The organism is Amycolatopsis sp. NBC_00348 (assembly GCF_036114655.1).
Taxonomy (GTDB): Bacteria; Actinomycetota; Actinomycetes; order Mycobacteriales; family Pseudonocardiaceae; genus Amycolatopsis.
In genome coordinates this window covers 9,391,527-9,618,806 of record NZ_CP107994.1, presented here as the reverse complement: position 1 = coordinate 9,618,806, position 227,280 = coordinate 9,391,527, and the positions used below count along the sequence as shown (strand labels likewise).

The 227,280-nt window shown below is 71.7% G+C and carries 213 protein-coding genes, 1 other RNA gene and 2 pseudogenes; 93 read left to right on the top strand and 123 right to left on the bottom strand.

Going from position 1 to position 227,280, the window contains the following annotated elements; genetic code table 11:
- Window positions 1-1,472: 1,472 nt before the first annotated feature.
- The 11 genes from OHS58_RS43440 to OHS58_RS43390 all read right to left on the bottom strand — a co-directional run bounded on the left by OHS58_RS43440 (window position 1,473) and on the right by OHS58_RS43390 (window position 13,621).
- Window positions 1,473-2,474, bottom strand: a complete 1,002-nt coding sequence (locus OHS58_RS43440; RefSeq protein ID WP_326955785.1) for a C40 family peptidase — start codon at window positions 2,472-2,474, stop codon at window positions 1,473-1,475.
- A 2-nt stretch (window positions 2,475-2,476) separates the two neighbouring features.
- Window positions 2,477-3,082, bottom strand: coding sequence for a hypothetical protein (locus tag OHS58_RS43435; RefSeq protein ID WP_328646147.1), 606 nt, complete (start codon window positions 3,080-3,082; stop codon window positions 2,477-2,479).
- Between the two features lie 3 nt (window positions 3,083-3,085).
- The gene (locus OHS58_RS43430; RefSeq protein WP_326946401.1) at window positions 3,086-5,251 is read right to left on the bottom strand and encodes a magnesium transporter; all 2,166 of its coding nucleotides are present in this window, start codon (window positions 5,249-5,251) and stop codon (window positions 3,086-3,088) included.
- Window positions 5,248-8,229 carry an ATP-binding protein gene (locus tag OHS58_RS43425; RefSeq protein WP_247061184.1) on the bottom strand — a complete coding sequence of 994 codons (2,982 nt, stop codon included), beginning with the start codon at window positions 8,227-8,229 and terminating at the stop codon, window positions 5,248-5,250. The genes OHS58_RS43430 and OHS58_RS43425 overlap by 4 nt, the downstream gene beginning before the upstream one ends.
- Before the next feature lie 3 nt (window positions 8,230-8,232).
- On the bottom strand, window positions 8,233-8,766 hold the full coding sequence (locus tag OHS58_RS43420; protein WP_247061183.1) for a hypothetical protein: 534 nt from the start codon (window positions 8,764-8,766) through the stop codon (window positions 8,233-8,235).
- A 13-nt stretch (window positions 8,767-8,779) separates the two neighbouring features.
- Complete coding sequence (locus tag OHS58_RS43415; RefSeq protein ID WP_247061182.1) at window positions 8,780-9,046, bottom strand: hypothetical protein; 267 nt, start codon at window positions 9,044-9,046, stop codon at window positions 8,780-8,782.
- A 455-nt stretch (window positions 9,047-9,501) separates the two neighbouring features.
- Window positions 9,502-10,362, bottom strand: a complete 861-nt coding sequence (locus tag OHS58_RS43410; protein ID WP_328646146.1) for an SCO6745 family protein — start codon at window positions 10,360-10,362, stop codon at window positions 9,502-9,504.
- Window positions 10,363-10,466: 104 nt separating this feature from the next.
- Window positions 10,467-10,861, bottom strand: an RNA gene (gene rnpB / locus OHS58_RS43405) — RNase P RNA component class A.
- 29 nt (window positions 10,862-10,890) lie between these two features.
- On the bottom strand, window positions 10,891-12,147 hold the full coding sequence (locus tag OHS58_RS43400; protein ID WP_326955788.1) for an NAD(P)/FAD-dependent oxidoreductase: 1,257 nt from the start codon (window positions 12,145-12,147) through the stop codon (window positions 10,891-10,893).
- The gene (locus OHS58_RS43395; protein ID WP_328646145.1) at window positions 12,144-12,944 is read right to left on the bottom strand and encodes a ferredoxin; all 801 of its coding nucleotides are present in this window, start codon (window positions 12,942-12,944) and stop codon (window positions 12,144-12,146) included. Before OHS58_RS43395 ends, OHS58_RS43400 begins: the two co-directional genes overlap by 4 nt.
- 8 nt (window positions 12,945-12,952) lie before the next feature.
- Window positions 12,953-13,621, bottom strand: coding sequence for a DUF4142 domain-containing protein (locus OHS58_RS43390; RefSeq protein ID WP_328646144.1), 669 nt, complete (start codon window positions 13,619-13,621; stop codon window positions 12,953-12,955).
- Window positions 13,622-13,868: 247 nt separating this feature from the next.
- Here OHS58_RS43390 and OHS58_RS43385 point away from each other — a divergent pair, with 247 nt between their 5' ends.
- The 5 genes from OHS58_RS43385 to OHS58_RS43365 all read left to right on the top strand — a co-directional run bounded on the left by OHS58_RS43385 (window position 13,869) and on the right by OHS58_RS43365 (window position 20,203).
- On the top strand, window positions 13,869-14,447 hold the full coding sequence (locus tag OHS58_RS43385; protein ID WP_326959880.1) for a sigma-70 family RNA polymerase sigma factor: 579 nt from the start codon (window positions 13,869-13,871) through the stop codon (window positions 14,445-14,447).
- Window positions 14,444-14,863 (top strand): hypothetical protein, encoded by a 420-nt coding sequence (locus OHS58_RS43380; RefSeq protein ID WP_328646143.1) that lies wholly within the window; start codon window positions 14,444-14,446, stop codon window positions 14,861-14,863. The genes OHS58_RS43385 and OHS58_RS43380 overlap by 4 nt, the downstream gene beginning before the upstream one ends.
- A 31-nt stretch (window positions 14,864-14,894) precedes the next feature.
- Window positions 14,895-17,699 carry an AAA family ATPase gene (locus OHS58_RS43375; RefSeq protein WP_328646142.1) on the top strand — a complete coding sequence of 935 codons (2,805 nt, stop codon included), beginning with the start codon at window positions 14,895-14,897 and terminating at the stop codon, window positions 17,697-17,699.
- 57 nt (window positions 17,700-17,756) lie between these two features.
- Complete coding sequence (sfnG, locus tag OHS58_RS43370; protein ID WP_328646141.1) at window positions 17,757-18,872, top strand: dimethylsulfone monooxygenase SfnG; 1,116 nt, start codon at window positions 17,757-17,759, stop codon at window positions 18,870-18,872.
- A gap of 89 nt (window positions 18,873-18,961) precedes the next feature.
- Entirely contained in the window at window positions 18,962-20,203 is a 1,242-nt protein-coding gene (locus OHS58_RS43365; protein ID WP_328646140.1) for an SLC13 family permease, read from the top strand.
- Window positions 20,204-20,323: 120 nt separating this feature from the next.
- On the opposite strand, the gene OHS58_RS43360 is transcribed toward OHS58_RS43365, so the two are convergent.
- The 4 genes from OHS58_RS43360 to OHS58_RS43345 all read right to left on the bottom strand — a co-directional run bounded on the left by OHS58_RS43360 (window position 20,324) and on the right by OHS58_RS43345 (window position 24,952).
- Entirely contained in the window at window positions 20,324-22,069 is a 1,746-nt protein-coding gene (locus tag OHS58_RS43360) for a hypothetical protein (protein WP_328646139.1), read from the bottom strand.
- 183 nt (window positions 22,070-22,252) lie between these two features.
- Complete coding sequence (locus tag OHS58_RS43355) at window positions 22,253-23,374, bottom strand: bifunctional RNase H/acid phosphatase (protein WP_442875576.1); 1,122 nt, start codon at window positions 23,372-23,374, stop codon at window positions 22,253-22,255.
- An 8-nt stretch (window positions 23,375-23,382) separates the two neighbouring features.
- On the bottom strand, window positions 23,383-24,120 hold the full coding sequence (locus OHS58_RS43350; RefSeq protein WP_247061167.1) for a zinc ribbon domain-containing protein: 738 nt from the start codon (window positions 24,118-24,120) through the stop codon (window positions 23,383-23,385).
- A gap of 10 nt (window positions 24,121-24,130) precedes the next feature.
- Window positions 24,131-24,952 (bottom strand): Nif3-like dinuclear metal center hexameric protein, encoded by an 822-nt coding sequence (locus OHS58_RS43345; protein WP_247061166.1) that lies wholly within the window; start codon window positions 24,950-24,952, stop codon window positions 24,131-24,133.
- Between the two features lie 31 nt (window positions 24,953-24,983).
- Here OHS58_RS43345 and OHS58_RS43340 point away from each other — a divergent pair, with 31 nt between their 5' ends.
- From OHS58_RS43340 to OHS58_RS43325, 4 genes are all read left to right on the top strand, one after another.
- Complete coding sequence (locus tag OHS58_RS43340; RefSeq protein ID WP_328646137.1) at window positions 24,984-25,550, top strand: chorismate mutase; 567 nt, start codon at window positions 24,984-24,986, stop codon at window positions 25,548-25,550.
- A gap of 235 nt (window positions 25,551-25,785) precedes the next feature.
- Window positions 25,786-26,247, top strand: a complete 462-nt coding sequence (locus OHS58_RS43335) for a low molecular weight protein-tyrosine-phosphatase (RefSeq protein ID WP_328646136.1) — start codon at window positions 25,786-25,788, stop codon at window positions 26,245-26,247.
- A gap of 60 nt (window positions 26,248-26,307) precedes the next feature.
- Window positions 26,308-27,153, top strand: a complete 846-nt coding sequence (locus OHS58_RS43330; protein ID WP_326955798.1) for an SURF1 family cytochrome oxidase biogenesis protein — start codon at window positions 26,308-26,310, stop codon at window positions 27,151-27,153.
- Window positions 27,154-27,203: 50 nt separating this feature from the next.
- A complete protein-coding gene (locus OHS58_RS43325; RefSeq protein WP_326955799.1) occupies window positions 27,204-27,827 on the top strand; it encodes an FMN-binding negative transcriptional regulator in 624 nt (207 codons plus the stop codon).
- 1 nt (window position 27,828) lies between these two features.
- On the opposite strand, the gene OHS58_RS43320 is transcribed toward OHS58_RS43325, so the two are convergent.
- The 3 genes from OHS58_RS43320 to OHS58_RS43310 all read right to left on the bottom strand — a co-directional run bounded on the left by OHS58_RS43320 (window position 27,829) and on the right by OHS58_RS43310 (window position 29,777).
- A complete protein-coding gene (locus OHS58_RS43320) occupies window positions 27,829-28,719 on the bottom strand; it encodes a cobalamin biosynthesis protein CobD/CbiB (protein ID WP_328646135.1) in 891 nt (296 codons plus the stop codon).
- A gap of 70 nt (window positions 28,720-28,789) precedes the next feature.
- Window positions 28,790-28,921 carry a hypothetical protein gene (locus OHS58_RS43315; RefSeq protein ID WP_328646134.1) on the bottom strand — a complete coding sequence of 44 codons (132 nt, stop codon included), beginning with the start codon at window positions 28,919-28,921 and terminating at the stop codon, window positions 28,790-28,792.
- A 163-nt stretch (window positions 28,922-29,084) separates the two neighbouring features.
- Complete coding sequence (locus OHS58_RS43310; protein WP_328646133.1) at window positions 29,085-29,777, bottom strand: FadR/GntR family transcriptional regulator; 693 nt, start codon at window positions 29,775-29,777, stop codon at window positions 29,085-29,087.
- Window positions 29,778-29,881: 104 nt separating this feature from the next.
- Between OHS58_RS43310 and OHS58_RS43305 the strand changes: the two genes are divergently transcribed.
- The 5 genes and pseudogenes from OHS58_RS43305 (at window position 29,882) to OHS58_RS43285 (ending at window position 33,010) form a co-directional block, all read left to right on the top strand.
- The gene (locus tag OHS58_RS43305; RefSeq protein WP_328646132.1) at window positions 29,882-30,376 is read left to right on the top strand and encodes a gluconokinase; all 495 of its coding nucleotides are present in this window, start codon (window positions 29,882-29,884) and stop codon (window positions 30,374-30,376) included.
- Window positions 30,373-31,740: a GntT/GntP/DsdX family permease gene (locus OHS58_RS43300; RefSeq protein ID WP_328646131.1), complete on the top strand. Its 1,368-nt coding sequence runs from the start codon at window positions 30,373-30,375 to the stop codon at window positions 31,738-31,740. The genes OHS58_RS43305 and OHS58_RS43300 overlap by 4 nt, the downstream gene beginning before the upstream one ends.
- A gap of 67 nt (window positions 31,741-31,807) precedes the next feature.
- Window positions 31,808-31,885 (top strand): annotated as a pseudogene (locus OHS58_RS43295) (DUF2510 domain-containing protein); the annotation flags it as partial.
- A gap of 298 nt (window positions 31,886-32,183) precedes the next feature.
- On the top strand, window positions 32,184-32,507 hold the full coding sequence (locus OHS58_RS43290; RefSeq protein ID WP_247061153.1) for an ArsR/SmtB family transcription factor: 324 nt from the start codon (window positions 32,184-32,186) through the stop codon (window positions 32,505-32,507).
- Complete coding sequence (locus OHS58_RS43285; protein WP_328646130.1) at window positions 32,504-33,010, top strand: SRPBCC domain-containing protein; 507 nt, start codon at window positions 32,504-32,506, stop codon at window positions 33,008-33,010. The genes OHS58_RS43290 and OHS58_RS43285 overlap by 4 nt, the downstream gene beginning before the upstream one ends.
- Before the next feature lie 51 nt (window positions 33,011-33,061).
- Here the strand turns inward: OHS58_RS43285 and OHS58_RS43280 are convergent, their stop codons facing one another.
- Genes OHS58_RS43280 through OHS58_RS43255 form a run of 6 tightly spaced genes read right to left on the bottom strand, consistent with a single transcriptional unit; the run spans window position 33,062 to window position 39,788 of the window.
- Window positions 33,062-34,030, bottom strand: a complete 969-nt coding sequence (locus OHS58_RS43280) for an N-acetylglucosamine kinase (protein ID WP_328646129.1) — start codon at window positions 34,028-34,030, stop codon at window positions 33,062-33,064.
- The gene (locus OHS58_RS43275; RefSeq protein WP_328646128.1) at window positions 34,027-35,292 is read right to left on the bottom strand and encodes a 6-phospho-beta-glucosidase; all 1,266 of its coding nucleotides are present in this window, start codon (window positions 35,290-35,292) and stop codon (window positions 34,027-34,029) included. The genes OHS58_RS43280 and OHS58_RS43275 overlap by 4 nt, the downstream gene beginning before the upstream one ends.
- On the bottom strand, window positions 35,289-36,179 hold the full coding sequence (locus OHS58_RS43270) for a carbohydrate ABC transporter permease (RefSeq protein ID WP_328646127.1): 891 nt from the start codon (window positions 36,177-36,179) through the stop codon (window positions 35,289-35,291). Before OHS58_RS43270 ends, OHS58_RS43275 begins: the two co-directional genes overlap by 4 nt.
- Entirely contained in the window at window positions 36,176-37,168 is a 993-nt protein-coding gene (locus OHS58_RS43265) for a carbohydrate ABC transporter permease (RefSeq protein WP_328646126.1), read from the bottom strand. Before OHS58_RS43265 ends, OHS58_RS43270 begins: the two co-directional genes overlap by 4 nt.
- Window positions 37,165-38,529, bottom strand: a complete 1,365-nt coding sequence (locus tag OHS58_RS43260) for an extracellular solute-binding protein (protein WP_328646125.1) — start codon at window positions 38,527-38,529, stop codon at window positions 37,165-37,167. Before OHS58_RS43260 ends, OHS58_RS43265 begins: the two co-directional genes overlap by 4 nt.
- A gap of 23 nt (window positions 38,530-38,552) precedes the next feature.
- Window positions 38,553-39,788, bottom strand: a complete 1,236-nt coding sequence (locus OHS58_RS43255) for an ROK family transcriptional regulator (protein ID WP_247063976.1) — start codon at window positions 39,786-39,788, stop codon at window positions 38,553-38,555.
- Window positions 39,789-40,050: 262 nt separating this feature from the next.
- Between OHS58_RS43255 and OHS58_RS43250 the strand changes: the two genes are divergently transcribed.
- Window positions 40,051-40,518, top strand: a complete 468-nt coding sequence (locus OHS58_RS43250; protein ID WP_328646124.1) for a hypothetical protein — start codon at window positions 40,051-40,053, stop codon at window positions 40,516-40,518.
- Window positions 40,519-40,633: 115 nt separating this feature from the next.
- Here OHS58_RS43250 and nudC read toward each other — a convergent pair whose 3' ends face one another.
- The 5 genes from nudC to OHS58_RS43225 are packed head-to-tail and all read right to left on the bottom strand — an operon-like array spanning window position 40,634 to window position 47,707.
- Entirely contained in the window at window positions 40,634-41,653 is a 1,020-nt protein-coding gene (gene nudC, locus OHS58_RS43245) for an NAD(+) diphosphatase (protein WP_326946371.1), read from the bottom strand.
- Window positions 41,653-43,035: a M16 family metallopeptidase gene (locus tag OHS58_RS43240; protein WP_326946370.1), complete on the bottom strand. Its 1,383-nt coding sequence runs from the start codon at window positions 43,033-43,035 to the stop codon at window positions 41,653-41,655. The genes nudC and OHS58_RS43240 overlap by 1 nt, the downstream gene beginning before the upstream one ends.
- Window positions 43,032-44,324, bottom strand: coding sequence for a M16 family metallopeptidase (locus OHS58_RS43235; RefSeq protein ID WP_326946369.1), 1,293 nt, complete (start codon window positions 44,322-44,324; stop codon window positions 43,032-43,034). The genes OHS58_RS43240 and OHS58_RS43235 overlap by 4 nt, the downstream gene beginning before the upstream one ends.
- Window positions 44,325-44,333: 9 nt before the next feature.
- The gene (locus tag OHS58_RS43230; protein WP_328646123.1) at window positions 44,334-45,959 is read right to left on the bottom strand and encodes a DUF2207 family protein; all 1,626 of its coding nucleotides are present in this window, start codon (window positions 45,957-45,959) and stop codon (window positions 44,334-44,336) included.
- 2 nt (window positions 45,960-45,961) lie between these two features.
- On the bottom strand, window positions 45,962-47,707 hold the full coding sequence (locus OHS58_RS43225; RefSeq protein WP_328646122.1) for a DUF2207 family protein: 1,746 nt from the start codon (window positions 47,705-47,707) through the stop codon (window positions 45,962-45,964).
- Between the two features lie 663 nt (window positions 47,708-48,370).
- Here OHS58_RS43225 and OHS58_RS43220 point away from each other — a divergent pair.
- Window positions 48,371-49,474, top strand: a complete 1,104-nt coding sequence (locus tag OHS58_RS43220; RefSeq protein ID WP_326946366.1) for a neutral zinc metallopeptidase — start codon at window positions 48,371-48,373, stop codon at window positions 49,472-49,474.
- A 117-nt stretch (window positions 49,475-49,591) separates the two neighbouring features.
- Here OHS58_RS43220 and OHS58_RS43215 read toward each other — a convergent pair whose 3' ends face one another.
- Window positions 49,592-50,737, bottom strand: coding sequence for an RDD family protein (locus OHS58_RS43215; RefSeq protein WP_328646121.1), 1,146 nt, complete (start codon window positions 50,735-50,737; stop codon window positions 49,592-49,594).
- A gap of 32 nt (window positions 50,738-50,769) precedes the next feature.
- Between OHS58_RS43215 and OHS58_RS43210 the strand changes: the two genes are divergently transcribed.
- Window positions 50,770-51,777: a stage II sporulation protein M gene (locus tag OHS58_RS43210; protein WP_326946365.1), complete on the top strand. Its 1,008-nt coding sequence runs from the start codon at window positions 50,770-50,772 to the stop codon at window positions 51,775-51,777.
- Here OHS58_RS43210 and OHS58_RS43205 read toward each other — a convergent pair.
- The 6 genes from OHS58_RS43205 to OHS58_RS43180 form a co-directional block, all read right to left on the bottom strand.
- Window positions 51,769-52,548 carry an RICIN domain-containing protein gene (locus OHS58_RS43205; protein WP_328646120.1) on the bottom strand — a complete coding sequence of 260 codons (780 nt, stop codon included), beginning with the start codon at window positions 52,546-52,548 and terminating at the stop codon, window positions 51,769-51,771. The two genes, OHS58_RS43210 and OHS58_RS43205, sit on opposite strands and share 9 nt — an antisense overlap.
- A 93-nt stretch (window positions 52,549-52,641) precedes the next feature.
- A complete protein-coding gene (locus OHS58_RS43200; RefSeq protein WP_328646119.1) occupies window positions 52,642-53,934 on the bottom strand; it encodes a DUF58 domain-containing protein in 1,293 nt (430 codons plus the stop codon).
- A 1-nt stretch (window position 53,935) separates the two neighbouring features.
- Window positions 53,936-54,907, bottom strand: a complete 972-nt coding sequence (locus OHS58_RS43195; RefSeq protein ID WP_326946362.1) for an AAA family ATPase — start codon at window positions 54,905-54,907, stop codon at window positions 53,936-53,938.
- Entirely contained in the window at window positions 54,904-56,043 is a 1,140-nt protein-coding gene (locus OHS58_RS43190; RefSeq protein ID WP_328646118.1) for a DUF4350 domain-containing protein, read from the bottom strand. The genes OHS58_RS43195 and OHS58_RS43190 overlap by 4 nt, the downstream gene beginning before the upstream one ends.
- Window positions 56,040-56,666 carry a DUF4129 domain-containing protein gene (locus OHS58_RS43185; RefSeq protein ID WP_326955817.1) on the bottom strand — a complete coding sequence of 209 codons (627 nt, stop codon included), beginning with the start codon at window positions 56,664-56,666 and terminating at the stop codon, window positions 56,040-56,042. The genes OHS58_RS43190 and OHS58_RS43185 overlap by 4 nt, the downstream gene beginning before the upstream one ends.
- A 77-nt stretch (window positions 56,667-56,743) precedes the next feature.
- Window positions 56,744-57,922: a hypothetical protein gene (locus tag OHS58_RS43180; protein WP_326946359.1), complete on the bottom strand. Its 1,179-nt coding sequence runs from the start codon at window positions 57,920-57,922 to the stop codon at window positions 56,744-56,746.
- 194 nt (window positions 57,923-58,116) lie between these two features.
- Here OHS58_RS43180 and OHS58_RS43175 point away from each other — a divergent pair, with 194 nt between their 5' ends.
- On the top strand, window positions 58,117-59,196 hold the full coding sequence (locus OHS58_RS43175; protein WP_442875502.1) for a neutral zinc metallopeptidase: 1,080 nt from the start codon (window positions 58,117-58,119) through the stop codon (window positions 59,194-59,196).
- Here OHS58_RS43175 and OHS58_RS43170 read toward each other — a convergent pair.
- Window positions 59,189-59,623 carry a hypothetical protein gene (locus OHS58_RS43170; RefSeq protein ID WP_247063970.1) on the bottom strand — a complete coding sequence of 145 codons (435 nt, stop codon included), beginning with the start codon at window positions 59,621-59,623 and terminating at the stop codon, window positions 59,189-59,191. The two genes, OHS58_RS43175 and OHS58_RS43170, sit on opposite strands and share 8 nt — an antisense overlap.
- Window positions 59,624-59,738: 115 nt before the next feature.
- Entirely contained in the window at window positions 59,739-60,818 is a 1,080-nt protein-coding gene (locus OHS58_RS43165) for a potassium channel family protein (RefSeq protein ID WP_328646117.1), read from the bottom strand.
- A gap of 91 nt (window positions 60,819-60,909) precedes the next feature.
- Between OHS58_RS43165 and OHS58_RS43160 the strand changes: the two genes are divergently transcribed.
- The gene (locus OHS58_RS43160) at window positions 60,910-61,278 is read left to right on the top strand and encodes a DoxX family protein (protein WP_247061126.1); all 369 of its coding nucleotides are present in this window, start codon (window positions 60,910-60,912) and stop codon (window positions 61,276-61,278) included.
- 157 nt (window positions 61,279-61,435) lie between these two features.
- Here the strand turns inward: OHS58_RS43160 and OHS58_RS43155 are convergent, their stop codons facing one another.
- Both OHS58_RS43155 and OHS58_RS43150 read right to left on the bottom strand, forming a co-directional pair.
- Window positions 61,436-64,675, bottom strand: a complete 3,240-nt coding sequence (locus OHS58_RS43155) for an ATP-dependent helicase (RefSeq protein ID WP_328646116.1) — start codon at window positions 64,673-64,675, stop codon at window positions 61,436-61,438.
- A 76-nt stretch (window positions 64,676-64,751) separates the two neighbouring features.
- Window positions 64,752-67,925, bottom strand: coding sequence for an ATP-dependent helicase (locus OHS58_RS43150; protein WP_326951773.1), 3,174 nt, complete (start codon window positions 67,923-67,925; stop codon window positions 64,752-64,754).
- 172 nt (window positions 67,926-68,097) lie between these two features.
- Here OHS58_RS43150 and OHS58_RS43145 point away from each other — a divergent pair, with 172 nt between their 5' ends.
- The 6 genes from OHS58_RS43145 to OHS58_RS43120 all read left to right on the top strand — a co-directional run bounded on the left by OHS58_RS43145 (window position 68,098) and on the right by OHS58_RS43120 (window position 72,317).
- Window positions 68,098-68,421: an MGMT family protein gene (locus tag OHS58_RS43145; protein ID WP_328646115.1), complete on the top strand. Its 324-nt coding sequence runs from the start codon at window positions 68,098-68,100 to the stop codon at window positions 68,419-68,421.
- Window positions 68,422-68,449: 28 nt separating this feature from the next.
- Window positions 68,450-69,301: a siderophore-interacting protein gene (locus OHS58_RS43140; protein WP_328646114.1), complete on the top strand. Its 852-nt coding sequence runs from the start codon at window positions 68,450-68,452 to the stop codon at window positions 69,299-69,301.
- Window positions 69,302-69,384: 83 nt separating this feature from the next.
- Entirely contained in the window at window positions 69,385-69,819 is a 435-nt protein-coding gene (locus OHS58_RS43135; protein WP_326946355.1) for an SRPBCC domain-containing protein, read from the top strand.
- Window positions 69,819-70,148, top strand: coding sequence for an ArsR/SmtB family transcription factor (locus OHS58_RS43130; protein ID WP_247061119.1), 330 nt, complete (start codon window positions 69,819-69,821; stop codon window positions 70,146-70,148). Before OHS58_RS43135 ends, OHS58_RS43130 begins: the two co-directional genes overlap by 1 nt.
- Window positions 70,149-70,230: 82 nt before the next feature.
- Window positions 70,231-71,520: an MFS transporter gene (locus OHS58_RS43125; protein ID WP_328646113.1), complete on the top strand. Its 1,290-nt coding sequence runs from the start codon at window positions 70,231-70,233 to the stop codon at window positions 71,518-71,520.
- Complete coding sequence (locus OHS58_RS43120; protein ID WP_328646112.1) at window positions 71,520-72,317, top strand: DUF899 family protein; 798 nt, start codon at window positions 71,520-71,522, stop codon at window positions 72,315-72,317. Before OHS58_RS43125 ends, OHS58_RS43120 begins: the two co-directional genes overlap by 1 nt.
- Before the next feature lie 173 nt (window positions 72,318-72,490).
- On the opposite strand, the gene OHS58_RS43115 is transcribed toward OHS58_RS43120, so the two are convergent.
- Together OHS58_RS43115 and OHS58_RS43110 are read right to left on the bottom strand one after the other, a co-directional pair.
- Window positions 72,491-73,297, bottom strand: coding sequence for a uroporphyrinogen-III synthase (locus tag OHS58_RS43115; RefSeq protein WP_326955823.1), 807 nt, complete (start codon window positions 73,295-73,297; stop codon window positions 72,491-72,493).
- Window positions 73,290-74,258, bottom strand: coding sequence for a helix-turn-helix transcriptional regulator (locus tag OHS58_RS43110; RefSeq protein WP_328646111.1), 969 nt, complete (start codon window positions 74,256-74,258; stop codon window positions 73,290-73,292). The genes OHS58_RS43115 and OHS58_RS43110 overlap by 8 nt, the downstream gene beginning before the upstream one ends.
- A 63-nt stretch (window positions 74,259-74,321) precedes the next feature.
- On the opposite strand from OHS58_RS43110, the gene OHS58_RS43105 reads away from it, so the two are divergent.
- Window positions 74,322-74,717, top strand: coding sequence for a DUF3224 domain-containing protein (locus OHS58_RS43105; protein WP_328646110.1), 396 nt, complete (start codon window positions 74,322-74,324; stop codon window positions 74,715-74,717).
- A gap of 12 nt (window positions 74,718-74,729) precedes the next feature.
- Window positions 74,730-75,836, top strand: coding sequence for a DNA glycosylase AlkZ-like family protein (locus tag OHS58_RS43100; RefSeq protein ID WP_328646109.1), 1,107 nt, complete (start codon window positions 74,730-74,732; stop codon window positions 75,834-75,836).
- 40 nt (window positions 75,837-75,876) lie between these two features.
- Here OHS58_RS43100 and OHS58_RS43095 read toward each other — a convergent pair whose 3' ends face one another.
- From OHS58_RS43095 to OHS58_RS43050, 10 genes are all read right to left on the bottom strand, one after another.
- On the bottom strand, window positions 75,877-76,980 hold the full coding sequence (locus OHS58_RS43095) for a uroporphyrinogen-III synthase (RefSeq protein ID WP_328646108.1): 1,104 nt from the start codon (window positions 76,978-76,980) through the stop codon (window positions 75,877-75,879).
- Window positions 76,977-77,321: a nitrite reductase small subunit NirD gene (gene nirD / locus OHS58_RS43090; RefSeq protein WP_328646107.1), complete on the bottom strand. Its 345-nt coding sequence runs from the start codon at window positions 77,319-77,321 to the stop codon at window positions 76,977-76,979. The genes OHS58_RS43095 and nirD overlap by 4 nt, the downstream gene beginning before the upstream one ends.
- Complete coding sequence (gene nirB / locus OHS58_RS43085) at window positions 77,318-79,822, bottom strand: nitrite reductase large subunit NirB (RefSeq protein WP_328646106.1); 2,505 nt, start codon at window positions 79,820-79,822, stop codon at window positions 77,318-77,320. Before nirB ends, nirD begins: the two co-directional genes overlap by 4 nt.
- A gap of 1 nt (window position 79,823) precedes the next feature.
- The gene (locus OHS58_RS43080; protein WP_328646105.1) at window positions 79,824-81,179 is read right to left on the bottom strand and encodes a nitrate/nitrite transporter; all 1,356 of its coding nucleotides are present in this window, start codon (window positions 81,177-81,179) and stop codon (window positions 79,824-79,826) included.
- Window positions 81,180-81,208: 29 nt separating this feature from the next.
- Window positions 81,209-82,630, bottom strand: coding sequence for an FAD-dependent oxidoreductase (locus OHS58_RS43075; protein WP_328646104.1), 1,422 nt, complete (start codon window positions 82,628-82,630; stop codon window positions 81,209-81,211).
- Window positions 82,627-84,675, bottom strand: a complete 2,049-nt coding sequence (locus OHS58_RS43070; protein ID WP_328646103.1) for a molybdopterin oxidoreductase family protein — start codon at window positions 84,673-84,675, stop codon at window positions 82,627-82,629. Before OHS58_RS43070 ends, OHS58_RS43075 begins: the two co-directional genes overlap by 4 nt.
- Window positions 84,676-84,812: 137 nt before the next feature.
- Entirely contained in the window at window positions 84,813-85,610 is a 798-nt protein-coding gene (locus tag OHS58_RS43065; RefSeq protein ID WP_326946340.1) for a TIGR02569 family protein, read from the bottom strand.
- A gap of 144 nt (window positions 85,611-85,754) precedes the next feature.
- Complete coding sequence (gene moeZ / locus OHS58_RS43060; protein ID WP_326955833.1) at window positions 85,755-86,930, bottom strand: adenylyltransferase/sulfurtransferase MoeZ; 1,176 nt, start codon at window positions 86,928-86,930, stop codon at window positions 85,755-85,757.
- A 123-nt stretch (window positions 86,931-87,053) separates the two neighbouring features.
- A complete protein-coding gene (locus OHS58_RS43055) occupies window positions 87,054-88,214 on the bottom strand; it encodes a DUF3152 domain-containing protein (RefSeq protein ID WP_326955834.1) in 1,161 nt (386 codons plus the stop codon).
- A gap of 80 nt (window positions 88,215-88,294) precedes the next feature.
- A complete protein-coding gene (locus tag OHS58_RS43050) occupies window positions 88,295-89,194 on the bottom strand; it encodes an alpha/beta fold hydrolase (protein WP_326951772.1) in 900 nt (299 codons plus the stop codon).
- 213 nt (window positions 89,195-89,407) lie between these two features.
- Between OHS58_RS43050 and OHS58_RS43045 the strand changes: the two genes are divergently transcribed.
- A complete protein-coding gene (locus OHS58_RS43045; RefSeq protein WP_247061100.1) occupies window positions 89,408-90,034 on the top strand; it encodes a TetR/AcrR family transcriptional regulator in 627 nt (208 codons plus the stop codon).
- Between the two features lie 94 nt (window positions 90,035-90,128).
- Here the strand turns inward: OHS58_RS43045 and OHS58_RS43040 are convergent, their stop codons facing one another.
- Complete coding sequence (locus tag OHS58_RS43040) at window positions 90,129-91,049, bottom strand: alpha/beta fold hydrolase (RefSeq protein ID WP_328646102.1); 921 nt, start codon at window positions 91,047-91,049, stop codon at window positions 90,129-90,131.
- Complete coding sequence (locus OHS58_RS43035; protein ID WP_328646101.1) at window positions 91,046-91,954, bottom strand: AurF N-oxygenase family protein; 909 nt, start codon at window positions 91,952-91,954, stop codon at window positions 91,046-91,048. Before OHS58_RS43035 ends, OHS58_RS43040 begins: the two co-directional genes overlap by 4 nt.
- A gap of 55 nt (window positions 91,955-92,009) precedes the next feature.
- Between OHS58_RS43035 and OHS58_RS43030 the strand changes: the two genes are divergently transcribed.
- A complete protein-coding gene (locus OHS58_RS43030) occupies window positions 92,010-92,783 on the top strand; it encodes a TetR/AcrR family transcriptional regulator (protein WP_326951771.1) in 774 nt (257 codons plus the stop codon).
- Window positions 92,780-93,097 carry a DUF4873 domain-containing protein gene (locus OHS58_RS43025; RefSeq protein ID WP_247061095.1) on the top strand — a complete coding sequence of 106 codons (318 nt, stop codon included), beginning with the start codon at window positions 92,780-92,782 and terminating at the stop codon, window positions 93,095-93,097. Before OHS58_RS43030 ends, OHS58_RS43025 begins: the two co-directional genes overlap by 4 nt.
- A gap of 159 nt (window positions 93,098-93,256) precedes the next feature.
- Here the strand turns inward: OHS58_RS43025 and OHS58_RS43020 are convergent, their stop codons facing one another.
- The 4 genes from OHS58_RS43020 to OHS58_RS43005 form a co-directional block, all read right to left on the bottom strand.
- Window positions 93,257-93,712 carry a pyridoxamine 5'-phosphate oxidase family protein gene (locus tag OHS58_RS43020; protein WP_328646100.1) on the bottom strand — a complete coding sequence of 152 codons (456 nt, stop codon included), beginning with the start codon at window positions 93,710-93,712 and terminating at the stop codon, window positions 93,257-93,259.
- A 109-nt stretch (window positions 93,713-93,821) separates the two neighbouring features.
- Complete coding sequence (locus OHS58_RS43015) at window positions 93,822-95,072, bottom strand: DUF418 domain-containing protein (protein ID WP_328649948.1); 1,251 nt, start codon at window positions 95,070-95,072, stop codon at window positions 93,822-93,824.
- A gap of 113 nt (window positions 95,073-95,185) precedes the next feature.
- Window positions 95,186-95,416, bottom strand: a complete 231-nt coding sequence (locus OHS58_RS43010) for a DUF3107 domain-containing protein (RefSeq protein ID WP_326946335.1) — start codon at window positions 95,414-95,416, stop codon at window positions 95,186-95,188.
- 119 nt (window positions 95,417-95,535) lie between these two features.
- Window positions 95,536-96,189: a ferritin-like fold-containing protein gene (locus tag OHS58_RS43005; RefSeq protein ID WP_247061088.1), complete on the bottom strand. Its 654-nt coding sequence runs from the start codon at window positions 96,187-96,189 to the stop codon at window positions 95,536-95,538.
- Window positions 96,190-96,627: 438 nt separating this feature from the next.
- Between OHS58_RS43005 and OHS58_RS43000 the strand changes: the two genes are divergently transcribed.
- Window positions 96,628-98,241, top strand: coding sequence for a DEAD/DEAH box helicase (locus OHS58_RS43000; RefSeq protein WP_326951769.1), 1,614 nt, complete (start codon window positions 96,628-96,630; stop codon window positions 98,239-98,241).
- Window positions 98,242-98,265: 24 nt separating this feature from the next.
- Window positions 98,266-99,609, top strand: a complete 1,344-nt coding sequence (locus OHS58_RS42995; protein ID WP_442875501.1) for an Rv3212 family protein — start codon at window positions 98,266-98,268, stop codon at window positions 99,607-99,609.
- Between the two features lie 131 nt (window positions 99,610-99,740).
- On the opposite strand, the gene OHS58_RS42990 is transcribed toward OHS58_RS42995, so the two are convergent.
- The 7 genes from OHS58_RS42990 to OHS58_RS42960 all read right to left on the bottom strand — a co-directional run bounded on the left by OHS58_RS42990 (window position 99,741) and on the right by OHS58_RS42960 (window position 106,239).
- Window positions 99,741-100,226: a hypothetical protein gene (locus tag OHS58_RS42990; protein WP_328646099.1), complete on the bottom strand. Its 486-nt coding sequence runs from the start codon at window positions 100,224-100,226 to the stop codon at window positions 99,741-99,743.
- Between the two features lie 12 nt (window positions 100,227-100,238).
- The gene (locus OHS58_RS42985; RefSeq protein WP_326951766.1) at window positions 100,239-101,090 is read right to left on the bottom strand and encodes a RecB family exonuclease; all 852 of its coding nucleotides are present in this window, start codon (window positions 101,088-101,090) and stop codon (window positions 100,239-100,241) included.
- A 162-nt stretch (window positions 101,091-101,252) separates the two neighbouring features.
- A complete protein-coding gene (locus tag OHS58_RS42980; RefSeq protein WP_328646098.1) occupies window positions 101,253-103,739 on the bottom strand; it encodes an alpha-L-rhamnosidase-related protein in 2,487 nt (828 codons plus the stop codon).
- Window positions 103,740-103,867: 128 nt separating this feature from the next.
- Window positions 103,868-104,497, bottom strand: a complete 630-nt coding sequence (locus OHS58_RS42975; RefSeq protein WP_247061080.1) for a MarC family protein — start codon at window positions 104,495-104,497, stop codon at window positions 103,868-103,870.
- Window position 104,498: 1 nt separating this feature from the next.
- Window positions 104,499-105,362: a PHP domain-containing protein gene (locus OHS58_RS42970; RefSeq protein ID WP_442875500.1), complete on the bottom strand. Its 864-nt coding sequence runs from the start codon at window positions 105,360-105,362 to the stop codon at window positions 104,499-104,501.
- Between the two features lie 130 nt (window positions 105,363-105,492).
- The gene (locus tag OHS58_RS42965) at window positions 105,493-106,053 is read right to left on the bottom strand and encodes a PH domain-containing protein (protein WP_326946331.1); all 561 of its coding nucleotides are present in this window, start codon (window positions 106,051-106,053) and stop codon (window positions 105,493-105,495) included.
- Between the two features lie 21 nt (window positions 106,054-106,074).
- Complete coding sequence (locus OHS58_RS42960; RefSeq protein ID WP_167379843.1) at window positions 106,075-106,239, bottom strand: hypothetical protein; 165 nt, start codon at window positions 106,237-106,239, stop codon at window positions 106,075-106,077.
- 195 nt (window positions 106,240-106,434) lie between these two features.
- Between OHS58_RS42960 and OHS58_RS42955 the strand changes: the two genes are divergently transcribed.
- Window positions 106,435-106,848 carry an NUDIX hydrolase gene (locus OHS58_RS42955; protein WP_326946329.1) on the top strand — a complete coding sequence of 138 codons (414 nt, stop codon included), beginning with the start codon at window positions 106,435-106,437 and terminating at the stop codon, window positions 106,846-106,848.
- Between the two features lie 371 nt (window positions 106,849-107,219).
- Here the strand turns inward: OHS58_RS42955 and OHS58_RS42950 are convergent, their stop codons facing one another.
- Together OHS58_RS42950 and OHS58_RS42945 are read right to left on the bottom strand one after the other, a co-directional pair.
- Window positions 107,220-108,326 (bottom strand): DUF2332 domain-containing protein, encoded by a 1,107-nt coding sequence (locus OHS58_RS42950; protein WP_328646096.1) that lies wholly within the window; start codon window positions 108,324-108,326, stop codon window positions 107,220-107,222.
- A gap of 7 nt (window positions 108,327-108,333) precedes the next feature.
- Window positions 108,334-108,837, bottom strand: a complete 504-nt coding sequence (locus tag OHS58_RS42945; RefSeq protein ID WP_247061070.1) for a MaoC family dehydratase — start codon at window positions 108,835-108,837, stop codon at window positions 108,334-108,336.
- Between the two features lie 333 nt (window positions 108,838-109,170).
- Here OHS58_RS42945 and corA point away from each other — a divergent pair, with 333 nt between their 5' ends.
- The 3 genes from corA (at window position 109,171) to OHS58_RS42930 (ending at window position 111,922) form a co-directional block, all read left to right on the top strand.
- On the top strand, window positions 109,171-110,259 hold the full coding sequence (gene corA, locus OHS58_RS42940; RefSeq protein ID WP_326946327.1) for a magnesium/cobalt transporter CorA: 1,089 nt from the start codon (window positions 109,171-109,173) through the stop codon (window positions 110,257-110,259).
- Window positions 110,260-110,438: 179 nt separating this feature from the next.
- Complete coding sequence (locus OHS58_RS42935; RefSeq protein WP_328646095.1) at window positions 110,439-111,089, top strand: metallophosphoesterase family protein; 651 nt, start codon at window positions 110,439-110,441, stop codon at window positions 111,087-111,089.
- Window positions 111,086-111,922: a chromosome partitioning protein ParB gene (locus OHS58_RS42930; protein ID WP_326946325.1), complete on the top strand. Its 837-nt coding sequence runs from the start codon at window positions 111,086-111,088 to the stop codon at window positions 111,920-111,922. Before OHS58_RS42935 ends, OHS58_RS42930 begins: the two co-directional genes overlap by 4 nt.
- Here OHS58_RS42930 and OHS58_RS42925 read toward each other — a convergent pair whose 3' ends face one another.
- The 4 genes from OHS58_RS42925 to OHS58_RS42910 all read right to left on the bottom strand — a co-directional run bounded on the left by OHS58_RS42925 (window position 111,923) and on the right by OHS58_RS42910 (window position 116,838).
- Complete coding sequence (locus OHS58_RS42925) at window positions 111,923-112,738, bottom strand: hypothetical protein (RefSeq protein WP_328646094.1); 816 nt, start codon at window positions 112,736-112,738, stop codon at window positions 111,923-111,925.
- A gap of 21 nt (window positions 112,739-112,759) precedes the next feature.
- A complete protein-coding gene (locus tag OHS58_RS42920) occupies window positions 112,760-114,553 on the bottom strand; it encodes a diguanylate cyclase domain-containing protein (protein ID WP_328646093.1) in 1,794 nt (597 codons plus the stop codon).
- Between the two features lie 111 nt (window positions 114,554-114,664).
- Window positions 114,665-115,273: a sigma factor gene (locus OHS58_RS42915; protein ID WP_328646092.1), complete on the bottom strand. Its 609-nt coding sequence runs from the start codon at window positions 115,271-115,273 to the stop codon at window positions 114,665-114,667.
- 65 nt (window positions 115,274-115,338) lie between these two features.
- Window positions 115,339-116,838: an MFS transporter gene (locus tag OHS58_RS42910; RefSeq protein WP_326955847.1), complete on the bottom strand. Its 1,500-nt coding sequence runs from the start codon at window positions 116,836-116,838 to the stop codon at window positions 115,339-115,341.
- A gap of 117 nt (window positions 116,839-116,955) precedes the next feature.
- On the opposite strand from OHS58_RS42910, the gene OHS58_RS42905 reads away from it, so the two are divergent.
- Window positions 116,956-117,621 carry a TetR/AcrR family transcriptional regulator gene (locus OHS58_RS42905; protein WP_326955848.1) on the top strand — a complete coding sequence of 222 codons (666 nt, stop codon included), beginning with the start codon at window positions 116,956-116,958 and terminating at the stop codon, window positions 117,619-117,621.
- Window positions 117,622-117,687: 66 nt separating this feature from the next.
- On the opposite strand, the gene OHS58_RS42900 is transcribed toward OHS58_RS42905, so the two are convergent.
- On the bottom strand, window positions 117,688-117,882 hold the full coding sequence (locus OHS58_RS42900; RefSeq protein WP_247061051.1) for a PspC domain-containing protein: 195 nt from the start codon (window positions 117,880-117,882) through the stop codon (window positions 117,688-117,690).
- Between the two features lie 250 nt (window positions 117,883-118,132).
- On the opposite strand from OHS58_RS42900, the gene OHS58_RS42895 reads away from it, so the two are divergent.
- Window positions 118,133-119,038 carry a hypothetical protein gene (locus OHS58_RS42895; RefSeq protein ID WP_328646091.1) on the top strand — a complete coding sequence of 302 codons (906 nt, stop codon included), beginning with the start codon at window positions 118,133-118,135 and terminating at the stop codon, window positions 119,036-119,038.
- Between the two features lie 64 nt (window positions 119,039-119,102).
- On the opposite strand, the gene OHS58_RS42890 is transcribed toward OHS58_RS42895, so the two are convergent.
- The 6 genes from OHS58_RS42890 to OHS58_RS42865 all read right to left on the bottom strand — a co-directional run bounded on the left by OHS58_RS42890 (window position 119,103) and on the right by OHS58_RS42865 (window position 125,550).
- Entirely contained in the window at window positions 119,103-120,284 is a 1,182-nt protein-coding gene (locus OHS58_RS42890) for an ABC transporter ATP-binding protein (RefSeq protein WP_326946317.1), read from the bottom strand.
- Between the two features lie 2 nt (window positions 120,285-120,286).
- Window positions 120,287-121,126: a carbohydrate ABC transporter permease gene (locus OHS58_RS42885; RefSeq protein WP_247061047.1), complete on the bottom strand. Its 840-nt coding sequence runs from the start codon at window positions 121,124-121,126 to the stop codon at window positions 120,287-120,289.
- Complete coding sequence (locus tag OHS58_RS42880) at window positions 121,126-122,097, bottom strand: carbohydrate ABC transporter permease (RefSeq protein ID WP_305879371.1); 972 nt, start codon at window positions 122,095-122,097, stop codon at window positions 121,126-121,128. The genes OHS58_RS42885 and OHS58_RS42880 overlap by 1 nt, the downstream gene beginning before the upstream one ends.
- A complete protein-coding gene (locus OHS58_RS42875; protein ID WP_326946316.1) occupies window positions 122,094-123,416 on the bottom strand; it encodes an ABC transporter substrate-binding protein in 1,323 nt (440 codons plus the stop codon). The genes OHS58_RS42880 and OHS58_RS42875 overlap by 4 nt, the downstream gene beginning before the upstream one ends.
- Window positions 123,417-123,659: 243 nt before the next feature.
- Window positions 123,660-124,175, bottom strand: coding sequence for a general stress protein (locus OHS58_RS42870; protein WP_247063953.1), 516 nt, complete (start codon window positions 124,173-124,175; stop codon window positions 123,660-123,662).
- Between the two features lie 178 nt (window positions 124,176-124,353).
- Window positions 124,354-125,550 carry an acyl-CoA dehydrogenase family protein gene (locus tag OHS58_RS42865; RefSeq protein ID WP_247061045.1) on the bottom strand — a complete coding sequence of 399 codons (1,197 nt, stop codon included), beginning with the start codon at window positions 125,548-125,550 and terminating at the stop codon, window positions 124,354-124,356.
- Between the two features lie 140 nt (window positions 125,551-125,690).
- On the opposite strand from OHS58_RS42865, the gene OHS58_RS42860 reads away from it, so the two are divergent.
- Both OHS58_RS42860 and OHS58_RS42855 read left to right on the top strand, forming a co-directional pair.
- Entirely contained in the window at window positions 125,691-126,116 is a 426-nt protein-coding gene (locus tag OHS58_RS42860; RefSeq protein WP_326955851.1) for a DUF4190 domain-containing protein, read from the top strand.
- 41 nt (window positions 126,117-126,157) lie between these two features.
- Window positions 126,158-126,847, top strand: a complete 690-nt coding sequence (locus OHS58_RS42855; protein ID WP_328646090.1) for a DUF4190 domain-containing protein — start codon at window positions 126,158-126,160, stop codon at window positions 126,845-126,847.
- Here the strand turns inward: OHS58_RS42855 and OHS58_RS42850 are convergent.
- Complete coding sequence (locus OHS58_RS42850; protein WP_328646089.1) at window positions 126,844-127,755, bottom strand: slipin family protein; 912 nt, start codon at window positions 127,753-127,755, stop codon at window positions 126,844-126,846. The genes OHS58_RS42855 and OHS58_RS42850 overlap by 4 nt on opposite strands.
- 95 nt (window positions 127,756-127,850) lie before the next feature.
- Between OHS58_RS42850 and OHS58_RS42845 the strand changes: the two genes are divergently transcribed.
- Genes OHS58_RS42845 through OHS58_RS42830 form a run of 4 tightly spaced genes read left to right on the top strand, consistent with a single transcriptional unit; the run spans window position 127,851 to window position 131,726 of the window.
- Window positions 127,851-128,759: an aminoglycoside phosphotransferase family protein gene (locus tag OHS58_RS42845; protein ID WP_328646088.1), complete on the top strand. Its 909-nt coding sequence runs from the start codon at window positions 127,851-127,853 to the stop codon at window positions 128,757-128,759.
- A gap of 10 nt (window positions 128,760-128,769) precedes the next feature.
- Window positions 128,770-130,068 carry a magnesium transporter MgtE N-terminal domain-containing protein gene (locus OHS58_RS42840; RefSeq protein WP_326946311.1) on the top strand — a complete coding sequence of 433 codons (1,299 nt, stop codon included), beginning with the start codon at window positions 128,770-128,772 and terminating at the stop codon, window positions 130,066-130,068.
- Window positions 130,061-130,570 carry a DUF1003 domain-containing protein gene (locus tag OHS58_RS42835; RefSeq protein ID WP_326946310.1) on the top strand — a complete coding sequence of 170 codons (510 nt, stop codon included), beginning with the start codon at window positions 130,061-130,063 and terminating at the stop codon, window positions 130,568-130,570. Before OHS58_RS42840 ends, OHS58_RS42835 begins: the two co-directional genes overlap by 8 nt.
- Window positions 130,571-130,580: 10 nt before the next feature.
- Window positions 130,581-131,726 carry an Mrp/NBP35 family ATP-binding protein gene (locus OHS58_RS42830; RefSeq protein WP_326946309.1) on the top strand — a complete coding sequence of 382 codons (1,146 nt, stop codon included), beginning with the start codon at window positions 130,581-130,583 and terminating at the stop codon, window positions 131,724-131,726.
- Between the two features lie 72 nt (window positions 131,727-131,798).
- Here the strand turns inward: OHS58_RS42830 and tatB are convergent, their stop codons facing one another.
- The 4 genes from tatB to sigE all read right to left on the bottom strand — a co-directional run bounded on the left by tatB (window position 131,799) and on the right by sigE (window position 135,688).
- Window positions 131,799-132,209 carry a Sec-independent protein translocase protein TatB gene (tatB, locus tag OHS58_RS42825; protein WP_247061036.1) on the bottom strand — a complete coding sequence of 137 codons (411 nt, stop codon included), beginning with the start codon at window positions 132,207-132,209 and terminating at the stop codon, window positions 131,799-131,801.
- Window positions 132,210-132,285: 76 nt separating this feature from the next.
- On the bottom strand, window positions 132,286-133,803 hold the full coding sequence (locus tag OHS58_RS42820) for a S1C family serine protease (RefSeq protein ID WP_328646087.1): 1,518 nt from the start codon (window positions 133,801-133,803) through the stop codon (window positions 132,286-132,288).
- 605 nt (window positions 133,804-134,408) lie between these two features.
- On the bottom strand, window positions 134,409-135,077 hold the full coding sequence (locus tag OHS58_RS42815; RefSeq protein WP_247061034.1) for an anti-sigma factor: 669 nt from the start codon (window positions 135,075-135,077) through the stop codon (window positions 134,409-134,411).
- Window positions 135,074-135,688 carry an RNA polymerase sigma factor SigE gene (gene sigE / locus OHS58_RS42810; protein ID WP_442788247.1) on the bottom strand — a complete coding sequence of 205 codons (615 nt, stop codon included), beginning with the start codon at window positions 135,686-135,688 and terminating at the stop codon, window positions 135,074-135,076. The genes OHS58_RS42815 and sigE overlap by 4 nt, the downstream gene beginning before the upstream one ends.
- 190 nt (window positions 135,689-135,878) lie before the next feature.
- Between sigE and OHS58_RS42805 the strand changes: the two genes are divergently transcribed.
- The gene (locus OHS58_RS42805) at window positions 135,879-136,523 is read left to right on the top strand and encodes an O-methyltransferase (RefSeq protein WP_247061033.1); all 645 of its coding nucleotides are present in this window, start codon (window positions 135,879-135,881) and stop codon (window positions 136,521-136,523) included.
- 156 nt (window positions 136,524-136,679) lie between these two features.
- Here OHS58_RS42805 and OHS58_RS42800 read toward each other — a convergent pair whose 3' ends face one another.
- Window positions 136,680-137,861: an MFS transporter gene (locus OHS58_RS42800; protein ID WP_328646086.1), complete on the bottom strand. Its 1,182-nt coding sequence runs from the start codon at window positions 137,859-137,861 to the stop codon at window positions 136,680-136,682.
- 62 nt (window positions 137,862-137,923) lie between these two features.
- On the opposite strand from OHS58_RS42800, the gene OHS58_RS42795 reads away from it, so the two are divergent.
- Complete coding sequence (locus tag OHS58_RS42795) at window positions 137,924-138,829, top strand: LysR family transcriptional regulator (RefSeq protein WP_328646085.1); 906 nt, start codon at window positions 137,924-137,926, stop codon at window positions 138,827-138,829.
- A 214-nt stretch (window positions 138,830-139,043) separates the two neighbouring features.
- On the opposite strand, the gene OHS58_RS42790 is transcribed toward OHS58_RS42795, so the two are convergent.
- Together OHS58_RS42790 and OHS58_RS42785 are read right to left on the bottom strand one after the other, a co-directional pair.
- Complete coding sequence (locus tag OHS58_RS42790; protein WP_326946304.1) at window positions 139,044-140,516, bottom strand: leucyl aminopeptidase family protein; 1,473 nt, start codon at window positions 140,514-140,516, stop codon at window positions 139,044-139,046.
- Between the two features lie 90 nt (window positions 140,517-140,606).
- A complete protein-coding gene (locus OHS58_RS42785; RefSeq protein WP_005155393.1) occupies window positions 140,607-140,774 on the bottom strand; it encodes a DUF3117 domain-containing protein in 168 nt (55 codons plus the stop codon).
- A 198-nt stretch (window positions 140,775-140,972) separates the two neighbouring features.
- Between OHS58_RS42785 and OHS58_RS42780 the strand changes: the two genes are divergently transcribed.
- On the top strand, window positions 140,973-141,767 hold the full coding sequence (locus tag OHS58_RS42780; protein ID WP_328646084.1) for an enoyl-CoA hydratase-related protein: 795 nt from the start codon (window positions 140,973-140,975) through the stop codon (window positions 141,765-141,767).
- 87 nt (window positions 141,768-141,854) lie between these two features.
- Here OHS58_RS42780 and OHS58_RS42775 read toward each other — a convergent pair whose 3' ends face one another.
- From OHS58_RS42775 to OHS58_RS42755, 5 genes are read right to left on the bottom strand one after another with little or no spacing between them, the layout of a single operon-like run.
- A complete protein-coding gene (locus OHS58_RS42775; RefSeq protein ID WP_328646083.1) occupies window positions 141,855-142,418 on the bottom strand; it encodes a DNA-3-methyladenine glycosylase I in 564 nt (187 codons plus the stop codon).
- Window positions 142,411-142,869: an SRPBCC family protein gene (locus OHS58_RS42770; RefSeq protein WP_328646082.1), complete on the bottom strand. Its 459-nt coding sequence runs from the start codon at window positions 142,867-142,869 to the stop codon at window positions 142,411-142,413. The genes OHS58_RS42775 and OHS58_RS42770 overlap by 8 nt, the downstream gene beginning before the upstream one ends.
- Entirely contained in the window at window positions 142,866-143,225 is a 360-nt protein-coding gene (locus OHS58_RS42765; RefSeq protein ID WP_328646081.1) for a DivIVA domain-containing protein, read from the bottom strand. The genes OHS58_RS42770 and OHS58_RS42765 overlap by 4 nt, the downstream gene beginning before the upstream one ends.
- Window positions 143,222-143,890 carry a permease prefix domain 1-containing protein gene (locus tag OHS58_RS42760; RefSeq protein WP_326946300.1) on the bottom strand — a complete coding sequence of 223 codons (669 nt, stop codon included), beginning with the start codon at window positions 143,888-143,890 and terminating at the stop codon, window positions 143,222-143,224. The genes OHS58_RS42765 and OHS58_RS42760 overlap by 4 nt, the downstream gene beginning before the upstream one ends.
- Window positions 143,887-144,204: a helix-turn-helix transcriptional regulator gene (locus tag OHS58_RS42755; RefSeq protein WP_326946299.1), complete on the bottom strand. Its 318-nt coding sequence runs from the start codon at window positions 144,202-144,204 to the stop codon at window positions 143,887-143,889. Before OHS58_RS42755 ends, OHS58_RS42760 begins: the two co-directional genes overlap by 4 nt.
- A 60-nt stretch (window positions 144,205-144,264) precedes the next feature.
- On the opposite strand from OHS58_RS42755, the gene OHS58_RS42750 reads away from it, so the two are divergent.
- The 5 genes from OHS58_RS42750 (at window position 144,265) to OHS58_RS42730 (ending at window position 150,479) form a co-directional block, all read left to right on the top strand.
- On the top strand, window positions 144,265-145,428 hold the full coding sequence (locus OHS58_RS42750) for a cytochrome ubiquinol oxidase subunit I (RefSeq protein ID WP_328646080.1): 1,164 nt from the start codon (window positions 144,265-144,267) through the stop codon (window positions 145,426-145,428).
- A 3-nt stretch (window positions 145,429-145,431) separates the two neighbouring features.
- Window positions 145,432-146,421: a cytochrome d ubiquinol oxidase subunit II gene (locus tag OHS58_RS42745; RefSeq protein ID WP_328646079.1), complete on the top strand. Its 990-nt coding sequence runs from the start codon at window positions 145,432-145,434 to the stop codon at window positions 146,419-146,421.
- 9 nt (window positions 146,422-146,430) lie between these two features.
- The gene (gene cydD / locus OHS58_RS42740; protein WP_328646078.1) at window positions 146,431-147,987 is read left to right on the top strand and encodes a thiol reductant ABC exporter subunit CydD; all 1,557 of its coding nucleotides are present in this window, start codon (window positions 146,431-146,433) and stop codon (window positions 147,985-147,987) included.
- Window positions 147,988-148,133: 146 nt separating this feature from the next.
- Window positions 148,134-149,759, top strand: coding sequence for a thiol reductant ABC exporter subunit CydC (gene cydC / locus OHS58_RS42735; RefSeq protein ID WP_328646077.1), 1,626 nt, complete (start codon window positions 148,134-148,136; stop codon window positions 149,757-149,759).
- Window positions 149,760-149,804: 45 nt separating this feature from the next.
- Complete coding sequence (locus OHS58_RS42730; protein ID WP_247061010.1) at window positions 149,805-150,479, top strand: lysophospholipid acyltransferase family protein; 675 nt, start codon at window positions 149,805-149,807, stop codon at window positions 150,477-150,479.
- A gap of 1 nt (window position 150,480) precedes the next feature.
- On the opposite strand, the gene OHS58_RS42725 is transcribed toward OHS58_RS42730, so the two are convergent.
- Complete coding sequence (locus tag OHS58_RS42725) at window positions 150,481-151,197, bottom strand: SDR family NAD(P)-dependent oxidoreductase (protein WP_328646076.1); 717 nt, start codon at window positions 151,195-151,197, stop codon at window positions 150,481-150,483.
- 70 nt (window positions 151,198-151,267) lie between these two features.
- On the opposite strand from OHS58_RS42725, the gene OHS58_RS42720 reads away from it, so the two are divergent.
- Window positions 151,268-152,155, top strand: a complete 888-nt coding sequence (locus tag OHS58_RS42720; protein WP_328646075.1) for a LysR family transcriptional regulator — start codon at window positions 151,268-151,270, stop codon at window positions 152,153-152,155.
- On the opposite strand, the gene OHS58_RS42715 is transcribed toward OHS58_RS42720, so the two are convergent.
- Window positions 152,104-152,688 (bottom strand): TIGR00730 family Rossman fold protein, encoded by a 585-nt coding sequence (locus OHS58_RS42715; RefSeq protein WP_328646074.1) that lies wholly within the window; start codon window positions 152,686-152,688, stop codon window positions 152,104-152,106. The two genes, OHS58_RS42720 and OHS58_RS42715, sit on opposite strands and share 52 nt — an antisense overlap.
- Window positions 152,688-153,473: a TIGR00730 family Rossman fold protein gene (locus tag OHS58_RS42710; protein ID WP_247061002.1), complete on the bottom strand. Its 786-nt coding sequence runs from the start codon at window positions 153,471-153,473 to the stop codon at window positions 152,688-152,690. The genes OHS58_RS42715 and OHS58_RS42710 overlap by 1 nt, the downstream gene beginning before the upstream one ends.
- Window positions 153,474-153,854: 381 nt before the next feature.
- Here OHS58_RS42710 and OHS58_RS42705 point away from each other — a divergent pair, with 381 nt between their 5' ends.
- From OHS58_RS42705 to OHS58_RS42680, 6 genes are all read left to right on the top strand, one after another.
- Window positions 153,855-155,147, top strand: a complete 1,293-nt coding sequence (locus tag OHS58_RS42705) for a helix-turn-helix domain-containing protein (RefSeq protein ID WP_328646073.1) — start codon at window positions 153,855-153,857, stop codon at window positions 155,145-155,147.
- A gap of 551 nt (window positions 155,148-155,698) precedes the next feature.
- On the top strand, window positions 155,699-157,771 hold the full coding sequence (locus tag OHS58_RS42700; RefSeq protein WP_328646072.1) for a M4 family metallopeptidase: 2,073 nt from the start codon (window positions 155,699-155,701) through the stop codon (window positions 157,769-157,771).
- An 82-nt stretch (window positions 157,772-157,853) separates the two neighbouring features.
- On the top strand, window positions 157,854-159,128 hold the full coding sequence (locus OHS58_RS42695; RefSeq protein ID WP_328646071.1) for a helix-turn-helix transcriptional regulator: 1,275 nt from the start codon (window positions 157,854-157,856) through the stop codon (window positions 159,126-159,128).
- 338 nt (window positions 159,129-159,466) lie between these two features.
- Window positions 159,467-161,731: a M4 family metallopeptidase gene (locus OHS58_RS42690; RefSeq protein ID WP_328646070.1), complete on the top strand. Its 2,265-nt coding sequence runs from the start codon at window positions 159,467-159,469 to the stop codon at window positions 161,729-161,731.
- A gap of 93 nt (window positions 161,732-161,824) precedes the next feature.
- Window positions 161,825-163,432, top strand: coding sequence for a M28 family peptidase (locus OHS58_RS42685; protein WP_328646069.1), 1,608 nt, complete (start codon window positions 161,825-161,827; stop codon window positions 163,430-163,432).
- Window positions 163,433-163,583: 151 nt separating this feature from the next.
- A complete protein-coding gene (locus OHS58_RS42680; protein WP_326946286.1) occupies window positions 163,584-164,636 on the top strand; it encodes a chitinase in 1,053 nt (350 codons plus the stop codon).
- A gap of 61 nt (window positions 164,637-164,697) precedes the next feature.
- On the opposite strand, the gene OHS58_RS42675 is transcribed toward OHS58_RS42680, so the two are convergent.
- Both OHS58_RS42675 and dapE read right to left on the bottom strand, forming a co-directional pair.
- Window positions 164,698-165,510 (bottom strand): DUF3152 domain-containing protein, encoded by an 813-nt coding sequence (locus tag OHS58_RS42675; RefSeq protein ID WP_328646068.1) that lies wholly within the window; start codon window positions 165,508-165,510, stop codon window positions 164,698-164,700.
- Window positions 165,511-165,630: 120 nt separating this feature from the next.
- Complete coding sequence (gene dapE, locus OHS58_RS42670; protein ID WP_328646067.1) at window positions 165,631-166,701, bottom strand: succinyl-diaminopimelate desuccinylase; 1,071 nt, start codon at window positions 166,699-166,701, stop codon at window positions 165,631-165,633.
- A 56-nt stretch (window positions 166,702-166,757) separates the two neighbouring features.
- On the opposite strand from dapE, the gene OHS58_RS42665 reads away from it, so the two are divergent.
- From OHS58_RS42665 to OHS58_RS42655, 3 genes are all read left to right on the top strand, one after another.
- Window positions 166,758-167,165 (top strand): hypothetical protein, encoded by a 408-nt coding sequence (locus OHS58_RS42665; RefSeq protein WP_326959895.1) that lies wholly within the window; start codon window positions 166,758-166,760, stop codon window positions 167,163-167,165.
- 28 nt (window positions 167,166-167,193) lie between these two features.
- Entirely contained in the window at window positions 167,194-168,192 is a 999-nt protein-coding gene (gene dapD, locus OHS58_RS42660; RefSeq protein ID WP_328646066.1) for a 2,3,4,5-tetrahydropyridine-2,6-dicarboxylate N-succinyltransferase, read from the top strand.
- Window positions 168,193-168,290: 98 nt separating this feature from the next.
- On the top strand, window positions 168,291-169,226 hold the full coding sequence (locus tag OHS58_RS42655; RefSeq protein WP_328646065.1) for a CHAD domain-containing protein: 936 nt from the start codon (window positions 168,291-168,293) through the stop codon (window positions 169,224-169,226).
- 24 nt (window positions 169,227-169,250) lie between these two features.
- On the opposite strand, the gene OHS58_RS42650 is transcribed toward OHS58_RS42655, so the two are convergent.
- Window positions 169,251-170,657: an FAD-dependent monooxygenase gene (locus OHS58_RS42650; RefSeq protein ID WP_328646064.1), complete on the bottom strand. Its 1,407-nt coding sequence runs from the start codon at window positions 170,655-170,657 to the stop codon at window positions 169,251-169,253.
- A gap of 44 nt (window positions 170,658-170,701) precedes the next feature.
- On the opposite strand from OHS58_RS42650, the gene OHS58_RS42645 reads away from it, so the two are divergent.
- A complete protein-coding gene (locus OHS58_RS42645; RefSeq protein ID WP_328646063.1) occupies window positions 170,702-171,349 on the top strand; it encodes a TetR/AcrR family transcriptional regulator in 648 nt (215 codons plus the stop codon).
- Here the strand turns inward: OHS58_RS42645 and dapC are convergent.
- From dapC to OHS58_RS42630, 3 genes are all read right to left on the bottom strand, one after another.
- A complete protein-coding gene (gene dapC / locus OHS58_RS42640; RefSeq protein WP_326955876.1) occupies window positions 171,346-172,437 on the bottom strand; it encodes a succinyldiaminopimelate transaminase in 1,092 nt (363 codons plus the stop codon). The two genes, OHS58_RS42645 and dapC, sit on opposite strands and share 4 nt — an antisense overlap.
- Window positions 172,434-172,760 carry a ferredoxin gene (gene fdxA / locus OHS58_RS42635; protein WP_247060974.1) on the bottom strand — a complete coding sequence of 109 codons (327 nt, stop codon included), beginning with the start codon at window positions 172,758-172,760 and terminating at the stop codon, window positions 172,434-172,436. Before fdxA ends, dapC begins: the two co-directional genes overlap by 4 nt.
- 112 nt (window positions 172,761-172,872) lie before the next feature.
- A complete protein-coding gene (locus OHS58_RS42630) occupies window positions 172,873-173,049 on the bottom strand; it encodes a hypothetical protein (RefSeq protein WP_247060972.1) in 177 nt (58 codons plus the stop codon).
- Window positions 173,050-173,116: 67 nt separating this feature from the next.
- Here OHS58_RS42630 and OHS58_RS42625 point away from each other — a divergent pair, with 67 nt between their 5' ends.
- Genes OHS58_RS42625 through OHS58_RS42595 form a run of 7 tightly spaced genes read left to right on the top strand, consistent with a single transcriptional unit; the run spans window position 173,117 to window position 177,952 of the window.
- Complete coding sequence (locus tag OHS58_RS42625; protein ID WP_328646062.1) at window positions 173,117-173,896, top strand: GNAT family N-acetyltransferase; 780 nt, start codon at window positions 173,117-173,119, stop codon at window positions 173,894-173,896.
- Entirely contained in the window at window positions 173,893-174,882 is a 990-nt protein-coding gene (cofD, locus tag OHS58_RS42620; protein WP_328646061.1) for a 2-phospho-L-lactate transferase, read from the top strand. Before OHS58_RS42625 ends, cofD begins: the two co-directional genes overlap by 4 nt.
- The gene (locus tag OHS58_RS42615; RefSeq protein ID WP_328646060.1) at window positions 174,875-176,221 is read left to right on the top strand and encodes a coenzyme F420-0:L-glutamate ligase; all 1,347 of its coding nucleotides are present in this window, start codon (window positions 174,875-174,877) and stop codon (window positions 176,219-176,221) included. The genes cofD and OHS58_RS42615 overlap by 8 nt, the downstream gene beginning before the upstream one ends.
- Window positions 176,218-176,763 (top strand): NUDIX hydrolase, encoded by a 546-nt coding sequence (locus tag OHS58_RS42610; protein WP_326946275.1) that lies wholly within the window; start codon window positions 176,218-176,220, stop codon window positions 176,761-176,763. The genes OHS58_RS42615 and OHS58_RS42610 overlap by 4 nt, the downstream gene beginning before the upstream one ends.
- A gap of 26 nt (window positions 176,764-176,789) precedes the next feature.
- Entirely contained in the window at window positions 176,790-177,275 is a 486-nt protein-coding gene (locus tag OHS58_RS42605) for a hypothetical protein (RefSeq protein WP_328646059.1), read from the top strand.
- Window positions 177,272-177,643 (top strand): GntR family transcriptional regulator, encoded by a 372-nt coding sequence (locus OHS58_RS42600; protein ID WP_247060967.1) that lies wholly within the window; start codon window positions 177,272-177,274, stop codon window positions 177,641-177,643. Before OHS58_RS42605 ends, OHS58_RS42600 begins: the two co-directional genes overlap by 4 nt.
- A gap of 3 nt (window positions 177,644-177,646) precedes the next feature.
- Entirely contained in the window at window positions 177,647-177,952 is a 306-nt protein-coding gene (locus tag OHS58_RS42595) for a hypothetical protein (RefSeq protein WP_328646058.1), read from the top strand.
- A gap of 132 nt (window positions 177,953-178,084) precedes the next feature.
- On the opposite strand, the gene OHS58_RS42590 is transcribed toward OHS58_RS42595, so the two are convergent.
- Window positions 178,085-178,981, bottom strand: a complete 897-nt coding sequence (locus OHS58_RS42590; RefSeq protein ID WP_328646057.1) for a DNA-3-methyladenine glycosylase family protein — start codon at window positions 178,979-178,981, stop codon at window positions 178,085-178,087.
- A gap of 3 nt (window positions 178,982-178,984) precedes the next feature.
- Window positions 178,985-180,073, bottom strand: a complete 1,089-nt coding sequence (locus OHS58_RS42585) for an NDP-sugar synthase (RefSeq protein ID WP_326946271.1) — start codon at window positions 180,071-180,073, stop codon at window positions 178,985-178,987.
- Between the two features lie 141 nt (window positions 180,074-180,214).
- Between OHS58_RS42585 and OHS58_RS42580 the strand changes: the two genes are divergently transcribed.
- Window positions 180,215-180,706, top strand: coding sequence for a hypothetical protein (locus tag OHS58_RS42580; RefSeq protein WP_328646056.1), 492 nt, complete (start codon window positions 180,215-180,217; stop codon window positions 180,704-180,706).
- Here the strand turns inward: OHS58_RS42580 and OHS58_RS42575 are convergent.
- Window positions 180,703-181,563 carry a glycosyltransferase family 2 protein gene (locus tag OHS58_RS42575; protein ID WP_326955883.1) on the bottom strand — a complete coding sequence of 287 codons (861 nt, stop codon included), beginning with the start codon at window positions 181,561-181,563 and terminating at the stop codon, window positions 180,703-180,705. The genes OHS58_RS42580 and OHS58_RS42575 overlap by 4 nt on opposite strands.
- Window positions 181,564-182,076: 513 nt before the next feature.
- On the opposite strand from OHS58_RS42575, the gene OHS58_RS42570 reads away from it, so the two are divergent.
- Window positions 182,077-182,610: a hypothetical protein gene (locus tag OHS58_RS42570; RefSeq protein ID WP_328646055.1), complete on the top strand. Its 534-nt coding sequence runs from the start codon at window positions 182,077-182,079 to the stop codon at window positions 182,608-182,610.
- A gap of 103 nt (window positions 182,611-182,713) precedes the next feature.
- Here the strand turns inward: OHS58_RS42570 and OHS58_RS42565 are convergent, their stop codons facing one another.
- The gene (locus tag OHS58_RS42565) at window positions 182,714-183,862 is read right to left on the bottom strand and encodes a glycosyltransferase family 4 protein (protein ID WP_326946267.1); all 1,149 of its coding nucleotides are present in this window, start codon (window positions 183,860-183,862) and stop codon (window positions 182,714-182,716) included.
- Window positions 183,863-183,915: 53 nt separating this feature from the next.
- Window positions 183,916-184,992 (bottom strand): glycosyltransferase family 4 protein, encoded by a 1,077-nt coding sequence (locus OHS58_RS42560; RefSeq protein ID WP_328646054.1) that lies wholly within the window; start codon window positions 184,990-184,992, stop codon window positions 183,916-183,918.
- Between the two features lie 9 nt (window positions 184,993-185,001).
- Between OHS58_RS42560 and OHS58_RS42555 the strand changes: the two genes are divergently transcribed.
- From OHS58_RS42555 to OHS58_RS42545, 3 genes are read left to right on the top strand one after another with little or no spacing between them, the layout of a single operon-like run.
- A complete protein-coding gene (locus OHS58_RS42555) occupies window positions 185,002-185,937 on the top strand; it encodes a glycosyltransferase family 2 protein (RefSeq protein WP_328646053.1) in 936 nt (311 codons plus the stop codon).
- A 30-nt stretch (window positions 185,938-185,967) separates the two neighbouring features.
- Window positions 185,968-188,478, top strand: coding sequence for a glycosyltransferase (locus OHS58_RS42550; RefSeq protein WP_328646052.1), 2,511 nt, complete (start codon window positions 185,968-185,970; stop codon window positions 188,476-188,478).
- Window positions 188,471-189,556, top strand: a complete 1,086-nt coding sequence (locus OHS58_RS42545; RefSeq protein ID WP_326955888.1) for a glycosyltransferase family 4 protein — start codon at window positions 188,471-188,473, stop codon at window positions 189,554-189,556. The genes OHS58_RS42550 and OHS58_RS42545 overlap by 8 nt, the downstream gene beginning before the upstream one ends.
- A 14-nt stretch (window positions 189,557-189,570) precedes the next feature.
- On the opposite strand, the gene rfbD is transcribed toward OHS58_RS42545, so the two are convergent.
- On the bottom strand, window positions 189,571-190,464 hold the full coding sequence (gene rfbD, locus OHS58_RS42540; protein WP_328646051.1) for a dTDP-4-dehydrorhamnose reductase: 894 nt from the start codon (window positions 190,462-190,464) through the stop codon (window positions 189,571-189,573).
- 5 nt (window positions 190,465-190,469) lie between these two features.
- On the bottom strand, window positions 190,470-191,459 hold the full coding sequence (gene rfbB, locus OHS58_RS42535; RefSeq protein ID WP_328646050.1) for a dTDP-glucose 4,6-dehydratase: 990 nt from the start codon (window positions 191,457-191,459) through the stop codon (window positions 190,470-190,472).
- Between the two features lie 136 nt (window positions 191,460-191,595).
- Here rfbB and OHS58_RS42530 point away from each other — a divergent pair, with 136 nt between their 5' ends.
- Together OHS58_RS42530 and OHS58_RS42525 are read left to right on the top strand one after the other, a co-directional pair.
- Window positions 191,596-193,128 (top strand): LCP family protein, encoded by a 1,533-nt coding sequence (locus OHS58_RS42530; RefSeq protein WP_326946260.1) that lies wholly within the window; start codon window positions 191,596-191,598, stop codon window positions 193,126-193,128.
- A gap of 38 nt (window positions 193,129-193,166) precedes the next feature.
- The gene (locus tag OHS58_RS42525) at window positions 193,167-194,420 is read left to right on the top strand and encodes an LCP family protein (protein ID WP_328646049.1); all 1,254 of its coding nucleotides are present in this window, start codon (window positions 193,167-193,169) and stop codon (window positions 194,418-194,420) included.
- Window positions 194,421-194,502: 82 nt separating this feature from the next.
- On the opposite strand, the gene OHS58_RS42520 is transcribed toward OHS58_RS42525, so the two are convergent.
- Window positions 194,503-195,339, bottom strand: coding sequence for an NAD(P)H-binding protein (locus OHS58_RS42520; RefSeq protein WP_328646048.1), 837 nt, complete (start codon window positions 195,337-195,339; stop codon window positions 194,503-194,505).
- 107 nt (window positions 195,340-195,446) lie between these two features.
- Between OHS58_RS42520 and OHS58_RS42515 the strand changes: the two genes are divergently transcribed.
- A complete protein-coding gene (locus OHS58_RS42515; protein WP_326946257.1) occupies window positions 195,447-196,157 on the top strand; it encodes a TIGR03089 family protein in 711 nt (236 codons plus the stop codon).
- Between the two features lie 84 nt (window positions 196,158-196,241).
- On the opposite strand, the gene OHS58_RS42510 is transcribed toward OHS58_RS42515, so the two are convergent.
- Window positions 196,242-196,682, bottom strand: a complete 441-nt coding sequence (locus OHS58_RS42510) for a DoxX family protein (RefSeq protein ID WP_247060946.1) — start codon at window positions 196,680-196,682, stop codon at window positions 196,242-196,244.
- Between the two features lie 255 nt (window positions 196,683-196,937).
- Here OHS58_RS42510 and OHS58_RS42505 point away from each other — a divergent pair.
- Together OHS58_RS42505 and OHS58_RS42500 are read left to right on the top strand one after the other, a co-directional pair.
- Window positions 196,938-197,555 (top strand): annotated as a pseudogene (locus tag OHS58_RS42505) (GTP-binding protein); the annotation flags it as partial.
- A 622-nt stretch (window positions 197,556-198,177) separates the two neighbouring features.
- Window positions 198,178-198,795, top strand: coding sequence for a hypothetical protein (locus OHS58_RS42500; RefSeq protein WP_328646047.1), 618 nt, complete (start codon window positions 198,178-198,180; stop codon window positions 198,793-198,795).
- On the opposite strand, the gene OHS58_RS42495 is transcribed toward OHS58_RS42500, so the two are convergent.
- Window positions 198,792-199,607, bottom strand: a complete 816-nt coding sequence (locus OHS58_RS42495; protein WP_326946254.1) for a DUF1206 domain-containing protein — start codon at window positions 199,605-199,607, stop codon at window positions 198,792-198,794. The two genes, OHS58_RS42500 and OHS58_RS42495, sit on opposite strands and share 4 nt — an antisense overlap.
- Before the next feature lie 79 nt (window positions 199,608-199,686).
- On the opposite strand from OHS58_RS42495, the gene OHS58_RS42490 reads away from it, so the two are divergent.
- The gene (locus OHS58_RS42490) at window positions 199,687-200,088 is read left to right on the top strand and encodes a hypothetical protein (protein ID WP_326946253.1); all 402 of its coding nucleotides are present in this window, start codon (window positions 199,687-199,689) and stop codon (window positions 200,086-200,088) included.
- Window positions 200,089-200,321: 233 nt separating this feature from the next.
- On the opposite strand, the gene OHS58_RS42485 is transcribed toward OHS58_RS42490, so the two are convergent.
- From OHS58_RS42485 to OHS58_RS42475, 3 genes are all read right to left on the bottom strand, one after another.
- Window positions 200,322-200,747 (bottom strand): hypothetical protein, encoded by a 426-nt coding sequence (locus OHS58_RS42485; RefSeq protein ID WP_326955894.1) that lies wholly within the window; start codon window positions 200,745-200,747, stop codon window positions 200,322-200,324.
- 68 nt (window positions 200,748-200,815) lie between these two features.
- A complete protein-coding gene (locus tag OHS58_RS42480) occupies window positions 200,816-201,745 on the bottom strand; it encodes an esterase/lipase family protein (protein WP_326955895.1) in 930 nt (309 codons plus the stop codon).
- Window positions 201,746-202,000: 255 nt separating this feature from the next.
- On the bottom strand, window positions 202,001-203,158 hold the full coding sequence (locus OHS58_RS42475) for an acyl-CoA dehydrogenase family protein (protein WP_326946250.1): 1,158 nt from the start codon (window positions 203,156-203,158) through the stop codon (window positions 202,001-202,003).
- 116 nt (window positions 203,159-203,274) lie between these two features.
- Here OHS58_RS42475 and OHS58_RS42470 point away from each other — a divergent pair, with 116 nt between their 5' ends.
- Window positions 203,275-204,948, top strand: a complete 1,674-nt coding sequence (locus tag OHS58_RS42470; RefSeq protein ID WP_328646046.1) for a class I adenylate-forming enzyme family protein — start codon at window positions 203,275-203,277, stop codon at window positions 204,946-204,948.
- 9 nt (window positions 204,949-204,957) lie between these two features.
- On the opposite strand, the gene OHS58_RS42465 is transcribed toward OHS58_RS42470, so the two are convergent.
- On the bottom strand, window positions 204,958-205,968 hold the full coding sequence (locus tag OHS58_RS42465; protein ID WP_328646045.1) for an Lrp/AsnC family transcriptional regulator: 1,011 nt from the start codon (window positions 205,966-205,968) through the stop codon (window positions 204,958-204,960).
- A 101-nt stretch (window positions 205,969-206,069) separates the two neighbouring features.
- Between OHS58_RS42465 and OHS58_RS42460 the strand changes: the two genes are divergently transcribed.
- Window positions 206,070-206,774 (top strand): SDR family NAD(P)-dependent oxidoreductase, encoded by a 705-nt coding sequence (locus tag OHS58_RS42460; protein ID WP_326946247.1) that lies wholly within the window; start codon window positions 206,070-206,072, stop codon window positions 206,772-206,774.
- Window positions 206,775-206,778: 4 nt separating this feature from the next.
- Here OHS58_RS42460 and purE read toward each other — a convergent pair whose 3' ends face one another.
- The 5 genes from purE to OHS58_RS42435 all read right to left on the bottom strand — a co-directional run bounded on the left by purE (window position 206,779) and on the right by OHS58_RS42435 (window position 211,927).
- Window positions 206,779-207,276, bottom strand: a complete 498-nt coding sequence (gene purE, locus OHS58_RS42455) for a 5-(carboxyamino)imidazole ribonucleotide mutase (RefSeq protein WP_247060933.1) — start codon at window positions 207,274-207,276, stop codon at window positions 206,779-206,781.
- Between the two features lie 10 nt (window positions 207,277-207,286).
- Window positions 207,287-208,471, bottom strand: a complete 1,185-nt coding sequence (locus OHS58_RS42450) for a 5-(carboxyamino)imidazole ribonucleotide synthase (RefSeq protein WP_328646044.1) — start codon at window positions 208,469-208,471, stop codon at window positions 207,287-207,289.
- Window positions 208,472-208,483: 12 nt separating this feature from the next.
- Window positions 208,484-209,680, bottom strand: a complete 1,197-nt coding sequence (locus tag OHS58_RS42445; protein WP_328646043.1) for a glycosyltransferase 87 family protein — start codon at window positions 209,678-209,680, stop codon at window positions 208,484-208,486.
- The gene (locus tag OHS58_RS42440; protein WP_328646042.1) at window positions 209,655-211,007 is read right to left on the bottom strand and encodes a glycosyltransferase 87 family protein; all 1,353 of its coding nucleotides are present in this window, start codon (window positions 211,005-211,007) and stop codon (window positions 209,655-209,657) included. Before OHS58_RS42440 ends, OHS58_RS42445 begins: the two co-directional genes overlap by 26 nt.
- A 71-nt stretch (window positions 211,008-211,078) precedes the next feature.
- On the bottom strand, window positions 211,079-211,927 hold the full coding sequence (locus OHS58_RS42435; protein WP_326946243.1) for a GGDEF domain-containing protein: 849 nt from the start codon (window positions 211,925-211,927) through the stop codon (window positions 211,079-211,081).
- A gap of 268 nt (window positions 211,928-212,195) precedes the next feature.
- Here OHS58_RS42435 and OHS58_RS42430 point away from each other — a divergent pair, with 268 nt between their 5' ends.
- The 8 genes from OHS58_RS42430 (at window position 212,196) to OHS58_RS42395 (ending at window position 219,763) form a co-directional block, all read left to right on the top strand.
- Window positions 212,196-214,430 (top strand): sigma-70 family RNA polymerase sigma factor, encoded by a 2,235-nt coding sequence (locus OHS58_RS42430; protein ID WP_328646041.1) that lies wholly within the window; start codon window positions 212,196-212,198, stop codon window positions 214,428-214,430.
- A gap of 10 nt (window positions 214,431-214,440) precedes the next feature.
- Entirely contained in the window at window positions 214,441-214,950 is a 510-nt protein-coding gene (locus OHS58_RS42425; RefSeq protein WP_326955903.1) for a GtrA family protein, read from the top strand.
- A 38-nt stretch (window positions 214,951-214,988) separates the two neighbouring features.
- Window positions 214,989-215,516 (top strand): GtrA family protein, encoded by a 528-nt coding sequence (locus OHS58_RS42420; protein ID WP_247060924.1) that lies wholly within the window; start codon window positions 214,989-214,991, stop codon window positions 215,514-215,516.
- A gap of 239 nt (window positions 215,517-215,755) precedes the next feature.
- On the top strand, window positions 215,756-217,114 hold the full coding sequence (locus OHS58_RS42415; protein WP_442875499.1) for an MFS transporter: 1,359 nt from the start codon (window positions 215,756-215,758) through the stop codon (window positions 217,112-217,114).
- On the top strand, window positions 217,111-217,959 hold the full coding sequence (locus tag OHS58_RS42410; protein WP_328646040.1) for an NAD(P)H-binding protein: 849 nt from the start codon (window positions 217,111-217,113) through the stop codon (window positions 217,957-217,959). Before OHS58_RS42415 ends, OHS58_RS42410 begins: the two co-directional genes overlap by 4 nt.
- A 19-nt stretch (window positions 217,960-217,978) precedes the next feature.
- On the top strand, window positions 217,979-218,629 hold the full coding sequence (locus OHS58_RS42405) for a response regulator transcription factor (RefSeq protein ID WP_328646039.1): 651 nt from the start codon (window positions 217,979-217,981) through the stop codon (window positions 218,627-218,629).
- Window positions 218,630-218,722: 93 nt separating this feature from the next.
- The gene (locus tag OHS58_RS42400) at window positions 218,723-219,355 is read left to right on the top strand and encodes a response regulator transcription factor (protein ID WP_326946238.1); all 633 of its coding nucleotides are present in this window, start codon (window positions 218,723-218,725) and stop codon (window positions 219,353-219,355) included.
- Window positions 219,356-219,358: 3 nt separating this feature from the next.
- Window positions 219,359-219,763, top strand: coding sequence for a Pvc16 family protein (locus OHS58_RS42395; protein ID WP_328646038.1), 405 nt, complete (start codon window positions 219,359-219,361; stop codon window positions 219,761-219,763).
- On the opposite strand, the gene OHS58_RS42390 is transcribed toward OHS58_RS42395, so the two are convergent.
- Window positions 219,760-221,043: an ATP-binding protein gene (locus OHS58_RS42390; protein WP_326955908.1), complete on the bottom strand. Its 1,284-nt coding sequence runs from the start codon at window positions 221,041-221,043 to the stop codon at window positions 219,760-219,762. The genes OHS58_RS42395 and OHS58_RS42390 overlap by 4 nt on opposite strands.
- Window positions 221,044-221,046: 3 nt before the next feature.
- The gene (locus OHS58_RS42385) at window positions 221,047-221,742 is read right to left on the bottom strand and encodes a response regulator transcription factor (RefSeq protein ID WP_247063947.1); all 696 of its coding nucleotides are present in this window, start codon (window positions 221,740-221,742) and stop codon (window positions 221,047-221,049) included.
- A gap of 42 nt (window positions 221,743-221,784) precedes the next feature.
- Here OHS58_RS42385 and hisN point away from each other — a divergent pair, with 42 nt between their 5' ends.
- Together hisN and OHS58_RS42375 are read left to right on the top strand one after the other, a co-directional pair.
- The gene (gene hisN, locus OHS58_RS42380; RefSeq protein ID WP_328646037.1) at window positions 221,785-222,570 is read left to right on the top strand and encodes a histidinol-phosphatase; all 786 of its coding nucleotides are present in this window, start codon (window positions 221,785-221,787) and stop codon (window positions 222,568-222,570) included.
- Between the two features lie 138 nt (window positions 222,571-222,708).
- Window positions 222,709-225,957 (top strand): GH92 family glycosyl hydrolase, encoded by a 3,249-nt coding sequence (locus OHS58_RS42375; RefSeq protein ID WP_328646036.1) that lies wholly within the window; start codon window positions 222,709-222,711, stop codon window positions 225,955-225,957.
- A 63-nt stretch (window positions 225,958-226,020) separates the two neighbouring features.
- Here OHS58_RS42375 and OHS58_RS42370 read toward each other — a convergent pair whose 3' ends face one another.
- Together OHS58_RS42370 and OHS58_RS42365 are read right to left on the bottom strand one after the other, a co-directional pair.
- A complete protein-coding gene (locus tag OHS58_RS42370) occupies window positions 226,021-226,281 on the bottom strand; it encodes a hypothetical protein (protein WP_247060908.1) in 261 nt (86 codons plus the stop codon).
- Window positions 226,278-227,243 carry a TNT domain-containing protein gene (locus OHS58_RS42365; protein WP_442792258.1) on the bottom strand — a complete coding sequence of 322 codons (966 nt, stop codon included), beginning with the start codon at window positions 227,241-227,243 and terminating at the stop codon, window positions 226,278-226,280. Before OHS58_RS42365 ends, OHS58_RS42370 begins: the two co-directional genes overlap by 4 nt.
- Window positions 227,244-227,280: the final 37 nt, after the last annotated feature.

Here is a 227,280-nt window from a genome sequence, read left to right as displayed (position 1 = left end):
GGAGGCTCCGGGTGGCGATCCTCCGCGGGCAGGTGCAGCTGAGCCGCTTTCGGAGGGCGGAGATCCGACTGGATGGGGGCTGCTGCCGACCCTCCAGCGGGCCGGTCCGGCTGGGCGCCTTCAGGCCGCGCGGACGCTGTGAGCGCCTCGGGCTGCTCGGCTGGGGGTGCATGTCGTGACTCGCCCACGTACGGCGGTAGTGGGCCGGCGGGCTCGGATGTCTCCGGGGCTGCGTGGCGGGCCGTCTGGTGGGGGGCCACCGGGCTCGGGAGGTCCGCCTCCGCGGCTACCGACCACTCCTGCTCCGGGGCGCGGTGCTCCCAGCTCGGCGGGGGTTCCGGGCGGTGGCGGCTCGGCGACGCGTTCTCCATGTGGCCCCACGACGAGCCCGTGATCGACGCCCCGGACCCCGCGGGCGGCTCGGGCTCGGCCGGGCGACCCGGCCCTTCCGGCCGCGGCTCGGCGAACCCCGCCGGACGGCTCGCCGCTCCCGGCCGTGGTTCAGCGGGCGTCTCGACGCCCGCCGGACGCCCCGGCTGGTACTCCGGAGCCGAGGGCACCGAGGGAGCCTCGGCAGCTGAAGGAACCGAAGGAGCCGCCTGACCAGAAGGAGCCGCCTGACCCGAGGGAACCGACGGAGCCGCCTGGCCAGAAGGAACCGACTGGCCCGAGGAGGCCTGGGCAGCTGAAGGAACCGCAGGAGCTGACTGCCCCGAAGAAACCGCAGGACCAGACTGACCCGAGGACACCGGCTGACCCGACGGCGCCGGCTGACCCGGCTGGCCGTGCGGCATCGTGCGCCACACCGGTGCGGGGCCGATGTTCATCGCGGCCGGGGCCTGCCCAGGCGGCGGTGGTGCTCCCGGTGGCGGGGCCTGGGGTCGCGCCGCCGGTTTGGGGATCGGGTCCAGGCTCGACACCAGGACCGTCGTGTTCATCGGGTCTTCCACCTTGCGGCCGCTGCGCTCGCGGTAGACCATCTCGCCGTCGGCGTCCATCTCGACCAGGTAGCCCGCCTCCGCGAGCTGTTCCTCGTCCAGGTCACCCAGTTTCTCGTAGCGGGACGGGACCACCCGGTAGATCGGCCACGCCAGGCGCGCGTTCTCGGCGTGGAACTGGGCCAGCAGCGCCGCCATCTGCTGCTGCCACGGCAGCGACATCCCCTCGGCCAGCGACCGGGGCAACACGACGTACCCCGCGTCGACGCCGGGGTAGCCGACGCTCAGCTGGTCGGCCAGCGGGGTGCTGGAGGCGGGGCGAGCCGACTGCCGCGGCGGCTGGGGCGCGCCGAACAGCGACGCGGGGTCCTGGGGACCGCCGGGCTTGCCTCGCTTGCCGAATTTCCGTCCCACGTGCTCATCCTCTGCCAGTACGCGGCCACCTGCTGGTGGAGGCGCCGCGACGTCGGGTGAATCGGTTCCGTTGTCGGCCCATCCGCCGGCCCGCTCGTGTCAAGGGGGCTTTAACCCATGCTAAACGCCGGGCCGGACCGCCTGCGGCACCACTTCGGCCTCATCGAACGAGAACGCCCGTGTGTGCACCGGAACACCGGTCTGCTGGGCCTCGACGACCTTGCCGTCACCGAGGTACATCATCACGTGGTGGATCGTGTTGGGATCCGCCGGATTGTTCGCGAGGAACAGCAGGTCACCGGGCTGCGCCTCGCGCACCGGCAGCATCGCGCCCGCGTGGTACTGATCACGCGAGACGCGCGGCAGGATGATCCCGGCCGACTCGTAGGCGCGCAGCATCAGACCCGAACAGTCGTACGAGCCGGGCCCTGTGGCGCCCCACACATACGGCTTCCCCTGCTCGCCCAGCGCGAAACTGATCGCCTTCGCGGCGGCCTGGCTCGGCGGCAATAGCTGGCCCAGCCCGGTGCCGCAAGCGACGACGTCGACGACCTGGCCGACGTTCTCCACCAGCGTCGCCGCCATCGGCTCCCACTTGTGGTAGCGGTCCGGGAACCCCGAGCGCTCGACCCGCTGCGCGGCGTCGCCCGGGCGCATGTTCTCCCAGTCCGGCACCGCCAGCAGGACGTCGAAGAACTTGTTGACCTCGTACGTCGGGTCGGTGACCTGCGCGTACGTGCCCCAGCCCATCGACGGGCGCATCTGGAAGATGCCGAGGGAGTCGCGGTCGCCGTAGGTCAGGTTGTGCAGCCCGGACTCGGTCATGCCGGCCTGGATCGCGACCTGCCAGGCCCGCGGCGCGAGCGACCGCTGCTTGCCCAGCGAGACGATCAGCGCGACGGTGCCGCGCTGCTCGTCGTCCAGGTTCGACGCGTCGACCGTGCCGCGCTCGCCCTCACCGGGCTGGGTCGGGCCGACCGAGGCGTCGCAGCTGGTCAGGGAGACGCCCCGGGCCTGCGCCTGCTGGTTGTCGATGACGACCTTGGCGGCGACGGCGGTGACGATGAGGGCGCCGATCGCGACGAACACGACCAGTCCCAGCCACAGCCCCAGCCGCCGCACGGTCAGCTCGCCTGGTCGTAGTCGGCGACCCGCCAGCCCGCGTTGGTGCTCACGACCGTGATGCTGAGCTTCGGCCCGTCGGTGGGGATCGTCAGCTGCACCGAGCTGGTGTAGGACGTGCCGACCGTCGGCTCACCGGTGACCTTCGTGGCCGGGACGTTCGCCGGGTCGACCGACGACATCACCGGCAGGTACTCCTCGGTCGTGAAGGGCTTCAGCTGCTCCAGCCACTGCGCCGACGTGATGCCCGCCGGGTGGTTCACCCAGGCCGCGGCCCATTCCTTCGCGACGCGGACGGCGTCCCCGTTCGGCGCCGCCGTCGTCGGGGTGACCAGGGGCTGGGACAGGCGCGTCGGCAGGTTCGACGTCGGCACCGACACGGCCACGCCCGGCTGCGTCGCCGTGACCGAAGTGGTGGTCGTGCCGGAGGCGAGCGGCGACGCCTTGGCCGGCTGCTTGCCCATCACCTTGGGCACGACGATGCCGAGCGCGGTGACCAGGATGGCCAGGAACACCAGCGTCCCGATGAGGTGGCGCGGCGAGCGCAGCGGAAAGCCCCACAGGCGGCGGTAGACCGCGGCGCGGCCGCGGTTGGTCCGGATCGGCATCCGTCACCGCCCCATCACTTGGTCGGTGTCACGCGGTTCTTCACGGACTTCGATGCCCCGCGACGGCCGGTACAGCACGAAGACCGGCTTGCCGGCGACGACCTCGGGGTCGACGCGGCGCGGCTGCGCGCGCACCCCTGGTGGCCGCGGCGCTTCCGGCGCGGAGTACCCGTTGAAGTCGGCTTCGGGCGAGCGCAGGTCGGATGGCACGACGACGGGCTCGGGCTCGTCGTTCCAGCGCCGGTCGGCCACCGGCGACGTGTCGACGCGGCGGCTTTCCTCACCCCGCACGGTCGGCCGGCCACCGGCGCCGACGACGACGTACTCGCCGGGGTCACCGCCGGCCGGGTTGTACTGGCCGTACACCGGAGAACCCGGGCGGCCACCCGAGGGCAGGGCACCGGCCGAGCCACCGCCGATGGCCCCCGGCCACGCACCGGACCACGCCGCGGCCGGCCGGGACGCGCTGGTGCCGTTGTTGTCGAGCCGCTGGGCGTTGGCGAAGATCGTCGCCTCGGGCCGGAACCGCCCCCCACCGACGGTCGCCCCCATCGGCCCGCGCTGCTCGCCGTCGACGACGTCGTCGGTCTCGCGCACGTTCTGCCAGAACGCGTCCTGCGGCGTCGGGCCATTGTTGTTGCGCCGGAACCGGGAGAAGATCCCACCACTCGGCGACGGCACGGCGGCGCCGACCATGCTGACGGACATCTCGACCATCTGCCAGAGGCGCCGCACGGGGCGGCCGACCATGAACAGCAACACGGTGATCAGCCCGGCGAGCACCATCTGGGTGAGCATGTTGAGCGAATTCCCGGCACCGAAGATCGCTTGGAGCAGCAGCATGTGCACGCCGGCGAGCACCGAGAGCACGATCAGGTTGAACGCCACTCCCCCGGCGACCTTGAGCACGCGGGGGAGAACCTGCGGCTGGAGCAGTGCGATCAAGCCGATCAACGGGGCGGTCAAGGCGAACAGCCGGATCAGCACCTGCGCGAGCAGGATGGATGCCTTGGCCAGCAACTGGAACAGCGAATACACGAGCGCCTGGCCGAGCGAAAGGAACCCGGCACCGGTGCGGCCACCGGCCTCGCCGGTGAAGTACCCCGTGGCGGGGCCGAGCTTCGTGGAGATGTCCTTGTAAGCGGCCTTCTTCGCGTCCACGAGGCCGGCGTCGCCGTCGCCACCCTTCTGGATCTGGTCCCAGGTGAAGGCACGCGCGTCCAGCAACGGGGCACCGAACTGCTGCGCCTGTGGTGCCGTCGCGGAGCCGAACTCGCCACGCAGCCAGTTCTCGTAGACGATCTGGCAGTGCAGGTCGGTCGGCAGGATGTCCCAGGTCGGCCGGCCGGCCGTGGTTCCCTTGTTCTGGCAGGAGATCTGGCCCTGCGCCGGATCTTGCGGCGGCGGCGCCGTCGGCGGCCCGGCGTCGACGAAACCGGCCTGGATGTTGGTCGTGGTCTGCACGATCGCGTTGTCGATCGGGTCGAGGTACCGCAACAGGGCCAACGAAGAAGCGGCGAGCCAGACCGCGGCGAGCCCGTAGAGGGCGCGTTTGCTCACGGCCGCGAGATCGCCACGCCAGATGTTGCGGAACATCATGATCGACATGATCAAGGCGACCAGGCCGAACAGCTGGGCGTAGATGTTGTTGTAGATCTTATCCGCCCCCGCCTTGACGGCGTTGTAGAGCGGGCTGAGCAGACTGCCCTGCAGGACCGTGTAGTGCAGCGAGTTGGTCGCCCCGACGATGTTCTTGCCGAGGCTGAACAGCTGGTTGCCGGCCCAGGTGTCGATCGCCGAGTTCGGCGAGCCGATCCCCGACAGCGGGCCGCAGTCGGTTTCGAACGTGTCCCAGACCATGCCGGCGTAGCCGTACGCCCGATACGGGCTGAAACCCTCACCGTGGACGCCGTCCGGCGGGTCCAGGGCACCGACCATGCCCGCGCCCGGGCGTTCCGGGTTCGGCGCTTCACCACACGCGGCCGCGCTGGCTGCCGGGGCCGTGGCGATCGCCTGCAGGCCCAGGACCAGCATGACGGCGAACATCGTCGCCTTGCGGCTCGGGGTGCGGCGGCCCGGGCGGCGCGGGCCTTCCTTGATCCGCCGCTTCAGCGCGTTCCATCCGGCTGCCAACGTCAGCAGCACCGCCAGCGTCAGCAGGGTGCTCATGCGGCGTCCCGGCCGGTGCCGCCCTTCCCGCCCGTGCGGGCGTGTTGCTGCCCGCCGTGTCCGTTGCCGTTCGCGGGCTGCTGGACGTCGCCCTGGACTTCGCCCGTCTCCGAGGCCAGTGGGTCCGGTGCGCCCAGCAGGTTCTCGTCGGCCAAGCCGACCTCCAGCTCCGCCGCCAGCTCGAAGTCCTGCTCCAGCTCGATGTCGTCTTCCGGTGGGGCCGCCACGAACGGCTTCTTCTCCTCCGTATGAGGCAGGGCCAGTTCCGTGCCCGGGCGGCGGGGCTTCTCCGCGTCCTTCGAGCCCGGCGTCGTGTCCATCACCCGGCGCAGGTGGTCCAGGTGCGGGCCGGAGAAGTCGACGCGGATGCGCTCCACGCCGCCCGCGCCGTCGCCGAAGATGAACTGGCGGGGCTCGATGTCCCGCTCCAGGCCGCGCTGCTGCGCGCCCGGACGGCGGCCCAGTGCCGCGACGACCTGCTCGTAGCCGACGCCCACCGGGACCTTCAGCAGCCGCAGCGCGTCCGCCTGGGCGTCGTCGTCGTCCAGGCGCCCGACGAACACCGAGTCCAGCAGGGTCACGAAACCCTGGATCTTCAGGAAGTCCGCCGGGATCTGCGACGACAGCAGCACGCGGACGTTCCACTTGCGCGAGTCACGCGCGAAGCGGTTCATCAGCACGCGCCCGGTCGGCACCTCCGACAGGAAGAACGCCTCGTCGATCCAGACGCCCTTGCGCATCTCCTTCGGCTTCTCGTAGACCGACCGCTGGGTCAGCCACGCCGCCAGGTTCAGCATCTCGACGCCGAGGGACTCCGCGTCCGTCCAGTACTCGCGCGGGACGCCGTCCTTCGGCAGGGTCAGCCCGGCCATGGTCAGCACCGTCAGCCGGTCGTCACGGGTCTCGGCGTACGGGTCGGCGTCGGTCTCCGGGATGAGCAGCGCCATCCGCTCGCGCATCTCGTCGAGGAAGTCCGCGACGACGCCCGCGTGCTCGTGGTGCTCGCTCGAGTCCCGCCGCAGGGCGTCGATCACCTGGCCCGGGTCGGCGTCGAACCGGCCACCGACGGTGCGGACCGCGCGCAGCAGCACGATCCGGGTCTGCGCCATCCGCGACACCTCGTACGGCAGGACGCCGGTGAGGACGTCCAGCACGAGACGCCGTCGCGTCGCGCCCGCGAGGGCCTTCTCGCGGCGCCAGGAGCGCTCGGGGTCGTCTTCGTCCATGAAGTGCTCGATCAGCGGCTCGGCGACCACCCGGTACGGGTTGAGGATGCCGGGCTGGGCGTTGAGCAGGTTGATCGGCCGGGCGTAGGGCCGCAGTTCCGGCAGGTCGCACAGCCGCGACAGCGGGCCGGACGGGTCCAGCAGCGTCCAGCTCGCCCCGGCGCGCAGCGTCTTGTAGACGATGCCGCCGCCGAGGAACGACTTGCCGGCACCCAGGCCGGCGACCATCGCGGTCAGGCCCGAGCCGTCGCGGATCTCCTGGGCCATCCACGGGTCCCAGGCCACCGGGCGCCGGGTCGCCGTGCAGGTCTCGCCGAGCAGGATGCCGCGCCGGTCGCCGACCTCCGCGGTCGCCGTCGGCACCGCGGACGCGCCCCAGACGACCGAGCCGCGGCGCATGTAGGCCGCCGAGGCCAGCGGCTCGCCCGGGATGAACTCCCGCGCCAGCGCGTACTGGGCCTCCGGGTGCTCGATGGCGATCTTCGGCTTGTACAGGTCGAGCAGCTGCTGGGCCAGGCGCAGCGCGTCCCGCTCGGTCGGGCCGGACACCGCCAGCCGCCACCAGCTGCGCACGCGGGTGGCGAGCGCGGTGAAGCCCGACGTCATCTCGTCGTCGATCTCCAGCACCCGCCCGGCCTGGCGCGACAGCGACTGCGGCGGCTCCAGCTCGTGCTCGTCGGTGTAGTGCTTGACCTGGGAGCGCACCTTGTTCATCTGGCGCGCCAGCTCGCCCGCGACCTCTTCGGGGCGCCGGACGTAGATCCGCGCGGACACCTCGACGGCGGCGGGCAGCCGGTCGGCGTGCTGGATCCACGGGTCGTCGACCTCGGGGATCTGCAGGCCGTGCATCTGGCCCACCGTCAAGATCGCCAGGTGGCGTGAGACGCCGGCGTTGGAGCCGGTGCGGCCGCGGACGGTCACGGTCGGCGCGTACGGGTCGGCGTAGTAGTCGGCGGCGTCGGTGAAGCTGGCCAGGTCCTCGGGCTCCCAGGCCGCGCCCGGCACGGCCGGCATGTTCCGCGGCGCGGGCAGGCCGAGCGAGCACGAGCGGTGCATCAGCCAGGACATCTCCTCGGCGTGCACCGGCCGGCCTTCCAGCCCGGCGCTGCCGATGACCTGGTCGAGGTGCTCGACCTCGGAGTCCAGCGCGGTCAGCTCGGCGTCGACGGCCTCGGGCAGGATCTTGCGCAGCACCGGCGCGGCCCGCTCGACCGCGCGGTCGACCATCCGGCGGGTCTGCACCTGGACGCCCAGGTAGACCTCTTTTTCGGCCATCGAGCGGCCCATCAGCTGCTGCTGCTCGCCGATCAGGTAGTCGTCGAACGACAGCGCGCCCGGGACGTCGTTGGGGCGGCCGTGCGCGTTGTAGACGTGCGCCTCGGCCCACATCCGGATCGGGTACGGCCGGTTCGTGACGCGCAGGTGCAGCCAGCGGCCCTGCAGCTCGGCGTACTGGCCGGCGATGGCCGCGACGAGGTCGCGGCGCTGCGAGTCGGAGCGGAACGACCAGCGCTGCGGCGCCAGCCGGTACCAGGCGTAGACCTCGTACCCGCTGCGGACCAGGTGACCGTCGATGCTGCGCACCGCGATCGACGGGGTGTACGCCGGAATCGCCTGCTCACCGGGCAGGCGACGGCCCTTGGTGCTGCTGCCGCCCGAACCGTTCCGCGCCGCGCGGACCTGCTCGGGCGGTTGCCACGCGCCCGAGTGTGCGTCCCGACCTTTACCTCGGCTACCGCCGCGACCGAACAACGACTACCTCCCGGCCCGGGCCGCACCGCGGCGGCTCGGGCGCGCTCGTGGGGTTCCTCTGACAGACACCGCGGCGCGTAGCGCTTCCGTTGAGGCGGTGGTGGGGGCATGGGTGGCCACGGCACCCGGCTGCGGGCCGTGGTGCCGGTACTGCCGTCTCCGGCGGTGCTTCGGCAACGGGCGCTCGGCCCGCACCCGGACGCGGCTGGCGCTGACGGCGCCGCCCGTGCCCGTGGTCGCCTGCCGCGGCGTGTTGAGCTCGCGCCCGGCCATCGAGACCACGGTGCCGAGCGGCCGCTCGTGGCTGATCTTGGCCGTCAGCAGCCGGGTCACCACGATGGTGGCGATGAACGCCCACGCCGTCGAGAAGAACCCGAAGCTCCACCCGGCCCAGCGCTCGACGCCGAGGACCACGAAGAACACCGGGATGCCGATGAGCCACGCGACGTAGCGGGCCCGCCAGGGAAAAGTCGCTTTCGGGGGGCCGAGCCAGACGGCGTCGACCCGGTAGACCTCGTCATCAGTCCTGATGCGCACGCGGGCCCCTGCCTCAGCCGGTGAACAGGCCGGCGATCCACTGGCCGACGTTGACGCCGGCGCCGCTGACCGCGAGTCCGATGATCGCCAGCGCGATGACCACGCCGGCGAGCCTGCGCATCACGCCGGCGTTGTCGCCCTTGCCGCCACCCAGCCACAGGAGCAGGAGCGCGACGGACAGCAGCACCAGGGGGATGACGTTGTCGAGCAGCCACTGGCGCACGTTTCCGGTGCCCAGCTCGCCTGCGGCCAGCGTGTCGAGGGTGGTCAAGGTCATCATCGCGTTACTCCCGGTGCGCGGTGGGGGCCGCGCGGTTCTGGCTCAAGCAGTGCTTCGAACAACATCATGGCGGCTACGAGGGGTAGCGGTCAAAGCGCGCTGAGTAGGTACCGGCTCGCTGCTCAACCGGGACGGCGCGCTTGTTACCCGAAATCTCCACGCCCACCATCATCGCGGCAAGGGTCCTCCGGTCAAAGCCCGGCCGCCCATCGTTTTTGTCGCAGTGCCGAACTCACTCTCTTGGCAGAGAATCGCTCACTTTGCGTGCCCGGCTTGTGACCGTCGCCGGGCCCGAAACAGTGTGACACGACCCGAACGGCGGGCTTGCAGGAGTCCACACTGTGACGCCGAGTGGACCGGTCCGCCGAGATCCCGATCTTGGCGGCCGCGAACGTCCGTCACTAGGTGTTCAAGACCTCACACAAGTTTCACTACATAGCGTGATCTTGCTCCATTCAGACGCTTCGCCGGCCGGCGAACACGCCCTCCGGGAAGGCGCCCGCCTCGACGGCCTGGCGGCTGAGGGCGCGGCACAGGAGTTCGAGCCGGGCCGTCTTCTCCGGCCCCAGGTGGTCCCACGGCCCGGTCGCGGCGGCCTCGGTGGCGACCTCGACCCGGTCGCGCAGCGCGACGCCCGTCTCGGTGAGCGCGCCCTCGGCGTCGAGGATCCCGCGGCCGGCCAGCCCGGCTTCGGCGGCCGCCCACTGCTCGTCGCTCCAGCCCCGGGTGAGCTTGGCGACCTCGGGCACGAATCCGTCGCCGGTGGCGACGTGCGTGACCAGCGCTTCGATGTTGCCGAGGCCGTTGAGCACGAGCGCGGCGATGTGGCCGTCGCCGCGGTACTCGCGCAGCAGCGTGATGGCGTGCCAGAGGGCGAGGTGCGGCTGGCCGGGCCATGCCAGCGCCGCGTGCGCGGCGTAGAGGGGCCGGCCTTCGGCGGTGCAGCCGGCCGAGGCCTCCCGGGCGAGTTCGGCCGCCTCGGCCACCTCTTCGCTCTTGAGGGTGTCGTCACCGAGGAGGCGGGTCAGCACCTTGTCGACGCCGTCGAGGCGGGCTTCGAGGACCTGTTCGGGCGTGGCCAGCGTCCAGGCCCGCGGGATCACCCGCGCGACGACCTCGGGGTTGAAGTTGTAGAAGGTGGCCGCGACGACCTCGGCGCCGACGGGTCCCATGGCGGCGGAGCGGCCGGCGAAGTAGGGCATCCGCCCCGGTCGCAGCCCGATCCCGGTGAGAGCGGCGTCGACCTCGGGCGCGAAGTACGTCAGCGCGTGCAAGGAGTCGAAAGCCGACTTGAACTGCTTCTCGTTTCCCGCCATGCGGGCACCCTACCCCCGGGTAACCAGTTGGCACGAGCCTCCGCGGCACCCGGTCGTGAGTGTTCAGGGCGGTTAGAACCGCCCTAACCACTCACGACGGGGTGCGGACGAGCTGGCGTGTAAGCCGGATCCTGTTCCCCGGTCGCCTTACGGCTCGCGGGGCGGCGGTCATCCATCTCGGCCTGCCGTCGCCGGCAGGCTCCAGCGGCCTACCCGCAGACTCGGACGGGCCGTCCTCGATCGCCTGCGCAGGAGCCGAAGCTCCCTCTTGGCCTTGCTCCGGGTGGGGTTTACCTAGCCGTCCCGGTCACCCGGGACGCTGGTGGTCTCTTACACCACCGTTTCACCCTTACCCCTGGTCCGAGAACCGGGGCGGTCTGTTTTCTGTGGCACTTTCCCGCGGGTCACCCCGGGTTGCCGTTAGCAACCACCCAGCCCTGTGGAGTCCGGACTTTCCTCGAGCCGGGTCACCCCGGCCCGCGACCGCCCTGCCAGCTCGTCCGCGCCGGGAATCGTACCCGGGCGCGCTCACCACCCCGCGACGGCGCCGCTGTGGTCGCGGTCGCCGCCGTGGCGCGGGCGGACGATCTCGGGCGCGGGCTCTCCGCCGGGTGAACGCCGCCGGCGCGCCAGCTCGGCCGTCCAGTGCAGGACGGCGGCGGGGCTGTCGAGACCGATCAGCCCGACGAGCGCGCCGTCCCGGACGAAGCCGGTGATCGGGCGGGTGCCGGGCGCCGGGGACTCCAGCAGCACCGTGTCGGTGCCGAGCATGGGCCGGCCGGCGACCTGGATGCGGACGCCGTGCTGTTCGGACCAGTAACGCGGTACCGGCGTGTACGCCGGTGAGCCCTGCGGCCCGGCGAGCAGGTTCGCGGCGGCCGCGCGGCTCATCTCGACCGCGTTGAGCCAGTGTTCGTCGCGCCGCGGCACCGGGTCGAAGCGCAGGTTCGGCCAGCGGGCGACGTCGCCGGCCGCGACGATCGTCTGCGAGCCGACGACGTGGCAGGTCGGCCCGCAGACGACGCCGTCGTCGAGCGGGAGCTTGGCGCCGCGCAGCCACGACACCGCCGGCACGCTGCCGACGGCGACCACGACGCAGGCGACGTCGAGGGCGCGCCCGTCGGTGAACTCGATCCCCACCGACGCCGCGGTGGGCCGCCACCGCCGGACCGCGGTGCCGAGCTCGAGGCGGACGCCGCGGGCGGTGTGCAGCGCCGTGAGCCACTCGCCGATGTCGGGCCCGAGGACGTCGGCCAGCAGGGCCCGCGCGCGGCCGATGAGGACGACGTCGCGGCCCATCTCCCGGAGGCTGGACGCGACTTCGCAGCCGATGAAGCCGTCGCCGACGACGGCGACCGGGCCGGGACCGGTGGCCAGCGCGCGCTTCAGGGCGATCGTGTCGGCCAGCGTCCGGACGACGACGACCCGCTGGTGGCCGTGCGGGGCGCCCGGCATCCGGCGGGGTTCGACGCCGGTGGCGATGATCAACCCGTCGTAGCGCAGTTCCTCGCCGCCGAGGTGGACGACCTGGCGGTTCGGCGACAGGCCCGTGACGGTGGTGGCGAAGCGCCACTCGGCGTCCACTTCGAGCGGGTCGGCCAGGAGCGTGTCGGCGCGGCTGACCGCGCCGGTGAGCAGGTGCTTGGACAGCGCCGGGCGGTGGTAGGCGATGTCGGGCTCGGCGCCGATGACGACGACCTCGCCGTCGAACCCGAGTTCGCGCACCCGCTCCGCGGCACGCAGGCCGGCGAGGCCGGCTCCGGCGATGACGATCCGTTCGCTCATCGGATGGCTCCCACCAGGTGGATGGCTCGCATGGGACAGGCACGTGCGGCGGCCCGGACGTGGCTTGTCAGCCGGGCCTCCGGCCGTTTCTCGTACTCCAGCCGGCCGTCGTGGCCGAGCCGGAAGACCTGGGGCGCCTCGGACTGGCAGACGCCGTAGGAGTGGCAGAGGTGGCTGTCGACGTCGACGCGCAAAGTGGCCGCGTCCGGGACCGGCGCGATCAGCCCGGCGCGGACGAGCGCCGCCGCGGGCAGCACGCGCAGCGCCGACAGCACGACCGGCGGGACCAGCAGCGTGATCCCGGCGAGCCAGACGGTGGCGAGGTGGCCGCTCCAGACCGCGCCGAGCCAGGCGTGCGCGGCGAGCAGGCCGATCGCCGGGTAGCCGAGCTGGTGGAAGCGGAGCCAGCGGCCTTCGCGGGCACCGCGGCGCAACCCGGCCGTGACCGAGACCGCGACGACCAGTTCGAACCCGACGATGCCCAGCGCGTGCCGGGTGGTGCCGTCGTAGAACGGGAGGAGCAGGTCGGCGACGCCGAACACGTCGTCGTCCAAGAACAGGAACGTCAGACCGTGCAGAGTGCCGGTGGCGAGGGTGAACGCGGCGAGCACGACGTGCCCGGTGCGCAGCGCGTCCTGCCCGCTGAACCGGCGGACCCAGCCCGCGGCGGCCAGGACGCCCCAGCACAGGGTGAGGCACGTGCAGAGGTAGGTGAGGCGGCCGGACAGCGCGGCGGCCTCGGCGATCCCGGCGTCGTGCGGCGACGGCACGGTGTTCAGCGCGGCTGACAAGGACATGGAGCGGCTTACCTCCGGGTGCGCGGCGGGGTCGTGGCGGGGGTTCCGAGCAGGCGGAGCAGGCCGAACGTGGCGACGGCGGCGAAGGCGACGAGGACCGAGCCGAGCGCGATGTCACCGCCGTCGAGCGTGTCGTCCTCGGTGGCCGAGACGAGCAGGGACGTCGTCTCGGCGAGGCCGGTGCTCTCCAGCAGCGTCAGGTGTCCGAGCGCCGTGTCGACGGCGGTCTGGGCGAACGCGCGGACGTCGTCGTCGCGGGTGCCCGCGCGGACGTCGGAGGCCAGTGCGAAGAGATCGCCGTACTCGGCGCGGAGCCGGTTGACGTAGGCGCGGTCGAACTCGGCACCCGAAGCCGCGGCGATCTCGGCCGCCCAGGCGCGTTCCTGGTCCGTCGGCTCGGTGGGCAGCGTGATGGCGATCCGGTCGGCGGCCGCGCGCAGGGCGACGTCGAGGCGGGCCTGGTCGTCGGCGATGCGGGCGGCGACATCGCGCACGCGGCGGTTGGTGCCGCGCTCGGCCGCCAGCCGGCCGGCTGGCACGGCCCACAGGGTGTGCTGCTTCAGCCGCGTCAGCAGGGTGCGGTCGGTCTGCTGCAGCTCCCCGGCGGCGGCCGGGAGAACGGCGCCGAGCAGCAGCGCGGCGGTGGCCGCGAACAGAGCTGCGAATCGGAGCGGCATTCCGTGTCCCCTCGTGGAGTGGTCCTTACCGGGAGCTACGCGTGAAAGGTGCGGCACGGTTCTCGTTGTCACCTTTTAGTGACTGTGACGTGCATCACAAGACAGTTTTTGAACCGGCCATGGGTACACACCGTGGCGACCGAGAGCCGAATAGCCGGAGAAACTGATGCATATGGCCTATCAAGTATTTCTGCGCTACGCTCTGCTGGCCCTTACGGTCCGCCAGTCAGGTGAGGTTGCGAGCTTTATGGAAGCACCGGGCAGAACAGGTATCGGCCACACCGGCCCCTCCTCGTCCGCCGCCGCGGCCGTCCTCGCGGCGGACCCGGTCGACGACCTGGTCCCGTTGCTGTACAAGAACTTCCGCGCCACGCTGTTCAGCCAGGTGTTGTCCCTCACCAACTACGACCGGCAGTGGACCGAGGACGTGGTGCAGGAGACCATGATCCGCGCCTGGCAGCACTCCGACACCCTCGAGCGCGAGCCCGGCATGCTGCGGGGCTGGCTGCTCACGGTGGCCCGCCGGATCGTCATCGACGGCTGGCGGAATCGCCGGGTACGCCCGCAGGAGGTCGCTCTGGAGATCCCCGACAACGCCGAGTCAGCCGACCGCACCGACAGTTCGTTAGCCGCACTAACCATTTCCCGCGCATTGACGGAACTGGACGAGAAATACCAGTCCGTCATCTCGGAGACGTACCTCGCCGGAAATACCGTTCGCCAGGCCGCGACCATTCTCGGAATTCCGGAGGGAACCGTGAAATCGCGGTTGTACACGGCGATGCGGCAATTGCGTAAGGCGCTCGGGGAAGTGACGGTGCGATGAGGGTGGGGAAAGAGGTGCACCGGGACGCCGCGGCCTACGGGCTCGGCGTCCTCGACGATCCGGGGGAATTCGAAACGCACCTGAGCGGGTGTGCCCGCTGCCGGGTCCGCGTCGCCGAGTTCCGCTCGGTGACCGGCGCTCTCGCGCGGGCGGCCGAGCTCGGCTACCTGCCCCCGGGCGACGGGACGGCCCCGCGCCGGAAGTCGTGCCGGTTCGGCGGCCGGCGACCCGGCTCGGCGACCGGCACGCTCCTGCTGCTGGCCCTGGGCGTCGGCGTGACGGCCCTGTGCGCGACGGGCGCGGCCTTCGGGAAGGACGGGTTCGCAACCGCTGCGTCCATCGTCTCCCCTGCTCGGTTCGTCGCCGGCACCGGCGCCCACCTGCGGGTTCTCCCGAGTTCGGCCGGTTACCGGTAGTCTGCCCGAACCCAACATGAAAGTCCTTACGGTGGATACCGAAGTAAATCCCGAGAACCCCGTCAGCGGGGCTTCGGTACCGAAGCGTCCCGCTCCGCGGCTCCCCGGCCGCGAGCCCGAGCTCAGCCGCTTGACCAGGCTCTTCCCGGTCGCGCTGGGCGGCACGGCGGCGAGCGCGGTACTGGCCGGCGAGTTCGGCATGGGCAAGAGCGCCACCCTGCGCGCCGCCGCGGCGCTGGCTGCGGACTCGGGCTTCACCGTCGCGATCGCCACCGGGTCGCGGCTCGAGAGCCACCTGCCCGGCGGGGTGGCCCGGCAGCTGGCCGAAGCCCTGGAGAACGTCACCGCCGACCCGGCCTCACCGCGGCCGCGCCTGCCGCACGCCGCCGAGCAGTGCGGCCCGGCCGGCGAGAGCGAGGCGCTCGAACGCTTCTTCCACCTCGTCCGCGACGCGACCGAGCACGGTCCGCTGTTCCTCGGCATCGACAACGTCCACCTGTCCGACGCCTGGTCGATGCGGTGCCTCGCCTACATCCGGCACCGCGTGCTCGACCTGCCGGTGCTGATCATCCTCACCGCCCTGATCGGGCACCCGCCCCACCGCGAGGTGGCCCTGCTGGAGATGGCGGGCTGCACGCCGGCCACGATCACACTCAACGGCCTCGGCGACGCGGCCGCCGCCGAGATCCTGGGCCTCGCCCCCGGCGAACTGGCGTCCACCTGCCGCGAAGCCACCGGCGGCAACCCGTACCTGCTGCACGCGCTGCGGCCGCGGCTGCTGCCCGGCGCGGACCCGCACGCGCTCGGCTCGTCGCTGATCGGCCAGGTCCTCCACACCCGGATGCACGAGTTCCCGCACGCCCCCGCGATCCTGCACGCGGCCGCGATCGCCGGCGAGGACGCGAGCTTCGACCTGCTGGCCCAGCTCGCCGGCGTCGATGAGCTGGACGCGCTGCCGGCGATCGACACCATGGTCCGGCTGCACGTGCTCGACAACAGCAGCCGGCCGATGCTGTCCTACTCCTTCGTCCGCAACTCCGTGCTCAAGGACATGCCGCAGACGACGCGGGCGGTCAACCACGCGCGGGCGGCGAAGCTGCTGGCGGAGACCGGCGCGCCGATCGAGCGCGTCGCCGCGCACCTGCTCGAGGCCACCGCGATCCGGATCCCCTGGGGGGTCGACGTGCTGCGGCTGAGCGCGCGCAACGCCCTGTCCGCGGGCGACGCCGAGCTGGCCTCGCGGCACCTGCGGCGCGCGCTCGACGAGCGGCTCAGCTCCGGGCGGCGGGTGGCCGTGCTGCTGCAGCTGGCGCACGCCGAGTTCCAGGTCGACCCGCCCGCGGCCGCGGTGCGGGTGCGCGAGGCCGTCGACAACATCGGCCGCCGCGAGACCGCCGCGTTCATCGCCAACGCCATGCTGCTCTCGCTGTGCGGCGGCCAGGACGCCCGGCTCGCGATCAGCGCGGCCGGGCAGATCGCGGCGCGGCTCGACGCCGGGGGCCCGGACGCCGTCGGGCCGCTGCTGAGCATGACCTACCTCGCCGAAGCCGGCAGCCGCCTCGGGCCGCCGCCGGAGTTCCGCGACTTCGAGGAGCAGTGGGCGCCGCTGACCGACCCGGCCGCGCGCCGGAGCCGCTCGGCCCTGCTGGCGCTCGACACCGTCCGCAGCGGCGAGTCCGCGCAGGACGCCATCGCACACTTCGCCGACGCCTTGGCAGGCGACAGCGACGGAGATTTGTTCGAACAGCACTACTTCTTCACGCTGGCCACCGCGGTGCTCGCGGACGAGCCCGCCCACGTCGACCGGCTGTGCCGCATCCTCGACGTCGAGCGCGAGCCGTGGGACGTGCACGTGCCGCAGGGCGCGCTGCCGACCCTGGCCCGCGGGATCGCGCTGCAGGCCGGCGGCGACCTGCAGCGGGCGAGCGTCCACTTCGAGTCGCTGCTGCGGCGGTTCGACGAGCGCGGCGCGACGACGACGTGCCCGGTCGGCGTGCTGTGCGCGGCCAAGCTGGTCGAGTGCTGGGTCGACCTGGGCCGGTTCGAGGCGGCGACGTCGCTGCTGGACCGGATGGACTTCGTCGCCAGCCAGGGCCTGTTCACCCACACCTACCTCCTCTACGCGCGCGGCCGCCTGCGCGTCGCCACCGGCTACACCCGCTTCGGCTTCGAAGACCTGCTCAGCTGCGGCCGGCGGCTCGCGCACCACGGCATGCGGTTCCCCGGGTTCGTGCCGTGGCGCGCGCACGCGGCCCGCGCGGCGCTCGCGCTCGGCCAGGGCGAGGACGCGGCCCGGCTGGCCGAAGAGGACCTGTCCGCGGCGACCCGCTGGGGTGCGGCGCGCCCGCTCGGCACCGCGCTCACGACGCTCGGGCTCGTCCGCGAGGACGACGAAGCCGAGCGGTCCCTGACCAAGGCGATCACGGCGCTGAGCGCGTCGCCGGCCCGCCTGCAGCTGGCGACGGCGCTGACCGAGCTCGGCTCGCTGCAGTCGCGCCACGGTCAGTCCGAAAAGGCCATCGAGACGCTGCGGCAGGCCGTCGAGCTGAGCGAGCACTGCGGCGCGCGTCCTCTCGCGCGGCGCGCGGCGGAGGAGCTGCGCTCGTCGCGGCGCGCGTTGACCCCGGCGAAGGACAACGAGCACGGCTTGACGCGCCAGGAAAGCCGCATCGCCGTGATGGCCGCGCAGGGCCTGACCAACCGCGAGATCGCGACGGCGTTGCACCTGACGCGGCGCACGGTCGAGCTGCACCTGTCGGGCGCGTACCGCAAGCTCGGCATCCCGGGACGAGCGGAACTCGGTGGCGCACTGGCGAAGTCCCACCGCGGCGGGTGAAGTCCCACCGCGTGGACGCGCGTTGACCGCCCCTGACGTCGTTGCTCTACTCGGGCCATGTCTTCGCCCGAGGAACCTCTGAAATTCGCCTACTGGGTCCCGAACGTGAGCGGCGGGCTCGTCACGAGCGACATCGAGCAGCGCACGGACTGGGGCTACGAGTACAACCGCGAACTGGCGGTGCTCGCCGAGAACAACGGGTTCGAGTACGCCCTCTCCCAGGTCCGCTACACGGCGAGCTACGGCGCGGCCTACCAGCACGAGTCGACCGGGTTCAGCCTGGCGCTGCTGCTCGCCACCGAGCGGCTGAAGGTGATCGCGGCCGTGCACCCGGGCCTGTGGCACCCCGGCGTGCTGGCGAAGTTCATCGCGAGCGCCGACGTCATCTCCGGCGGCCGCGCGGCCGTGAACGTCGTCAGCGGCTGGTTCAAGGACGAGTTCACCGGCCTGGGCGAAGCGTGGCTCGAGCACGACGAGCGCTACCGGCGGTCGGAGGAGTTCATCCGCGTGCTGCGGGAGCTCTGGACCAGCGACCACGCCGAGTTCCGCGGCGACTTCTACCGGATCCACGACTTCGACATCAAGCCGAAGCCGGTCGTCTCGCCGCACCCGGAGATCTTCCAGGGCGGCAACTCCACGGCGGCGCGCAAGCTCGCCGGGCGCGTCTCGGACTGGTACTTCAGCAACGGCAAGGACTTCGACGGCTTCAGCGAGCAGGTCGCGGAGGTGAACGGGTACGCGGCGGAGAACGACCACACCGTCCGATTCGGACTGAACGGCTTCCTCATCGCCCGCGAGACCGAGAGCGAGGCGAAGGCCGTGCTGCGCGAGATCGTCGACAAGGCCAACCGCCCCGCCGTCGAGGGCTTCCGCAACGCCGTCAAGCAGGCCGGGAAGTCCACTTCGGACACCAAGGGCATGTGGGCTGACTCGGAGTTCGAAGACCTCGTGCAGTACAACGACGGCTTCCGCACCCGGCTGATCGGCACGCCGGAGCAGATCGCCGACCGCGCCATCGAGTACAAGCGGCGCGGGGCGAACCTGCTGCTGCTCGGGTTCCTGCACTACCTGGAGGACGTCGAGCACTTCGGCGAGCACGTGCTGCCGGTGATCCGGGAGAAGGAACGCGACCTCGCCCGCGGCGCCGCGACCCCGGAGCCGCTCGGCGTCTGACCTCCGCGTGTGGCGGCGCCCCCCGTCTTCCACGTTACCCGAGGGCACCGACAGAATCGGCGGCCGACGTCGTCGGTTAGCGTGAGCCGGTGAACTTCTGGGCGGGTGCCGCGAGCCTGGTGCTCCTGATCGGGGTGCTGGTCTTCGCGATCGTCCGGCCGCGCGGCTGGCCGGAGGCGGTCGCCGCGGTGCCGGCGGCGGGGCTGGCGCTCCTGTTCGGACTGGTGCGCCCGGCCGCGGCCGGGCACCGGGCCGTCGAGATCCTGCCGACGCTCGGCTTCCTCGCCGCGATCCTCCTGCTGTCCTTTTTGGCCAGTGTGGACGGCGTGTTCGACTGGCTCGGCAACCGCCTCGCCGAGGCGTGCCACGGCCGCCCCCGGCGGCTGCTGGTCCTGACGTTCGCCGCGGCGGCCGGCGTGACGGCGGTCCTCAGCCTCGACGCCACCGTCGTCCTGCTCACGCCGGTGGTGCTCGCGACGGCGTCGAGCCTGAAGATGCCCGCGCGGCCGCACGCCTACGCCTGCGTGCACCTGGCGAACTCGGCGTCGACGCTGCTGCCGGTGTCCAACCTGACCAACCTGCTCGCCTTCGCCGCGTCCGGGCTGACGTTCGCCGGCTTCACGGCGTTGATGGCGCTGCCGTGGCTGGTGACGATCGGCATCGAACTGCTCGTCTTCCTGCGGTTCTTCGCCACGGACCTGAAGCCGCAGGAGACGGCGGAGCCGCGGCAGCACCTGGAGACGCCGACGTTCGCGCTGGTCGTCCTGGCGCTGACGCTGGTCGGCTTCGGGCTGGGCCCGCTGGGCCACGTCGAGCCGGTCTGGATCGCGACGGCCGCGGCGCTGGTCCTCGGCGTGCGCGCGCTGGCGCGGGGCAAGATCAAGCCGTGGCAGCTGATCAGCGAGGCGGCGCCGCAGCTGTGCCTGTTCGTGCTGGGCCTGGCCGTGGTGGTCGAAGCGGTGTCGGAACACCTGCTGGGCGGCCTGCTCCGCGACGTGCTGCCGACGTCGACGGGCCTGGTGGACCTCCTGCTGGTGGCCGGTGTCGCGGCGCTGCTGGCCAACCTGGTCAACAACCTCCCGGCGACGCTGATCCTGCTGTCGGTCCTGGGCACGCACCCGGCGCCGGGTGTGCTGCTGGCGGTGCTGCTGGGCGTCAACATCGGCCCGAACGCGAGCTACCTGGGCTCCCTGGCCACGCTGCTGTGGCGCCGAGCCCTCCCGGCCCACCCGTCGGCCAAGACGTTCCACACGCTGGGAGCCCTGACGACCCCGCTGTGCCTGGCCGCGGCCACGGTGGCCCTGTGGCTTGGCCTCACCGTCGCGACGTAACCCGTCACCCGCGTGATCGCGGCCGGATCTCACGTGACTGAGGCCGGAACTCGCGAGTTCCGGCCTCGATCACGCTGGTCACGGGCCCGATCACGCGAGTGACGGGCCGGGTCACGCGGGTTACGGGTTCGGGACCGTCAGGGTCTGGCCCGGCTTCATCGTCGCGCCGCAGTCGTCGAGCGGGCCGCCGAAGCGGTCGGCCGCCACGGCCGGGATCGTCACCTTCGCGTAGTCCTGGGCCGCCTTCAGCTTGGCCGGGTCCGTGACCGCGTCCTTGCGGACCCAGTCGCCGTTGCGCAGGCCCTCGATCGGCGACGAGTAGACCAGCACGTAGTCGCGGTCCAGGCGCGGGTCCAGTGCGATGCCGTTGCCCGCGGCCCACGGGCCCCACGAGTGGATGAACGTCGGCTTGACCGTGTCGAACACGTAGTTGCGCAGGCCCGCGAGGTCGTTGTCGTGGACCAGGTCGGCGATCGGCTTGTTGACCAGGCCGGCCATGTCCACCAGCTCGAGCCGGCTGGTCATCGACGAGCCGCCGAGGTCCGGCAGCAGCAGCGACGCCTTCTGGATGCCCAGGATGTCCGCGTACGTGTTGAAGCCGCGACCGAAGCGGTCCGCGACCAGGCACGCCGTGATGTTCGGGTTCTTCGCGAACTTGTCCGCGGCCTGGGCGAACCCGACGGCCGACGGGACGAACGCGCCCACCAGGACCACGACGATCCCGATCCGCAGCAGCGCCCGGCGGTGCTTCAGCAGCTCACCCGCCGACAGCGTCCCGGCGATGACCGCCAGCGGCCAGATCGGGCTGGCGAACCGGTGCTGGTACATCCAGTCGGCGACCATCACTCCGTACGCGACGATCCCCAGCCCCAGCGGCACCAGCAACGCGGTCAGCGAACGCCGCCACGGCGCCTTGACCAGCGCGAACACGATCACGAGCAGCAGCAGGACGACGCCCGCCCAGCCCGCGTAGCCGGCCAGCTCGAAGGGCCGCTTCACGGCGTCGATCCCCGGCAGGCCCTGCTGCTTCGCGACCGACGGGTTGGCCAGCAGCCTGCCGAACTCGGCGTGCCGCCAGACGACGTACGCGCCGAACGGGACGGCGAACGCGGCCACCGACAGCAGCGCGAGCCGGAAGCTCTTCCAGAACAGGCCCGGCCGCAGCAGGAACAGCGCGGCCAGCGGGTACGCGCCCGCGTAGATCAGGCCTTCCGGCCGGGTCAGCGCGGCGAACGCGACCATGACGCCGGCCCACAGCGCGACCTTCGGGGTCAGCAGCTTGTCCCGCTTCACCGAGACGAACAGCGTCACGCCCAGCGTGACGACGACGAAGGCGAACAGCGAGTTCTCCAGGCCGGACACGACCCAGATGACGAACGACGGGATCGTCGCCAGCGTCAGGCCGACGACCAGGGTGGCCAGCCACGCGAAGCGCGTGAAGATCTGCTTCGCGGCGATGTAGCAGGCGGTCAGGATGCCGCCGGTGAACAGCAGGCCCAGCAGCTTCGGGAACAGCACGTAGTCGGGCAGGCCGAAGAGCAGGCCGCGGTCGAAGAGGCCGACGAGCTTGCCGACGCCGAGCAGCACCATCCACGTCGGGTCCGAGAAGCCCTCGACCGGCGGCGCGCCCGGCTGCAGCACCGGGCCGAGGCCGTCGGCGAAGCTGCGGGCGTAGGAGAAGGTGATGGCGGCGTCGTCGACGATCCAGTGGCCGTAGCGGGTGGCGTGCGCCGCGACGGCGGCCACCCCGGCGAGCACGGCCAGTACCGGCGCCAGGCGCGCGCCCCAGCCCCGCGTCGTGGTGGTGGCCACGGGGTCGTCGGGGACGTCGCTCTGGGAAGTCTCGGTGAGTGCGCTAGCCGTCATGTCCTCGTCACTGTTCCGCCCGCAGGCCTCTGCCGGTGGGTTACGCACGAGCCGGCGCCCCATGAATGGACCCGAGGCCGGGTCCACCGCCGCGGCGCCGCGGTCGAGCCACTGTAGCCAATACCCCATCGGGGGTCGGCCACGCGTCGCCGTTGAGCGTGATCCACCCCACAGTTGCCCCGGTCAGCTCAGGTGCGACGTGTCGTTCACCAGCCGGACCGACGCGTTGCCGTCCGGGTAGAACTCGACGATCGACAGCGACGCCAGGTCCAGGTGCAGCCGGAACAGCAGCGACGGCCCGGCGTCCAGGCCCATCCGCAGCAGCGTCTTGATCGGCGTCACGTGGCTGACCAGCACCAGCGTCCGGCCGCCGTGCTCGGCGATCAGCTCGTCGCGGGCCTTGCGGACGCGCTGGTGGACGACGTCGAAGCTCTCGCCGCCGGGCGGCGGGACCGAGCTGTCGCCGATCCAGGAGCGGTGCAGCTCCGGGTCGCGGTCGGCGGACTCGGCGAACGTGAGCCCCTCCCACTCGCCGAAGTCGGTCTCGATGAGGCCGGGGTGGGTCTCGACGCGGCCGCCGAGCGCGTCGGCGACGGCCTGCGCGGTCTGCTTCGTGCGCGTGAGCGGCGAGGAGATGATCGGAACGGACTCGCCGTCGACGATCAGGCCCTCGGTCGCGGCCAGCCGCTTCGCCGCCGCGGCCGCCTGCGCGCGGCCGAGCTCGGTGAGCGGGACGTCGCCGCGGCCGGAGTAACGCCGCAACGCCGACATCTCCGTCTGGCCGTGGCGCAGCAGGAGCAGCCGGGTCGGGGTGCCGCGGGCGCCGGTCCAGGCGACGACGGCGCGGTCCGGCTTCCGGGTCGGCAGCTTCGGCGTGGCCGGGGCGGGCTTGCCGGCGGCCGGCTTCCCGGTGGCCGCGTCCATCGCCTCGTTGGCCAGCCTGTCCGCGTGCGAGTTCTGCGCGCGCGGGATCCACTCGTAGCGGACGCGCGTGAAGCCGGCGGCGATCTCCTTGGCCTGCGCGGCGAGCGGCTGCATGTCCGGGTGCTTGATCTTCCAGCGCCCGGACATCTGCTCCACCACGAGCTTCGAGTCCATCCGAACGTCCACAGTGGACGCTCCGAGCTCGGCCGCGGCGGCCAGCCCGGCGATCAGGCCGCGGTACTCGGCGACGTTGTTGGTGACGACGCCGAGGCCTTCCTTGCGCTCGGCGAGAACCTCGTCGGTCGCGGCGTCCTTGACCACCGCGCCGTAGCCGGCGGGCCCCGGGTTGCCCCGGGATCCGCCGTCGGCCTCGATGACCACGTGCTCGGTCACAGGCCGGACTCCACGGTCCTGACCAGGATCGCGCCGCAGTTCTCGCACTGCACGACGTCGTCCTCGGGGCCGCCCTTGATCTCGTTGACGGTGTTGCGGTCCAGCTCGAGCTGGCAGGCGCCGCACCGGCGGGCGCGCAGCAGCGCGGCGCCGATCCCCTTGTGCTCGCGGACGCGCTCGTACAACTTCAGCAGCGGCTCCGGGAAGCGCGGCAGCAGCTTCGCGCGGTCTTCGTCACGGCGGGCGCGGGTGGTGTCGAGGTCCTTGAACGCCTCGTCACGGCGGATGATCGCGGCGGCGACCTCGGACTCGGCCTTGTCGACCTCGGCGCCGGTGCGCTGCGCGTCCAGGCCCAGCGCCTCGCGCTGCTCCATCAGCTCCAGGAGGTCGTCTTCCAGCGCGCTCTGCCGGCGCTGCAGGGTCTGCAGCTCGTGCTCGATGTCGGTCATCTGCTTGGAGTTCACGGATCCGGACGCCAGGAGCTTGCGGTCGCGGTCCTCGCGGGCGCGCACCGACTCGATCTCCTTCTCCTGCCGGGCCACCTCCCGGTCGAGGTCGGACGCGGCGGTCTCCGTGGACACGAGCGCGTCGCGGCGATCCCGGACGGTCTTCTCCCCGGCGTCGATCTCGGCCAGCTCGGGAAGGGTGCGGCGACGGTGCGCGGTGCGCGAGAGCTCGGCGTCCACCTTGGCGAGCTCGAGCAACTGGCGCTGCACGGCGGGTTCGGCCTTCACGGTGCTCCTCTTAATTCGATGTGCGCTCGGCGCGGACGTTCCACGGGTCGGTGCACCGCGTGGAGACGCAGATGTCGACGTTACCCGCAAACGCTCGCGCCACGACCGCCGAGGCTTGCCTGCACCAGGGCCATTCGCTGGCCCAGTGGGTCAGCCCGACCAGCGCGGGCACCGGGCCCGGGCTCGCCAGGTGCTCACCCGCGGGGTGATGCCGCAGGTCGGCGGTGACGTAGGCGTCGACCCCGGCTTCGGTGGCCAGCGCGAGGTAGGAGTCCCCGGCCCCGCCGGAGACGGCGACGGTGCGGATCGGCCGGTCCTCGTCGCCCGCGCCGAGCACGCCGGGGACGGTCGCGGGCAGCGCGTCCGCGACGCGCTGGACGAAGACGCCGAAGGGTTCCGGCTCCGGCAGTTCGCCGATGCGGCCGAGGCCCGTGACGCCGTCCGGCTTCGGGTCGAGGGGCCGCAGGACGCGGAGGCCGATCGCTTCGGCGAGCGCGTCGGAGACGCCGGGGTCGGCGGAGTCGGCGTTGGTGTGCGCGCAGTAGAGCGCGATCCCGGCGCGGATCATCCGGTGCACGAGCGCGCCCTTCGCCGTGTCGGCGGGGACGCCGTGCACGCCGCGCAGCAGCAGCGGGTGGTGCGCGACGATCAGCTGCGCGCCGAGCTCGGCGGCTTCGTCGAGGGTGTCGGCGCCGGGGTCGACGCAGAAGAGCACGCGCGTCACGGACTCGGCCGGGTCACCGCAGACGAGGCCGACGGCGTCCCACGACTCGGCGAGCGCCGGTGGGTACGCCTGCTCCAGCACGGTGATGACTTCGGAAAGGGCGGGCATCCGGGGATCTTCGCATGTAGCGTTTCGGGCCATGCGGCTTCGGTCCTGGCTCGTCACGGTGATGGTGGCGCTGGCGGCGCTCCTGGCCTGCACGGCCCCCGCTTCGGCGGCGCCTTCCTTGTGGCGCCTCACGGATCTCGCGGCGCAGCGCGTCCGGATCGCCGACCAGGTGGCGGCGGCCAAGTACGGCACGCCGTCCCCGATCGACGACCCGGTGCGCGAGCAGCAGATCTACGACACGGTCGCGGCGCGGGCCCCGCAGCTCGGCCTGGACCCGGCGGACGCGGTGCGGTTCTTCCGCGCCCAGATCGAGGCGAACAAGGTGGTCCAGCGCGGCCTGTACGCCCGCTGGGCCACGCACCCGTCGGAGGTCCCGGCGACCCGCCCCGACCTCGGCGAGATCCGCCCGGTGATCGACCGCCTCAACAACGGCCTGCTGACGGAGCTGGCGGCGACGCTTCCGGCACGAGCGGCCCGTTCGTGCCCGCAGCGACAGCTCCTCGCCGCCGGCGTCGCGGACGTCGTCCACCGCTTCGACGCCCTGCACGCTCGCGCACTGGAAGAAGCGGTCTCGGCGACCTGCCTGCCGCGGCGTTAGGGGGCGCTCCGGCGGCGGGTCACCGCCGCCGCGAGCGCCGTGCGGGGGTCAGTTGCAGTTGCCGCAGCAGCCGCAGCCCTGGCCGGTGCACTTCGAGCAGCACCCGTGCATGATCGCTCTCCTTCCGGTTCGCGTCCTCGCGTGATCGACGCTAGGTGCCCGGTGCGGGCCGGTGGTACCGCCGAGCGGTGAGCTGACCAGGTGAACCCGGCGGGCCGGTGGTTACGCTCGCCGCATGCTTCGGATCGTCGTTGTCTGCTCCGGCAACATCTGCCGCTCTCCCATGGCCGAGCTCGTCCTCCGGAAGGAGCTCGACGACGCCGGCCTCGCCGACGCCGTCCGCGTCACCAGCGCCGGGACCGGCGGCTGGCACGAAGGGGAACCCGCCGACAAGCGGGCCCGGGCGACCCTCGAAGCGCACGGCTACCCCACCCGGCACGTCGCGTCCGAGGTGTCCGACGAGGACCTCGGTGCCGACCTCCTGCTCGCCGCCGACGCAGGGCACGCCGAGTTCCTGCGGACTCGCGTCGACGATCCGGCGAAGGTGCGGCTGCTGCGGTCGTTCGACCCGTCGGCCCCGGACGGCGCCGAGGTGCCGGACCCTTACTACGGCGGTGACGACGGCTTCGAGGACGTCCTCGGCATGGTCGAACGCGCGGTGCCCGGTTTGCTGGATTGGGTGCGTTCGCACCCCTGACACGTCACAGTGACCGAGGTCGGCGGGCGGCCCGGACCGGGCACGGCCTACCGTGGTGGGGTGCGGTTGCGGTTCCTGCTCCGGCCCGGGTGGCTGGCTCTGACGGTGGTGGTGTTCGCCTTCGCCGTCTGTTGCTTCACGCTCTTGTCGCCGTGGCAGTTCGGCCGCAACACCGAGCGCGAGCAGCAGAACTCCTCGCTCGAGACGTCGTTCACGGCCGCGCCGGTGCCGCTCGACCAGCTGCTGGCGCCGGGCGCCGTGCCCGACCAGCACACCGAGTGGCACCTCGTGTCGATCACCGGCCAGTACCTCCCGGACAAGGAGGTCGTCGCGCGGCTGCGGACCGTGCAGGGCGAGGGCGCCTACGAGGTGCTGACGCCGCTGCGGACGACCGACGGCACGGTCGTGCTGATCGACCGCGGGTTCGTCAAGCTCGACAGCAAGTCCGGCGTGCTGCCCTTCGCACCGGCGCCGGGCGGGACCGTGCAGGTCACCGCGCGGGTGCGCAGCGACGAGACCGACCCGAAGAACCGTGACGCCTTCGCCGACGCGTCGACCGACGGACGGCTGCAGAGCTACGTCGTCGACTCGAAGGTCGTCGCGCGGGCGGGCAGGATCGACATCCGGCCCGGGTACTTCCAGCTCGACACCGATCAGCCCGGCGTGCTGGGCGCGCTGCCGCTGCCGCAGACCGACTCGGGGCCGTTCTTCTCCTACGCGCTGCAGTGGATCGCGTTCGGCGCGATGGCGGTGCTGGGCTGGCTGTACTTCACCGTGCGCGAGCTGAAGCCGGGTGGCGCGCTGACCGCGCCGAAGGAGCCGGGCGAGCGGACGCGGCGGAAGTCCGTCTCGGAGATCCTGGCCGAGGACGAGGCCGAGTACGCCGAAAGTGGCCCTTCGAAGTAAGCCGGAAATGGCCCTGGGGCGAGGCCACTTGTGGTCCTCATACTGGGTTCATGCTGATCCACCCCTGGGACGCCGCGAAGGACGACGCCGAGTGGCGGGACTGGCTGGCCGGCCACGACTTCGGCCAGCTGATCGCCGGCGGCACCGGCCGCGACCTGCCGATGGTCACGCCCGCGCACTTCGCCTACGACGGCGACCGCACGATCGTCACGCACCTGGCCCGCCCCAACCCGATCTGGCCGCTGCTGGAGGAGCACCCGCGCGCGCTGCTGACGGTGGTCGACGACTACACGTACATCCGCGCGGACTGGAACACGGCGTCCGGCGCCGACCCGGCACGCGGCGTGCCGACGTCGTACTACGCGACGGTCCAGCTCGAGGGCGACGTCCGGCTGGTCGACGACCCGGCGGCGAAGGCTTCCTTGCTGGACAAGCAGTTGCGCCACTTCGAGACCGACGGAGCGCGAGCCCCGGTGAGCGCGACGGACGCCCCCGACCGGCGGCTGCTGCCCGGGATCCGCGGGATCGAGTTCACGATCACGGGCGTCCGGGCGAAGTTCAAGTTCGGCGGAAACCGGACGGAAGAGGACCGCGAGCGGATCGGCGCCCAACTGGCGGAGCGGGACGGACGGCTGGACGCGGAAGCGTTGACCCAGCTGCGGCGCCGCGGCTGAGTCAGCGGTTGCGGCGCCAGAGGCCCGCGACCACCGCGAGCAGCACCGACGTCACGCCGGCCAGCCAGCCGACTACACGGGACAGTTCCACCGCGCGTGTCACGTGACCGGCGTCCGGGTTGCGGCCGACGCCCAGGACCGGGCGCTCCTCGATGCCGTGCGGGTACACCGTCCGGCCGCCGACGCGGATCTCCAGCGCTCCCGCGAACGCCGCCTCCACGCGGCCCGCGTTGGGGCTGGGGTGCGCGATCGTGTCGCGGCGCCACGCGCGCCACGCGCCGCCCGCCGAGCCGCCGACCACCGGGGCCGCCAGCACCGTCAGGCCCGCCGCGATGCGGGTCGGGACCAGGTGGACGAGCTCGTCGAGACGGTCGAGCGCCCAGTGGCCGGGGCGGCCGCCGCGCGTGCGGCGCAGCAGGCTGACCGCCCGCGCGCCGAGCAGGCCCGGGACACCCGCCACCGCACCCCACACCAGCGGCGCGACGACGGCGTCGGATGTGTTCTCCGCCAACGTTTCCACCGAAGCCCGCGACAGCGCGACCGGGCCCAGCCCGTCGGCGACGCGGGGGTCCAGTTCGGACAGTGTCGAGCGGGCCGGCTCGAACCGGCACTCCTCGAGGTCGCGCGCGAGCTCGGTGCCCTGCAGCGCCAGGCCGGCCGCGCCGAGCACGGCCCAGGTCGTGACGGCGGTCGCCGAGGCCTGCACCAGCGGACGGCCACGCCCGGCGCGTTCGAGCACCAGGCCACCCAACACGGCGGCCACGGCCACCGCGGCACCCGGCGCGGGCCCGAAGCGGCGGAAGGCCGTCACCGGCGGACGCCGGCGCGGGTCGCCGAGGGCACCGTCGGCCGCTACGCCCAACACCAGTCCGATCGCGCGCGCCGCGCTCACCTGTGCCCCCCGGCAGAAAGAAAGTCCAGTTCGAGGAGAGGCTACTCGCCCCACCGGACCACCGAACGGCCTACTCGACGAGCGCCACGATCGCCGCCCGCGCCCGGACCACGATGCCCCGCTCCGGGACCACCGACCGCCTGACCAGTGCCATGATCGCCGAGGGCGCCCGGACCACCCGACCGCCGCCGGGCTGCGTCACCAGCCCCGACAATTCCGCGCCACGCAGCTCGCACCGACCGGCTTGACCGCGACCGCTCCGAGCACTTCGGACACCGACCTCGCCGACGCTCTCGTGCCACGCCCGGACACCACCTGCGCCGACCTACTCGACCGGCGTCGCGACCGCCCTCCTGATGTGCGGGTTACTCCACCAGCGCCGCGATCTCCTCGCGCGCCTGGACCACGATGTCGCGCATTGCGCGTTCGGCCCGGTCCGCGTCGCCCGCCGTGACCGCGGCCGCCACCTCCAGGTGCAGGGCCACCGCCTCGGGTTGGGGCTCCGGGGGCATCAGGCCGTGGCCGGTCCGGCCGGTCAGCACCTCCGCGACCACCTCGGACAGCTGCGCGAACATCGGGTTCCCGGACGCGGTGAGCAGCACGTCGTGGAACGCGATGTCGAACCCGAGGAACGCCGAGAGGTCGCGCGCTCGGGCCGTCCGCGCCAGCCGCTCGCCCAGTGCGCCGAGGCGGCCGCGCTCCTCCGGGGTCGCGCGCAGGGCCGCGTAGCGCGCCGCGCACGGCTCGATCGCCGAACGCAGCTCGTTCAGCGTGGCCAGGGCGGCCGGGCGCGACGGGCCGTCGAGCTGCCAGCGGATCAGCTTCGGGTCGTAGTGGTTCCACTCCCCCGGGTCCCGCACGATCACCCCGACGCGCCGCTTGCTGCTGGTCAGACGCATCGTCTCGAGCACTCGGACCACTTCACGCGCTACCGTCCGCGAAGCACCGAAGCGTTCCTGGAGCTCTTCGGACCGCAGCACCGTCCCCGGCGGCAGCGAACCGTTCGCGATCGCCGCGCCGAGCTCGTCCAGGACCTGGTCGTGCCTGTCGTTCCCCACGACCCCCAACCTAGCGAACTGACTCGATTAAGTAGCACTTAATCTTGAATAAGTAGTACTTTTGAGTTTGACTCACCCGAGCACAACGAAGTGGGAGGTGCGGGATGACCGTCATCGTGGTGATGGGGGTGTCGGGCTCCGGGAAGACGACGGTCGGCACGGCGCTGGCGAACGCGCTGGGCGTCGAGTACGCCGAGGCCGACACGTTCCACCCGCAGGCCAACATCGACAAGATGACCGCCGGGACGCCGCTGACCGACGCGGACCGCGCCCCCTGGCTCGAGGCGATCGCCGGCTGGATCCGCGCGCACCAGGACACCGGCGGCGTCGTGACGTCGTCCGCGCTCAAGCGCCGCTACCGCGACGTCCTGCGCACCGGCGGCGACGTCTGGTTCGCGCACCTGCACGGCGACCGCGAAATCCTCGCCGAGCGCATGCAGACCCGCAAGGGCCACTTCATGCCGGTGTCCCTTTTGGACTCGCAGCTCGCCGACCTCGAGCCCCTCGAGCCGGACGAGCCCGGCGCGATCTTCGACATCCGCGACACCCCCGGTGAGATCACCGAAGCCGCGTTGACCGCCTTCCGGGAGCTCGCATGACGTCCGCCCTCGCCGCCGCCTGGACCGGCCACGACACCCGGCTGATCGGCGCGACCGTCGTCGCCATCGCGGTGATCGTCGTGCTGATCACCAAGGTGAAGCTGCACCCGTTCCTGTCGCTGGTGCTCGGCTCGCTGGTGCTCGGCCTGGCCGCCGGGATGCCGGTCGACAAGCTGATCAAGAGCTTCTCCAACGGCGTCGGCAGCACGGTCGCCTCGGTCGGCATCCTGATCGCGCTCGGCGCGATGCTCGGCAAGCTGCTGGCCGACTCCGGGGGCGCCGACCAGATCGTCGACACCGTGCTAGGCAAGGCCCGCGGCGCCGCGCTGCCGTGGGCGATGGCCCTGGTCGCGGCGCTGATCGGGCTGCCGATGTTCTTCGAGATCGGCCTGGTCATGCTGATCCCGGTCGTGCTGCTGGCGGTCAAGCGCACCGGGAAACCGTTGATGCTGCTGGGGATTCCCGCTCTCGCCGGCCTTTCGGTGCTGCACGGCCTGGTCCCGCCGCACCCCGGCCCGCTCGCCGCGGCCGGCGCGCTGAACGCGAACGTCGGGATCACGCTGGCGTTCGGCCTGCTCGTCGGCATCCCGACGCTGGTCATCGCGGGCCCGCTGTTCGGCAAGCTCGCCGCCCGGATGGTGCCGGACGCCGTGGCACCCGCGCGGCTGGTTCCGGAGCGCGCGGACACGGACAAGCCGCGGCCCAGCTTCGCCGCGACGCTCTCGACGGTCCTGCTCCCGGTCGTGCTCATGCTCGCGAAGGCGTTGTCGGACATCCTGCTGGACAAGGAAAGCCAGGCGCGCAAGATCCTGGACTTCATCGGCGACCCGCTGATCGCACTGCTCGCGGCGGTACTGGTGGGCATGGTCCTGCTCGGCCGCCCGGCCGGCCTGGGCCGCGGCCAGCTGTCCACTGTGGTCGGTGACGCCCTGGGCCCGATCGCCGGGATCCTGCTGATCGTCGGCGCCGGCGGCGGCTTCAAGCAGACCCTGGTCGACGCCGGTGTCGGCGACGTCATCACGGGCCTGGCCAAGGACGCGAACCTCTCGCCGCTGCTGCTGGGCTGGCTGGTGGCGGTGGCGATCCGCCTGGCGACGGGCTCGGCCACGGTCGCAACGGTCTCGGCGGCGGGCATCGTCGCACCGCTGGCGGCCACGATGGACCCGTCGCACAGCGCGCTGCTGGTGCTGGCGATCGGGGCCGGGTCGCTGTTCTTCTCGCACGTGAACGACGCGGGGTTCTGGCTGGTCAAGGAGTACTTCGGGCTGACGGTCGGGCAGACGCTGAAGAGCTGGTCGGTGATGGAGACGCTGATTTCGGTGGTGGCGATCGCGCTGATCCTGCCGCTGTCGCTGGTGGTGTAAGACCCAGCTCGAGCAGCAGAAGCAGGCTCGACACGCGCCGCCGACCGCGCCGCCCCCAGGCTGGTACCCGTCGCCCACGCAGCCAGGGTCGACGCAGTGGTGGGACGGCGCGCAGTGGACGCCGTCGTACGCCCCGGCGCAGTAGCCGAACACCGGCACGCGGCCGCGACTCCACCCAGACCGCCGCACTTACCCGCATGAAGGCCGCTACCGGACGCCCGGTGGCGGCCTTCGTCGTGTCGTCCCTCCAGTCACGCGTGTCGACTCCCGGATCACACGTGTCGACCCCTCCGTCACACGGCGATGTCGAGCTGCCTCGATCCGAGCCGCCCGGCCCGTGATCAGAAGGTCGACACGCGTGACTGGAGGGTCGACACGCGTGACTGAGGAGTCGACACGGCCGCCCGTTGACATGTGACCTTTTGGTCACCTATTCTTTCGGCGTGCCCGACGACGACCTGGTGTTCAAGGCGCTGGCGGATCCGACCCGCCGGTTCCTGCTCGACCTGCTCTTCGAGCGTGACGGGCGCACGCTCACCGAACTCGAAACGCGCGTCGACATGAGCCGCTTCGGGGTTATGAAGCACCTCAAGCTGCTCGAAGAGGCCGGCCTGGTCGTCGCGCGGAAGGAAGGGCGGGAAAAGCTGCACTTCCTGAACCCCGTGCCGATCCGGGAGATCCACGACCGGTGGATCGACAAGTACACCGAGCGCCGGGTGACCGCGCTGCTCGACCTCAAGAACGAACTGGAAGGCGACGAACCATGACGAACACCGTGCAGGTCAACCGCATCTACATCAAGGCCACCCCGCAGCGGATCTGGGAAGCCATCACCAAGCCCGAGTGGACCCAGAGGTACGGCTACACCGGCCTCGTCGACTTCGACCTGAAGGCGGGCGGCAAGCACCGGACCCACCCGACGCAAGCCTTCATCGACGCGGGCTTCACCGGTGACCTGATCGACGGCGAAGTCATCGAGGCCGATCCGCCGCGCAGACTCGTCATCACGTGGAAGCTGCTGATGGACCCGGCGATGGCGGACGAGCCCTACACGACCGTCACCTACGACATCGAGGCCACACAGACCGCCGGCACCAGACTCACCGTGACCCACGACGTCACCGGCGCGCCCGCCACCGGGGCGATGGTCGGCGGGGAGCACGAGGACGTCGACGCCGCGCCCGGCCAAGGTGCGGGCGGGGGCTGGGCCTGGATCCTCTCCGACCTCAAGACCCTGCTGGAGACCGGCGACGTCATCGTGCCGGCCTGACGAGGGCCCGGCAGGCTGGCTCGCGCCGCTTCGAGCCGGCCTGCCGGGGGTCTACGCGCGCTGGGTCGCCGCCTTCAGCGCAGCCTTCGCGGACGTCGGCGCGTCCAGGGTGTCCAGCCCGAACAGGGCCGCCCCCACCACGGGGTTGACGTCCACCACGCGGACCACCGCGCGCGGCGCCACCTTCAGGCACCGCCGCTCGATCTCCGCGATCACCGGGGTGCCGATGCCGGTCAACACTCCGCCGCCGAGGACGATCTCCGGGGCTTCCTCCGTCAGGTCCAGCTTCCGGAGGATCACCGCGGCGAACACGCTGACCTCCTCGACGAACCTCGTCACGATGTCCGCCGCCACCTCGTCGCCCGCCGCGGCCACCTCGAACAACAGCGGGCAGAGCCCGTGGATCGAGGCCGCCGGGATTTCCTCGAAGTGCAGGCCCTGGACGACGTCGAACAGCGTCTCCCGGCCGAAGAAGCCGGCGACGGCCTCGCGAAGCGACGTGCGCGGGCCGCGGCCGTCCTCGGCGCGGACCGCCCACCACAGGGCCTCCTCGCCGAGCCGGTAGCCGCCGCCCCAGTCGCCGGAGATCTTGCCCAGCGCGGGAAAGCGGTGCACGCGCCCGTCCGGGCCGACGCCGGCGCCGTTGATCCCGGCACCGCACACCACGGCCACGCCGATCCCCGCGCTGCCCGCCCGGAGCAGCGCGAGGGTGTCGTTGCCGACGGTCAGCGTGTCGCTCCACCCACGGGCCGCCAGCGCCGCGTGCAGCGCCTCCTCCTCGCGCGGGAAGTCGAGCCCGGCCAGGTACGCCGACGTGTGCACCGCGAACGGCTTCTCCCCGCGATCCGGGAAAGCCTCCAGCACCAGGTCTTCCAGCGCCGCGACGCAGGCCGCGACGCCGACGTTCTGCGGAGAAGCACCGGGACCGCGCGACTTTCCCAGCACGACGCCTTCGCGGGACACCACGAGGACCTCGGTTTTGCTGTTGCCGCCGTCGATCGCGATGACAGCTGGCTTCATCCGCGAGCCCAGGGCAGGTACTCACGGTTGATCTGCACCAGCGAATCGGCGAGCGTGTCGGCCTTCGTGTACTGCCCGACCAGCGGGTGCGCGAGCAGCGCGTCGGCCACGCGGTCGCGGCCGCCCTTGACCGCCGCTTCCAGCGCGAGGAACTCGTACGCCGTCGTCGCCGCGATGAGCCCGGAGAACTGCGGCTCCACCGGAGTCTGCGGGATCGGCGTGGCGCCGGACGAGTCCACAGTGGACCGCACCTCGATGACGGCGTCGTCCGGCAGGAAGCCGAACGTGCCGTCGTTGCGGACGTTCACCACGTGCTCCTCGGCCGGGCCGTCCGCGGTCAGCGCGTGCACCAGCTGCACCGCGGCCTCGGAGTAGTACGCCCCGCCGCGCTTCTCCAGCGACTCCGGCTTCGTGTTCTCCTCCGGGTCGAGGTAGATCTTCAGCAGCTCTTCCTCGACGTCGCTGACGACGTCCGCCCGCGGCCGCTCGGTGCGCTGCTTGGTGACCTGCTCGTCGTGCGCGTAGAAGTACTTCAGGTAGTACGACGGCACGACGTTCATCCGCCGCAGCCACTTCTCCGGCACACTGACCTCATTGGACAGATAGTCCAGGTGCTGGTCCAGCAGTTCGGGCAGCCGGTCGACGCCGTCGACGAGCGCGCCGCGCTCCCAGCTCAGGTGGTTGAGTCCGGTGTGGACGAGCTTGACGTCGTCCGCGCCGACGCCGAGCAGCTTCCCGAACTGCCGCTGCAGGTTGATCGCGACGTTGCACAGCCCGACCGCGCGGTGCCCCTCGTTGAGCAGGGCGCGCGTGACGATGCCGACCGGGTTGGTGAAGTTGACGATCCACGTGTCGTCGCCGGCGATCTTGCGGACGCGCTCGGCGATGTCGAGCACCACCGGCACCGTGCGCAACGCCTTCGCGAGCCCGCCCGCACCGGTCGTCTCCTGGCCGACGCAGCCGCAGGCGTGCGGGAACGTCTCGTCGGAGCGCCGCGCCCGCTGACCGCCGACGCGCAGCTGGATCAGCACGGCCGACGCGCCGTCGACGCCCTCTTCGAGCGACTGCGTCGTCCGGACCTGCGCGGGGTGGCCGGCGTGCGAGAGCAGCCGCTGACTGAACCCGCCGACGGCCTCGACGCGGTAGGCGTCCGGGTCGACCAGCACGATCTCGTCGACGTCCAAAGTGGACCGGCGACCGGCGATCCCGTCGATCAGCTCCGGCGTGTAGGTGGACCCGCCACCGACGACTGCCAGCTTCATCCCTTGACTCCCGTGAATGTGATGCCCTTGACGAACGACTTCTGCGCGAAGATGAACAGGATGATCACCGGCGCCATGATCAGCGCGGTCGCCGCCATCGTCATGTTCCACTCGACGTGGTGCATGCCGCGGAAGGACGCGATCGCCAGCGACAGCGGCCAGTGGTCCTGGTCCTCGCCCGTGTAGAGCAGCGGCCCGAAGTAGTCGTTCCAGGTGAACAGGAAGCAGAACATCGCGGTGGCCGCGATTCCGGGCTTCGCCATCGGGATCAACACCCGGTACATCGCCTGGAACTCGTTGCAGCCGTCGATCTTCGCCGCTTCGAGGTAGTCCTTCGGAATGGTGAGGAAGAACTGCCGGAGCAGGAAGATCGAGAACGCGTCGAAGAAGAAGTACGGCGTGATCAGCGGCACGAGCGTGCCGGTGAGCCCGAGCCGCACCCACAGGTCGTACAGCGGGACGACGGTCACCTGCGGCGGCAGCATCATCGCGGCCACCGTGAGCATGAAGAACAGGTTCTGCCCGCGCCACCGCAGTTTCGCCAGCGCGTACGCCGCCGGGATCGCCGAGAGCAGCGCGCCGATCGTCGCCAGCCCCGAGTACAGCAGGCTGTTGCCGAAGTACTCCAGCAGCGGTGCTTTCTTGAACACCGTCACGAAGTTCTCGAAGTGCCACACGCTCGGCCACAGGCTCGCCGTCATCGCCTGGTCGTCCGCCATCACCGCGGTGAGGAAGACGAACAGCAGCGGCAGCATGAAGATCACGCCGAGCGCGATCCCGGTCGCGTGCAACGCGATCCAGGACAGGCGCTTGTCCCAGCTCCGCTTGAACCGCACCTTCGGGTGCACACCCGCCGGCTTCTGCGGTGCTTCCGCCAACGCGGTCATGTCCCCTCCTCCTGGTGCTGGGACTTACGCAGCTGCCGCACGAGAATCCACGTGAAGCCCGCCGAAACGATGAACAGCAGCACCGCCATCGCCGCCGCGTAACCCATGTTGAAGTAGCGGAAACCCTGGACGTACAGCCAGATCGGGTACGTCAGCGTCGAGTTTTCGGGTGCGCCGATGAGTTTCGAGTTACCGGCGACGTCGGCCGTGCCCGCCGAAGCGGACGCCGCGACGATCGCCTGCGTGAAGAACTGCAGCGCGTAGATGATCGAGTTGACCACGCCGAACAGCAGCACCGGCGAGATCGACGGCAGCGTGACGTGCCAGAACTTGCGGACCGAGCCGGCGCCGTCGAGCTCGGCGGCCTCGTACTGCTCGGTCGGGACGTCGAGCAGCGCGGCCAGGATGATGATCATCAGCTCGCCGGAGCCCCACAGCGCGAGCAGCGTCAGCGCGGGCTTCGACATGGCCGGGCTGTTGAACCACAGTCCGCCGTCGATGCCGATGAGCCGCAGGAACCGGTTCACCGGGCCGAATTCGGGGTTGAACACGAAGACGAACGCGAGCGTCGCCGCCGCGGGCGGGGCCAGCGTCGGCAGGTAGCAGAGCGTCCGCACCAGGCCGACGCCCGACTTCAGCCGGGAGATCACCGACGCGATGCCGAGGGAGAACAGCACCCGGCACGTCGTCAGGATGACCACCAGCCACAGCGTGTTGTACGCCGCGACGCCGACGAGCGGCTCGGTGGTGAACATCCGGACGTAGTTGTCGAACCCGATGAACTGCGGCGGGTTGATCAGGTCGTACTTGGTGAAGGAGTAGTAGACCGTGGCGATCAGCGGGTAGCCGAAGAAGACCAGGAACCCGACGAGCGCCGGGGCCATGAAGAACAACGCGGTCCGGCGGCGCTTGGCCCGGCGGGCCCCCGCCCGCGCCTGGGAAGGCGCGGACGGGGAGCCCGGGGCTTTCTCCGCGAGCGTGGACGTCATCCGCCCGCGCCCTTCTGCTTCAGTTCGTCGTCGATCTGCGCGTCCACCTTCTTCAGGCCTTCGGTCAGATCGGGGATCGAGCCGGCCTGCCACTTCTCGGCGAAGTCGTTGACCGCCTTGAGGTGCGCGTCACCGATCGGGGTGGTCTGGTTCGACACGAGCTTGCCGCTGTCGTACATGTCGAGGAACGTCTTGAACTGCGGCTGCAGGTCGAGGCGCGGCGACGTCAGCGAGGCCTTCGTGCTGGGCACGTTCTTCAGGCCGTTGGCCATGTCCACCAGGGTGTCGGTGTCCAGGGTGGCCTGCTTGATCAGCTCCCACGCGGCACCGGGGTTCTTGGCGCCCTTGGGGATCGCGATGATCGTGCCGGTGGTGAAGGCACTGCCGTACTTGTCGGCCATGCTGGTGAGCACCGGCGCGGGGGCGGTGGCGTAGTTCAGCGTCGGGGCCTGGTCCTTGATGAACGCGGTGCGGAACTCACCGTCGTAGATCATCGCCAGCTTGCCCTTCTGGAAGCCGTTGTCGGCGGAGTACTCGTCACCGAGACCGGCCTTGAACTTCTCGACCTTGTCGTGGCCGCCGAGCGCGTCGATGAGCTTCTGCTGGAACTCGAACATCGCCTTCCAGCCGGGGTTGCTGGCCAGGTCCGACTTGCCGTCCGGGCCGATGAACGGCGCGCCGAAGTTCGGCGCCCAGTACTGGGCCTGGTTGCCGTAGAACGGCATCGACGGCAGGAAGCCGGCGACCTTGATCGAGCCGTCCGCGTTGTACTCGGTCAGCTTCTTGGCGTCTTCGAGCCACTCGTCGGTGGTCTTCGGCGGCGACGTGATGCCCTTCGCCGCGAACAGGTCCTTGTTGTAGTACAGGCCGTAGACGTCGGCGAGCATCGGCATCGCGCAGCGCTTGCCCTGGTACTCGGTGTAGTTGCGGACCGCCTCGGGGATCTGGTTGAGGTCGATCTTGTCGCGGTCGATGTAGGGCTTCAGGTCCTGGAAGCTGCCGTTGGAGCACCAGGCACCGAGGTTGTCGGTGTAGAACGAGATCGCTACATCGGGCGGGTTGCCACCGCGGATCGACTGCGTGAGCTTGTCGTCGTCCTGGTTGCCCTCGTGCTTGATCTCGATGTTCGGGAACTTCGCCTTGAGCTTGTTCAGGCCCGCGGTGACGACGCCGTACTCGCGGTCGGTGAACTTGCTGTAGACGGTGATCGTGAGCTTGTCGTCCTTGCCGGGCGCTGCGGCCGCGTCACCACCGCCGCCACTGGGCGCGGCGGCGCCGGAACAGGCGCTGGTCAGCAGGACGGACGCCGCGGCCACGGCGATTAACGCTGCGCCGCGACGGGTCCGGTTGGTAGGGCGCATGGCCCTCCTCCTCATCGGTTGGGCTACTCGGTTGGGGACGGGGCGGGACGGGTGTTCGGGACCGCCGCTTTACCGGGCGAGGGTCCGACCGCGGGTCGGCGCGACCCGAGGAGCGTGGGGGTGACGACGCCGAAGACGTCCTCACGGGTTTTGGCGAGCGCGGACTGCAGCGCGCCCGCGCGGACGGCGTTGCCCTGCACCGACGCGCAGCCGACCGGCGTGCGCGGCAGGACGAGGTCGTGCAGCCGTTGCTGGACGAGCCCGGCGAAGTTCTCGCCGCCGGCGCGGCTGGTGTCGCCGCAGAGCAGGACGAGCTGCGGGTCGGCGACGGCGACGAGGTTCGCGATGCCGCCGGCGACGCGCCGCGCGAGGTCGTCGAGGAAGGGGTGGGCTTCGCCAGCCTGCTCGACGGCGTCCCAGGCGGTCGCGGCGGTGATGCCGTGCGCGGCGGCCAGCCGGCAGATGGCGGGCGAGTCGACGAGGTTGCCGAACCGGGCGCCGGCCTCGGGCCAGACGTCGCCGGTGTCGACGGTCGCCGGGTCGGGCACACGCATCCAGTCGATCTCGCCGCCGCCGCCGGTGGCGCCGCGCAGCAGCCGCCGGCCGATGACGACCGCGCCGCCGACGCCTTCGGACAGCCACACCATGACGAAGTCGTCGACGTCCTGGGCCTTCCCGGCGCTCATCTCCTCGACGGCGACGAGGTTGACGTCGTTCTCGATCAGGACGTCGACGCCGAGTTCGTCGCTGAGCTTCTGCGGGACGTCGAAGCCGAGCCAGCCGGGGATGTGCGGCGCGGAGGAGAGCAGGCCGGTGCGCGGGTCGAAGGCGCCCTGCGCGCCGATGACGACGTGAGCGAGCTCTTCGCGGGTGATCCCGGCCGCTTCGGCGACGTGGCTGAGGGCCTCGCCGAAGGTCCCGACGACGTCGGCGCCTTCGTGGACGGGCAGCGCGACCTGGTGCTCGGCGAGGATCGTCCCGGCGACGTCGGCGACGACGAAGTCCGCGACGTGCGGGGTGAGATCGACGGCGGCGACACGGGCGAGACCGCCGTTGGCCGACCAGAGCTGGGCCCGCGGCCCGCGGCCGCCACCCCTGACGCCGGCCTTGATGACCAGGTTGTCCTGCTCGAGGCGGGTGAGCAGCTGCGCGGTGGCGGGCTTGGAGAGACCGATGGCCAGCTCGAGCTCGGCGCGCGTCAGCGGGCCCTCCCGCAGGAGGACCTCGATGGCGGCGCGATCGTTGATCTCGCGCAGCATCCGCGGGCTACCGGCTCGCACTGTCGTCGCTCCCGACTTAATTAGGATACTTTACAGACGGTTTCCGGGGACTGTAGTGAGCCGCGGCACAGCCGTCAACGGGCTCGGGAAACGGCCAGGTAACGCTTGAAGTCGCGCGTGTGACACGGCGGATCCCACTAGCCCGGCCGCCGTTTCCGCTGGTGGGAGATTTGCGGCGGGGTGTTTGCGCCGGTCAGCGGGTCACCGGAAAGCGGCTTGCGGGACCGGGGATGCTGGTCGGATGGACGTCGTCGCGCAGCAGGTGCGGACCACTTGGACCACGCGGTCCAGAGGTGGCGCCGCGGCTTCCCGGCGCAACCGGGTGCCGACGGTGTTCCCGCTACCGGACCACGCGTGCGGGCACGTCCACCGGGTGGATGTCGACGAATCGACCGGTTTCGAGCCGCGGTTCGCGGTGCGCCCGATCGACGAGCTGGCCGGCGTCACGCTCCGGGAGCGGGACGGCGTGCTGGAGGTCCAGGTCGCGGCGGCCCCGATGGGCTGGCCACGGCGCGGGTGGCGGCCGATGGTCCGGCTCGAACCGGGCGAGTGGCTGCGCTGGCAGATCAACCACCGCTTCGGCGCGACGTGCATGTGCGGCAGCGAGTGGAGCTACCGGCTGGAGACATTGAGCCTGGCGTACGGCGGAGTTCTCGACTTCACCGGCACGCCGACTCGCACGGTGACAGAACTCGGCGACTTGCGCTGAAGCCCTTCCGAGCGGGGCGCGGCCGACGGGCCAAGGTGGCCTTCGGTGCGTCAGACGCAACCAAGGCGGCCTTCGGTGCGCGGAACGCAACCGAGGCCGCCTTGGGGCGTATGACTTACTCCTCCGCGTCCGCCCAAGCCTTGAGCATTACGCGGGCTATGGACGAGTTGCCCGGCAGGAGGATCTCCGCCGCTCCGTCCGCTATCGGGGTCGGCTTGGCGCCTTCGTTTCGCAGTGAGCTGTTCTCGAACGCCGCGCGGACCTCCGCGCGTGATACCCACAGCGCTTCCTCGATCTCGCCGTCCGCCGGGACCAGTGGCAACGTGCGATCCGCCCGGGCCGTGAAGCCCAGCATGATCGAGCGAGGGAACGGCCACGGCTGGCTGCCCAGGTACCGGACGTCCGAGACCGACGCACCTACCTCTTCGCGGATCTCGCGCAGCACGCACGCCTCCAGCGACTCGCCCGCCTCGACGAAACCGGCCAGCACCGAATAGCGGCCGGCCGGCCAGATCGGCTGGCGGGCCAGCAGGACGTGGGATCCGTTCGTGCCCTCCAGCGAGTGGACCAGGCAGATCACCGCCGGGTCGGTGCGCGGGTACTCCTCGCGGCCGTCGTTCGTGCACTTGCTCGCCCAGCCGAACTGGATCAGCTCCGTGGGATTTCCGCAGCGGGTGCAGAACTTGGCCTGGCGACGCCAGTTGCGCAACGCCTGCGCCGTCGTGAACAAGCCGGCCGACGTGTCGTCCAGCAGGTCGCCGTAGCCACGCAGCTCGACCCAGATCTCGCCGTCGACGCGCGGGACCTCCTCGACGAAGCCCCAGCTCCCGGCCATCTTCACCGTGTCGGCTTCGCCCGTCGGGCCGCCCGGCAGGGACCAGTAGTCGGTGTCCTGCCACTCGCCCAGGAAGACCGCGTCGGCGGGCGGCGAAGAACCGAAGTCGACCGCCTTGCGGAACGCCAGCACCGACGAACCCTCGACGACCGGGGTGCGCCCGGTGTCGTCCAGGAGGACGACCCGGGCGTCGGCCCAGCGCGACACCAATCGCGAAGGGTTGGTGCGCAAGCCTTCCTGACGGTCCACAGTGGACCTCGACAGGGTCGGCAGGGCACCGAGGGAGAACGGGACGGACATCAGGCCGGCTCGCCCACTACGACGTCGCCGAGCGCGAGGAGCTTGCGTTCGAGGACGCCCGCGTCGCCGACGACCACGCCGGTGAACCGCTTGGGGGCGAAGAACTTCAGCGCCGCGTCGGCCACCTCTTCGGCGGTCACGGCGGCGACCCGCGCCGGGTGCTCGTTGAGCCACTCCAGGCCCAGCCCGGTCGAGGCCAGCGCCAGCACCTGGCCGGCCAGGCCGGACTGCGACGACGTCGACGTCAGCAGCGAGCCGATCGCGTACTGCCGCACCGACTCCAGCTCGTCGCCCGCCGGCGGGACCTGGCCGAGGCGGCCCAGCTCGTAGCGGGTCTCCAGCAGCGCCGGCGCGGTCGCGTCGGTCGCGGTGTCCGCGTCGACGTTGACCACCGCGGTGCCGTCGGTGAACTCGAAACCGGAGTGCGCGGAGTAGGTGTACCCCTTGTTCTCACGGATGTTCTCGACCAGCCGCGACGAGAAGTACCCGCCGTAGGCCAGGTTCGCCAGCTGCAGCGCCGCGTACCCCGGGTCCGTGCGCGGCACGGTCTGCGCGGACAGCCGGATCTGCGACTGGACGGCGCCGGCGCGCGGCACCAGCAGCACGCTCGGGCCGGTCAGGTCCGGCAACGCCGGCAGCCGCACGGCCGAGCGGTCCGACGCCCAGGCGCCGAGCACCTTCTCCAGGTCGCCGATCACCGCGGTGGGGTCGATGTCGCCGACCAGCACCAGCACCGAACCGCGCGCCTGCACGGACGCCTGGTGCAGTGCGCGGACCTGCTCGGGCGTCACGACGGCGACGTCCTCGGCCTGGGGCACCTCACGGGTGGCCGGGTGGTCGCCATAGCGGTGCTTCTGCAGCGCTTCGCGGGCGATCGTGCGCGGCTGGGTGCGGGAGACGGCGATCCGCTCGACCAGCCGCTCCTTCTCGCGGGCGATCTCCTCGTCGGCGTAGGTCGCGCCGGTGAGGACGTCGCCGAGCACGTCGAGGAACGTCGGCAGCTTGTCGGCGAGCGCGGAGCCGGTCAGCACCAGGCGTTCCGGGTCGACGCCGCAGCCGATGTCGCCGCCGATCAGCGCCAGCTCGGCGTCGATCTCGATGCGGTTGCGGCGCGCGGTGCCGGTGAGGATGGTCTCGGCGAGCACCTCGGCGATCGCCGGGTGCAGCTTGTCGTCACCCGCGAACGGGATCCACAGCCGGGCCTCGACCATCGGCACGGTCGCCTTGCGCACGGCCACCACGCGCAGGCCGTTGGCCAGCGTGGTGTCCACATGGGACAGGTCGGCGGCGGAACGCTGCTCGCCGAGCGGCGGCAGCGGACGCGGCCCCCGCTCGGTGCGGCCGATCTCCTCGGCGCTGCGGTGCGTTGCAGAAGAAGTCACTGCTCGTTGGTCCCTTCCGAAGCGGGCTTGACCACCAGGACGGCGCGCGCGTCGGGGCGCAGCGCCTTCGCCGCCGCCGAAACGGCTTCCGAGGTGACGGCGGACATCCGGTCCGCGAGCTGGTAGACCAGCGAGGCGTCGCCGTAGAGCAGTTCGAACGAGCCGAGCGCGAGGGTCCGGGACACCAGGCGGTCGTGCTCGGAGTGCAGGCTCGCGGTCCAGCGCGCGGTGACCTTGCGCAGTTCCTGCTCGTCCGGCGGGTTCTCGGCGATCTTCTCGAGCTCGTCGTCCAGCGCCGCGAGCACGCGCTCGCGCGGCACCTCGTGCGGGTGGATCAGGGTGATGGTGAACGTGTCCGGGTCGCGGGCCTCGAACGGGCCGAACAGCCCGGCGCCGGCGCCGATGTCGACGACCAGGGGCTCCTTGTGCACCAGCCGCTGCTGCAGCCGGGAGCCGTCGCCGTCGGTCAGCACGCCGGCGAGCACGAGGTAGGCGAGGTAACCGCCGACGTCGTTGATCGGGTCCGGCATCCGGTAGCCGACGGCGAGCGCGGGCAGCGGGGCGTGCGGGTCGATCGTCTCGCCCAGCAGTTCGCTGGTCGGCAGCGGCTCGGCGAACGACGGGCGCTGCGGCGCCGGCCGGTGCGGGACGTCGCCGAAGTTCTTCTCGATCAGGTCCTTGGCGTCGGCGATCTCGAAGTCGCCCGCCACGGTGAGCACGGCGTTGGCCGGCGAGTAGTAGGTGTCGAAGAACGCGGCGCAGTCTTCGACCGTGGCGCTCTCGAGGTCTTCGAAGCCGCCGTAACCGTTGTGCGCGTTGGGGAACGTCGAGTACAGGACCGGCGGCAGGGTGATCCACGGGAACCCGCCGTACGGCCGGTTCAGCACGTTGAGCCGGATCTCCTCTTTCACGACGTCGATCTGGTTCGCCAGGTTCTCGGCGGTCAGCTTCGGCGCGCGCATCCGGTCGGCTTCGAGGAACAGCGCGCGTTCCAGCGCGGCGCTCGGCAGCACCTCGAAGTAGTCGGTGTAGTCCGGATGGGTGGAACCGTTGAAGGTGCCGCCGCTGGACTGGACGTGCCGGAAGTGGGCGAGTTTCTCCAGGCTCTCGGAGCCCTGGAACATCAGGTGCTCGAAGAGGTGCGCGAAACCGGTGCGCCCCTCCGGTTCGGAGCGGAAACCCACGTCGTAGTGCACGCTGACGCCGACCACCGGCGCGGTCGCGTCGGGTGCGAGGACCACGCGCAAACCGTTGTCTAGGGTGTATCGGACGAGCTCGGGATCGGCCATGGCCCCACCCTACGACGGCTCCCCCACTCTCCGCGTCCCGCCTCGTGAGTGGTAATTCGGGTTCTGACCCGAATTACCACTCACGAGGCCCTGGAGGCGACCACGATGGGCCGCCGCGAGCGCGCCTGCCAGGTTGATCGCGAAGGATCCGGCCTGGTCAGGGGTGATGTCGCCGTCGTGCCAGTAGACCGTCGGCGGGTGCTCGAGGCCGTCGAACGCGGCCACCCACGGCCCTAGTTCGCCCAGAGCGAGCGCGTACGGCAGGCCGCGTGAGAACACCAGTTCCCGTTGGGGCTTGCCGAGGTCCTTCACCTTCACGGAACCCAGTTTCGCGGCGACCCCGCGGAGCCGCCGTGCGACGTCGAGACCGGCTCGCCGGCGCGCGGGCAGCGCCGCCGAGACCACCGCGGCGGCCGCCCCGGCCAGCGCGAGGATGACGCCGAGCTGGGCGTACCCGGCGGTCAACGCCAGCAGGGCGGTCAGGAACACGCCGTAGAAGACGACCCGGCTCCCGGCGCGGCGGAGCCGGCCGGGCCGCGGCGCGAGCCAGCCGCGGCGGACGGCGTCGGCGTACAGCTCCCCCGGTGCGATGTCGACGTGGTCGCGCCGCAGTTCGGCAAGGGTCACCGAGTCCGCCGGCAGGACCGCCTCGAAGACCGCACGTTCGAAGGAGGTCAGGTGCTCGTCGGCCGGGTTGCGGCGGGTCAGCCGGGAGCCGTCGCTCACCCAGAGGTAGTTGCGGACGGCCAGGTCGAGCACGGTCGCGGCCAGGTCAGCCGCGCCGGTGCGGCCGTGCAGCAGCAGGCCGACGTGGCCCGGCAGCACGCCTTCCGGTGACGCGAACTCGCCGTTCGCCGAGACCAGCTCGACCTTCGGCGGCTCCCCCGCGCCGACGTCACGACGGCGCGCGAGCCAGACGAACGCGGCCGCGACCAGCAGCAGCGCGCCGAAGCCCGCCCAGGCCCAGCCGACCGGGGCGGTGAGGACGAACGCGCCCGCGAGCGTCTTGGCCGGAACCAGCTTCGCGTTGGCCGGGACGGTGCCCGCCGGCAGCTCGACGGTGGCCGTCATCCGCTGGCCCGCGAGGAGGTTCTGCTGGCTGAACCGGGTCAGCCCGGCGTGGTCGATCTGCGCGGCGCCGCAGGAGAAGTCCGAATCGGCCGGTCCGGCCAGGCAGTCGACCGCCGTCGGGATCCGGGGCGCCGCGAAGGACGCGCGGAGGAACTTCAGGTCGGTGCTCCAGCCGCCGGCCAGCTCCCAGGTGACGCGGTTCCCGTCGACCGCACCGTCCACTGTGTACCGGACGGTCGAGGTGCCGGCCGTCAGGTGGATCGTGAAGGCGTCCTGGTCCACCGACGCCGTGCCACTGCCTTCGAGGACGACGTCGCGCACACCGTAGACGCGGTCGCGGTGGTGCGGCGCCGCAACCCGCAGCGGGACCCGGCGGTCCATCGTCACGCCGTTGGGGACCGACACCGCTTCGGCGACCGAAAGCGAGCCGTCACGCTCCACCTTGAGCTGGATCTCGGCGCTCTGCGGCAACGCGGGCGGCGGTGGCTGGTCCTGCGCCGTCGCGGGCCCGGCGACGGCCAGGAAGAGCGTCAGCACCGCCGCGGCGACGACCCGGCCGCGCACGGTCAGCGCGGCGACGTCGCGCGGCCGGACTCGGTGAGCAGTCCGTCGAGCGCGGTCAGGAACGACGGGAAGTGCGTGCCGAACCGGCGCAGGTCGCTGTCGGCCTCCATGCCGCCGTACCAGTAGAGCCCGGCCGTGCCGTCCGACGCCGGGTTGAGCGCGGCGAAGGCGCCCAGCCAGCGTTCGGTGTCGCCCAGCACCACCGCGTACGGCAGCGAGCGGGAGAACACCATCTCGCGGTCGCCCGGCGGGATGTCCTCGGCCTTGGCGTGGTGCAGGTAGTGCAGCAGGCCACGGACCTGGCCGACGAGCACCCGGCCCCGCGCGGTGCGCGAGGGCAGCAGCACGGCCGCGGCGGCGACGCCGAGCCCGGCGAGCGCGAGCGCGACACCGAGCAGCGCGTACCCGACGGTGAAGGTGAGGATCGCCGTGACGACCAGGCCGAGCGCGAAGATCCCGGCGCCGAGCCAGGTCAGGCGGCCGCGCGCGGTGTCGGGACGACGGGAGAACCAGCGCTTGGTAACGACGTCGGCGTACATCGCGTCGCTGATCCGGCGCAGGTCGAGGCCGCCGCGGGCGCGCAGCTGCGACACGAGCACGGCGTCGGTGCCCGCCGGCAGGAGCGTTTCGTAGACCGCGCGCTCGAAGTCGTGCAGGTGCTCGTCCGGCGGGTTGCGGCAGGCGAGCTGCCAGTCGGGCCCTGGTACTTCCGCGAGCCACAGGTAGTTGCGGACGGCCAGGTCGACGACGGTGGCGCTGATGTCGACGACGTCGACGGTCTCGTCGATCACCGTGCCGACCTGCCCGGGCAGCACGCCGTCCGGGGAGGCGAAGTAGACGCGGTCGCCGTCGCGCAGCAGCACCTCGACCGGGCCGGTCGCGGCGGTGAGCGCGCCCGCGTCCTGCTTGCGGCGGCGCACCACGAAGACCGCGGCGGCGACGAGCAGCACCAGGAGGACGGCGAAGGCGACGCCGGTCAGCGGCGTCAGGGCGAAGGCGTTGGCGAGCAGGCCGATGCCGGCGAACTTCGCGGTGGCCGGCGCGGTGTTCGCGGGCAGGCCGACCAGCAGGTCGACGCGGTCGCCCGGCTGGACGTCGTTCTGCTCCAGGCGCACGACGCCGGTGTGGTCGAGCTCGCTGAGCGTGCAGCGCCGGCTGGAGCCGATCGGGCCGGCGAAACAGTCCACAGGGGACAGCTCCGGCGACGGCGCGATGAAGGACGCGGTGAGCTTGGCGACCGGGCCGTCGAAGCCGCTCGCGGCCTGCCAGCGCGCCTGCTGCCGGCCACCCTGGTCGGCGACGACGCCGTCGACCAGGTAGGTCACGCTTCCGCTGCCCCCGGCGAAGGTCAGGACGAGCTGGTCGCCGGTGAACTGGCCGGTGGCCGCGCCCTCGGTCTTGACGTCGCGGACGGCGAAGACGCGGTCCTGGTCGTCACCGGCCGAAACCCGCAGCGGGACGCGGGAAACGAGCTGCTGCCCGCCGGGGACGGTGACCTTTTCGGTGACGGAGAGGGAGCCGTCGCGCAGGAGCTTGAGCGCGACGTCGGCGGTGGCGCCGTCCGGGGCCTGGACACCCGGGACGTCACTGCCGAGCAGCTGCGGCTTCTTGACCTGCTCGCTCGGCTGCGCGGGCAGGGGCGGCCCCGCTGTCGGCCCAGTCGGCCCGGTCGGCCCGTCGGCGGCGGCCGCGGGCCCGGCGGCGGCGAGCACGCCCGCCGCGACGACGAGCCCCAGTTTCCTCAACACAGCACCACACCCTAGAGCACTGGATCTATGCTGACGGCCGGAACGGCGAGATCAGCGCAGGTACGCCGGTTCCGACGGGGTGAGTCCACGGGGGGTTCCACACAGATGTCCCAACCGCCGCAGGGTCCGCACGACCCGCGACGTCCGATGCCGCCGCCGGGCCGGCCGCCATTGCCGCCGCCGGGGGCCCGGCCGTTGCCGCCACCGGCGAACCGGCCGTTGCCGCCGGGTCAGCCGGGTCAGCCGGGTCAAGGACCCGCCGGACCGCCACCGCGGGGGCCGAGCGGACCGGCCGGGGCGCCGCAGGGACAGCCCGGGCAGGGGCCGGGTGGACCGCAGGGACCGGCCGGACCGCCGTCGCAGAATCCGCAAGGGCCGGGCGGTTCGCCGCCGCAGAACCCGAACGCGCCGCGGAATCCGCAGTCACCCGGTGGTCCGCCGCCGGGTTCGCGTGGTCCGCAGGGGCCGCCGCAGCAACCCGGCCGTCCGCCGCAGAATCCGCAAGGCCCGGGGCCGCAGAGTCCGCACGGGCCGCAGGGCACCCAGGGGTTCCCGGCGCCGGGAACCCCGTCCGGGGCTTACCCGCGTCCCGGGGGCTTCGGCGGGCCGCCGACCGGGCCGCAGTTCCGTCCGCCGCCCGCCGGGGCTCCGCTGCCGCCGCCCGTGACGGCGCCTGCGCCCGTCTTCACCCCCGGGTACGCCGGGCCGCCGCCCGCGATGGGGTTCGGGCCGCGGTTCGCGCCCGGGTACCGGCCCTACGTCGCGAAGAAGTCGAACACCGGCGTGATCGTGGCCGTGGCGATCATCGGGATCGTGGCCGTCGTCGGCGGGGTGATCGCGGCCGTCGCGCTGACCGGCGGGCACTCGCGGCACGTCGCCGACGCCGGCTACTCCAGCACCTACCCGACCGACACCTACTCCGAGACCACCAGCGACGAAACCACGTCCACGACGTCGTCCACCGACGAGACGACCACGCGCCAGACCCGCACGTCCGGACGCGAAACGCCGACGTCACAGACCCCGGCCGGCCCCCACTCGGTCTCGGCCACCGGCACCAACCCGCTGTTCGGCAGCGCGAACTTCGGGCTGCAGAACGTCCCGTGCACGCTGAGCCGCTGGGCGACCGACCAGAACAGCGTCACGAAGTTCTTCCAGTCCGGCATCGCCTGCCTCGACGCGATGTGGTCGAAGGCCCTCGGCGGCGCGGACCTGCCGTTCGAGACGCCGAACCTGTCCGTGCCGCGGTCGCTCTCGGAGTCCTCGACGCCGTGCGGCAGCGGCGGCACGACCACCGGCGTCACGCCGTTCTACTGCCCGTCGAACAACACGATCTACATGCCGATGGACCGCATCGAGATCGAGACGTGGGGCAACCACCCCGGCCCGTACCTGTCGATCCTCGCCCACGAATACGGCCACCACGTGCAGAACATGGCCGGCATCTCCGACGCCTACGGCGAGCAGCGCTACGACGCGGGCGCGGACTCGGCGGTCGGCCTGGAGCTGTCCCGGCGGATGGAACTCGAGGCGCAGTGCTTCTCGGGGATGTTCCTGGGCTCGGCGTCGGTCTCGGGCGGTTCGGTCGACAAGAACATCTACAACGAGGCCTGGAACGCCCAGGACCGCGGCGACGACTACGCCCGCAACGGCAAACGCGACCACGGCAGCGCCAAGCACAACATCTCCTGGTGGCAGCACGGCGCGACGACCAACCGCAACCAGCAGTGCAACACGTGGACGGCGTCCGGGGGCGACGTCTCGTAGCTCAGCTCGGCGGCCTCGGTGGTAGTCGCGGCTGGGGTGAAAGCCGTGAAGGCCTCCTTCACGGCTCTTATGGCCGGTAAGGAGGCCTTCACGGCTTTTCGGCCGTGGGGCTGGGTCTCAGCTCGGCGGGGTGAACGGGTTCTCGGCGGGCGCCGCCGGGGTTCCGCGCGGCGGGGTCGGCTCGGAGGAGCCCGAGTACTCGGCGGCCTGGGCCGGGAAGGGCTGCGACGGCGCCTGCCCGGGGTGAGGCTGCCCCGGCGCGTTCGCCGGGCGGCCCCAGGCGGTCTCGTGGAACTGCGCGGTGGCCGAGTAGCCCGCCTGCATGAACGCCGGCTGATCCGGCGCCGGGAAGGGCTGCGATTGCGCCTGCCCCGGATAGGCCTGGGCCGCGTTCGCCGGCGCCGGGTAACCCTGCGCCAGTCCCGCGGATGCCTGCGCCGGGTAGCCCTGACCCCGGGCCGCAAACGCTTGCGCCTGCTGGGCCTGGGCCGCCGCGTACGCCTGGAAAGCACGGGCGTGGTCGCGGTTGCGCCGTTCCGCCAGCACCGCCGCGAGGAACGCCCACGGCGGCACCCCGGGCGGCACCGGCGTGCCCAGCGCGTTGCCGACCTGCTGCGCGAGCCCCCAGCCGAGCGCGTGCGAGGCCTCCGGGCGGAGCTCGTTGAACCGGGCGAGGAACTGGCGGCTCGCCAGCGCGAGGCCGTCCGGCAGCCGGGTCAGGTCGAGCTGGGACGCCCAGCCCTCGAGGCCCGGCGGCATGCCGATCGCCGGGTAGCCGGCGCTCTCCGGCACGCGTTCGCGCACCACGAGCGTCCCGGCCAGGAAGTCGCCGACGCGGCGGCCGTCGGTCGAGCACAGCGACACGATCACCGCGACCGCGCCGAACAGCCCGAGCGTCCAGAAGTCCACGACGAACCCGGCGAGCCCGCGGGTCAGGGCGTGCCGGAAGCGGATCGGGCCGCCGTCGACGCGCACCACGCGCAGGCCCACCGCCATCTTGCCCAGCGAGCGGCCCCGCGAGAGCGTCTCGAACAGCACCGGGTAGCCGACCATCACCAGCACCAGGAACACGAGGAAGAGGGTCAGCGCGAGCGAGCCGTCGCCGGCCGGGACGGCCAGCGTCATCACGAAGACCGCGCCGAGCAGCAGCGCGAACTGCACAACGACGTCGAGCGCCATCGCCAGAGCGCGGCTGGCGAGCTTGGCCACGTGCAGGTCAAGGACGACGGCTTCGCCGGTGACCAGCTCGGATTCCTCGTGCACCGGGCCAGCGTATCGACGGATAGGGTGACCGGGTGGATGTGGACGTCTTCGTCGCGGCGCACTCGGCGGAGTGGCACCGGCTCGGCGAGCTCAGCCGCCGCGGCGGGAAGCTCACCGGCGCGGAGGCCGACGAGCTGGTGACGCTCTACCAGCGCACGGCGACGCACCTCTCGATCGTCCGCTCGGTGGCCCCCGACCCGGCGCTGCTCGGACGGCTGTCCGGGCTGGTCGCGCGCGGCCGCAGCGCGATCTCGGGGTCGCACAACCCGGCGTGGCGCGAGGTCGCGCTGTTCTTCACGCGCCGCTTCCCGGCCGCCGTCTACCTGTCACGGCGCTGGTGGATCCCGGCCGCGCTGGCGTCGATCGCGGTGATGGTGGTGATCGCGGTGTGGGTTTCGGGCGACCCGCACGTGCGCGCGTCGATCGCGACGCCGGACGAGCTGAACCAGCTGACCAAGCCGGGCGGCGAAGCCGAGACCTACTACTCGACCGGCCCGGCGACGTCGTTCGCCGCGCGCGTCTGGACGAACAACGCCTGGGTGGCGGCGACCTGCCTGTTCCTCGGCGTCGCGCTGGGCCTGCCGGTGATCGGCGCGCTCTGGATGAACGCGCTCAACGCCGGCGTGATCATCGGCGCGATGAGCGCCGCGGGCCGCGCCGACGTGATGATCGGCCTGCTGCTGCCCCACGGTCTCCTGGAGCTGACGGCGGTGTTCATCGCGGCGGGCGCCGGGTTGCGGCTCGGCTGGACGGTGATCGACCCCGGACGCCGGTCGCGCACCGCGGCGCTGGGCGAGCAGGGCCGGTCGGTCGTGGTGATGGCGCTCGGGCTGGCGTGCGTGCTGTTCGTGTCGGGCGTCATCGAGGCGTTCGTGACGCCGTCGGGCTGGCCGACGTGGGTCCGCGTCGGGATCGGCGTCGTGGTCGAGGTGGCGTTCCTGGTCTACGTCTTCACCCTCGGCCGCCGCGCGGCCCGCGAAGGCGAAGTCGGCGACCTCGAAGCGCGCGACATCGGCGACGCGCTGCCCGAGTCAGCATAGGCAGGAGCCTTCGAAGGCGATGGACGATCCGTCGTCCAGCCCGGCGGTTCCGACGAACCGGGCCTCGAACTCGCCTTGCTCGGTCAGCGTCAGTTTGGGGCTCGACGCCGAGCCGTCGGCGCCCGTCTTCGCCGTCGCCGTGTCGCTGCCGCCTTCGAAGACCAGGAGGTTCTTCGGACGGGCCGCGCGGACGTAGAAGCTGACCGGGACGTCCGGCGCCGGCTGGCCGTTCTCGCCGATCACCCGGACGACGAACGGCGAGCCCGGGTCCTTCGTCGCGAGGCGCTGGCCGTTGCCGGACAGGATGGCGAGGGTGCGCCCGCCCGCGGCCCAGGTGTTCGGGATTCCGGTCAGGGAGCAGACTTCCTGGTACAGCCGGGCGCCCGCGACGGCGCCTTCGGCGGTGAGGCAGCGCGCGGTGGCGACGTTCGTGATCTCGACGAGCCCCGGCAGCCCCGCGACGCGCCGCCAGGACTGGTGCTTGTCCTTGTCGTCACAGGCGGCGAGCGTCACCGCGACGCCGTCGACCGGGCTGGCCGCAGTGAGGCACTGTCCACTCGGGACACTCTTGAAGTGCTGGGACGTCTTGTCGTACGCCCACTTGGCGTTCGGGTCCTTGGCGTCGGCGAGCACGGGTTTGCCGCCGGCGGCCGCGAGCGAGAGCGCGCCCCCGCCGTCGGCCAGGTACACGGGCGCGCCGTCGTCGGCCGACGCGGGTACGGGGATCGACACGGCGACCAGGACCAGGCATCCCACGAAAAGCTTTCGCATCCTCCGGGCTTAACAGTCCGGCGAGCCGCGCACCACCGCAGCCACTCGTGAGTGGTAATGCGGGTTCTAACCCGCATTACCACTCACGACTCCCTAAAGCCGGCCCGCGGCCTTCAGTGCCAGGTACCGGTCCGCCAGGGCCGGCGGCAGCTCCTCCGGGACCGCGTCGACGACGCTGACCCCGTGGCGCGCCAAGCGTTCCGTCACGCGGCTGCGCTCCGCCATGGTCCGCGACGCCGCCGCCGCGTCGTACACGGCTTCCGCGTCACCGCGCCCCGCCAGCATCTCCGCGACCCGCGGGTCCGCGACCGACGCGATCACCAGCTCGTGCCGCGACGTCAGCGAGCTCAGCACCGGGAACAACCCCTCCTCCAGCGGCGCCGCGTCCAACCCCGTCAGCAGCACCACCAGCGCGCGACGCCGGGTGCGCCGCAGGATCTCGGCGACCATCCCGCGCGCGTCCGTCTCGATCAGCGACGGCTCCAGCGGCGCCATCGCGTTGACGAGCGACGTCAGCAACGCCGCACCCGAGGAACCCTGCACCGCCGCGCGCAGGCGGCGGTCGTAGGCCAGCAGGTCGACGCGGTCGCCGGCCTTCGCGGCGAGCACCGCCAGCAGCAGCGCCGCGTCCATCGCCGCGTCCAGGCGCGGGGCGTCGCCGACCCGGCCCGCCGAGACGCGGCCGGTGTCCAGCACCAGCACCACGTGCCGGTCGCGTTCCGGACGCCACGTCCGGACCATCACGTCCGCCGCGCGCGCCGTCGCCCGCCAGTCGATCGAGCGGACGTCGTCGCCGATCACGTACTCGCGCAGCGAGTCGAACTCCGTGCCCTGGCCGCGGATCAGCACCGCGTTGCGGCCGTCGAGCTGCTGCAGCCGCGCGAGCCGCGACGGCAGGTGCTTGCGGCTGTGGAACGGCGGCAGCACGCGGACCGTCCACGGCACCACGTGCGAACCCTGCCGCGCCGCCAGCCCCAGCGGGCCGACCGAGCGGACCGTCACGCGCGCCGCCGGCCGGTCACCGCGCCGCGACGGCCGCAGAGAAGTCACCAAAGCGCGTCGCTCCCCCGCCGGTACGCGCAGGACGTGCCGGTCGGCGGCACCCGCCGAAGGCGGCCACGCGTCGCGCAGCTGCCCGCGGACCGCGCGGCCACCGGGGTTCGCCACGACCAGCGTCACCTCGCACGGCTCCCCGAGCCGCACCGACGTGTCGCCGGAGCGCGCGAACGTCAGCGGCCGGACGCTCCCGGCCAGCACGAGATCCACCACGACGAGCACCAGCAGCACCCCGCCGACGGCCAGCAGGCCGGCCCGCGACGGCAGGAGCAGCCCGACGACCAGCGCGCCGAAGAGCGCCAGCAGCCCGAGCCTTCCGGTGACGGCCATGTCAGCGCGGCACGGGCACGGACGCGAGCACCCGGTCCAGCACGCCGTCCGCGGTGACGCCTTCGAGCTCGGCCTCGGGCCGGACGTCCAGGCGGTGCCGCAGCGCGGGCCGGGCCAGCGCCTTGACGTCGTCCGGGGTCGCGTAGTCGCGCCCGGCGAGCCACGCCCAGGCGCGCGTCACCGCGAGCAGCGCCGTCGCGCCACGCGGCGAGACGCCGATCCGCACCGACGGCAGCTGCCGCGTCGCCCGGCAGAGGTCGACGACGTAGCCGATCACCTCGGGGCCGATGGTGACTTTCGAAACCGCTTCGCGGGCGGTGGCGAGTTCCGCCGCCCCCGCGACCGGCTTGAGGCCTGCCGCCGCGAGGTTGCGCGGGTCGAAGCCCTGCGCGTGCCGCCAGAGGATGCCGATCTCGTCCTCGCGCGACGGCGTCGGCATGGTCAGCTTCAGCAGGAACCGGTCCAGCTGCGCCTCCGGCAGCGGGTACGTGCCCTCGTACTCCACCGGGTTCTGGGTGGCGATCACGATGAACGGGTCGGGCAGCGGCCGCGACTCGCCGTCGAGGGAGACCTGCCGCTCCTCCATCGCCTCCAGCAGCGACGACTGCGTCTTCGGCGGCGTCCGGTTGATCTCGTCGGCGAGCAGCAGGTTCGTGAACACCGGGCCCTCGCGGAAGGAGAACTCGCCGCTGTGCGCGTCGTAGACGATCGAGCCGGTGACGTCGCCGGGCATCAGGTCCGGCGTGAACTGCACCCGCTTGGTCTCCAGGTCCAGCGCCGCCGCGAGCGCCCGCACCAGCAGCGTCTTCGCGACGCCGGGGACGCCTTCGAGCAGCACGTGCCCCCGGCAGAGCAGGGCCAGGATCAGCCCGGTGACGGCGGCGTCGTTGCCGACGACGGCCTTCGCGACCTCCGCGCGCAGCGCGATCAGCGCGTCGCGGGCCCCGGTCGTCCCTTCGGTACCGCTGCTCAAGTTCGCTCCACCTCTCGTTCCACCCTGTCCAGTTCGCCGGCCAGCCGCACCAGCGCGGGATCGCCGGTCACCGGCGGCCCGTACAGCACGGCGCCGACGTCGTTCGCGGGCCGGCCGGCCCGCTCGCTCACCGACGTCACCAGCGCCGCCGCGTCGGCGTCGCGGGGCAGGCCCAGCGTGGTCCGCAGCCTGGACCGCGCCGCCTCGCGCAGGGTCTCGCCGGCGTGGTCCGCCGCTTTCGCGCGCCGGTACAGCCGGGCGCGGCCCTCCGCCGTTTCGGCCGCGCGGACGACGACCGGCAGCGGCTCGGTGACGACCGGGCCGAGCCGCCGGGCCCGCCACAGCGCCAGCAGCGCGACCGCGATGCCCACCTGGGCGGCGCCGAAGTACCAGCCGTCCGGGATCAGCTCGAAGATCGACTTCCGCGAGTCGTCCAGCGCCGGGTCAGTCGCCGACGGCAGGTACCAGACCAGCTTCGGGTGCTGTCCGAGCAGGCGCAGGCTCAGCGCCGCGTTGCCCTCGTCGGCGAGCCGGCCGTTGGTCAGCGGCGCCGACGTGCCGAGCAACGTCGTCGTGCCGCCGGCGTCGGCGAGCTGCAGCAGCGTGCCGCCGCCGTCCTCGCCGGGGTAGCACGAGCGCGCACCCGGTGCGGCGTAACCGATCCCGCCGAGCGTGGCGTCGCCGGCCGCGACCGCGGCGGCGACCGTGCACTGCGGGCTGAGCGTGCCGACGTCGTTCTGGCCGACCGGCCGGACCAGCGGCAGGGAGTCCTTGAGCGTCGGCGCTCCCGGCGTCACGAGGACGACGTCGGCGGCGCGCCGCCGGGCCGCGTCGAAGCGCTTCGCCGGCACCAGGTCCGGCTGGGTGACCAGCAACGTCGTGTTCTCGCCGAGCGCGTCGTCCGCCTCGTCGATCGTGTGCGCGATCCGGACGTCGACGCCTTGATCGGCCAGCAGCTTCGCGAGCGCGTGCGCGCCGCCGGGTTCGTAGGAACCGGGCTCGAGCGCGCCGTGCGTCTGCTCGCCGCGGCCGAGCAGCAGCAGGGCGCCGGCGGCTACCACCAGCGCGAGCAGGGCGAGCGGAATCCGGGAGCCGCGCCAGATCCGGCGCGCGTCCGGCGAAACGGAGGTGCTCACGAGGCCGCCATCACCACCGGTCGTTCCCGGCGGCAGCGCTCGTCCAGCTCGGTCAGCGTGCGGTACGCGGTTTCGGTGCCTTCGCGGCCGCCGTAGTGGACGTCGTCGAACAGCCGCGCGCCGTGCCGCAGCTCGGTCGCGACGTTCGGCAGCAGCACCCCGGCCTCCGCGGCGGCTTCGTCGGCCGTCCGGCCGGAGCGGGCGTCCAGCAGCGCGCGTTCCTCCAGGGCCCGTACGAGGGCCCGGAAGCGGTCGCGGACGGCGTCGTCGTAGCGACCGGCGGCCGCGGCCTCGGCGGCGGAGCGGCGGTAGTCGTCGGCGCTCTGCCGCTTCCCGTCGAAGACCAGCCGGTCCGCCCGGGCCGCGCGGGCGATCTTGCCGGTGCGCAACCGGATCACGACGACGAGCACGATCAGCAGCACGAGGATCAGGACCAGGCCGAAGATCCCGCCCGGGACGACCGAAGACAGGCCGTTCAGCAGCTTCTCCAGCTGCTCGCCGAGCCACTGCGCGACCTGCTGCAGCACACTCGGGCGCGCCTGCTGGTACTTCGGGTCGCTCAGCTCCTCCTGCGCGGCGCGGCGCGCGGTGTCCCGGTCGATGTCGACCGGGACGTCGGTCACCCAGCGCTGTTGGGGGGTCCAGGGGGGCTTGTCCCCCGGCTGGGGTCTGGGGCTCGGCCCCAGAAACCACAGCGACGTCACCATGCCTGCGGCGGCGTCACCCCGGCGGCGCGGGCCAGCTCGATGTCCATGCCCTCGCGGCGCATCCGCTGGTCCAGGTAGATGATCACGGTGACCAGCGCGACGAACGGCGTCGCGATGGTGCCGGAGATGACCTGGCCGACCGACGCCAGCAGCAGGTCGCCGGTGCTCGGCACGACCGCCGCGGCCGACGGGTTCAGCACCTGCTGGAAGACGCCGGTGCCGAGGGTGAACGGCAGCTGGATGATGTTGTTGAACAGGTACTCGATGATCCAGGCCAGCGCCAGGATGCCGAGCACGCGCCAGAACGAGCCCCTGACGAGCTTGACCGAGCGGGAGAACGCCTGCTTGAACGTGCCGCGTTCCAGGATCAGCGCCGCGCTGGCCAGCGCCCAGAACACGTAGGCGAGCACGCCGGGGACGATGCAGAGCATCAGGCCGATCGTCGTGACCACCGAATAGACGAGCCCGATGCCCAGCAGCGGCAGCAGCCGGGGCTGAACCTCGGCCCACGCGATCGAGAAGGTCACTTCGCGCCCGAGTGCGGCGCGGCCCATGACGGCGGCGAGGAACCCGTTGAGCAGCGTCGTCAGCAGGGTCGTGAGCGCCGCCGTCGGCAGGAGCACCAGGAACACGTCGCCGAACACGCCGAACACGGCGTCCCGCGCCTCCGCCTCGGTCGCGCCCGGGCCGAGCGCGGCGACCGAGGTCAGCTCGTCCAGGTCCGCGAAGAGGAACTTCTGCACGAGGAAGGTGATCGCGGCCGAGATCACCGCCAGCACCGCGCCGACGCCCAGGATGAGCAGCGGGTGCCGGCGGATCGCGGTGATCGAGCCGTCGAGGATGTCGCCGATGTTGAGCGGGCGCAGCGCGATCACGCCGGGCTTGCCCAGCCCGTGCGGGCTGAAGGCCCGCTGCTGCGGGAACTGCGGGTACTGCGGCGGCGGTCCGCCGTAGGGCATCTGCGGCGGGGTCTGCGGCTGCCACCCGGGCGGCGGCTGCGCACCGCGCGGGTCCGGGGCCTGCCAGCCGGTCGGCGGCGTCGGCGGTGACTGATCGTGACTTTCCGGTGGCTTCGCCTCACCCGATCCAGGAGCGTGAGCCCGGGGCAAGCCCTGGCTCGGTGTCGGCGTGTCGGCGCCCTCTTCGCCGGACGCGCCACCGGTCTCTGTCATCGAAGCCCCTCGCCTGCGGTACCTGCTTGCGGACACTCTCTCAGAGCGGGTTGCACCCGGCCAGACCTGGGGTGACGTCGGTGCGCCGCGACCCTGCGCACACGGACGGGTGCGGGAGGCACCGTTCCCCCGGTAGGCTGAACGCCGGGATCGGGTACCCCCGGTCCGTACCGAGACCCTTCGGGACTGCCTAGATGACGCAACCGCCCCACGGCCAGGTACCGCCCAGCGGTTCCGTCCAGCCGCCGCCGGTGCCGGATGCGCAACCGGCTCCCGCGTGGCTGGGTCACCCGCACACCGTGCCCGCCGCGCCGCGACGTCGTTCGCCGGCCGCCGTGATCGGGGTGTGCCTCGGCGCCGTGGCCGTGCTGGTGCTCGGGCTGGTCGCCATCGTGGCGCTCAACCGCCAGGACACGCCGCTCGCGAACCCGGCCTACCGCGACACGCCGTCGTCCCAGGACGTTCCCTCGCAGCTGCCCGGGGGCGCGGGTGCCCCGGCGTCGGCGTCGCCCGGCCCGTCGACCGAGCTGTCCACGCCGAGCGCGACCGGCCCGCAGAAGGTCCTCAAGCTGGCCGACCACCCGATCCTGCAGGACCCGAACGCCGGGCTGCAGAACCGCGTCTGCACGCTGCCGGCCTGGCAGAGCACCCAGGCGGGCGCGGAAGCGTTCTTCACCGCCGCCAGCAAGTGCCTGGACGCGGCGTGGGGCCCGTTCCTCACCGCCTACGGCCTGCCGTTCACGCCGCCGGCGCTGCACTTCCCGACCGGCGCGAGCTTCGAGACCGAGTGCGGCACCATCCAGGTCGGCATCGCGACCGCCGCGTACTACTGCGAGAACAACCTGTACGTGCCCTTCCGCGGGCTGCAGACCGACCAGTACGGCAACAACCCCGGCGTCTACCTGGCCCTGTTCGCCCACGAGTACGGCCACCACGTCCAGGAGGTCGCCGGGCTGATGGACGCGGCCTGGCAGAAGATCTACGAGGCCGGCCAGAACAGCCCCGCCGGGCTCGAGATGTCGCGGCGCAAGGAACTGCAGGCCCAGTGCTTCTCCGGGATGTTCCTCGGCGCGCACGTCGACCAGGGCGGCACGATCAACCGCGACATGTACAACAAGGCCTGGAACGACCAGGAGACCCGCGGCGACAACACCTCCCGCAGCCACGACCACGGCACCAACGCGCACTACGCGTCGTGGTGGCGGGCGGGCGCGACGAGCAACCGGATCTCCGACTGCAACACCTTCGCGGCACCGTCGTCCGAAGTCAGCTGACCTTCGCGGGTTTGGCGGCCTTCGGTTTCGGCGGCAGCCGCAGCCAGGTGTAGACGAAGATCCCGCCCGAGAAGCACGCGAACACCAGCAGCGCGAGCCCGAGCGGGCGCCGCGCGTCCGACGCGCCGGCCGACGTGTCCGCCACCTGAACGGCGACCGTGCCCTGGTCCGGGAGCTCGTCCGGGACGCCGACGTCGACGCGCTCGTTCTGGCCGTGGCCGCAGCCGTTGAGCGTGCCCTCGTGGGTCTTGCCGGCGACGGTGAACCGGACGGTCTCGACGGGGTCCAGGCGGTCGCACGGTGCGGGCTTGGTGACCTCGGCCGACACCGGTGCGCCGAGGTCGTCGTTGCTGATCCCGAGCAGCCCGGGCCCGGCCAGCCAGGCCAGCAGGACGACGAGCACGCCGGCCGCGGCGGGGATCGCCACCGAGGGCCACTTCAGGGCGAGGGGTCGCGGGGGCACCCGGTCATGGTTCCAGATCCCGCGGGCAAAACCCAGGCGGCACGGTCTCGGCTCCGCAGGTCGGCCGGGCGAACCGGACCTACCGCTCGATCTTCTCCGTCTGCGTCACCTTCTTGACGTAGAGCAGCTTGTCGCCGGGCTCGATGGCGTCGGCCTGCGGGGCGTCGACGCGGTAGAGGACGCCGTCGCGGACCAGGCCCAGGACGAGGTCCGACAGGTGCCGCGGCGACCCGCCCTCCTCCGAAGGCTCGACCGCGCGTTCGGCGATGGCCAGCCCGGACTCCGGGGTGAGCAGGTCCTCCATGATGTCCACGACCAGCGGCGTCGACGTCGCCATGCCGAGCAGCCGCCCGGCCGTCTCGCTGGAGACGACGACCTGGTCGGCGCCGGACTGCTTCAGCAGGTGGACGTTCTCCGCCTCCCGCACCGACGCCACGATGTGCGCCTTCGGGGCGAGCTCGCGGGCGGTGAGCGTGACGAGCACCGCCGTGTCGTCGCGGTTCGGGGCGACGACGACCGCGCGCGCGTGCTGCACGGCGGCGACGCGCAGGACGTCGGACCGGGTGGCCGAGCCGTGCACGGCGACCAGGCCGAGCGCGCTCGCGGCGTCGAGGGCCTGCTGGTCGGTGTCGACGACGACGACCTGGCCCGGGGCGACGCTCTCGTCGCCGAGCAGCGCGTTGACGGCGGACCGGCCCTTGGTGCCGAACCCGACGACGACCGTGTGGTCGCGCACCTTCGTCCTCCACTTCTGGATCTTGAACGCCTGCCGGGAGCGCTCGGTGAGCACTTCCAGGGTGGTCCCGACCAGGACGATGAGGAAGAGCACCCGCAACGGGGTGATCACCAGCACGTTCACCAGGCGGGCGGACGACGTGGCGGGCGCGATGTCGCCGTAGCCGGTGGTCGAGAGCGAGACGGTCGCGTAGTAGAGGCTGTCCAGCAGGGACAGGCCGTCACCGTTGGCGTCGCGGTACCCGTCGCGGTCGACGTAGACGATGATCACCGTCAGCAGCAGCGCCAGGGTCGCGCCGATGACCCGCTTCATGATGGAGCGAAGGGGGCTGACCGTCAGCTCGGGCATCCGCAGGACGCCGACGAGCTCGTGGTCGGGCCGATCGGTGAGACTGCCGAGCGGCAGCCGCCTCAGGGCCCTCATGCACTGGCTCCCGCAGGCAGGTGTCGAGCGTCACTCACGCCCGGAGGATAGCCGAACCGGACGGCGGCCCGCCGCGTGGAACGATGAGACGATGGCTACTTCACAACGGCCCGCGCACGTCATGGCAGGTGCGCTGGGTTTCATGGGCGCTCTGCACTTCGCGGTCCCGAAGCCGTTCGACGGCCTGATCCCCCGTTCGCTCCCGGGCTCACGCCGGGCGTGGACGTACGGCTCGGGCGTCGCCGAGCTGGCCGTAGCGGCCGCGGTGGCGGTCCCGCGCACCCGCCGCCTGGGCGCCCTGGCGGCGGCCCTGCTGTTCCTGGGCGTCTTCCCGGGCAACGTGAAGATGGCGGTCGACGCGCGCCGGGCCCCGCTGCCGCAGCGCGCGATCGCGTGGGGCCGGCTCCCGCTGCAGTGGCCGCTGATCGCCTGGGCCCTGAAGGTCCGCGACGCCGCGTGATCAGGAAGCCGACACGCGTGATTTGAACGCCAACTCACGTGATTGAAGGGTCGACACGACATCCGGCCCCGGCTTCGCCGTGTCGACTCTCCAATCACGCGTGTCGACTCTCCAGACACGCGTGTCGACTCTCCAGACACGCGTGTCGACTCTTCGATCACGACTCGGGGAGGTTGCGGAGCAGGCTTCGGATGCCTTCGGCGTCCAGGAGGTCGGCCGGGCGGATCGTGTGGTTGGCGCGGACGTAGTGGAACGCCGCGCGGACCTGCTCCACCGGGACGTTCTTCAGCGCCGCCCAGGCCATCCGGTACGCCGCCAGCTGGACCGACAGCACCACCTGCCGGGACTTCGGCGGGACCGAGCCCGTCTTCCAGTCGACCACTTCCCAATAGCCGTCGGGATTCCAGAAGACGGCGTCCATCCGGCCGCGCAGGGTGATGCCCTCGACGTCGGCCGAGAACGTGATCTCGACGGCGTGCGGGACGCGCGCGGCCCACTCGCTCTTGTCGAACTGCGTCTGCAGCTCTTCGAGGCCGGGGTCCGGGATCTCGGCGAAGTCGGCGGCGCCCGGGAGGTCGTCGATCTCGATGAGCTGGTCGCCGCCGAAACGGCGCTCCAGCCAGCTGTGGAACTCCGTGCCGCGGCGGGCGAAACTGTTGGGCGCCATCGGCAACGGCCGTCGCAGGTCCGTCGCGAGCTGCGCGGAGTCCTCGGCCAGCGCGACCAGCTGGCTCACCGAAAGCCGGGACGGCAACGGGACCCGCTTGATCTGGTCGTCCTTGCGCGCCCACTCCTCCAGCAGGACGTCGGTGTCGGTGAGCCAGCCGTCGGGATCGTCCTCTTCGGACGCTTCTTCCTCCGAAGACGCCGACAGCGCCCCGAAAACCAGGTCGACTCCACCTTGGACGCCGGTGCGGCGGTCGGCCAGCGGGTCGATCGGCCAGCGGGCCTTCCGCGAGTCCGAGACGAGCGGGTTCTCGTCGTCCGGCCCGGGCTCCGGCGCCCAGTCGCCGAGCTGCCCGACGCCGGATTCCCGGATGACGCCGGCGATCTCCGTCAGGAACTCGGACGGCCCCTTCGCCCGGCTGCTGCTCTCGTTCCACCAGTGCCCCGACACGATCAGCGCGTGCTCCGACCGCGTCAGCGCGACGTAGCAGAGCCGCCGTTCCTCCGACTGCTCCCGCTCGACGAACCCCGCCTCGTGCAGCTCCAGTCCTTCTTGGACTTCCTTGCGGTCGTAGCCGTCGGCGATCCGCAGCTCGGGCAGGTCCTGGGCGTCGCCACGCAGCGCCGCGGGCAGCGACGTCGCCGTCCGCAGCCACGACGACGACCGCCGCCGACCCGGGAAGACGTCCTGCACCAGGTGCGGCACGGCGACGACCTCCCACTCGAGGCCCTTCGCCGAGTGCACGGTGAGCACCTGCACCCGGTCCGGCACCACCTCGACCTCACCCGGGGTGAGCCCGTCTTCGGCGTGCGCCGCGGTGTTCAGATAGTCCACAAAGGACAACAGGGTCGCCGTCGGCGCCGTCTCGGCGTAGTCGGTGACGACTTCGGCGAACGCGTCCAGGTGTGCCCGCCCCGCCGATCCCGGACGCGCCAGCGACTCCACGTCCAGCAGCAGCGTGCGTTCGACGTCGGCGACGAGCTCCGGCAGCGACTGGTCCAGCCGCCGCCGCAACGCGGCCAGCTCCCAGCCGACGCGCCGGATCCGCTTGTAGCCCTCTTCCGAATACCGTTCCGGCGAGCCGGGTTCGTCGATCGCGTCGATCAGCCCGGCCTGCTCGACGCGCTCCACGACCAGCTCGGGGCCGTCCGACTTCTCGGGACTCGACAGCTCCCCCGCGCGCCGCCACAACGCGGCGACGTCGGCGGCCGCGAGCCGCCAGCGCGCGCCGGTCAGCAGCCGCGCCGCCGCACTGCCGGAGAGCGGGTCGGCGAGCACGCGCAACGTCGAGACGAGGTCCGCGACCTCGGGTTCGTCCAGCAGCCCGCCGAGGCCGACGACCTCGACCGGCAGCCCGCGCGCCCGCAGCTCGGCGGCGATCGGGGCCATGTCGGCCCGACGGCGCACCAGCACGGCCGCGGTCGGCGGCTTGCCGGTCTGCTCCTGCACGGCGTACCAGCGCCGGGCCAGCGCGTCGGCCACCCACTCGCGCTCGGCGCGGACGTCCGGCAGCAGCGCGCACGCGATGTCCGCGGGCCCGGCGCCCTCGCGCGCCCGCAGCCGTTCGACGCCGAGGCCGCGCGCCCGCAGCGGTTCGGCGATCGCGTTGGCGAGGTCGAGGATCTCCGGCGGGTTGCGGAAACTGGTCAGCAGCCCGAAATCACGGGCCGGCATCAAGCGCTCGCCGTCGAAGCGCGGGAAGTCCGTGGTGAAGCGGGGCAGGTTGGCCGCGCTGGCGCCGCGCCAGCCGTAGATCGCCTGGGCCGGGTCGCCGACGGCGGTGACGGGCATCGGCGGGTTCTCGACGCCGCCGAACAGCGCCCGCAGCAGCACGCGCTGGGCGTGCCCGGTGTCCTGGTACTCGTCGAGCAGCACCGAGCCGAACCGCTCCCGCTCGCCGCGCACGACCGACGGGTACTCGCTCGCCAGCTGCGCGGCCAGCGACATCTGGTCGGCGAAGTCCAGCGCGCCTTCGTTGCGCTTGCGCCGGTGGTAGGCCTCGACGAGCGGCAGCAGCGCGAGCCGGAAGTGCTGCGCCGCCATGATTTCGGTGAGCTTCTGCGGCAACGCGGCCCGCTGCCCCTTGGCACGCGGGGCGTTCTCGATGACCTGGCACATCCACGACGTGTAGTCGGCCAGTTCCTCTGTGGACACCAGGTGCTCGCCGAGTTCGCCGGCCAGGGCCAGGACGTCCGCGGTGACCGTCGGCGGGACGCGGTCGGTGTCCAGCTCGTTGTCCCAAGTGGACACCACGCGGTGCGCGAGCTGCCACGACGACGTCTCCGACAGCAGCCGGACGCCGGGCTGCACCGGCAGCCGGAGCCCGTGTTCGGACAGCAGCCGGCCGGCGTAGGCGTGGTAGGTGAGCACGGTCGGTTCGCCGGCGACCACAGTGGACCGCAGCCCGCCGGACGGGTCGAGCCGGTCCAGCAGCCCGGATCCGGCCAGCCGTCGCAGGCGCGCGCGGACGCGTTCGCCGAGCTGGCGCGCGGCTTTGCGGGTGAAGGTGAGGCCGAGGACGCGGTCCGGGCTGACGATCCCGTTGGCCACCAGCCAGACCACGCGCGCGGCCATGGTCTCGGTCTTGCCCGCACCGGCGCCGGCGACCACAAGGGACGGTTCGACGGGGGCGGCGATGACGACGGCTTGTTCCGGGGTCGGCCGGTGCAGGCCGAGCGCGTCGGCGAGTTCGGCGGGCTCGACCGGGTTCGCGATGAGCAGTGGGCTCATGTGGTCACCTTGCGAGCTCGTGAGTGGTAATGAGGGTTAGAACCCTCATTACCACTCACGACCACCACACGCGAGGTCATGGGCCCGGTACCTGCCTGCCCTCGGGGCGCAGCGGGCAGCAGCCGCGCGCGGGGCAGCGGTCGCAGTCCACGTTCTCCTGCGCCTGGTAGTCCGGCCCCGCCGCCGACGCCGCCGCGCCGCGGACCAGGTCCAGCCACTGCTTGCCGCCCACCTCGTCCATCGGCGGCTGCGACCGCTCGGTGGCGCCGGTCTTGTTGTTGGCCTTGGCGACGTACACCAGCCGCGCGCCGCCGGCTTCCGTGCGGCCCTCGATCGCACCCAGCAACACCGCCAGCTGGTACGCGGCCAGCTGCGGGTGCTCCTCCGCGTCCTTGCCCGACACCGGGACCTTGCCCGTCTTGATGTCGACGATCACCGGCCGCCCGTCGGCGTCCAGCTCCACCCGGTCGACGCGGCCGCGCAGCAGCACCCGGACCTCGTCGGCGCCCCCGGCCGGCAGCTCGACCTCGATGTCCTGCTCGACGCCGGCTTCCTTCAGCTCCGCCCGGCTGCGCTCCAGCCAGGTGACGAAGTTCTGCAGCATCCCCTCGACCCGCCGGCGCTCCCGCTTCGAGAACCACGGCGCGCCCGCGTCGACGCGCACCCACGCGTCGTCCAGCGCGGCCTGCAGCTCGGCGTCGGTGCTCCCGGACGCGACGGCCTGCGCGAGCCCGTGCACCAGCGTCCCGGTGACGGCGGCCAGCTGCGCCGGGTCACTCCCGCCGTGCCGCTCGATCATCCACCGCAGCGGGCACTTCGTCAGGATCTCCACTGTGGACGGTGAGATCCGGATCAGGTCGCCCGGCGGGTGCACCGGTTCGTCGGTGGACGCCGGGAGCAGGCCGTACCAGGTGCTCGGGTGCGCGCCGGGGACCTTGGCGTCGGCCAGCCGCGCGAGCTGCTTGGCCGCGCGGCGCCGGCGTGCCGGGTCGGCCTTGTCGTCGCAGACGACCTCGCGCAGGTCCCCCACCAGCTCGGCGAGCACCAGCGACCGGCCCGGCGGCTTCATCCGCGAGTCGAGACCGCCGTCGTCGGCGCCGTTCTCCTCGAGGTCGTCGAGGAAGCGCGACGGCTGTTCGTCCTCGCCGGACACCGCCGTGACCAGCAGCGTCTCCTTCGCGCGGCTCATCGCGAGGTAGAACAGCCGCCGTTCCTCGGCCAGGATCGGCGCGGTCTGGGAGACGGCGTCATCGTCCACTCCGGACATCAGGTCCTTGAGCCGTTCCACGCCCAGCACGGATCCACGCAGCCGCAGGTCCGGCCAGGCGCCTTCCTGGACCCCGGCGACGGCGACGACCGTCCATTCGCGACCGGCGGCGGAGTGCGCGGTGAGCAGCGAGACGCCGTCGGCCGGGACGGCGGCCGGCGCAAGCGTGTCGCCCGCGATCTGTTGCGCACCAAGGTAATCCGCGAAGGACGCGACGCTGGAGCGGGGCAGCCGGTCGACGTACCGGCCGGCCGCGTCGAACAGCGCGACGACGGCGTCGAGGTCCCGGTCGGCCTGCGCGCCCAGCGAACCACCACGCTCGGTCTGCTTCAGCAGCTTCTCCTGCAGGCCGCTTTCGTTCCACAGCTCCCACAGCACCTGCTCGACGCCGTCCCCGCGGGCGACGGCCTGGTGCGTGACGCGCAGCAGGCCGCCGACGCGCCGCACCGGCTCGGCCTCGGCGTCACCCAGCCCGATGAGGATGTCCCCGCCGCGCAACGCTTCCACGAGCAGGTCGTCACTCGAACGCTGCCCGCCGCCGGCCAGCTCCAGCCGGCGCAGACCGCGCCGGAGCCGCCGCAACGCCAGGGGATCCGCGCCGCCGAGTGACGACGACAGCAGCATCTCGGCGAGGTCGATGTCGAGCAGGTCCGGCGACGGCGCGAGTTTCAACACGGCCAGCAGCGGCCGCACCGCGGGCTGGCGCGCCAGCGGCAGTTCCTCGGTGGCCGACCCGATCGGGACGCCGGCCGCGCGCAAAGCGCGTTGCAGCACCAGGAAGGTCCGCGCCGGCGACCGGACGAGCACCGCGATCTCCGACCACGGCACGCCGTCGACGAGGTGCGCGCGCCGGAGCTGGTCGGCGATCCAGCTCGCCTCGGCGGCGGGCGTCGGCATCACGCGCACGCGGACGTTGCCGCCGGTGGCCCCGGCGGGCGGGACGATCTTGCGGTGCTGGGACAACCCGGGCAGCGTCGCGCCGATCTTCGCGACCGCCAGCCGCACCGCCGGGGCGAGCCGGTGCGACGTCGTCAGCGTGATCGTGCGGCTGCCGTCCGGGTCGGCGTCGGCGAACAGGCTCGCGTCGGCGCCGCGGAAGGAATAGACGTTCTGGTCGGGGTCGCCGGCGACGACGAACTCGGCCGCGGTGTGCCCGATCATCCGGACCAGGCTGGTCTGCAGCGGGTCGAGGTGGTGGGCGTCGTCGACGAACAGGTGCCGCACGCGCGTGCGCTCCCGTTCGCGCAGCTCGTCGTCGTCCTCCAGCGCGAGCAGCGCGGAGGTGACCAGCTCGGCGGCGTCGAGGGCGGGCGCGCTCGCGACGCCCAGCGCGTTGCCGCCGGCTCCCTGCAGCTGCGTGACCTCTTCGTACTGAGCCCAGAAGAGCCCGGCGGCGAGCCACTCCTCGCGCCCGCGGCGGCGGCCCAGCTCGGCGAGGTCCGCCGGGCCGAGCCCGCGCTCGGCCGCACGCATCAGCAGGTCGCGCACCTCCTCGGCGAACCCGGGCACGATGAGGGCCGGGCGCAGCTGCTCCGGCCAGTTCTCGGCGCCCTCGTCGAGGTCGCCGGCGAGCAGCTCGCGGACGACGACGTCCTGTTCGGCGCCGGCGAGCAGCCGTGGCGCCGGGAGCTCCGCGCCCATCGCTTCCAGCCGCAGCAGCGAATACGCGTACGAGTGGACGGTCCGGACGAGCGGCTCGCGGACGGTACGGGGCAGCGGCCGCGCCAGGTCCGGGTCGGCGGTGAGGCTGCGGGTGATGTCGGCCCGCAGCGCGTCCGCGGCCTTGCGCGAGGTGGTCAGCACCAGCACGCTCTCCGGGTCGGCGCCCTCGGCGATGCGGCGGGTCGCGGCCGACGCCAGCAGCGTCGTCTTCCCGGTGCCGGGCCCGCCGAGCACCCGCAGGAAACCCCCGGGTGCGGACAGTACGCGCCGAGCGCCGGAATCCCAGGTGAACGTGGGCGCCTCGGCGATCGGCGGGCGCACCAGCCGCGCGTTCACCGGTCCCGTTCGCCTGCCGTTCACCCCGCGATGGAACCACGTCCGGAGTAACGGGCGTCGCACCGGCACACCTAAGCGCGGGCGTGTCCGGTGAAGGTCACCGCCCGTGCGACGGGCGGCATCGGAAAGTGTCGTACCCGTGCGGCAGAGTGGGGGCATGGACGACGTTCTGCACGAGCGGGTGCGGGAGATCATCGAGTCGGTGCCGGCCGGCACGGTCGCGACGTACGGCGACATCGCGGCGCTCTCCGGCGCGCCCTCACCGCGGATGGTCGGCGCGATCCTCGCCGAGGACGGGCACGACCTGCCGTGGCACCGGATCCTGCGCGCCAACGGCACCCCGGCGCCGCACCTGGTCCACGACCAGCTCGAACGACTGCGCGCGGAAGGCGTACTGGCCGACGGCCAGCGCGTCGACCTGCGGAAATACCGTTGGCAACCGGAAGGTGCCGCGAATTCCGAGCCGGGAGGGCTGTTCTGACGCCTATGAATTAGGTTAGCCTCGCCTAATGACGACGCAGGTGGAGCGACCGGCACTGACGTACCACCGGGCCCGCGTGAGGATGGTCCGGCCGATCACGCCGCACACGGTGCGCGTGACGTTCGAGGCGGCGACCTTCGCCGAGGTGCCCGCCGGGGCGCCGGACCAGTACGTCAAGGTCTTCTTCCCGCTCCCCGGCCAGGAGACGCCGAACCTGCCGGACACCGGCTCCGACGTCCTGTCGTGGTACCGCACGTACCTCGCGATGCCGGACGGCGTCCGGCCGCCGATGCGGACGTACACGGTGCGCGCGCACCGGCCGCGCTTCGCGGAGATCGACGTCGACTTCGTGCTGCACGGCGACACCGGCCCGGCCTCGGCGTGGGCGTCCCGCGTGACACCGGGCGACCGCGTCGCGTTCCTGGGTCCACACGGCCTCTACGACGTCCCGGCCGGCACCGATTGGCAGCTGCTGACCGGCGACGAGACGGCGTTGCCCGCGATCGGCGCGATCATCGAGCAGCTCCCGGCCGGCGCGCGGCTTTCGGCGTACATCGAGGTCTCCGGGCGCGACGAGCGTCAGACGTTCGAGACACGCGGAGCGGTCGAAGTCCACTGGCTGGTGCGCGGCGCGCGGCCGCACGGCGAGGCGCTGCTGGAGGCGGTCCGCGCGGCGACCTTCCCCAGCGGGACGCCGTATGCGTGGGTGTCGGGCGAAGCGGGCGCGGTGAAGCTCGTGCGCCGGCTCCTCGTGCGAGAGCGCGACGTCGACAAGCGGCGGATCTGCTTCACGGGCTACTGGCGGCTCGGGATGAGCGAAGAAGCCGCGAGCCGCGAGTCGTTCCGCGCGGTCGAAGCGGGCGAACTCCCCGAGGACTGACGCCGTAAGTGCAACCCTGGGGTTGCACCGCACTCCGCCATGTGCAACTGTGGCATTGCACATGAGACGACGAAGGAGTGCGCATGAGCACCGACAGCATCGAACGCGAGATCGTGATCGCCGCGAAGCCGGCCAAGGTCTGGCCGCTGGTGGCCGAGCCCGGTTTCTGGGCGACCGACGACGAAACCATCCAGGGCACCATGGCCGAAGAAGGCCAGACCCTGGTCGTCACGCACTCGGAGCACGGCGAGTTCCCGCTGCGCGTCGAGAAAGTCGACCCGCCGCACTACCTCGCCTACCGCTGGGTCAGCGCGTTCCCCGGCGAGGAGCTGCGTGAGGACAACTCGACGCTCGTCGAGTTCACCCTGACCCCCGAGGGCGACGGCACCCGCCTGCGCGTCGTCGAGAGCGGCTTCGCCACCCTGCCGACGTCCGACGAGAACCGCCGCAACGTCGTCAAGGACCACACCGGCGGTTGGGAGCAGTGCTTCACCACCCTCGCCGCACGCGCCGAATAATGGCTCACGACGTCGTCGACGGCGTCCTGGCCGCACTGGCCGATCCGACCCGTCGTCAGCTGCTGGACCTGCTCGCCGCCCACGGCCAGGCCACCGCGACGACCCTCGCCGGCGGCCTCCCCGTGTCGCGCCAGGCGATCGTCAAGCACCTCACCGTCCTCGACTCGGCCGGGCTGGTCGGCAGCGTGAAGATCGGCCGCGAGGTCCGCTACGCCGTGCGTTCCGAAGCCCTGGACGCGACGGCCCGCTGGATGACCTCGCTCGCCGCCGACTGGGATCGCCGGCTGGCCAAGATCAAACGCCTCGCGGAGGCCGCCGAGCAGGACTGACTTCCCCTCAAGGAGAACCCCCGTGTCCGTCGTTGCGCTACCCCCTGCCCGTTTCACGCCGAGACAGCGTGCCGTCCTGGCCGTGCTGCTCGGTGCCGGTTTCCTCCTGTCGATCGACTTCTCGATCCTGAACGTCGCGTTGCCGCAGGTCGGCGCGGGTGTCGGGCTGGACCTGACGTCGTTGCCGTGGGTCAGCACGGCGTTCGTCCTGCCCGCCGCGGGCTTCACCCTGGTCTGCGGCCGCCTCGGGGACCTGTTCGGCCGCCGGCGGCTGTTCCGGTCCGGCATGGCCCTGCTGGCCGCGGCGTCGCTGCTGGGCGGCCTCGCCACGACGCCGGAGCTGCTGCTGACGGCCCGCGCGTTGCAGGGCTTCGCCACCGCGATGACGTTGCCCTCGGCGTTGTCGCTGCTGACCACGACGTTCGCCGAAGGCCGGGCGCGGGACCGCGTCCTCGGCCTCAACGGCGCCCTGCTCTCCGGCGGCTTCACCGTCGGCGCGCTGGTCGGCGGCGCTCTCGTCGGCCTGCTGAGCTGGCGCGCGGCGTTCTTCATGAACGTCCCGGTGGCCGTCGCCATCCTGATCGCGACGCCGTTCCTCGTCCCCGAATCGACCATGCCCGGGCGCACCCGGCCGGACCTGCCCGGCGCGTTGACCGTCAGCGGCGGCCTGCTGGCGCTGGTCTACGCCGTGATCGACAAGAGCGTGCTCGCCGCGGTCGCCGGCGTGGTGCTGCTGACCGCGTTCTGGCTGATCGAACAGCGCTCGCCCGCGCCGCTCGTGCCGCCGCGGATCCTCGCCCGGCGCACGGTCAAGTGGGGCAACTTCGCCGGGCTCGTGCTGTTCGCGATGGAACCCGCGGTGATCTTCCTGACGACCCTCTACCTGCAGCGGATCCTGGGGCTTTCGCCGTGGGCGACCGGCCTGGTCTTCGGCGTGCCGGGCCTGGCGTCGGTGGCCGCGGGCGTGCTCGCCGGGCGCGCGATCGGCCGCTTCGGCAGCCGCGTCCTGCTGGCCGCCGGGCTGACCGTCGAGGCGCTGGCGACGGTGCCGCTGCTGTTCCTCGGCCCCGGCCGCGGCGCCCTGCTGATCCTGCTGCCGGCCCTGTTCGCCGGGTTCTTCGGCCACGTCGCCGCGATCGTGGCGTACACCGTGACCGCGACGTCCGGGCTGCCCGACGAGGAGCAGGGCCTGGCCACCGGGCTGACGTCGATGACGCAGCAGGTCGGCATCACCGTCGGCATCCCGGTCCTCAGCGCCGTCGCCGCGACGCAGACCGCCGAGCTGACCGGCATCCACCTCGCGCTGGGCGTGGCGGTGGTCGTCACCCTGGCGAGCGTCGTCCTGCTCACCGCCAAGCTGAAGGAGTCCTGATGACCATCGTCGACCGCGAGACGTTCCAGGCCGAGCTGGATGTCTTGCGCACCAGGGAAAAGGCCCACACCCACGAAGGCGACGCGATCGCCGCGGCCCGCCGCCGGCTGCCGATGGTCGAGGTGGACGCCACCCTCGAACTGCTCGGCCCGGCCGGGCCGGTCACGCTGCTGGACGCGTTCGAAGGACGCCGTCAGCTGATCGCCTACTACTTCATGTGGAACCCCGGCCGGCCCGCGGCGGAGCAGTGCGAGGGCTGCACGTTCTACACCAACCAGGTCGCGGAACTGGCCAACCTGCACTCCCGCGACATCACGTACGCGGTGTTCTCCCAGGGCCGCAACGTTTCCACCGGCCCGGCCGACGCCGGGACGTCGTACGCCGAAAGCCTGCGCTACCGCGGCTTCATGGACTGGCACATGCCCTGGTACTCGGCACAGCCGTCGCTCGACACGCTGCTGGCCGGGCGCGAGGCCGGCCTGTTCCACCTGGTCTGCTACCTGCGCGACGGCGACCGCGTCTTCGAGACGTACTGGACAAAACGCCGCGGGGTGGAAGCGATGGACTACAGCTACGCGCTGATGGACTTGACGATCCACGGCCGCCGGGAGTCCTGGGAGGACTCACCGGACGGCTGGCCACAGGACCGCACGAACGTCCGGACCGACACCGGCGCACCCACGTGGACACCGGGGCCGGGCCGGCCCATCGCCCAGTGGCCACGGCTCGCGGCCGGCCGCTCCGACGACCTCGGCGTCACAACGGCGCCGGACCAGCCGCCCCACCAATGCCACTGAGGACAGCGCTTTGCCCGTCGCCGCCAACCAAAACTCCCCCGCCACACCCAGGGGGGCGTGCCCTGCTCCAGTCTATCGGCCCACCCCACCCCGGATGGGTGACGCAGCGAATCTGTGGATGGCCGGGCGCGATGTGGACAACTCGGGCCGAAAGCCGTCAAGTCGGTTGACAGCTACACCCTGAGCGTCGTGACCAGGAGTTTCACCAGCGCTCCCAGGCGCTGCCGGTCCGGTTGCCGCGTGCGCACCCCGGCTTCTTCGAGGGGCGCCGCCGTCACCGGGCCGACGCACGCGCACACCACCGGGCCGCGCAACGCCGTCAGCAAGTCGTCGTAGCGGCCGTAGTCCTGGGCCAGGGTCAGGAAGTTCGCCGCCGCGGGGGCGCTGGTGAACGCGATCGCGCCCAGCTCGCCCGCGATCGCCGCGTCGATCAGGGCGTGCACCGGGGTGACGTCCGGCGGCGAGTACCAGCGGTACGGCTGGACCGCGACCAGCCGCGCGCCCGCCTGTTCCAGGGCCGACGTGTGCTCCGGCAGCGGCGTCCCGTGCAGCTGGACGGCCACGCGCTCGCCCGCCAGCCCCGCCGAAGCTAGGGTCCCGAAGAGTTCCGCGTTGGACTCCGAAGCGGCGGAGAAGGACTCTCGCAGCCCGGCGCCGCGAAGCGCGCCCACGGCCTTCGGGCCGCGCGCGTAGATCCGGGACTCGCCCAGCGCCGTCAGCAACCGGTCGCGCAGGCCCCAGCCGTCGGCGGCGGCCAGCCAGCCGCGGAAGCCCGCGCCGGTCGTGATCGCCGTGAAGCCGACGGGGGACGCCAGCAGCGCTTCGGTGCCCGCGCGCAGGTCGGGGTCGGCGTCCAGGGGGACGATGGTGATCGTCGGGGCGTGGCGGACGTCGGCGCCGTAGCGTTCGAGGGCCTCGATGAAGTCGTCGGCCCGCCGTTCGGCCGTGACGCCGATCGCGACCCCGCTCAGCTCACCCATAGATCGCGCCCATCCCCTCGATCGCCGCCGCCAGCTGCGCCCGCAGGTCCGCGGGCTCGAGGACCTCCAGGTGCGGCCCGAAGCGCAGCAGCTCGCCGATGGCCGGCTCGCCCGGCTCCACCGGCAGCTCCATGGTGAGCCAGCCGTCCGCGGCCGGCTCGTTCGGGCACTCGCGCAGGGCCCGGGCCCCGACGGAACCCGCGTAGAACGGTACGAGAGCCTGCGCCCGCGGCGACAGCCGCACCACGGCGACGCGCGGGTACATCCGCCGTTCGAACTGCTCGGACCACTCCTGCCAGTACGCCGCGAGGTCGAAGCCGGCCGGCCGCTCGAACTCCTCACCGAGGTCGGTCAGCTCCTGGATCCGCGAGATCCGGTACGTCCGGTCACTGCCCTCGCAGCGCCCGGCGAGGTACCAGTTCCCGGCTTTGAGGATCAGCCCCAGCGGCTCGAGGTCCCGCTCGACGACGCGCTGCCCCCAGCGTTCGTAGCGGATCCGGATCCGGTGCGACGACCACACGGCGTCGGCGACCGCCGACAGCGTCGGCAAGCTTTCGATGCCCCGGTGCCAGCCGGGAACGTCCAGGTAGAACCGCTCGGCGACACGTCCGGCGCGGTCACGCAGCTCCTGCGGCAGGGCGGCGTACAGCTTGAGCTGGGCGGCCGCGAGCACCGTGCCGAGGCCCAGCTCGGCCGCGGCGACGGGCAGCCCGGCCAGCGACAGCGACTGCGCCTCCTCCTCGGTCATCCCGGTGAGCCGCGTCCGGTAGCCGTCGACCAGGCGGTACCCACCGGTCCGGCCGCGGTCGGCGTACACCGGGACGCCGGACGCCGAGAGTGCGTCGATGTCCCGGTAGACCGTGCGCACCGAGACCTCCAGCTCCTCGGCCAGCTCTTCCGCCGTCATCCGGCCGCGGTTCTGCAGCAGCAGGAGGACGGACAGGAGGCGGCTGGCGCGCATGAACACCAGTATGACCGAAATACCTGACACAAGCTGACAGGTATGACCGGCAGACTGTCTTCCATGAACGCATTCACCATGAAGAACTGGGAAGAGAACGTCGTCAGCGGCTCCGGGAACGGGCCGCGGGTGGCGTACGCGCACGCGTCGATGGCGTACGAGGGTGTCATCGAGGGTGAATCGGTCTGCGACCTGCTGCTGTACTACGCGGGCGAGGGCTACGACAGCGGTGCGACGACGTCGCCGAGCCTCGAGCGTATCGACGGCAAAGTCGACGGTCGCGAAGGGACGTTCATCGTGCGGCACGAGTTCACGTTCGACGCCAAGGGCATCGCGTCGACGTTCAGCGTGGTCCCCGGCTCGGGCACCGGCGCGCTGACCGGGCTCACCGGCACCGGCACGGTCGGCGGCGCGATGGGCGAGGAGAAAATGGGGTACACCTTCGAGTACAGCCTCTAGGAGGAGTCGCCCGTGGACCGTCGCCAGGTACTCGCCTACCGCATCGCCGAGCACGGCCTGCACCGTGGTTCGACGGACGTCGCGGATCTCGCCGTCGTCCGGGCCGGGCTGCAGGACAGCATGCGCGACACCGCGCTGCTGGCCGCGGCGGCCCGGCTCGACGGTCCGGTGTCCCTTGTGGACGACGACCGCCTGGTGCCGGCCTGGACGTTGCGCGGTGCGCCGCACTACCACCTCCGCACCGACCTCGCCGAGGCGACGCGCGCGCTGATCCCGCTAGACGACGCGGACGCGCTGGCGAGAATGCTGTGGCAACGCAAGGAACTGGCGGCGACGGGCGTGGCGGCGTCGGAGGTGGTCTTCACGGCGGCGGCCGCCCTCCGGAAGGTCGTCACTGCGGAGATGACCAAGGGCGCGGTCTCGACGGCGGTCACGAAGCTCGTACCGCCGGAGTTCTCCCGCTGGTGCCGAGGGTGCAACGCAACGCACATCCACGAGCAGCTGATGCGCATCGCGACCCCGTTGGGCGGCATCCGCCTGGTCGCGGGCGCCACCCCGGCGACCCTGGCCCCCCTCGAAGGCCGCGGCCGCATGCGCACAACGCCGGACCCCGCGGCGGCGACGTCGGTGGTCACGTCGTACCTGCGGCTCAACGGCCCGGCGTCCCCGGGCGACGCGGCGGAGTTCGTCGGGACGTCCCGGGCGGTCGTGGACCGGACGTGGCCGTCCGACCTGGCCGAGGTCGACGTGGAAGGCAAGGTCCGGTACCTGCCCGCAGCGCGGTTGCCGGCTCTGGAGAACCCACCGGAGCCGGACGTCGTGCGGCTGCTGCCACCGTGGGACCCGTTCATCCAGGCGCGCGACAAGGCCCTGCTGGTCCCGGACCCGGCGCGGCGCAAGGAAGTCTGGAAGATGCTGGGCAACCCGGGAGTCCTGCTGGCCGAGGGCGACATCGCGGGCACGTGGCGCACGAAGTCGAGCGGCGCGAAGCTGACGTTCACCCTGACGGCGTTCGCCCCCTTGCGCCCGGCGGCCCGGGAGGCGGCCGAAGCGGAAGCCGCGCTGGTGGCGGCGGCGCGCGGGTTCGAGAAACACGACGTCACCTGGTCCGTGTCGTGAGTGTTTAGGAGGGTTCTAACCCTCCTAAACACTCACGACCTCACGCGTCCACCGCCAGGCGGTAACCGCGCTTCACCACCGTCTGGACCACTCGGCCGCCGCCCAGTGACGTTCGCAGGCGGCCGATCGCTGTCTCCACCGCGTGTTCCTCGCCGCCGCCCGGCAAGGCCGCGATCAGCTCGCGGCGCGAGACCACCCGGCCCGGGGACGCCGCCAATGCCCGCAGCAGTGCCATCGGGGCCGGCGCCACCTCGCACCACTCGCCGTCCACGATCGCGGCCTCGCCGCGGAGTTCGAGACACTGCCCGCCCGCCTGCAACCTGGGGGAACGTGCCACCAGCGTCTCCGCGAGCGTCCGCGCCAGCGCGCCGATCCGCGCGCGGTGCGGCTGGACCGTCGGTACCCCCAACGCCGCCAGCGGGCCCGCCGTGATCGGGCCGACGCAGGCCGCCACCACCGGGCCCGAAAGCGCCGAGACCAAGCCGGGAAGGCGGCCCGTGCGGCGTGCCAAAGCGAGCAAGGAAGCAACAGCGGGCGCGCTCGTGAACGGCAGCGCGTGGATCGAGCCCTCCAAGACGCCGTCCAGCAGGCGGTCCACCGGGCCCGGGTCGACCGGGCCGACCCAGCGGTACACCGAGATCTCGATGACCTCCGCGCCCGCCGTGCGCAGCGTGTCCACGAAGTACGGCAGCGGCTCGCCGTGCAACTGGACCGCGATCCGCCGGCCGGAGACGCCCGACGCCAGCAGGTGCTGCAGCAGCTCCGCGTTGCTCTCCGACGCCGGCGAGTAGTCCTCCGACAGCCCCGCCGCGCGGATCGCGCCCGTCACCTTCGGGCCGCGCGCCAGCAGCGACGACGTCGAGAGGCGCGCGACCAGCGCCTCCCCCAGGCCCCAGCCTTCGGCCGCCTCCAGCCAGCCGCGGAAGCCGATGCCGGTCGTAGCCACCACCGCGTCCACCGGCGCGTCGAGCAGCCGCGCGGTCGCCGCGCGCAGCTCGGTGTCGTCCGTCAGCGGCACGATCCGGATCGCCGGGCCGTACCGGACGCCCGCCCCCTTGCGCACCAGCAGCGCGCCGAGCTCGTCCGCCCGGCGCGCCGCGGTGATGCCGATGACAAAACCGGCCAGCGGGAGCACTTCCGTCACGGCGACTCCACTTCGACCACGCCCTCTCGCACGCGCACCTCGTACACCGGCACCGAGACCCCCGCGGCGTCCAGACACTGTCCACTGTGGAGCGCAAACCGTTCTTTGTAGACCGGCGACGCGACCACCGGCACCCCGCCGGCGTCCCCGACGATGCCCCGCGAAAGCACCGCCGCACCGCTGCACGGGTCCCAATTGGACAGTGCGTACCACCGCGCACCGGGCAGCCGGAAGATCGCCACCTGGACGCCGTCGCCGAGCAGCGCCGCGACCCCGGAGTACTCCGGCACCGCGTCCACCGGGCACACCGCCGTCCACGTCCGTTCGAGAGACGTCGTCATCGCCGCACCTCCGGGACGCCCAGCATGACCGGCACCTTCTGCTCCCGCTCGGACCGGAACGAGATGGCCGGGTCCGGCGTCCCCGGCGCGTTGACGAACGACGTGAACCGCGCCAGCTTCTCCGGATCCTCCAGCACACCGCGCCACTCGTCGGCGTAGTTGTCGACGTGCTTGGCCATCGCCGCGTCGAGGTCCTCGCAGATGCCGAGCGAGTCGTCGACGATCACCGCGCGCAGGTGGTCGAGCCCGCCTTCCAATTCCTCGATCCACGGCGCCGTCCGCTGCAACCGATCGGCCGTGCGGACGTAGAACATCAGGAACCGGTCGATGGTCCGGATCAGCGTCGAAGTGTCCACATCGGACACCAGCAGCTCGGCGTGGCGCGGTGTGGTACCGCCGTTGCCGCCGACGTAGAGGTTCCAGCCGTTGTCCGTGGCGATGATCCCGAAGTCCTTGCTCCGCGCCTCGGCGCACTCACGCGCACACCCGGACACCGCTGACTTCAGCTTGTGCGGCGACCGCAGCCCGCGGTACCGCAGCTCCAGTTCGATCGCCAGCCCGACGCTGTCCTGCACGCCGTAGCGGCACCACGTCGACCCGACGCACGACTTCACCGTCCGCAGCGCCTTGCCGTACGCGTGCCCGGACTCGAACCCGGCGTCCACCAGCCGCCGCCAGATCAGCGGCAATTGGTCCACTGTGGCCCCGAACAGGTCGATCCGCTGCCCGCCGGTGATCTTGGTGTACAGCCCGAACTCCTTCGCCACCTCGCCGATCGCGATCAGCTTGTCCGGCGTGATCTCGCCGCCGGGGATCCGCGGGACCACGGAGTAGGTGCCGTTGCGCTGGATGTTCGCGAGGAACCGGTCGTTGGTGTCCTGCAACGTCAGCTGCTCGCCACCGAGTACGTGCCCGCTGCCCAGCGTCGCGAGGATGGACGCCACCGCGGGCTTGCAGACCGCGCAGCCGGTACCCGTGCCGTAGCGGGCGATGACCTCGCTGAACGTCGAGATCCGGGTGGCCCGGACGATCTCGAACAGCTCCGCGCGCGACTGTCCGAAGTGCTCACACAGCGCCTTCGACTGCTCGACGCCGGCCGCGGTCAGCAGCCGGCCGAGCAGCGGGACGCAGGAGCCGCACGACGTCCCGGCGCGGGTGCACGCCTTGAGCTTGCCGACGGTGTCGCAGCCGTCCTCGTGGACCGCCCGCGTGATCGCGCCCTTGGAAACGGCGTTGCACGAACAGATCTGCGCCGCGTCCGGCAGCGCGTCGACACCGACCGCCGCACCGCCCCCGGCCGGGGCGAGGATCGCGGAAGGCTCCGCGGGCAGCGGACGGCCAACCAGCGCCCGCAGCGTGTTGTACTCCGCCGCGTCGCCGACCAGCACGCCGCCGAGCAGGGTCCTGCCGTCGTCGGTGACCACGAGCTTCTTGTACGTCCCGGCAACCGCGTCGTTGACGGCGACTTCCAAAGCGCCCTCGGTGGTCGCGTGCGCGTCACCGAAGGAAGCGACGTCGACGCCCATCAGCTTGAGTTTCGTGGACGTGTCCGGTTCCGGGAACGTCCCGGACCCGCCGGTCAGCTGTGCGGCGACGATCTCGGCCATCGCGTACCCGGGCGCCACGATGCCGTAGACGCGCCCCTCGACCGCGGCGCACTCGCCGATCGCGTACACCGAGGGATCGCCCGTACGACAGGAAGAATCAACCAGCACACCGCCGCGAGGACCGATGTCCAAATCGGACTGCCGCGCGAGGTCGTCCCGCGGCCGGACGCCCGCCGAGAACACGACCAGGTCGACGTCCAGCTCGGTCCCGTTGCCGAGCCGGGCCACCAGCCGCGAACCGTCGGCCTCGATCGCGTCAGTCGACGTTCCCGTGTGGACGGTCACGTCCAGCTCAGCGATGAGCCGCCGCAGCAGTGAGCCGCCACCCTCGTCCACCTGCAGCGGCATCAACCGCGGCGCCATCTCGACGACGTGCGGCGAGAGTCCCATGTCCCGCAACGCCTTCGCGGCTTCCAGGCCGAGCAGCCCACCGCCGATGACGACCGCCGCACGCCGGCCGCGGCCCGGGCGCAGAGCCGCCGCGCGGATCGCGTCCAGGTCCTCGATGGTCCGGTAGACGAAACAGCCGGGCAGGTCGTGACCGGGCACCGGCGGCACGAACGGCCGCGAGCCGGTGGCCAGCACCAGCGCGTCGTAGGCGACCATGGCGCCGGACGCCGTGGTGACCGTTCGAGCGGCGCGGTCCACCGAGGTGACCAGCTCGCCCAGCCGCAAGTCCACAAGGGAGTCACTCGCGTAGTCCGAGCCGGGCAACGCGAGCGACGCGGGGTCCCATCCGTCCACATAGGACGTCAGGGCCACCCGGTCGTACGCCGGGCGCGGCTCCTCGGCCAGGACGATGATCCGCCAGTGCCCGGCGCTGTCGGCGGTGCGCACCGCCTCCACCAGCCGGTGCGCGACCATGCCGTGTCCGGCGACGACCAAGGTGGGCATCTCAGACCTCCGCTCCCGCGAGCGCCCGACCGCGCTCACTCGGCTGTTCGGCGGGCTTGCGCAGGTAAACCGCCCAGGTGACGGCGAAGCACAGCCCGTAGAAGACCAGGAACCCGACGAACGCGGGCACGCCGCTCTTGGCGTCGGCGAACGACTGCCGGAAGGCGAGGTTGATGAACAGCCCGCCCTCCGCGCCGATCGCGCCCGCCAGGCCGATCAGCGCGCCGGACCGCCGTCGTGCCTTGAGCAGTTCGGCCGCCTCCTCGGCGCCGTTGGCTATCGCCGTGCGGGCTTTCGCGCGGAAGATCGCCGGGATCATCTTGTACGTCGAGCCGTTGCCGACGCCGGTGAGCACGAACAGCACGATGAACGCGATCGTGAACAACGTCAGGGACTTCGAGGTCGAGGCCAGGATCAGCACCACCGTGGCCAGGGCCATCCCGACGAAAGTCGCGAAGGTGACCTTGCCGCCGCCGATCCGGTCGGACAGCCACCCGCCGGCCGGGCGCGCGAGCGAGCCGAGCAGCGGGCCGAGGAACGTCACCGCGGCCGCCTGCAGCGGCGTCCGGCCGAACTGGTTCTGCAGCACCAGCCCGAAGGCGAAGCTGTACCCGATGAACGAGCCGAACGTGCCGACGTACAGGAACGACATCACCCAGGTGTGCCGGTCCTTGACGATCTCGCGCATCGCCTTGGTGTCGCCGCAGACCGTCGCGAGGTTGTCCATGTAGCGGTACGCGCACGCGGCGGCGATCACGATCAGCGGGATGTAGACGTACAACACGATCCGCGGCGCGGTCGCGCCCGCCGTGCCGATCACGAGCAGCCCGACCAGCTGGATCGCGGCGACGCCGAGGTTGCCGCCACCCGCGTTGAGCCCGAGCGCCCAGCCCTTGTGCTTCTCCGGGTAGAACGTGTTGATGTTGGTCATCGACGACGCGAAGTTGCCGCCACCGACGCCACCAAGGGCCGCCACCAGCAGGAACGTGCCGAGCGACGTCCCCGGGTGCAGCACCACCGCGGCCAGGATCGTCGGGATCAGCAACAGCAACGCGCTGACGACCGTCCAATTGCGACCGCCGAACTTGGCGACGGCGAAGGTGTAGGGCAGCCGCATCAGGCCGCCGATGAGTGTCGGCGTCGAGACGAGCAGGAACTTGTCGGCGGCGTCGAACCCGTAGTCCTTGCCCATGAACAGGACGATGACCGACCACAGTGTCCAGACGGAGAAGCCGATGTGCTCGGCCAGCACGGAGAACCAGAGGTTGCGACGGGCGACCTGCTTGCCGGTCTCCTCCCAGAACGTCTCGTCTTCCGGTTCCCAGTGCTCGATCCAGTGCTTCCCTTGATGGGCCATCACGTTCTCCTCGTTCCGAAGTCGGGGGGTCATTGCGCGGCGAGCCAGCTCGCGACGGCGCCGACGGTGTCGGTGCACCCGCCGCAGCCCGTGGTGGCCCGCGTGGCCCGCGCCAGTGCGGGAGTCTCGGTGGCGCCGGCCTTCCAGGCGTCGATCAGCCGGGCCTTGGTGACGTTGTTGCAGCGGCAGATCACGGCCGTCGCCGGCAGCTCGGCCGGGCCGGCCGCCTGCCCGGCACCGGCCGGCAGGGCCCGGCCGAGCAGCACCGCGAGCCGGTCGTCCGGCAGCGGCGTCCCGCGGTCGTGGTACTGGGTGATCGACGCGGCCGCGTCGGGCAGGCCGAGCAGGATCGCGCCGGTGACGCGGTTTTCGCGGACGACGAGCTTGCCGTACCGCCCGCCGGCCGGGTCGGTGAACGTCAGCACCTCGGCGTCGTCGTCGGTGGCCTCGACCTGGGTCTCGCCCAGCGCGGCGAGGTCGATGCCACGCGCCTTGAGCCGGGTGACGGCGGTCGTGCCGCGGTAGCGCGCGGCGGCGTTCGTGCCGGTCAGGACGTCGGCCAGCACCTCGGCCTGCTCCCACGCGGGCTGGATCAGCCCGGCCGGGGCGCCGGGGTGGCGGGCGCAGTCGCCGAGCGCGTGGATCCGGCCGTCGCTGGTGCGCAGGACGTCGTCCACGACGACGCCGCGGTCGACGTCGAGCCCGGCGTCCTCGGCGAGGCTCGTCTCGGCGCGGACGCCGGCGGCGACCACGACCAGGTCGGCCGGGACGAAGCTGCCGTCGTCGAGCTTGAGGCCGTCGCCGGGCAGGTAGCGGGCGGCGGTCGCGCCGAACCGGAAGGTGACGCCCATGCCGGTGAGCTGCCGGGCCAGCACGTGCCCGGCGACCGGGTCGAGCTGGCGTTCCATGACGTGGCGGTTCGGGTGCACGACGGTCACCTGGTTGCCGCGCCCGGCGAGGCCGCGGGCGGCTTCGAGGCCGAGCAGGCCACCGCCGAGCACCGCGACCGGCGCGCCGAAGCGGGCGGCGTCGAGGATCTCGGCGCAGTCGTCGAGGGTGCGGAAGGTGACGACACCGGGTCCGAGGCCTTCGACCGGCGGGATCCACGGGTTGGCGCCGGTCGCGAGCACCAGCGCGTCGTAGTCCACTGTGGACCCGTCGGTCAGTTCGACGCGGCGCTTGCCGCGGTCGATCCTCGCGGCCGCCACGCCGAGGCGGAGGTCGACGTGCGTGCGCGCGGCCCAGTCGTCGTCGTGCAGCCGGACGCTCGCCGGGCTCATCCCGCCGGCGACGACGGCCGAGAGCAGCACCCGGTTGTAGGCCGCGTGCTTCTCGGCGCCGAGCACGGTCAGCCGGACGCGCTCGGCGGCCGGGTCGCGGCGGCGGATCTCGTCGGCCAGCCGGGCCCCGGCCATGCCGTAGCCGGCGATCACGACGTCCCGGGCGCTCACGCCGCGCCGTCCACAGTGGACAGCGAGACGGCGCACACCTTGAACTCCGGCATCCGGCTGACCGGGTCGAGCGCCGGGTTGGTGAACAGGTTCGCGCGCTGCCCGCCGGGAAAGTGGAACGGCACGAACACCAGGTCGGGTCGCAGCGACTGCACGAACCGCACCTTCGCCGTCGTCTCGCCGCGACGGGACCGGATCCGCGCCTGGTCGCCCTCTTCGAGCCCGGCGCGCTTGGCGGTGTCCGGGTGAACTTCGACGAACGCCTCCGGCACGACGTCGTTCAGCTCGTCGACGAGACGCGTCTGCGCGCCCGACTGGTAGTGCTGCAGCACGCGGCCGGTGGTGGCCTGCAGCGGGAACTCGTCGTCGGGCAGTTCGGCCGGGCCGGTGTGCTCGACGGGCACGAACCGCGCGCGGCCGTCCGGGTGGGCGAAGGCGTCGAGGAACATCCGCGGCGTACCGGGGTGGTCGTCGGCCGGGACCGGCCAGTGCAGGGCCTCGCCGGCGCGCAGGCGGTTGTAACTGACGCCGGAGTAGTCGGCGATGCCGCCCTTGGACGCGATCCGCAGCTCGTCGAACGCCGTCTCGGCGTCGGCCGGGAAGCGGCCTTCGGGCTGACCGAGCCGTTCGGCGAGTCCGTTGAGGACGTCCAAATCGGACCTGACTCCTGGCGGCGGGTCGATTGCTTTACGCCGAAGCAGGATGCGGCCTTCGAGGTTGGTGAGCGTGCCGTCTTCTTCGGCCCATTGCGTGACCGGGAGGACGACGTCGGCGAGGGCCGCCGTCTCCGACAGCACGAAGTCCGCGACCACCAGCAAGTCCACTGCGGACAGTCGATCTTGGACGCGCTGGGAGCGTGGCGCCGAGACGACGACGTTGCTGCCGAACACCATCAGCGCCTTCGGGCCACCTTCCTGACCGAGCGCTTCGAGCAGTTCCGACGCCGAACGCCCAGGTCCAGGCAGCGAGTCCGGGTCGACGCCCCACACGCCGGCGACGTACTCGCGGGCGGCCGGGTCGTCGAGCTTGCGGTAGCCGGGCAGCTGGTCGGCCTTCTGACCGTGCTCGCGGCCGCCTTGGCCGTTGCCCTGGCCGGTGAGGCAGCCGTAGCCGGAGCCCGCGCGGCCGGGCAGGCCCAGCGAGAGGGCGAGGTTGATCCAGCCGCCGACGGTCGCGGTGCCGGTGGCGTGCTGCTCGGTGCCGCGCGCGGTGAGGATGTAGGCGTTGCGGGCGCCGGCGAGCTTCGCGGCGGCCAGGCGCATGTCGGCGGCCGAGACGCCGGTGATCCGCTCGGCGCGTTCGGGCCACCAGGACGCGGCGATCCGCCACATCGCGTCGAAGCCGTTCGTGCGCCGGTCCACATAGGACTGGTCGAGGTGACCGTCGGCGACGACGGCGTGCAGGATGCCGAGCGCCAGCGCGAGGTCCGTGCCGGGCGCGGGCGCGAGGTGCAGGCTCGCGAGCTCGGCGGTCGGCGTCCGCCGCGGGTCGACGACGATCAGGTCGGCGCCCCGCAGGTGCTGGGTGAACGGCGGCATCGTCTCGGCCGGGTTGGCCCCGGCGAGCAGCACGACGTCGGCGTCGCCCAGATCGGTGACGGGGAACGGCATCCCGCGATCGGCGCCGAACGCCTTGCTCCCCGCGGCGGCGGCCGAGGACATGCAGAACCGGCCGTTGTAGTCGATCTGCGACGTCCCGAGCGCGACGCGGGCGAACTTGCCGAGCAGGTAGGCCTTTTCGTTGGTCAGCCCCCCGCCGCCGAAGACCGCGACGGCGTCCGGGCCGTGTGCTTCCTGGAGTTCCCGCAGCTTCCGCGCGACGAAGTCGAGGGCGAAGTCCCAGCCGACGGGCTCGAGGACGCCGTTCTCGCGCACCATCGGGCTGGTCAGGCGCCTCGGCGACGTCAGGAGCTCGCCGGCCGTCCAGCCCTTCTGGCACAGGCCCCCGGCGTTGACCGGGAAGTCCCGCGGCGTCACGCGGACGCCGTCGAGGCGCATCCCGCACTGCAGTGCGCAGTACGGGCAGTGCGTGTCGACCTGCGGCACTGGCCACCTCCGGCGTCGTTCGGGATGACCCGACGCTAAGGAGGCCGTGTTACTCGGAATCGACCGAATGTTTCCGGCAGTTGACATTGCGGCGCGACTCACGTGCCCCGCGCGGTGAGGTCAGGGCCGGCACGGCGTTACAGCACTCCGCTGACTTCGCGGGCCGCTACACGGAGGCCGTCCAGCGCCGCACGCGTCGATCTCGGGTTCAGGGCGTTGGCCGCCAGGCGGAACAGCACCGCGCGCAGCAGCAGCTGTGGCCACTCCGGCAGGTGCGCCCAGCGCTCCAGCAGCTCGCGGGTCGCGCCGCCCCAGGCCAGGGCGTCGACCGCGACGATCGCCGCGCCGTACTCGCCCGGGCGGTAGTACGGGACGAAGTCGACCAGGCCCGGGGTCGCGTCGCCGTCGAACAGCAGGCCCGCCAGGAGTTCGCCGTGCGCGACCTGGGACGAGAGCTTGATCGGGCGGCGCGCGCCGGCCAGTACCTCGAACCAGCGGCCGCCCTTCGTCTCCTCCAGCGGGACTTCGAGTTCCTCCCAGGCGATGCGGTCGGCGACGGCGTCGACGTCCTTGCGCAGGGCGATGAAGTCCGGCCGCGGCAGCCCGACCGTCGCCCGGTGCAGCTTCACCGCGGCCAGCACCGAGGCGTCACCGCGGTGCTCGGCGGTGCCGGCGACGAACCGCGACGCCGTCCAGCCGCCGACGATCCAGCGGCCGTCGGTCGAGCGCACCGGCTTCGCGACCCGCAGGCCCGGCTCGTCGACGTAGTCGAGCGCGCGGGCGGTCCACAACGTCTTGGCCTTGTCGGCGACCGGCTTGAGCACGAGGTCGCCACAGCGCCACGCCGCCGAGTCCGGCAGCGCTTCGCCGTTGTCGGCGAGCCCGCCGAAGGCCGCGCAGACGTGGCCGGGAGGGCGTTCGAGGGTTGACCGCACAAGGACCGACGGTACCCGGCCGGGTGGTCCACGATCGAGAAGACGCGCTGGTCACAGACGGTTTTGAGAACCGGGACGAAACGCCGTGAGGGGCACCCTCACGGCCACGGGAGCCGGGAGGGTGCCCCTCACGGAGCACAACTGTCAGTAGGTCGGCAGGCTCGGGTCGATCTGCTTGGCCCAGGCCAGCACGCCACCGCCGAGGTGGGTCGCGTCCTTGAAGCCGGCCGCGTGCAGGGCCGCCAGGGCCTCCGCCGAGCGGGCCCCCGACTTGCAGTGCAGGACGATCGGCTTGTCCTGCGGCAGCTCCGCCAGCGCCTCGCCCGAGAGGATGCGGTCCTTCGGGATCAGCGTCGCGCCCTTGATGTTGACGATCTCGTACTCGTGCGGCTCGCGGACGTCGATCAGGGCGAAGTTGTCGCCGTTGTCGAACTTGGCCTTGAGCTCCGCTGGGGTGATCGTGCTACCCGACGCCGCGGAGGCCGCCTCGTCCGACACCACACCGCAGAACGCCTCGTAGTCGATCAGCTCGGTGATCTTCGGGGTCTCCGGGTCCTTGCGGATCTTGACCTCGCGGTACTTCATCTCCAGCGCGTCGTAGCTGATGAGCCGCCCGAGCAGCGGCTCGCCGATGCCGGTGATGAGCTTGATCGCCTCGGTCACCATGATCGAGCCGATGGACGCGCACAGCACGCCCAGCACGCCACCCTCGGCGCAGGAGGGGACCATGCCCGGGGGCGGCGGCTCCGGGTAGAGGTCGCGGTAGTTGAGGCCCTTGCCGTTCGGCGCGTTCTCCCAGAACACGCTGACCTGGCCCTCGAACCGGAAGATCGAGCCCCAGACGTACGGCTTGCCCAGCAGCACCGCGGCGTCGTTCACCAGGTAGCGCGTGGCGAAGTTGTCCGTGCCGTCGACGATCAGGTCGTACTGCCCGAAGATCTCCAGCGCGTTCGACGAGTCCAGCCGCTCGGTGTGCAGGTAGACCCGGACCAGCGGGTTGATCTCGGCGATCGACTCCTGCGCGGACGCGGCCTTGAGCTTGCCGACGTCGGACTGGCCGTGGATGACCTGGCGCTGCAGGTTCGACTCGTCGACGACGTCGAAGTCGACGATGCCGAGCGAGCCGACGCCGGCCGCGGCCAGGTACAGCAGCGCGGGGCTGCCGAGGCCGCCGGCGCCGATGACCAGGACCTTCGCGTTCTTGAGCCGCTTCTGCCCGGTCACCCCGACGTCCGGGATGATCAGGTGACGGCTGTACCGGGCCACCTCTTCCTTGGTGAGCTCGGCAGCCGGCTCGACGAGCGGCGGCAGTGCTGACATCGGGGTCCTCCATCTCGCGCGGAACACGTCCATCCCACTATGCACAACGCGCGCGGGCGAGCAGACCTTCCCACGTGCACAACGTGCGTGGGCGGTTGGACGTCATACGTCCAGATCGTGGGACTACGGCGTGGGGTTGGGCCAGGAGTTGGTCTTGCAGATGAGACCGTCCTTGGCCACCTTCCCCTTGTCGCCGCCGGGGATGTCGTTGAGCATCGAGACGTAGTCGTCGTTGACGCCGAAGGACTGCTGCATCATCACCGGCGCGGGCTGGTTGTTGCCGCCGCAGCCGACGTGCTGGTTGCCCAGGGCGTGGCCGACCTCGTGGTTGATGGCGTACTGCCGGTACCCGGTCATGTCGGCGCCGTAGGCCTTCGCGCCGCGCACCCAGCGGGCCAGGTTGATCAGGACGCGGCCCATGCTCTTGCGGTAGCAGGACGCCTCGAACTTGATCTGGAACCCGCAGGCATCCGCCCGGTGCGTCGTCTCCGGCGTGGTGAGGCTCACCTTGAACGACGGGTTCGGGAAGTTCGCGTCCACGCGCTGGAAGGCGACCTTGCCGTCCCACGTCCAGCTCTTGGGATCCGACAGCGTGCCCTGGACGGCCGAGGCGAAGGCGTCGTCGCCGGCGTAGCTCGCCGGGTCGATGCCGTCCTCGACGTCGACGGTGTAGGTGTACAGCTTGCCGCTGCCGACCTTCGGGCCGGTGCCGGGCACGGTGTGCCACGCGCCCGCGCCGGCCTGGGTGAAGGGGCTGCCTTCCGGCAGGTCCGCCGTCGGGACCTTGAGGTCGACCGGCGTCGCCGGGTTCTCCGGGATGCCCTGGCCGTCGGCGCCGTCGATGGAGCCGCCGGACGTGTCGCCGCCCGCCGACTCGATCCCGGAACCGGCGCCCTGCTCGGCGATCGGCTCGGCCGGGCTGTTCGCGGTGTTGACGACGACGAGCACGGTCAGGACGACGAGGATCGGCAGGGCGTAGACGCGCCAGCCGTAGGTCTTGGTGAGCTTGGCGAAGGCGGTCTTCGGGGGCTCTTCGGCCTGCTTGGCCTCGCGCGCCTGCTCGTGCGGCTTCCAGGACGCGCTCAGGGGCTCGGCGGAGGTCCGGCGGCCGCCGGGGCGGTAGCGGTCCTCGCTGACGCGCTGGGCCGGCGCCTTCGCCGGGCGGTACTGCCCGGTGCGCGGCGGGTCGTCGGACTCGGGGGCGCCTTGCGCGGGCCGGCGGGCCGACGCGCGGTGGGGAGCCCGCCGATCTTCGCCTCGCGCGTCCTGCTTCACCCGGTCCACCGCACCAGGGTGCCACAGCGCCGAAGCGGCGCCCTCGGCGACTGGCGGATCACGCAGCGATCAGTTGTCACCCGATCGGGCTACCAATTTCCGGCTTCGACGTGCTCCCACATGCCCAGAACCGCCTTCGCTACGACGATCGGCCGCTCCATCTGTGCCACGTGGCCGGTGCGCGGGAGCACGAGCAGCCGGGCCCGCGGGAGCGCGCGGGCGGTGCGCATGGCGCGTCGCACCGAGATGACGCGGTCCTCCCGGCCCCAGACGACCAGCGTCGGCACCTTCACCAACGGCGCGAGGGACCACAGGGACGCCTTCCCGACCGCCGACCACGCCCGGAAGATGCCGAACGTGCTGCGCGCCATCGCCGGAGCGGCCCAGGCGAAGGCCGCGCGGGCGCCGTGTTCCTCGGTCAGCTCGTCGAGCCGGCTCTCCGGGAACCGCGACGGGTCCGCGAAGCAGAGCTTGATGACCTGGGCGGCGCGTTCCCGCGGGCCGAGCGCGGCGAGCTGGGCGCGTACCCGCGCGCCGACCAGCGGCAGGTAGGCGAACGCCATCCGCGGGTCCGACAGCCGCCGCGGGTCGGGGCGCCGGTCGGGCATCGCGGGCGAGATGAGCGTCAGCGTCTTGACGAGCTCCGGGTGCCGCGCGGCGACGATGAGCGCGATGGCGCCGCCCATGGAGTTGCCGAGCAGGTGGACGGGCGCGCCGACGTCACGGATGTGCCGCGCGACGACCTCGGCGTGCGCTTCGAGGCTGAAGTCGAACCCGGCCTCGGGCTCGGAGCTGCCGAAGCCGGGCAGATCCGGCGCGGTGCCCCCGGCGACCGGGGCGAGCAGCGCCGCCAGGTCGGTCCAGTTCGTCGACGAACCGCCGAGGCCGTGGAGGTAGACGGCCGGCACGCCGTCCGGGCCCGGCGTGCGACGGATGTGGAGGCGGGCGGTGCCGACCTCTTCGAACGTCGCCGGCCAGGGCGGCAGCACCGGCTCGAGCGGCGGCAAAGCCCTGGTCGAGAGGGGCACGTGGGTCACCGGCGGCCGGGCCGCGCCGACGTCTCCCGGGCCGTGGGCGGAGGTCTTCACGGCTCCAGGATGCCCGACACTTGGCACAGCACGCGTACCGGCGAGTAATCTTCAGGTCGACTTCACGCGGTGGCGACCCCGCCCGTCGAAGGTGGCGAAGACGGGAGGAAGAGCATGACGGAGATGACGCGGTTGCAGCAACGAGGGGTGCGCTTGCCCCGGACCGAGCGCCGGGCCCAGCTCCTCGCCGCGGCGCAGCGGGTCTTCGCCGAGAACGGCTACCACGCCGCCGCCATGGACGAGATCGCCGAGGTCGCGGGCGTCAGCAAGCCGGTGCTCTACCAGCACTTCCCCGGCAAGCTCGACCTGTACATCGCGCTGCTCGAAAGCCATGTCGACGAGCTGGTCAGGCGCGTGCAGGCGGCGCTGGACTCGACGACGGAGAACAAGCAGCGCGTCCCGGCCACGGTCGGCGCGTTCTTCGACTTCGTGAGCAGCGACGCGGGCGCGTTCCGCATGGTGTTCGAGTCCGACCTGCGTGGCGAGCCGGCGGTCCAGGAAGCGGTGGACCGCGCGACCTCGGCGAGCGTGGACGCGATCACGGACACGATCACGGCGGACGCCGGTCTCGACGAGGACAAAGCCCGGCTGCTGGCGGTCGGGCTGGTCGGGATGAGCCAGGTCAGCGCCCGGTTCTGGCTGCAGCACCACCAGTCGATGAGCCAGGAGGAGGCGGTGGCGCTGACGGCCAACCTGGCCTGGCGCGGCATCGGCGGCGGCTTCCCGCTCAAGGACTCCTGACTCCCTGAGGCGGCACTTTCACGTGAAAGTGCCGCCTTGGCGGGTGCCCAAAAGCGGCACTTTCACGTGAAAGTGCCGCTTTTGACAGTGCGTGTCAGTTTGTGACGGCCGTGCGGACCAGCGCCGAGAGGCGGCGGGCCACCTCGTAGGGGCGTTCCTGCGGCAGCATGTGCCCGGCGCCCGGGTAGCGGACGAACTCCGCGTGCGGCAGCTCGTCCGCGATCACCTTCGCGTGCGCCAGCGGGCAGAGGCGGTCCTTCTCCCCCGCCAGCACCACCGACGGGACGTCGCAGAGCGCGCCCAGGCCGCCGACGCCGCGGTGGGACGCGATCGCGGCCAGGAACAGCCCGGCGCTCGCCGGGTGGCTGCACAGCAGCTGCTCGACGACGCTGTCGACCTGTGCACGGCCCGGCCGGTCGCCGAAGACCAGGCGCCGCGAACCGGACCGGACCATCCCCGGACGCAGCCGCAGCGTGTCCGACCGCAGCCCGGCCAGCAGGCGGGCCAGCCGCGGCTCGAAGCGCGTGACGCCCCGGCCGACCAGGCCCGGGAACCCGAGCGTCAGCCGGTCCATGTCGCCCGACGACGTCGCCACGAAGGCCGCTCCCGCGAGCCGCGACGCGACCAGCTGTGGGTGCCGTTCGGCGAGCACCATCAACGTCATGCCACCCATCGAGTGACCGGCGAGCACGAGCGGGCCGTTCGGGACGCGGTCGGCGATCAGCTCGGCGAGGTCGTCGGCGAGCCGGGCGATCGACGCCGAGCCCGGGCGCGCCGGCGCGGAACCGCCGTGGCCGCGCAGGTCGTACCGGAGCACCCGGACGCCGGGGTCGAGGTGGGGCAGCACGAAGTCCCACGTGCGGTGGTCCTGCGTCCAGCCGTGGACGAGCACCAGCGTCACAGTGGTGTCATCGGAGTCGGCTGGGCCGGACTCGGCGACGTGCAGCGCGGCGCCGTCGCTCGCGACGAACCGGTGCCCGAGCGACGGGTCGCGCAGCCGCGACGCGGTGGTCACCGGCCCGCCGGGAGCAGGAAGGACTTGCGCCAGAAGAACTTCCCGGGCAGCCCGACCAGACCCGACTCCTCGAGGAACGGCATGATCTTCTCCCCGGCCCAGGCGATCGTGCCCTGCCAGTTCGGGTTGTTCAGGGCGGCTTCGACGCCGTCGCGCGGCCGGATCCCGACCGCCTTGTAGACGTTCGGGTTGATGAACGCCCGCGTCACGAAGTACGAGATGAGCGCGATGACGAACTGCTGGTAGGCGATCTCGGCCTTGGACAGCTTCGCCATGCCGCGCGTGACCTCTTCGCGGGCGAAGGTGACGTGCCGCGCCTCCTCCAGCACGTGGATCCGGTTGACCATCCGGACCAGCGGCTGGATGCCGTCGTCGTTCATCTGCTCGCGCTGCAGCCGGTCCAGCACCTCCTCGGCGACCAGGATCGCGCCGTAGCGCGCCGGGCCGTAGGAGATCGTCGGCATCAGCTTCGCGAGCTTCCGCAGCCACGGCACCGGGCCGTAGGCGGGGCAGCCGATCCGCGACGCCATCCGCGCGAACATCGTCGAGTGCCGGCACTCGTCGGCGATCTCGGTGAGCGCGAACTGCGCGTGCGCGGACGTCGGGTCCTGCTCGTAGACCTCCTTGAGCAGCATCTGCATCAGGAGGATCTCGAACCACAGCCCGGTGGTCGCGACGCTGGCGACCTCGTGCTTCCCCAGCTCGATGCGCTGTTCCGGCGTCAGCTTGTCCCAGAGCTTCGTGCCGTACAGCGACGAGCGCTCGTCCGGGATGAACCGCTTGCCCTCGACCAGCGGCGCGGTCCAGTCGATGTCGACGTCGGGGTCGTAGAACTTGTTCGCCGACGACTTGAGCAGCCGCTCCGCGGTCTTTTCGCGATCCGGTTCCTTCAGCGTCCGCGTCATCGCCGACAGCCCCTTCCGAAACATGTAACTTGAGGTAACAGTTACCTCTGGTAGCATCCCTCTCGTGATCGAACGTGTCAAGCGCTCCGGCAAGCCGTCCAAGCCTTCGTCGCGCGGCGAGGAGGCGACCGGCGACGCCCGCCGGGACCGCTGGCGCAAGCACCGGATCGCGCGGCGCAAGGAGTTCGTCGAGGCCGCCCTGCGCGCGCTCGACACCCACGGCCCGGACCTCGGCATGGAGGACGTCGCCGCCGAGGCGGGTGTCACGAAACCCGTGCTGTACCGGCACTTCGACGACAAGGCCGACCTCTACGTCGCCCTCGGGCAGCGCGGCACGGAGATCCTCTTCGAGCGGCTGATCCCGGCGATCAACGCCGAACTGGCGCCGGTGCCGCGGATCCGGATGGCGCTCGACGCGTTCTTCACCGTGATCGAGGAGCACCCGAACCTGTACCGGCTGCTCGCGCACGGGCGCCCGGAGAAGCCGGTCGGCTCCGACGTCGTGGCCGAGGACAAGGAACTCATCGCGACGGCGCTGACCGCGCTGCTCGGCGACTACATGCGGATGTTCAACATGGACTCCGGCGCGGCCGAGCCGTGGGCGCACGGCATCGTCGGGATGGTCCAGAACACCGGCGAGTGGTGGCTGGACCGCCGGTCGATGGGCCGCGACGCCGTCGTCGAGTACCTGACGCAGATCATCTGGGCGGCCATCGACGGGCTGAGCCGCCAGCACGGCGTGGTCATCGACCCGAACCAGCCGCTGGAAGCGAACAAGGTGGTCCAGCTGGGCCGCACGGAACCTGTGCCTGTTGAGGAGACGTCATGAGCGACCACGACGAAGACGGCTACAGCGGCGAAGCGACCCTGGTGGTCGACGGCGTCTCGCTGACGGCGCAGGTCGAGCTGCGCGGCTACTTCCAGCCGATCGACGGCTTCTACCGCTGGTACGGCCGGGTGGCGGTGCACGAAGAGCTGGCGAAACTGGCCGGCGGCAAGAAGAAAGCCGTCGAGATCCACGCGGGCGCGCACACGGCGACGGGCGAGCTGTCGGACCCGGACCCGTGGGGCCGCTACCGGATCACCGGCACCAGCACGCCGCCGTTCCACGTGCCGACGTCGCTGGAGGAGCTCAACGCCTGAAGTCCGTGAATGCCCCATTCACGGACGCTATGTCCCTCGATGTGGCATTCACGGACTTTCGCAGCCGCCCGCGACGACGCTCGCCCGTGAAGGCGCCGCCGCGGGCAGCGCGGTGGAACCGGCTCGGCCACCCGCGCGGTGGCCGTGCCGGTGTGCGGCTCAGGGGTGCCGCGGGCTCGGCAGGTCGCGGCCGGGGAGCCAGCCGTTCGCGATGTCCGTCGCGCGCCAGCCGCGGACGCTCAGGCGGACCGCCACCACCGGGGCGTCCAGGAACGGCGCCGCCTCCGGGACCTTCGCCACCAGCGTCTCGCGCACCTGCGTGTCGTCTTCTCCGGCGACAACCTCGGCGAGCGCCCGCGCCTGCAGGAACGGCTGCATCGGCGAACCGGTCGACACGACCACCGACACCACCGGGTTCTCGCGGATCGCGGCGAGCGTCCTGCCCCGGCGCTCCAGCACCAGGTTCAGCGTGAACGCGTCGTCCTCGGCGAAGTAGACGCCGCCGACCCACGGGCCGTCACTGCCCGAAGTCGCGAGGAACAGCGACTTGTGCGTCGCCAGGGTGCTCCGCACGAGGTCCGCCACGGCGGTCGTCGTGGGCTCGACAGTGGTCATCGACTTGCTCCGGAGTGGGTGTCGGTCCGGGCCCCGTGGCGCCGGATCGCCGACGAAGTTAAGCCGGGAAACCCCGACACACCAAGGAAAGCGCACCGATCCGGTGAACCTAGCGGAGGACCTGGTCCGGCCACCGCGAGAACCGCGCCATCGCCCATTCGAGGGGCCCGCGCCCGATCCAGCGACGCCAGGCCACCGAAGCGAGGAGCGCGACCGCCGAGAAGGCCACGAAATGGGTGAGCGCGAACACGTCCGTGCCGTCGCCGTCGCTGTCCCAGATCAGCCGGATCGCCACGAAGTGCAGCACGTACGCGGAAAGCGCGCGGCCGCCGAGATCGGCCGGCGGCCGCAGGAGCCGTTCGAAGCGCGGCGCGAGCAGCAGGCAGCCGCCGATCACCGAAGCCGCGATGCCGATCGACACCAGCAGGTCGAACGGCGTGCACGACGCGCCGCTCGCGAGCAGCTCCCACGCCCACGTCGTGGTCGGCGGTGTGCCGTGGATCCAGGACTCGTCGAGGTGCAGCAGCGTCTCCGGGCTCATGCCGTAGCTCGCCGCGGCCGGCTCCAAAGCCTGGTGGACGGCTTCGAGGCCGCCGAAGACGCGCGTCGCGAGCCACGAGACGGCGTACGCGCCCGCCGCCAGCGCCGCCCCGCCGGAGCACAGCGCGCGGGCGACAACCGGGGAGCGAAGGTCGAGGCGCCCGATCGCCATCCCGGCGAACAGGTAGGCCATCAGGGTGACCGCCGGGAACGTCCCGGTCAGCAGCAGCACGCCGGCCGCGCGCCCGAGGCCGTGCCAGGTCGCGAAGTCGCCCCACGCGACGTCCGGCGCCTCGAAGACCAGGTCGCGCGGCGCGAAGACGGACCGCACCGCGAAGGACACCAGCGGCATGACCACGGCCGTGACCAGCGCGGCGACGGCGAGCGTGCGCGCGCGGCAGCGCAGCCACGGGATAGCGAGCAGGAAACAGGCGCCGTAGTAGGCGAGGATGACCATGTAGCCGGTGCCGAGCCCGGTCACCAGGAGCCCCAGCGCGACCAGCAGCGGGGCCCGGGTCGCCAGCCGGAGCGCGACGCGCGTGCGAGCGCGGCCCGCTTTGGGCCGCCGCCCGCCGGACATCAGCGCGATCGAGACGCCGGCCAGCACCGCGAAGAGCGCGGCGGAATGGCCTTCGAAGGGCTTGAACCAGGCGGCGCCACCGCCGTCGAGCGGGTTCGGCCCGAGGTGCACCGCGTACATCCCCAGCACCGCGGCCCCGCGGGCCACGTCGATCCCGGTCAGCCGGACGGCCGGTCCGCTCCGGGGAGCGGGACCGGCCGTGGGCTGGTGTTCGCGGCTCCGTGCCGGAGCCGTTGTCACCGCGTGGACGCCGTCCACCTCATCTCTCGCTCACCCCGCCCGAACCCTGCCGGGGCACGGTGACGGATGGGGCTGAGAGCGAGCTGAGACCGGACGGTTACCGCGGTGTGACGTCAGTCGCCGACGCCGAAGCCGACCTTGCGGGTGTCGGACGGCGCGATCTCGACGTAGGCGATGCGGTCGGAGGGGACGATGTACTTGCGGCCCTTCTCGTCGTTGAGGCGGAAGAGCCCGTCACCGGCCGTCAGGGCCTCGGCGACCAGCTTCTCCACCTCGTCGGGAGACTGGCCACTGGACACCACCAGCTCGCGCGGGGTGTCCTTGATGCCGATCTTGACCTCCACGTGGGACCTCCGCTGGAAATTCGAAAGGGATGTGCTCGGCAAGGCTAACCGAACCGGGTCGTTGCGGTGCCGCATGTCCGCGCCCGGCCACGTCGTCGTGTCCTGGTACTCCATCGAGGTCAGCCCAGGCCGAGGGCCTGCATGCGCTTCGTGTGCCCCTGTTGCAACCTTCGGAACAGTGCCGCAATTCCGGAGAGGTCACCCGATCCGCCGATGATGAGCTCGGCCAGGCCGTCTCGTTCGGCGACGACGTACTGGGCCTGCGTGAGCGCTTCGCCGAGCAGGCGGCGCCCCCACAGAGCGAGCTTGTCGCGGGTCTTGGGGTCGGCTTCGATCCCGGCCGCCACCTCGCGCTCGGCGAAGGCGGAGTGTCCGGTGTCGGCCAGCACGGTGAGCACCAGGTCCTTGGTCTCGGGGTCCAGCCAGCTGGCCATCTCCCGGTAGAGGTCGGCGGCGAGGCCGTCGCCGACGTAGGCTTTGACGAGCGACTCCAGCCACGACTTCGGCGGGGTCGAGGCGTGCCAGTCGTCGATGTGCTTCGGGAACGGCGCCATCGCGTCCTCGATCGCGACGCCGTGCCCGGCCAGGTGCGCGGACAGCAGGCCGTAGTGACCGATCTCGGCGGCCGCCATGGCCGCCAGCGCGGCCCGCCCGGCCAGGGTGGGGGCACTGCGCGCGTCCTCGGCCAGCCGGTCGAACGCGGACAGCTCGAGGTAGGCGATCACGCCCAGAAGGTCGACGACGCCTTCGGTGATCTCTTTCGGGTCGGTCACGGCAGCAGGGTATCGCCGAAGCACCCGGGCGTGTCGGGACGAGACCGATCCCACTGCCTCCGGCGTGCCGGGTACTGTCGAAAAACTGCTGACCAGGTACACTGCGTTTGATATCGAAGCTTCCGTACGTCATACAGGCGTCGGGATCAGGCAGGCCACGAGGCCCGCCGACGTACTGCAATGTGCGTGCACGCCTCTTCCGGCATTCCCGGGACGGACCGGTTCCGCGCTTCACTTCAGCGCTGGGGACCAGGGTTTACTCCCGGTCGAGTGTCGAAACGGGACTCAGGGTTGTGCGCGCTGGTCACGAGAGAGGCGATCACCCTGACCGCAGAAAATCCCACAACCGAACAGAACTCCCCCGCCGTCGCGCTGGAACACAGCGAGACCGGCCCGGCCGCGCTCGACACGTCGCACCCGCTGCAGGCGGGCGTCGAGGTGGAGCCCGAGGCCCCGACCTTCGCGTCCTTCGGCGTCAAGCCGGAGATCATCAAAGCACTCGCCGAAGTCGGCATCGAGCGGACCTTCGCGATCCAGGAGCTCACGCTGCCGCTGGCGATGGCCGGCGACGACCTCATCGGCCAGGCCCGCACCGGCATGGGCAAGACCCTGGGCTTCGGCGTCCCGCTGCTGCACCGCGTGGAGGTGCCGGGCGACGGCACCCCGCAGGTGCTGGTCGTGGTGCCGACCCGCGAGCTGTGCATCCAGGTCGCCAACGACCTCAAGGGCGCCGGCAAGCACCTCGGCATCCGCACCCTGGCCATCTACGGCGGCCGCCCGTACGAGCCGCAGATCGAGGCCCTCCGCAAGGGCATCGACGTCGTGATCGGCACCCCGGGCCGGCTGCTCGACCTGGCCGAGCAGAAGCACCTGGTCCTCGGCAAGGTCCGCGGGCTGGTGCTCGACGAGGCCGACGAGATGCTCGACCTGGGCTTCCTGCCCGACATCGAGCGCATCCTGCGGATGGTCCCGGACAAGCGCCAGACGATGCTGTTCTCGGCCACCATGCCGGGGCCGATCATCACGCTGGCCCGCACGTTCCTGAACCAGCCGACGCACATCCGCGCCGAGGAGAACGACGCGAGCGCGATCCACGAGCGCACCACCCAGTTCGTCTACCGGGCGCACTCGATGGACAAGCCCGAGGTCATCGCCCGGATCCTGCAGGCGGCCGACCGCGGCCTCACGATGATCTTCAGCCGCACCAAGCGCACCGCGCAGAAGGTGGCCGACGACCTGGTCGAGCGCGGCTTCGCGGCCGCCGCCGTGCACGGTGACCTGGGCCAGGGCGCCCGCGAGCAGGCCCTGCGCGCGTTCCGCTCCGGCAAGGTCGACGTGCTGGTCGCGACCGACGTCGCCGCCCGCGGCATCGACATCGACGACGTCACGCACGTGATCAACTACCAGTGCCCGGACGACGAGAAGACCTACGTCCACCGCATCGGCCGCACCGGCCGCGCGGGCCGCACCGGTGTCGCCGTCACGCTCGTCGACTGGGACGAGATGCCGCGCTGGAAGCTCATCTCGGACACCCTCGGCCTCGACAAGCCGGAGCCGGTGGAGACGTACTCGTCGTCGAAGCACCTGTTCGAGGACCTGGGCATCCCGGCGGGCACCACCGGCCGGCTGCCGCTGGCCAAGCGCACCCGCGCCGGCCTGGGCGCCGAGGTCGAAGAGGACCTCGGCGGCAAGCGCCGCGGCCGTGGCGCGCAGGGCCGTGGCAACACCGCCGCCGGCGGCCCCGAGTCTCCGGCGCCGGAGACCGATGAAGCACCGCGCAAGCGCAACCGCACCCCGCGCAAGCGGACCCGCGGTGCCGCGCGCACGGGCGAGCCGGGCGAGGCCACCGACACCGCGGCCACGTCCGGCTCCGAGCCCGGCGAGAACGCTGCCGAAGGCCGCACCCGGACCCGGCGCCGCACCCGCGGCACCGCCCCGGAGACGGCCGGCCCGGTGGAGAAGGAGTCCGGCGAGAACGCCGAACGCCCGGCTCGACGGCGCCGCCGTCGCCGCCCGGCCGCGACTTCTGATACACCTGCGTCGGCAGACTGAGGCTTTAGCGCGGGGAGCAGGTACGTGAGCGACGAGGACAAGGCTGCTTCTTCCGTGCCCGAGGAAGAACCGGAGCAGCCTTCGGAAGCCGCCGCTTTGGGCTCCGAAGACGTCCTCGACGACGTCGAACCTGCTCCACCCGCGCCGCGGGTCAAGGCCCGTCGCTCGCCTTGGAACCGCGGCCGGGACCGGGTGTTCGCCGCGGTGATCGCGGTGGTCGTCGTCGCGGTCGCGCTGGTCATCGGCGCGACCAGCGACAGCGAAGGCACCGACCGGACCGAAGCCGACCCGCCGTCGCCGCTGCCCGCGGCGCCGAACACGGTGCCCGGTTCGCTGGCCGAGATCTGGAGCGCCCGCAGCGGCGCGACACCGGTCCCGGTGGCCACCGGCGACACCGTCGTCACGGCGGACGGCGGCGAGGTCGCCGCCCGCGACCCGCTGACCGGGCAGATCCGCTGGCACTACACGCGTGACCTGCCGCTGTGCACGCTCAACGAGACGTGGGGGCGGGTCAACGCCGTCTACCACAAGACCGAGAACTGCAGCGAGGTCACGCAGCTCGACCCGGGCACCGGCCGGATCACCGCCCAGCGCAACGGCAACGCCGAGCTGGGCACCCGGCTGGTCAGCGACGGCTCGCACGTGACCACCACCGGCAAGAAGCTGCTCGACACCTGGCGCGACGACCTGGTGCAGAGCGCCGAGTACGGCCAGGTCCCGGCGCTGGTCAACGCGGGCAAGCAGCCGCGCACCGGCTGCACGTACGGCACGGTCGCGGCGGCGTCGGGCAAGGTCGGCGTCATCGAGCGCTGCCCGGGCGACCCGGCGGACCGCCTGAGCGTCTACAAGGCGGCACCGGAGAAGGACGACGAGCCCCAGGTGGCGTTCAGCTCGGTGCTGGCGGGCAAGCGGGCGCGCGTGATCGCGATGTCGGGCGACCTGGCGGCGGTGGTCCTGCCGGACCAGAAGCTCCTGGTGATCTACAACGGCGACGGCTCCCAGCGCGCGGCGTACCCCCTGGACGTCCCGCCGGCCGACCTGGCCGCCGACCCGCAGGGCGGCGTCGAGCAGACGTCCCAGACCGCGGCGAACGTCTACTGGTTCAGCGGTTCGAAGGTGCTGGCCCTCTCTCGCGACGACCTGTCCCCGCGCTGGACGCTGGGCAGCGCGATGGGCCCGGGCGTGACGTTCGCGGGCCAGCTGGTGGTCCCCATCAAGGGCGGCCTGGCGGTGCTGAACGAGAACGACGGCTCCACGATCCGCACGGTCGGCGTCGACCGCCGCGGCTACACGGGCCCGGTTCGCCTGGGCACGGCCGGCCCGGTCCTGCTGGAAGAACGCGGCGACACCCTCACGGCCCTGAAGTAACCCGTATCTCGCGTGATTGAGCACGTCATCGGCGTGATTGAAGCCGGAACTCGCGAGTTCCGGCTTCAATCACGCGAGTTCCGGGTCTGATCACGCGAGTTCCGGGCTCGGTCACGCGGGTTACGGGTTCGTCAGGTGAGCCAGAAGAGGGTCAGCGCGGAGACCACGAACAGGACCACGGCGATCCCCGCGCCGGCGGCGGGAAGGCCGTTGCGACGGTCGGCGACCCGCTGGGCCAGCAACGCCAGCACCGCGGCGATGGGGTGACCGATCAGCAGCACCGGGCCGGGGCCGGGAGCGTCGGTGTACAGGCAGACTCCCGCGACCACGAGGACGCCGACGGCCAGGACCGTGAGGCCCGCGGCCAGTGAGCCGGTGAAGCCCCGCCACCAGCGGCCGCGCGGCTTCGCGGGTTTCGCGGGCTCGACTTGCTCGACGGCCTCCGGTGAGGTGGCATCCGCCTGCTCGCCGGTCTCGGTCGGCGCGGCGGCTTCGGTCGGCGCGTCAGGTGAAGGCGCCGCCGGGTCCGTGATGACCTGGTGGGGCGTCGTTCTGTCGTCCGGCCGTGGGGTCGGCAGCGGGACCGTTGCCAGTTCCTCGGTGTCCGGTGAGGCCACTTTCTCTCCTGTTCAGGGCGCGAGCAGGTCCCACGGCTGCATCTGCGGGGCCGTTTCCTGGCCCACCGCGCAGCTCGGCCTGAAGTCGCACCAAGCGCAGCGCCGGTCGGGGCGGGGTGGGAACAACACGTCCTCGTCGCCGCCCGCGTTCAGGGTATCCGTGGCCAGCCTCAGGTCCCCGGCGGTCTCTTCGGCGCGTTGCAGGTGCCGGCGCAGGCTCTCGGGCGTGTGCTCGGCCGCGGCGATCGTGCCGCTCGGGAGGTGGTGCAGCTCGACCGTGGTGCACGGGGTCCGCAGCGTGCGCGCCGACGCCACCGCGTACAGCGCCAGCGCCTGCGACGCCCTCGCCTCGTACTCGTCCGGCGCGCGGCGGCCCGTCTTGTAGTCGACGACCACCAGCTCGCCGTCACGCTGGTCGATGCGGTCCGCGCGGCCCTCGATGATCATCGACGGCCGCTCCCCCGGCGTCGAGTTGACCGGCGCCGACACCCAGCGCTCGAGCCCGACCGGGTCGTGCGTGACGTCGTTGTCCTCGACGTACTCCGCCACCCAGCCCTTGGCCCGCGCCCGGTAGCGCGCGGCCTGCTCGGCGTCCTCGAACCCGGCGTCCTTCCAGTACTCGGCGACGAGCGCGACGGCCTTCTGCGGCACGCGCTTGAGCACCGGCAGGTCGAACAGCGCCCGCAACGCGTTGTGCACCACCGCGCCGAGCGTGCTGTGCGCCCACGGCCCGGTGCGCTGCGGTGTCGGCCGCTGCAGGTACGCGAGCCGGTACCGGCGCGGGCAGTCGTCGAAGGTGGCCAGCCGCGCCGGCGACACCTTCGTCAGCCGCACCGGTTGCGCGACACCGAAATCGAAGCCCATCTGCTCCTTCACGGTTCCCCACGCTACGCACCACCACCGACACTTTCCGCGCCGGACCCGCGCCGGCCGCCGCGCCCGCACCACCGCGCAAAGCCGTGAAGGCCTCCTTCCCGGCCATAAGAGCCGGTAAGGAGGCCTTCACGGCTTTTCCTACCGCACCGACTACCGCACCACGAGCACCGTGTGGGTGCCGCCGGTCGCGGCCACCGTCACCGTGCCGTTCACCGCGGCCGTCCGGACGACGCGGCCGTCGAGCAGCACCACGCGACCGGCCGGCACCGCCAGCGAGCCGGACGTCCCGCGCGGCGCCGTCACCGTCAGGGAGAACACCGAACCCTGCTGGCCCCACGAAGCCGACAACGCGCCCTTCGGCGTCGGCACCGCCCCGCGCGCCCACGCGACCGAGCCCGGCTTCGGCGAAACCTGCCACGTCGCGAAGCCGGGTGACGTCGGCGAGACGCCCAGCAGCTCGTTCGTCAGCGCCGGGACGACGCCGGTGGACCAGCCGTGCGCGGCCGACGTGTAGCCCTGCTCGTAGTGCGAACCGCCGTCGCCGATGCCCTCCCAGTCCGTGATACCCGGGTCGTGGCTGGTCATCCAGCCGTACATCCGCTTGATCTGGTCGATCGCGGACGCCGCCTGCCCGGTCTGGAACCGCGCCACCAGCTCCGGGTACGACGTGAACGCGTAGACGCGCTTCGTGCCGTCCGAAACCAGCGTGTCGTTGTCCATGAACGGGTTCCCGTACGGCAACGCCCCGGCCGCCAGCCGGGCCAGCGAGGACGAAGACCGCGCCGGCGACGCGATCCCGGCGACGATCGCCTGGCTGTTGCCGTCCTGGCCGTGGCGCACCGCGCCGGACGCCGAGTCGAGGTACGCCCCCGCCGCCGGGTCCCACAGGTACTGGTTCACCGCGGCCGCGACGCCGGAAGCCCGCGACAGCCACCGATCGGCGTCGGCGGCGTGCCCCGTCGCCCGGGCCATCCCGGCCGCGCCCTGGAGTGCGCGGACGTACAACGCGTTGTAGTACGTCACTTCGCCGGTGCGCGGGAGGAACGCGTAGTCGCCGTAGCCGCCGGTGCCGTTGAGGCCCTTCGACAGCAACCCGTGCGCGTCGGTGACCGACGGGTACCACGCGTCGAGCGTCTTCACGAGCTTCGCGTAGTACGAAGACGCGTACGCGGTGTCGCCCGTGTAGAGCACGTAGTCCCAGCTCGCGGTGACCCACCAGAGCGGGTAGTCGAACAGCGGGAGCGTGTAGCCGTTGATCGACGCGGGCGGGATCCAGCCGTCCGCGCGCTGGTGGTCGGCCAGGTCGGCGAGCACGTTGCGCGCCGCCGTGCCGTCCTGGTGCGTCAGGTACTCGGTCAGCCCGGAGATCGCGACGTCGCCGACGTACGGGTCCCGGTCGCGCTTCGCGCCGTCGTGCAGCACGACCTTCCCGTCGAGCGACGGCGAGAACGCGCCGCGGGGGTCCACATCGGACGCCCGGAACGTGTCCATGCCCAGCTCGTTGGTGTAGGAAGCGTTGTACCAGTAGCGGTTCAGGTCTTCGTCGGACGACTCGAACCAGCCGCGGTAGGTGTCCGGCGTGCCGAGGAACGGCGTGAAGTCGAGCGAGACGCCGGTGATCCGCACCTCGCCGGACGGCTGCGTGAGCGGCGCGTCCGACGCGAGCGCGTCGAGGCTGATCCGCAGGTAGCGGAAGCCGCGCAGGCCGTCCGCGCACACCTGCGTGCCGCTCTGGCAGCCCTGCGTGTCACGCCAGACGGACGGCGTCGCGGGCACGGCGATCTGGTCGCTGCCCGGCCCGTTCGAGAAGTCCGACCGGCTGAAGTCGGAGCGTTCGCCGAGGTACTGCTGGGTTTCCGAGGTCGACACCCGGATGCCGGGGTGGTTCGCCGACGCGCCCGCGAAGGAGATCTTCGGGTAGCCCGAGACGACCTTGCCGAAGTCGAGCACCGCGACCGGCGTCGGCGGATCGGCGACCAGCCCCGGCCAGACCTCGGTGACCCGGCTGAACTCGCCTGACGGCGTGGCCTGGTCCTTGGTCACGGTGATCCGGACCTGCGTGGTCGTCACCGCGCGGTCGAACGCCACCGCGCGCTGCACGGCGGTGTTGCCGGTGACCGTGGCCGCGGTGCGCCACGCGCCGCCGTCCAGCACGTCGACCGTGAAGTCCTGCGGCACACCGTCCACACTGGACAGCACGGTGACGCCGGGGAGCGCGACCGCCGCGCCCGAGGTGATCGTCAGCACGTCCGGGTAGGCGCCGAGCGTGTCGTCGTTCCAGAACGTGTCGGTGTTGCCGTCGACGGCGTTGCCGGGGCCGTACGTGCGCGGCTGGCCGTTGCCGCCGTTGTTGGGCGCGTGGAACGACGACGCGGCCGCCGTCGTCCCGCCCGGCCAGGCCGGCTTCGGCGGGGGCGCCTGGCGCTTCAGCGTCGCGACGCCCTGCCCCAGCAGGCCCTTCGGGTTGGTGACGTCGCCGGTGGTGGACAGCACGCGCACCGGCCGGACGTCCCGGCTCGTGGGCGCGACGACGTACTTCTGCCAGCCCGGCGCCGCCACGGCGGACGTGGCGGGCACCGCGGCCACGCCGCTCGCCACCAGGACCGTGACCGGCAGGACTGCTCTGAGCCACTTCATCGAGGCCTCCGCAAGGCGCGTTTGAATCGTTTCAACCGCTGAGCTGAGATTCAGGCTGCGGGAGGCGTGGCAACGATGTCAACGCGCGGGCGGGATCCTGTCCGGCAGGACAACCCGAGTGGCGGGGGTCAGTTGCCGCCGGCGATGAAGCCGCGCACCGAGTTCGCGACGAGCTCGACGGCGATCGCCGCGAGCAGCAGACCGGCCACCTTGGCCAGCAGCGTGATGCCGCTTTCCTTGATCAGCCGGATGACGACGCCGGAGTAGCGCATGCAGATGTAGATGATGAAGTGCGTCATCACGATCGCCAGCGCCAGCGCGATGTACGCGCCGATGTGGCCGTCCGCCTGCCGGACGAACACGATGGTCGCGGCGATGGCGCCCGGCCCGGCCAGCAGCGGCGTGCCGAGCGGCACGAGGGCGACGTTGACGTCGTCGGTGGCCGCCTCGGCCTCGTGGCCGTTGCCGGTCAGCAGCTGCAGCGCGATGAGCAGGAGCAGCAGGCCGCCCGCGCCCTGCAGCGCCGGGATGCCGATGCCGAGGTAGGCCAGGATCGCCTGGCCGGCGACGGCGAAGAGGCTGATCACGAGCAGTGACACCAGGACGGCCTGCCGGGCGGCCCGGGCGCGCGTCGCCAGCGGCTTGCGGCCGACGAGGCTGAGGAACACCGGCACCGTGCCGGGCGGGTCCATGATGACGACGAGGGTGATCGTCGCGCTCATGAAGAGCTTGGCGTCGAAGAAGTCGGCGATCGCCATCTCAGCCCTTCACGACCTGGAAACCGGTCGCGCGCGCCACCAGCTCCTCCAGCTGCCCGGGATCGGTGGTGCATTCGCCGAGGGCGATGGTCTTGTTCGTGCCGTGGTAGTCGCTCGAGCCGGTGACCAGCAGGCCGAGCTCGCCGGCGAGCTCCCGCGTGCGGGCGCGCGTGGCCGGGTCGTGGTTCGGGTGGTCGGCCTCGACGCCGGTGAGCCCGTGGGCGGCCAGGCCGGCGAGGGTGTCCTCGCTGATCGTGGCGCCGCGGCTGAAGGCGAAGGGGTGCGCGATGACCGTGACCCCGCCGGCCGCGGCGATCATGTCGATGGCGTCTTCGACCGGGGTGTCCCGGCGCGCGACGTAGTAGCCGCGACGGCTGTTCAGGTACTCGGCGAAGGCCTCGTCGACGCTCTTGACGAGCCCGGCGCGGACCAGCGCCTGCGCGAGGTGCGGGCGCCCGGCGGGCGAGTCCTCGGGCAGCAGGCCGAAGATCTCGTCGGCGTCGATGGGCAGGCCGTCGGCGGCCATCCGCTCGGCCATCTTGCGCAGCCGGGTGCGGCGTTCGATCCGCAGCCGGGTCTGCTCGGTGACGACGGCCTCGGCGGCCGGGTCGAAGAGGTAGGCCAGCAGGTGGACGCTGATCTGGCGGCCGGTCTCGGGGTCGGTCGAGACGGTGGACAGCTCGGCGCCGGGCACCAGCGTCAGGCCTGGTGGGAGGGCGTCGGTGGCCGGGGCCCAGCCCGCCGTGGTGTCGTGGTCGGTGATCGCGACGACGTCGAGCCCGGCTCTCGCGGCCGCGGCGACGAGGCCGGCCGGCGTGTCGGTGCCGTCGGAGGCGGTGGAATGGGCGTGCAGGTCGATGCGCATCGGATCCATTGTCGACGATGCGCTGGGTCACACCCTCGCCGGGATGAGGCTTGTTCCGGTCAGGCCGCCGCGCCCCGCTCGCGGACTGCTGCTCAGCGCGAAGTCACGCGGCGGCCGACGGCCTCACGGCTCAGCCGACGGGCTTCTTGCCCCGGGCGGCCCGCTGGGCCTTGATCATCGAGAAGCGCTCAGCCTGCTTCTGCTTGTCGCCGAAGACCAGCTCGGAGATCGTGTCGTAGAACTCTTCGGCCCGCGGCAGGTAGTCGATCCTGTTGAGCGCCTGGATCTGACCGGCGGACTCGACGACCATCGTGCCGTAGCCCATCATGCGACCGGTGGCGGTGCGCACGAAGCTGAGGTCGGTGACCTTGCTGATGGGCATCATCAGCACCTTGGTCGTGAACACCCCGGTGGTCATGACGAACCGCTTGTCGGTGACCACCAGCCGCTCGACCCACCACTCCATCACCACGTAGGCGAACCGCAGCACCACGATCAGCGCCACGTACCAGAGCAGGTTCTGGCCGATGTAGAGCGCCGGTGGCAGCAGGTAGGACACCAGGACGCAGATGGCGAGCAGAGCCGCCGCCTCGAAGGTGTCCCACAGCAGCACCGCCCAGTGGCGGCGGATCCGGATGACCCGCCGCTCGGTGTCGAGGAGGTACTCGTCGGGGTCGCGTGGCGCGAACATGGTTCGAGGGTAACCCCCCTATCAGCCCTTGAACACGTTGCTGACGAAGGTGATCACCGATTCGGCCGAGCTGCGCAGGAAGTCGACGATGTTGCCGACAAGGCCCGCGGCCTGACCGGGCTGGGCAATGACGAAGAACAGCACCAACGCGATACCGGCGAGGCCCGCAATCTTCTTCACGTTCACCGCGATCAAATCCCGTCTCTTACGGTGACACCGGACAACAGCAAAAAACTGACTTTTTACGTTGTACCGCACTGAAGGGGCGCGAGGGAGGAAAGTCCCGCGCTTGGGTCAGCACGCCGTCCGGAGTGTACCGTATGGCTACTCTCCGTGTACAGGACATCGGTTTTCACCTCGCTGACGTCTACCCTTCGGGACATGAAGGGCTCCACGGGCACCACCGTCCGCTGCGTCGGCGGGATCGCGTACGACGACCAGGGCCGATTACTCCTCATCCGGCGGGCCAACGACCCCGGTTCGGGCCAATGGTCGCTGCCAGGCGGCCGAGTCGAACCGGGCGAATCAGACGAAACGGCCGTGATCCGCGAGATGCGGGAGGAAACGGGCCTCGACGTGATTCCGGGCACACTGGTCGGCACCGTGACCCGCGAGCCCTACGAAATCCACGACTACGCCTGCCGCATCGCGGGCGGCACGCTCACGGCAGGTGACGACGCCACGGACGCCCGCTGGGCCGATGCGGCAGACCTTTCGGACATGGAGGCGGCCGGCGCGCTCGTGGATCTCCTGTACGTGACGCTGCGTGGCTGGAACGCCCTGCCCCGCACCTGAGCAAGACGGCGTTGGAGGTAACCGGGACCGGTTCGATCTACGCCGGGAGCCAGGACGCTGCTGTTCGACGGGCGGAGGCTCCGGTCGCCGAGATCGCGAAGCAGGCGCCGACGCGGTCTGACGCTCACCGCCGGCGCGCGCCGCAGCGCGACCTCGCGCCGGGGGCAGGGACTCGCGCGGACCTTTCCGGCGCGGCCATGAGCTGACCGGGCGGCGACGAGCGACGCGACCGAAGGCGCTCGCCCCGCGACCTCGCGCGCGACGAGACCGGCGGCCGCACGAGCCCGTTCGACGACCGTCAGCAGCCCGTGCGCCACCGCCGCTGGCAGTACCCGATCCTCGGCAGCCGACCGGTCTCGTCCGTCGCCGGGCTAGGCCGGGAGCCAGGTCATCCGCTGGCCGTGGGGTGCGGTGCGGGCCAGCGCGTGGGCCTCCGGCTTGCCCTCGGCCCACCGGACGACGCCCAGCGTCGCCAAGCCGTCCGCACCCGCGAGGTCTGCCCGGCCGGGCAGGACGCCCTCCAATGCGGCGCCGTAGAACTCCTCCGACACCCACCACAGCGGCCGGGTGGCCGCCAGCGCGGCGAGGGCGTCGACGAAGGCCGCCCGGCGCTCGGCTGTGAAGTACGCCAGGACGTGGCTCGTCAGCACCACCAGCGGGGCCTCCGCAGGCAGCGTCGCGGCCGCCGAGGCCAGGTCGTCTACGCCGTCGCCCTCGATCAGGGGTGGGCGGTGCTTGGCCTGCTCGGCCGCCGCCGTGCGCAGCAGCCGGATGCGGTCCGGCTGGTCGGCCCAGACGCACGCCTCCAGCCACGCCAGCTCGTCCTCGTCGGAGAGGTCGACCGGGGACCGGTCCAGCCCGGCCCGCGCCACCACCGCGAGCTTCTTCGGCAGCTTGGGCGCCACCGCGCCCGGAGCCAGGTCGAGCGCGCAGTGCAGCCCGACCGCGGCCTTGGCCGGGCCCGCCGTCAGCTGCTCGCCGCCGTCGCACTGGTAGCGGTAGCCGAAGCGGTCGAGGCCGAGCAGCAGGCCGGCGCTGCAGCCGACCTCCAGCAGCGCGACCTTCCCGCCCGCTTCCTTCGCCGCCCGGGCCACCGCGGGGTACAGCAGCGCGGCGCGGCGCACTTCATTCGTCTGGGTGTAGCGCGACGCGATGAACGCCCGCGCCTTGTCCGCCCGCTCCAGCAGGAACGACCGGAACAGCGGCCACGTCTCGGAGTCGACGCCGTCGAAGCCGCCCAGCGACGGGTAGTACCGCGACAGCGGGTGGATCGGGTCGGCCTGGACGAGCCGGTGCGCGGTCGCCATCAGCAGCGTCGCGCGCGCTTCGCCGTCGCGGGCGGCCGTCAGCAGCCCCGCGACGTCGTCGTCCTCGGCCGCCTGCGTCGCGAGGTGGTCGTACAACGGGGACACGCCGCGCGCTTCGACTTCCGCGAACGTGCGCAATGTGGTTTTGACGCGGTCCAGTTCGATCGTCATCGGAGCCTCATTCGTGCGGGGTCGGCCGGCCCGGCTGCTCGCCGCCACGGGCTTCCCCGTAGGAGCGCTTCGGCACCATGACCTTCCGCCGGAAGGTGCACACGATCAGGCCGTCCTGCTTGTAGCCGCGGGTCTCCACGTAGACGACGCCGCGGTCGTCCTTGGACTTCGACGGCGTCTTGTCCAGCACCTCGGTCTCGCCGTAGATGGTGTCGCCGTGGAAGGTCGGCTTGACGTGCTTGAGGGACTCGACCTCGAGGTTCGCGATCGCCTTGCCCGAGACGTCCGGCACGGACATGCCCAGCAGCAACGAGTAGACGTAGTTCCCGACGACGACGTTCTTGCCGAAGTCGGTCGTCTCTTCGGCGTAGTTCGCGTCCAGGTGCAGCGGGTGGTGGTTCATCGTGATCAGGCAGAACAGGTGATCGTCGTACTCGGTGACCGTTTTGCCCGGCCAGTGCTTGTAGACCGCACCGACCTCGAACTCCTCGTAGTACCGCCCGAACTGCACTCGTCTCTCCTGTCCGCGTAACACCGCGTGAGCCTGGTACGACACGCATCCGTAGTGAGGAGTACCCTCAACCATTGGTGTTCGCTCGTCAACGCGAGCCCCACCACTCTCCACGTCACACGTCCGTGCCTGGCCCGAAGGAGGTGAGGAACCCCGATGAGTAGTGGCGATAGTCCGCTCCCTAGTAGTCCCAGCGTTCCCACCTCACCGGCCGGCCGGCTCATCTCCTGGTAGGTCTTCCCGCGGCTTCGGGAGCGCTGGTGTTGCCGGGCGGACCCCGTTCCGCCTGGTCAGTCGTCCTCGCACGACCACGCACGACGCCCAGGAGACCTCATGCCTGCCATTCCCTCGCTCGGCGGCCTTCGCGGCCGCGGCAACAGCCGGGCCAAAGGCGTCCCCGTCCGGCCGATCCCGGTGCCGCTGTCCGCGTACGTCGTGGACTGCGCGGTGTACGTCGGCGGCAAGCGCGTACCCGGCCGCTGGACGCACATCGAGGCGATCAAAGAGGTCCGCAAGCGCCACGAGGGGTTCGTCTGGATCGGGCTGCACGAGCCCGACGCCGACCAGATCCAGGGCATCGCGGAGACGTTCGGGCTGCACGAGCTGGCCGTCGAGGACGCGCTCGAAGCGCACCAGCGGCCCAAGCTGGAGCGCTACGACGACACGCTGTTCCTCGTGGTCAAGACCGTCCGCTACGTCGAGCACGAGTCGCCGACGACGGCCAACGAGATCGTCGAGACCGGCGAGCTGATGGTGTTCCTCGGCCGCGACTTCGTGATCACCGTCCGGCACGGCAACCACTCCGGGCTGGCCCGGCTGCGCCGTGAGCTGGACGACGACCCGGAGCGGCTGCAGCTCGGCCCGGCCGCGGTCGTGCACGCGATCGCCGACCACGTCGTCGACCACTACCTCGACGTCACGGGCCGGATCGAGAACGACATCGACGTGATGGAGGCGCAGGTCTTCGCGCCGCGCTCGCTGGTCAGCGCCGAGCAGATCTACCTGATGAAGCGGGAGGTCCTGGAGCTGCGCCGGGCGGTGATGCCGCTGGCGACGCCGGTCCAGCGGCTGGCCGAGGGCTACACGCGGCTGGTGCCGGACGAGGTCCGCTCCTACTTCCGCGACGTCGCCGACCACCTCACGACCGTGTCCGAGCGCGTCGCGGCGTTCGACGAGCTGCTGTCCACCCTGGTCGACGCGACGGTCGCGAAGATCTCGCTGCAGCAGAACACCGACATGCGCAAGATCACGTCGTGGGCGGCGATCATCACCGTGCCGACGATGATCGCCGGCATCTACGGCATGAACTTCGACTACCTGCCCGAACTGCACTGGAAGTTCGGGTACCCGCTGGTGATCACCGTGATCCTGGCGATCTGCCTGTTGCTGTACCGAATATTCCGGAAGAACGGCTGGCTCTAGGTCCCCTTTTTCTTTACGCCGGAATCGGAGAATTCGTGATGCCTCGCATGCTGTCCAACCTCAAGGCCTGGGCGCTCGCGCTCAGCCTCCTCTGGATCTTCGTCATCACCTTCGTCATCGTCGCCGACCCCGGGTTCGCGCACGGCATGAAGTAGCGCTCGGCGTCGTACCCTGGGGGCGTGCCGAAAGCGCTGGTGGTCGCGGACGAGGTGGACGAGCGGTTGTGGACCGACGCGGTCCGCAGCCGCCCCGTCGACCTCGTCATCGGCGCCGGCGACCTCCCCTACGACTACCTGGCCTTCCTGGCCAGCGCCCTGGACGCGCCGTGCGTGTTCGTGCCCGGCAACCACGACCCGGACCTGACCGGCTACACGCGGTACGGCGGACTGTCCATGAAGGACGGTTTCCCGACGGTCTGGCCGGGCCCGGCGGGCGGCGTCAACGCCGACGGCCGGGTCGTCGACGTCGCCGGGATCCGGTTCGCCGGTCTCGGCGGTTCGATCCGCTACAACGACGGGCCGAACCAGTGGACACAACGCCAGCAGGCGCGCCGGTCCCGCGCGCTAGAGCGGCGCGCCCGAAGCCGGCGCCGGCGCGACGGCCGTGACGTCGACGTCCTGCTGACGCACTCGCCGCCGCTGGACCTCGGCGACCGCGAAGATCCGCCGCACCGCGGGTTTTCCTGCCTGCACGAGACGATCGACCGCTTGCGCCCGAAGTGGTTGCTGCACGGTCACATCCACCCCCACGGCGAGCCGGTGCCCGACCGGGTCGTCGGCGACACGCGGATCCGCAACGTGGTGGGCCACCGGATCATGGAGTTCTCATGAAGGAAACGGGATTCCCGCGCGCGGACGCCGAAAGCGACTTCCTCCGCGCCCGGCGTCAGCAGGTGCTTTCGCGGCTGTCGACGTGGCTGCGCCGCGAGCCCGACGACGTCAACATCATGCTGCCGTTCCACGAGGTGGTGGAGGCGCTCGGCTACCTCGGCGAGAGCCGGATCGGCCTGCGGGTGATCAAGCTGGACTCGATCGCCGGCACGGTCGACCGCAGCCGCGACTTCGACCGCCGCTTCCGCCCGACGTCGGGCCGCGTCCGCGAGCGCTGGGAAAGACTGGCCCTGGCCGCCCGCCGCGGCGAGGACATCCCGCCGATCGAGGTCTACCGGGTCGGCGAGCTGCACTTCATCATCGACGGCCACCACCGGGTCTCGGTCGCCCACGCGCAGGGACTGTCCACAATAGAGGCATCGGTGACGGTGGTCCGCACCAAGCTCGACCCGAGCGGCATCCGCTACCGCGGCGACCTGATCGTCAAGGACTACCGGAGGCTGTTCCTGGAGCGCGTCCCGCTGACGGGCCACGCGCGGGCGTCGGTGATCGTGTCGGACCCGTGGGACTACGCGAAGCTGGGCGAGCACGTGGAGGCGTGGGGGTTCCGGCTGATGCAGGACGAGGGCAAGTTCTGCGACCGCGCGAGCGTGGCCCAGCGCTGGTTCGAGGAGGAGTACGTCCCGGTGGTGGCCATGCTGCGCCAGGCGGGCATGGTGGGCGACCGCACGGACGCCGAGGCGTACATGTGGGTGGCGGCGGAGCGGTACCGGCTGATCCGCACACACCGGTGGGACGACGAGGTCATCGAGCAGCTGCGGACGAAGCGCTAGCTAGAGCCGTAGGACGTACCAGGTGTGGCCCTGGAGCAGCCAGATCCGGTCACTACGGCACACCCACCGCAGCGGCTTCCTGAGACCGGTCCCATCCGGCAGCGCGAGTGGCACCGGATCTCCCGGCACGACCTCGTCCTCGGTCAGGCGGGCGGGTTCGAGGTGCCAGTAGAAGCCGTCGGGCTCACCGGCCATCGAGAGGAACACGGCCTCGGCGCCGGAGACGGCCACCCCGCGTGGCCTCCGCAGCGGTGACTTCCGGACCGAGCGGATCCCGTCGAGACCCACTTCGACCAGCGGTAGCGCGGTGTAGGGCACGGCCCAGGTCCGCCGCTCCGCCACGTTGAGGACGTAGCAGTCCATCCAGTAGAGACCTGGTTCGTGCTCCGCGCGCCACGCCGGCTTCCCCGCAGAGGTCCACCGGATCAGGCCGGGGTTGCTGCGGCGTTCGCCGCCGTCGAGGATCGAGGCCTGGTCGAAGTAGCTGATCCAGATGTCCCCGCCCGGGCCCGTGACCACCGCTTCGATCCCGTCACCGGCGTGGAACTCCGTCACGGTGCGGCCGGCGGCGTCGAGGATCCGGCCGTTGCGCGGGGCCTCGTGGCCGCGCCGGACCTGGCACCGGCGGTCGACCAGCACGAAGCCTTCACCTGCGGCGTCGATCATCGGGTACTGCCCCGGATCGGTCACCCGGCCGGACGGCGTTCCGTCCACCAGCAGGGTCCCGTCGGCGTACAGCGCGATCATCCGGCCGGAAGCATCCACTGTGGACGCGACCACGTCGCCGTCCGGCAAGGTCCCCCAGAGTTCCAGCACTCCGGTATCTTCCCAGGCCGTTCAGCCCATCGGGAAGGTGCGGCCCACCCAGGTCTCCGCCTCCGAGCTGGTCTGGTACTCCGGCTGGTAGCTGCCCGAGGCGACCACCACCCCCAGCCCGTACAGCAGCTCCGCCTGCGTCTGGGAGACCACTCCGTACGCGCCGACCTTGACGCCCATCTCCTCCGCGCGCTCCACCAGCTGGCGCACGTTCCGCCGGGCCCACGCCGGGGCGTCGTCCGCGGCCAGGACGTCGACGATCGGGCCTCGCAGCATCACCGCCGGGGCCGGGATCGCGTGGGCCGGGACCAGTTCCAGCTCCGGCAGGCCCGTGATGTTCAGGACGAACAGCACGCCGAGGCGCGCCAGGTGGCCCAGTGCCTCGACCAGGTCACCGCGGTCGTCGATCAGGGACTCCGCGTCCGCGCACAGCATCAGGTGCCTCGGCTCCAGGCCCGCCCGGTCCAGCTCCGCGCGGACCATGCCGACCAGGTCGGCGTCGATGGCCATCCGGCGGGGCAGCGTCAGGCACACCATCGGGGAGCCGTCGCCGAACCTGGACACCCAGCTCGCCTTCGTCTCCAGCGCCTTCGCCAGCAGGTGCTTGCCCAGCGGGACCGTCATGCCGGTCGTCTCCGCGAGCGGGTAGAACTCCTCCGCGCGCAGCCGGCCGCGGGTGGGGTGGTTCCACAGCAGCGCCGCGTTGAGCGACGTCACGATCCGGGCGTCCGGCAGCACCACGTGCGGCTGGTAGACCACCGTGATCTCGCCGAGCTCCAGCGCCCCGGCGATGGCGGACGCGAGCCGGTAGCGGTCGCGGTCGGCCTGGCCCGATCCCGGGTCGAACAGCACCCACTGCGCCTTGCCGAGCTCTTTCGCCCGGTGCAGTGCCACCTCCGCCGAACGGATCAGCTCGCCGTGCTCCGCCCCCGGCACCTCCGCGACGACGATGCCCGCGCTCGCGCTCACCCCGACTCCGACGCCGTCCGCGTAGACGGGCTTGGCCAGCTCGGCGATCGTCTGCTCGACCAGCTTGACCACCGACGCCGGCTCGAGGTCGCCGCGCAGCGCCACCGCGAAGCCGTCGCCGAAGAGACGTGCGACAAAACCTTTACCCGGCGCGAAAACCTCGCGCAACGTTCCCGCGACGCCGCGCAGCACCTGGTCGGCGACCTCGGTGCCGAGGCCGTCGTTGACGACCTTGAAGCCGTCGATGTCCAGCAACAGCAACGCGATCCGGCCCTGGCCGCGGTCGGCGAGCATCCCTTCGAGCTTGGAGCGGAAGTGCGCGTTGTTGGGCAGGCCGGTCAGCGGGTCGTGCAGGCTCTGGTGCTGGATGGTCTCCTGCAGCTGCCGAAGTTCGTGCGTGTCCTCGAACATCAGGATCGGGTACTGGTCACGCTCGCCGGGCAGCGTCTTGACCGTCAGCCGGACGACGCGCGAAGCCTCGGGCCGGGAGTGGATCGCGAGCCGGTCCAGCACCCGGTCGCCGGACTCCAGCGCCGCGCGCAGCGCCGAGCGGTCCCGCATGGTCGCCCCGAGGTCTTCGGCGCGCGTGCCGACGAGCCCGGCTTCCCCGGCGGCGTGCGCCAGCCGCAGGAACGCCGGGTTCGCCGCCCCGACAACACCTTCCGGGTCGACAAGAACGACGCCGGACGGGCAATGTTCGTAGAACGCTGCAAACCGCGCTTCGGCACCCCGCGAAGCCAGGACTTCCCGCGCGAACCCGACGGCCATCGCCTCCCGGTCGGCGGCTCCGGCCCCCGCCATCGCGGTGGCCAGGCGCCGGGCGGCGTCGACGAGATCCGGCGCCACCTCAGGCTCCCGCAAGGTTTCACCCCTTCGCACTCGATCGGGTTTTCCACCGCACCATGCGAACAGTTCGGTGTCTACCACCCGATCGGGTGCCCCGTCCAAAGTGGATCTTCAGCCGAGGCCCGGCGTGAGCGCCAACCCCCTGACCTGTACGGCGTTCAACGTCGGTTCCGGCCGCTGGACCGGCAGCGGGACGCCCTTCTGTTCCAGGACACCGCTGTTGCTGGACCAGAACTCGACGTTCATCCCCGGCGCGGTCAGCGACGCGCGGTACGTCAGCACGCCGTTCGCGCGCTCGGTCACCTTCCGCAGGCCGCCTTCCTTCAGCTGCTCGACCTCGCAGCTCACCTGGCTCGGAACGGCGGTGCCGCACCGCACCATCGACGAAGCGCCGCCGCTGGAAGCGTCGTCGAGCAGCGCCAGGAAGTAGACCGACCCGGTGCCCCGCTCGTCGGTGACGTGAAACGGGTTCGGCGGCGGCTGGCGCAGACCCGCTTTCCGGCGCCCGGCGAGGAACGCGTTGAGCAGGATGCGCCGCGCGTAGGCGTCGACGGTGTCCGGGCGCACCCGGCGCCACCGCCGGTACAGCTGGACGAACATGGCTTGCACGAGGTCTTCGGCGCTGTGCCAGTCCCCGCAGAGCGCGAACGCCACCCGCCGGAACCGCTGCACCCGCGCGGCGAAGTACTCGCTGAAATCGAGCTCTCTCGACGCCCCCACCCGGCCCTCCTTCGCACATTCTCACCCCTGCTAGTGCGCGGAGGGCCGGGAAGGTTCAAGCGGACCTACATGTGCACGACGCCCGGCGCCGCCTCACCCTTCGGCGCGCCCGAGCGCAGCAGCAGGCCGCTGAGCACCGCGCCGGCCGCGAAGATGAAGCCGGCCCAGGTGAACGCCGTCGTGTAGCTCTCGATCGAGGCTTCGGCCACCAGCTGCGGCGTCGGCACCTTGCCCGCGAGGTACGACGACGCCGCGTTGCCCGCGAGGGTGCTGAGCAGCGCCGTGCCGATCGAGCCGCCGACCTGCTGCATCGTGTTGACCGCCGCCGACGCGACCCCGGCGTCGTGCGCCTCGACGCCGAACGTCGCGACGCTCATCGCCGGCGCCATCGCCAGGCCGATGCCGAAGCCCATCACCAGCAGCGGGCCGAGGACCCCGCTGGCGTACGTGCTTTCGAGGTCGATGCGGCTGAGCCAGAACAGCCCGACCGCCGCGATCGCCATGCCCGTCGGCACCAGCGGCCGCGGGCCGAAGCGCGGGAGCAGGACGGCCGTCGCGGTGGTGGCGGCCAGCATCAGCGTCGCCACCATCGGCAGGAACCCGACACCGCTCTGGATCGGCGTGAACCTCAGGTTCTGCTGCACGTAGAACGTCAGGAACAAGAAGATCGCGAACATGCCGATGGCGAGCAGGAACATCGCCAGGTACGAGCCGCCGCGGTTGCGGTCGAGCAGCACGCGCAGCGGCAGCAGCGGGTGCGAGACACGCTGCTGCAGCCACACGAACACGCCCAGCAGCACCACACCCGCCGTGAGGAAGCCCCACACCGAGACCGACGACCACGAGTCCGACTCGGCGTTCGCGAAGCCGAAGACCAGCGCGAAGAGGCCCGCGGACGCGGTGACCGTGCCGGGCAGGTCGAGCTTCGGGCGCGGGCCGGCGTCACGCTGGTTGCGCAGCAGGATCGAGCTGCCGACGAAGGCGACGACGGCGAAGATGATGTTGACGAACATGCACCAGCGCCAGTCGAGGTACTCGGTCAGCACGCCGCCGAGCAGCAGGCCGACGGCCGCGCCGCCACCACCGATGGCCCCGAACACGCCGAACGCGCGACCGCGTTCCTTCGGGTCGGTGAACGTCGTGGTCAGCAGCGAAAGCGCGGCCGGCGCGAGCAGCGCGCCGAACACGCCCTGTGCCGCACGGGCGATCAGGAGCATCTCGATGTTGCTCGCCGCGCCGCCGAACGCGGACACCGCGGCGAAGCCGGCCAGGCCGACGAGCAGGGTGTTCTTGCGGCCGAAGAGGTCCGCGAGCCGCCCGCCGAGCAGCAGCAGGCTGCCGAACGCGAGCGCGTACGCCGTGACGACCCATTGCCGCGCGTCGTTGGAAAAGCCCAGGTCGAGCTGGGCGGAAGGCAGCGCGATGTTCACGACGGTCGCGTCGAGAACGACCATCAGCTGGGCCAGGCCGATCATCACGAGGATCAGCCACCGTCTGGCGTGGTGGGGGTTCTCGGCGGCGCGCGCGTCCCCCGACGGCGCGACGACGAGCGTGGACTCGGTCATGGGTGTCCTCACTGAAAGTGATCAGGAAGCTATGTGGAGTAGGTATCTCCCCTTACGTGGCCCAACGTACACAAGAACCGGAGAAGGTGCCTCTACTTCATTGGTAGAGTGGGACGCATGACACGGGACGCGAGTCCCGCCGCACCGGCGCGGCCGCTGCGGCGTGACGCCGAATTGAACCGCCGCCGCATCCTCCAGGCCGCCCGCGAGGTCTTCGGCCGACGCGGCCTGGAAGCCACCCTCGACGACATCGCGCACCACGCCGGCCTCGGCGTCGGCACGGTCTACCGGCGCTTCCCCAGCAAGGAACACCTGGTCGAAGCCATGTTCGCCGAGCGCATGGAGGAAATCGGCGACCTCGCGGCGGACGCGCTGAAGGCCGAAGACGCGTGGGAAGCGTTCGTCAGCTTCACGTGGAAGGCGGCCGAGCTGCATTCCACAGACCGCGGGCTGCGCGAGATCATGCTGTCCAACAAGTTCGGCCACGAGCACGTCGCGGACGCGAAAGCCCGCATGGTGCCGTTGATCACACAGCTCGTCGAGCGGGCCAAGGCAGCGGGCGGCCTGCGCGCCGACTTCGCCCCCACCGACATCCCCCTGCTGCACATGATGGTCGGCTCGGTGGTCGAGTTCACGTGCGCGGTGGACCCGTCACTGTGGCGCCGGTGCCTGGGCATGCTGCTCGACGGCCTGCGCGCGGAGCCTGGCAAGGCGACGGAGCTGCCGCACCCGCCACTGGACGAGCAGGAGATCGACGAAGCGATGTGCTCCTGGCGGCCCTGAGGACCGCCGGCACCACAAACCAGGCGGGTGTCGTAGCTCCCGCCTGGTTCGGCTTCCCCGCTCCCGTCACTCGGCCGGGATGACCGCCCACAGGATGAGGTAGGCCACGAACTGGGGTCCGGGCAGCAGGCAGGACAGCACCGCCAGCAACCGGACCGTGTTGGGCTTCATGCCGTACCGCTGCGCGAGACCGGCGCAGACGCCGGCGATCATGCGGCCGTGGCGGGGGCGGCTCAGTCGCCGGGTGACCGGTGCGCTCATCGTCTTCCCTTTCCTCGAACTTCCGATATACCCACTTCACCACCCGGCCACCCGGTTCCGCATCACTCGCGGGAAGGATCGTTCCCTTAGGGGACGGCGAAAGCGAAAGTCCTTCAGGCACTGCGGAAACCGCAGCTCGCGCAGCGGAAAACCGAGGACCTGCGCGTTTGTCGCTCACCCAGCGGAAAATAGTGAGAGATGTCCCCGTCAGGGGTGGCTTTTCGGCCGGATGTGGTGATACTTGCACCCCGTGTACCCGCGTTGGAAATCTTTGGTCGTCGCGATGTTCTGCGCCCTGCTTTCGGCCGGCTGCGCCACCACGCAGGCCGCGTCCGACCCGGCCGAGGGCTCGGGGCCGACGCCCCTGACCGCGTCCGCCGCGCTCGGCGACTTCGGCACCGTCGACTACTGCAGCATGCTCGACGTGCCCAAGGTCGCGGCCGGCGCCGTCGCCGTGCCGACGTTCGAGAGTTGCCAGGCCGACCTCGGCTGGCGCACGATCCTCGTCGGGCCGCTGGCCTTCGACTCCGACCCGAACATCAAGCCCTACGACTACGCGGGGCCGGTGCCCGACGGCGTCTCGGTGCAGCAGTCGATGTTCAACGACCACACCGCCTGCACCCGCACGATCATCTTCGCCGACGGCAACCGGCTGGACGTGTCGGTGACCGACAGCGGTCCCGCCGACCAGCCCGGCCGCTGCGAGACCGCGGACGCCACCGTCGGCTCGGTGCTCGCCGCGGTCACCGCCGGCAAGGTCGGGCGGCTGACGTTCCCCGAGCGCTCGTGGGGCCGGGTCGCGCCCTGCGCGCTGCTCGACAGCCACGACCTCGACGACCCCGCCGGCGCCGGCAGCCAGCCGACCATCGGGCTGGCCGGGCACAGCTGCATCCGCGGCAAGGTCGGCATCAAGCTCACGGTGGACACCGCGGGCACGAACGGCCCGGTCGAGACGCTCGGCGGCCGCGCGGCCCAGGTCCGGCTCGCGGGCGCGTTCTGCCTGGTCGACAGCACCCAGCCGGCGCCGGGCCTGCCCGGACGCCGTGAGCTGGCGGAGATCAGTGTGGTCGAGACGGCGGGCACGGCCGGCGACGGCACGTGCGCACTGGCCCGCACCGCGGCGACGTCGATCTACTCGCGGCTGCCGAAGGCCTGAAACGCCCTGAAGGGCACCCTCAGGGACTTGGAGTCCCTGAGGGTGCCCTTCACGGCACTACCGTTCAGTCCTCGTAGGTGAGGTTCTTGCCGTTGGCCGGGTCGAAGAGCTTGACCTTGTCCGCGTCGAACCAGACCTGCAGGTCCGAGTTCTCCTTGGCGGCCGATTCCGCCGAGAGCCGGGCCACGATCTGCGACGCCGACCCCGGGACGTCGGCCGAGCCGCTGTCCGCCGCCAGTTCCGCGAGCTCCGCGGACGTGGCGGTTTCCCCTTCGACGGTGAAGTGGGCGAACTTCTCCGACCCCATCGACTCGAGGACGTCGACGTGCGCGGTGAACGTGCCACCGCCCGTCTTCTGGCCGGCTTCGACCAGCGCCGCGTCCTCGAAGTGCTCCGGCCGGATGCCGACGAGCACCTCGCGCGGCGCGTCCGCCTTCTCCACCAGCTGCCGGATCCGGTCCGTCAGCGGGGTGGTGCCCAGCGGCGTGCGCAGCTCGTTGTTCTCCAGCGTGGCCGGCACGAAGTTCATCGACGGCGAGCCGATGAACCCCGCGACGAACAGGTTCGCCGGGTTTTCGTAGAGGAACTGCGGGGCACCGATCTGCTGCACGAAACCGCCGCGCAGCACCACGACCCGGTCGCCAAGGGTCATGGCCTCGGTCTGGTCGTGCGTGACGTACAGCGTCGTCGTGCCGAGCTGCTTCTGGATCTTCGACACCGACGTCCGCATCTGGCCGCGGAGCTTGGCGTCCAGGTTGGACAGTGGCTCGTCCATCAGGAACGCCTTGGGGTTGCGGACGATCGCCCGGCCCATCGCGACGCGCTGGCGCTGGCCACCGGAGAGGTTGGCCGGCTTCCGGTCCAGGTGCGCGGTCAGGTCGAGGATCGTCGCCGCTTCTTCCACCTTCGCCCGCACCGTCTTGTCGTCCACCTTGGCCAGCCGCAGCGGGAAGGCCATGTTCTCGCGGACGCTCATGTGCGGGTACAACGCGTAGGACTGGAACACCATCGCGATGTCCCGGTCCTTCGGAGCCTTCTCGTTGACGCGCTTGCCGTCGATGCGCAGCTCGCCGGAGGAGATGTCCTCCAGGCCCGCCACCATGTTCAGCATGGTCGACTTCCCGCAGCCGGACGGACCGACCAGCACGAGGAACTCGCCGTCGCCGATGGTGATGTCCACTTCGGACACCGCGAGCGCGCCGTCGGGGTACTTCTTCGACACCTTGTCGAGGACGATTTCTGCCATGACTACCCCTTCACCGCACCGGAGGTCAGCCCCGCCACGATGCGACGCTGGAAGAACAACACGAACACAATGATCGGGATGGTGATCACGACCGCGGCCGCGCTCACCTGCCCGGTCGGGTCCTCGAACTGCGAGGACCCGGTGAAGAACGACAGCGCCGCCGGCACCGTGCGCGACGCCGTGGTCGACGTCAGCGAGATGGCGAACAGGAAGTCGTTCCAGCAGAAGATGAACACCAGGATCGCGGTGGTGAACACACCCGGCGCGGCCAGCGGCGCGATCACCTTCCGGAACGCCTGGGCCGGCGTCGCGCCGTCCATCTTCGCCGCCTTTTCCAGCTCCCACGGGATTTCCCGGAAGAACGCCGACAGCGTGTAGATCGACAGCGGCAGCGCGAACGTGATGTAGGGCAGGATCAGCCCCGGCCACGTGTCGAACAGCGCCAGGTTCCGCTCGATGTTGAACAGCGGCGTCACCAGCGACACCTGCGGGAACATCGCGATCAGCAGGGAGAGCCCGACCAGCAGTTGCTTGCCGGGGAACTCCAGCCGGGCGATGGCGTAGGCGGCCATCGTGCCCAGCACCACGGCGATCACCGTGGAGATGATCGCGATGCCGATCGAGTTGACCAGTGCCAGCAGGAATTCCGACGTCTGGAAGATGTCCGCGTAGTTCTGCCAGGTCCACGACTGCGGGATGAAGTACCCGTCGGTCAGCGTGTCCTTGGTCTTGAACGAGAGCGAGACCACCCAGAGCACCGGCACCAGCGCGAACACCAGCACGAGGATGTCGACGAGCCCCCAGCGAAGCTTGCGGCCCGTCGTGACGGTTCCCATCACCATCAGCGCTTACCCCCAGTATCCGAACCCGGTGCGGCCGTGCCGAACACCTTGATGAAGATGAACGCGATGATCGCCACCGTGATGAAGATCAGCACCGCCATCGTCGACCCGATCCCGAGGTTGAGCCCCTTGACCAGGTTGTCGTAGGTCTGCATGGACACCGACCCGGTGTCCTGCGCGCCGCCGGTGAGGACGTAGATGTTGTCGAAGATCCGGAACGCGTCGAGCGTGCGGAACAGCAGCGCCACCAGGATCGCCGGCTTCATCACCGGCAGCATCACCTTCGTGAACCGCTGCCAGCCGTTCGCGCCGTCCATCGCGGCGGCCTTGAGCAGGTCGTCTGGCACCAGCGCCAGGCCCGCCATCAGCAGCAGCGCCATGAACGGCGTGGTCTTCCACACCTCGGCGCCGATGATGATGAACAGCGACGGCCACTGCTCGGTGAGCGGCGCGCCGTCCGAGGCGAGCCAGTTCGCCAGGTAGCCGGTCTTCGGCGTCCACGCGTAGTACCACGAGAACGCCGCGACGACCGTGACGATGCCGTACGGGATCAGGGCGACCGTCCGGACGAGACCGCGGCCGACGAGCGTCCGGTGCATCACCAGCGCCAGTGCCATGCCGAGGACGAACTCGATCGCCACGGACACGACCGTCAGGAGCATGGTCGTCCCGAACGCCGTCCACCAGTACGAGTTGGACAGCACGGCGCCGTAGTTGTCGAAGCCGACGAACTGCTGCTGCGCCGGGAACCGCAGGTCGTACCGCTGCAGCGACAGCCAGATCGAGTAGACGATCGGGTAGCCGGTGACGGCGATCATCACGACGAACGCGGGCGCGCACAGCCAGAGCCCGAGCTTCCGCTCGGCCTTCTTGCCCTCGGACAGGGCGGGTTTGCCCTTCTTGTGGGACGTCGCTCCTTCGGCGACGGTGGCCCCGGCGGTGTCGGCCGGGGTGGAGTCCTGAACGGTCACGGGATCACTCCCTTCGACTGGAGCGCGTCACTGAGCTGCTGGCGCAGCTTGTCCGCGGTGGCCTGCGGATCGATTTCGGCCGGTGGCGAAAGGATCTTCGACATCACCGTCGACGCGTTCTGGTAGGCCGGGGTCAGCGGCCGGACCGCGGCGTCCTTCAGTGCGTCGAGGATCGAGTCGCGCATCGGGTACTTGATCGCCATGTTCGGGTTGTCGTCGCCCGCCGGCTTCGACGGGTCGAGCGGCGTGTCGTTGTGGTACACCGATTCGATGGTCGGCGGGACGCCGTCGTTGATCGCCGAGAACTTCTGGTTCTCCGGGCTCCGCAGGCACAACGCGGCTTCGTACGCCTCGGGCTTGTGCTGTGACAGCGAACTGACAGCGAGGTCGTACCCGCCGATCGTGGTCTTGGCCGGCGTGCCGGCCTCGGCCTGCGGGTAGACGGCCCACTTGAAGTGCGAGACGTCCGACGCCTTGTCCTTCGCGTAGGAGGCGTAGACGAACGGCCAGTTCAGCTCGAACGCGGCGTCACCGCGCTGGAACGTCTGCCGGACGTCGTCCTCCTTCGAGTTGGTCAGCGACGCGTCGGTGATCCCCGAATCGGTGATCTTCTTCAGCAGGGCGAGCGCTTTCACGGCGCCGTCGTCCATCACCACGGACTTGCCGTCGTCGGACAGGATGTGCCCGCCCATCGACGCGACCAGGGTGTTGTAGAAGACGACGAGGCCTTCGTACTGCGCGCCGGTGAAGACGATGCTGTACGGCTTGCCCAGCTGCTTGAGCTCCTGCGACTTCTGGATCGCCTCGTCCCACGTCTTGGGCGGGGTCGGGGTGATCCGGTCGTCGTACCAGAGCAGCTGGATGTTCGTGTTCTTCGGGGCCGCGTAGAGCTTCCCGTTGTAGGTCGCGGTGTCGAGCGGTCCCTGCAGGACGCCTTCGGAGGCCGCGGCCTTGTTCTGGTCCTTCCATTCATCGACCCAGCCGGCTTCGGCGAACTCCGAAACCCAGGTCACGTCGAGCCCCAGTACGTCCATCGCGGTGTCGCCCGCCGCCAGCCGCCGCGCCATCTGGAGCCGCTGGTCGTCCGAGCCGCGCTGGAGTTTGTTGTAGACGATCTCGTAGCGGCCGTTCGCCGCCTTGTTGCAGTTGTCCACGACCTTCTGGAAACTGTCCTCGGGTGCGTAGTAGACGTTGATCTTCGTGCCACCGCCCGAGCCGCAGCCGGCCACGAGACCGGTCAGCAATGCCCCTGCCCCCAGCAGGGCGGTGGTACGGCCGGGCGATCGCCCCCGTTTGCCCGCGCCGATCCTCTTCCCCATCAGGCCTCCTCACCCGCGTGCACGCCGGTTACCGCGGTGCCCGGTGGGCACCGCGACGCGATGAGGCGAAACCGCGCCAGCACCCCGACGTGCTAGTGCTCGGGCCGCCACGCTGGTGGGCGGGGCCGCCCGACTGGTGTCGGACAACTTATGCCGGGCGATCACACCCCGCAAGCAGTATCGGTAACGATTCAGGCCAGTGCATGCCGAACTGTGATTATCGCCTGATATTGGCGGTAAACCTCACGACGGCGGTTTGAGCGCGAGCTTCGCCAGCAGTTCCCGCGCCCGCTCGGCCGACCGCGGCTGGCAGAGGACGTCGTACCGGCCCGCGACGAGCTGGCTCGCCGACGAGAAGTCCCGGCGCCCGCGCGACATGCTGTACCCGATCGCGGCGAACGCCAGCCCGGACAGCACGCCCAGCACCAGGCCGGTGAGCAGCTGCAGCGCGAACCCCTGGTTGACGAACAGCCCGAGCAGCAGGCCGGCGAAGAGGCCGAACCAGGCGCCGGACACCGCGCCGGTGGCGAGGACCCGCCCCCACGAAAGCTTCCCGATGACCCGCTCGACCAGCATCAGGTCGACGCCGACGATGGTGACGTCGCCGACCGCGAACTCGTTCTCCGCGAGGAAGTCGACCGCCTGCTGGGCCTCGCCGTAGGTCGCGTACGACCCGATCGGCCAGCCGGTCGGCGGCGTCGGCAGCCGCGGCAGGTTGCCGGGCGCCCGGCCCCCGCCAAAGGGACTACTCACCATCATCACCTGCGCAGTCGTGGGTCCTGGGCGTCCATCTTGTCAAGAACACCCGGACCGTGCGAGCCGCTTACCCCGAAAGGCCGGACGCCGCCGATATGTCGACAAGTCGCTTCGCACTTTCGCTAGGAAAGATACGTACGAAGGCCCCTCGGACGCATCTTTCCCAGCGAAAGTGGCGGTCTCAGGAACGGGACTTGTATTCGCGCAGCAGGCCGCGGCTGATGATGGTCTTCTGGATCTCGCTCGTGCCCTCGCCGATCAGCAGGAACGGGGCCTCGCGCATGAGCCGCTCGATCTCGTACTCCTTCGAGTAGCCGTAGCCGCCGTGGATGCGGAACGAGTCCTGCGTGACCTCCGCGCAGTACTCCGACGCGATCAGCTTGGCCATGCCCGCCTCGACGTCGTTGCGCTCGCCAGAGTCCTTCAGGCGAGCCGCGTTCACCATCATCAGGTGGGCCGCCTCGACCTTGGTCGCCATCTCGGCCAGCTTGAACGCCACGGCCTGGTGCTCGGCGATCGCCTTGCCGAACGTCTTGCGCTGCTGGGCGTACTCCACCGCCAATTCGAACGCGCGGATCGCGATGCCGCACGCCCGCGCCGCGACGTTCACGCGGCCGACCTCGACACCGTCCATCATGTACGCGAAGCCCTTGCCCGGCGCCTCGCCGAGCACCATGTCCGCGCCGATCTTGTAGCCGTCGAACACCGCTTCGGTGGTGTCGACGCCCTTGTAGCCCATCTTGTCGATCTTGCCGGGGATGGTCAGCCCCGGTGCCACCTCGCCGAAGCCCTCGGGCTTCTCGACGAGGAACGCCGTCAGGTTCTGGTGGGGCTTCTCGGCGCCCTCGTCGGTCTTGACGAGCAGCGCGATCAGGTTGGACGAGCCGCCGTTCGTCAGCCACATCTTGGCGCCGTCGACGACGTAGCCGTCGTCGGTCTTCTTCGCGCGCGTCTTGATGGCGGCGACGTCGGAGCCGAGGTCCGGCTCGGACATCGAGAACGAGCCGCGGACCTCGCCGGTCGCCATCCGCGGCAGGAAGTGCCGCTTCTGCGCCTCGGTGCCGTGGCGGGTGATCATGTGCGCCACGATGAAGTGCGTGTTGATCACGCCGGACACGCTCATCCAGCCCCGCGCGATCTCCTCGACGACGAGCGCGTAGGTCAGCAGCGACTCGCCGAGCCCGCCGTACTCCTCCGGGATGGTGATCCCGAACAGGCCCATCTCCTTCATGCCCTCGACGATGTCGGCCGGGTAGGTGTCGGAGTGCTCGAGCTCCTGCGCGTGCGGGATGACCTCCTTGTCCACGAACTGGCGGACGGTCGCGAGGATCTCCGACTGCACGTCGGACAGGCCGGCGGTCTGGGCGAGACGGGCCATCACGGCTCCCTTTCCGGTTACGACGCCGCTCCCGGCGCTGGGTTACCGGTGAGTATGACCCGAAACGGGCGACCCTGCTATGAGGGCGCTCACGCCCGGCCCCCTCAGCACCGTAAAGTGCGACCGGAAGGGGAGGAACCATGACTTATCCGCAGGATCCGAACGACCCGTACGGCCAGCAGCAGCCGCCGTCGGGTGGTTTCCAGCAGCCCCCGTCGGGCGGCTACCAGCAGCCGGGTTACGGCCAGCAGTACCCGTCGGGCGGCTACCCGCAGCCCGGTTACGGCCAGCAGTACCCCGGCATGGGGATGCAGCCGAAGGAAGGCCCCGGGCTCGCCGTCGGCGCGCTGATCTGCTCGATCGCCGGCATCTTCCTGTGCTTCCTGATCAGCGTCGCGGGCATCATCATGGGCCACATCGCCTACAACAAGGCCAAGGCCGGTCAGGCGGAAGGCCAGGGCCTGGCGATGGCGGCGTTCATCGTCGGCTACGCCGCGATCGCGCTCAACATCCTGGGGTTCATCCTCATCTTCGGGGTCGGCGCCGCGAACGGCCTCTTCCGCTGACCGGCTAAGTTGAGGTCCTGCACGCACCGAGGGGGCCCGCGATGACCGACCCGTCCGGCGACAAGGACCACCCGTCCACGTCGTACGACCCGCCGTCGACCACCGAGTCGTCGTCGTACGACCCGGGGTCCTACGAACCGCCCGCGACCGCGGACCCGACGTTCGACAGCACGGTCCCGGACAGCACCATCGCCGACAGCACGGTTTCGGACAGCACCGCCGCGGACCACACCGTCGCGAGCGGCACGGCCGCCGACACGACGGTCACCGGTGCCACGCCGCCGCCGCCGTACCCGGCCGCCGGGAGCCTGCCGCCGGGGGCGTTCGAGACGCCCGCGGCGCACATCCCCGGCACGCCGTACGCGGCCCCGGGCTACCAGACGTACGCGCAGCCGTACCCGCCGGCGTACGGCGCGCCCTACGCGCCGCCGGCGCCCTACGCGCCGCCGGCGCCGTACGCCCAGCCGTACCCGGGCGCCCCGCGCACCCAGGACAACGCGCTCGCCATCGGCGCGCTGGTCTGCTCGATCCTCGGCTTCTGCTCCGGCATCACCGCGCTGCCCGGGCTGATCATGGGCCACATCGCGCTGAGCCGCACCAACCGCGGCGAAGGCGGCGGCCGCGGGGTCGCCACGGCCGCCGTGATCATCGGCTACGTCGTCGTCGCGCTGTGGGTCGGCTTCTTCACGACGTTCATCATCCTGGGCGTGAACGGCCAGTTCGACAGCTAGTCGGACGTCGGCAGCGCCGCGTCGCCGGGGGTGCGCGGAGCGGGGGCCGCGTGCCCGTTCGCCTCCGGTTTCGCTTCCATCGCATCGGGTTCCGGCGCGGCCTCGGGAATCGCCGGCGCGACGGGCGCCGGCGGGGCCGCGGGTGTCGCGGCCTGCTTCGGGGTGTGCGCGTCGAGGAAGCGCAGCAGCTCCACCGGGAACGGCAGGATCAGCGTCGAGTTCTTCTCCGACGACACCTGGACCACCGTCTCCAGCAGCCGCAGCTGCATCGCCGACGGCGTGTCGGCCATCGTCGCCGCGGCCTGCGCGAGCTTGTGCGACGCCTGCAGCTCACCGTCGGCCGAGATGACGCGCGCCCGGCGTTCCCGCTCCGCCTCGGCCTGCCGGGACATCGAGCGCTTCATCGCCTCCGGCAGCGCGACGTCCTTGATCTCGACCTTGTCGATGTGGATGCCCCAGTCGAGCGCCGGGCTGTCGATCATCAGCTCCAGGCCCTCGTTGAGGTGCTCGCGGTTCGACAGCAGGTCGTCGAGCTCGCTCTTGCCGATGATCGAGCGCAGCGACGTCTGCGCGACCTGGCCGACGGCGGCGCGGTAGTCCTGCACGTTGACCGCGGCGACGACCGGGTCGATCACCTTGAAGTAGACGACGGCGTCGACCCGGACGGTGACGTTGTCGCGGGTGATGCCGTCCTGCGCCGGGACCGGCATCGTGATGATCTGCATGTTGACCTTCTGCATCCGGTCCACGAACGGGACCAGCAGTTTCAGGCCGGGCTCCTGCACCCGGGACCGCACCCGGCCGAACCGGAAGACGAGCCCGCGTTCGTACTGCTTGACCACGCGCACGCCGGCCGCGAGCCAAGCTCCGCCCAGTACGACGACGGCGCTGACGATCTCCACCACCATGGCTGCTCCCGGGGTTGCGATTTCCCCTGAAAACCCAGCGTACGCCCGTGGCCACCAGGGCGAAACGCGCTGGACGCGGCGGCCAGACTGAGGTCGTGAACGACCTTCGCGTGCCTCCGGTCTTCGCCGCCCGCGCACCCCGCGTGCTCGGCCCCGAAGCTGTCCCCTGGCTGGCCGCTCTGCCGGCCCTCGCCGCCGCGTACGCCCGCGAGTGGGGCCTGACGTTCGAGGGCGAGGCGATGCACGGCTACGTCGGCGTCGTCCAGCCCGCGCGCCGGGCCGACGGCACGCCGGTGGTGCTGAAACTGGGCTGGCGCAACGACGAGTCCACCGACGAGCCGGTCGCACTGTCCACATGGGCCGGCCGGGGTGCGGTGCTGCTGCTGGACTCCGCGCCGGACGACGGCGTCCTGCTGCTGGAGCGGCTCGACGCCGGGCGCACCCTCGATCACCTCCCGCTGCGCGAAGCCGTCCCGATCCTGGGCGGGCTGGCGCGGCGGCTGGCCGTGCCCGCGCCGCCGGAGCTGACCCGGAGCGTCCGCGCCGAGGCCGCGGGGCTGGTCGAGGAACTCCCCCGGCACTGGGCCGAGCTGGGCGAGCCGTTCGACCGGCGGCTCGTCGACGACGCCGTCGCGATCTGCCGCGAGCTGGGGCCGTCCTCGGGCGACCTGCTGGTGAACGAGGACCTGCACTTCCAGAACGTGCTCGCCGGGCAGCGCGAGCCGTGGCTGGTCATCGACCCCAAGCCGCTGTCCGGCGACCTCGAGTACGGCGTGATCCCGTTGTTCTGGAACCGGTTCACCGAGTCCACACTGGACGAACGGATGGACCTGATCGTCGCCTCCCAGGAGCTGGACGCCGGGAAGGCACGCGCCTGGACGCTGGTGCGGGCCGTGCAGAACTGGCTCTGGAGGGTCGAAGAGTCCGCCGAACACGGCGTGGACAGCGACGACCCGGCGTTCGTCACAGTGCCGGAAATCGCCGCCTGGGCGACCAGCCGATAGGGTCGGCGGCATGGCAGCGGTCAACAGGGTTTTCGCAGCTCAGCTGTCGGGTTTGCCGGTGTTCGGCCCGGACGGCGAATCCATCGGCCGGGTCCGCGACCTCGTCGCCGGATTGCGCCTCGACACGCAGCCGCCGCGGATCCTCGGCGTGGTCGTCGAGCTGACCACCCGGCGGCGGGTCTTCGTGCCGATGCTGCGGGTCACCGCGATCGAGCCGACCGCCGTCACGCTCGCCACCGGCTCGGTCAACATGCGCCAGTTCAACCAGCGGCCCAACGAGGTCCTGGTCCTCGGCCAGCTGCTGGACGCGCACGCGTCGCTGGCCGGCTCGGACACCCGCGTCACCGTCGTCGACGCCGGGATGGAGCCGACCCGCACCCGCGACTGGGTGCTGGCCAAGCTCGCCATCCGGGAGCGGCGGGTCGGGCTGGGCCGCCGCCGCTCGGCGATGCAGGTGCTGCCGTGGGCGGAGGTGGCCGGGCTGAGCCTGACCGACATCACCGGCCAGCAGCAGGGCGCCGGGCAGCTGCTCATGCTGTTCGACACCATGCGCTCGGTCGACGTCGCCGCGACGATCCGCGACCTGCCGCTCAAGCGCCGGCACGAGGTCGCCGACGCGATGGACGACGAGCGCCTCGCCGACGTCCTCGAAGAGCTGCCCGACGACGACCAGAAAGAGCTGCTGTCCTACCTCGCCGAGGAGCGCGCGGCCGACATCCTCGAGGCGATGAGCCCGGACGACGCCGCCGACCTGCTGGCCGAGCTGGCCCCGGCCGAGCAGAGCCGGCTGCTGGAGCTGATGGAGCCCGAGGAGTCGGCACCGGTCAGGCGGCTGCTGGCCTACTCGTCCGACACCGCGGGCGGCCTGATGACCCCCGAGCCGGTGGTCCTCACGCCGGACACGACGATCGCCGAGGCGCTGGCGCACATCCGCAACGCCGAGCTGCCGCCGGCGCTGGCCAGCATGGTGTTCGTCTGCCGGCCGCCGACCGCGACGCCGACCGGGCGCTTCGTCGGCGTCGTCCACTTCCAGCGGCTGCTGCGCGAACCGCCGGCGGAGCTGGTGGCCAGCGCCGTCGACACCGGGCTGGCCGCGCTGCGGCCCAACGCGACGCTGCCCGAGGTCACCCGCTACTTCGCGGCCTACAACCTGACCTGCGGACCGGTCGTCGACACCGAGGACCACCTCATCGGCGCGGTGACCGTCGACGACGTCCTCGACCACCTGCTGCCCGAGGACTGGCGCGAGACCGGCCTGCACGACACGACCGGCGAGACCGGCGAACAACTGGAGGCCGAACGTGCCTGAGCTGACGTCCGGACGGCGGCTGGACCAGCCCCGCAGCCAGAACCGGTTCAAGCTGAACATCGACCCGGACACCTTCGGCAGGCTCACCGAGCGCGTCGCCCGGTTCCTCGGCACCGGCAAGTACCTGTTCTGGCAGACGCTGCTGGTGATCATCTGGATCGCGATGAACCTCACCGCCGTGTCGCTGCAGTGGGACCCGTACCCGTTCATCCTGCTCAACCTGGCCTTTTCGACCCAGGCGGCGTACGCGGCGCCGCTGATCCTGCTCGCGCAGAACCGGCAGGACGACCGCGACCGCGTCTCCCTGGAGGAGGACCGGAACCGGGCCCTGCAGACGAAGGCCGACACCGAGTACCTGGCCCGGGAGCTGGCGGCGCTGCGGCTCGCGGTCGGCGAGGTGGCGACCCGGGACTACCTGCGCGGCGAGCTGGACCGGCTGCGGGAGGACCTCGACGTCCAGCCCAGGAAGGCCAAACCGAACCGCACTCCTACCGGCTCGTAACATGGACGGGGTGACCAGCACTCAGCAGCTCCCCAGCGTCGATGACGTCCGCAGCGCGCTGAAGAGCGTGCAAGATCCCGAGATCCACAAACCCATCACGGACCTGGGGATGGTGAAGGACGTCGTCGTCGGCGAAGACGGCGTCGTCACCGTCGGGATCTACCTGACGGTGGCCGGCTGCCCGCTGAAAGCGACCCTGACCAAGGACACGCAGGACGCCGTCTCGAAGCTCCCCGGCGTCTCCGACGTCCGGGTCGAGCTGGACGTCATGAACGACGAGCAGCGCACCGAGCTGCGGAAGTCGCTGCGCGGCGAGGCCACCGAGCCGGTGATCCCGTTCGCCCAGCCGGGCTCGATGACGCGGGTGTACTGCATCGCCTCGGGCAAGGGCGGCGTCGGCAAGTCGTCGGTCACCGTGAACCTGGCCGCGGCGATGGCCCAGCGCGGGCTCTCGGTCGGCGTCGTCGACGCGGACATCTACGGCCACTCGATCCCCCGCATGCTGGGCACCCGCGAGAAGCCGACCAAGGTCGACACGATGATCATGCCGCCGCAGGCGCACGGCGTGAAGGTGATCTCGATCGGCATGTTCACCCCGGGCAACACCCCGGTGGTGTGGCGCGGCCCGATGCTGCACCGCGCGCTGCAGCAGTTCCTGGCCGACGTCTTCTGGGGCGACCTCGACATCCTGCTGCTGGACCTGCCGCCGGGCACCGGCGACATCGCGATCTCGGTGGCCCAGCTGATCCCGAACGCGGAGATCCTGGTCGTCACCACCCCGCAGCAGGCGGCGGCCGAGGTGGCCGAGCGCGCGGGCGCGATCGCGCTGCAGACGCGTCAGCGCGTCGCGGGCGTCATCGAGAACATGTCGTGGCTGGAGCAGGCCGACGGATCCCGTCTGGAGATCTTCGGCTCGGGCGGCGGCCAGACGGTGGCGGACTCGCTGACGAAGTCGATCGGCTCGGAGGTCCCGCTGCTGGGCCAGGTGCCGCTGGACCCGCGCCTGGTCGAGCAGGGCGACTCGGGCACGCCGCTGGTGCTGTCCGCGCCCGACGCCCCGGCGTCCGTGGTGCTGAAGGAAGCGGCGAAGAAGCTGACGGTCCGGGCACGCGGGCTGGCCGGGATGATGCTGAACGTGACGCCGGCGGGGCGCTGACCCTTAAGTCCGTGAATGCCACATCGAGGGACTTCAGGTCCCTCGATGTGGCATTCACGGACTTCCGGTGAGCTACGTGGCGTCCGGGTCGATCGGCGGACGCTCGCCGGGCTTCAGCGGCTCCGGCTGGGGCTTCGTCTGAGCGGCGGTGTAGCCGTTCGTGCCGTTGGTCCCGTTGCCGCCGTTCGTAATGCCCTTGAGGCCGAGCGGGTCGCTGTCACCGTCGAACAGGTGCTGCGTCACCACCCGCTTGGGGTCGAAGTTGCGCAGCCCGCGCAGGTCTTCCAGCGGCTTGCGCAGCTGGTCGAACTCCGGGCCCATCTCCTCGCGGAGCTGCTCTTTCGCCCCGGTCGCGAAGTCGCGGACCTTCTTCACGCTCTTCGCCATCCAGGACGCCGCCTCGGGCAGCCGTTCCGGGCCGAGGATGAAAAGACCGGCGATGATGAGGACGAGGATTTCCCCCCATCCGACACTGTCGAACACCGTCAACCTCCGCTCGGAACCTACTGGCTCAGGGTACTCGCCACCGGCCCCGCTCAAGCAGGCCGAACGCGGTAACTCAGTCCGAAGCCAGGGTTACGTCCACGACGAAGCTGGCACCGTCACGCGCCAGCGACACCGGGACCACCTCGCCGACGTCGTGCGCGCGCACCGCGACCGTCAGTTCCGCGGAGTCGCGGACCAGGCGGGTGCCGATCTTGGTGATCACGTCGCCCTCCTTGATGCCCGCGTTCGCAGCCGGGCCGCCGGGGGCGACGTTCTTGACCTGCGCGCCCATCGTGGACGAGCCGGCGACCGTCGAGGACGCGTTGATGCCGATGTCGGCGTGCTGGACCTTGCCGTCCTTGATCAGCGCCTTCGCGATCTTGATCGCGTAGTCGCTCGGGATGGCGAAGCCGATGCCGATGCTGCCGCCGTCCGCACTGGACGAGCGGATCGACGAGTTGATGCCGACCAGCGCGCCGGTGGCGTCGACCAGGGCGCCGCCGGAGTTGCCGTGGTTGATCGCGGCGTCGGTCTGGATGGCCTCGTAGGTGACCGGCGCGGCGCCGTTGTCGCCGCCGGCGGTGATCGGCCGGTTCAGTGCGCTGACGATGCCCGCCGTCACCGAGTTCTGCAGCGCCAGCGGCGAGCCGATGGCCATCACGGTGTCGCCGACCTGCAGGTCCGAGGACTTGCCGATCTGCAGCACGGTCGGGTTGGTGACGTTGACCTTCACCACCGCGAGGTCGGTCTTCGGGTCGGTGCCGACGAGCTTGGCGTCGGTGCGGGTGCCGTCGATGAAGATCGCGGTGATCTTGACGCTCGGGTCCGCGGCGGCGGAGCTGATCACGTGGTCGTTGGTGAGGATGTAGCCCTGGGGGTCGATCATCACGCCGGAGCCCTGTTCGCCGGACTCGGCGCCGGGCTTGAACACCTCGAGCGAGACGACGGCCGGGGACACGCGCTTGGCGATCTCGGCGACCGACCCGGCCGGGCGCTCCTTGGCGGCCTCGGCTTCGGAGATCGTCGCGGAGCCGGTGAGCTCGGTGCCGGTGTCGGCGGCCCACCAGCCGACGAGCCCGCCGACGGCCCCGACGAGCAGCGCGACGACCCCGAGCAGGATCAGCGCCTTCGGCTGCACCCGGCGGCCGAACAGCACCTCGGGCAGGCTGAGCAACGCCCCGGGCGGACGTCGAGCGGGCTTTTCCTCGTCTTCGGCGGGCATCGCGGGCCCCGCGAGCACGGCCCCGGCGCCCGGATCACGCCACGGGTCACCCGTCCCGGTCCACAGCGGCGGCTCGGCCTGCGACGCGTCCCCGACGGCCTCCCGCGGCCGCTCCAGGAGAACACCTTCGGCCCCGGGAGGCCGGCTGAACGCCTCGGCCAGCGACTCGGGAGCGGGCGGCGTCAGCTTGACGCCGTTGGTCTGCTGGGGGGTGTAGAGCTTGTCGAACGCCCCGTCGACCCCTTGCGGGCGGCCGAACACCGCGGCCTGCCCCGGATCGACGGCCGGCCGCGCCAGCGGGCGCGGCCCCAGCCGGTCGGCATCACGCGCGCCGGGCTGCTCGGGATTCACGTTCGGCTCGGTCATCATTCCCCGGTGCTGAAGATCAGGTGGCTGGGCGTGACGATACCCAAGCCCGGTGCGCCGAGTCTGCCGGTACGGCGGTGAAATGGCTGTTTCTTGGCCGAGTCGTCGGGTGAAGCGGCCGGTTGACCAGGTGGAGCATGCCGGGTTCCTGCGCGAGACAGGTCGGTTTCCCAGGCGGAGCAAGCCGAGTCGCCCATGCGAGGCGGGTCGGTTCCCAGGCGGAGCTCCCGCGCCAAGCGGGACGGTTCCCCCAGGCCGAGCAAGCCGAGTTCAGCAGTCAGAACCGTGCGATCTTCCAGGCAAGAGGCCGGTTGCCCACAGGCCGAACGGCAATGTGGACAAATCGCCGTCGCTCCTCGCGAATGGTCATTTCCGTCGGGGGTCGCCGATAGACTGGACTCGGGGCAGCCCCCCAGGGATGGGCGGGGGGCGCTTTCGATCAGCGGGCCTGGCCCCGAGCAGTTCTGCGGCCGCCGGGACCTGGTCTGAACCGGGCCGCGCACTGGGCCACGCCAGGAGTCTGCGTACCGGGCCGCGTATGAGCCAAGCGCACGGAAGGCCACCTCGAGATCGAGGTGGCCTTCAGAACGAAACGTGCGAGAAGAGGGTCAGCGAACGCCGACCGGCACCGCGATCGGCGAGCTCACCGGGGTGGACGTCACCGAGGGAGCCGGCTCCAGGCGCGGGGCTTGGGGCACCGCCATCTGGGCCGGGAGCAGGTTCGCGTTCTGCGGGACCTGGCCGCCCGTGTCCGGGGTGCCGTCACCGCTGTCCGCCGTCGTTCCCACCAGGGCCAGCGCGCTCAGCACCAACCCCGACACGACCACACCCGCGCCCTGCGCCGCGCGGCGCTTGAAACGGCCGCCGCCCAGGACGTTCGGGGACTGGCCGAGCGGGGCCGACGAGCCGAGCGGCGCCACGCCGCCCAGGACGCCCGAGTCGCGCAGGCCGGCGACCCGGTCGGGGCGCTGGACCGCGACGAGCTGGCCGTCGGCGGTGATCGCCAGGTTGTCGGGGCTGCTGGGCAGGTCCGTGTGCTCCGGGATGGACCGGAGGCTCGCCAGGAACCCGGCCGACATCGACGGCGCACCCGCGCCGCGGATCGCGGCGCAGGCCTGTCGCTGGGCCTGGACGTCGCCGGCGCAGGAAGCGCAGCGCGTGATGTGCGACGCCGCGCGATCACGCGCGCCGTGCGAAAGCTCGCCGTCCACGAACGCGACCACGGCGTCCGGCAGCAGGTGCGACTCGGGGAGTCCCCAGCCTCGCGGTGCGGTCATACCGACACCTTCGCAGACTCCGGGGCGTAACTGCGCCGGCGCTCCAGCGAAGCGCGCAGCGCCTGCCGGCCACGGTGGATCCGGCTGCGGACGGTGCCCAGCTTGACGTTCAGGGTGGCGCCGATCTCCTCGTACGAGAGGCCTTCGACGTCACACAGCACCACAGCGGCCCGGAACTCCGGCGGCAGCTCGTCGAGCGCGGCCTGCAGGTCCGGGTCCAGGTGGGTGTCGGTGTAGACCTGCTCGGGGCTCGGGTCGTCGCCCACGATGCGGTCGGTGTCCTCCGGCAGGCCTTCCATGCGCACCCGCGAACGGCGGCGGGCCATGTCCAGGAACAGGTTGGTGGTGATCCGGTGCAGCCAGCCCTCGAACGTGCCGGGCTTGTAGGACGCCAGCGACCGGAAGACCCGGATGAAGGTCTCCTGGGTGAGGTCCTCGGCGTCGTGGGTGTTGCCGGTCAGGCGGTAGGCGAGCCGGTAGACCCGGTCACCGTGCTCGCGGACGACCTCGTCCCACGACGGTGGCGTCCAGGCCGCCTCGTCGAGGGACACGGGCTGAGCCGCGTCGACGGCCGTATCGGCGTTCTGCATCGCGGGAGCAGGCACCTCCATCTGTGTTTCTCCTGTCTGCTCCACCCAACGCGGGCCACGGGCACGGTGTTCCCGTGCGTCTGGATTCGAGTCTGTCGGCGTTCCTTATGGTTCTAGTGAGACTGGACTGAGAACAGGCTGAGAAGTTCTTCCGGGGTGCTTACCAGGGAGCCTGCGCGGATTTATCGACAACCAACGCTAACCTCCGTGCGTGAACACGCCCACCCCTGCGGCCGCACCGGCCGACTCCGGGTTCGTCGACGGGTACCTGCCCGACGACGAGGTGCTGTCTTCGGCGCGCGCACGAGCCGAGGACCTGGGCTGCAGCCCGCTGAGCGCGGGGGCGGGCGCGACCCTGCGGTTCCTGGCCGCCACGCTGCGGGCGAAGGCCGTCGTCGAGGTCGGCACGGGTGCCGGCGTGAGCGGGCTGAGCCTGCTGCGCGGGATGGCCCCGGAGGGCATCCTGACGTCGATCGACCTGGAGCCGGAGTACCAGCGGGCCGCGCGAGCGACGTTCCGCGAGGCCGGCTACGCACCGGGCCGGACCCGGCTGATCGTCGGGCGCGCACTGGACGTCCTGCAGCGGCTGACACCGGGCGGCTACGACCTGGTGTTCGTCGACTCGGCGCACATCGAGTACCCGGGGTGCTACGAGCTGGGCGTATCGCTGCTGCGCCGCGGCGGGATCATCGCGTTCCACAACGTCCTGGCGGGCGGCCGGGTGATCGACCCGTCCCGCCGCGACCCGGAGACACTGGCCCTGCGCGAGGTGGCACGGGCGTTCCGCGAGGACGAACGCCTGGTCCCGGCCCTGTTGCCGGTGGGCGGCGGTCTGCTGGTGGCCGCGGCGATCTGAGCACCTGTCCACAAGTCGGCCCGCCTGTGGACAAGGCGCCGCTCGCGCCGATTTTGTCGGTGGCCGCCGGTAAACTGGAACGGGGACGCCCCCCAGGGTTGGGCGGGGGTTTGTTTCCGGGCGCGGGGTGTTGTCGAGGCGTCTGGGCAGCTGAGCTCAGCTCGGGACCAGCTCGCGGTGCCCGGTGCGGATCCGGGTTCCGGCGGCCACCGCGGCTGCCGCCAGCAGGAGCCAGATCGTCACCATCGCGATCAGCCAGCCCCAGCCCGCGTGGCCGTAGACGTTCGCGCCCGCCGCGCCGCCGATGCTGCTGCCCAGGTAGTACGTCGCCGTGTACATGCCGCCCACCTGGCCTCGCGCGTCCTCGGGGGCGTCGGCCGCCGCCCAGCCGTTGGCGACCGCGTGCGCGGCGAAGAACGCGCAGGTCAGCACCAGGAAACCGGCGATGACCAGCGGTAGCGAGTCCGGCAGGGTCAGCGCCGCGCCGGCGGCCATCAGCAGCAGCGAGCCGATCACCGCGCGACGACGGCCGACGCGCGCCACCAGCCGTCCGGCCGCCGCCGAGGACACCGAGCCGGTCGCGTAGGCGAGGAACACCAGCGACGCGATCGCCGGCGACAGGTTCAGCGGGTCGCCGGTGAGCCGGAACCCGGCCGCGTTGTAGAGCGCGACGAACGAGCCCATCGCGAGCAGCGCCACGGCGTACTGGGCCAGCAGCACCGGGCGGCGCACCGCCGTCAGCAGGCCCGCCGCGACCGCCTTGAGCTGCACCTTCCCGCGAGCCGTGCCGGGCGGCAGCGTCACGACGGTGATCGCGGCGCACACCGCGCCGATGCCCGCGACGACGTAGAGCGCGCCGCGCCAGCCGAGCGGCCCGGCGGAGAAACCGGCGGACAGCCGGCCGAGCATGCCGCCGACCGTGTTGCCCGCGATCATCGCGCCGACGGCGGCGGCGACACCCGCGCGGCCGAGCCGTTCGGCCAGGTAAGCGGCTGCGACCCCGGGGAACCCGGCGATCGCGATGCCCTGCAGCGCCCGCAGCACGAGCAGCGCCGGGTACGTCGGCATCAGCGGCAGGAGCAGCCCGAACACGACCGACGCGACCACCGACGTCACGATCACCGGCCGCCGCCCGACCACCTCGGACAGCGCGGCGATCGGCAGGACCGCGATGGCCAGGGCGCCGGTCGCGACGCTCACCGCGAGCGCCGCGCCGCCGGGATCGAGGTGGTACTGCGCGGCGAGCTGCGGCAGCACCGGTTGCGGCGCGTAGAGCAGGGCGAAGGAGGAGATCCCGGCCGCGGCGACGGCGGTCTTGACTCGGCGGGTGGTGGTCACCAACCGAAAGTAAGCAGGGCTAACCAATACGTCCAATACGCGCCTGGTCCATAATCCATGTGATGACGTATGACTCGCTGTCCGCGCAGGTCGCGCCGCACCTGCGGCTCCTCGTCGCGCTGCGGGCCACGGGGAACGTCACACGCGCGGCCGAACTGCTGGGCGTCCCGCAGCCGACGGTGAGCCGCCGGATCGCGGCGCTGGCCGACGCGCTGGGCGCGCCCCTGACCGTCCCGGACGGCCGCGGCATCCGGCTCACCCGAGCGGCGGAACTGCTGGCCGAGGCGGCCGAACGCGCGTTGGCGGCGGTCGACACCGGCGTCCGGCTGGCGCGCGAGGAGGTGGCGCCGGAGTCCGGGCACGTGGTGCTCGGGTTCCTGCACCTGCTGGGGCGGACGCTGGTGCCGTCGCTGTTGCGCGGCTACCGGGCGCGGTACCCGGGAGTGCGGTTCACGCTGGTCCAGGGCTCGCGACAGGACATGCTCGACCGGCTCGCGGGCGGCGAGCTGGACCTCGCGCTGCTCGCGCCGTTGCCGTCGGAGGCGCCTTCGCTGGTCTCGGCGGGGCTGGCCGAGGAGGAGATCCTGCTGTCGGTCCCGACGGGCCACCGCCTCGCGGACCGGCGGCAGGTGCGGGTGGCCGAGCTGGCCGAGGAGGAGTTCGTGCTGCTGGAGCCGGGTTACGGCGTCCGCACGCTGACGGACGAACTCTGCGCGGCGGCGGGCTTCACGCCACGCATCGCGTTCGAGGGCCAGGAGTCCGACACGGTCCGCGGCCTGGTCGCGGCCGGTCTCGGCGTGGCGCTGCTGCCGAGGTTCGGCCCGGGCACACCGGCCGGAGTGGCGGAGGTGCCACTGAACCCACCGGCGTCACGGACGATCGGCCTGGTGTGGCGCGCGGGCGAGCCGACAACACCGGCGGTGACGGCCTTCCGCGACCACGTACTGACAACGGCGGGGCGCAAATAATCTGCCGCCGCCGGGAAACTCCCCCACCCTTCCCTGGGGGGCGTCCCCGGGTCCAGTCTATCGGCGGCCCCCGACGAAGCCCGGCGAAAACGGTCGTGAGCAGCGAGTTGTCCACAATGCAGCCGGGCTGTGGACAACTCTGGACGGCACGACGACAGCGACAGTCCGGCAACAGCGCAGACAGCCCAGGCCGCCGCCAAGCGGCCGCCGGACCTCAGCCCAGTGAAGCGGCCAGTTCCACCAGGGTCCGGGCCGCGAAGCCCGTTGCTCCCGGGACCACCTCGTTGTAGTTCTTCTCCGACCTCGCCGGGCCCGCGATGTCCAGGTGGGCCCACGGCAGGCCCTCGGTGAACTCGCGCAGGAACAGCGCCGCCGTGATGCTGCCCGGGCCGCCCGGGGTCTGGCGGACGTCGCCGAACTCGCCTCGGACGTTCTCCGCGTAGTCCTCCACCAGCGGCATGCGCCACCACGCCTCGCCGACCCGCGCACCCGCCGCGACGACCGATGACGCGAGCGCGTCGTCCGTGGCGAACAGGCCGCCGGTGCGCAGGCCGAGTGACACCTTCATCGCGCCGGTGAGCGTCGCCGCGTCGACGACGACGTCCGGGGCGAACCGCTTGATGCCGTACGCCAGCGCGTCGGCCAGGACCATCCGGCCCTCGGCGTCGGTGTTGCCGACCTCGGTCGTCTTGCCGCCGTAGTGGCGGACGATGTCGCCCGGCCGGTACGCCGACCCCGACACGTGGTTCTCGGCCGCCGGCACCAGCGCGGTGACCCGCACCGGGAGCCCGAGCGCGGCGATCGCGCGGGTCGCGGCGATCACGGCCGCACCGCCCGCCATGTCCGTGCGCATCAGGTGCATGCCGTCGGCCGGCTTGATCGACAGGCCGCCGGTGTCGAACGTGATGCCCTTGCCCACCAGCAGCAAGTGCTTGACCGCACCGGAAGCACCGGACGGCTTGTAGGACAGCTCGATCAGCCGCGGCGGCCGCGCGGAACCGCCGCCGACGGCCAGCACGCCGCCGAAGCCCTGCTCCGCGAGCCACTGCTCGTCGCGGATCGTCGCCTCGACGCGGGGGCCGGCCACCTTCGCCGCGGTGTCCGCGAGCCACGCCGGGGACTTGACGTTCGAGGGGGTGTTCGCGAGGTCGCGGGTCAGCGCCGTCGCGGCGGCCAGCGCCGTCGCGCGCTCGACGAGCTCGGTGTGGCTCGCCACCGCGCGGTCGTGCGTCACCAGCCGCACCGTCCGCACCGCCGGCTTCGGGTCCTCTGTGGACACCTTGAAGCGGTAGCCGCCGAGCAGCAGCCCCAGTGCCAGTTCCGTGACGTGCTCGCCGGACGCCTCCTCGGGCAGCACGAGCTGCACCGCGCGGAACGCCTTCCCGCCGTGCTCGACGTCGTCGGCCAGCCCCGCGTTCACCGCGCGGACCAGCGCCGCGCCGGTCTTGCGGTACTGCTTCGGCTCGCCGTCGCCGAGCCCCGCGACCCAGCGGGGGCCGTCGCCGGGGACCGTCTGCACGTCGCCCGCTTTGCCGGTGATCCGGACGCCGCCGACCTCGACCGGCTCGGCCTCGACGTCGTCGGCCGGCGCGGTCACCAGCCGGACGGTCGGGGTGCCGCGGCGAAGGTCGCCCGCGACCTCGATGTCGAGGAGACTAGTCGGAACGGGGGGTAGCGGATTACGCACAGTGAGCAACCTTCGGGCGCAGAGGAACCGCGACCCCGGCCTCCGAAGGGAGACCGGGGTGCGACGGAAGGACGGTTCTGGGGGGCCGGTTCAGCCGGTGACCTCCTGCAAAGCGGCGCCGAGGTCTTTCGCTTCCTCCGCGGAGAGTTCGACGACGAGTCGCCCGCCACCCTCGAGCGGTACGCGCATCACGAGGCCCCGCCCCTCCTTAGTCACTTCGAGGGGACCATCTCCGGTCCGGGGCTTCATGGCCGCCATAGCGTGCTCCCTCCGTCTCAACCGGCGCGCCCGGGTCGCGCTCGCGTGAAAGCCAGCCGGGTCTTACCGTCCATTGTCCCCTATCAGCGCCTCGGCGCATCAGCGGACCGATCTTTTGCTGCCGTATCGGTGCTGGTATGCGGCCCGCGAGGGGTGTGAGAGTCTCGGACGACCGATGTTTCAGCGCAAGGAGAAGACGTGACCACATCCGACGTCCTGCTGATCGCCGACGCCGACGGGGTGCGCACCCTCACCCTCAACCGGCCGCAGGCGTACAACTCGCTGACCGTCGAGCTGAAGGAAGCACTGCTCGCGGCCCTGCGCGGGGCGGCGGACGACGAGAGCGTCCGGGCCGTCGTGCTGACCGGTTCGGGCAAGGCGTTCTGCGCCGGCCAGGATTTGAAGGAGCACGTCGGGTTGCTGCAAGCGGGTGACCCCGCCCCGCTACACACGGTGAAGGAGCACTACAACCCGATCGTCAAGGCGATCGTGGCCATGGCGAAGCCCGTCATCGCGGCGGTCAACGGCACCGCCGCCGGGGCCGGCGCGGCCTTCGCCTACGCCAGCGACCTGCGGATCGCCGCCGAGTCGTCGTCGTTCCTGATGGCCTTCGCGAACGTCGGGCTGGGCCCGGACTCGGGCGCGTCGTGGACGTTGCAGCGGCTGGTCGGCTACGGCCGCGCCGCCGAGCTGATGCTGCTGGCCCGCACCGTCGACGCCGCCGAGGCGCAGCGGCTGGGCCTGGTCGGCGAGGTCGTGCCGGACGACGAGCTGGCGGCGCGCGCCCAGCAGGTCGCGGCGAAGCTCGCGGCCGGACCGACCGTGGCGTACGCGAAGATCAAGAGCGTGCTCAACCTCGCCGCGCAGTCGACGTTCGACGAGGCGCTCGACGCCGAGGACGCCGCCCAGACCGCGCTGGGCGCGACCGCCGACCACGCCGAGGCCGTCGAGGCCTTCGTCGGCAAGCGCAAGCCGGCCTTCCAGGGCAAGTAGGCAGTCTGCCGCAGCTCGTCGTGAGTGTTTAGGGCGGTTCTAACCGCCCTAAACACTCACGAGGGCCACGGCAGACCCGGGAACCCGTCAGCCTGCTCGGAAGCAGGTTTCGATGTGGTCGTCGACCATGCCGGTGGCCTGCATCAGCGCGTAGCACGTCGTCGGGCCGAGGAACGCGAAGCCGCGCTTCTTCAGCTCCTTCGCCATCGCCTTCGACTCGTCCGTGATGGCCGGGACGTCCGCCATCGTCCGCGGCCGCCGGTGCGAAGAGGGCGCGAACGACCACAGCAGGTCGTCCAGCGGGACGTCCAGGTCGGCGATCGCCCGGGCGTTGTTGATCGCCGCCAGGATCTTCGCGCGGTTCCGCACGATCCCCGCGTCCTGCATCAGCCGCTCGATGTCGGCGTCGCCGAACTTCGCCACCTTCACCGGCTTGAACTGCTTGAACGCCTTCCGGAAGTTCTCGCGCTTGCGCAGGATCGTGATCCACGACAGCCCGGACTGGAACGCCTCGAGGCACAGACGCTCGTACAGCTCGTCCTGGCCGTGGAGCGGCGTGCCCCACTCCTTGTCGTGGTAGTCGATGTAGTCCGGGGTCGAGTTGCCCCAGCTGCACCGCGGGACGCCGTCGGTGCCGATCAGTTCAGTCATCCCCGCCCACCGAATAGTCCTCCGCGAACCGCGCGAACCGCCGCAGCGACTGGCGCACCCCCAGCGCGAACGCCGGCCGCACGACCGGCCAGCCGAGCCGGCCCAGCGGCCCGAACGGCAGCCGCAGGTGCTCGGCCCAGACGAACGTCGAGCGCTGCGCGCCCTTCGGCACCACCTGGAACACGCCGGTGCCCTGCACGATGCTGCCGAAGTGCCGCACCGAGCACCGCACCGGCGGCTCCCAGGTGGTGATCTCCATCTTGTCGGTGAAGCCGATCCCGGCGACGCCGGTGAACGCGGCCAGCCGCGAGCCGACGCTGCGGCCGTTGCCCTCGGTCACCTCGACGTCGGTGCCCAGCATCCACTCGCCCTGGCGCGTCCAGTCCGTGAGCGCGAGCCAGGTCGTCCCGGCCGGCGCGCGGACGTCGACGGACAGTACGAGGTCCGTCACTGGGCGCTCTCCGGCGCGGTCTCCCGCTCGGCCTCGCGCTCCGGTTGAAGCTCCGGTTGAAGCTCGGGTTGACGCTGTTCCAGCTCGGCGACCCGGGTGCGCAGCTCGTCGATCTCGACGCCGAGGCGGCGCAGCACCCAGTCCACTTCGGACATCTTGTAGCCGCGCAGCACCAGCTGGAAGCGCACGTCCTCCAGGTCTTCGCCGGTGATGTCCTCGGCGGGCAGCCGCGTGGGCGAGCTGCCCGGCGGCAGCGGGGCCAGCTCCTCACCCCGGCCGAACACGACGGCGGCCAGGAGGAACACCACGGCGGCCACCAGCAGCATGACTACGAGGTAGATCAGCGCGGTCGTCACGCGACGATCGTGGCATACCCGCCCCAGGAACGTCTCGCGAGCACGACGAGCCGCAGGGAAAGAAGCACCCAGGCGACCATCAACACGGCACACGGGACGCTCAGGAACAACCTCGACGCGTCGACTACGCCGGTCGAGCCGATCAGCAGGCCGACCGAGGCGAGGTTGACGCCGACCGCCACCGCGAGCAGGACGCCGCAGAACCGGGCCAGCCGGACGGCGTCGAGGCGGCGGCTGAGCCAGCGGGTGCCGAGCAGCGCGAGCAGGCCGATGACCGGCACGACGAACACCGCGCCGTGGGTGAGGTGCGCGACGACGCGGTACCACTGCGGCGTCGACGTCGGCAGGTTCGTCCAGGCGCCGTAGGTGAGGATCCGGGCGTAGTCCCAGGACGCCTGCATCAGCGGCACGCCGATGACGAGCTTCCACAGCGTGCGGACGCCGCTGAGCATGCCCAGCTCGGCCTGGTAGTCGCGGGCAACGACGGCGGCCGGGCCGAAGTCGGCGACGGCGCGGCGCTCGGCGTCCTCGTCGCCGCGGCCGCCGGCGCGGTAGGCGTCGGCGGCGTCGTGCAGGCCGTCGCGCGCCTCGTCCAGCAGGTCGGCCTTGAACTTGCCGCAGCCGTGCAGCCGCCGGTCGAGATCGGCCAGGTACTCGTCGATCATGCGCCCAGCACTCCCCCGATGACGGCCGTGAACTGCCGCCATTCCGTGCGTTCGGCGGCCAGGGCCTGCTGGCCGGAGCGGGTGAGCCGGTAGGTGCGGCGTTTGCGGCCGGAGACGACGTCCCACTCGCTGGCCAGCCAGCCGGCCCGCTCGAGCCGGCGCAGCGCCGGGTAGACCGTGCCCGTCGGCAGGTCGAGCGCGCCGTCGCTGCGCAGCTGCAGGGCCTCGATGATCGCGTAGCCGTGCAGCTTCCGGCCGTCGAGGACCGCCAGCAGCAACGCGTCGAGGTGCCCGCGCAAGGAATCCGCCTTCATGGGTACGCAGTCTACACGTCGACTGGCTACATGTAGGCAGACTATGTGTAGCCTGGCTACATGAACGCACTCCCGGTCGCGAGACTCCAGTTCGCGACGACGACCTCGTTCCACTTCCTGTTCGTGCTGCTCACCTTGGGTTTGGTCACGCTGGTGGCCGTGATGCAGACGCGCTCGGCACTGGGCGGCAAGCCCGAGCTGGCGCGGATGACGCGCTTCTGGGGCCGGCTCTACGTGATCAACTACGCGCTGGGGATCGTCACCGGGATCGTGATGGAGTTCCAGTTCGGGCTGACCTGGACCGGGCTTTCCGCCTTCGCCGGCGACGTCTTCGGCGCCCCGCTGGCCATCGAGACGCTCGTCGCGTTCTTCCTCGAGTCCACGTTCCTCGGGTTGTGGATCTTCGGCTTCGGGCGCATGGGCAAGTGGCTGCACCTGACGCTGATCTGGCTGGTCACGCTCACGGCGTACGCGTCGGCGCTGTTCATCATGCTGGCCAACTCGTTCCTGCAGGACCCGGTCGGCAGCCACGTCGAGCACGGCACGCTGCGCCTCGACGACTTCGGCGCGCTGTTCACCAACCCGGCGCTGGCCGCGTCGCTGCCGCACGTGGTCGCCGCCGCGATCCTGACCGGCGGGTTCTTCGTGGCCGGCGTCAGCGCATACCACTTACTCAAGCGCACCACCGAGATCGAGTTCTTCCGCCGCTCGATGCGGATCGGCGTCGTCGCGGCGCTGATCGGCGCGATCCTGGTCGTCAACCAGGGTTTCGCGCAGTTCGGCGAGCTCGCGATGTACCAGCCGGACAAGCTCAAGGACGGCGGCGTCGGGCTGCCACTGGGCCTGATGATCATGCTCGGGTTCGTCATGCTGCTGTGCGCGCTGCTCGGCACGGTGCTGCTCTTCCGCGACTGGATCACCAAGGCCCGGTTCCTGCACCGCCTGATGGTCGCGGCGATCCCGCTGCCGTTCGCCGCCGCGATCCTCGGCTGGCTGGTGCGCGAGATCGGCCGTCAGCCGTGGCTGGTCTGGGGGAAGCTGCGCACCGCCGACGCGCTCGCGGACGTCCCGGCCGGCCAGATCTTGTTCTCCTTCATCGCTTTCTCACTGCTGTTCGCCGCGCTCGCCGTGGCCGACTGGGTGCTGCTGGCGCGCGTGGCCAAGCGCGGCCCGGAGCCGGTCGAGCACGACGTCGCCGAACTGCCCGTCCTGAGCGGAGTCTGACCGATGGTGACCTTCTGGTGGGGCGTTCTGGGCCTGCTGACCTGCGGCTACTTCGCGCTCGCGGGGTACGACTACGGCGTCGGGATGCTGCTGCCCGCGTTCGACGCCGGCGAGCGAAGACGGCGGCAGACGCTCGGTGCGCTCGGGCCGTTCTTCCTGGCCAACGAGGTGTGGCTGGTGGCCGCGGTGGGCGTGCTGTTCGGCGCGTTCCCGCATCTGGAGGGCAAGGTGTTCGCCGGGGCGTACGTCCTGGTCGTGACGCTGCTGCTCGGCCTGGTGACGTTCACGGCGTCGATGCAGCTGCGCAGCCGCCGCCCCGGCGCGCCGCGCGGCGCGTGGACCGCGGGCATCGTCGGCGGCGCGCTGGTGACGGCGGTGTCGTGGGGCCTGTTCCTCGGCAACCTGGTGGCCGGGCTGCCGCTGACCGCCGACGGCTCGCCGTCCGGTGACGTCTTCGCGCTCTTCAACCCCTACGCCGTGTTGTGGGGGCTGGGGTTCGTCGCGTTGTTCTGCTTGCAGGGCGCGGTGTTCCTGGCCGTGCGCGCGCCGGCCGAGCTGACCGGCCGCGCGGTGCGGCTGGCCAAGGCCCTCCTGCCGCCCGCGGCCGGCTTCCTCGTCGTCGCGACCGGGTGGGGTTCGGTTGTCCTGCACGGGGTGACGGCGGCGGGCATCGGCGTGGTCGTGCTGGCGTTCCTCGCGCTGGGTTCGGTGTGGCTGGGTCTCGCGCTCAAGCGCCACCGGGTGGCGCTGCTCGGGGCGATGACGCTCGCGGCGTGTCCCGCGCTGCTCGCCGGCACGCTGCGGTTCCCCGCGATTCTGGTGGCGGACTCGGGTTACGCGCTCACGACGGATCAGGCGGCGACGTCGTCCGACACGTTCGCCGTGCTGACGTGGTTCGCGCCGCCCGCGGTGCTGGTGCTGCTCGTCGTGCAGTGGCTGACCTGGCGCGCGCACCGCGCCCCCGTCGACCAGCGTTCGCTGCTGCACTTCTAGGAGGACGACGTGCCCGCACTGCCCGGACTCCGGCGGTACCTGGTTCTGCTGACCTCGCTCGGCGTGCTGTCGGCGTTCGCGGTGTTGCTCCAGGCCGAAGGTCTCGCCACGCTGCTCACCGGTGGTGGCCTCTCGTTCGTCTTGGTTCTCGCGATTGCTTTACGCGTAATGCTTTCGCTGGTCGGCGATATCCTCTGTGGACGGTTCGCGTCCTCGGTCAAGGCGGGTCTGCGGCATCGGCTGCTCGGCTCGTCGTCTGACCGGGCGGGCGTCGTCGCGACGCAGGTGACGCGCGGTGTCGACGCCACCGACAGCTACCTGACCGGGTACCTGCCGACGCTCGTCGTGTCGGTGGTGGTCCCGATCGCGGTGATCGTCCGGCTGTTCACGACGGACCTGACGTCGGCGCTGGTCGTGACGGCGACACTGCCGCTGATCCCGGTGTTCGCGATCCTGGTCGGCAAGCACACGTCGGCGCACACGCAGTGGGACCTGCTCAAGAGGCTGGGCGGGCACTTCCTCGACGTCGTCCGCGGGCTCGGGACGCTGAAGGTGTTCGGGCGGGCGGAGGCGCAGGCGCGCACGGTCCGCGCGATGGCGGACGCGCACGCGGACGCGACGCTGAAGACGTTGCGGGTGGCGTTCCTGTCGGCACTGGTGCTGGAGCTGGTCGCGACGCTGTCGGTGGCGCTGGTCGCGGTCCCGATCGGCTTCCGGCTCCTGGACGGCGGCCTGGACGCGCGGACGGCGCTGTTGATTCTGGTCCTGGCCCCGGAGGCGTACCTGCCGCTGCGAGCGGCGGGCGCGAAGTTCCACGCGGCGGCCGAGGGGTTGACGGCGTTGCGGGAAGCACTTGCGGTACCGGTGGTTTCGCTTCGTTCCGGGACTGTGGTTCGACGCCGGGGTGCGCCTTCGCTGGTCTTCGAGCGGGTGACCGTCCGTTTTGGCGACGTCGCCGCATTGTCCGATGTGGACCTGTCGGTGCCCGCCGGGTCGCGGCTGGCGCTGGTCGGGCCGAGCGGATCCGGGAAGAGCACGTTGCTGGCGGTGCTGCTGGGGTTCGTGGCGCCGACATCGGGCCGGGTCCTGGCGGACGGGGTGGACGTGCGTGCGCTGGATCCGTCCGGCTGGCTGGCGGACATCGCGTGGGTCCCGCAGCGGCCGACGTTGTTCCGGGGTTCACTGGCTTCGAACATCGGACTGGGCCTCGCTGAGCCCGACGTCTCCGGCGCGGCCCGCGCGGCGGCGCTGGACCAGGTGGCGGCGGGGTTGCCGGGTGGTTACTCGGCTCAGGTGGGCGAACTGGGCGAGGGCTTGTCGGCCGGTCAGCGGCAGCGGGTGGGGCTGGCCCGAGCCCTGGCCCGGACGACGGCGGGGCTGGTGCTGCTGGACGAGCCGACGGCCCGCCTGGACTCCCGAACGGAGGCGACGGTGCTGTCCGCGACCCGGCGGCTGCTGCCCTCGCGGACGGCGGTGCTGGTCGCGCACCGGCCGGCGATGGTTTCGCTGGCGGACCGGGTGGTCGAGCTGCGCGATGGCCGAGTGTCCGCGGAGGTGGCGGCGTGAGGTTGTCAAGTTCGGTATCCACAGGCGAGCAGTTGTCCACAGATTCGCGCGCACCTCGTTTTCGCAGGCCAGGGGCGGTACGCTGGGTTCGGGGACGCCCCCCGGGACGGGTGGGGGCTGTCTCGGGGCTGTGGGCTGTGTCCACAATGGACGCCCTTCGCCTCACCCGCGCCGCACTTCTTGCCGCGGGGGCCGAGCTGGCCGCCCTTGCGCTCATGGCCACCGCCGCCTGGTTGCTTCTTCGCGCCGCCGAGCGGCCGCCGCTTGCCGCACTCACCGTGGCCGTCACCGCTGTGCGGGCTCTTGCTCTTCTCCGTGGTGGCCTGCGGTACGCCGAACGGCTTGCCGGGCACGAGGTCGTCCTGCGGTGGCTCGGCTCGCTGCGCACCCGCGTCTACCAAGCCCTCGCGCCCGGGTCGCGGTATTCCGGTGGGGACCTCCTCACCCGGCTCGTGTCCGATGTGGACGCTCTGCAGGACGCCGTCCTGCGGTGGTTGCTGCCCGCTGTTGTCGCCGGGATTGTCGGGGTCACCGCCGTCGGGGCGGTGGCGACGGCTTCCGTGGGGGCCGCGGGGGTGCTGGCCGCGGGGCTCGTCGTCGCCGGTGGGGTGCTGCCTTGGCTGGTCATCCGGGTCACCGCGGCGCGAGCGGTCGAAAACGCGCCGAAACGGGCGGAACTCGCCGAACGTGCCGTCGAACTCGTCACCGGGTATCGGGAACTCGTCGCTGCTGGGGCGCTGACAGCAAAGCGGGGCGCCGCGCACGACGTCGTCGAGCAGCTCAGGGAACCGGTCACGAAGACCGCTCTGCTCGGTGCCGCGGGGATCCTCGTCCAGCTCGTCACCACGATCGCCGTCTGCCTTCTCTGCGACGCCTCCGTTCCGTGGACCGCCGCTCTCACCCTCGGCTCCATGACGACGTTCGAGGTCGTCCTCCCGCTGATCACCGCCGCTCGCCGGGTTCCGGAGATCCGCGCGTCGGCGGCTCGTGTGACGGCCGTGCTCGCCACGCCGCCGGTCAGCCCGGGCACCCGCACCGTCCACGAAGGACACTTCAAGCTGGAACGAGCCGGCCTCCGCTACCCGGGACGCGCGCCCGCGCTGCTGGACGTCGACCTCGACCTCGCGCCCGGCCGCCGCGTCGGGATCCTCGGGCCCAGCGGGGCCGGGAAGACCACCCTCCTGCGCCTGCTCCTCGGCCTCGAAACCCCGACCTCCGGCCGTGTCACCCTCGACGGGCACCCGCTCGCCGAGTACGCCGACCTGGCGAAAGCCGTCTCCGGGGCGCTCGCCGACGCGCACGTCTTCCACACCACCGTCCGCGAGAACCTCCTGCTCGCGAAGCCGGCCGCGAGCGACGACGAACTGCGCGAAGCCTGCGAAACCGCCGGCTTCGACCTGGCCCTCGACCGCGACACCGGCCCGGACGGCGACGCGCTCTCCGGCGGTCAGCGGCAACGGCTGATCCTGGCCCGCGCGGTACTGGCGGCGCCCCGGGTCCTGGTGCTCGACGAGCCGGTCGACGGCCTCGACCCCGCGCACGGCGACGCCGTCCTCAAGCGCGTCCTCGAGCGCACGCGGGGCAGCGTCGTCCTCGTGACGCACCGGCCCGAGCACCTCGACGGCTTCGACCAGGTCCTCACCCTCGAGGACGGCCGTGACCGAACCGACGGTCGAGCGCCGGTAGCACAACGGAAACCGTCCGGTCACCCTTCGCGGTCAGGATGGGCCGGGCGGCCGGCCACTACGCCGCTCGAACCAACTCACGAGTAGCGACCGTGCCATGCTGGAGGCACCGCATCCGAGGAGGAGGACCACTTGATCGCGCAGCTTGTCCGCTTCGTGCTGGGCCCGCTGGCCAGGGCGCTCTACCGGCCGGAGGTGCGTGGCGTGGAGAACGTGCCCGCCACCGGCCCGGTGCTCCTGGCGGCCAACCACCGGGCCGCGCTCGACACCGGCGTGATCACCTTCGCGACGCCGCGGCAGGTCAAGTTCCTCGGCAAGGCCGAGTACTTCGTCGGCAAGACGATCAAGGGCCGGCTGATGGCCGGCTTCCTCGGCGGCCTCGGGTACGTCCCGGTCGAGCGCGGCAACGCCCAGGCCGGCCTCGCCGCGCTCGAAGCGGCGCGCAAGGTGCTCGACGCGGGTGGCGTCTTCGCGATCTACCCCGAGGGCACGCGCTCGCTCGACGGCCGGCTGCACCGCGGCCACACGGGCGTCGGCGCGCTGGCCCTGGCGACGGGCGCGAAGGTGGTGCCGGTCGCGCTGACCGGCACCGAGAACCTCCAGCCCGAGGGCGCGCGCGTCCCCCGCCTGGCCAAGATCGGCATCACGTTCGGCAAGCCGCTCGACTTCTCGCGCTACGAAGGCCAGGACTACGCGCCGGCGATCCGCCGCTCGGTGACCGACGAGGTGATGTACGCGATCCTCGAACTGTCGGGTCAGGAGTACGTGGACACCTACCACAAGCGGCCCAGCGAAGGCGCCGCCTGAGTCACCAGGGCACCGGGCCCTCGTCGTCGACGAAGGTGCCCGTCGGGCCGTCCTTCGGGATCGTCGCCATCCGGACCGCCGACTCCGCGCCCTGCGCCGCCGTCCGGGGGCCCGAGTGGCGGTTCAGGTCCGTCGCGCAGTGGCCGGGGCAGACGGCGTTGACCAGGATCCCGTCGGCCCGCAGGTCCCTGGCGTACTGCAGCGTCAACGACGTCAGGGCGGTCTTCGACGGCGTGTACCCCGCCGAGATCGGGAGTTCGCTGGCCGGGTCGGCGTTGCGGGCCAGTGACGCGCCGCTGCTGGAGACGTTGACGATGCGCGGTGCGGCCGACCGGCGCAGCAACGGCAGCAGGGCGTTCGTCACGCTGACGACGCCGAAGAGGTTCGTCTCGAAGATCGCGCGCAGGACGTCGAGGTCGGCGGTGCTGGGACGCTGGCTCGCCAGGTCGGAGCCCGGCGGCACGGCGACGGCCGCGTTGTTGACCAGGACGTCGAGCCGGCCGTAGCGGGCGTCGATGGTGGCCGCGGCCGCGGCGACCGAAGCCGGGTCGGTCACGTCGAGCACCACCGACGAGCCGCCGATCTCCGCGGCCGCCTCCTCACCGGCAGAAGCGCTGCGGGCGCCGACGACGACGGTGTGGCCGAGGGCGGCGAGCCGGCCGGCGATCTCGCGGCCGATGCCCTTGTTCGCGCCGGTGACCAGAGTGATTTCGTTCATGACCCCAGCACACCAGCGCGCGGCCGCTTCGAGCCAACACCGGATCCGCATCGGCCGATACCCTGCGGGTATGCAGCCACCGGAAACGCGGGAGCTCGCCTACTTCGTGGCCGTCGCCGAGGAACGGCACTTCGGCCGCGCGGCCCAGCGGCTCGGTATGGCGCAGCCACCGTTGTCGCGCGCCATCCAGCAGCTCGAACGGCGGCTGGGCGTGCCGCTGCTGGAACGCACCAGCCGCGGGGTGACGCTGACCGCCGCCGGCGCGGTTTTCCTGGTGGAGAGCCACAAAGCGCTCGACGCCGTCGCCGCCGCGGTGCGCCGGGCGCAGCGGGCGGGCGAGGCCGTCCCGAAGCTGCTCGTGGCGACGAAGCCCGACGGTGACGCCGGCCTGCTCGAGCGGATCCTGCCCCGGTACCGGCAGGACCCGGACGCCGTCGAGGTCGAGGTGGTCGTCTGCGGGATCGGCGAGCAGACGCCGATGCTGCGCGACGGGCGCGTCGACCTCGCGTTCGTGCACCCGGCGCACGACGACCTCGCCGGGTTCGACACCGAGCTGCTGCTGACCCAGGACCAGGTGGCGGTCCTGCACCGCGGCCACCGGCTGGCCGGGCGCAGCGCCCTGGTGCTCGCCGACCTCGACGGCGAGCCGCTGCCCCGCTGGCCGGGGACGGACAAGGCGACGAGCGGCCCCGAGGTGCGGGACTCCGGGCAGCTGATGGCGCTGATCGCGCTGGGCCAGGCCGTCGCCGTGCTCCCGGCGTCGGTCCGGCGGCACGCCTGGGCGGACGTCGTGTGCGTGCCGGTGCTCGACGCGCCGCAGAGCTCGATCATGCTGGCCTGGCCCGACCGGACGCGGTCGCGGGCGGTGGCCGCGTTCGTCCGGGCGAGCACGGAAGCCGTGAGCGCTCAGATTCCGGGCGGTCCCGCGGCCCACTTAGGCGGAGCCGGCGGCTCGTAGGTCGCGAACTTGTCGAGCAGCACGGCCGGGTCCGGGTCGGTCAGCAGCAGCTGCCGGTAGTCGTCCTTGACGAACCCTTCCGTCACCATGTGGTCGGCGAAGGTGAGCAGCGGGGCGTAGTAGCCGTCGACGTCGACCAGGCCGATCGGCTTGCCGTGCAGGCCGAGCTGGGCCCACGTCCACACCTCGAACAGCTCCTCCAGCGTCCCGGCGCCGCCGGGCAGGGCGAGGAAGCCGTCCGAGAGGGCCGCCATCTTGGCCTTGCGCTCATGCATGTCCTTCACGACGTGCAGCTCGCTCAGCCCGGCGTGCGCGATCTCGACGCTCGAGAGCGCCTCCGGGATCACGCCGATCACCTCGCCGCCCGCGGCCAGCGCGGCGTCGGCGACCACACCCATGGTGCCGACGCTCGCACCGCCGTAGACCAGCCCGATGCCGCGCTGGGCCAGCAGCTTGCCGAGCGCCGCCGCCTGCTCGGCGTAGCGCGGCGAGAAGCCCATCGACGACCCGCAGAAGACACAGATCCGGCTCATCAGTGGGTGTCCTCCCAGGCCTGGTAGGAGTTCTGCACCACGCTGACGGCGTCGTCGATGTCGTCGGTGACGTGCAGCAGGTTCAGGTCGTGCGCGCTGACCTTGCCCTCGGCCTGCACGGTCTTGGCGATCCAGTCGTAGAGCCCGCCCCAGTACTCGCTGCCGAACAGCACGACCGGGAACTTCGTGACCTTCTTCGTCTGCACCAGCGTCAGCGCCTCGAACAGCTCGTCGAGCGTGCCGAAGCCGCCGGGCAGGCAGATGAAGGCCTGCGAATACTTGATGAACATCGTCTTGCGGGCGAAGAAGTAGCGGAAGTTGACGCCGAGGTCGACCCACGGGTTCAGGCCCTGCTCGAACGGCAGCTCGATACCGAGCCCCACGGAGAAGCCGCCGGCCTCGGCCGCGCCGCGGTTGACGGCCTCCATCGCACCCGGGCCGCCGCCGGTCATCACGGCGAACCCGGCGTTGGCCAGCGCCGCGCCGATCTTGCGGCCGAGCTCGTACTCCGGGTGGTCGCGCTTGGTGCGCGCCGAGCCGAACACCGTGACCGCGCGCGGGACCTCGGCGAGCGCGCCGAAACCCTCGACGAACTCGGCCTGGATCCGCAGCACGCGCCACGGGTCGGTGTGCACCCAGTCGCTGGGCCCGCGCGAGTCGAGCAGCCGCTGGTCGGTCGTGCTGCCCTGGTCACGGCGGTCGCCACGCAGGACCACGGGGCCCTTCTGGCGCTCGACCGGACGCTCGGGGTACTGGCCGTCGGGGAATTCAGACTGTTCGCTCACTACGCCATGCTACGACCTGCCCGCCAGCGGGAATGCGAGCAACGCTGTCGAGGTGAAGTCGATGGCCGGCTCGTTACTGGGCCATGAACTCAAGTCGTCGGCGTAACGGGATCCCTGCCCGTCGAAGGATTCATCCGGACGGGTGCATCTTTCGGGCCCGCGGGGAACAGCGGATCTGCGCCGTCGGGTCCATTCACGACCGCGCACTTTCGAAGGTCCGGTGAGGTCACCGCCACCCCGTCGCTCCAAAATGGACAGTTGCGGCCGGACGCGTCGACGTCGGCGCCGGCCCGGTCGACGCGGGTGCCGACGTCCCGGCCGGCCCGGGCCGACGAGATGTCCGTTTCCGCGCTATCCACCGCGATGACCTACCGTGGGACGATGACCAGGGCCCCCGCCGAACCGCTCGGCACGCGGATCCGGCGGCTGCGTGCCGACCGCGGCTGGACGCAGCGCGAGCTGGCCGAGCCCGGGTACGACCGCGGTTTCCTGGCGAAGGTCGAGACCGGCAGCCGGCCGCCGTCGGAGGAGATGCTGGCCTACCTCGCGCGGCGGCTCGGCCTGACCGTCGACGAGCTGCGGTTCGGGCGCCCCCCGGGCGTCGCCGCGGACCTGCGGAACGCACTGGACGAGGGCTACCGGGACCTGGAGCAGGGCCGCGTCGCTACTGCGGAGGCGCGCTTCGCGTCGGTCGGCCAGCAGGCCGCGGGCTACCACCTCGCCGACGTCGAGTGCTACGCGCGGTTCTGCCAGGCCGAGGTGAAGTGGCAGCTGTTCGACGTCGAGGGTGCACAGGCGGCGCTGGAGCACGCCGAGGAGCTGGCGGCGGCGGCACCGCCGTGGCTGCGGGCGATGATCGTGCACCGCTGGTCCGGCTGCCGCTACCTGACCGGCGACGCCGGCGCGGCGATCGCCCGCGTCGAGGAGGCGCTCGGCGTTCTGGCCGGCGACCCGGACGCCGAGTTGTGCCTGCTCAGCGCGTTGATCCACCCGCTGATGGAGATGGGCGGCCTGCACCGGGCACGCCAGGCAGCGGTGGCGGGCCGCCGGCTGATCCGGTCGGCCACGCGGCCGGACTTCGTGGCGCGGTTCCACCGGCAGGCGTCGCAGGTCTGGCAGGCGATCGGCGAGGCCGACCGGGCGGAGCAGGACCTGATCGAGGCGTCACGGCTGTTCGCGTCGGTCGGTTTCGACCGCGACGCGGCCCGCTGCCGCTGGGCCCGCGGCTACCTGCTGCGCCGTCTGGGCCGGCTGGCGGAGGCGCGCGCGGAGCTGACGGCGGCCCGCGACCAGCTCGCGGCCATCGGTTCGGAGGAGGGCGTCGCGGGCGCGACGATCGAGCTGGCCGAGGTCCGGCTGCGCCAGGGCGCGCTCGCCGAGGCGTCGTCGCTGGTCGATGCGGTGCTGCCGCTGCTCACCCAGGACGTCGAGACGCTCGGCGAGGCCACGGGCCTGCTGGGCCAGATCGCCCAGGCCCAAGGCGATCTGGCCGCCGCCACCCGCCTCCTGAAAGAGGCACTGGAAATCCAGACCCGAGCTTCTTTGCACGCGGCGGCGGTTTCGACGTCCCTGCGGCTCGGAGACGTCCTACGACAACGTGGTCATCTCGACGACGCCATCACGGCCTACCACCGCGGCCTCGACTCCGCCGAAGTCACCGACACCCCGGCCTGACCGACCCTCCAGGAGCGACTTCCGCCCCTGATCACGCGAGTCACGACTCCCGTCACGCGAGTCCCGTGCCCGATCACGCGGATGACGGCCCCGGCCACACGGCCCTCCCGAGTCCGGTCGACCGGCTTGGCGTGCTCCGGCACGGGTCTCACGTGATCAGGGCCGTAACTCGCGTGTCCGGGGACGGAACTCGTGTGATCGGAGGGTCGACTCGCGTGATTGGGGGGTCGACTCGCGTGATTGCGGGGTCGACACGGTGAGTGGTGTGGACCAATCGGGGTGGCGGTCCGGGAATCCGGGCGGAAACGCAAGTTCCTACGAAAGTAAGTGAATTGGTTCAGACCAGTCGGTGATACCGGCCGTTGCCTGGGGATTTGCGCGGAACGGCGTGATCTTTCCCGGAGGGCGCTGGGCCATTCGGCCCATTGACCGGCAGGCCGGTGGAACCTTTACTCGGATGCGTCCGGCGCCATAACACCAGTTATTCCGGCGGACACATCGCGACCCGGCCGGGCGCACGGTCTCCCCGAGTCCCACCGGAAAGGTTCCCCATGAGATCCCCACGAGGGCTGGCGGCGATCGCCGGCCTGACCCTGACCTTCGCGCTGCCGGCGATCCCGGCCAGTGCCGCTCCCGCTCAAGCCCCGGCCCAGAACCCCGAGGCGCTCGCCGCCGTCGCCGCCGACCAGGCCGCGCTCAACGGCGTCGACCAGCTGGCCAAGGGCCCGAGCGAAGCGTTCGTGCGCACCGGCGTCACCCCCGGTGGCGGCGGCCTCTTCTACGCCTCCTACCAGCGCACCTACCACGGCCTGCCGGTCGTCGGCGGGGACGCGGTCGTCGTCGCCGACGGGGCCGGGCGCGTCCGCGCGACCGACGCCGCCAAGACCGCACCCATCAGCGTGAAAACCCAGGCCACGCTCACCGCCGCCAAGGCGAGCGGCATCGCCAAGGCCAAGGTGTCCCGGGTGGACTCCACGAGCACCCCGCAGCTGGTCGTGCTCGCCGGGGACGCCCCGAAGCTCGCCTACGAAGTCGTCGTCAGCGGCCACAACGCGGCCACGCCCACCCGCCTCCACGTCTTCGTCGACGCGGCCACCGGCGCGGTCCTCGACTCCCGTGACGACGTCCGCACCCTCGCCGGGCCGGGCAAGGGCGCGACGACGAACACCGCGGCCGTCGCGGGCACCGGCAACTCCTACTACGCCGGCCAGGTCTCGATCGACACGTCCGGCTCCGGCAGCTCCTACTCGATGACCGACCCGGGTCGCCGCGGCATCGCCTGCGGCCGCGAAGGCGGCGCCATCTTCACCAAGAGCACCAACAGCTGGGGCAACGGCTCCGGCACCGACCTCGAAACCGGCTGCGTCGACACGCTCTACAGCGTGCAGTCCGAGTGGAAGATGCTCAACGACTGGCTCGGCCGCAACGGGATCGACGGGGCCGGCGGCGGCTTCCGCGCGAGCGTCGGCCTCAACGACGTCAACGCCTACTGGGACGGCTCGTCGACGCACTTCGGCCACTCCCAGGACAACCAGCGCCAGGCCACGCCGATGGACGTCGTGGGCCACGAGTTCGGCCACGCGGTCTTCCAGACCACGCCGGGCGGTGCCGGTTCGGGCAACGAGAACGGTGGCATGAACGAGTCCACCGGCGACATCTTCGGCGCGCTCACCGAGGCCTACGCCAACAACCCGAAGGACACACCGGACTTCATCGTCGGCGAGGGCGTGAACCTCGTCGGCCAGGGCCCGATCCGCTACATGTACAACCCGTCGCTGGTCGGCGACCCGAACTGCTACTCGTCGTCGATCCCCAGCACCGAGGTGCACGCCGCCGCGGGGCCGCAGAACCACTGGTTCTACCTGCTCTCCCAGGGCAGCAACGCCTCCCCGGCGAGCCCGACGTGCAACGGTTCCAGTGTCACCGGCATCGGCATCCAGAAGGCCGGCAAGATCTTCTACAACGCGCTCCTGAAGAAGACGTCCTCCTGGAACCACAAGGCCGCCCGCAAGGCGACCCTCGAAGCCGCGATCGCGCTGTACCCGGGCAGCTGCACGGAGTTCAACGCCACCAAGGCCGCCTGGGACGCCGTCTCCGTCACCGCCGCGAGCGGTGAGCCGACCTGCACCGGCACCCCGCCGGCCGGCAACGAATACTCGCTGACGCTCTCGCCGACGTCGGCGTCCGTCCAACCCGGACAGTCCGCGTCGACCACGGTGACCACCCGGGTCACCGCGGGCAGCGCGCAGACCGTGCAGCTGCAGGCCACCGGCCTGCCGGACGGCGCCAAGGCGACGTTCAGCCCGGCGAGCGTCCAGTCCGGCGGCACGGCGACGCTGACCATCACCACCGCGGCCACCACCCCGAACGGCACCAGCCAGGTGACGGTCACCGGTGACGGCACCGACGCCGACCACACCGCGCAGTTCTCGCTCACGGTCGGCACCGGCACCCCGCCGACCGGCTGCTCCGGCCTCGCCGAGTGGGACTCCGCGAAGGCGTACGTGCCCAACGACGTCGTGGGCCACAACAGTCACAAGTGGACGTCCACCTGGTACTCGACCGGGGCCGAGCCGGGCGCGCCCGGGTCGTGGGCCGTCTGGACCGACGCCGGCGCCTGCTGATACCCGCCGCGCGGCGGTGGGTGACTCCCCCGCCGCCGCGCGGCTTCCGGGCATATCCTGTACCAGTGGAAAGGCGAACCGCGTGAGCGTGAGCGGCGAGACCGTCGGCGAGCGCCTGCGTGAACTGCGCACCGAGCGCGGGCTCACCCAGCGGCAGCTCGCCGGACCGCAGTACTCCGCGGCGTACGTCTCGTCGGTCGAGACGGGCGCGCGGACACCGTCGGGTGACGCGCTGCGGTTCTTCGCGCTGCAGCTCGGGATCGAGCCCGACGAGCTCCTCGGCGGCAGCTCCCCGCGTGAGCTGCTCGAGCTGGACATCGAGCTCATCGAGACGGCGGAACGGTTCCTGCTCGGTGATGCCCGCCGAGCGACGCCGCGGATGCAACGGCTCCGGCGGCGCGCCGAACGCCTCGAACGGCCGCGGCAGGAAGGCATCGCGCTGCTGTGGCTGGCCGGTTACTCCCGCGGTGAGGCGCGCACGAAGTACGTCGCGCAGGCCGAAACCGCGCTGGCGAGCGAGCCGCCGCCGGTGCGGGCGATGGTGGCGCCGCTGCGCGCGGCCGTGCTCAGCGACTGGGGCGAGGCGCAGTATTCGTTGCACCTGCTGGAAACCTGCCACGCGGAGCTGCTGCGCGACGGCTACCCGCAGCCGTCGATGCTGCTGACGTTGCGGGCCTGCCTGGCCGAGCGGCACCTGCGTCAAGGCGATCTGGAACGGGCTTCGGAGTACGCCGACGCGGCGCTGCGCCTCACCCGGGGCGGGCCGGCGGTGCTGGCCGAGCTGACCCGCAGTCACGTCGAGGTGTGCCGCAGCCACCTGGCCGCGGACCGGTTCGCCGACGCGGCGGCGTCGATCGCCGCGGCCTACGACCTGATGCAGGAGCGGGCGCTGCACCCGGCGATGGCGCACTGCCTGCTGGCCAGGGCCCGGGTCCGCGGCCGCCGGGGTGACGTCGAGGGCGCGCTGGCCGACCTCGGCGCGGCGCGGGAGACGGCGTGGCCGGACGACGTCCCGGCGATCACGGTCGAGCTGGCCGGGGAGTACCTGGCCGCGGGCCGGCTGGAGACGGCGGCCGCGTTGCTGGACCAGATCCGCCCGGCCGTCGTGGCGGGCACGGCACTGGCGGCGGAGCTGCGGCTGCAGCTGGGTTCCCTCGCGCGGGCGCGGGGTGACGAGCGGCGCGCGGCCGAAGACCTGCGGGCGGCGGTCGAGCTGGCCACCGGGCTCGGGGCGCGCGGGGTCCTCGTGCGCGCGCTGCGTCCGCTGAGCGAACTCCTCGGCGAGACCGGCCGTCAGGAAGAAGCGGCCGACGTGCTGCGCAACGGCCTGATCGCACTGGGCGCGGAAACCGACTGAGCACGATTCCTGAGCAATACTAACGATTCTCGGTGATCGACACCCATCCGGCGTTCGGATGGTGTCCGGGACAATCCCTACGAAAGTCGTTCCGGGGCACCCGCCGGGAAGAATCCCCAGTTGCAGGCGGGTTTGTACGAATTGACCCATGAATCCGGAACGCGCCGTTGGTCCGTTCGGCCCATTGACGCCCCCGGCCCCTGATCCTTTACTCGGATGCGTCCGGACGCATACCTGCAGTTAGGCCCCCGGACACGTTCCCCGTACCCCCTGATCCGGTCGCCCTGTTTTCGCGTGCCCGGGCGAACCGTCGTGCCTGCATGGAAGGAAACACCTCGATGACCCATCGTGGGTTCAGAACGGGCTTGGCGGCCGCCGCCGGGCTCGCCATGACGCTCGCGTTGCCGGTGACCCCGGCGAACGCGGCTCAGCAAGCACAACCCGCCGCTCCCGAAGCGGCGGCCGCCCGGGCCGCCGACCAGGCCGCCGCGAGCGGCCTCGACGCCCTCAAGCGCGGCCCGGCCGAAGCGTTCCAGCGCGTCGGCCTGACCGCCGGCGGCGGTGGCCTCTTCTACGGCGCCTACCAGCGGACCTACCAGGGCCTGCGGGTCGTGGGCGGGGACGCGGTGGTCGTGGCCGACGGCGCCGGGCGCGTCCGCGGCACCAGCGCGGCCGAGACCGCGGCGATCACCGTCGGGACCCAGGCCGGGCTCGACGCCGCCAAGGCCGCCGCCACCGCGCGCGCCCAACTGGCCACTGTGGACAGTGTGAGCACGCCGGAGAAGGTCGTGCTGGCCGGGGCGACGCCGAAGCTGGCCTACGAGGTCGTCGTCGCCGGGCGCACCGCGAGCGCGCCGAGCAACCTGCACGTGTTCGTCGACGCCGCCACCGGCGCGATCCTCGACAAGCGGGACGACGTCAAGACGTTCTCCTCCGGCGCGAAGACCCAGGCCCAGCCGGGCACGGTGAACGTCGCCGGCACCGGCAACAGCTACTACGTCGGCAACGTCTCGATCGACACCACGCAGTCCGGCAGCACCTACACGATGCGCGACCCGGGCCGCACCGGCATCAGCTGCGGCCGCGAGGGCGGCTCCGTCTACAGCGGCCCCGACAACGCGTGGGGCAACGGCACCGGCACGGACCTCGAAACCGGCTGCGTCGACGTCCTCTACAGCGTGCAGACCGAGTGGAAGATGCTCAGCGAGTGGCTGGGCCGCAACGGCATCAACGGCAGCGGCACCGGCTACCCGGCTTCGGTCGGCCTCGCCGACGTCAACGCCTACTGGAACGGTTCCTCGACCCACTTCGGGCACTCGCAGGACAACCAGCGCCAGGCCACCTCGATGGACGTCGTCGGCCACGAGTTCGGCCACGGCGTCTTCCAGTTCACCCCGGGCGGTGCCGGTTCCGGCAACGAGAACGGCGGGATGAACGAGTCGACCGGTGACATCTTCGGCGCGCTGACCGAGGCGTACGCCAACAACCCGAAGGACGTCCCGGACTACCAGGTCGGCGAAGGCGTCAACCTGGTCGGCCAGGGCCCGATCCGCTACATGTACCAGCCGTCGCTGGTCGGCGACCCGAACTGCTACTCGTCGTCGATCCCGAGCACCGAGGTGCACGCGGCGGCCGGCCCGCAGAACCACTGGTTCTACCTGCTCGCCGAGGGCTCCGCGCCCGGTGGCGGCAAGCCGAACAGCCCGACCTGCAACAGCTCGTCGGTCACCGGGCTCGGCATCCAGAAGGCCGGCAAGATCTTCTACAACGGCCTGCTGAAGAAGACGTCGTCGTGGAACCACAAGGCCGCCCGCAAGGCGACCCTCGAAGCCGCGATCGCGCTCTACCCGGGTAGCTGCACCGAGTACAACACCACCAAGGCCGCGTGGGACGCCGTCTCCGTCACCGCCGCGACCGGTGAGCCGGCCTCGTGCACCGGCGGCGGGCCGGACTTCTCCGTCGCGCTGAACCCGGCTTCGGGTTCCGTGCAGCCGGGCGGCTCGGCCACCACGACCGTCAGCACCGCGATCACCTCCGGCGCGGCGCAGTCGATCACGCTGTCCGCGTCCGGCCTGCCCGCCGGCGCGACCGCGACGTTCAGCCCGGCCACCGTGCAGTCCGGCGGTTCGTCGACGCTGACCATCGCGACGACGTCGTCCACCCCGACCGGCAGCTTCCCGATCACCATCACCGCGGACGGGGCCAGCACCGACCACACGGCTTCGTTCTCGCTCACCGTCGGTACCACCGGGTCGTGCGCGCCGGTGACCAACGGGACGCGGCTGAACATCCCGGACTACCCGGGTGCCGCGGTCAGCAGCACCAGCACCGTGGCCGGCTGCGCGCGCAACGCGTCGTCGACCACCAAGGTCGAGGTGCACATCACCCACACCTACAGCGGTGACCTGGTCCTCGACCTCATCGCGCCGGACGGCTCGTCGTACCGGCTGAAGAACTCCAGCTCCTCCTCGACGCCCAACATCAACACGACCTACACCGTCAACGCCTCTTCGGAGGTCGCGAACGGTGCGTGGAAGCTCCAGATCCGCGACGTCGGCCCGGCCGACACCGGTTACCTGTCCTCCTGGACGTTGACCGTCTAGTCCCAAGTCCGTGAAGGACTCCTTACCGGCCTTAAGAGCCGGTAAGGAGTCCTTCACGGCTGTCCCCCTCCCTCACCGAAGGAACTCACCGCCATGAAGTGGAAGACGAAGCTCGGCGCCGGGGTCACCGCCCTGGCCGCTGTGTTAGGGGTCGTGACCGCGCCTGCGGCTACAGCCGCACCGGTCACGACGCTCGCGGCGCCGGACATCTCGCTGGCCAACATCAAGACCCACCTCAACCAGCTGCAGACCATCGCGAACAACAACGGCGGCACGCGCTCCCCGCGCGGCGCCGGGTACGCGGCTTCCGTGACCTACGTGGAAAACCTGCTGAAGAACGCCGGGTACACGACGACCCGGCAGACCTGCAGCAGCTGCATCGGGCAGTCGCAGAACCTGATCGCGGAGTGGCCGCAGGGCGACGCGAGCCAGGTCATCATGCTCGGCGCGCACCTCGACAGCGTCAGCGCCGGGCCCGGCATCAACGACAACGGCTCCGGCAGCGCGTCGATCCTCGAGACCGCGCTGACGCTGGCCCGCACCAACCCGGCGATGGCCAAGCGCGTCCGCTTCGCCTGGTGGGCCGACGAGGAGTCCGGCCTGGTCGGCTCGAAGTACTACGTCAACAACCTGCCCAGCGCCGAGCGCACGAAGATCAAGACCTACCTCAACTTCGACATGATCGGCTCCAAGAACTGGGGTTACTTCGTCTACGACGACGTCGCTTCGGTCAAGGCGATCTTCGACGAGTACTTCTCCTCGATCGGCATCCAGACCGAGGGCGACAGCGAGGGTGACGGCCGGTCCGACCACGCGTCGTTCAAGAGCGCGGGCATCCCGGTCGGCGGCCTGGCCACCGGCGCCGGCGACATCAAGAGCTCGGCGCAGGCCCAGAAGTGGGGCGGCACCGCGGGTGCGGCGTTCGACAACTGCTACCACCGCGCGTGCGACACGACGTCGAACATCCCGGACGCGCCGCTGGAGAAGAACTCCGACGCCATCGGGTACGCGCTGTGGAAGCTGGCCGTCGCCGCGCCGCAGGGCAACGACTTCTCGGTGAGCCTGAACCCGACGGCCGGGACCGTCCAACCCGGACAGTCGCTCCAGGTCGCCGTGAGCACCACGACGACGTCGGGCTCGGCCCAGTCGATCGCGCTGACGGCGTCCGGCCTGCCCGCGGGCGCGACGGCGTCGTTCAGCCCGGCCACCGTGCAGTCGGGCGGCTCCTCGACGCTGACCATCGCGACGACGTCCAGCACCCCGACCGGGACGTTCCCGATCACCGTGACGGCCGACGGCGCGAGCGTCGACCACACGGCGGCGTTCTCGCTGGGTGTCGGCAGTACGTCGTCGTGCGCGCCGGTCACCAACGGGACCCGGCTGAACATCCCGGACTACCCGGGTGCCGCGGTGAGCAGCACCGCGACCGTCGGCGGCTGCGCGCGCAACGCGTCCGGCACCACCAAGGTCGAGGTGCACATCACCCACACCTACCGCGGTGACCTGGTCATCGACCTGGTCGCCCCCGATGGTTCGTCGTACCGCCTGAAGAGCTCCAGCAGCGACTCGACGGCGAACCTCGACACCACCTACACCGTCAACGCCGCTTCGGAGGCCGCGAACGGCGCGTGGAAGCTGCAGCTGCGTGACGTCGGCCCGGCCGACACCGGTTACCTGTCCTCCTGGACGCTGACCGTCTGACCCTCGGAACGACCGGGGGTGGCACTTTCACGTGAAAGCGCCACCCCCGGTAATTTGTCTAGACCACCCGATCGTCGGTAGTCAGCGGTTCCCGGCGGCACCTATCTTGAGCGGACACGCCGCGTTCGCTTCATCGAAGATGGGAGCCGGTATGCCCGGTCGGAGAACCCGCTTTTTCGGAACCCTTCTGGCGGCAGCGCTGGCTGTCCCGCTGCTCGTGTCGGCCCCCGCGCAGGGGGCGGTGCAGGCCGACACGTGCGCGGTGAAGTCGCGTCCCGCGGGCAAGGTCCTGCAAGGCTATTGGGAGAACTGGGACGGCGCCGCGAACGGCGTCCACCCCGGACTGGGCTGGGTGCCCATCACCGACAGCCGCATCGCGCAGCACGGTTACAACGTCATCAACGCCGCGTTCCCGGTGATCCGCTCCGACGGCACGGTGCTGTGGGAGAACGGGATGGACGCCGGCGTCAAGGTCTCCACGCCCGCCGAGATGTGCGCCGCCAAGGCCGCCGGCTCGACGCTCCTGATGTCCATCGGCGGCGCGGCGGCCGGGATCGACCTCTCGTCGTCGGCCGTGGCCGACAAGTTCGTCGCCACGATCGTGCCGATCCTGAAGGCGTACAACTTCGACGGCATAGACATCGACATCGAGACCGGCCTCACCGGCAGCGGCAACATCAAGACGCTCTCGGCGTCGCAGTCCAACCTGATCCGCATCATCGACGGCGTGCTCGCGCAGATGCCGTCGAACTTCGGGCTGACGATGGCGCCGGAGACCGCTTACGTCACCGGCGGCAGCATCACGTACGGCTCGATCTGGGGCGCGTACCTGCCGATCGTCAAGAAGTACGCGGACAACGGCCGCCTGTGGTGGCTGAACATGCAGTACTACAACGGCTCGATGTACGGCTGCGCCGGCGACTCGTACCAGGCCGGCACGGTCCAGGGCTTCACCGCGCAGACCAACTGCCTCAACCAGGGCCTGGTCGTCCAGGGCACCACGATCAAGGTGCCCTACGACAAGCAGGTCCCGGGCCTGCCCGCCCAGCCCGGCGCGGGCGGCGGCTACATGTCGACGAGCCTGGTTTCCCAGGCGTGGCGCGCGATCCCGAGCCTGAAGGGCCTGATGACGTGGTCCCTGAACTGGGACGGCTCGAAGGCCTGGACCTTCGGCAACAACGTCAAGTCCCTGCAGGGCCGCTGATCCCAAGCCGTGAAGGCCTCCTTACCGGCTCTTATGGCCGGTAAGGAGGCCTTCACGGCTTTCAGGAGTCGCCGGCGGGGATGGGGTCGTTGTACTCGCCCGAGGGGCCCGAGTAGGAGCGGCCGTTCGGGAAGGGCCAGGGGTTCGGGACGCAGCCGTGCAGGCCGAGCGTCTGCTGCTCCATCACCGGCGCCGGCTTTCCCGTGCCGGGGCACAGTTCGTGGCCCTGGCCCAGCCGGTGCCCGGTCTCGTGCGTGACCATGTACTGGCGGTACAACGCGAGCGGGGCGCCGTAGTTCGGGACGGCGTTGGCCCAGCGGGCGACGTTGAGCACGACGTTGCTGCCGTTGCGGCACGACGTGTAGCCGTCCGCGGTGCCGCCGCAGAGCCGGTCGCGGCTGGCCGGGGTGGCCAGGTAGATCGTGAAGTCGGCGCTGTCGTCCGGGCCGACCTGCTGCAGCCGCCACTCGCCGCCGCCGGTCCAGCCGCGCGGGTCGCCGAGGATCGTCCGGATGTCCTTCGCGAACTCGGCGGGCCCGACGCCGTCGATGTCGGTCTCCAGCGCGATCCGGTACCGCATCAGCCGGCCTTGCGTCCCGGCCACCTGGTCGCTGCCCGGGGTGAACATCCACTGCCCCGACCCGGTCTGCGGGAACGTGATCAGGACGTTCTGCGCCTGGGCCTGCGTTGGCGGCTGCTGCGCGGGCAGTTCGGCGGGCGGGGGCGGCACGGACGTCGCGTCCGCGATGGCCATGACCACGGGCCCGGCCGCGGGCGCCGCGACGGGCTGGCCTTCACAGGCGGTCACGGCACCGACGACCGCCAGGGCGAGCACGGCGACGGCCGCGGCCCGTCTCGCGGCGGTTTTCGGCATGGGTCCTCCCCAACAGGCGGTGTCACCAGTGGATACGGCTCGCACCGGGGAAAGGTTGCAAGCTCGCGCGACTGTAGAGCTTCACCGCAGTTCAGGGCCTTCGGGTGTGACGCCCGACACTCAGCCCAGGAACTTGCGCAGCACGTCGGCGACCTGCCGGATCTCCGCCGTGCGGACGTTCTCCTGCTGGGTGTGGGCCAGCGTCGGGTCGCCCGGGCCGAAGTTCACCGCCGGCATGCCCAGGGCCGCGAAGCGCGCGACGTCGGTCCAGCCCAGCTTCGCCGCCGCCCGGCCGCCCGCCGCCGCGACCAGCTCGGCCGCCGCCGGGGCGGACAGGCCCGGCAGGGCACCCGGCGAAAGGTCCACAACGGACAGTTCGAAGCCCGCGAAGACCTCGCGCAGGTGCTTCTCCGCCGCCGCCGGGTCGCGGTCCGGGGCGAAGCGGTGGTTCACCGTCAGTACGGCTTCGTCCGGCACGACGTTCCCGGCGACGCCGCCGCGGATCGCCGTCGCCTGCAGGCCCTCGCGGTAGGTCAGGCCGTCGATGTCGACGATGCGCGGCTCGTACTCCGCCAGCCGGCGCAGCGGCTCGGCGAGCGCGTGGATCGCGTTCTCCCCCATCCACGCCCGCGCCGTGTGCGCGCGGGTGCCGGTGAAGCGCAGCTCGACGCGCATGGTGCCCTGGCAGCCGGCCTCGATGACGCCGTTCGACGGCTCGCCGACGATCGCCAGGTCCCCGGCCAGCCACTCCGGCAGCTCGCGCTCGATCCGGCCGAGGCCGTTCTTGACCGCTTCGATCTCTTCGTTGTCGTAGAAGACGAACGTGATGTCGTGCTTCGGCTCCGGGAGCGTCGCGGCGAGGTGCAGGAACACCGCGTCGCCGCTCTTCATGTCGACCGTGCCGAGGCCGTGCAGGGTCTCGTCGTCGCCGCTGCCCTCGCGCCGTGACGGCCGGTTGCCGTTCTCCGGCACGGTGTCCAGGTGCCCGGCGAGCACGACCCGCGAGCCGCGGCCGAGGTGGGTCCGCGCCAGGACGGCGTCACCGTTGCGGACGACCTCGAGGTGCGGAGCCTGCTTCGACAGCGCTTCCTGCACCAAGGTCGCGAGTTCCGCTTCGCTGCCGGAGACGCTGAAGACGTCCACCAGGGCGGCGGTGAGGTCGACGGGGTCGGCGTGCAGGTCGAGGCTCATGACCGGCACGCTACCGGCAGGGCTACCGTGGGTGCGTGGTTAGGTTCCCGGTCGCCGTGGGCGGCGCGTTGCTGGTCCTGCTCCTGTCCGGCTGTGGCAGCGAGGCCGGCCCGACGCCCAAGCAGGGCGGCGAACCCGGGCCGGACGCGCTCCCGACGAAGCTGGACGCGCTGACCGCCGACCAGTGTTACGCCAGCCCGCGGACCCAGCTGCCGAAGGGCTGCGAGAAGTACGTCACGGAGCTCGGCAGCGTCCCCGGCTCGGCCCGCAAGCGCGCCGGCGACAAGGACCCGCAGCTGGTCACCGAGGCGGCCGGGCTCGAACGGGCCGTCGGCACGTTCCGGAGCACCGGCTGCACCACGGTCGCGGACCCGGGCGGGCCCTGCACGCAGGCGCTGGTCGACATCGCCGCCGCCCTTTCGGGGCTGAAGAAGCAGGTCGACGCCCGGCCCACAGAGGGTTGACCCAGGTCACTCCACTACGGTTGGGGCCGTGAGCGAGCAGACCCCGAACCCCGAAACGACCGGCGCCACCGGCGTCGGGCTGGCCACCGTCGCGACCGACGGGACGGTCCTCGACACCTGGTTCCCGCAGCCCAAGCTGACCGAGACCGGCGCGTCCGGCACGTCAGACACCTCCGGCACCGACGTCCTGAGCGTCGAAGAGGCCACCGAGGTGCTCGGCGAGGCCGCCGCGGCGCTGCTGGGCCCGGACACCGACCGCGGGGTCGAGGTCGTCGCCGTCCGCACCACGATCGGCAAGCTGGCCGACGCGCCGGCCGGCACCCACGACGTCTACCTGCGGCTGCACCTGCTCTCGCACCGCCTGGTGCGCCCGCACGGCCAGAACCTCGACGGCCTGTTCGGCCTGCTGGCGAACGTCGTGTGGACCAACCACGGCCCGTGCCCGGTCGAGGGCTTCGAGGCGACCCGGCTGCGGCTGCGGGCGCGCGGCGCGGTGACCGTCTACAGCGTCGACAAGTTCCCGCGGATGGTCGACTACGTGATGCCCGCCGGCGTCCGGATCGGTGACGCGGACCGCGTCCGCCTCGGCGCCCACCTGGCGAGCGGCACGACCGTGATGCACGAGGGCTTCGTCAACTTCAACGCCGGCACGCTCGGCGCGTCCATGGTCGAGGGCCGGATCTCGGCCGGCGTGGTGGTCGGCGACGGCTCCGACGTCGGCGGCGGCGCGTCGATCATGGGGACGCTCTCGGGCGGCGGCAAGGAGACGATCTCGCTGGGCGAGCGCTGCCTGATCGGCGCGAACGGCGGCATCGGCATCTCCCTGGGCGACGACACGGTCGTCGAAGCCGGGCTGTACGTCACGGCGGGCACGAAGGTCCTCGTCGACGGCAAGGTCGTCAAGGCGCGCGAGCTCAACGGCGTCTCGAACGCGGTCTTCCGGCGCAACTCCGGTACCGGCGCGGTCGAGGTCGTCGCGCGCGCGGGCTCCGGCGTCGAGCTGAACGCGATGCTGCACGCCAACTGAGACAGTCCGTGAAGGCCCCCTTACCGGCGATTACAGCCGGTAAGGAGGCCTTCACGGCTTATTGGGTGACGTCGGGTTGTTCACCTACCATTCATCTGGTGACCACCGAATCGTTGCCCCACACCCCGGCCGAGCTGGGGCTGCCCGACGTCCCGGTCGAGGCGCGGCCGGCCGATCCGGCGGTCCACCACGTGCGCGCGAAGCTCGACCGGGAGATCCGCGCGCTGCTCGCGCACGAGCCCGGCACGCGCTCCGGCGCCGACCCCGAGGACCTGCATCAGATGCGCGTCGCCCTGCGGCGGATGCGCAGCGTGCTCAAGCTCTCGGGTGAGCTGGTCGGTGACGGCGCCGAGCCGGTGCGGGCCGAGCTGGGCTGGCTCGGCCAGTCGCTCGGCGAGGTGCGCGACCACGACGTCCTGATCGAGCACCTGCGCGAGGTCATCGCCGACTTCGAGGTCCGCGACCAGCCCGCCGGCCGGCAGCTCGTGTCCCGGTTCGTCACCGAACGCGCGACGGCGAAGGGGCGGCTCACCCGGGCCCTGTCCAGCGCCCGGTACTCGACGCTGCTGCGCGAGGTCAGCCTGCTGACGCGGGCGGCGCCGTCCACTGTGGACGTTCCGCAGCGCGACCTGATCGCCGGGCTGGCCAAGCCGCACCGCAAGCTCGCCAAGGCCGTGCGCGCGCTGCCGGCCGACCCGCCGGACGACGACCTGCACGCCCTGCGCATCCACGGCAAGAAGCTGCGGTACGCCGCCGAGCTGGCCCAGACGTCGGCGAAGAAGAAGCAGGCCAAGCGGATCAAGGCGCTGCTGACGGCCACGAAGGACTTCCAGACGGTGCTGGGCGACCACCAGGACGCGGTGCTCGCGGCCGAGCGCATGCGCACGGTCCTGGACACCGGCGACAGCGCGATCGGCTTCGTGGCCGGCCGCATCGCCGAGCGCGAACTGACCCGCCGCGCCGAGGCCCGCGCGACCTGGCGGGCCTCCTGGGAAGCCGTCGACGCCGCCGCACAAGCCGTCGTGAGTGCGTAACAGTGTTCTAACACTGTTACGCACTCACGAGACCGACCAGATGTACCCGTCCGGCCGCACCAGCACCGTCCGGCCGCCCTCGGCCTCGTACGCCGCGTAGGCGTGGCCGCCGTCGTCGACCAGGTCCGCACCCGTCGCGACGCTCCCCTTCGGGAGGATCCGCAGGCCGGACCCGGGGCCGTCGCCGAAGGACAGCTCCGTCGCGTGCGGGCCGCGGAACAGCTCGAACAGCCGGACGCGCTTGCCGTTGGCGTCGGTCAGCGGGGCGTCCGGGGCGCGGTCGCCCGGCTGCAGCGCGCCGGTGCCGGCCGGGGACAGCGGGCCGCCGCGGTAGGTGATGTCCAGCTGCTGGGTGTCCTCGCCGCGCTTGTGGGCGTCCTCGTCGCCGTCCTTGTACTTCTGCAGCAGCCCCGTCGAGACGCCCAGCACCCGCGCCGCGACGGTCCGGCGCTCCACCTCGTAGCTGTCGAGCAGCTCCGGGGAGCCGTCGGCGAGCTTCCAGCCGAGGTTGTAGCCGTCCTGGACGCCGGTGTTGAGGCCCTGGCCGCCGGTCGGCGGGTGGACGTGCGCCGCGTCGCCGGCCAGGAAGACCCGGCCGTCGCGGAAGCGCGCCGCGAGCCGGATGTTCGGCCGCCAGACCGTCGACCAGGCCAGGTCGGACAGCACGACGCCGCCACCGGTCAGCGCGTCGAGGCGGGCCTGGACCGCGGGCAGCGCCGTCTCGACGTCCACGTCGCCGTCGCCGAGCGGCGAGCCGAACTGGAAGTGCGGCGTGCCCGGCAGCGGGCTGAACATCATGCCGCTCATCGGGTTCTCCGGCGTCGCGAACCAGTGGCCGTAACCGCGGTCGAGGCCTTCGGCCCGGACGTCGCCGAGCAGCATCCGGATCGACTCGTCCGTGCTGCCCTCGAAGGCGATCCCCAGCGCCTTGCGCACGAGGCTCTTGCCGCCGTCCGCCCCGACCAGGTAGGCCGCGCGGACCGTCTCGCCCGTGCTCAGCGTGGCCGTGACGCCGTCGGCGTCCTGCTCGAAGCCGGTCAGCGCGGTGGCCAGCTCGACGCGGACGCCGAACTCGGCGAGCCGGTCGCGCAGGATGCCCTCGGTCTGCGACTGGCCGAGGAACCAGCCGGTCGGGTACGGCTTCGCCGGCGTCGGCTCGACCGGGTCGAACATCATCCGTTCGCCGACGACCTCGCCGCCGAGGTGGATCTTCATCGGCACCGGCGCGGCACCCTGCGCGAGCACGGCGTCGAGCACGCCGAGGTCCTCGAAGACCTCCAGGGTGCGCGGCTGCAGGCCGTCGCCGCGTGAGCCGACGAAGAACGTCTCGGCCTTGTCGATGATCCGCACGGCGACGTCGCGCCGCGCCAGTTCGATGCCCAGCGTCAGCCCGGTCGGCCCCGCCCCCGCGATCAGCACCGTGGTGTCCATGTCATCCTCCCAGTGAATTGAAATTCAGTGAATCTAGATTCAGAATGGCACTGCTAGCGTCCCGCGTCAAGGAGGTGGCGGTGAACCGCAAGGAGAAGGCCGCGGAGACCGAGGCCGCGCTGAAGGCGGCGGCCCGGCGCGTGTTCGCGCACAAGGGCTACCTGAACACCAAGATCACCGACATCACGGCGGAGGCCGGACGCGCGGCGGGATCGTTCTACAACCACTTCGCCAGCAAGGAAGAGCTGCTCGAAGCGCTCCTGGCCGACATCGCGACCTCAGGCGACGAGAGCGCGCTGACCGAGGGCCACCTCTCGGACTTCAGCGACCCGGCCGCCGTGCGCTGGCACGTGGCGCAGTACTGGGAGTTCTACAAGGAGCACGCGTCGACGATGCGCGCCCTCGGCCAGGCGGCGCTGGTGAACGACGCGTTCGCCCGCACCCTCGCCGGCTTCGACGCCACCCAGGCGGCGGACCTCAACGGCCACCTCGAGCACATCACGGCCGCGGGCATGCGACTACCGGCGCGGCTGGACCTGAGCATCGTGATGATGTACCGGCTGGTCGACAGTTTCGCGCAGATGTGGCTGCTCGACCCGGCCCCCACCGGCTGGACCCCACCGACCGACGAAGAGGCGGTCGAGGCCCTCACCCGGTTCGTCTACCGGGGTTTCACCGGCCGCGACTACTAGGCGCTCAGGCGCTCGACAGCCGCGTCGATGCGCTCGTCGGTCGCCGTCAGCGCGACGCGGACGTGGCGGCGGCCGGTCGGGCCGTAGAACGTGCCCGGCGCGACCAGGATGCCGCGGTCGGCGAGCCACGCCACCGTCGCGTGCGCGTCCTCGTCCCGGGTGGCCCAGAGGTACAGGCCGGCCTCGGAGTGGTCGACGCGGAAGCCGTTGTCCTGCAACGCCTTCCGCAGTGCCAGCCGGCGGCGGGCGTAGCGTTCGCGTTGTGCGGCCAGGGCCTCGTCGTCGGTCAGGGCGGCGACCATCGCCTCCTGGACCGGGCGCGGCACGATCATGCCCGCGTGCTTGCGGATCTCCAGCAGCTGCGCGATCAGCCGGGGGTCACCGGTCAGGAACCCGGCGCGGTAGCTGGCCAGGTTCGCCGACTTCGACAGCGAGTGCACCGCGATCAGGCCCTCGGTGCTGCCGCCGGAGACGTCCGGGTGCAGCACCGACAGCGGTTCGGTCTCCCAGCCGAGCGCCAGGTAGCACTCGTCGGACACCACGACGACGTCGCGCTCGCGCGCCCACTCGACGACCTTGCGCAGGTGCTCGACCGGCAACACGCGACCGGTCGGGTTGGACGGCGAGTTCAGCCAGATCATCGCCGGACGCTGCGGGCCCAGCGCCGTCAAGCCGTCGGACCGCAGGATCGACGCGCCCGCGAGCAGCGCCCCGACCTCGTAGGTCGGGTAGGCCAGCTCCGGGATGACGACGAGGTCGCCCTCGCCGAAGCCGAGCAGCCGCGGCAGCCAGGCGACGGCTTCCTTGGACCCGATCGTCGGCAGCACGGCGCCGGCCTCGATGCCGGTGACCCCGTGGCGGCGGCCGAGCGCGGCGATGGCCGCCGCGCGCAGCGCCGGGATGCCGTGGGTCGTCGGGTACCCGGGGATCTCCGAGACCGACGCCAGGGCGTCACGGATGCCGGCCGGGACCGGGTCGACGGGTGTGCCGATCGAGAGGTCGACGACCCCGCCGGGATGCGCCTGCGCCGTGGCCTTGACCTCGGCGAGCGAATCCCAGGGGAAGTCGGGCAGCGCGACGCGGCTCATTCGCCCTGGGGCTGAGGGGGCAGCGCCTTGACGAAGGCGGGGTCGTGGGCCGTCTTGCCGACCTTCGACGCGCCGCCCGGCGAGCCCAGCTCGTCGAAGAAGTCGACGTTGGCCTTGGTGTAGTCCGACCAGCCGTCCGGGACGTCGTCCTCGTAGTAGATCGCCTCGACCGGGCAGACCGGTTCGCAGGCGCCGCAGTCGACGCACTCGTCCGGGTGGATATACAGCATCCGTTCGCCCTCGTAGATGCAGTCCACGGGGCACTCGTCGATACACGCCTTGTCGAGCAAGTCGACGCAGGGCTCGGCGATCACGTAGGTCACTGCGCACTCCTGCTTTTCTCTGCCAACAGCCAGTCGCCGCCGACATTACGCGGCACGGCCACCGGTCGGGATGGTGAGGCAACCCTTAGCCATACTCGGGGTATGGCGGGGATCAACGGTCGCGGCGGCGCTTGGGCGGGACGGCGCGGGCATCGCCGGTGATCACGAACTTGGGCTTGGCGGGCGCACCCTCTTCGTCCTCCTTCGCGCCGACAGCGCGGTTGAAGCCCTCGGAGATGTCGTCGACCAGCTCTTCCTTGTGCCGTTCGTCCTTGCGCTGGACGCCCATCGCACCCGGCCTCCTTCGGAAATCGGTTCGCCGCCTCAGGGACAATCTAGCCGTGAATGCTCCCGAAATGCTTGAGATCCGCTGCAGCCGGGCCTGGCCCCCGCTGGCCGAGGCGCAGCTCGGCGAGTGGGTGCTCCGCTGGGCCGGCGGCTTCACCGGCCGTGCGAACAGTGTCCTGGCCGTCGGGGACGCCGGGCGGCCGGTCCGCGAGGCCCTGGACGCGGTGTGTGACTTCGCCCACGATCGGGGGATCCCGCCGATGGCGCAGGTGGTCCGCGACAGCCCGAACGAGCACGCGATCGTCGCCGAGGGCTGGGTCGAGGCGAAGGGCCACCGCCGTGGCCACGAGGTCGTCGTCCTCACCGCGCCGCTGGCGCCGGAGCGGCACTTTCACGTGAAAGTGCCGCCCCCAGGTGGTCACTTTCACGTGAAAGTGACGGATGAGCCGTCGGACGCCTGGTGGGAGCTGACGCTCGGGCCCGGCGAGGACTCCCCCGCCGCGCGGCAGGTCCTGACCGGCGGCAAGGTCGGCTACGGCGTCGCGACGCTCGACGGCATCACGGCGGGTGTCGTCCGCGGCGCGCTGGTCGACGGCTGGCTGCACGTCGGCCGGCTCGAGGTCGCCCCGGCCTTCCGGCGCCGCGGGCTCGCGTCCGCGCTGATGGCGGCGCTGGGTGCCTGGGGCGTGGAACACGGGGCCGGCCGTGCGGTGTTGCAGGTCGCGGAAGGCAACGAGGGCGCGCTCGCGCTCTACGCGGGGCTCGGGTACGCCCCGCACCACCGATACCGCTACTGGGTGCCCGCACCCGGCTCGCGCATCGAGGGAGAGGAAGATTCGACGTCGTGAAGATCGTGGTGATGGTCGGCGGAGTGGGCGGGGCCCGTTTCCTGCTGGGAGTCAAGGCAGCACTGGGCATGGCGCCGGAGGGCGCGAGCGAGTCGCCGCACGAGGTGACGGCGCTGGTCAACACCGGCGACGACGTCTGGATGCACGGCCTGCGGATCTGCCCGGACCTCGACACCTGCATGTACACCCTGGGCGGCGGGATCGACAAGGAACGCGGCTGGGGGCACTCGGGCGAGACCTGGGTGGTCAAGGAGGAGCTGGCGGCCTACGGCGCCGACCCGGACTGGTTCGGGCTCGGCGACAAGGACATCGCCACCCACCTGATCCGGTCCCGGATGCTGCGCGCGGGCTACCCGCTCTCCGCGGTGACCGAGGCCCTGTGCGACCGCTGGCAGCCCGGCGTCCGGCTGCTGCCGATGTCGGACGACCGCGTCGAGACGCACGTCGTGATCGACGACCCGGACCAGGACGGCCAGCAGAAGGCCATCCACTTCCAGGAGTGGTGGGTGCGCTACCGCGCCGAGCCGAAGGCGCACTCGATCGTCGCCGTCGGCACCGACGAGGCCAAGCCCGCGCCCGGCGTGCTCGAAGCCATCGCGGGCGCCGACGCCGTGCTGTTCGCGCCGTCGAACCCGGTGGTGTCGGTCGGCACCACCCTCGGCGTGCCGGGGATCCGGGAGGCGCTGCGCAAGACGTCCGCCGGTGTGGTCGGGGTGTCCCCGATCATCGGCGGCAAGGCGTTGCGCGGGATGGCCGACGCCTGCCTGACCGCGATCGGCGTCGAGACGTCGGCCGAGGCGGTGGGCCGGCACTACGGCTCGCGCAAGGACGACGGCGTGCTCGACGGCTGGCTGATCGCCGAAGGCGAGACCGCCGACGTGCCGGGCGTGACCGTCCGCGACGTGCCGCTGCTGATGTCCGATGTGGACGCGACCGCGGCGATGGCCCGCGCCGCTCTCGAACTCGCTGGAGCCCCTGTTGAGTAACACCGCCGACCACGCTTCCCCGAAGCTGGAGATCCTGCCCGTCACCGGGCTGCCCGAGTTCCGCCCGGGCGACGACCTGACCGGCGCGATCGTCACCGCCGCGCCCTGGCTGCGCTCGGGCGACGTCGTGGTCGTGACCAGCAAGATCGTCTCGAAGGCCGAGGGCAGGCTCGTCCGCGTGCCCACCGAGCCCGAGGCCCGCGACGCCGCCCGCCGCAAGCTCGTCGAGCAGCAAGCCGTCCGGATCGTCGCGCGGATCGCCCGCACGGTGATCACCGAGAACCCGCTGGGCATCGTGCAGGCGGCGTCCGGCATCGACGCGTCCAATGTGGCCGGTGACGAGGTCGCGCTGCTGCCCGCCGACCCGGACGCGTCCGCGCTGGCCCTGCGCAACGGGCTGCGCGAACGGCTCGGCGTCGAGGTCGCCGTGGTCGTCACCGACACCATGGGCCGCGCCTGGCGGGTCGGGCAGACCGACAACGCCATCGGCGCGTCCGGGCTGCGCGTGCTGCACGCCTACCGGGGCACGATCGACGGCCAGGGCAACGAGCTGGCCGTCACCGAGGTCGCGATCGCCGACGAGCTCGCATCGGCCGCGGACCTGGTCAAGGGCAAGCTGGGCGGGACGCCGGTCGCCGTCGTCCGCGGTCTGGACCTCTTCGACGACGGTTCGACCGCGCGGACGCTCATCCGGCCGCTCGAAGAGGACCTCTTCCGGCTGGGCACCAACGAAGCCATCGCGCAGGGCCGCCGGGAAGCCGTGCCGGTCCGGCGGTCGGTGCGGCAGTTCAGCGACGAACCGGTCTCGCCGACGTCGATCCGGCGAGCCGTCGGCTCCGCGCTGACCGCGCCCGCGCCGCACCACACGCACCCGGTGCGGTTCGTCTGGCTGCGCGACGGCGCGAAGCGCAAGGAGCTGCTCGACGCGATGCGCGAATCGTGGCAGGCGGACCTCAACGGCGACGAATTCACCCCGGAGCAGGTCGAGAAGCGGCTCAGCCGCGGCGACATCCTTTACCGAGCCCCGGAAATCGTCATCCCGTTCCTGGTGCCGGACGGCGCGCACACCTACCCCGACGCCCGTCGCAACGACTGCGAGAAGACGATGTTCACCGTCGCCGGCGGGGCCGCGGTGCAGGGCCTGCTGGTCGCGCTCGCCGCCGAAGGCCTCGGCTCGTGCTGGATCGGGTCGACGATCTTCGCCGCCGACGTCGTCCGCGACGTCCTCGGCCTGGACGAGCGCTGGCAGCCGCTGGGCTCGGTCGCGATCGGCATCCCGCTGGCCGAGCCGGCCCCGCGGGGAGCGGCCGCGCCGGGTGACGGGCTGCTGGAGCTGTGAGCCTGCACGCCGAAGCCGTCGCGACGCTGGGTTCGTGGACGCCTCCGGACGCGTCCCAGGAGTCGCTGCGCCAGGCGTTCCTCGGCTTCCTCGCGGCGCGGGACGACACGTGCCGCCGGTCGTGCGAGGCCGGGCACCTGACGGCGTCCGCGGTGCTGCTGGACCACACCGGCACGCGGGTGCTGCTCACGCTGCACCCGCGCGTCGGCCGGTGGCTGCAGCTCGGCGGGCACTGCGAACCGTCCGACGTGTCGTTGGCCGACGCGGCGCTGCGGGAGGCGACCGAGGAGTCCGGCGTGTCCGGCCTGCGGATCGGGGACGCGCCGGTGCACCTGGACGTCCACCCGATCACCTGCTCGCTCGGGGTGCCGACGCGGCACTTCGACGTCCGGTACGCCGTGCACGCGCCGCCGGGTGCGGAGCCGGTGCGCAGCGACGAGTCCGACGACCTGCGGTGGTGGCCGGTGGACGCGCTCCCGGCCGGCTCCGAGGATCTCGCCGATCTGGTGAAAGCGGCCGTTTCTGTCGGTGCCGGGCACTAGCCTGGAGCCGGGAGAGGGAGGACCACATGGCTACGCAGTTCCCCGAGCGGGTGCACATCCACTCCGGTGGCGGCAGCGGCAGCGGGGTGTTCGGCTACATCGTCGTCGGCCTGCTGATCCTCGCGATCATCGTGTTCGTGATCGTCGTCGCGGTGCGGGTGTCGAAGATGCGGCGGACCGAGGCCATGCGCGCCGGCGGGCAGTTCCCCGCCGCGAACTTCCCGCCGCAGCAGGGTTTCGCGCCGCCGTCGCAGAGCTTCTCGCAGCCGGGCGGCTTCGCGCCGGCACCGCAGGGGCCGCCGCCGTCGCAGGGGTTCCCGCAGCCGGGCGTTCCGCAGCCGTCGCAAGGATTCCCGCAGCAGCAAGCCGGGTTCCCGTCGCCGTCGCAGGGATTCCCGCAGCAGCAGCCGGGCTTCGCGCCGGTGCCGCCGGGGCCGCCGCCGGCTCAGCAGGGCTACTACCCGCCGCAGCAACCGCCGCCCGGTCCGGGAACGGGGCCGCAGAGCTGGTGAGCCCGATCGTCCCCTTCGACAGCGCGTCCCCGGTGCCGCCGTTCGAGCAGGTGCGTGCCGGGCTCGCGGCGCGGATCAACGACCGCTCGCTGGCCGTCGGCACGAAGCTGCCCACGGTGCGGCAGCTGGCGGTCGACCTCGGCATCGCGCCGAACACCGTCGCGCGGGCCTACCGGGAGCTGGAAGAGGCCGGGCTGATCGAAACCCGCGGCCGCGCGGGCAGTTTCGTCGGCGCGTCCGGCGACCAGACGCGCCGCCGGGCCCAGCAGGCCGCGGCCGAGTACGCGGCGGTCACCCGTAGGCTCGGCCTGGACGCAACCGAGGCGCTGTCGATCGTCCGCGCCGCGCTCGACGAAGGGAGCGGCTGACCCGTGACCGTGCTGATGCTGTTGATCCTGCTGGTGGTGCTCGGGGGCATCGCGGCGGTCGTGATCGTCGTGATCAACGTCTCGAAGCCGAAGCAGCCGCCGTACCCGCCGCAGCAGTTCCCGGGCTACCCGCCGCAGCAACCGGGCTACCCGCCCCAGCAGGGCTACCCGGGCCAGCAGCCGGGTTATCCCCCGCAGCAACCGGGTTACCCGCCCCAGCAGCCGGACTACCCGCCGCAGCAGGGCTACCCCGGCCAGCAGCCGCCGCCGTACCCGCCCCAGCAGGGCGGCTACCCCCCGCAGCAGTAGGACAAGCCGTGAAGGCCTCCTTACCGGCCATAAGAGCCGGGAAGGAGGCCTTCACGGCTTTCCGGATGTCCTGAAGGGCACCCTCAGGGCTTTTACGTCCCTGAGGGTGCCCTTCAGGACATCCGGGGGTCCTCACATGGCGCGGTATTCGCGTAGTTCGATGCGCGGGCCGAAGCGCGGGCGGCGGTGGCCGGCCGCTTCCAGGTAGCGGACCGCGCGCTGCCGTTGCGGTGCGTACGGCGCCAGCAGCTCCGCCATCCCCTCGTCGTCGAGCTTCGCGCCCAGCAGCGCGTGGCCCACCATCGACGGGATGTTGTAGTCCCCGAAGCTCACCGCGTCCGGGTCGCCCCACGCGCGCTGCGCGATCTCCGCAGCCGTCCAGACGCCGATGCCCGGCACGTGCCGCAGCAGCAGCCGGCCTTCGCGGCCGCGCAGCTCCACCGCCCGTTCCAGGTGGTGCGCCACGCGGGCGGCGTTGAGCAGCGCCGTCCGCCGCTTGATGTCGACGCCCGCGCGGTGCCAGTGCCAGTCGTGCAGCGACCGCAGCGCCACCGGCGTCGGCGGCACGCGCAGGCGGTCCGGAGCCGGCCCGGGCGCCCGCTCACCGAACCGGCGGCACAGCTCCGCCCACGACCGGATCGCCTCCTTGCCGGTCACCTTCTGCTCCAGCACGGCGAGCACCAGCCAGTCCCACACGAACCCGGTCGCGCCGAGCCGCAGGCCGGGGTTCTCCCGCCGGGCCCGCGCGACGACGTCGTGGTGCGCGACGAACCCGCTGTCGTCGTCGTCCGCGCCGAGCAGCGCCGGGACGCCGGTGAGCAGCCGGTCCGCCCCGGCACCCCACGCGGCGGCCTCGATCCGGCCGTCACCCAGCTTGCGCAGGGCGAGCGTGCCGGGGCCGTCCGGCGTGTTCGACGCCAGCCAGGTGACGCCGCGCTCGTCGGTGAAGATGTTGAGCGACCCGCGCCCACGCGTCAGCGGCCCCAGGACCCGGCCCAGGTCGACCTCGAACGCGGGACGCCAGAACATCGGCTACGCGTCGCTCGAGAAGCGGACGGAACCGTCGGGGAGCACGACGTCGGGCCAGATCCGGGCCCCGTCGAGCAGCTCGCAGCCGGCACCGACGGACGCGCCGTCGCCCACCACCACGCCGCGCAGCACCGCGCCGGCGCCGACCCGCGCGCCGTGCCCGAGCACCGAGTTCTCGACGATCGCGCCTTCGGAGACGGCCGCGCCGTCGAACAGGACCGAGCCGTCGATCCGCGCGCCCGAACCGACGACGGCCGCGACGCCGATGGTCGAACCACCGGACAGCTCGGCGTCCTCGGCCACGGAAGCGCCGTCGAGGACCAGGAACTCGCCGGTCCGGCCGGGCAGCGCCGACGTCGGCGCGATGCCCCGCACCAGGTCGGCCGAGCCGCGGACGAACGCTTCCGGCGTGCCGACGTCCAGCCAGTAGGACGCGTCGACGAACCCGTGGATGTGCGCGCCCTGCTCCAGCAGGCCGGGGAACGTCTCGCGCTCCACCGAGACGCGGCGCCCGGTCGGGATCGACTCGATCACCGGGCGGCGGAAGACGTAGCAGCCGGCGTTGATCTGGTCGGTCGGCGGGTCCGGCGTCTTCTCGAGGAAGGCCTGCACCCGCCCGGTTTCGTCGGTGGGCACCGAGCCGAAGCGGCTCGGGTCCGGGACGCGCTGCAGGTGCAGCGTGACGTCGGCGCCGGTGTCGTGGTGCACGCGCAGCTGCTCGCCGAGGTCCGAGCCGGAGATGATGTCGCCGTTGAAGACGATCACGTGGTCGGCGCGCAGCTTGTCGTAGACGTTACGGATGGCGCCCGCCGTGTCGAGCGGTTCCTCCTCGACGACGTACTCCAGCTCCAGCCCGATCGCCTCGCCGTCGCCGAAGTACTCCTCGAACACCTCCGCCCGGTAGCTCGTCCCCAGCACGACGTGCCTGATCCCGGCCTCGCGGATGCGGGAGAACAGGTGGCTCAGGTAGGGCGTCCCGGCTGTCGGGAGCATCGGCTTCGGCGCCGACAGGGTGAGCGGCCGCAGCCGGGTGCCTTTGCCCCCGACCAGCACGACGGCGTCGACAGCGCCGGTTCGGACCTCGGACGTCACGGAAATCTCCTCCTGTATCACGCACCGCTGAGCGACAAGCCGCGGGAAACCCTGACGGAGGTCGCCCGGAGGGCCTACCCTAGACAGGAAACTAGCGGGCCTTTCCCCAGAGGGCCCCGGGTCAGTCGGGAGGCCGAGGGGATGGACCCCCGCGATCGGGCGGACGCCCTGCTCGCACGAGCCCAGGCGCGTGGTGTGTTCGTGGTGACACCGGACAGCGCCATTTCGCCCATGGACGCCTCGAACACGCAGCAGATACCGCGTGCCGCCATCGACGGCCTCGACAGAAGCCAGGACCCGGACACGACCACGCAGCTGCCGGCGTCGCTGATCGAGGAGAACGACCACCCGCTGGCCGGCAAGTCGCCGACCCGGCGGCTGGAGGCCTCCGGCGCCACGGGCGTCGCCAGCGGCGCGGGCGCGCGGCGCCAGCAGGTGACCACGCCGCTGAGCACGCCGTCGCCGACGACGCCGTTGAAGACCCCGGTCACGACGCCGCTCGCGCGCCGGCCCCAGGCCGAGCCGATCACGAGCCCGCTGAAGGAGCCCGATCCGGAGGACACCGGCCTGGTGCCGACGGTGACGCAGAACAACGGCCGGTCCGACCTGTCCCGCCGGCTCGACGGGATCTAGCGGGTCTCGAGCTTCAGCCGGAGCTTGAGGCCGAGCTTCACGGCGGCCAGGACCGGCTTCCAGGCGAGGCCCCGGTGACGGTCGGCGAGGTAGCGGTACGCGCTGTCGTGGTGTGCCTTCAGCATCTTCTCCGACGCCTGCGACGTCGAGTGCCCGCCTTCGTGCATCACGCTCGCCGACGGCGCGTAGACGTTCTGCCAGCCCGCCTTGGCCAGCCGGTCGCCGAGGTCGACGTCCTCGAAGTACATGAAGTAGCGCGTGTCGAAGCCGCTGACGGAGTCGAACGCCTCCCGGCGCAGCAGCTGGCACGAGCCGGACAGCCAGCCCGCGACGCGCTCGACCGGCGTGCCGGTCTCCTGCCGGTACTGCCTGGTCCACGGGTTGGCCGGCCAGACCTTGGCGAACGCGGCGTGCCCGATGCCCCGGCCGAACGAGGGCAGCAGCCGCGCCGACGGGTAGACGGTGCCGTCGAGGTCGTGGATCAGCGGCCCGAACGCACCCCCGCGCGGCCACCGCGTGGCGACGTCGAGCAGCGCGTCGAGCGAGCCGGGCTCCCATTCGAGGTCGGGGTTCACGACGACGACCCAGCCGTACCGGTCGTCGAGCTCGGCGACCCCGCGGTTGGCGGCGGTCCCGTAACCGACGTTCTCCCCGATGTCGAGCAGCTGCACGTTGGCCCGCGGCCGCGTGACCTCCTCGAGGGCGCCCTCGACGGAAGCGTTGTCCGCGACGACCACCTTGACCTCGCGCTCGGTGGCCTTCTCGAGGGTGTCGAGGAACCGCTCGATGGTGTCCTCGGAGAAGTAGGTCACGGTCACGACGCCGACGTCATCGCCATAGCGGGAGTCCTCAGTCACCCGGCCATTGTCCACGCGTCACCGAGCGTGAAGCGGGTGCCCCGGGCCAGGAGCAAGGTGAGAGAAGCCAGCGGGCCGGCTCACGTGATCAGGAGGTCGACACGCGTGCTTGACGGGTCGACACGCCAGAGGTCAGGAGCGCACGCCGTGTCGTCGCCCTGATCACGCGTGTCGGCTCCGGAATCACGCGAGTCGACCCCTCGATCACACGGCTCAGCGGGTGGGAGCGGATTGCGTACCCAGACGGTCGGCTCGCGTACCTGAGCAGTCGGCTCGCGTACCTGAGCAGTCGGCTCGCGTACCTGGAGGGTCGGTTCACGAGCCGACCCTCCAGGTACGCGGGCCGACCGTCTGGGTACGCAAGCCGACTGTCTGGGTACGCGCGGTCAGCCGGTGCGGAGGTGGCGGGACCAGGCCTTGGCTGGTTCCGCTCGGCGAGCGAACTCTCCCGAAAGTCACTCGAAGTAGCCACCCGACTGCGGAACGCATGATCGACCACGCCATGATGACCCGATGACGGTGCACGCCTTCGTCGACGAGTCCGCGCGCGGCGGCAACTACCTGTTGTGCGCGACTGTTGTGGAGCCTGCCCACCTGACGTCAACCCGGCGCGCGTTGACTCCGCTCCTGCTCCGTGGCGCACGCGAACTGCATTTCAAGAAGGAGAAGGAACCTCGCCGCCGGATGCTCATCGACCGGATCGCGGCGCTGCCGGTCTCCGCTCGGCTCTACCTCGCCGAATGCACTCCCAAGACCGAAGAGGCCGCCCGCCAGCGTTGCATCGAGCACTTGGCGGAGGATCTGCTCGTGTTGCGGGCACACCGGCTGGTCCTCGACTCCCGCGACCACCGCGACGGTCACGATCGCCGGACCTTGCAGCTGGCGTTGGGAGTCCGGCCGTCGAAGACGGAGCTCACCTACGAGCACGTCGACTCCACAGCCGAGCCCCTGCTGTGGATCTCCGACGCCGTGGCGTGGTGCTTCGGGGCGGGCGGTGACTGGCGGCGCCGGGCGAACCCGCTGGTCGCCGAAGTCCTCACCGTCTGAGAACAGCGAAAAGCCCGCAAGACGACCGTCCGGACGCGTTGCGGGCTCTCATACTCGGTCCCACGGGGACCTCGCACCATCAGGTTACCACCGCCGAAGGCGGTCAGCGGGTGCGGAGGTGGCGGGACCAGGCCTTGGCGTACGCCTCCCGGTGGCGTTCCGCGGTGGTCGCCCACGAGAACTCCTTGGCTCGCTGCTGGGCCGCCGTCGCCAGTTCCGAGCGGCGGCCCGGGTCCGCCAGGAGTTCCGAGATCGCCGCCGCGACGTCGCCCGCTCCCACTCCGCAGTACGCGACCGCGTCGCCGCCTACCTCCGGGAGCGACAGCCTGCGCGTCGTCAAGACGCAGGCGCCGCACGCCATCGCCTCCAGCACCGGCAGGCCGAAGCCCTCGCCTAGTGACGGGTACGCCACCAGCGACGACCCGCCCAGGAAGCCCGCCAGCGTGCCGAACGGCAGGTAGCCCGCGCGGATCACGCGCAGGCGGTGCGGGACGGCGTCCAGTGCGCGCTCCACCTGCGTGTCCCAGCCCGGCTGGCCCGCCAGGACCAGCGCCGGGGCATCAGCCCGCCCGGCTACCGCGCGGGCGAAGCCGCGGATCAACGCCGGGACGTTCTTGCGCGGCTCCAGCGCCCCGAGGAACGCCACGTACGGCGTCCGGCCCAGGCCGACGGCCGTGCGCGCGGCGAGGACCTCCGCCGGGGACGGCGGGTGGAAACGCTCCGTGTCGACGCCGTGGTGGATGACCTCCACCGACGCGTGCCGCACCGGGCTGACGCGGGCCAGTTCCGCCGCCGTCGCCGCCGACGGGACCACGCACAGCGTCGCGCGGCGCAGCGCCGTCGCCGTCCACGCGCGGAAGAAACGGGCCTTCACCGACGAGTGCAGGACGGCGTCGGTGAAGAACGTCGCGTCGTGCAGCGTGACGACCGAAGCGGCCGACGTCGCCAGCGGCATCGTGTAGTGGGGCGAGTGGACGACGTCCGCGCCGAGGCGGCGCACCAGCCGGGGCAGGGTCGCCTGCTCCCAGGTCAGCCGCGCGGTGCGGGTGGTCGTCGACGGCGACGCGGGCACGATGCGTGACCTCGGCGCCAGCCGATCGTAGAGCTGCAGGTCCCGCGGCTGGCAGACGACGGCGATGCGAGCACCGTCCGCGTCCAGCGCGGCGACGAGCGAATCCACGTACCGGCCCACCCCGCCGCGGTCCGCGGGCACCGCGGTCGCGTCGATCAGGACCCGGGGATCATCGCTCACCCCCGTAGGGTACGGCGGCGACGCAGCGTCATGGTGGGGAACTGGCAAACCCGCTAGCTACGCCCGCGGCGGTGGATGGCCCAGACGGCTTCCGCGGCGCGACGCCACGTGAACGACTTCGCGCGGTCACGCCCCGATCGGGTCAGCTCGGCTGCCCGCTCGGGTGAACCGAGCACCTCGCGCAGGGCTTTCGCCAGGGCCGCCGCGTCGCCGCGCGGGACCGTGACGCCCGCGCCGCCCGCCACCTCGACCAGGGCCGGGACGTCGGTGTGCACCACCGGGACGCCGGCCGCCATCGCCTCCAGCAAGCCCAGCCCGAAGCCCTCGGCGAGGCTCGGCACGGCCAGCACGCTCGCCCCGCGCAGCGCGGTCGCCAGCTCGGCGTCCGGCACCTTCCCCAGCACCCGCAGCCGCTCCGGCGGCAACCCCCGCTCCACGGCCAGCGCGACCGGGTCGACGCCGCCCCAGCCCGGCTGCCCGGCGAGCACGAGCACCGTGTCGTCCAGCGCGGCGACGGCGTCGATCAGCACGTCGATGCCCTTGCGCGGCTCGATCGTGCCGACGGCCAGCACGTACCGCGCGGGCAGGTCCAGCGGCGCGTCCCCCGCCGGGACGCGCACGCCGTGCGGGACGACGTGCACCGGGACGTCGACGTCGACCAGCACCGCCAGCTCGTCGGCGACCGCCCGCGTCGGCACGACCAGCCCGGACGCGCGGCGCGCGGCCCGCGCGATCATCGACCGGTGCCAGCTGACGCCGCGCGCGGTGAGCGTCTCGGGGTGGGTCCACGGCACGGTGTCGTGCACGGTCACGCTCAGCGTCCGCCCGGCCGGGGTGCGCGGCGGCGCGAACGGCGTCGGCGCGTGCACCGCGTCGCCGCCCGGCCACCAGGGGATCCCCAGCTGCCAGACGCCGATCAGCGCCCGCGGCGGGAGCCCCAGTACCCGCGGGCCCTCGACGCCGTCGAGCTCGGCCGCGGCGACGTCGGTGTGCCGCGCGACGACGCTGGACACCGTCCAGCCCGGCGGCGCGGTCCGCGCGAGTGCGGGGAGCAGCTCGGCCGTGTAGCGCCCGGTGCCACCGGGCACGGGCGCGAGGAGCTGCTCGGCGAGCACGACCAGTTCGGGCACGCGGCTATTGTGCGGGACGTGACGCCGAATCCCGCCACCACGGTGGTAGTCGTGACCTGGCGGGGCGCCGGGCACGTCACCGCCTGCCTCGACGCGCTCGCCGCGCAGACGCGTCCACATCGGACGCTCGTGGTGGACAACGCCTCCGACGACGGGACGGCCGCACTGCTCGCGGCGCACCCGAGCAAGCCGCGCGTGCTGCGGCTCCCCCGCAACACCGGCTACGCGGGCGCGCTCGCCGTCGCCGTGAAACAGCTCGAGACGCCGTTGATGGCGTGGCTCAACGACGACGCCGAACCCGAGCCCGGCTGGCTGGAAACCCTCGAAGACACGCTGGAGAAGTCGCCGCTGGCCGCCGCCGCGACGGCGCTGCTCGTGCTGCCCGGCGGCACCGTGCAGTCCGCCGGGGTGCGGCTGACCGCCGACGGCCACGGCGCCGACCTCACCGAGCCCACGGGCGAGGTCTTCGGCTTCTGCGGCGGCGCGGCGCTGCTGCGCGTCGACGCCCTGCGTGCCGTGGGCGGCGTCCCGGCGGGGTTCTTCTGTTATTACGAGGACACCGACACGGCGTGGCGGCTGCGGCTGGCCGGCTGGGACGTCGTCGCGGCGCCCGGCGCCCGGGTCCGGCACGCTCACGGCGTCAGCAGCAAGCCCGGCTCGGTGCCGTTCCACCGCTGGAACGAGCGCAACCGGCTGCTGATGCTGCTGCGCTGCGCCCCTCGCGGCGTCGCGCTGAACCAGGTGGCCCGGTTCGCCGTGTTGACAGCGGTGCTGCCGCTGCGGCCGGGCCGCCCGGCCGCAGCGAACTTCCGGTTCGGCCTGCGCTGCCGGGTCCTGGCCGAGGTCGGCGCGCGGTTGCCGGCGACGCTGCTGGCCCGGCGCCGGATCGGCCGTCGCGCGGCACTGGGCCGAGGCGCGGTCTGGGAGGCATGGGCCGGCCTTTAAGCTGAGGCCAATCCGACGAAGGAGCTGGCTTTGGCGCAGGGGGAACAGCAACCGCTCGTCTCGGTGGTCGTGGTCAACTACCACGGCGCCGACGACACGATCACCTGCCTGCGCGCGCTCGCCGACCACGACTACGCCGACCTCGAGCTGATCTGCGTCGAGAACACCCCGGGCAGCGCCGACGCCGCGCGCATCCGCGAGGCCGTCCCCGGCGCGCGGGTCATCGAGGCCGGGCGCAACACCGGGTTCGCCGGCGGCTGCAACCTCGGGGCGCGCCACGCCAAGGGCACGGTCGTCGCCTTCCTCAACAACGACGCGCGCCCGGCGCCCGGCTGGGTCGCCGCCGCCGTCGCCGAGCTGCGCGCGCAGCCCCGCGTCGCCGCCGTGGCCAGCAAGGTCCTCGACTGGGACGGCACCGGCACCGACTTCGTCGACGGCGGCCTGACCTGGTTCGGCATGGGCTACAAGCGCCACGCGGGCAGCCCGCTGGCCGACGTCCCGGCCGCCGAGCACGAGGTCGCGAAGGACGTCCTGTTCGGCACCGGCTCGGCGCTGTTCGTCCGCGCGAGCGTGTTCGCCGAGGTCGGCGGCTTCGACGAGCGGTTCTTCATGTTCTACGAGGACGTCGACCTCGGCTGGCGGCTCAACCTGCGCGGCTGGCGCGTCCGCTACGTGCCGGAGTCGCTCACCTACCACCGCCACCACGGCACGATGGCCTCGGTCGACGCGCCGGAGACCGGCCGCGAGACCTTCCTGCTGGAGCGCAACGCCCTGGCCGCGCTGTACAAGAACCTCTCCGACGAGACCCTGGTCAAGGCGCTGCCGGCGGCGCTCGCGCTGGCCGTCCGCCGGGCCACCGCCCGCGGTGACCTCGACGCGACGCAGCTCGACCTCGAGCAGGGCGTCGGCCCGATCGAATCCGGCGACGTCGCGATCCCGCGGACCACGCTGGCCGGGATCCTCGCGATCGACCAGTTCGTCGAGCTGCTGCCGTCGCTGGCGGAGTCCCGCGCGGTCGAGCAGGCCGCCCGCGTGCGCACCGACGCGGACCTGCTTCCCTTGCTGCGCAAGGCGTTGGAGCCCGCCTACCCGCTGCCGCGCTACCTCGCCGCGCACGACATCCTCGTCGAGGCGTTCGGCATCGAGAAGGCGTTCGGGCAGCGCCGCAAGATCCTGGTGATCACCGGCGACGCGCTCACCGAGCGGATGGCCGGCCCGGCGATCCGCGCCTGGAACATCGCGCTCGCGCTGTCCGCCGAGCACGACGTCCACCTCGTCACGACGAACCCGCTGGCCACGCCGCCGCCCGCGCCGTTCCGGGTCAGCGCCGGCAAGCGCCACGAGCTGGAAGCGCCGATCATCTGGGCCGACGTCGTCGTGCTGCAGGGGCACGTGCTCGAACTCGCGCCGTCGCTCAAGAAGCAGCACTCGGGCAAGATCGTCGTCGCCGACCTCTACGACCCGATGCACCTCGAACTGCTGGAGCAGGGCAAGGGCGTCGCCGACGACAAACGCGCGGCCGACCTGGTGGGCGTCACGAAGGTCCTCGACGCGCAGCTCGAACGCGGCGACTTCTTCCTGTGCGCGTCCGAGCGGCAGCGCCACTTCTGGCTCGGCCACCTGGCCGCGCTCGGCCGCCTCTCACCGCGCCTCTACGACGCCGACCCGACCACGCAGTCGCTGCTCGCGGTCGTCCCCTTCGGACTGTCGCCGGAACCGCCCGCCCGCACCGGGCCGGGCCTCCGCTCGGCGCTGGGCATCGGCGGCACCGACCACGTCGTGATCTGGGCCGGCGGGGTGTACAGCTGGTTCGACCCGCTGACGCTGGTGCGCGCGATCGACGAGCTGCGCCGTCGCCGCGGCGACGTCCGGCTGGTGTTCCTCGGGATGAAGCACCCGAACCCCGAGGTCGCCGAGATGGACATCGGCGCGCGGACGATCCGGCTGGCGGATTCGCTGGGGCTGACCGACAAGCACGTCTACTTCAACGAGCAGTGGGTGCCCTACCAGGAGCGCCAGAACTGGCTGCTGGACGCGAACTGCGGCGTCACCACGCACTACGAGCACGTCGAGACGACGTTCGCGTTCCGCACCCGGGTGCTCGACTACCTGTGGGCCGGGCTGCCGATCGTCACCACCGACGGCGACTCGTTCGCCGACCTGGTGCGGGCCGAGAAGCTCGGCGTCGTCGTCCCGGCCGAAGACGCCGGGGCGCTGGCCGACGCGCTGGAAAAGTCGTTGTACGACGAGGAGTTCGCCGCCGGCTGCGTCGAGCGGATCGCCGCGGTGGCGCAGCGGTACGCCTGGCCGGAGGCGCTGAAGCCACTGGTCGAGTTCTGCCGCGACCCGCGCCCGGCGGCCGACCGCCTGCCCGGGTCGGCCGACCTGGTGACGACGCCGGCGGTGCGCGGCCGGGCGATGCTGCGCCGCGACACCGACCTGATCCGCGAGTACCTCGCCGACGGCGGCCCGTCCGAGCTGGCGCGGCGCGTCGGCGGGCGGGTCATCAAGGTTGCCAGGCAACGGATGCGTCGTGGCTAAACCGCTTCGCGTCCTCCTCGACGGCACGCCGCTGCTCGGCGCCCGCACCGGCATCGGCCGGTACACCGCGGCGCTGAGCGAGGAACTGGCGTCGAACCCCGAGGTGGACACGCGCGCGGTGGCGTTCACGCTGCGCGGCTGGCGGCGGCTGCGGCACGTGCTGCCGCACGGCGTGCGGGCCCGCGGGATGCCGGTGGCGGCGCGGCTGCTGCGGATGACGTGGCTGCGTTCGGACTTCCCGCCGGTGGAGCTGTTCGCCGGCTCGACCGACGTCGTGCACGGCACGAACTTCGTGCTGCCGGGCCGGTTCCGCGCCGCGGGCGTCGTCACGATCCACGACCTGGCCTTCATGGACAACCCCGCGGAGCTCGCCCCGAGCGACCGCGACCTCCCGGAACTGGTCCGCCGCGGCGCCCGCCGCGCGGACGTGATCTGCACCCCGACGGCCGCGGTGGCCGACGCGGTGGCGGAGCGGCTGGACGTCGACCGCGCCAAGATCGTCGTGACCCCGCTGGGCGTGAACGCGGCGTGGTTCACCGCGCGCCCGCCGGACGACGAGCGCCGCGCGCGCCTGGGCCTCCCGGCCCGGTACCTGCTGTTCGCCGGGGCGGCCGGACCGCGCAAGGGCCTCGACTGGCTGGTCCGCGCGCACGAAGCGGCCCCGGACCTGCCGGACCTGGTGTTCGCCGGCCCCGGCCCGTTCCCCCGCACGTCACGCTCGCGCCAGACCGGTTATCTGTCCGATGTGGACCTGCGTACGGTGGTCGCGGGCGCGTCGGCGCTGGTGCTGCCCTCGCGCGACGAGGGTTTCGGGCTGCCGGTGCTGGAGGCGATGGCCTCGGACGTCCCCGTGGTGTGCACGGACATCCCGGCCCTGCGCGAGGTCGCGGGCGACTGCGCCAGCCTGGTCCCGTACGGCGACGTCGACGGCCTGGCCGAAGCCCTGCGCACCGCGGTGATCGACCCGCACGCGGTGGCGACGTCCGCCGCACGGCGCGCCCAGGCGGCGAGCTTCACGTGGCACACGTGCGCGGAACTGACGGTGGGCGCGTACCGCCTCGCCTCAGGCCGCCACTAAGCCGTTCAATCAGCTCACTCGGCCGCGAAGTACGCGGCCAGTGCGTCTTCCCACGGCCGCAACGGCGTCAGCCAGGCTTCCTTCCACGACGCCGGTGACAGCACCGAGTACGCCGGCCTCGGCGCCGGCCGCGGGAACTCCTCCGTCGTACACGGCTTCACCCGCGACGGATCCGCGCCCAGCTGCGTGAAGACGGCGCGCGCGAAGCCGCACCAGCTCACCGAACCCGCGTTCGTGCAGTGCAGCACCCGCTGTTCCGGGCCGTCGCCCGTGGCCGCCCGGGACGCCAGCTCCAGCAGGCCCGCCGCGAGGTCCGCCGTCCACGTGGGACCGCCGACCTGATCGTCCACAACGGACAGTTCCGGGTTCGAAGCCTCCAAGCGGGCCATGGTCTTCACGAAGTTCGTGCCCGACTTGCCGTACAGCCAGCCGGTGCGCACCACCCAGGACGACGCGCCCGAACCGAGCACCGCGTCCTCGCCCGCCGCCTTCGTGCGGCCGTACGCGCTGCGCGGGCCCAGCTCGTCCGAAGGCTCGTACGGCGCCGAAGCGTCGCCCGGGAAGACGTAGTCCGTGGACACGTGGATCAGCGGCACCCGCCGGGACGCGCACGCCGCGGCGAGCACGCGCGGGCCGTCGGCGTTGACCGCGAACGCGCGCTCCTCGTCCGTCTCCGCCGCGTCGACCGCGGTGTAGGCCGCCGCGTTGATCACGACGGCGGCCGAACCCGCTTCGCGCGCGCGGTCGGCGAGCGCGCCGACCGCGGCCAGCACCTGGCCGGTCCGCGTCAGGTCCAGCTCCGCCGACCCCGGCGCGACGACGTCCACTTCGTCGCCCGATGCAGCGGCGAGATCCCGGCCGAGCTGTCCGGAACCGCCGGGCACGAGCACCGTCAGCCGCACGAGCACATCCTCTACTTCTTGAGCGCGGCCCGCTCCGCCAGGGGCTCCCACCACGCGCGATTGTCCGTGTACCAGGCCACTGTCGCGGCCAGACCGTCCTCGAAGGACACGCGCGGAGCGTACCCCAGCTCCTCGCCGATCTTCGTGACGTCCACCGAGTACCGGCGGTCGTGGCCCTTGCGGTCCTCGACCGGCTCGACGCTGTCCCAGCTCGCGCCGAGCGCGTCCAGGAGCCGCTCGGTCAGCTCGCGGTTCGTCAGCTCGAGGCCACCGCCGATGTTGTAGATCTCGCCCGGCCGGCCCGCCTCGGCGACCAGCTGGATGCCGTGGCAGTGGTCGTCCACGTGCAGCCAGTCACGGACGTTGAGCCCGTCGCCGTAGAGCGGCACCTTCCGGCCGTCGAGCAGGCTCGTCACGAACAGCGGGATGAGCTTCTCGGGGAACTGGTACGGACCGTAGTTGTTGGAACACCGGGTGATGCAGACCGGCAGCCCGTGGGTGCGGAAGTACGACCGCGCCACCAGGTCGGAGGACGCCTTCGACGCCGAGTACGGCGAGTTCGGCTCCAGCAGCTGGTCCTCCGTCCAGGACCCGGTCTCGATCGAGCCGTACACCTCGTCGGTGGACACGTGGACGAACTTGCCGACGCCGGCTTCGACGGCCGCCTGCAGCAGGTTGTGCGTGCCCAGCACGTTCGTCAGCACGAAGTCCGCGCCGCCGAGGATCGAGCGGTCCACATGCGACTCCGCGGCGAAGTGCACCACGAGGTCCACACCACTCATGACCTCCGCGACCAGCGCGGTGTCACAGATGTCGCCGCGGACGAACCGCAGCCGCGGGTCGGCGGCGACGGGGGCCAGGTTGACCTCGTTGCCGGCGTAGGTGAGTTTGTCCAGCACGACCACCTCGGCGTCACGCAGTGCCGGGTACGCGCCGCTCAGCGCCTGCCGGACGTAGTGCGACCCGATGAAGCCCGCACCACCGGTGACCAGGACCCGCATCTTCCCGCCTCTCCTCGGCCCCCGTCGGGGGCAACCGGACCCCAGCCTACGGAGGCCCCACAACACCCTCAGTAGAGTCCGGGTGGAGGCACACGGGTGCCCTGGGGGAAGCACGGGGTTCGCAGGGAGGAAGCGCGTGACCGATTGGCCTGCGCCGCCCGTCCCGGTGCGCCGTCGCCACGGTGTCGCCATCTTCGCCCGCCGCGGCGGCAAGGTGGTCGTCTCGTTGCTGTCCGTCGCGATCCTGGCACTGACCTGGTACGGCTGGCACTTCATCGGCGACCCGAACACCGGCCTGACCACCACGAACGTCTTCGCCGACACCGAGGCCCACGCCAAGCCGCTCGACGGCGCGGTCGACATCCTCCTCGTCGGGCAGGACAGCCGCACCGACGCGCAGGGCAACCCGCTGCCGCGCGAAGTGCTGGACATGCTGCACGCCGGCGTCTCGGACGGCGAGCTCAACACCGACACGATGATCCTGGTGCACATCCCCCAGAACGGGAAGCACGCCGTCGCGATCTCGTTCCCCCGCGACTCCTGGGTCGAGCTGGCCGGCGGCTACGGCAAGCACAAGCTCAACAGCGCGTTCGTCTACGCGTACACGGACACCTACAAAACGTTGCAGCGCCAGGGCATGACCGACCTGAAGCAGGCCGACGCGCAGGCCAAGGTCGCCGGGCGGAAGAACCTGATCGCGACGATCGAGAAGTTCATCGGCAAGCCTGGCATGATCGACCGCTACGCCGAGGTCAACCTGGCGAGCTTCTACGAGATCACGCAGTCGATCGGCGGCGTCGAGGTCTGCCTCAAGGGCCCGGTCAAGGAGAAGAAGTCCGGCGTCGACCTGCCGGGCGGGCGCCAGAGCATCGAAGGCGTGCAGGCGCTCGCTTTCGTCCGCCAGCGCTACGACCTGCCCAACGCCGACCTCGACCGGATCGCGCGCCAGCAGGCGTTCCTGTCCGGGCTGGCCCGCAAGGTCATCTCGACCGACGTGCTGACCAGCCCGACGAAGATCGCCGACCTGGTGTCCGCGGTGAAGAAGTCCGTGGTGCTGTCCCAGGGCTGGGACCTGAGCGAGTTCGCCGAGCAGATGCGCGGGCTGACCGGCGGCAACATCGAGTTCCACACCATCCCGACCCAGGGCAACGCGGTCATCGGCGGCGCCGACGTGCTGCGCGTCGACCCGGCCGCGGTGCAGGCGGAGGTGACGCGCCTGACCTCCGACGGCGACACCCCGGCCGGCCCGGCGCAGGCGCAGCTGCCCGGCGCGAACGCCGTCACGGTGGAGCTGTTCGACGGCTCGGGCTCGCCGACGCTGGCCACCCAGACGCACTCGACGCTGCAGAGCAAGGGCTTCACGCTCCCCGCCGACCAGAAGCTGAGCACCCGCAACACCACCGTCGTCCGGTACAACCCGGCCGACGACACCGCGCTGGGCCTCGTCAAGCAGGTCCTGGGCACGGCGATCCAGGCCGAGCCGGACAAGGACGTCACCGCCGGGCACGTGCGCGTGCTGCTGGGCAAGGACTTCAAGAGCTCGGCCGCGGGGTCGGGCGGGGCGCCGTCGACGACGCCGTCGAAGCCACCGGTCCAGACCTCCACCCCGTCGAGTGCTCCCCCCGCCGCGCCGCCGATCACGGCGGGCGACGTCCCCTGCGTCAACTAGACTGAGTACTCAGTGTGCCCGGGGGAGGGGAACAAGGGGTGGATGACGACCAAGAACAGCAGGACCAGCCGGAACCGGCCGCCGAGGCGGTGACGCAGAGCGACGAGCCCGAGTGGAAACCTTCGCCGTTCCCGCGTCAGCCGATCGCCGAAGCGCCATCGCCGTCCCGCGCGCGCCGCGCCGGCCGGGTGACGCGCCGGATCGCCGTCGGCCTCGTCTCGCTGATCGCCCTGGGCGCGAGCGGCTACGCCTACGTCACGAAGGACCAGCTGCAGAGCACCGTCCCGACGACCGACGCGCTGACGCCGCGGGCCGGCGAGCCCGCTCCCCCGCCGGCCGACGACGGCGCGGACGACATCCTGCTCGTCGGCAGCGACGCGCGGACGGACGCGCAGGGCAACGCGCTGCCGGCGCGGGTGCTGCGCGAGCTGCGGACCGAGGCGAACAACGGCGCCGTCAACACCGACACCGTGATCCTGCTGCGGGTGCCGAAGGACGGCGGGAAGCCGTCCGCCGTCTCGATCCCGCGCGACACCTGGACCGAGATCCCGGGGCGAGGCAAGGCCAAGATCAACTCGGCGTACGGCATCGCGAAGGCGCACTACGCCCAGACGTTGCGCGGCCAGGGCGAGCGCGACCAGGCGAAGATCGAGCGCGACTCCGACACCGAGGGCCGCCGGGTCCTGGTGCAGGCCGTGCAGGACCTCACGCAGGTGCGGATCGACCACTACGCCGAGGTCAACCTGCTGGGCTTCTACCTGCTCACGGAGGCGCTCGGCGGCGTCAAGGTGTGCTTGAACCACGCGACCGAGGACAAGGACTCCGGGGCGGACTTCCGCCGCGGCGAGCAGACCGTGTCGGGCGGCGAAGCGCTTTCCTTCGTCCGGCAGCGCAAGAACCTGCCGCGCGGCGACCTCGACCGGATCGTGCGGCAGCAGGCGTTCCTGTCCTCGGCGCTGCACCAGGTGCTCTCGGCCGGGACGCTGACGAGCCCGGGGACGCTGAGCAACCTGACCGACGTCGTCCACCGGTCGCTCACCCTCGACCCGGGCCTGGACCTGCTGCAGTTCGCGCAGCAGGCCAAGGGCATCGCGTCGGGCGACCTGGCGTTCGCGACGATCCCGGTGATCACCGCGAACGGCCGCAGCGAAGACGGCCAGAGCATCGTCGAGATCGACCCGCAGGCGGTCCGGCAGTTCGTGGCCGGCCTGGCCGGGCGCAGCGCGGCTCCGCCCGCGGGCGGCGGCTCGGCGGCCGCCGCAGCAACCCCAACCGTCACTTGCGTCAACTGAGCCCCAAAATCCGCCACTTTCCCTGGGAAAGATGCGTCACCGGCCCCGCGGGCGCATCTTTCCCAGTGAAAGTGCGGCTTTGTCACGCGAAGTCGGCGCGGTGGTCTTCGGCCCACTGGCGGAACGTGCGCGGCGCCTTCCCGGTGACGTCGCGGACGACGTCGGTGACCACCGAGGGCTCCCGCGTCGTCCGTTCCATGGCCCGGAGGACCTCCGGCGGCACCTCGGGCGGCCAGCCCAGTGCCGTCATCTGCGCGGCGGCCTGCTCCGGGGTCAGCTCCTCGACCCGCAGCGGCCGGCCGAGGACTTCCGCGAGGACCGCAGCCTGTTCCCGGAAGCTGATCGGCTCCGGCCCGCTCAGCGGCAGGGCGGCGCCGACGTGCGACCCGTCGACGAGGATCCTGGCCGCGACGTCGGCGATGTCCCGCTCGTGGATCGCGCCGCTGCGCGAGTCGGGGTAGGCGGTGCGGACGACGCCGTCGGCGATACCCGCGCGCCAGCCCAGCGCGTTGGTGGCGAACGCGCCGGGGTTGAGCAGCGTCTCCCCGAACGACGCCGCGATCAGCGCCTCCTCGACCGCGCGGTGCAGCTGGGCGATCCGGCTCTGCGCGGACCGCGGCTCGAGCGTCGCGCCCGACGACAGCAGCACGACGTGCCGCACGCCGGCCGCTTCGGCCGCCTTCACGAAGCCGTCGATTCCCTGGCGTTGCGTGTAGAGGAACACCGAGCCGACGCCGTCGAGCGCGGCGTCGAGGGTTTCCGGGCGTTCGAGGTCGGCGCTCACCGTCGCGACGCCGTCCGGGACGTCGAGCGTGGTCGCGTCGCGGCTCGCCGCGCGGACGTCCTGGCCTGCGGAAACGAGCGCGTCGACGACGGCGTGGCCGACGTTCCCGCGCGCGCCGGTGACAAGGATGGTCATGGCTTTCCCCAGTCCGTCAGATAGCTTTGCTTTCAAAGCAAAGCTACTCAGCGGCGTGATCCGGTGTCAACCGGCGAGGCGGGTGGTCCGCGCTTTAGCCTTGGCGCATGAGCCTCACCGACGAGCTGCTGCGGCCGCTGCAGGCCTCGCCCGCCAAGCCGTTGATCACCCACTACGACGACCAGCTCGGCAGCCGCGTCGAGCTGTCCGTGGCGACGACCGTGAACTGGGCCGCGAAGACGGCCAACTGGCTGACCGAGGAGTTCGACGTCGAGCCGGGCGACGCCGTCGCCGTGCAGCTGCCGGCGCACTGGCAGACCGTCGGTGTGCTGCTCGGCGCGTGGTGGAGCGGTGCCCGCGTGGTGCGCGAAGGCACTGGCGCGCGGGTGGCGTTCGTCGGGCCGGACGACCCGGAACCGACCGGCGCGGCCGCGACCGCCGTCGTGACGCTGGACCCGATGGGCCGCGGCCTCGACGAGCCGCCGGGCGGCGGCGCGTTCGACTACCTCACCGAGGCGCGGATGGCGGGCGACCAGTACCGGCCATTGTTCCCGGTCCCCGGCGACACGGCGGCGCTGTTCGAGTCCACAGTGGACGAGATCCTCGCGGAAGCCCGCGCCCGCGCGGCGAAGCTCGGCCTGAGCGCGGACGACCGCGTGCTGTCCACACGCGACTGGAGCGGGCCGGAGGGCATCCTCGACGGCCTGCTCGTCCCCCTCGCCGCCGGCGCACACCTGGTGCACGTCAGCAACGCGGACCCGGCCAAGCTGTCCGCCCGCCGCGAGGCCGAGCGCACCACCGCCGACCTCCCCGCGTAAGCAGTCTGCCGCGGCCGTCGTGAGTGGTAATGAGGGTTCTAACCCTCATTACCACTCACGACCAGCCGCGGCAGACTTGAGAACTCAGGCGTTCTGGAGTTCGCCGACCTCGGTGTCGCGGCGGGCGCGTTTGCGGCCCCACAGCAGGTGGTCCAGCGTCAAGCGGCCGCCGTTGAAGCCCAGGGCGAGGCCGGCGAGCGCGAGCACCAGGACCAGCTCGTAGCCGCCCTGGCCGGTGAGGCCGTTGTCGATGTGCACCGAGAGCAGCGCGCCGACCGAGATCACGACGTAGCCGACGCCGACCAGCGGCATCAGGAACCCGGCGATGAACGCGATCGAGCCGAGGATCTCGACGGTCATGGCGAAGATCGCGGCGACCGTGGGCAGCGGGATGCCCGTCATGGCGAAGAACTTCGCCGTGCCGTCGACGCCGCTGTTCCACTTCTGGATCCCGTGCGCGAGGAAGACGACCGCGACGCCGATCCTCCCCAGCAACAGGGCCACGTCCTTGAATCGTCCGAACATCCGTGCCCACTCCCGATCGGTGAAATTTCAACTGACCCGACCCAAAGTAGGGCACCCGGCACCGGTGATCGAAGCTCCGGAGGGTGATCGACAGGGAACCGACAGGGACGACGGAGGCCTGAAAACCGGTTTCGCGCGGGCCCGCCGCGGGCTATCTTCGGCCTGACCTGCGTCCACGACCGCGAGGAGACCCGATGCGCCGACAGACCGTCCGACCCGGCCTGTCCACCGCATCCCAGAGGACCTCCCGCACCCGTGAAAACCCTGAACATCGGCATTCTCGCGCACGTCGACGCCGGTAAGACCAGCCTGACCGAGCGCCTGCTCTTCGAGGCCGGCGCCATCGCCCGGCTCGGCAGCGTCGACGGCGGCGACACCCAGACCGACTCCCTGGACCTCGAACGCCGTCGCGGCATCACCATCCGCTCCGCGGTGGCCTCCTTCGTGACCGGCGGCACCCGGATCACGCTGATCGACACCCCGGGCCACTCCGACTTCATCGCCGAGGTCGAACGCGCGCTGCGGGTGCTCGACGGCGCCGTCCTCGTGGTGTCCGCCGTCGAAGGCGTCCAGGCCCAGACCCGCGTGCTGATGCGGACGCTGCGCCGCCTCGGCATCCCGACGCTGATCTTCGTGAACAAGACCGACCGGCCGGGCGCGCGTGACCTGCTCGACGACGTCCGCGCGAAGCTGGCGCCGCGGGCGATCGCGCTGAACGCCGCTACGTCGTCCGACGAGCTGGCCGAGCTGCTGGCCGACGGCGACGACGCGTTCCTGGAGTCCTATGTGGACGACCGGGTCGACGCCGCGGCCTGCCGCGGCGAGCTGGCCCGGCAGGTCGCCCGCGGCACGCTGCACCCCGTGCTGTCCGGCTCGGCGATCACCGGCGCCGGCGTCGCGGACCTCGTCAAAGCGATGGCCGAGCTGCTCCCGGCCACCGAGCGAACCGGCGACGGGCCGCTCTCCGCGACGGTGTTCAAGATCGACCGCGGCCGCGCCGGTGAGAAGATCGCCTACGCCCGGCTGTACTCCGGCGCGCTGGCGCCGCGACAGCGGATCTCGTTCTACCGCGGCGAAACCGAGCTCACCGGTCGCGTCTCGGCGGTCGAGGTCGCCGGGGACGAGGTGGCGCTCGCCGGCGACGTCGCCCGGCTGCGCGGCCTGCGGGACGTCCGGATCGGCGACCGGCTCGGCTCCCCCGGCGGCGCGCGCGAAGGCGTGTTCGCGCCGCCGAGCCTGGAGAGCGTGGTGCGGCCGGTCCGGCCCGAGCAGACCGCGGCGCTGTTCACCGCGCTGACCCGACTGTCCGAAGAGGACCCGTTGATCGACGTCCGGCGTCGCGGTCACGACCTCTCCGTGCAGCTCTACGGCGAAGTGCAGAAGGAGGTGCTGCGCTCGATGGCTGGCCGAGGGCGCTGGGATCGACGTCGAGTTCGAGCCGACGAGCACCCTGTACGTCGAGAAGCCGATCGGCCGCGGGGAGGCGGTCGAGGAGATGGATCCCGCGCAGCGGCTGTACTTCTTCGCGACGGTCGGGCTGCGCGTCGAGCCGGGGCCGGGCGTCACGTTCGGCCTGTCGGTGGAGCTGGGCTCGCTGCCGCTGGCGTTCCACAAGGCGATCGAGGAGACCGTCCACAGCACGCTCGACCAAGGGCTGTACGGCTGGGAAGTGCTCGACTGCGCGGTGACGTTGACGCACACGGCGTTCTTCAGCCCGCTCAGCGCCGCAGGCGACTTCCGCAAGATGACGCCGTTGGTGCTGATGGCGGCGCTGCGCGAGGCCGGGACGCGGGTGTACGAGCCGGTGCACCGCTTCGAGCTGGAGATCCCGCCGAACGCCGTCAGCGCGGTGCTGCTCAAGCTGGCGGAGCTGCGGGCGGTGCCCGGCGAACCCGCCATGGGCGCGGCGTCGTGCACGCTGCACGGCACCATCCCGGCCGGTCACGTCGACGAGTTCGCCCAGGCCCTGCCCGCGCTCACGCAGGGCGAGGGCGTCTTCCTGGGCGAGTTCGACGACTACCGGCCGTACCCCGGGAAGCCGCCGGCACGCCCGCGCACGGGCGAGAACCCCTTGGACCGCAAGGAGTACCTCGCCCAGCTGGCGCGGCGTTAGCGCTTGTGGGCCCAGGCCGCGCCGAAGCAGTAGGCGCCGAACGCGGCGAAGCCGAGGGCCACCACACTCAGCAGCACGGTGCCGAAGGGCTGGGCGGCGAGCGTCTTCAGTGCGGCGTCCAGCCCGCCGGCCTTGTTCGGGTCGGCGTTGAACCCCGCGTAGGCGAGGAGGACCGCGACGATCGCCAGCACGACGCCCTTGGCGAGGTAGCCGGCCTGGCCGAGCCAGGTGACCCAGCGCTTGGTCTTGCCGGGCAGGTCGTTCATGTCGAGGTCTTCCAGGAACTTCTTCTTGACGCCCTTGACCCCGGACGCGATCGCGACGCCGAGCACGGCCGCCGCGGCGATGACGACCAGCGCCGGCCCGAACGGGAGCTTGAGCAGCTCGGCCGTGAACTCCTGCTGGGTCTGGTTGCTCGACCCCCCGCTGCCGCTGCCGATGGCGATCTTGAAGGCGGAGAAGCCCAGCGCGATCACGACGACGCCGCGCGCGCCGGCGCCGATCCGCTTGCGCGTCCGCTTGCCGCCGCTGACCCACGTGTACCCGACGGCGGCCATCATGAACTGCCAGAGGCCGAAGAGCACCAGGCCGAGGGCGAGCACCCAGAGCAGGACCTGCCCGAACGCCTTCGAGCCGATCTCCTGCAGGGCACCTTTCTGGTCGGCCTGTTCGCCGCTGCCGAACGCGACCTGCAGGGCGAGGTAGGCGAGGACGAGGTGGACCAGGCCGTAACAGGCCATCCCGATCCGGCCGAGCAACTGCGCGGTATCGGTCTTTTCGCCTCGTTGGGCCGTGGCCGCTGTCCGGTTCATGCCTGCTGGGTACCCAGTGCGAAGCCCGATCGGCTGCGCCATGCGGCCTAATCGCCCACCGTGATGGGACGATTCCCGGATGGACGCGCACCTGGTCGGCTACTGGTCGGAGTCGGCGCTGGATCCCGGCTCGCCCGAGTACACCGAGCTGGGGTTCCGCGCGGACGGCACCGGCTGGCAGTACTGGACGAGCTGGAGCACCGCGTTCGCCGTCCACCGGTTCCACTGGCACACCCCGGGCCCGGGCCGCCTCACCACGCGGCTGCGGATGGCGCTCGACGGCACGTGGTCACTCGACGGCCCGGACGTCGCGCACCGGATCGAGCGCCGGGAGCACGTCGACACCGTCGTCGAGCTCGGGTGGGAGCTGGGACCGGGCCGGCAGCTGACGCTGGACCAGCCCCTGGTCGACGTCCTCGGCGGCACGAAGTTCCTGCCGGTCGACGGCGGCGGCACCGACCCGACGCTCACCGAGCACTAGGCGGGCCGGCGGCGCTCTGGCAGCCCGTGGTCAACATTCTGGGCGGCACGAAGTTCTTGCCGGTCGACGGTGACGGCACCGACCGACACTCGCCGCGCCCGAGCGCTGCCGGAGCAAGTCCGCTCGATGGGCTTCGTGATGCGGTGCGGGCGCTTGAGCGTCGGGTCATCCCACCCGTGCCGTCGGGGATGCCTGGGCGCAGAGGCCGCCGGCGTGACCAGCACCGGCAGTGTCTAGGCGGGCCGGCGGCGCTCTTCGTCGAGGCGGGTCCAGCCGCCGTTGACGGCGAGCAGTGTCAGCACCTCTTCCGCCTGCTCGGCGAACCGCGCGAGGTCGTCGTGGAGCAGTGCCGCGCGCTCGCTGTCGAGCTGGTCGAAGTCGTCCCACCAGAGGCCGATCGCGGTGCCGGCGGTGAGGACGAGCCCCTGCACTAGACGCAGGAAGCCGGCCGACGGCTCGGCGGTGGCGTCGCGGTAGGACGTCTCGATCTCGTCGCAGGCCGCGAGGAGGTCCCGCAGCTGGGCGACCGCGCCGGCCGGGGTGCCGTCCCAGGCCGCCGTGGGCCAGGCGCGGTCGGACAGCTCGAGCCACAGCCGCCAGCCGGCGACCAGCTCGGCTTCGTCACGGGGTGTCCAGGACGCGGGGACCGGCCAGTACATGCTTCGAGCGTGACACCGCCGGGACGGAAATCCGCCCCGGCGGTGGGTTATATCTCATGTGGCGTAGCTCAGCTGATCACCGGCGGCACCAGCACGCAGGGCGGCGTCTTCGCGTGCGCCGGGTCGAGCGCGTTGAGCACCAGCCCCTGGGCGACCGGGTCGTAGGTGATGCCGAGGTGGTCGGTGAAGTCGAGCCCGCAGACGTTCTGCAGCAGGATGTTCTTCACGTTCGGCGCGGCCTTCAGGTAAGCGCTCGTGTACGGCGTCACGACGTCGTCGTAGCGCGTCTGGATCACGGTGTAGTCGATGCCGGGCACGGTCTCGCCGCCGGCGTTGAGGTCGGTGAGGAAGGCCGACCCGACGGCCTGCTCGTTGCACGACTGGCACACGCTGCCGAGCACGGCCGGCACCCCCGGGATCATTTCGAGCGTGCTCAGCAGGCCGAAGAGGTCGGTCCCGTGGTTGGACGGCGACAGCCCGACGAGCCGGCTGATCTTGTCCGCGCCGCCGAGGTACTTGATCCAGTACCGGATGTTCATCCCGCCCTGCGAGTGCCCGACGACGTCGAGTTTCGCGGCCCCGGTCGCGTTCAGGATCTTGTCCCCGAAGGCGGCAAGCGCTTTCGCGGTGTCGGCGATCGGCCCGACGGTCTGCAGGAACGTCCCGGGCGTCCCGCCGAAGTTGCCGGCGAAGACGCAGTACCCGGCGTTGGCGAGCTTCTGGGACAGGTTGGCCCAGTTCTCGTAGGCGTTGGCGGTGGTCCCGTTCGAGAGGAGCACGGGATTGGGGTGCTTGGCGGACGGTTTGCAGTTCCAGTCGTTCGTCCCGGGCGGCGCGATGGTCGGCGCCCCGAGCGAGTAGACGGCGGCGGTGAGGATGTTGGGCTGCACGGGCCCGGTGGGTTCCTTGACCGCTGCTTGGGCCGTGGTGGCCCCCAGTACGAGCGCGGCCGTCACGGCCATCCCGGCGACCAGCCACCGGCGCGTCCTCAAGCCCATCCAATTCACCTCTCTGTGAACCGACGGTGACCTGCATCACCACACTCATTAACGCGCGGGTAACTTGTCCGGACACTCCCCCTGGTGAGTGATTTTCTTTCGCTCACTGACCTGCTATGTGTGACACAAGCCAGGTCAAGTGACACTCACGAACATGACAAAACCCGCACGGCTACGGCGCCGCGCGGGTCTCTTGGCGAAACGAAACGCCCCCGGCACCAGCAGGCACCGGGGGCGTTCGGGGTTCGTCGTGGGTCAGCCCTTGAGCAGGGCGCGGGCCATGACGACCTTCTGGATCTGGTTCGTGCCTTCGTAGATCTGCGTGATCTTGGCGTCGCGCATCATGCGCTCCACCGGGAAGTCGCGGGTGTAGCCGGCGCCGCCGAAGAGCTGGACGGCGTCCGTCGTCACCTCCATCGCGATGTCCGACGCGTACATCTTCGCCGCCGAGGCCATGAAGCCCGCGCGCTTGTCGCCGCGCTCGGTTGCCGCCGCGGAGGCGTAGACCAGGTGGCGGGCCGCCTCGATCTTGGTGCCCATGTCGGCCAGCATGAACTGGACGCCCTGGAACTCCGCGATCGCCTTGCCGAACTGCTTGCGCTCCTTGACGTACGCGATCGCCGCGTCGAGCGCGCCCTGGGCGATGCCCAGCGCCTGCGCGCCGATCGTCGGGCGGGTGTGGTCCAGCGTGCGCAGCGCCGTCTTCAGGCCGGTGCCGGGCTCGCCGATGATGCGGTCCGCCGGGATCGTGCAGTTCTCGAAGTAGATCTCGCGCGTCGGGGAGCCCTTGATGCCGAGCTTCTTCTCCTTCGGGCCGACCGAGAAGCCCGGGTCGTCCTTGTGGACCACGAACGCCGAGATGCCGTTGGCCTTCTTCTCCGCGTCCGGGTCGGTCACGACCATCACGGTGTACCAGGTCGACTCACCCGCGTTGGTGATCCAGCACTTGGTGCCGTTGAGGACCCAGTGGTCGCCGTCGAGCCGCGCGCGGGCGCGCATCGACGCGGTGTCCGAGCCCGCTTCGCGCTCCGACAGCGCGTACGAAGCCGACGCCTCGCCCGACGCGATCGAGGGCAGGACCTGCTTCTTCAGCTCTTCCGAGGCCGACAGGATGATCGGCTGGGTGCCCAGTTTGTTGACCGCCGGGATCAGCGACGCCGACGCGTCGACGCGGGCGACCTCTTCGATGACGATGCAGGCGCCGACGGCGTCCGCGCCCTGGCCGTCGTACTCCTCGCCGATGTGGACGGCGTTGAAGCCCGACTTCACCAGCGCGTTGTACGCCTCGATCGGGTAGCGCTCGTTCTCGTCGACCTCGGCCGCGTACGGCGCGATCTCCTTCTCGGCCAGGGCCCGGACCGCGGCCCGCAGCTCCTCGTGCTCCTCGGCAAGCTGGTACAGGCCGTCGGTCACTTCCGGTCACCTTCTCTACGACGTCGGGAGGGGTTCCGTCGATGTTAGCGCTCGTTCACTGACTGCGTCGGCCGTCGTCCTTGTGTCCTTGACCGCAGAATTCGTATGGTCGAGTGATGCCGCTCACCGCGCCGACGACGCCGCCCGGTTTGCCCGTCTCCCTCGACTACCCCGAAGTCCCGGTCGGTTCGATCCTCACCGCGGGCGCGACCCGCTGGGGCGACCGGACCGCCTTCGCCCAGGACGGCCGCAGCCTCACCTTCACCGAGACGTACCGGGCCGCCTGCCGGTTCGCGAACGCCCTGATCGAGCGCGGCATCGGCCGCGGCGACGTCGTGGCGCTGCACCTGCCGAACTGCCTGGCGTTCCCGATCGCCTACTACGGCACGCTCATGGCCGGGGCCACCTTCAGCCCGACGAACCCGCTGCTCCCGCCGGACGACCTCGCGTTCCAGCTCGCCGACTGCGAGGCCGCGGCCGTCGTGACGTTCGGGCCGGTCGCGGGCGCGCTGGCGAGCGTCGCCGGCCGGATCCCGGCGAAGTTCGCCGTCGTCGTGAACCCGACGGGCGACCTGCTCGAGGGCCAGGTCGAGTTCGAGGCGTTCCACGCCGGGCAGCCGGAGACGCGGCCCGAGGTCGCCATCGCCGTCCACGACGACCTCGCACACCTCGCCTACACCGGCGGCACCACCGGCCGGTCGAAGGGCGTGCGGCTCACCCACCGCAACGTCGTGGTCAACACCCTCCAGCACTCGTGCTGGGGCTCCGGCTCGGTGCCGGCGCTCGACGCGGACGGCGAGATCACGATCGACCAGATCGGCAGCGAGGACGAGTGGCCCTCGCGGCTCGGCACCGGGATCGCGATCAACCTGACGCCGTGGTTCCACGCGATGGGCATCATCGGCGGGATGAACGCGGCGATCATCGGCGGCACGACGACCGTGCTCCACGCGCGCTTCGACCCGGCCGCCTACATCGCCGACGCCGAACGCCTGCGCGTCACCGGTCTCGGCGGCGCGCCCGCGCTGTTCGCGGCGCTGCTCGCGACGCCGTCGTTCCACACCGCGGACCTCTCGTCGGTGCGGTCGATCGGTTCCGGCGCGGCGCCGATGAACCACGCGATGATCAACGCGCTGCGCGAGCGCTTCCCGGGCGTGGTCGTCGCCGAGGGTTACGGCCTCACCGAGGCGACGATGGGCGCGATCATCTCGCCGACGTACCGCTCGGGCACCCGCAAGGTCGGCTCGGTAGGCGTCCCGATCTTCGACACGCAGGTCAAGGTCGTCCCGGCCGAGGGCGGCGAGGACCCGGTACCGGCGGGCGAGCGGGGCGAGGTCTGCCTGCGCGGCCCGCAGATCATGCAGGGCTACCGCAACCGCCCGGAGGAGACGGCGGCCGCGCTGGTCGACGGCTGGCTCCACACGGGCGACATCGGCATCCTCGACGAGGACGGCTACCTGTCCATCGTGGACCGCAAGAAGGACATGCTGCTGTACAAGGGGTACAACGTCTTCCCGCGCGAGCTGGAGGAGCTGCTGATCACGATGCCGGGCGTCGCTGCGGCCGCGGTCGTCGGCCGCCCGGACACCGAGGTCGGCGAGCTGCCGGTGGCGTTCGTGGTGCCGCACGGAGAGCTCGACGCGGACGAGCTGATGGCCGCGATCAACGAGAAGGTCGTGCCGTACAAGCGGTTGCGGGAGATCCACGTCGTCGAGCAGATCCCGGTGTCCGCCGCCGGGAAGGTGCTCAAGCGCCAGCTGCGGGACCAGCTGCCGGCCAAGCTCGACTGAGGCCGGCTGTCAGGCCAGGCGGTCGCCGGAGAGGTGGGTGGCCGCCTGCTTCACGTGCCTGAGCAGCGGGGAGACCTCCATGCTCTGCAGGCCCGGCAGGGAGCCGATCTGGTCGGAGGTGAACTCGAACAGTTCGTCCAGGTCCCGGCAGTGCGCGACCGCGTGGAGGTTGTGCGGGCCGGTCACCGCCGCGGCGAAGGCGATCTCCGGCAGCTGGGCCAAAGCTCGGCCCAGGGTCTTGACCGCCGACGGGTGCACGCGCAGCCAGAGGTTCGCTCCCGCGTGGTAGCCCAGCGCCGTCGCGGCGAGCTCGACGTCGATGTGGACGGCCCGCCGCTCCAGCAGCGTCCGCAAGCGGCGTGCCGCGCGCCCGGGCGTGAGGTCCGCCGCCGCGGCCAGGTCGACCAGGCTCGCGCGGCCGTCCTCGGCGAGCACGGCGAGCAGCCGCTCGTCGCCGGGCGTGAGGCGCACCGGCTCGCGGGCCACGACCGGGGCCTCCGTGAACGGCTCGCCGCCGGCCCCCAGCGCGGCCTCCTGCTCCGGCGTCAGCGTGCCGCGCAGGGCGGCCCAATAGTGGCCGCGGCCGCCCATGAACTGGCGCAGCATCGCGGCCGCCTGGATGTCCAGGACGGCCGCCGTGCGCGGGAGCTGCCTGCCGAGCAGGTCGTCGCGCTGTTCCTGGCTGCGGGACCGGACCGCGCAGGTGATCTCGGCCCCCGCGGCGCACAGTGCCACCCAGCTGACGTCTTCGCGCTTCGCGAGCGCGTCGGCGATCGCTGCAACGCTGCCCGGACGGCAGCGCAACCGCACCAGCCACTTGCTCTGCCCCAGCGCACCCGGGTCGACGATGCCCGCCACCCGGACGATGCCGTCGGCCCGCAGCCGCCGGTAGCGCCGGCCGACCGCGGCTTCGGTGAGCCCGAGCGCCTCGGCGATCGCGGCGAACGACGCCCGCGGAGCGACCTGCAGCGCCCGCAGGAGACGCACATCCTCCGGCGACGCGGCGACGGATTCGGCCATCAACGCTCCTCCTGTCGAGGCAATCCTACAAATCACCCCGGCGGACGCGCGGTGAAGACGTCAGCGCGGTGAGACTGGGAAGCCGAACCCGAGGAGACGAAATGACCGAACCCACCGAACCCACCGCCCTCGTCGTCGGCGCGTCCCGCGGCCTCGGCCACGCGATCGCCACCGAACTCTTCGACCGCGGGTGGCACGTCATCGGCACCGTCCGGGACACCACCGCCCGCACGCCCCTGCACGACCTGGCGGACCGCTCCGGCGGGCGCGTCGAGGTCGAGCACCTCGACATCACCGAACCCGGGCAGCTGCCGCCCCTGCACGAGCGGCTCGCGCACCGGCGGCTCGACGTGCTCTTCATCAACGCCGGGACGACCAACAACCCGCAGACGCCGGTCGGCGAGGTCTCCACCGCCGACTTCGTCGACGTGATGGTCACCAACGCGCTCAGCCCGATGCGCGTCGTCGAGGCGCTCCGGGACCTCGTGCCGCCGGACGGGCTCATCGGCGCGATGTCGTCCGGCCAGGGCAGCATCGCGAACAACACGGCCGGCTCGCGCGAGGTCTACCGCAGCAGCAAGGCCGCGCTGAACATGTTCATGCGCAGCTTCGCGGCCCGCCCGGCCGAGGCCGAGCGCGCGCTCGTCGTCATCGCCCCCGGCTGGATCCGCACGGCCCTCGGCGGGCCGGACGCGCCGTTCACCATGGAGGAGACGGTCCCGCTGATCGTCGACGTGCTCCTGGCGAAGCGCGGCAAGCCCGGCCTCGAGTTCCTGGACCGCAACGGCGAGACCGTGCCGTGGTGACCGGCTAGTGGCCGGCCTTCGCGCGCAGGGCCGCGTCCTTGTCCAGGACCAGCTTCTCCAGGTCCAGCTGGAACTGCGTCATCTTCGACCGCAGGCCCTCGTCGGACGCGGCCAGGATGCGGACCGCCAGGAGGCCCGCGTTGCGCGCGCCGCCGACCGAGACCGTGGCCACCGGGACGCCCGCCGGCATCTGGACGATCGACAGCAGCGAGTCCAGGCCGTCCAGGTACTTCAGCGGCACGGGGACGCCGATCACCGGGAGGACGGTCGCCGAGGCGACCATGCCCGGGAGGTGGGCCGCGCCGCCCGCGCCCGCGATGATCACCCGGATGCCGCGCGCCACCGCCGACGTCGCGTAGTCCAGCATGCGCTGCGGGGTGCGGTGCGCCGAGTAGACGCCGACCTCGTAGCCGACGCCGAACTCGTCCAGCGCCGCGCCGGCCGCTTCCAGCACCGGCCAGTCCGAGTCGCTGCCCATGATCACGCCCACCTGCGGCGCCATAGCTGTTCTCCTAGTGGATCTCGTGGCCGTCGAGCCAGACGGCGTGGGACAGCCAGTGCGCCGCGAGCAGCGCGCGGTTGCGCAGCTCGTCCAGGCGCTCGCCGGTGAAGTTGACGTGCCCGAGCTTGCGGCCCGGCCGCTCCTGCTTGCCGTACAGGTGCACCCGCGCCTCCGGGTACCGCGCGAAGAGGTGGTGCAGCCGCTCGTCCGGCCCCATCTCGGGCAGCACCGACGCGCCCAGCACGTTCGCCATCACGCACGCGGGCGCGACCATGTCGGTGCGGCCCAGCGGGTAGTCGAGCACCGCCCGCAGGTGCTGCTCGAACTGCGAGGTGCGCGAGCCGTCCATCGTCCAGTGCCCGGAGTTGTGCGGGCGCATCGCGAGCTCGTTGACCAGCAGCCCGGTGTCGGTCTCGAACAGCTCGACCGCCAGCAGGCCGGTGACGTCCAGCGTCGACGCGACGCGCAGCGCGAGGTCCTGCGCCTCGTGGACCCGGGCGTCCGAGAGACCCGGCGCCGGGGCGAGGACCTCGGTGTTGATGCCGCCGGTCTGGACGGTCTCGACCACGGGGTACGCCGCGCCCTGGCCGAAGGGCGAGCGGGCGACGAGCGCGGCCAGCTCCCGCCGCATCGCCACCTTCTCCTCGACCAGCAGCGGCGTGCCCGCCGCCAGCAGCTCCGGCACGGTCTCGCGCGCCTGCTGCGCGGTGTCGAGCATCCAGACGCCGCGGCCGTCGTAACCGCCGGTGGACGCCTTGAGCACCACGGGCCAGCCGTGCTCGTCGCCGAACGCCAGCACGTCGTCCACAGTGGACACTTCGGCGAAGGCGGGGCCCGGCACGCCCATGCCGGCCATCATCTCGCGCATCACCAGCTTGTTCTGCGCGAAGCCCAGCGCGGACGGCGCCGGCCGGATGACGTAACCCTCCATCGCCAGCGTCAGCAGGTGCTCACCCGGCACGTGCTCGTGGTCGAACGTGAGCACGTCGACCGAGGCCGCGAACGCCCGCAGCGCCTCGAGATCGGTGTGGTGGCCCTGCACGACGTCGCCGGCGACGAGCCCGGCGGACTCGTTTTCGCCCGCGGCGAGGACGCGCAGTGACTGACCGAGGGAGATCGCCGCCTGGTGGGTCATCCGGGCGAGCTGCCCGCCGCCCACCATGCCCACGACGGGCAGACCGGTGTGTTTGTCCATAGCGACACCAGACTAAACGGTGACCACCTGCGGTGACCGCCGGACCAGCCGTAGCTCACGCGCCGCAAGCCCGAGGATCCCCGCCGCCGCCGCGAGCACGTACGCGTTGCCGAGGACCGAAAGGCCCAGGCCCCAGCCGAACTCCGTGTCACCGCCGTTGGGCACGAGCATCACGATCTGCGAGGCGAACAGCACCGCGACGGCCGCCGCGGCCCAGCGGCGGCCCTTCACCAGCAGCAGCGTGATCAAGGGCACGCACCAGACCCAGTGGTGCGACCACGACACCGGCGACAGCAGCAGCCCGTAGAACGCCGTCACCAGCAGCGCCGCCGCGTCTTCGCCGCGCCGGTGCAGCCGCACCACCAGCCACACCGCGGGCACGGCCAGCACCGCCGCCACCCCGACCGCCACCGCCAGCGACCAGGGCGCGAGTTCCGAAGCCCGGCTGACCAGCCCGTTGAGCGACTGGTTGAAGATCCAGTGCACCGACCCGACCCGGCTCGGGTCGGTCGCCGAATCCCGCCAGAACCGCAGCGCGTCGACCGGGATGACCGCGAACATCACCGCTTCCAGCGCGACGAACGTGCCCAGCGCGCGCAGCCCGTCCTTCCACCGGCCGGTGAAGAACAGGTGCGGCACGAAGATCAGCGGGGTGAGCTTGATCGCCGCCGCCACGCCGATCAGCACGCCCGCCCAGCGCGACCGCCGCGCCGAGAGCACCAGGACGTCCAGCACCACGAACGCCATCAGTATCAAGTTGATCTGACCCAGGAACAGCGTCTTCCACACCGGTTCCAGCGCCAGAGCGGCGGCCGTTCCCGCCGGCAGCGCCCACCACGCGGGTGAGCGCCCCGGCGACGACGAAACCACCGTGATCACGACCATAAGGGCGACCACCGACAAAAACGCGATCACGCCCCAGACCAGGCCGGACGGCACGAGCGCGAACGGCAGGAACAGCGGCGCCGCGGCCGGGGTGTAGGTGAACGGCAGCCGCACCCAGTCGGGCAGCGCGGTCAGCACGTCACGGGTGTAGAGCGGGTCGCCGTGGACCAGCGTCAGCGCGCCGGCCCGGTACACCGCGCTGTCCGCGCCCAGGTGCCACCCGGCCAGCCAGGCGAGGACACCGAACGCGAGGACGAGGAGTGCGAGGACCCCGGCGAGAACCCGGCCGGTGCGGGCCTCAGACGCCGGTGGGGACGTCGACATGCTCGTCGGCCGCCGCCTTCTTCTTCCGGGCCCGCCGCTGCAGGCCCCAGCGCAGCGCCAGCGCCAGCGCGAGCACCACCGGCATCAGGATGTACGCGTCGCCCAGCACGTTCTGCCAGACCGTCCAGTGCAGCTCGACGTTGCGCCCGTTGGGCAGGATCAGCAGCACGCAGCTGACGAACACGAACGCCGCCAGGAACGTCCCGACCCAGCGCTTCCACGCCGTCGCCGGGGTCGTCTTCGGCAGCCGCGACACCAGCAGCACGATCAGCGGGACCACCCACACCCAGTGGTGCGTCCACGAGATCGGCGAGATCAGCAGCGTCCAGAACGCCGTCACCAGCAGCGCGGCCAGCGCCTGGCCCTTGCGGTGGAACCGGATGAGCAGCCACAGGGCCGGGATGGCGAGCAGGAAGCCGATGCCCATGGCCGCCTTCGACGCCCACGGCGCGAGGTCGGTGGCCCGGTTCATCAGCGCGTTCAGGGACTGGTTGCCGGCCCAGTGCACCGGCCCGATCCGGCCAGTGTCGGGCAGCGTGATGGTCCAGTACTTGGCCGCGTCGTGCGCGTTGATCAGGAACATCAGGCCCTGGAGCAGCACGAACGTCGCCAAGCCGCGCAGCGCGTCCTTGCGGCGGCCGGTGATGAACAGGTGGCCGAGGAACACCAGCGGCGTGAGCTTGATCGCCGCCGCGACGCCCACCAGGACGCCGCCCCAGCGACTGCCGCGCGCGCCGATGACCAGCATGTCCAGCAGGATCATGGCCATCAGGATCAGGTTGATCTGGCCGAGGAAGATCGTCCGCCACACCGGCTCGAGGCCGAGGAAGACCAGGAAGAACACGATGGTCGAGCGGGCGGGCGAAGCCCACCAGCGCGGGCCGTCGGCGGCCGGGCGGGGCAGGGCGCCGATCGCGATCCGGATCGAGAGAGCCATCGCGCCCAGCGAGATCGCGGTGATCAGGCCCCAGGAGATCTGCGTCGGGAACGCCGCGAGCGGGACGAAGATCAGCGCCGCCGTCGGCGGGTAGGTGAAGGGCAGCAGCGCCCACCACGGCTCGTTGGCGAGGGTGTTCGAGTCGTAGAGGGAGTCGCCGTGCAGCAGGGTCAGCGCGCCCGCGCGGTAGACCGCGCTGTCCACGCCGAGCACCCAGTCGTGCTGCCAGCCCCAGATGCCGTACCCGATCGCGACCAGCGGGATCACCGACAGGATCAAGATCGACCGCGGGCGCACGGACAGCCGGGCGAGTGACCTCCGCAGGGCCAATCGGTGCGTGGATCTGGCCGCGACTTCGCCGTCGACGTCGGTGGATACGGTCCTGGTCACCGCACCAGGAAATCATGGCGGCCCGGGTCCAGGTCAGAAGGGTCCGGGCGGAACCGGACTTTCCGGGTGTTCTACACCCTCGCGAGGCGCGCCAGCAGGTCGCAGGCCGATTCGTGGGTGGCCGGCAAGCGCACCGCCGAGACGCGCGCCTGACCGGCGTCCGCCAGCTGCGCGTCGACCGACAACCGTTCGTGCAACGCCCTCCTCAGCGCGACGCCGTGGGACGCGACCTTGTCGTCGCGCTGGACGAGCGCGGCGACGACCGACGGCCCGAGCGAGGCGACGCTCTGCCCGCTGTCGAACACCGCCCGCAGGGCGTCCGCGACCAGGATCATCCCGGTCAGCCGCGGGAAACCGGCGACGGTGCTGAGGTCCAGCGAGACGACCAGCAGCATGTGCTCCTCGGCCGCGGGCCGCTCGCGCGCCGCGGCGGCCTGGTAGAGCTCGGCCAGCCGCGTCCGCAGGTAGGCGGCCGAGGGCAGGCCGGTCAGCGGGTCGGTGACCTCGGTGTGCACGAGCTGGTCGGTGGCGACGTCCGCCCAGGCCAGCGCCGTCACCCGGAGCAGCCGGGACGGCGTCGCGTCGACGTCGGGTGAGACGAAGCCGTCACCGACGTGGTCGAGCACCGCGTGCAGCGCGGCCAGGTCGGCGAGGGTTTCGGCGAGTCCCGCGCCCGCCGCCGCACGGGCCCGGGCCAGCCCGGCCAGCGCGATCTCGGCGGCTTCGACGCGGCCCTTGTTGAGCACGGCCGCGCAGACGGCGTCGACCTCGGGCAACGCCCAGTCGCTCGGGAAACGCCAGCCCGCGGCGAGGCTCGCCGTGCGCCAGCGGCCGCGCAGGGCGCGGAGGGTGCGGTCGCGCTCGGCGGTGGACGGAACGTCACCGGGGCCGGAACGCGTACCGGTTGCCGGAACTTCCACAGGCCACCGCCCCTTTCGTCCGGTCCGTGTCGATCTTGCTCGGTGCTTCACGATGAGGACGGTCGACGGAGTACCCCGTGACGGCGTACTCACCAGTTTTGTTAAGAAGCTTTTCTCCGAAGCTCGCGAAGGCCGGGTGATTTTCTTGCGCCGTCGGTGTCTTCACCCCACCACGACGTGACCGCTCGGGGTGGGTCAGTCACACTTGCCTCGTGCCCCGGGCCCGCCTGTAATGGCAGGTCCAGGCCTTAGCCGACCGAGGAGTGCCGTGTCCACCATTCCCGCCGATCTCAGCGGAAAGAGTGACGCCGAGCTGATCGCGGAGGTCCGCGCCGGGAAGATCGCGTCGTACGGCGGTCTGTACGAACGCCACACCGGCGCGGCGCACAACCTCGCCCGTCAGCTGGCCCGCTCGAGCTCCGAGGCCGACGACCTGGTGTCCGAGGCCTTCGCGAAAGTGCTGGACACGCTCCGTGGTGGCAAGGGACCGGATACCGCCTTCCGGGCGTACCTGCTGACCGCCCTTCGCCACACTGCGTACGACCGGACGCGCAAGGAGCGCCGGGTCGACCTCAACGAGGACATGAGCGAGGTCGGCGGAGCCGCGGCCGAGGCGCTGACCGTCCCGTTCTCCGACACCGCCGTCGCCGGGCTCGAGCGGACGATGGCCGCGAAGGCGTTCGCGCGGCTGCCCGAACGCTGGCAGGCCGTGCTCTGGCACACCGAGATCGAGCAGCAGAGCCCGGCCGAGGTCGCGCCGCTGCTGGGGCTGACCGCGAACGGCGTCTCCGCGCTCGCCTACCGCGCCCGTGAGGGCCTGCGGCAGGCGTACCTGCAGGTCCACCTGCAGGAGAACGCCGAGGAACGCTGCCGCGCCTGCGCCGAGCGGCTCGGCGCGTGGACGCGCGACGGGCTGTCCAAGCGGGAACGCGCCCAGGTGGAGTGCCACCTCGACGAGTGCGACAACTGCCGGGCGCTGGCCGCGGAGCTGGCCGACGTCAACGGCGGCCTGCGCGCGATCATCGCCCCGATCGTCCTCGGCGGCGCCGCGCTGGGTTACCTCGCGACCATCGGCGCGGCCAAGGCGAGCGCGGCCACCGCGGCCGCGGCCGGTGCGGCCGCCGCCGGGGCCGCGGCCGCCGGTGGCAAAGCCGGCGCGGCCGCCGGGGCCGCCGCCGCGGGCCCCCGCCAGTTCGCCGGGGTCGCCGCGTCCGGAACGGCGGTCGTCGCGGCCGTCGTCATCGCGCTGACGGCCGGGGGCGGGGCGCAGGACATCCCCGCCGCGGCCCAGGTGCCGCCGCCGATCGTCCAGCCCGTCGTGCCGCCCGCACCGCCGAAACCGGCCCCGCCCGCGCCACCCGCTCCCCCCGCCCCGCCGGCGCCGCCCGCCGCGCCGCCGGTGGAACCCCCGCCCGCACCCGTCGTGCCGCCGCCCGCGCCCGCCCCCGCTCCGGAGCCGGCTCCCACACCGGCGCCGCCCGCGCCGGCCCCGCCGAAGGTGTCCGCGACGACCCCGGCCGACGGCGTCGAATTGCAGCCCGGCGCCGGGCCCGTCAGCCTGCCGATCACCGTGCGCAACGACGGCGGCAGCGTGTCCGAGCCGGTGGTTGCCGCCCTGAAGCTGCCACCGGGCGTGCACGCGGTCGAGTCGGGCGGTGGCGGCGCGCCGATGGCGTTCGCGCAGGACGCGGCCCCGATCTCGGTCAACTGCCCGGGTGGTGAGGGCACGGTGACGTGCAAGACGGGCGCCGGCCTGCAACCCGGCCAGAGCGCCACGCTCAACTTCCGGCTCGAGGCCGACGAGGACGCCACGGGCGGCACGGTGACCGGCTCGGTCACGGCCGGCGTGCAGATCAACGTCGCCGTCAGCGTCAAGGTCACCGTGAAGCAGCCGCCGGACGCCGTGGTCCTGGAAGCCCAGGGCGACGGGCTTTCGGCGTTCCCGTGGACCCGCAACCCGCTGGTCTACGTGCGCGTCCGCAACACCGGCGAGACGACCCGGCCGGTCACGGTCACCTTCGACCACGCGCTCTGGCAGTGGTGGAGCCTGCGCGGCTTCCCGTGCACGCCGACCGCCGACGGCGCGAGCTGCACGACGACCGGCTCGGTGGCGCCCGGCCAGCACGTCAACCTGTGGGCGCGGCTGAAGGGCCGGCCCGACGACGGGCAGGTCACGATCGGCGCGCAGCTCGGCAAGGCGTCGGCCGGACCGGTGACCGTCGACTTCGGCTGCTGGCACCACTGGTGCGGGAAGGACCCGCGGCCGCCGACCACGCCGACGACCACGCCCACTGTGCCTTCTACGTCAGACACGACGACGCCGTCGAAGCCCAAGCCGTCGCACACCCCGTCCAGCACACCGCCGGCGACGAGCGAGCCCGAACCGACAAAAACCCCACCGTCGTCGTCGACGTCCTCAAGCGCCCCACCGGTTCCCGGCAAACCGGGCGACAAGCAGCCGACGGTCACCCCCGAAAGGGCTTTCGGCTGGTTGACCGGGTAGCGTCCGCGCGGTGCGCGAGCTGCTGAAAAAGCATCGCGAGCTCCTCCGCTTCGCCGTTGTCGGCGGGATCAGCTTCGTGATCACGATGTCCGTCAACTACGGCTTGAAGTTCACCGTGCTGCGGACCCACCCGGTCACGGCGCTGATGATCGGCGTCCTGGTCGCGACGATCTTTTCCTACGTCGCCAACCGCGAGTGGTCGTTCCGCACCCGCGGCGGCCGCGAACGCCACCACGAGGCCGCGCTGTTCTTCCTGATCAGCGGGATCGCGCTGGGCCTGAACGCGCTGCCGCAGTGGTTCTCGCGGTACGTCCTGCACCTGCAGGCGCCGCAGCTGTCGCCGTTCGGCGTCGAGGTGGCCGACTTCGTCAGCGGCATCATCATCGGCACCCTGCTCGGCACGGTGTTCCGCTGGTGGGCGTTCAAGAAGTGGGTCTTCCCGGACGAGGACGCCCGCACCGTTGCCGTGGCCGCCGAAGCCGCGGAGGATCCGGACATTCACGGCAGCAAGGCCGCCTGAACCACAGGTCACGGCGGTGTGCTCCTAGACTGGGTCGTGTGACCGTTGTGGAGACCGTGCTCAAGCGCACGCCGGAGCCACTGCGTTCGGTGCTGATCAAGCACCGGGAGCTGCTGAAGTTCGCGATCGTGGGCGGCACGACGTTCGTGGTCGACAACGGCGTCTGGTACTTCCTCAAGCTGAGCGTGCTGGAGTCGAAACCGACCACGGCGAAGGCGATAGCGATCATCGTCGCGACGATCGTGTCGTACATCCTCAACCGCGAGTGGTCGTTCCGCACCCGCGGCGGCCGGGAACGCACCCACGAGGCCGCGCTGTTCTTCGTGATCAGCGGCGTCGCCGTCGTGGTGAACCTGATCCCGCTGTACGTCTCGCGGTACGTGCTGGACCTCGAAGTCCCGCACGTGACGCGGCTGGTGATGGAGGTCGCGGACTTCGCGAGCGGGTCGATCATCGGCATGCTGCTGGCGATGTTCTTCCGCTTCTGGGGCTTCAAGAAGTGGGTCTTCCCGGACGAGCTGGGCGAGCGCCGGCGCGACAACGGCGACGTGACCCGCCTGCGCTGAGCGCTCTCCGAAAAGTACTTGTCTCCTGACATGTAGTTGTCTACAGTCAACTCTGTCAGTGTTCCTTCGTGAGGACGCCGTCCGGGTTCGGCCGGGCGAGCGGGACGATTCGAGGTGGTTTCCGAGCGCGAAGAGGTCGCACCCGTCCGCGGGTGACGATGGAGCCTTTTCCCGACTCGACGGGACGCGTTTTCCGACGCGTCCGGACATCTCTCGTCCCTTCTTCACGAGGACATCCCTTGATCACAACCGCGCCTTCGCGCGCCCAACTGAAACATGTCAAAAAACCGGCCCTCGTCGGGCTGTTCCTGTCCGTTTTCCTCGCGATGCTCGACGCCCAGGTCGTCGCCACCGCGCTGCCGCGGATCGCCGCCGAGTTCGGCGGGACCGGGGCCTACGCCTGGGTCACCACCGCCTACCTGCTCGCCGGGAGCGTCACCGCGCCGCTCTACGGCAAGCTCGGTGACGTCTTCGGGCGCAAACGTGTGCTCCTGGGCGCGCTCGCCCTCTTCCTGCTCGGCTCGCTCGCCTGCGGCCTGGCGCCGTCGGCCGGCCTGCTGGTCGCCGGCCGCGTCCTGCAGGGCGCCGGCTCCGGTGGTCTCTTCGTCTCTGTCGGCGCTTCGCTCGGCGAGATGTTCACGCCTCGCGAAGGCGCGAAGTACTTCGGGTGGTTCTCGATCTGCTTCGCCGTCGCGTCGCTCGCGGGTCCGGTCGTCGGCGGGGTGCTCACCGGCCTGACCGGGTGGCGGTCGATCTTCCTGGTCAACCTGCCGCTCGGGCTGGTCGCCGTCGCCTTGCTGTACCCACTCGACCTGCCGAGACGTCGTCGCGAGGCGCCGTTCGACTTCGCCGGCGTCGCTCTCCTCGGCGTGACGATCACTGGGCTCACCCTGCTCACGCCGTGGTCGATCAGCCTCGGGATCGCGGCGGCCGTCGCCTTCGTGGTCGTCGAACGGCGCGCGAAAGCCCCCGTGCTGCCGTTGCGGCTGTTCCGCGACCGGACGTTCACCGTGGCCGTCCTGCTGAGCGTGCCCGCCGGGTTCGCCTTCCTCGGCTCGATCAACTACATCGCGGTCTTCCTGCAGATCGGCGCGGGTCCGACGGAAGGCGGCCTGCTGCTGGTGCCGATGACGCTCGCCGTGGCCGTCTCGTCCGTTGTCGCCAGTCGGGTCATCGCCCGCACCGGCCACTACCGCTGGGCACCGCGGCTGAGCATGGCGCTCGGCCTGCTCGCGATGCTCGGCCTGACGACGCTGGACGAGCACAGCCCGCTCGCGCTGGTCCTCGGCTGCCTCGTCGTCTTCGGGCTCGCGGCCGGGCTGAACATGCAGGTCCTCGCCGTGGCCACGCAGAACACCGCGCCCCGCGCGGACCTCGGCGCGGTGTCCGCGACCGTCAACCTCGCCCGGGCGCTCGGCTCGACGCTCGGCCCGGTCGCGCTCGGCGCCGTCTTCACCGCCGGCCTGCCCGCCGGTCCCGCCCACGCCTCCCACGGCGTGTTCCTCACCCTGCTGCCCGTGCTCGCGCTCGCCCTCGTCACGGCGTTCGCGCTCCCGCACGTGCCGCTCCGCGACCACCACCAGGAGAAACCCCGATGATCTTCGTCCTCGGCGCCACCGGCAAAGTCGGCCGCGCCCTCGTCCCCGCCCTGCTCGACGCCGGTGCCGCGGTCCGCGCGCTGACGCGTGACCCGGCCAAGGCCCGGATCGACCCGCGCGCCGACGTCGTCCAGGCCGACCTCGACACCGCCGACCTGCCCGCGCTGCTCGACGGCGCGGACCGCGTCTTCGTGCTGACCCAAGGGGCCCACCACGAACCGGCGGTCGCGCAGGCCGCCGCCCGGGCCGGTGCCACCCACCTCGTCAAGCTGTCCACCACCGGTGTCCACTTCGGACAGAAGGATCCGATCACGCTGGCCCACGCCGAAGCCGAGCAGGCCGTGCGCGAAGCCGGTCCGGCGTGGACGATCCTGCGGCCCGGCGCGTTCATGGACAACCGCTTCGCCTGGCTGCGCACGATTCGCGAGGAGAACGCCGTGTACGTGCCCGAAGGCGACCCGGCGTCCGCGCTGGTGCACGTCCGGGACATCGCCGCGGTCGCGACGCTCGCGCTCACGACGTCCGCCCACGAAGGCGCGACCTACGAACTCACCGGCGGCGAGGCGCTTACCACTGAACGGCAGGTCGCGATCCTGTCGGACGCGCTCGGCCGCGAGATCGAGTACGTCGAAGAGCCGGAAAGCGCGGCCCGCGAACGCATGACGCGCATGTACGGCTGGCCCGCCGAAGCCGTCGACGGCTTCTTCGCGCTGAAGCGGGCGTCCGCCGATCGCGAGCACGTCGTCTTCGGCACCGTCGAGCGGCTGCTCGGCCGGCCGCCGCTGACCTTCGCCGGCTGGGCGCGTGAGAACGCGGCCGCGTTCACCTACCATTACCGGGGGTGACGGCGGGGAGGTGAGGCGGGTGGCCGGCGGCTTGCGCGTCCTCGTCGTGGACGACCACCCGCTGTTCCGCTTCGGCGTGTGCACGCTGCTGGCCAACGAGCCCGACATCGAGGTCGCGGGCGAGGCGGCGAGCGGCGCGAACGCGATCAGCGCGGCCGCGGCGCTGCGCCCGGACGTCGTGGTGATGGACCTGCACCTGCCCGACCTGTCCGGGATCCAGGCGACCCGGCACATCGTGGCCGAGCGCCCGGACGCCGGCGTGCTGATGCTGACGATGGCCGACGAAAGCGAGTCGGTCTTCGCGGCGATGCGCGCCGGCGCCCGCGGTTACCTGCTCAAGGACGCCGAGCCGGACGAGATCGTGCGGGCCGTGCGCGCGGTGGCGCGCGGCGAGGCGATCTTCGGGCCCGACATCGCCAACCGCGTCCTCGGCTTCTTCAGCCGGCCGCCGCCGGTCAGCGACCCGGTGTTCCCGGAGCTGACCGGGCGCGAGCGCGAAGTGCTCTCGCTGATCGCGGCCGGGCACAACAACGGCGTCATCGCGAACATGCTGTGCCTGAGCCCGAAAACGGTGCGCAACCACATCTCGAACGTCTTCGCCAAGCTGCACGTCGCGGACCGGGCCGAAGCGATCGTCCGGGCCCGCGAAGCCGGCCTCGGGCTCCCCTGACCCGGGCGACAATCGGGACACCGGTCCCATGCGCCCGGGACACCCCGGCGGGCAGGCTGGAGGGCCTGCACCGTGCGAGGGGAATGGGGGGCGATGTTCGAATCCGACCGGACGCCGGTGGTGGTGCGTGCCACCGATCCGATCCTGCACAACGGCGTCTGCGTGGCGCTGCGTTCGCGTGCCGACGTCCGGGTGGTGGACGGGGACCCGGCGGCGTCGGCCGGGGTCGCGCTGCTGGTCGCCGACCGGCTCGACGAGCCGATGACCCGGCTGCTGTCCGCGCTGCACCACCAGGGCTTCACCCGGATCGTGCTGGTCGCGGGCGAGGTCGACGACAACGAGGTCCTGGGCGCCGTCGAGCACGGCGTCTGCGCGGTCGCCCGCCGCGCCGACGCCGGCCCGGAGGTGCTCGTCCGGCTGATCAAGGCCGCCGCGGCCGGCGAGGGCGCCCTGCCGCCGGACCTGCTCGGCCGGCTGCTGAACCGGGTGTCCCGCCTGCAGCGCCAGGTGCTCGAGCCGCGCGGCCTGTCCGCGGGCGGCATGAGCAACCGCGAGACGGAGGTGCTGCGCCTGGTCGCGGCCGGGTATTCGACGCAGGAGATCGCCGACCGGCTGAGCTACTCGCAGCGCACGGTGAAGAGCATCCTGCACGACGTGACCAACCGGTTCCAGCTGCGCAACCGGTCGCACGCGGTCGCCTACGCCCTCCGCGAAGGGCTGATCTGACCCATGATCGCCCAGGTCGACGACGCCTTGTGCCGGCTGCTGCGACCCTGCCTGCCCGCGGGGACGCAGATCCGGCTCGATCCGCCGAAACCGACCTGGCAGACGGAGTCGCAGGTGCGGAGCGTGGAGCTGTTCCTCTTCGCGCTGCGCGACGCCGTCGGGGCGGAAGAAGAGAGGGAGGGGAAGCGCGCGGCCCGGCGCTGCGCGCTTTCCTACCTCGTCACCGCGCGGGCCGGGGCGGTCCGCGAGGAACACGACCTGCTCGACGCCGCGCTGAACGCCGTCCTCAGCGCCGAATCGCCGCTGCGGGTGGAGCTGGGCGCGACCGATCCGGCCCAGCTGTGGACGAGCCTCGGCATGCCCGCACGAGCCGGGTTCGTCCTGCTCGTGACGGCCGACATCGGTTAACGCGGGACGCGCTCGGCGGGCCAGCGCACCTCGGGGACGTCGCTCGGCTTGGGGACCTTGAGGAACAGGCTGAACACGGCCGGACGGCGGTTCGACAGCTCCAGCCGGCCGCCGTCGGCCTCGACCAGGGCCCGGGCCAGCGCCAGCCCGACGCCGGTGGAGCCGCCGCCGGAGAAACCGCGTTCGAAGATGTGCGGGGCGAGCTCGTCGGGGACGCCGGAGCCGGTGTCGCTGACCTCGACGACCACCGTGCCCTCGGCGTCGCCGCGGCGGGCGACCACGCTCACCGTGCCCGATCCGTGGCGCAGCGCGTTGTCCAGCAGGACGCCGATGACCTCGCGCAGGCGCCCGGGCGTGGCCCGCGCCATCAGGCCGTCGGCGACGCGCATCCGCAGGTTGCGGCCCTCCGAGCGGAGCAGCTCGCGCCACTCCTGCGCCATCTTGGGCAGCTGGTTCGGCAGGTCGACGGGTTCGGCGCCGACCTCACGCGCGGCGCGCGCGGCCGCCAGCAGCCCTTCGAGCGCCTCGGCGAGCCTGTCCGCCTGCTCCTGGGCCGCCTTCGACTCGTCGGCCACTTCGCCGTCCGGGTGGACGGTGAGCGGTTCGAGCCGCAGCTGCAACGCCGTCAGCCGGCTGCGCAGCTGGTGCGAGACGTCCCCGACCAGCTGCCGTTCCCGCTGGACGAGCTGGGCGAGCGCGGTGCCGGACGCGTCCAGTGCCTCGGCGACCATGTCGAGCTCGCCGACGCCGTAGCGGCTGGGGTCGGGCCGGAAGTCGCCGCCGCCGAGCCGGGACGCGCGTTCGGCGACGTGCCGCAGCGGCTTGGCCAGCCGCCGCGCCGTCACCAGCGCCACCACCGCGCCGGTGGTGATCGACAGCAGCACCAGCAGGATGACGACGAGCGTCACCGTCGTCTGCCGCTCGTGCATCGGGCCGGCCGGGACGGCGATCTCGACCTTGCCGTCGCGGGCCAGGTCGGCCGTCTCGGTGACGGTGTCGGGGCCCGGGTCGCTGCCGTAGCGCTTCTCGATCTGGTTGCTGGCGCGGACGGTCAGCAGGCCGTTGACCGGGACCGCGGCCCGCACCTGGTCGAGGTCGATGTCCTGGCCGTTCGCGATCTCGGTGTCGAGGATCGCCGCCGCGGCGCGCGCGTTTTCCGCGAGCGTCTCGCGGTAGCTCGACTCGATCTGCCAGCTCGCCACGATGCCCAGCGGGATGCCGAGCACCGCCGCGGTGACCGCGACGGCGAGGAGGATGGCCAGCAGGATGCGGCGGCGCACGGCTTATTCGGCGTTGAAGCGGAAGCCGACGCCGCGGACCGTGGCGATCCGCCGCTCGCCGTCGTGGGTCTTGCTGGTGCGCCCGGCGGCCTCGTCGGCGGCGATGGCGAGCTTCCGCCGCAGCCACGACATGTGCATGTCGAGCGTCTTGGACGTCTTCGACTCGAGGTCGTTCCACACCTCGGCGAGGATCTCGTCGCGGCTGACGACCTGCCCGGCGCGGGTCATCAGGACGCGCAGCAGCTCGAACTCCTTGTTCGCCAGCTGCACCTCGTGCAGGTCGACGGTCACGAGCCGGGCGCCGAGGTCCATCCGGACCCCGCCGGCCTCGAGCACCTCGGGCACCCGGCGGCGCAGCAGCGCGCGGATCCGGGCGAGCAGCTCGGCCAGCCGGAACGGCTTGGCGACGTAGTCGTCGGCCCCCGCGTCGAGGCCGACGACGAAGTCGACCTCGTCCGTGCGGGCCGTGAGCATCAGGACGGGCAGCTCGGTGCCGTTGGCCCGGAGGCGCCGGCAGACCTCCAGCCCGTCCATCCCGGGCAGCCCCAGGTCCAGGACGAGCAGGTCGACGCGCTGGGCGGCGGTGGCGTCGAGCACCGAAGGGCCGTCGGTGACGACGTGGATCTCGTATCCCTCACGTTCGAGGGCGCGGGAGAGCGGTTCGGCGATAGCCGGATCGTCTTCGGCGAGTAGGACCATGCTCACCTGGCCAACTCTACGGCGGGGAGGCGTGAAACCATCGTGACCGTGCCTGGCTACGGAGATGATCTGGCCCTCGCCACCCGGCTGGCTGACGCCGCCGACGCGATCACGACGGCGCGTTTCCGCGCCCTGGACCTGAGGGTGGAGCGCAAACCCGACCGCACCCCGGTGACCGACGCGGACACCGCCGTCGAAGACGCGATCCGCGCGGTGCTGGCGGCGGAGCGGCCGGAAGACGCCGTGCTCGGCGAGGAGCGCGGCGGCTCGGCCGCGACCGGCCGGGCCTGGGTGCTCGACCCGATCGACGGCACCAAGAACTTCCTGCGGGGTGTACCCGTTTGGGCGACCCTGATCGCCCTGGTGGTCGACGGCGATCCGGTCGTCGGCCTGATCAGCGCGCCCCTGCTGGGCCGCCGCTGGTGGGCGGCTACGGGTTCGGGAGCGTTCTCTTCGGACTCTGCCGGGACCCGGCAGCTGTCGGTTTCCGGCGTTTCCTCCCTTTCGGACGCCTACGTGTCCACCACGGACGTGAACTCGTGGCGTGAGTACCACTCGCGTGAGAAGTACCTGGAGCTGCTCGACGCGTGCTGGGAGTCCCGCGCGTTCGGCGACTTCTGGCAGCACGTCCTGGTCGCGGAGGGCGCGATGGACGTCGCCGCCGAGTGCATCGTGAACCCCTGGGACGTCGCGGCGGCGCAGGTGATCGTCACGGAAGCGGGCGGCCGCTTCTCGGACCTGGACGGCGCGGGCCGCTACGACAACGGAAGCGCACTCTCGACGAACGGCCTCCTGCACGACGACGTACTGGGGATCCTCAAGCGTTGACGGGATAGGCCGCTTGGCGGGCACTTCTTGACCGGCCTGAACCGCCGGTGATTCACTCCCAGTGCTCGCCGGGTCACCCCTGCTTTCTGACAACGTTGTCAGCCCCTGCGGTGACCCGCTCACCCCGGGAGGAAGAGCATGCGCAGAGTCGTCACCGCGGCTTTGATCGTTCCCCTCATCACAGCCGTGGCCACCCCCGCCTACGCCGAGCCCGACCACGCCGAGGACCTCGCCGCCTACGTCAATCCCTTCGTCGGTGCCAAGGCCGGCGACACCCCCGAGACCAACACCTACGCCGGCGACACCTTCCCCGGCGCCGACGTCCCCTTCGGCATGGTCCAGTGGAGCCCCGACACGCCCCTGCAGCCCAAGCCGCCCGCCGGGCAGGGCCGGTACTACGCCCGCGATCGCGACGGCGGTTACGCCTGGGAAGAGAACAAGCTCCGCGGCTTCAGCCTCACCCACTTCAACGGCGCCGGCTGCGGCGGCGCGGCCGGTGACATCCCGTTCCTGCCGTTCGCGGGCACCATCACGACGTCGCCCGCCGTCGACGCCACCCGGTACTTCCCCACCTTCAGCCACGCCGACGAGTCCGCGTCCCCCGGCTATTACAAGGTCACCACCGGCTCCGGCATCACCACCGAGCTGACCGCGACGCAGCGCTCCGGCCTCGGCCGGTTCACCTTCCCGAAGAACTCCCCCGCGACGCTCCTGATCGACGTCGCCCAGTCCGCGATGGGCAGCGACGACGCGTCCGTGACCGTCGACCCGGCCACGCGGACCGTCGAAGGCTGGGTGTCGAGCGGGCACTTCTGCCGCGGCCCCAACACCTACAAGGTCTATTTCACCGCCTCCTTCGACCAGCCGTTCACGACGTCCGGCACCTGGCAGAACGCCGCCGTGACGCCGGGTGCGACCACCGCCCGCGGCGGCGACCTGAGCAAGGACACCTGGGACAAGCAGGTCGTCACCCCCGACGGCGGCGCGGGTGCCTACCTGAGCTTCGACCCGGCCAAGCCGGTGCAGGTCCGCGTCGGACTGTCCTATGTGGACGCCAACGGCGCGCGGCTCAACGCGAAGACCGAGCAGCGCCAGGACTCCTTCGACACCGTCAAGGCCAAGGCCCGCCAGAGCTGGAACGCGCGCCTGAACCAGATCGCCGTCGAAGGCGGCGCGGACGCGGCCACGCGCACCTTCTACACCGCGCTCTACCACACCCTCCTGCAGCCGAACGTCTTCTCCGATGTGGACGGTCGCTACCCCGGATTCGACAAGGCGATCCACCGCGCGAAACCGGGCCACGCGCAGTACGCGAACTTCTCCGGCTGGGACACCTACCGCGACGAGGTCCAGCTGCTCTCGATGCTCGCGCCGCACGTGGCCGCCGACATGGCGCAGTCCATGCTCAACCAGGCGAACCAGGCCGGCGGCGTCTGGGACCGCTGGTCGCAGAACAACGACTTCATGGGCGTGATGGGCGGCGACCCGTACCACTCGATCATCGCCAGCACGTACGCCTTCGGCGCCACGGACTTCGACGCCGCGCAGGCGTTGAAGTCGATGGTCACCGGCGCCACCCGCGTCCAGCAGGCCGGTGAACGCGCCCTCGAACGCCCCGGTCTGTCCGACTACCAGACACTGGGCTACCACCCGAACAACGTCTCCGACATGCTCGAAGACACGACCGCCGACTTCGGCATCGCGCAGCTGGCGCAGCGGCTCGGCCAGCAGAACACCTACCAGCAGTTCATGACCCGCGCGCAGTACTGGGAGAACGTCTACAACCCGGCCACCGGCTACCTGCAGACCCGGATGCGCGACGGCCAGTTCCTGTCGCCGTTCGATCCCGCGGAGTACCAGGAAATGCGCTACCAGGAAGGGAACGCGGCGCAGTACACGTGGATGGTGCCGTACAACGTCCGCGGCCTCTTCGACGCGATGGGCGGCGACGACGCCGTCAAGAAGCGCCTCGACTTCTTCTTCACCAAGCTGAACAGCGACGCCAGTTCGCCGTACGCGTTCATGTCGAACGAGCCGTCGTTCGAGGTGCCGTGGGAGTACGCCTACGCGGGCGCGCCGTCGAAGACGCAGGACATCGTGCGCCGCTCGGCGGAGCTGCTGTTCAAGCCGACGGAGGACGGCCTGCCCGGCAACGACGACCTCGGCGCGACGTCGGCGTGGTACGTCTTCGCCGCGCTCGGCATGTACCCGGAGGCGCCCGGGCGCGCCGAGATGGTGCTGGCCAGCCCGATGTTCCCGAAGATCACGCTCACCCGGGCGACCGGGCAGCGGCTCACGATCACCGCGCCCGGCGCGTCCAGCTCGGTGAAGTACGTGAAGAGCCTGAAGGTGAACGGGAAGGCGAGCACGAAGCCGTGGCTGCCGGAGTCGTTCGCGGTGAACGGCGGCCGGCTGGACTTCACGCTCGGCGCGTCGCCGACGTCGTGGGGTTCCGGCGCTTCGGACGCTCCGCCGTCCTTCCGCGACGGCGAGGTGCCGGTGCGCGGCCGCGTCGGCCCGGGCCGGATCGTCGTCGCGCCCGGTGGTGCGGCGACGGCGGCGTCCGTGACGGCGGAGGGCATCACCGGGTCGGGCCAGCTGACCTGGCACGCCAGGCCGCCGGCCGGGATCACCGTGACGCCGTCGAGCGGGACGCTCACGGTGGGCGCTCACGGCACGGCGTCGCAGCAGGTGAAGGTCACCGCCGCGGCCGGGACGCCGGACGCCTACGCGAGCGTGCCGGTGGAGTTCGGCGGGCAGCTGCCGTCGTACCTGCCGGTGACCGTCGGGAAGCCGGGGACGCTGCAGGCGGCGAACACGAACGTCGGCGTCACGGACGACCGGTTCGTCCAGTACGGCGACTTCGGCGAGACCGACCTCTACCCCGGCCAGTTCGCCTATTCAGCCCAGGGCCTGGCCAAGAGCGGCGTCAAGCCGGGCGAGAAGGTGCGGGAGTTCACCTGGCCGTCGAGCCCGGCCGGCTCACCGGACAACGTGATCGCCGCGGGGCAAACGCTTGCGGTCCAGGCTCCGGCGGGCGCGACGAAGCTGTCGTTCCTCGGCTCGGCGACCGGCGGTGACGCGCAGGGCAGCGTGACCGTCACCTACACCGACGGCTCGACGCAGCAGGGCGCGCTGGGCCTGTCGGAGTGGCTGCTCCAGGGCGGCACGGAGACCCCGCAGTTCGGGAACACCGTCGTCGCGCAGGTGCCGTACGTGAACTCGGCGTTCCCGCGGTACATGTTCCGGCTGTCGCGGCCGTACACGTCGTACCTGTTCGCGACGGCGCCGATCGCCCTGGACCCGGCCAAGCAGGTCCGCGGCATCACCCTGCCGACGTCCACCGGCGCCGGCGCCGCGCACGTCTTCACCTACGCCGTGTCCTGAGCCCAAAGCCGTGAATGCCACATTGAGGGACCAAGTGTCCCTCAATGTGGCATTCACGGACTTCTACTTGCCCGGCAGCAGGCCGACGGCGCCGCGGGCGACCTGCGCCCAGGCCAGCCGGCCGAAGAGGTAGTGGCACGCGACCTGTTCGCTGGTGAACCGGGCCCAGTCGTAGCGGTTGCCCTGTTCGCGCCAGAACACCTCCCACGCCCCGTCTTCGCCCTGCATCAGGCACCAGGCGTTGTCGACCTCGGCGCCGAGCGAGACGACCTCGGTCGGCACCCCCAGCACGCCGAGCCAGCGCTGGATCGACTGCGTGTTCATGCGTCCTCCCCCTTGGCCTCGGCCAGGTAGCCGAGGGTGACGAGTTCGTCCGCTCCCAGCAGGGCCCGGTACCGGGTGCCACCGCCGACCTGACCGAACCAGTGCGCCGATTCCGAGCGCCACATGGGCACCTTGCGCACGACGACGTACCGCCGGTACTCGGCGTCGCGCGTGCCCGGTGGCAGCGAGCGTTCCCCGAACGGGGTGCCGTCGGCGGCGAAAACGCGCCCGTACGCCGGTCCGAAGCGGTCGAGCACGGTGTCGACCGGGACCATCACCGGCACCGCGCGGTACAGGCTGCCGTCGGGGTACTGCTCACCCGGCGGCCAGGCGTACTCGGGCCCGAGCGGGCCGTCGCCGAGGACGAACCGGCGGATCCACACGGCCTGCGTCGCGTGCGCGTACGGCACGTAGTCCGCGGTGACGTACCGCGGGACCGGCAGCGGCGCCGCGGTCGGCGACCGGCGAAACCCGGCGGTGACGTTGGTGAGGGCCTGGTCGTCGAAGATCAGCCGGGCGTCCGGGTGGTCGTTGGGCGGGAAGCCGTCCGGGTCGTCGGGCAGCGGCAGCTGCAACGCGGGCTTGTCCATCGCGATCGGCAGGTGCCCGATCGGGAACATGTGGACCAGGAACAGCGCGACGACGCTTTCCCGTTCCGTGCGCGGCGAGCCGAGCGGCGGCAGCGGCGTGGGCGAGCCCGGGCTCATCGGTGGGCCCGCGACCGGCGGTGGCGGGCCGGCGGGTGCCGGCGGGGCCGGGGGCAGCGGGTACGGCGGCAGCAGCGGCGACACCGCGTGCGGCCACGGCGCGGGGCTGCCCGAAGGTGGCGTCGGCGCCTCTTCGAACGCGCCCGAGTCCGTCAGGCCGTAGCCGGGCAGCTGGATCGGCCCGGTATCCAGGTCCGGGTCGAGGTCGACCTCGACCGGCTCGGAGCCCGCCTCGGAAGGCTCGGTCACACCCATCCTCCGGCTCGGTCGGTGCCCACGGGCACAGAACTCT

Excerpts from the sequence above, each read along its gene's own strand:
- OHS58_RS43360 (WP_328646139.1), bottom strand. The coding sequence starts at position 22,069 with ATGACGGCTAGCGCACTCACCGAGACTTCCCAGAGCGACGTCCCCGAC.
- OHS58_RS42630 (WP_247060972.1), bottom strand. The coding sequence starts at position 173,049 with ATGGGCGTCCAGCGCAAGGACGAACGGCACAAGGAAGAGCTGGTCGAC.
- OHS58_RS42795 (WP_328646085.1), top strand. The coding sequence starts at position 137,924 with ATGACGTATGACTCGCTGTCCGCGCAGGTCGCGCCGCACCTGCGGCTC.
- OHS58_RS42975 (WP_247061080.1), bottom strand. The coding sequence starts at position 104,497 with ATGGCGATCGCCGACTTCTTCGACGCCAAGCTCTTCATGAGCGCGACG.
- OHS58_RS42495 (WP_326946254.1), bottom strand. The coding sequence starts at position 199,607 with ATGAACCGGACAGCGGCCACGGCCCAACGAGGCGAAAAGACCGATACC.
- OHS58_RS43385 (WP_326959880.1), top strand. The coding sequence starts at position 13,869 with ATGGAAGCACCGGGCAGAACAGGTATCGGCCACACCGGCCCCTCCTCG.
- OHS58_RS42645 (WP_328646063.1), top strand. The coding sequence starts at position 170,702 with ATGGCACTGCTAGCGTCCCGCGTCAAGGAGGTGGCGGTGAACCGCAAG.
- OHS58_RS43430 (WP_326946401.1), bottom strand. The coding sequence starts at position 5,251 with ATGAGCACCCTGCTGACGCTGGCGGTGCTGCTGACGTTGGCAGCCGGA.
- moeZ (WP_326955833.1), bottom strand. The coding sequence starts at position 86,930 with ATGTCAGCACTGCCGCCGCTCGTCGAGCCGGCTGCCGAGCTCACCAAG.
- OHS58_RS42760 (WP_326946300.1), bottom strand. The coding sequence starts at position 143,890 with ATGATCGACGAGTACCTGGCCGATCTCGACCGGCGGCTGCACGGCTGC.
- OHS58_RS42590 (WP_328646057.1), bottom strand. The coding sequence starts at position 178,981 with ATGTTCTGGCGTCCCGCGTTCGAGGTCGACCTGGGCCGGGTCCTGGGG.
- nirB (WP_328646106.1), bottom strand. The coding sequence starts at position 79,822 with ATGCCCACCTTGGTCGTCGCCGGACACGGCATGGTCGCGCACCGGCTG.
- OHS58_RS42625 (WP_328646062.1), top strand. The coding sequence starts at position 173,117 with ATGCTTGAGATCCGCTGCAGCCGGGCCTGGCCCCCGCTGGCCGAGGCG.
- OHS58_RS43345 (WP_247061166.1), bottom strand. The coding sequence starts at position 24,952 with ATGCCCGCCCTTTCCGAAGTCATCACCGTGCTGGAGCAGGCGTACCCA.
- OHS58_RS43275 (WP_328646128.1), bottom strand. The coding sequence starts at position 35,292 with ATGAAGCTGGCAGTCGTCGGTGGCGGGTCCACCTACACGCCGGAGCTG.
- OHS58_RS42470 (WP_328646046.1), top strand. The coding sequence starts at position 203,275 with ATGCCGCTCACCGCGCCGACGACGCCGCCCGGTTTGCCCGTCTCCCTC.
- sfnG (WP_328646141.1), top strand. The coding sequence starts at position 17,757 with ATGTCTTCGCCCGAGGAACCTCTGAAATTCGCCTACTGGGTCCCGAAC.
- OHS58_RS42745 (WP_328646079.1), top strand. The coding sequence starts at position 145,432 with ATGGTGACCTTCTGGTGGGGCGTTCTGGGCCTGCTGACCTGCGGCTAC.
- OHS58_RS43335 (WP_328646136.1), top strand. The coding sequence starts at position 25,786 with ATGCTTCGGATCGTCGTTGTCTGCTCCGGCAACATCTGCCGCTCTCCC.
- OHS58_RS43165 (WP_328646117.1), bottom strand. The coding sequence starts at position 60,818 with ATGAGGGCCCTGAGGCGGCTGCCGCTCGGCAGTCTCACCGATCGGCCC.
- OHS58_RS43110 (WP_328646111.1), bottom strand. The coding sequence starts at position 74,258 with ATGCGCGCCAGCCGCCTCCTGTCCGTCCTCCTGCTGCTGCAGAACCGC.
- OHS58_RS42785 (WP_005155393.1), bottom strand. The coding sequence starts at position 140,774 with ATGGCGGCCATGAAGCCCCGGACCGGAGATGGTCCCCTCGAAGTGACT.
- OHS58_RS43280 (WP_328646129.1), bottom strand. The coding sequence starts at position 34,030 with ATGAAGCCAGCTGTCATCGCGATCGACGGCGGCAACAGCAAAACCGAG.
- OHS58_RS42850 (WP_328646089.1), bottom strand. The coding sequence starts at position 127,755 with ATGGTGGTGGAGATCGTCAGCGCCGTCGTCGTACTGGGCGGAGCTTGG.
- purE (WP_247060933.1), bottom strand. The coding sequence starts at position 207,276 with ATGGCGCCGCAGGTGGGCGTGATCATGGGCAGCGACTCGGACTGGCCG.
- OHS58_RS43045 (WP_247061100.1), top strand. The coding sequence starts at position 89,408 with ATGACGGAGATGACGCGGTTGCAGCAACGAGGGGTGCGCTTGCCCCGG.
- OHS58_RS42700 (WP_328646072.1), top strand. The coding sequence starts at position 155,699 with ATGAGATCCCCACGAGGGCTGGCGGCGATCGCCGGCCTGACCCTGACC.
- OHS58_RS43390 (WP_328646144.1), bottom strand. The coding sequence starts at position 13,621 with ATGCCGCTCCGATTCGCAGCTCTGTTCGCGGCCACCGCCGCGCTGCTG.
- OHS58_RS42485 (WP_326955894.1), bottom strand. The coding sequence starts at position 200,747 with ATGTACTGGCCGGTCCCCGCGTCCTGGACACCCCGTGACGAAGCCGAG.
- OHS58_RS42410 (WP_328646040.1), top strand. The coding sequence starts at position 217,111 with ATGATCTTCGTCCTCGGCGCCACCGGCAAAGTCGGCCGCGCCCTCGTC.
- OHS58_RS43380 (WP_328646143.1), top strand. The coding sequence starts at position 14,444 with ATGAGGGTGGGGAAAGAGGTGCACCGGGACGCCGCGGCCTACGGGCTC.
- OHS58_RS43285 (WP_328646130.1), top strand. The coding sequence starts at position 32,504 with ATGACGAACACCGTGCAGGTCAACCGCATCTACATCAAGGCCACCCCG.
- OHS58_RS43035 (WP_328646101.1), bottom strand. The coding sequence starts at position 91,954 with ATGACGCGGACGCTGAAGGAACCGGATCGCGAAAAGACCGCGGAGCGG.
- OHS58_RS43265 (WP_328646126.1), bottom strand. The coding sequence starts at position 37,168 with ATGACGTCCACGCTCGCGGAGAAAGCCCCGGGCTCCCCGTCCGCGCCT.
- OHS58_RS42855 (WP_328646090.1), top strand. The coding sequence starts at position 126,158 with ATGACCGACCCGTCCGGCGACAAGGACCACCCGTCCACGTCGTACGAC.
- OHS58_RS42930 (WP_326946325.1), top strand. The coding sequence starts at position 111,086 with ATGAAGGAAACGGGATTCCCGCGCGCGGACGCCGAAAGCGACTTCCTC.
- OHS58_RS42675 (WP_328646068.1), bottom strand. The coding sequence starts at position 165,510 with ATGCCGAAAACCGCCGCGAGACGGGCCGCGGCCGTCGCCGTGCTCGCC.
- OHS58_RS43395 (WP_328646145.1), bottom strand. The coding sequence starts at position 12,944 with ATGTCCTTGTCAGCCGCGCTGAACACCGTGCCGTCGCCGCACGACGCC.
- OHS58_RS42725 (WP_328646076.1), bottom strand. The coding sequence starts at position 151,197 with ATGAACGAAATCACTCTGGTCACCGGCGCGAACAAGGGCATCGGCCGC.
- OHS58_RS42890 (WP_326946317.1), bottom strand. The coding sequence starts at position 120,284 with ATGGCAGAAATCGTCCTCGACAAGGTGTCGAAGAAGTACCCCGACGGC.
- OHS58_RS42755 (WP_326946299.1), bottom strand. The coding sequence starts at position 144,204 with ATGAAGGCGGATTCCTTGCGCGGGCACCTCGACGCGTTGCTGCTGGCG.
- OHS58_RS43105 (WP_328646110.1), top strand. The coding sequence starts at position 74,322 with ATGAACGCATTCACCATGAAGAACTGGGAAGAGAACGTCGTCAGCGGC.
- OHS58_RS42500 (WP_328646047.1), top strand. The coding sequence starts at position 198,178 with ATGGATCCCGCGCAGCGGCTGTACTTCTTCGCGACGGTCGGGCTGCGC.
- OHS58_RS42705 (WP_328646073.1), top strand. The coding sequence starts at position 153,855 with ATGACCAGGGCCCCCGCCGAACCGCTCGGCACGCGGATCCGGCGGCTG.
- OHS58_RS42375 (WP_328646036.1), top strand. The coding sequence starts at position 222,709 with ATGCGCAGAGTCGTCACCGCGGCTTTGATCGTTCCCCTCATCACAGCC.
- dapC (WP_326955876.1), bottom strand. The coding sequence starts at position 172,437 with ATGAGCCGCGTCGCGCTGCCCGACTTCCCCTGGGATTCGCTCGCCGAG.
- OHS58_RS42465 (WP_328646045.1), bottom strand. The coding sequence starts at position 205,968 with ATGGCCGAATCCGTCGCCGCGTCGCCGGAGGATGTGCGTCTCCTGCGG.
- OHS58_RS42955 (WP_326946329.1), top strand. The coding sequence starts at position 106,435 with ATGAAGGGCTCCACGGGCACCACCGTCCGCTGCGTCGGCGGGATCGCG.
- OHS58_RS43130 (WP_247061119.1), top strand. The coding sequence starts at position 69,819 with ATGGCTCACGACGTCGTCGACGGCGTCCTGGCCGCACTGGCCGATCCG.
- OHS58_RS42450 (WP_328646044.1), bottom strand. The coding sequence starts at position 208,471 with ATGGACAAACACACCGGTCTGCCCGTCGTGGGCATGGTGGGCGGCGGG.
- OHS58_RS43120 (WP_328646112.1), top strand. The coding sequence starts at position 71,520 with ATGACCATCGTCGACCGCGAGACGTTCCAGGCCGAGCTGGATGTCTTG.
- OHS58_RS42650 (WP_328646064.1), bottom strand. The coding sequence starts at position 170,657 with ATGGACACCACGGTGCTGATCGCGGGGGCGGGGCCGACCGGGCTGACG.
- OHS58_RS43115 (WP_326955823.1), bottom strand. The coding sequence starts at position 73,297 with ATGGGTGAGCTGAGCGGGGTCGCGATCGGCGTCACGGCCGAACGGCGG.
- OHS58_RS42570 (WP_328646055.1), top strand. The coding sequence starts at position 182,077 with ATGACGGTGCACGCCTTCGTCGACGAGTCCGCGCGCGGCGGCAACTAC.
- OHS58_RS43340 (WP_328646137.1), top strand. The coding sequence starts at position 24,984 with ATGCGGCTTCGGTCCTGGCTCGTCACGGTGATGGTGGCGCTGGCGGCG.
- OHS58_RS42970 (WP_442875500.1), bottom strand. The coding sequence starts at position 105,362 with ATGCGCATCGACCTGCACGCCCATTCCACCGCCTCCGACGGCACCGAC.
- OHS58_RS42515 (WP_326946257.1), top strand. The coding sequence starts at position 195,447 with ATGAGCCTCACCGACGAGCTGCTGCGGCCGCTGCAGGCCTCGCCCGCC.
- OHS58_RS42905 (WP_326955848.1), top strand. The coding sequence starts at position 116,956 with ATGACACGGGACGCGAGTCCCGCCGCACCGGCGCGGCCGCTGCGGCGT.
- OHS58_RS42365 (WP_442792258.1), bottom strand. The coding sequence starts at position 227,243 with ATGGGTGTGACCGAGCCTTCCGAGGCGGGCTCCGAGCCGGTCGAGGTC.
- OHS58_RS42690 (WP_328646070.1), top strand. The coding sequence starts at position 159,467 with ATGACCCATCGTGGGTTCAGAACGGGCTTGGCGGCCGCCGCCGGGCTC.
- OHS58_RS42490 (WP_326946253.1), top strand. The coding sequence starts at position 199,687 with ATGGACGCGCACCTGGTCGGCTACTGGTCGGAGTCGGCGCTGGATCCC.
- OHS58_RS43160 (WP_247061126.1), top strand. The coding sequence starts at position 60,910 with ATGGCTACTTCACAACGGCCCGCGCACGTCATGGCAGGTGCGCTGGGT.
- nudC (WP_326946371.1), bottom strand. The coding sequence starts at position 41,653 with ATGTCCGTCCCGTTCTCCCTCGGTGCCCTGCCGACCCTGTCGAGGTCC.
- OHS58_RS42720 (WP_328646075.1), top strand. The coding sequence starts at position 151,268 with ATGCAGCCACCGGAAACGCGGGAGCTCGCCTACTTCGTGGCCGTCGCC.
- cydC (WP_328646077.1), top strand. The coding sequence starts at position 148,134 with ATGGACGCCCTTCGCCTCACCCGCGCCGCACTTCTTGCCGCGGGGGCC.
- OHS58_RS42385 (WP_247063947.1), bottom strand. The coding sequence starts at position 221,742 with ATGGTCCTACTCGCCGAAGACGATCCGGCTATCGCCGAACCGCTCTCC.
- corA (WP_326946327.1), top strand. The coding sequence starts at position 109,171 with ATGCCTGCCATTCCCTCGCTCGGCGGCCTTCGCGGCCGCGGCAACAGC.
- OHS58_RS42900 (WP_247061051.1), bottom strand. The coding sequence starts at position 117,882 with ATGAGCGCACCGGTCACCCGGCGACTGAGCCGCCCCCGCCACGGCCGC.
- OHS58_RS42875 (WP_326946316.1), bottom strand. The coding sequence starts at position 123,416 with ATGGGGAAGAGGATCGGCGCGGGCAAACGGGGGCGATCGCCCGGCCGT.
- OHS58_RS43410 (WP_328646146.1), bottom strand. The coding sequence starts at position 10,362 with ATGGCGGGAAACGAGAAGCAGTTCAAGTCGGCTTTCGACTCCTTGCAC.
- OHS58_RS42885 (WP_247061047.1), bottom strand. The coding sequence starts at position 121,126 with ATGGTGATGGGAACCGTCACGACGGGCCGCAAGCTTCGCTGGGGGCTC.
- OHS58_RS42395 (WP_328646038.1), top strand. The coding sequence starts at position 219,359 with ATGATCGCCCAGGTCGACGACGCCTTGTGCCGGCTGCTGCGACCCTGC.
- OHS58_RS42715 (WP_328646074.1), bottom strand. The coding sequence starts at position 152,688 with ATGAGCCGGATCTGTGTCTTCTGCGGGTCGTCGATGGGCTTCTCGCCG.
- OHS58_RS42950 (WP_328646096.1), bottom strand. The coding sequence starts at position 108,326 with ATGACGATCGAACTGGACCGCGTCAAAACCACATTGCGCACGTTCGCG.
- OHS58_RS43205 (WP_328646120.1), bottom strand. The coding sequence starts at position 52,548 with ATGCGAAAGCTTTTCGTGGGATGCCTGGTCCTGGTCGCCGTGTCGATC.
- OHS58_RS42980 (WP_328646098.1), bottom strand. The coding sequence starts at position 103,739 with ATGAAGTGGCTCAGAGCAGTCCTGCCGGTCACGGTCCTGGTGGCGAGC.
- OHS58_RS42870 (WP_247063953.1), bottom strand. The coding sequence starts at position 124,175 with ATGATGGTGAGTAGTCCCTTTGGCGGGGGCCGGGCGCCCGGCAACCTG.
- nirD (WP_328646107.1), bottom strand. The coding sequence starts at position 77,321 with ATGACGACGTCTCTCGAACGGACGTGGACGGCGGTGTGCCCGGTGGAC.
- OHS58_RS42750 (WP_328646080.1), top strand. The coding sequence starts at position 144,265 with ATGAACGCACTCCCGGTCGCGAGACTCCAGTTCGCGACGACGACCTCG.
- OHS58_RS43305 (WP_328646132.1), top strand. The coding sequence starts at position 29,882 with ATGACCGTCATCGTGGTGATGGGGGTGTCGGGCTCCGGGAAGACGACG.
- OHS58_RS42775 (WP_328646083.1), bottom strand. The coding sequence starts at position 142,418 with ATGACTGAACTGATCGGCACCGACGGCGTCCCGCGGTGCAGCTGGGGC.
- OHS58_RS43025 (WP_247061095.1), top strand. The coding sequence starts at position 92,780 with ATGAGCGACCACGACGAAGACGGCTACAGCGGCGAAGCGACCCTGGTG.
- OHS58_RS42400 (WP_326946238.1), top strand. The coding sequence starts at position 218,723 with ATGTTCGAATCCGACCGGACGCCGGTGGTGGTGCGTGCCACCGATCCG.
- OHS58_RS42520 (WP_328646048.1), bottom strand. The coding sequence starts at position 195,339 with ATGACCATCCTTGTCACCGGCGCGCGCGGGAACGTCGGCCACGCCGTC.
- OHS58_RS42965 (WP_326946331.1), bottom strand. The coding sequence starts at position 106,053 with ATGTTCGCGCCACGCGACCCCGACGAGTACCTCCTCGACACCGAGCGG.
- OHS58_RS43145 (WP_328646115.1), top strand. The coding sequence starts at position 68,098 with ATGGACGACGTTCTGCACGAGCGGGTGCGGGAGATCATCGAGTCGGTG.
- OHS58_RS43260 (WP_328646125.1), bottom strand. The coding sequence starts at position 38,529 with ATGCGCCCTACCAACCGGACCCGTCGCGGCGCAGCGTTAATCGCCGTG.
- OHS58_RS42510 (WP_247060946.1), bottom strand. The coding sequence starts at position 196,682 with ATGTTCGGACGATTCAAGGACGTGGCCCTGTTGCTGGGGAGGATCGGC.
- OHS58_RS43250 (WP_328646124.1), top strand. The coding sequence starts at position 40,051 with ATGGACGTCGTCGCGCAGCAGGTGCGGACCACTTGGACCACGCGGTCC.
- OHS58_RS42910 (WP_326955847.1), bottom strand. The coding sequence starts at position 116,838 with ATGACCGAGTCCACGCTCGTCGTCGCGCCGTCGGGGGACGCGCGCGCC.
- OHS58_RS43235 (WP_326946369.1), bottom strand. The coding sequence starts at position 44,324 with ATGGCCGATCCCGAGCTCGTCCGATACACCCTAGACAACGGTTTGCGC.
- OHS58_RS42370 (WP_247060908.1), bottom strand. The coding sequence starts at position 226,281 with ATGAACACGCAGTCGATCCAGCGCTGGCTCGGCGTGCTGGGGGTGCCG.
- OHS58_RS43080 (WP_328646105.1), bottom strand. The coding sequence starts at position 81,179 with ATGGCCCATCAAGGGAAGCACTGGATCGAGCACTGGGAACCGGAAGAC.
- OHS58_RS43135 (WP_326946355.1), top strand. The coding sequence starts at position 69,385 with ATGAGCACCGACAGCATCGAACGCGAGATCGTGATCGCCGCGAAGCCG.
- rfbB (WP_328646050.1), bottom strand. The coding sequence starts at position 191,459 with ATGCGGGTCCTGGTCACCGGTGGTGCGGGCTTCATCGGGTCGCACTAC.
- OHS58_RS42685 (WP_328646069.1), top strand. The coding sequence starts at position 161,825 with ATGAAGTGGAAGACGAAGCTCGGCGCCGGGGTCACCGCCCTGGCCGCT.
- sigE (WP_442788247.1), bottom strand. The coding sequence starts at position 135,688 with ATGGAGGTGCCTGCTCCCGCGATGCAGAACGCCGATACGGCCGTCGAC.
- OHS58_RS42605 (WP_328646059.1), top strand. The coding sequence starts at position 176,790 with ATGGCTACGCAGTTCCCCGAGCGGGTGCACATCCACTCCGGTGGCGGC.
- OHS58_RS43400 (WP_326955788.1), bottom strand. The coding sequence starts at position 12,147 with ATGAGCGAACGGATCGTCATCGCCGGAGCCGGCCTCGCCGGCCTGCGT.
- OHS58_RS42820 (WP_328646087.1), bottom strand. The coding sequence starts at position 133,803 with ATGATGACCGAGCCGAACGTGAATCCCGAGCAGCCCGGCGCGCGTGAT.
- OHS58_RS42840 (WP_326946311.1), top strand. The coding sequence starts at position 128,770 with ATGGCAGCGGTCAACAGGGTTTTCGCAGCTCAGCTGTCGGGTTTGCCG.
- OHS58_RS42985 (WP_326951766.1), bottom strand. The coding sequence starts at position 101,090 with ATGGGCTTCGATTTCGGTGTCGCGCAACCGGTGCGGCTGACGAAGGTG.
- OHS58_RS43175 (WP_442875502.1), top strand. The coding sequence starts at position 58,117 with ATGACGCAACCGCCCCACGGCCAGGTACCGCCCAGCGGTTCCGTCCAG.
- OHS58_RS43180 (WP_326946359.1), bottom strand. The coding sequence starts at position 57,922 with ATGACAGAGACCGGTGGCGCGTCCGGCGAAGAGGGCGCCGACACGCCG.
- OHS58_RS43155 (WP_328646116.1), bottom strand. The coding sequence starts at position 64,675 with ATGAGCCCACTGCTCATCGCGAACCCGGTCGAGCCCGCCGAACTCGCC.
- OHS58_RS42445 (WP_328646043.1), bottom strand. The coding sequence starts at position 209,680 with ATGTCGACGTCCCCACCGGCGTCTGAGGCCCGCACCGGCCGGGTTCTC.
- OHS58_RS43255 (WP_247063976.1), bottom strand. The coding sequence starts at position 39,788 with ATGCTGCGCGAGATCAACGATCGCGCCGCCATCGAGGTCCTCCTGCGG.
- OHS58_RS42815 (WP_247061034.1), bottom strand. The coding sequence starts at position 135,077 with ATGACCGCACCGCGAGGCTGGGGACTCCCCGAGTCGCACCTGCTGCCG.
- OHS58_RS43415 (WP_247061182.1), bottom strand. The coding sequence starts at position 9,046 with ATGATGACCTTGACCACCCTCGACACGCTGGCCGCAGGCGAGCTGGGC.
- OHS58_RS42480 (WP_326955895.1), bottom strand. The coding sequence starts at position 201,745 with ATGGGCTTGAGGACGCGCCGGTGGCTGGTCGCCGGGATGGCCGTGACG.
- OHS58_RS42460 (WP_326946247.1), top strand. The coding sequence starts at position 206,070 with ATGACCGAACCCACCGAACCCACCGCCCTCGTCGTCGGCGCGTCCCGC.
- OHS58_RS42680 (WP_326946286.1), top strand. The coding sequence starts at position 163,584 with ATGCCCGGTCGGAGAACCCGCTTTTTCGGAACCCTTCTGGCGGCAGCG.
- OHS58_RS43020 (WP_328646100.1), bottom strand. The coding sequence starts at position 93,712 with ATGACCACTGTCGAGCCCACGACGACCGCCGTGGCGGACCTCGTGCGG.
- OHS58_RS43435 (WP_328646147.1), bottom strand. The coding sequence starts at position 3,082 with ATGCCGATCCGGACCAACCGCGGCCGCGCCGCGGTCTACCGCCGCCTG.
- OHS58_RS43300 (WP_328646131.1), top strand. The coding sequence starts at position 30,373 with ATGACGTCCGCCCTCGCCGCCGCCTGGACCGGCCACGACACCCGGCTG.
- OHS58_RS42865 (WP_247061045.1), bottom strand. The coding sequence starts at position 125,550 with ATGGCCCGTCTCGCCCAGACCGCCGGCCTGTCCGACGTGCAGTCGGAG.
- OHS58_RS43325 (WP_326955799.1), top strand. The coding sequence starts at position 27,204 with ATGCTGATCCACCCCTGGGACGCCGCGAAGGACGACGCCGAGTGGCGG.
- dapE (WP_328646067.1), bottom strand. The coding sequence starts at position 166,701 with ATGAGCCTCGACCTGCACGCCGACCCCGTCGACCTCACCGCCGCCCTG.
- OHS58_RS43270 (WP_328646127.1), bottom strand. The coding sequence starts at position 36,179 with ATGACCGCGTTGGCGGAAGCACCGCAGAAGCCGGCGGGTGTGCACCCG.
- OHS58_RS42860 (WP_326955851.1), top strand. The coding sequence starts at position 125,691 with ATGACTTATCCGCAGGATCCGAACGACCCGTACGGCCAGCAGCAGCCG.
- OHS58_RS42580 (WP_328646056.1), top strand. The coding sequence starts at position 180,215 with ATGGACCCCCGCGATCGGGCGGACGCCCTGCTCGCACGAGCCCAGGCG.
- OHS58_RS43200 (WP_328646119.1), bottom strand. The coding sequence starts at position 53,934 with ATGGCCGTCACCGGAAGGCTCGGGCTGCTGGCGCTCTTCGGCGCGCTG.
- OHS58_RS43140 (WP_328646114.1), top strand. The coding sequence starts at position 68,450 with ATGACGACGCAGGTGGAGCGACCGGCACTGACGTACCACCGGGCCCGC.